Genomic DNA, 230,686 nt, shown 5'->3' with positions numbered 1-230,686 from the left:
ACAACGCCCCGCCGCTGCATGGCGGGGCCAGAAAGTGCCAGACTGCGCCCGTGCATAATGGCGGGCACAGCCCGATCGGTAAAAAATCTATGGGGGCCGCCACGAGTATAACGGTGGAAAACGCTGCCTCCCAGCAGTTAATGTTCTCTCGGCTTTTGCTGCCCTTCCCTCACCCCAACCCTCTCCCAAGGGGAGAGGGAGCGCCCGTGCCCATTGCCAACCCCAACGCCGTACATCCCCTCTCCCTCTGGGAGAGGGTTAGGGTGAGGGCAAATCCGCCCTCTGGTATCCACACTCACCGCCGACGCCGCTCGTCCCCTCTCCCTCTGGGAGAAGGTTAGGGTGAGGGCAAATCCTTCCTCTGGTTCCGCACTCATCGCCGACGCCGATCGTCCCCTCTCCCTCTGGGAGAGGGTTAGGGTGAGGGAAACTCGCACCAATGCGACCGGGAAGGCATAATAGCGAAAAGTTTTCCGCCGCCAGGGGGACAATGCCCACATTCCGTGGGCAATAAGCCAACAAACGGCCCCGGCGGCCCCGACCAGCAAGCGGCATTCATACATGGCATTTACCCTACGCCCCTATCAGTTAGAAGCGGTTGAAGCCACTATCGGGCATTTCCGCAAATCCACCGAGCCTGCGTTAATCGTCCTGCCCACCGGCGCCGGGAAAAGCCTGGTGATCGCCGAATTGGCCAAACGCGCGCGTGGGCGAGTATTGGTATTGGCTCATGTTAAGGAACTGGTGGCGCAGAACCATGCCAAATATTGCGCCTACGGGCTGGAAGCCGATATTTTCGCCGCCGGCCTGCAACAGAAAGAAAGCGCGGGCAAAGTGGTGTTTGGCAGCGTGCAGTCGGTGGCGCGCAACCTGGCGCTGTTCGATGGCGCTTTCTCGCTGCTGATTATCGACGAGTGCCACCGTATCAGCGATGACGACGGCAGCCAGTACCAGCAGATTATCCAGCAACTCACGCGCGGCAACCCACAGCTACGGTTGCTGGGCCTGACGGCGACGCCCTACCGTTTGGGCAAAGGCTGGATCTATCAATACCACTATCACGGCATGGTTCGGGGCGACGGCAGCACGTTATTCCGCACCTGCATTTATGAGCTGCCGCTGCGCTATATGATCAAACATGGCTATCTGGTGCCGCCGGAGCGCCTGGATATGCCGATCGTACAGTACGATTTCAGCCGTTTGCAGGCCAATAGCAATGGGTTGTTTAGCGAAGCGGATCTCAACCGTGAGTTAAAACAGCAAAGCCGCATCACCCCGCACATCATCAGCCAGATTGTCGAATACGCGGAAGATCGCAAAGGAGTGATGATCTTCGCCGCCACCGTGGAACATGCCGGCGAAATATATGGCCTGTTGCCGGCCGGCGAAGCGGCGTTGGTCAGTGCACAAACGCCGGCCGTTGAACGCGATGCGTTGATCGAAGCCTTTAAACAACAGCGGCTGCGCTATTTGGTCAACGTCGCCGTTCTGACCACCGGCTTTGATGCGCCGCATGTCGATCTGATCGCCATTTTGCGCCCTACCGAATCCGTTAGCCTGTATCAGCAGATCGTTGGGCGTGGCCTACGGCTGGCCCCCGGTAAAAAAGACTGCCTGATCCTCGATTATGCCGGCAATCCACACGATCTGTTTACGCCGGAAGTCGGCGCCAGCAAGCCCCACCGCGACAGCCAGCCGGTACAAGTGTTCTGCCCCGCCTGCGGCTTCGCCAATCTGTTCTGGGGAAAATGCACCGAAAGCGGCGCCATCATTGAGCACTATGGCCGGCGCTGCCAGGGGTGGCTGGAAGACGACCAAGGGCAGCGCGAACAGTGCGATTATCGCTTCCGTTTCAAAAACTGCCCGCACTGCGGGGCGGAAAACGACATCGCCGCACGCCGATGCCACCAGTGCCAGGAAGTGCTTGTCGATCCGGACGACATGCTGAAGGCGGCGCTGAAGCTCAAAGATGCCCTGGTGCTGCGCTGCGGCGGCATGGCGTTAGACAGCGGGCGCGACGGCAAGGGCGAATGGCTGAAAGCCACCTACTTTGACGAAGAAGGCACCAGCACCAGCGAGCGTTTCCGCCTGCAAACGCCGGCGCAGCGTAAAGCTTTCGAGATGCTGTTCCTGCGCCCGCATCAGCGCGCGCCAGGCGTGCCGTTCCCGTGGCAAAACGCCGAAGACGTGCTCAAACAGCAGGCGCTGCTGCGCCATCCGGATTTTGTCGTCGCACGCAAGCGCGGCCAGTTCTGGCAGGTGCGGGAAAAAGTGTTCGATTATCAGGGCCGTTTCCGCCGCGCCAACGAATTACGCTAAGCGCCGCCGGCAGGTTTTCATTGCCCTTGAGGCGGCTTTCCGTTAAAATGCCGCCCGCTTTACCCGGGGCTCCCGGCGTAAAGGCGAGTTATCGAACCTGTTACTGGGTCGCCTGTAGCAGGGTAAATTTTCTTTTAAGAGAAAAAACAATGTTCACTATCAATGCACAAGTACGTCAAGAGCAGGGTAAGGGTGCGAGCCGCCGCCTGCGCGCAGCAAACAAATTCCCAGCTATCGTTTACGGTGGCAAAGACGCTGCAATCTCCATCGAACTGGATCACGATTCTGTGAAAAACATGGAAGCCAAGCCTGGTTTCTATGGTGAACCTATCGTACTGGTTATCGACGGTAAAGAAACCAAAGTTCAAGTTCAGGCTGTTCAGCGCCACGCGTTCAAGCCAAAACTGACCCACATCGACTTCGTTCGCGTTTAATCGCAACGTTATCGAGCTTTGCTTTCGGGACGCCGAATAAAAAACGCCGCATCTGCGGCGTTTTTTATTGCCTGCCGGCCGGCAAAACCCGGTTGAGCAGGTAGCAGGGCGAAGCAATTCGCCCCAGTATATTCGGTTAGTTGCCGCCGCCGGTTAAACGGCGTTGCAGTTGATCGCGCAGGTTCGGCGGCGTGCCTTTGATCGTTAGCGTATCGGTTGCCGCATCCCAGAAAATGCGTTCACCCAGCAACAGGGCATCAAAGTTAATGCTGATCCCGCCGCCGCTGCCGGCGAACTTGGTCAATTGGCGCAGCGTGCTGCGATCGGCCGGGAAGCTCTCTTCAAGCTGGTAGCCCTGCTCACTGGAAAACTGCACAAAATCCTTTTCGCCGTGCGGCTCCAGCTCTTTGGAAAGCGCCTGCAGCGCAATCTCTTCCCCGGCCTGCAACTGCTCATTACAGTAGCTGTACACCTGCTGGCGCACCGCCTGGCGTTCATTTTTATCCAGTTGGGCATCGGCGCAATAATCGTCCACTGCCTGCAACAGGCCGCGGTTTTGCGCTTTGGTATCCAGCCCTTCCGCCGCCGCCAGGAAATCCATAAAGAAATCTGAAACCTTGCGCCCCACGCGCCCACGCAAAAACGTCAGGTAACGGGTCGACTCCGGGTTGGTTTCCCACTCGGTCAGATCGATACGCGCCACAATATCGGCATGGTTGATATCCAGATAGTGGGTCACGCTGATATCCAATTCTTCATTAACCCGCATACTGTTGCAGCTGTTCAGCACGGCCACCAGCAAATACTCCACGGCCAGGTAGCGATATTGCGCGAACAACACCACCCCGCCCTCAGCAAACGGGTATTTGGCCAGTTCATCACGCAAACGCCCGGTGGCAGCGCGGCTGAACGCCAGAAAATCTTCATCGCCCTTCCGGCAACTGCGCAGCGCCGTCGCCAGTTCGCTGTCCTCATTGAACAGGCCGTATGCCTTGCTCTTAGCGCTATAGACACGATGCAGTTCCGCCATCATCTCTTCTACTGCGGCATTAGCGGGCAGCAGCGAATCGCGCAGCACAACGTCCAGCGTTTGTTCATCGCGCTTTACTAACTGGTGCAGAGCAACCTGGTCGAGATCCAGACTCATGATAAATCCTCCTGTTCTTTGAGCGCGTATTCAAGCACTGTCGGCTGGCCGCTGCAATGAAATCCGATCACAAACCGGCCCCGATTGGCTGGCAAAGGCTGATGGGCCGGCGGCGGCCAGGCGCACGCGCGTTAACCAAATGCACCCTGGCTTAACCATTAACCGACGATAAAAGAGCGGAAAATCACGGCCCTATACGGTAAGATAGGTGACTTTGTCAGGTTTTGAGCACAACTTTATGCCACAATCATCTCGTTATAGTGACGAACACGTTGAACAACTGCTCACAGAGTTGGTCAACGTACTGGAAAAACACCATGCCCCTACCGATCTTTCCTTGATGGTGCTGGGCAATATGGTAACCAATCTGATCAATACCAGCATTTCTCCCGCCCAGCGGAAGACACTGGCAAGATCGTTTGCTGAAGCCCTACAGGCTTCTATTCGTGAAGACAAAGCGCATTAAAAACTATTTATGGTGACAAACCGTCAGCGTTATCGTGAAAAAGTCTCCCAGATGATTAGCTGGGGGCACTGGTTCGCCCTGTTCAATATCCTACTCAGTCTGGGCCTGGGCAGCCGCTACCTGTTTGTCACCGACTGGCCCTCTTCGCTGCTGGGGCGCGTATACGCCATCGTCAGCCTGCTGGGGCATTTCAGCTTTATTGTTTTTGCCGCCTACCTGCTGATTATCTTCCCGCTCACCTTTGTGGTGATGTCGCAGCGGCTACTGCGTTTTCTTTCCGCCGCACTGGCGACCGCCGGCTTAACGCTGCTGCTGGTCGACAGCGAAGTCTTTACCCACTTCCATCTGCACCTTAACCCGGTTGTCTGGGAACTGGTGGTCAACCCGGATCAAGGCGAGGCGGCGCGCGACTGGCAGCTGATGTTCATCTGTGTACCGGTTATTTTCCTGGTAGAGATGTTGTTTGGCACCTGGAGCTGGCAAAAGCTGCGTAGCCTGAACCGCCATCACTTCGGCAAACCGCTGGCCGCGCTGTTTATCGCGGCGTTTTCAGCTTCGCATCTGATGTATATCTGGGCCGACGCCAATTTCTATCGGCCGATCACTATGCAGCGCGCCAACCTGCCACTGTCTTACCCCATGACGGCGCGTAAGTTCCTGGAAAAACACGGGCTGCTCGATCAGCAAGAGTATGAGCGCCGTTTGATGCAGCAAGGCAACCCGGAAGCCGTTACGGTGGAGTACCCGTTGAGCGATCTCAGCTACCGGGACAAAGGCAGCGGTTACAACCTGTTGATGATCGTCGTCGACAGCGTGCGCAACCAGGACATGGCGCAGGATATGCCTGCCCTCACCCGTTTTGCGCAAGAAAACGTTCACTTCATGAATCACTATAGTTCTGGCAACCGTCCGGATACCGGGCTGTTTGGCCTGTTCTATGGGATTTCTCCAACCTATCTGGATAGCGTGCTGGCGGCGCGTAAGCCTTCGGCGCTGATCGGCGCGCTCGGCGCGCAGGGTTACCAGTTTGGCCTGTTCTCATCGAACGGCTTTAATGCCGCATTGTATCGCCAGGCCCTGCTGACAGACTTCACGCTGCCGGCGCCGCGGGTGCAAAGCGATGCCGACACGCGCCAGCAGTGGCAACACTGGCTGGCAGAGCAAAGCGGCAGCACACCGTGGTTCTCTTACATCAACTTCCGCGGCGCCGGGCCGTTAACCGATGCCCAGGCACCGGCTACCTTTATCCAGCGTTATCGCGCCGGGGCGCAGGATGCCGACGAGCAAATCAACCAGGTGTTGAATACGCTGAAAGCGCGCGGGCTGCTAGAGAAAACCGTGGTGGTAATCACTGCAGAGCACGGCGTTGAGTTCGATGATAACGGCCACGGTAACTGGGGCGCGGGCAGCAGTTTCAATCAACAGCAGCTCAAAGTGCCGTTGATTATCCACTGGCCGGGCACGCCGGCGCAGGCCATCAACAAGCTGACCGGCCACAATGACGTGATGTATACGCTGATGCAGCGCCTGCTGCACGTGCAAACTCCGCCTAAAGACTATTCGCAGGGTGAAGATCTGTTTACCGCGCAGCGTAAACACAACTGGCTGGCCACCGGTGATAACAACCAGCTGATTATCACCACCCCAACGCAAACCATCGTGCTGGACAGCAATGGCACTTACCGGGCATACGACGAAAACGATCGTGAAATAAAAGGCGAAAAACCGCAGCTCGCCCTGCTGCTGCAGGTATTAACCGACGTAAAACGCTTTATCGCCAATTAACTGCTTAAAACTAACGCAATCAGTTTGTTAGCTGCTTGCATTACCAGTGGGAAACGGTAGACTGTTGCCATCACGTCGGCATGTAGCGCAGCCTGGTAGCGCACCGTCATGGGGTGTCGGGGGTCGGAGGTTCGAATCCTCTCATGCCGACCAAACATTCCAAATAGGTCAAGGGGTTAATCGAAAGGTTAGCCCCTTTGCTTTATGTGCAACACTGCACATGTGCAACACCCAATTGTGCACGTCCTTTCATTCTTATACCCATTGGGAAAATATCAATACGTTCTTCGGCTATCCGCCCGATATCCACAACGAATGCCATTAAGTCGCTGAACAGCGTTATCCGCACAGCCATCAAAAAGCGCAACGTGTTCCCAACAGACGACTCAGTGCGAAAATCATTTATCTGGCGATCAAGGGCGCTTCAAAAAATGGCGTATGCCGATCCAGAACTGGCGGCTGGCGATGAGCCGTTTTATTATCGAGTTAGGTGAGCACTTGAACGATCACGTTTAATACGCTGGCAGTGACACAGAATTACGGACAGGCTCCCATTACTTTTTCAAAACAACGGCTACAGAAATATTTCCGCCACAATCACCCCTCATAATTCCAAGCTTTAATAAATAACGAATGACAAACCATATTTATCGAGGCTTATTTTGATTCGCTATATTCCTGTTACTGTCTCTCTGGCTGCCACTGCCGTCTCAGGCGTCTTATACGCCGCACCAATAAATACACCCACGCTCGCCACGGTGGATAATTTTCGCGATATCGCTGGCACCTCGTCGGTTTATACCACCAGCCACGATGGCACCATGCGTACCGGCGTCTTTTATCGTTCTAATGCTCTGACATTATCCGCCGCGGATCAGGCAACACTCAGCACGCTCGGTATCAGCGATGTTTATGATTTACGCACCGCCAGCGAAATCGCCAGCAGCCCGGACGTGCTGCCCGACGGAGCGACGTATACGAATATTGATATCATAGGCAACGCGGTTTCGGGCAGTAACATTACTTCAATTACCTTCAGCAGCGCCGCTGAAGCAAAAGCGTTGATGCAGCAGACCAACGTCTCTTTCGTCAGCGATGCTGGGATGCGCGCGCAGTTCACCACGCTGTTTAACGATCTGGCCAGCGCTGACGGTGCAGCACTATTCCACTGTACCGCGGGCAAGGACCGCACCGGCTGGACCGCCGCCATGCTGCTAAGCATTGCCGGTGTCGACGAGGCAACCATTATGGAAAACTACCTCGCCACCAACGATTACACCCGTCAGCGTATTGGAGCGACCCTGGCGATGATGCCACCGGCCATGGCCGCGATTTATGAGCCACTGCTGGGCGTCGATGCCAGCTATCTGCAGGCCGGACTGGATGAAATTACCCGCCAGTATGGTTCGGTTGATAACTATCTGAAGCAAGGTCTGGGGCTGTCGCAGGAAACGATCTACGTCCTGCGCGGCAAAATGGTGCAGTACAGCCAGCTTCCGGAGCAAAGCGAGCTGCTGGGGAATGCGGCCCAGGGCGCGGTACTGCTTAACGCCCTGCAAAACAGCGAGCTATCGGGTCGTTACACCGACTATAACTATTATCTACAATCGGCGATTGATGCCGGAACCCTGGGCGGGGTTGAGTCTCAGGTCGGCGGGCAGATCTACGCGGACGCCGCCAGCTATCTGCTGCGTAGCGGTTCACGATTAGACAGGGCGCTGACGCCGAATATCGATAGCCGCCAGATGCGGGACGGGGAAGGAAAATTGTGGCTGACCGGGCTTAGTGGCTATCTGGGCACCGATGGCTCTGCCCGCGCCGCCAGCAGCAATGAACATACTACCGGCACGTTGCTGGGCTATAACCTGCGGGTTAATTCGCAGTTTAGCGGCTACGGCACCCTGGGATATAGCTGGGGCTCACTGGCCAGCGCTAACGCCGATGCGGATGCCAATACCACTCTGCTGGGGATCGGCGGTCGCTATGCATTCGAGGATCTCAATCATGGCTTCTTTGCTGCCGCCGATCTTAACGCGGGCTGGATCGACTATAGCAGTACGCGACGGATGAATGGTGGGTTGGGTACTGCCATCGGCGATACCCATGGCCAGCTGGTTGGCGGCACACTGCGTCTCGGCTACGTGAGTGCGCTCGACTTCGCCAGCGTCGAGTATTCCATCGGCACCCGATTGACCCACCTGCGAATGGGCGCCTTTCACGAGAGCGGCAGCGAACTAGCACTCAACGTCGATCGCGTCAGTGAAAATAACGCCAGCGGCGTTGCCAATATTAACCTCGCATTTCATCCGCAAAACAGCGGAAGCTGGATCTTCACACCTGCGGTAAATATCGGCTATGAACATAGCTTCAGCGGCCCCTCAGTACATACCAGCGGGCAGGTTTATCAATACGAGATCGGCCAGAACTCCGCATTCAATAGCCGCCATATGGTCAACGCCGGAGCCAGTATAAGCATGACGCGTGGGGCGCTGAGCTTCAACCTTGGCGGACAGGCAGAAGTCGCAAGCGGTGGCGACAGCCACGGGTACAGCGGTAATTTGAGCGTGGCTTACGCCTTTTAAAAAAACACATCAGGCCGTCGTCACTGACGGCTTGTTATTCCCCGCAAAATTTTAAAGGGATTAATGATTCGACGACGGAGATCAGCTCATCCATAAATTGAACGGCTGGCAGGCAAAGTAAATAGAAATTATGTTTCAATAGGCTATAATCAGCCGCAACCTTCTATCCGATTGCAGATAGCCCTTACTATAAACAGTAGTTGAACCTATTATTTTCTTCTCAGTGTCTAAACGAGATGGAACTGATACCTACAATTACTGCCGGTATTATGGAAGAAGCAAAAGAATTGACTGTGGGAATTAAAAGGAAATCGTTCTAAATCTTGATATTAACCCGATGTTTTTTTCACTCTTCAATCCCCCTGTCAGATACAAAGGTCATCATCACGGACAGCAATCATCGCTCATCGATAAAAGCAGAAAAATAATAAAAATCCCTGAGGCAATTCTTATGCTGTTAGCTATTGCTAGCTCCGCTGTTGTTTTTCCCCATCAGTAAATCCACTACACACCAGCCGCGGCGTTCACGCCCTCTTGCCGGACGGAACCGACTATTCAACCGACGAATGGCGGGCAATCAGCGAGCGCAGCGGCACGCTGCTGCGCAGAATCGGGGATTTGATCACGATGTAGCTGAAGTATTTGTCGATACCCACTTTGGCATCCAACAACCCTTCGATCACTTCCTGGTAATGTTCAATGCTGCGGGTGATAAAACGCAGCAGATAGTCATAGCCGCCGGTGATCAGATGGCACTCCATCAGTGTTTCCACCTCGCGGATAGCGCTCTCAAACTTTTGGAAATCTTCGCGCCGGTGGCCGGCGAGCGTCACTTCGGTAAATACCGTGACCGAATCGGTAATCTTGGTGAGGTTGATATGGGCTTCATAGCCGTTAATAAAACCCGCGGCTTCGAGCCGCTTGACGCGTTGCAGGCAAGGACTGGGGGAAAGCCCAACGGCATCGGCAAGGTTAACATTGCTGATGCGGCCATCTTTTTGCAACTGCACCAGAATGTTGATGTCGATACGGTCCAGTTTCATCAAGCCGTTCATAGCATCCCCTCATGTTACTAAAGTTACCGAACTGTCACGCGCTCCCGATGGTATAGCACGCTTTCCGCCTACGGCGCCAGCGTTTTACCCGCTCGCCCATCGAGAGCCGATGAAAAATAACCTTAGTAATATCAATAATAAAGGGGTACTAGCCGAGCCGGCCGGTCGCACGCGCCATCGCAATATCAAAAATATGCAGCGCTTCTTCCAATTGTGAATCATTGGTAACCAACGGCGCCAGAAAGCGTACGGTATTGCGATGCAGGCCGCACTTGATCAGCAGTAGCCCTTCCTGGCAAGCGCAATCAAGGATCTTCTGCGTCAATGCCGCATCTGGCTTCCCGGTGTCGAAATCCATTATTTCCACCGCCTGCATAAAACCGATCCCACGCACTTCGCCGATGCAGGCATATTTATCCGCCAGTTGCCGCAAACGAGCGTGCAGGCGCTCCCCCAATTGATTGGCGCGCGCCAACAAGTTGCCCTGCTCCATCAGCTCAAGCACCGCCAGCGCGGCCGCACAAGCCAGCGCATTACCGCCGTAGGTGCCGCCCAGCCCGCCGGGCAATGGAGCGTCCATGATCGCCGCCTTGCCGACCACGCCGGAAATCGGCAGGCCACCGCCCAGGCTTTTCGCCACCGTAACCAGATCCGGCATGATGCCGGTATGCTGGAAGCCGAACATTTTGCCAGTGCGGCCAAAGCCGGTTTGCACTTCATCGCAAATCAGCACAATGCCATGGCGTTCAGTGATCGCACGCAGCGCCTGCATAAACGCCGGCGGCGCCGGCAGAAAGCCCCCATCGCCCTGCACCGGCTCAATAATGATCGCCGCGACCCGCTCGGGCAGAATCTGTACCGCGAACAGGGTATCGAGCGCGTTTAAACAATCCTGCTCGGAAATACCGTAAAGCGGATTAGGGAACGGCACATGAAAAATATCGCTGGGGAATGGGCCGAAGTTCTGTTTATAAGGCTGGCTCATACCGGTCAGGGTGCAGCCTAATAAGGTTCGCCCATGAAAGGCGCCGTCAAAAGCAATAACACCGGGGCGGTTGGTATAGGCGCGAGCAATTTTCACCGCATTTTCCACCGCTTCCGCGCCGCTGGTGAAGAACACGCTTTTAAATACCTCACCCGCGCCAACCAGGTGATTCAGGCGCTTGGCCAGTTCGATATAACCAGGATAAGCCGCCACCTGGAAACAGGCATGAGAAACCCGATGCAATTGCGCTGTCACCGCGGCAATCACCGCCGGGTGGCTGTGGCCAACGTTCAAGACGCCAATGCCGCCGACAAAATCCAAATAACGGTTGCCTTCCACATCCCAGACTTCAGCGCCTTTGCCCTTGGCAATGACTACCGGGTGCGCCGTAACGACGCCGCGGGGAATATGTTCCTCACGCGCATCCAGGAATAGTGCATTATCAGAAAATGTCTGCTGCTCTGTTGCCAATAAATTTTGCATCTCTGTTCCTCATCGACGTGACGATAACAGGCCGCGCCGGGCAATATGCCAGGCACACCCTCAGGTTGAAGTATCGCAATAAGCATTTTCACCGCGCTGCCGAAATAAACGGGCTAGCGGCATTTACTGTTGAAATACGGGTATACCCTTCATACTTCAAGTTGCAGGTGTGTTGGCTTAGTTACTCGGCCCATCCCTGGGCCTCGCCCCTTCGGGGCCGCTGCCAACAGCGTTCAAATCTGCTCCCGGCAGATTTGTCGCTCACCGGAGGCTGGCCAGAGGCCAGGCAAATTCGTTCCTGACGAATTTGTCGCTGCGTTGCCGCCTTCCTGCAACTCGAATTATTTTGGGTATAAATCATCAGGCAAATATATTTTCGCCGCCGGCATTCAATAGCCTTTCTGTTTATCGATCAGGCCGATCATCGGTTCGCCGCATTCAAAACGGCGGATATTCTCCAGCAGCGCCCGCACGGAGCTTTCCGGCTGGGTGGTGCTGGCGATATGCGGCGTCAACCAAATTGCGGGGTGCCGCCAAAAAGGGTGGTCGGCAGGCAGCGGCTCCGGCGCGGTCACGTCCACCACTGCGGCGCTAAGCTGCTGCGCGTCAAGCGCCCGCAGCAGATCACCGTGATTAAGCTGCGCGCCACGCCCGGCCTGGACAAGGCTGGCGCCTTGCGGCAGTTGTGCAAACAGCGCCTGGTTGAGGATGCCCCGCGTGCTGTCGGTTAACGGCAGCAGGCAGATCAGGATATCGGTGCGCGCCAGAAAATCGCCGAGCTGTTCATCACCGGTCCAGCAGGCCACGCCCGGCAGCGCTTTTGGGCTGCGGCTCCAGCCACCGCACTCAAACCCCAGCGACACCAGCGTATTCAGCACCGCCACGCCCAGTTCCCCCATCCCCATCACGCCGACGCGACGGCGGGCAGCCGGCATAATCGGGTGCGCCTGCCAACAGCCTTCACGCTGCTGGCGCAGGTAGCGCGGCATATCGCGATGCAGGCCCAGCACCGCAAAAGTGACGTATTCCACCATCCCCGCCGTCAGCCCCGGCTCCACCATACGCACCACCGGCAGCTCAGCCGGCAGGCTGGCATAGTCAAACTGATCGGCGCCCGCACCAACGGAAAACAGCACTTTCAAATTGGGGAACTGCTGCATGATGTTTTCCGGCGGTTGCCAGGCCACCAGATAGTCCACCGCGTTGGCGTCGCCCACCTCCGGCCACAGGGAGAAACGTGCCTGCGGCCGCAGGCGGGCAATCACTTCCTGCCAGATGCGGCCGCGTTCTGGCGCCGATTTATAGACGATATTCATCAGGCCATCGCCTGGGTCATCAGCCCGAACGCCTGCATGCCGCCCACTTCGGGCCGCCAGGGCACGCCCTTCACCATGGTGGTGGGCGCATCCACCGTTGCCATGCCCAGGCCGCTCAGCCAGTCGCCCAAGCCGTTGCCGGCCTCAGTATCAATACGGACAAACTGCCCGTTCAGGCCGCTTAACAGCTGGCTGACCAACACCCTGGCCACCGCCAGATCGTGGGCGATCACCGGGCCGATCACGTAGCCATGGCCAAAGCGGCGCAGGCAGGCGAAACCTTCGATACCCGTCGTTTGTTCCAGCAACAGGATGCGCTCGGCACTGTGCGCCAGGCAGGCAAACAGTTCAGGCCGGTGCTGGCCGTGCGCTTGTCGATCCAGCGCCACCAGTTGCGCGATATCCGCAGGAGCGGCGGTGCGCAGCCATTGCCCGACGGCTGGCGGGATCGGATCAACCGCCCCCAGGGCGCGGCTCTGGTGTTGTTCTACCCACCCGGTGGCGACAAACCCCAGTTTTTCATACAGCCCCCGGCCGGCTTCGGTAGCATGCAGGCGCACGTTGCTGCCCGGCAGTTTATCCAGCGCCGCCAGCATCAATTGCTTGCCGAAGCCCTGGCCCTGTGCCTCATCGGCGACAATCACCAGCCCGAGCGTGGCGTATTCGCTGCCCCAGCGCCAGCACAGCGCCGTGCCCAGCAAGTGGCCGGCCTCAACGGCGGCCAGCCCTTCCCCCAGGCGCAGCGCCTGCTGCCAATCTTCACGCCGGTGCGGCCATTGCAGGCGTTGCGTCAACGCAAAGGCGGCATCCAGATGGCTTTCATTCATTGGAACAATTTGCATATCCATCCCTTCTTTTTACATCATGCCCGGCACATCCAGGCCGCTGCCGTCCACCAACCGCGCGTAGCGGAACGGGGTGGGATCGACAATCGGCTGGGCATCGGTCGCCAAATCCGCAGCTAAACGCCCGGCGCCGGGGCCAATACCAAAACCATGTCCGCTGTATCCGGCCGAGAGCACCAGCCCCGGCAGTTTTTCCACCGTGGAGATCACCGGCACCGCGTCCGGCGTGCTGTCGATCATCCCGCCCCATGCCTGTTCCAGGCGGATATTCGCCAGCGCCGGGTATTCTTTGCGCATCGCCGCCAGCCCCTCTTCCACCATTGCCATATCGGCGGCCGGATCGAGAATACGAATTCTTTCAAACGGCGACGGACCGTCAAACTGCCAGCGCGCCGGGGATTCTGGCCCGTTGAAAAATGGCCCGATGCCCAAATTGATTGTCAGGTTCTTGCGCCGCGATTTGAACATCGGGTAGAACTGGCGTGCGTAACGTAGCCCCTGCACGCCGGGTTCCAAGCGGCCCCGGCCGGAAACCGACACCGTATAACTGCCGTCCAACTGTGGGCGACAGGCAAACGACGGTGTATAAAGCGGCAGAGCAATAGTCTGTGCGATCGGCGCGGTGCGAAACGCGGTGCCGATAACGTTGCCCAGCGGCAAATCAATACCATGACGCCGGCAGAACATTGACGTCCAGGCGCCGCCGGCGCAGATCACACGGCTGGTTTTTATCAGCCCACGCTCGGTCACCACCCCGCTGACGCGCCCGGCGGAAATGTCCAGGCCGCGCACCGCACACTGCTGGAAGATGCTCGCCCCCAGGCGCTGGGCGGCAATCGCCAACCCGGGGGAGGCCCACGCAGGTTCAGCATGCCCGTCGGTCGGCGATGACACGCCCCCCAGCCAGTTGCTGGTGCTGCCCGCCGTCATCGCTTTGGCCTGCTGCGCATTTAAAATATCGCTGCGCACGCCATAGCCTTTGGCCATTTTGCCCCAATTATCCCAGGCGTCTATCTCGCTCTGATCGCCGGTGGCATAGACCAGGCCGGTGCGGCGGAAGCCAAGCTCTTCGCCGGTTTCTTTACCTAACGCCTCCCAGCGTTGCAGCGCATACATGATCAGCGGCAGTTCGCGTTCATCCCGGTTTTGCTGGCGGCACCAGCCCCAGTTGCGGCTGGATTGTTCGCCACCCACCAGTCCTTTTTCCACCAACACCACGCTGACACCCTTTTTCGCCAGCTCATATGCGGCCACCGAACCGGCAATCCCGGCGCCAATCACCACTACATCTGCCGCTTCCGGAAAATACCGGCTGTCCTGTACGTATCGAATCGGTGCTGGCATCGCTGTATTACTCCATTATCATCATTGTCTTAGTGGCCGTTGGCCCAAATGTCATCACGCGTTACAGCGCGATCTCGTTATCATCGTATTCATCCAGCCAGCCCTGGCGCAGCTCCGGCACCGCACGCTTGAGGCGCTCATAGTAAAGCTCGCTGGAAGGTTTGTCGTAGTCGCAGCGCGCCACCTGGGTGACCATGCGGCCGTTTTTCACCACGATAATTTCATCACACACCGAACGCACCGCGTGCATATCGTGGCTGATAAACAGTACCGACAGCCCCAGCTCGCGGCGCAGATCGGTAATCAAATCCAGCACTTCCGCCGCTACTACCGTATCCAGCGCCGAAGTCACCTCATCGCAGAGGATCAGATCCGGCTCGGCGGCTAATGCCCGCGCCAGGTTGACCCGCTGCTTCTGCCCGCCGGAAAGCGCGCCGTGGCGCCGCCACAAAACGCTGCGCGGCAGCCGCACCAAGTCCAACAGTTGGAACAATCGCGCTTCCAGCGCCGCGCCACGCAAGCCGTGGAACAAACGCAGCGGCCGGCTGAGGATTTTTTCAATGCTGTGCGCCGGGTTAAGCGCGGTATCCGCCATCTGGAAGACATATTGGATGCGGCGCAACTCGTCTTCCGGCCGCTGGCGCATATCGCCGTCGATATAGCTGCCGTTAAACAGCATAAAGCCCCGGTAGGGTTTGTTCATGCCGGCGATCGCTTGCGCCAGCGTCGTTTTCCCGGAGCCGGACTCGCCGATAATGCCGATCGCCTGGCCGCGGTAAAGCCTGAAGTTGATATCGTCGAGAATCTTTATCTTCGGCTGCTGGTGTTTATCCAACGGGCCGTAGCCCGCGCACAGTTCGCGCACTTCCAACAGCGGTTGAACAATGCCTTCCTGCGGTTGCCAACTGCTTGGCCGCACCTTTTGCTGTGCGGCATCCAGCAAGCGATGGGTGTATTCCGCCGCCGGCGCGCGCAGTAGCGCTTCAGTAGCGCCGTATTCGGCAATCCCTCCTTTCAACAGCACCAGGATACGGTCCGCCATCTGCGCCACCACCGCCAAATCGTGGCTGACGTAAATCGCCGTGGTGCCGCGCTGGCGCACTACGCGGCGAAACGCTTTCAGCACCTCAACCTGTGTCGTTACGTCGAGCGCGGTGGTCGGCTCGTCAAGGATCACCACCTCCGGATCGGTAATCAACGCCATCGCCGTCATCAGGCGTTGCAACTGGCCGCCGGAAACCTGATGCGGATAACGCTGGCCGATGGTTTCCGGGTTAGGCAACGCCAGCTCGCGAAACAGCTCAACCGCTTTTTTCTCGGCGATGGCCCGGCTCATCACCCGATGGATCACCACCGGCTCCACCACCTGATCGATGATTTTCATCGCCGGGTTAAAAGAGGCCGCCGCGCTCTGGGCAATATAGGCCACTTTGTTGCCGCGAAAGGCACACTGCTGCCTGGGCGATAGCTGGGTAACGTTAACGCCGGCGACGTGCACGCTGCCTTCAGCAATACGGCAGCCGTGGCGCGCATAGCCCATCAGCGCCAACGCGATGGTGGTTTTCCCGGAGCCGGATTCGCCGATCAGCGCCAACACTTCTCCCTTTTGGACGCTAAAACGAATATCAGAAACCAGCGCAATCTCCTGGCCATCGTCGGCCAATGCGCTCACCCGCAGGTTTTCAACCAAAACGGCTGGCCGCGCGGCATGTGGCGTAATATTCATGCAACCCCCTTCACCAACTTGAGCGGGCGCATGGCCTGCAAGCTGTCAATAAACAGGTTGGCGCCGATGGTCAGGCTGGCAATGGCAATCGCCGGCATCAACACCGCAGGCGAGCCGTCAAATAGCCCCGCTAAATTCTCCCGCACCAGCGTTCCCCAGTCGGCATAAGGCGGCTGCACGCCCAACCCCAGGAAGCTCAGGCCACTGAGCAACAACACGATATACACAAAACGCAGGCCAAAATCGGCAAGCATCGGGTGCAACATATTCGGCAACATGTCGTGGAGCGCGATATAAGCACGGCTTTCGCCACGCAGGCGCGATGCCTGCACATAATCCATGGAACGTAGCGAAGACGCCATCGCCCAGGCGATACGGTACGCGCCCGGCCAATAGGTGAAGACGGCGGTGATAATCAGCATCGGCAACGAAGAGCCAAACACCGCCACCACCATCAACGCCAGGATCTTGCCCGGCAGCACCAACAACGCATCATTTATCCGCCCAAGGCACTCCTCCACCCAACGGCCGGTGACCGCCGCCAGCAAGGCCAGCAGCGTGCCGATCAGGCTAGCGAGCACCGCGGCCCCCAACGCCAGGCCGATGGAATAGCGCGCGCCATACAAAATGCGGCTGAGAATATCGCGCCCCAGGTAGTCCGTGCCCAGCCAGAACTGGGCGCTGACGCCGCCGAACAGATCGCCCGCGCCGATGCCTTCTAGATCGTGCGGAGCCAAGACGCCGCCAAACACTGCCATCAAGATCCAGAACAGGGTGATCAGCAGGCCGATACGCCCGCTGAGGCTCAGCGACAGCAAAAAACGCCACGGTAGCGTGAGTGTCTTCATCAGCCCCTCCATTTCGGATTGAAGGCAATAGTCAGGATGTCGGCGGCCAGCAACAGCACCAGATAACAGGCGGCGAACAGCATCACGCACAATTGCACCACCGGCAGATCGCGGTTGCTGACGGCATCCACCAGTTGGCTGGCCAGCCCCGGATAACTAAAGATGCTTTCAATAATGATCACACCGCCAAACAGATAAGACAGGCTGAGCGAAATGGCGTTGGCAATCGGCCCCACGGCATTCGGCAGGGTATGGCTCAGCACGGCGCGCAGCGGCGATACCCCCTTTAAACGCGCCATTTCAAGGTAGGGGCTGTCCATCTGGTTGATGATTGCCGAACGGGTCATCCGCGCCATTTGCGCGACCAGCACGCAGCACAGCGTCAAGACCGGCAGCGCGTAAGCCTGCAGATAGCTGATCACATCCAATGAAGGGGTGCCGAGCGACATCGCCGACACCCACTTCAGCTTGACGGCGAAAATCAGCACGGCGATGGTCGCCACCAGAAATTCCGGCACCGCCACCACCGACATGGTGCCGACCATCAACGCGCGATCGAACAGCGAACCACGCTTCATCGCCGCTGAAATACCAATCAGCAATGCCAGCGGCACCGATACCAGCGTGGTGATGCCCGCTAACTGGAAAGTGGCGGGGATGCGTTGCGCCACCAGTTGGGCCACCGGCAGATGGCTGGCGAAAGAAGTGCCGAAATCGCCCTGCAGCATGCCCGCCAGCCAGTGCAGGTAACGTATCGGCAACGGCTTATCCAGCCCGAGCTGCTGGCGCAACGCCGCTACCGTTTCCGGCGTGGCGCTTTGGCCCAGCACCATCTGCGCGGCGTCGCCAGGCAGCAGGCTGGTAATGAAAAACACCACCGCCGACACGATCAACAGGGTCAGGATGCCGGTGCCAATGCGCCGGGCAATCAATAACAGCATGTATCTGTTCATCACCCTCTCCTCTTCCTGCCGTCAGGCCGCCAGCCAGGCGTACTCATGGAAGCGGTAGCCCATCATCATGCCCGATGGCCAGGCTTCCACCCCTTTCACCTTATTGCTGTGCCCATCCAGCGAGCTGATAAACGTTGGGATCAGCGTGCCGCAATGATCGTAAATCAGCTTTTGCATATCGCCGTACATCTGCTTGCGCTTCGCCTGATCGCTTTCCCCGCGGGCCGCCACCACCAGTTGATCAAACTGCGGGTTCTTCCAGCCGGATTCGTTGTACGGCGCATCCGAGAGGTAAAACTGCGAAAACAGCATATCCAGGGTTGGGCGCGGGTTGATCGAACCGTAGCCGATCGGATCTTTGGTCCAGTGGGTTGACCAGTAGCCGTCATACGGCACGCGGCGCACCTGGAAGTTGATCCCCGCCTGGCGCCCAAACTGCTGGATCAACTGGCCCCCTTCCACCGCGCCCTCAATATTCTGCGTGGTGATGATTTCCGCCTTCGCGCCGACCATGCCGGCCTTTTTCAGGTGGAACTTGGCCTTGTCAACATCCAGCGGGCGCTGCGGCAGATCCTGGTTGAACATCGGGTGCCACGGCGGCACTGGCGTATCGTTGGCTACGGTGGCGAACCCCTGCATCACGGTTTTCACCAGCATTTCACGCGGCTGCAGATACTTCATCGCCAGCACAAAATCCTCGTTGCTGCCGGGGGTGATATCGGTACGCAGGATCAGGTTGGTGTACATGCCGGAACGGCTTTCGAGAATGCCGAACTGGCCCGCCTGTTTCAGGCGCTTCACATCGTTGGCCGACAGGGTGGAGATCATATGCAAATCGCCAGACATCAGCGCATTCACGCGCGCTGCCTGATCGGTCACGCCCAGCAGTTCCACTTCATCCAGGTGCGGCAGGCCCGGCTTCCAGTAATTGGGGTTTTTCACCCCCGTGGTGCCGACGCCCGGGGTAAAGGATTTGCAGATAAACGGGCCGGTGCCGTTCGCCTTGGTGAAGTCTTTGGTGCCGTCTTGCAGGATCAGGAACGGGCTGGTCGCCAGCAACGCCGGCAGATCAAAGTTGGCCTGGGCGAGCACCAGCTTCACTTCGCCGGGGTTAACGGCGCTGACGGCGGCAAACTGCTTGGCCAGGGTAATGGCGGTGGAAGCCACCGCCGGATCCTGATGGCGGCTGAGGGAAAATACCACGTCTTGCGCGGTCAGTGCTTTACCGTCATGGAACGTTACCCCCGGGCGCAGCTTGATTTGCCAGGTGATGCCGTCGCTGCTGGCGATGGATGCCGCCAACGCGGGCTGCGGGATCAGGTTTTTATCCAGCTCGGTCAGACCGTTATAGAACATATACTGGCGCGCATAGTCACCGCTGTTGTTGCCCTTGGCCGGATCCAGCGTGTCGGTGGCCGAAGCATTCGCCATCGCCGCACGCAGCTTGCCGCCTTTAACCGGGGTTTCCGCCGCCAGACCGAACTCGGGGAACCCCAACAGACCGGTGCTCATGACTACGCCCGCGGAAAGCAGCTTCATCATGCCGCGCCGCGAGATTGCCACATCCGTGATCGCCTGGGTTAACGCTGGGTTGACGCGATTGAATGCTTTAGGAAATTTACTCATCTGCACACCCTCAATAACGAAACGTTGAATAACTCAGGAGAGCCGATCCTTAGCCTTGTAGTACAAGCCCGCCATGGGCAAAAACCAGGGTTTGCCAAAATAGCCGGGTACCGCCGGCCAGTCGTTATGCTGCCAGGGGTTCTCGTTGGCCTTTTCAGCCAGCAAATCCGCCATCACCCGGCCCATCCACACCGACATTTGCGTGCCGTGGCCACTGTAGCCAAGCGAGTAAAACACCCCTTCATGCTCACCGGCATGCGGCAGACGATCGGCGGTCATATCCACCAGGCCGCCCCAGCAATAATCAATGCCGACGTTGCCCAGTGAGGGGAACATGGTGGCCAGCCCGGCGCGCAACACTTCGCCGCTGCGTGCGTCGGATGCGGGATTGCTGATGGCAAAACGCGCGCGGCCGCCGAACACCAACCGCCGATCGGCGGTGGTGCGGAAGTAATTGCCCAGATTCAGCGAGGTGACATAGGTGCGACCGCCCGGCAACAGGTGTTCAAGCCGGCCGGCGGCCAACGGCTCGGTGACGATCACAAAACTGCCCACCGGGATGATACGGCGTTGGAACCAGGCAAATGGCCCAACGTTGGAACAGCCGGTCGCCATCAGCACTTTGTCCGCCAGGATATCGCCACGTGCGGTACTGATGCGGTGGCGGTAGCCGCTCAGCCGCGCCAGGCCGTTAACAGCCGTGTGCGGGTAGATCCGCGCGCCGGCGCGCGCTGCCGCATCGGCCAGGCCAACGCCGAATTTCCCCATATGCATCTGGCCGCCACGCTGCTGCAACAACCCGCCATGAAAAGCGGGCGAATCAATTTCCCCTCTGACCTCGTCGGCGCTTAACAAAGTGACGTCCGGATCGACATGGCGGCGCATCATGTCATAAGCCGCCTTTAATGCCGGCATATGCGAAGCCTTGCTAGCCAGCTTCAGCTTGCCGCAACGGCGAAAATCGCAGTCAATCTGCTCTTCCGCCACCAGCCGCTGCACATAATCCACCGCCCTGGCATAGGCCTGATAGTAACGGGTGGCTTGCTCAATACCCTGGCTTGCCGCCAGCGCTGCAAAGTTTTGCGCGACGCCGGTATTGCAATGGCCGCCGTTGCGCCCGGAGGCCTGGCTCATCACCTCCGCCGCCTCCAGCAGCACCACGTTCAGGCCGCTGCGCGCCAGGCTGAGCGCGGCGGAGATGCCGGTAAAACCGCCGCCGATCACCACCACATCGGCCGTGGCGGGCAGTTCGCCCTGGGCGCCGCCGCTAAAGGCCGGTGCGGTCGCCTGCCAGAAAGAGGCCAGTTTCATGCCCTGCCCCCCGCGCTTATAAACCCACAACGGCAGGAAGGCCGCCGATGTCGTTGATTTCGCTATAGCCGTAGTACGGGTTGGCCGGATCGTGGCCGCGGTTGACGAAAACCTTGTGTTTGATGCCCAAATCGTGGGCGGTCATCAGGTCGTAGCGCAGGCTGGAGGAGACGTGCAGGATCTCTTCCGGGCCACAGTTAAGCTTGTTGAGCATGTACTCAAAGCCTTTCATCTGCGGTTTATAGGCACCCACCTCTTCCGCCGTGATGGTCAGGTGAATCGGTGCGCCAAGGCGCGGCACATGGTTTTTAATCAGTTCATCGGTGGAGTTGGTCAGCAGCACCAGCGGGAACGCCTGGGCAACCTTCGCCAACCCGGCCGGCACATCGGCATGCGGCCCCCAGGTGGCGCAGGCGGCCATTATCGCTTCGCAATCACGTTGGGTGCATTCCACGCCCCATTTATTGCAGGTGCGGTACAAGGCGTTTCCAACCACGTCAGGATAGAGTTTGAACGCGCCCAGCACTTCATCCATACGGTAATGGGAAAAATCGGTGGTAAATGCGGCCATCTGGTCGCTACTGACGCGATCGGCGAAGATCGCCGCGGCGGCGCCGGCCATGTCAAACTTAATCAGGGTGCCATAGCAATCGAAGGTGATATATTTCGGTTTAAACACGGCCATGTTGCTACCTCTGCAAAATGAAGGATTAAGGGGGAATGCTCAGAAGTCGATCAATACGCTTTTCAAACGCTGGCAAGCCTGGAATGCCTGGCGCCCCAAGTCCTTGCCGATACCGGACCCCTGAAACCCGCCGGTTGGGATAATAAAGTCGCCGGAGCGGCCATAGCGGTTAATCCATACGGTGCCGGCGGCAATGGCGCGCATCGCCCGCAGCGCGCGCGCCAGGTTTTGGGTGTGCACCCCGGCGCAAAGGCCATAGGTAGGATGGGCCGCCAGCGCCAGCCCTTCGGCTTCGTCATCGAAAAGCTGCACCGTCAGCACCGGGCCAAAGATCTCTTCCTGCACTGCCGGGCTTTCTACGGCCACGTTGGCGATCAGCGTCGGCTGCCAGAAATAGCCTTCGCCGGTGCCGTCAAAACGCGATCCGCCGACCAATATTTCACCGCCTTGCCGGCAGGCGGCATCAACAATCTGTTGCACTTTGTTGGCCTGGCGAGCGTCGATCAACGGCGCGTAGCGGCTGGTTTCATCCCAGGTCACGCCGGGGCGGAACCCTTGGCAAAGGGCTATCAATTTATCGATCAAGGCCTCGGCAATGCCACGCTGCACAATCAGCCGCGTCCCGGCTACGCAGGCCTGGCCGCCATTGGCGGTAAAGCCGCGCAGGATGCGCCCGGCGACTTCGCTGATATCCCCCGCGTCATCGAACACCAGTTGCGGGCTTTTGCCGCCCAGCTCCAGGGTGACCGGCTTCATGCCATTAAACGCCGCATCGCTCATGATGCGGGCGCCGGTCTGCGTCGAGCCGGTAAAAGAGACTTTGCGTACCAGAGGGTGCGCCACCAGGGCGCTGCCGGTTACCGCTCCGCCGCCCTGCACAATATTCAGCACACCGGCGGGCAGCCCGGCCTGCACCGCCAGTTCGGCCATCCGCGCCGTGGAGTACGGCGTTAATTCAGACGGTTTGAGCACCACCGCATTGCCCGCCGCCAGCGCCGGGCCACACTTCCACGACGCCATCGACAGCGGAAAATTCCAGGGGGTTATCGCGCCGATCACGCCATACGGTTCCGGCACCAGCATGCCCAGGCTGGCATCGCGCGTGGGGAGCAGATCGCCGCTGTATTTATCCGCGCATTCAGCATAGAAACGGATCGCCTCGGCGGTGAACGGAATTTCATGGTTAACGACATCGTTGATTGGCCGGGTCGAGCCCAGCGCTTCCAACCGTGGAAGCTCGCTATCACTGACGATCAAATCAGCCCAGCGCCTTAACACCGCGCCGCGCTGGCGGGGTGGGCAACTGGCCCAGCCACTCTCTTTTACTGCGCGATCGGCATTGTTGACCGCCTCGTCCACCAGCGCCGCATCCGCTTGCGCCAACTCACCGGCAACCATGCCATCGGAAGGGCGTTTAACTACCAGGCGCTCGCCCTGCCCGGCCACCTGCCGGCCGTTGATATAATGGCCGGCGGGCAGCGCGATTTTATCGGGATCGAAACTTAACATAGATAAATCCTTATATTTATCATGACGAAGGAATAATCATTGCCAATGTTTTACCGCCCGTTGGCGGAATAAAAATCTATCTTTAATTACGCCGATTTATTTGAAGCAATGCAGAAAGCATGCCAGACGTTTGAGAAATAAAAATGCGAAAAACCGGCGGCAAAAAAATTTTATGCCGTAAACGAAGTGTAAAATTCACAGATAAACCGCACGCATAAATTAATGATTTAAATGAAAAATAAACGCACCAGCGTAGGGAAATGAAATGTTAAATCCGCACCAAACCAGAGCAGCGCCTTCCCGTGGCGGCATAATATTCCGGGTAAAAAATAATATAAAAGCCCGCACCGGCGAGTAAATACAGGCCGGTGATAGCTTTATCTCTAATAAATTTTCCGTTATTAACCGGCGCAGAGAAAAGAAGCCCCGACGGCGGGGAAATATATCAGTTGGTTATCTTCATAACGCCGCAGACCAATACGCCAACCGCCTGTAACGAACGGCCAGATGCCGGGCAGCTTCATGCCGGCGAACCGCACCGCAAGACGGAGCGACTGTTTGAACCCATGCAGTGACGATGTTCAGCGTTGCTGGCCAAGATCGTGGAAGAAATGCCCAAGAGCATTGGGCTCGTCATACTTCAAGTTGCAGGTGCGTTGGCTTTATTACTGGCCCATGCCTGGGCCTTCCGCAGCGTTAGCGCTGTTTAAAAACGCTTTCGTGTTTTTATCCTGCAACTCGAATTATCGAGAGTATAAACCGTTACAGTTAAGCTTAACTTTCGTTGAAAAAATCATATAAAATTTACATAAATGGAACATTTATGCAGGCAATGCTCGATGGAACGAGGAAAAACATAAAATACCCACTTTATCAGAATGTTATGTGAGTAGTGGATATAATTACAGGGAAAGCGCTCCGCTGGGGCGTTTTTTGCGTTAACGGCAATTAAAACGAGGTAAGACTATGGGGAATCATTCCTCATCATCGCGCGTCATACGGTTCCTGACCGTATTGTTCGCTATTTTGAGCGGCGCCTATTTATTGGTGGGCGGCATCTGGCTGTCAGCGATTGGCGGCTCAGTTTACTACATCATCAGCGGCGTGCTGCTACTGGCGACGGCACTGCTGATCTACCGTCGCTCTACCCGGGCGCTGGCGCTGTATGCGCTGCTACTGCTCGGCACCATGCTGTGGGCCGTGTGGGAGGTGGGTTTCGATTTCTGGGCGCTGGCGCCGCGTGCCGACGTACTGGTTATCTTCGGCATCTGGCTGCTGCTGCCGTTCGTTTATCGTGGCTTCAATGTTACCGGTAACTATTCTGCCATCGCGCTGGCGCTGAGCCTGGTCATCAGCGGCGCAATCCTGGCCTATGCCGTGTTCAACGATCCGCAGGAAATCAACGGCACGCTGCCGGCTTCACAGCAGCAGGCAAGCGCTGGCGACAGCACGGGCATCGCTGACGGCGACTGGCCGGCGTATGGCCGCACCCAGGCCGGCACCCGTTACTCACCGCTGAAACAGATCAACGAACAAAACGTGAAAGATCTGCAAGTGGCCTGGACATTCCGCACCGGCGATCTGAAAACCCCGAACGATCCGGGCGAAATCACTAACGAGGTGACGCCGATCAAGGTCAACGACATGCTGTACCTGTGCACCGCGCACCAGATTCTGTTCGCGTTGGATGCCAAAACCGGTCAGCAAAAATGGAAGTTCGATCCGGGCCTGAAGCCGAACCCCACCTTCCAGCATGTGACTTGCCGCGGCGTCTCTTATCATGAGACAGCGCAAGCGGCGCAAACGAACGGCAGTGCGCCCATGCTGTGCGCACGCCGCATCATACTGCCGGTGAACGACGGCCGCCTGTTTGCCCTGGACGCCTCCACCGGCCAACCGTGCCCGGACTTCGCCAACAACGGCGTGCTGGATCTACAGCACAAGCAGCCGGTTACGACGGCCGGCCAGTATGAACCGACCTCGCCGCCGATCGTCACCAACCAGGTGATTATCATCGCCGGCGCGGTGACCGATAACTACTCCACCCGCGAACCGTCCGGTGTGATCCGCGGTTTCGACGTTAACAGCGGCAAGCTGGTATGGGCTTTCGATCCGGGCGCCAAAGATCCGAATGCCATTCCAGACGACGAGCACAAGTTCAGCCTGAACTCGCCCAACTCCTGGGCGCCAGCGGCGTATGACGCCAAGCTGGACATCGTTTACCTGCCGATGGGCGTCTCCACCCCGGATATCTGGGGCGGCAATCGCACGCCGGAACAGGAGCGTTACGCCAGCAGCATCGTGGCGCTGAACGCCACCACCGGCAAACTGGTGTGGTCTTATCAAACGGTGCACCACGATCTGTGGGACATGGATTTGCCGGCACAGCCGACGCTGGCTGACATCACCGACAAAAACGGCCACACTGTGCCGGTGATTTACGCCCCGGCCAAAACTGGCAATATTTTCGTGCTGGATCGCCGCACTGGCGAACCGGTGGTTCCGGCGCCGGAACGCCCGGTGCCGCAAGGTGCAGCGCAGGGCGACCGTTTATCGCCAACCCAGCCGTTCTCCGATCTGACCTTCCGCCCGCAAGACAACCTGAGCGGCAAGGACATGTGGGGCGCCACCATGTTCGACCAACTGGTGTGCCGGGTAATTTTCCACCGTCTGCGCTATGAAGGGATCTTCACGCCGCCTTCCGAACAGGGCACGCTGGTGTTCCCAGGCAATCTGGGTATGTTCGAATGGGGTGGCATCGCGGTGGACACCGATCGCCAGATCGCCATCGCCAACCCGATGGCGCTGCCGTTCGTATCGAAACTGATCCCACGTGGGCCGGGCAACCCCATCGAACCGCCGGCGAATGATAAAGGCGGCTCTGGCACCGAGTCCGGCATCCAGCCACAGTACGGCGTGCCGTATGGCGTAGAACTGAACGCCTTCCTGTCGCCATTCGGTTTGCCCTGTAAACAGCCGGCCTGGGGCTACGTTTCCGCCGTGGATCTGAAAACCAACCAGATAGTGTGGAAGAAACGTATCGGTACGGTACGCGACAGCTCGCCGCTGCCGTTGCCATTCAAGATGGGTATGCCGATGCTGGGCGGCCCGGTGACTACCGCCGGCAATGTATTCTTCATCGCCGCCACGGCCGACAACTATCTGCGCGCCTTCAGCACCAATACCGGTGAAAAACTGTGGGAAGCGCGTCTGCCGGCCGGTGGCCAGGCGACGCCGATGACCTATGAGCAAGACGGCAAGCAGTACGTGGTGATCGCCGCCGGCGGCCACGGCTCCTTTGGCACCACGCTGGGCGATTACATCATCGCCTACGCACTGCCTGACCAGAAATAACTGCGGTTAATACCAACGATAAAGCCCCCGGCGTGCAAACGCCGGGGGCTTTCCGTTTAATAACCCCATGATTTTGCTGCCGCGCAGCAGGCTTGGCACGAAAAAACCATGAAAAAAAACCCATGCTGGCAACAGCATGGGCTTATCTTATTTGGCGGAAGGACAGAGATTCGAACTCTGGGACAGTCGCCCGTCGACGGTTTTCAAGACCGTTGCCTTAAACCACTCGGCCATCCTTCCAATGGGCGCAGATACTAGCGATACCGTTATGAAATGTCTACTGTTCTTAAGCAAAAAAACCCAAAAAAAACCTGTTTGCTCAAAGTTCACGCCGCATTGGGCGATAAAAAAGCAGAACCCCGGTGGCCCGGGGTTCTGCTTTAGCCGGTGGAAACGTTATTTCGGTTCGGCGTCGTATTCAGAGCAGCTCTGGTAGCCTTTATTCATTACGTGGCCGGTGTCGTTGTAGCTGACAAAATACGTCTGCGCTTTACCATCGCGCGGTGCAACCGCATAGGTGTCACACGTCCCATTGGCATGAATCAATGTTGCAGAGGTTGATGGTGGCCCGGCAATGGCGCGCACTTGCTGTTTGGTCATCCCGACTTTTACATCACTCACTACGGGCTCTTTCACGTAGCTGGCAGCCCGATCATAGGCCGTACAGCCAGCAAGAAGAGAAAATGCCGCAGCGGTACTCACAGCCAAAACCCATTGCTTTGTCATAGCTTGTCCCCTTATCGTACGTTGTTGTCTTCTAAGTCTAGAAGATGAAAGGCTTTTCCACAAATCAGGCTTTGCGAAAGCGTGCGTTTTCCGCTATTTGTTTTGCCCAGGTGAAAACGCACGCCGCCGCAGCCATTGCCAACGCAGCACATCACACAGCAGAAACGCCAACAGGCTGGCCCCCATCACCGGCAAACAGAGGCCAAATAATACCGCCAACGCCACGAGAACCAGCAGCAGCCCTTTCGGCGTTTGCCGCAACAACAGCAACGGCGAACCCAAGGGCTGCGCCTGCCGCCGCGTAGGCCTGCGGCGCCACCACATCACATACCCCATGACCACCATGGCCGCCAGGCCTGCGGCGAACACCACCAGCGCGAAGGTATTGGCCAGGCCGAACAACACCCCCATATGCAAATCGATCCCCCAGCGGGTGAGCTTGGCGGCCAGCGGATATTGCGCAAAACTGACGCGATCGGTGATGGCCAAAGTACGTGGATCGACGGCCACGGCATCCACCTGCACCGGCCAACGGTGGTCGATCTCGCTGACCGTCCACGCTAACCCGGCTTTCACCGGCTGTTTGATTTCAATTTTTCCGGCATCAATCCCTGCCCGGCGGGCGCTGAGCAAGATGCGATCGTAGAGCGCGGCATCCAAATCGCCCTCAACCGCGGCCATCGTCGGCATATCATGGCCGTGGTGCAGCGCATGTTCATCAGCCGGCGGCGCCGTTTGCTCTCCCAACGCGGTCGATAACGCAGGCGTCGCCCAACCGAACTGGTGGCGCCACGTCCCGATGTTGCCGCCGGCCCATTTCGACCAGGTTAACCCGGTGGCGGAAAAGAACAGCAGCCCAATCAGCAGCAAGCCCCCTGCCCGCGCATGCCACCGGCGCAGCCCCGTTTGCTTTCGCGTATGTTTTTTCCCGGCGCACCACTGCACCAACCCACCAAGCGCCAGCAACCATAACCAGGAAGCGGCAAGCTCGCTGTAAACACGCCCCGGTTCACCTAACTGTAGGCTGCGGTGCAGTCGGTCCAGCCAGGTGCGCAACGGCAGTATTCCGCTGGTGCCGTACGCCGCCAACTGCCCATGAGGCTGCGCAGTGATCGGATCAATAAACACCGCCAGGCGCTCAAACTCGCCTAACCCCGCCAAATGGAACAAAACGCGGGTGTTTTCACCGGCTGCCGGCGCCGGGCGCACCGCAGATAACACCGCGCCCGCCGGTGCCACCGCCTGGGCGGCCGCAATTTGCTGTGCCAACGGCAATTCTTCACCTTGGCTGTGGTGGTATAGCTGCGCGGCATAGATACGGGATTCAAGCTGCGGCGTCAGGGCGTAGAAAATCCCGCTGAGCGCGGCGATCAGCAAAAAAGGGCCGGCAAACAAGCCGATATAAAAATGAAGCCGCATCAATAGTGGAATAAACCCGCTCTGGCTTGCCCCCCGTGGTGCGGCATGAAATTGGGCGGCATCCGCCAACGCAGAACCCTGGCTTTCAGGCATGGTTACATCGTCCGTGTAAAAATAGGCGCCTGCGGAATTTATCCTATTCAGTTGGCATTAACAAATTAGCGCGCCACGGCAACGCGTTAGAAACCAAATTCGCCCAGTTCAGGAATATCCGCCGGGCGACGGCCTAATGGCCAATGGAATTTTCGCTCGTGTTCAGCAATCGGCAGATCGTTGATGCACGCATAGCGTTCGGCCATCAAGCCCTGGGGGTTGAACGCCCAGTTTTCATTGCCGAAACTGCGGAACCAGTTGCCGGAATCATCACGCCATTCATAGGCGAAACGCACGGCGATACGCGTATCGTCAAAGGCCCACAGGCTTTTGATTAGCCGGTAATCCTGCTCTTTCGCCCATTTTCGTTGCAGGAACGCCACCACTTCATCGCGGCCGTCAATAAATTCAGCGCGATTGCGCCAGCGGGTATCCACCGCATAGACCTGGGAAACCAAAATCGGATCGCGGCTGTTCCAGGCATCTTCCGCCATACGGACTTTAGCGATAGCCGATGCCAGGGTGAACGGCGGTATGGGGGGTTTAATCTTCATAGCAGCACCTTGTTTTCAGGTAGACAGAATTGTCTACCCATTTACGCTAGCGCAAGTAGACAGAGCTGTCTACAATAGGCTGATAGTCTTTTTGCCGGTAGCCACCATGACTCTGCCAACGGAAACATTACCTGCGCGCCAGCGCATTCTTTTGACCGCCCACGATCTTTTTTATCGTGAAGGCGTCCGTGCCACGGGTATTGACCGCATCATCAAACAATCCGGGGTAACCAAGGTCACCTTTTACCGCCACTTCCCCAGCAAAAATGCCTTGATTTTGGCCTTTCTCGACTACCGCCATGCGCAGTGGTTGGCCTGGTTCCAGCAGGCGCTGGCCAAGCAAGTGCAACTGCATGGCGATGTGTTTACGGCGCTGCCCGGCTGCCTGGCCGAGTGGTTCGGCGATCCGCACTTTCGCGGCTGCGCGTTTATCAACACGGCGGTGGAGCTGGCCGATTTGCTGCCGGAAAGCCTGGCGATAGCCCATGGCCACAAGGCGGACATGGCACAGGCACTGGCGTGCTACCTGCCGGCCAACGCGCACAGGCAGCCGCGGGCCGCCACGCTGGCAATGTTGATAGACGGTGCGATCGTTAAGGTGCAAATAGACCAGCAGGCCGAAGAGGCACTGCAAGCGTTAGGCGAGGCGGTGCGGGCACTGGCGTTAGCCTGGCATGAAGAATAGAAAAAAAAACGCGGCCCGAAGGCCGCGTTACATGATAAACGCTTACGTTGCTGCTTAGAACTGGTAAACCAGGCCAACGCCAACCACGTCGTCGGTATTGGTACCGGTCGCGCGGGTGAAGTCGTTTTCATCCAGCAGGTTGATTTTGTAATCAACGTAGGTGGACATGTTTTTGTTAAAGAAGTAGGTAGCGCCGACATCCACGTATTTCAGCAGATCCTGATCGCCCCAGCCGCGTTCGATGTCTTTACCTTTCGACTGCAGGTAAGCCACGGATGGGCGCAGACCGAAGTCGAACTGATACTGTGCGACAACTTCAAAGTTTTGCGCTTTGTTAGCAAAGCCGTACTGTGAGCTGCTGGCGGAACCGATACGGGTAGCGTTGTACGACTGGGTGTACATGGCTGCCAAATACACATTGTTAGCGTCGTATTTCAGACCGCCGCTGTAGGCTTCGGCCTTGTCACCCTGGCCCAGAAGCGCTGCGGAGTTTTGATCGTTGGTACGATCGGACGAGAAGTAGGCACCGGCGGCGCTAACACCCCAGCCCAGATCGTAAGACAGCGACATACCGTAGCCGTCGCCGTTCTGCGCCAGTACGCTGCGGCCATTGTTGGATTCGGTGGCGCTGCCGTTTTTGCCTTGATACTGAACGGCAAAGTTCAGGCCATCAACCAGACCGAAGAAATCGCTGTTACGATAGGTTACTACGCCATTAGCGCGCTGGAACAGGAAGTTGTCCGCGCCGTAGGTGTCGCCGCCGAACTCTGGCAGCACGTCGGTCCAGGAACCGACATCGTACAGGATACCGTAGTTACGGCCGTAATCCAGTGAGCCGTAGTCACCAAAACGCAGGCCGGCGAAGCCGACACGGGTGAAGGAGTTGTTTTCTGACTCGGTGTTATTCAGTTGAACCTGATATTCCCACTGGCCGTAACCCACCAGTTGGTCGGAGATCTGGGTTTCCCCCTTCAGGCCGAAACGCATGTAGGACTGATCGCCATCCAGTCCATTGTTATCCGAGAAATAGTGAAGCCCGTCGATTTTACCGTACAAATCCAGTTTATTACCGTCTTTGTTATAGATTTCCGCCGCACCTGCGGTGCCTGCGACCAGCAGTGCGGGTACTATCAGAGAGAGAACTCGGAGTTTCATCTTTATTATCCTCATTTATTACGTCGAGCTAGGGCCACTGCTCTTCTGAGCATATTAGCGCGACAGTGCATTACCATTCTGGCAATAGGTGGATATTAATCCATAAAGAAATTGATACCAAGCATCAAATAGTGTTTCATCACCTACTAAATTCGTTTAAAAATGTAAAAACACGCGAACTATCACAAAAGATTACAGTCATCATAAATAGGGCACGGAAACACAAAAAATAAATTAAACAAACAAAATCAACAATCTATAAACTTCAAACAAAAACTTTTCATAACTATACAAAAACGATAAAAATAAGCACGTAGTGATAAAAAAACTGACGAAAATCGGATCTATACTCAACCTGCTATCATCATTATTTTCATTATTACCTTCATTATCTTATTCAGTACATTAACCGGCCAATGGCCGGTTTTTTTATTCCCTCATCACACACTGAGCGCCATAACCCCAGGCCGCACTTATTGCTAAAAAATAATAACATGCAGACATTATCCCACGAATAAACTGGCGCACAATATGTTAAAAAAACACCAGCACGGATAATCAAACAATTCATAAAAAATAAAAATAACAACCCACTACGTATATATGCCAACGTCATTCACGCTGCAGGATAAAGGTATTGAACCGCGTATGTGCCGGCTCTGTTTGGGTTATGGCCCGATGATCTGTTATCCTGTTGTGGTTATTCACCCGGCCAGAAACCCGCAATGAAACTCGATTCCGAAGCACTTTGGCGGCGGCTGCAAAGTTCGCCGTTCCGCGCCAAATTCCGCCTAAACACAAAAGACCAACACTATTTTGCCGCTAAGGGCATGCCGATAATCCTCAGCCATGCGCGCGATTTTATCGATCGGCGCCTGGCAGCGGCATACCCTAAAAACGACGGTAAACAAACGCCAATGCGCGGCCACCCGGTATTTGTGGCGCAGCATGCCACCGCCACCTGTTGCCGCGGTTGCCTGGCAAAGTGGCATGGGATCGCACAGGGAAAAGCGCTGAATGAGGCGCAGAAAGATTACATTGTTCAGGTCATCGCGCTATGGCTGGCTCGCCGTGCCGCAGGCGGCGGCAGCGAGTAGAGCGAATCCTTTCGACCCGGATCGCGGTTTGTGATAAAAACAGGCTTCATTTTTAGCAAACTGCCGCTGCTGATGCCACGATTGAACCCTGCCCGATACCACGCGCAGCATCAGACGTGCATTGCCTACAAAGCGAAGGCAGGCCAACGCGCCGCTATCACCGGCATTGCCAACACAGGAACGCACCGTCAACCATGCAAAACAAACAACTGACGATCAGCTCAACCAATCTGACCCGCTGCTTCCTGCTGTTTATCGTACTCCTGCTGGTTTCACTTGGGCTGTACGGCTACAACTACACCAATTCCTGGCTGGCGGAAAAAAAGTACGCTTTGAATGCCATCAGCAACAGCCTGCAGCAACGCATTGACTATTACCGCTATGTGACCTACCAAGTCTACGATCGCTTTGGCAGCACCTCTTTACTGACGGCCACCCCAGATCTACAGGAAACCCGTCTGCGCCCGGACGTGTATTACGTCGAAAAACCGTACAAGAAAACCGACGCCGTGATTTTTGGCACTCATGACAGCAATACGCTGGCCATGATTGCCGGAGTTTCGGACTATCTGGACATGCTCTGGGGGGCGGAAAAAGAGCAGTACACCCTGTACTACCTCAATGGCCTGGATAACAGCCTGAGCATGGTGACCACCCAACCGGTGAAGGAGCTGATTTCCCGCTATAAAGAGAACTACCTGGCGAATTCGGCCGAAGACCGCCGGGCGGAAATGCTGCAGCAGGCCAATATGCTCGACGAACGCGAAAGCTTCTCTGAGCTGCGCAAGCAACGGGCCCCCAACGCTTATTCGTTCTCTATCCATACCACGTTCAACCAACCGGGGCATTTGGCGACCGTCATCGCCTTTGAACTTCCGGTCAACGACATTATTCCCGCCAACCTGGCGCGCGCCAACTTTGCGCTGCTAGCGAATAATGTCGATCCAGAAAGCACGGCCGGGCAGAACGCGGTTGCCGGCAGCACCACCCTGACCGGCAGTTGGCTGGAATTCCATATTCCGTTGGCCAACGCGCCGCTGAAGCTGGTCTACCATGTGTCCAGCATCAGCCTGGCGTTCGATCTGCTGCACAATAATATTTGGCTGCTCGCCATCCACCTGCTGTTGCTGCTGCTTTCGCTGCTTGGCATCTACTTTATTCGCCGCCAATATATCCACCCCAGCGAAAGCATGGCCGCAGAGCTGGAAACCGAACGTGCGCTGTGTAAGGAGATTGTCGCCAATTTGCCTTCCGGCCTGTTGGTATACAATTTCGCCAGCAATACTGTCATCGCCAGCAACCAAACGGCGGAGCACCTGTTGCCCCATCTCAGCCTGCAAAAAATCGCGCATATTGCCGAGCAGCACCATGGGGTGATCCAGGCAACGGTCAACAATGAAGTGTATGAAATCCGCCTGTTCCGCAGCCAGCTGTCGCCGGACATTTACCTGTTCCTGCTTAACGATCAGGATAAGGAAGCCATCGTCAATAAGCGGTTGCAGCAGGCGCGGCGCGAATACGATAAAAACGTGCAGGCACGCAAGCTGATGCTGCACAACCTGGGCATTGAGCTGAACCAACCGGTGCGACAGATCTACGATCTGGCCGGCCAGTTGCACAACCAGCCGGATCCGCAGCAGCAACAGGCGCTGCTGGGCCAACTGTCTACCGCCTCCAGCGCGGTGCTGGCGTTGATCGACAACATCACCTTGCTCACGCGCCTTGAAACACAAGATTGGCAACCTTCGCGGCAATCCTTCACTCCCGTTCAGTTGATCGACGATCTGTTGCTGGAAGCTTTGCCGATGATCAATCAAAAAGGGCTGGCGCTGTTCAACCATTGCCAGTTGGCCGCCGATCAAAACTATGTCGGCGATGTGAATGCGCTGCGCAAAATCCTCTCCATGCTGCTGCACTACGCCATTATCACCACCGCCTGCGGCAAAATCTCTGTAGTGGCGGAAAGCGATCCGGCAAGCCCGGATCGGTTGATATTCCACGTTAATGATACCGGCGCAGGCCTTTCCAGCGATGAACTCAGCAATCTGGACTACCCGTTCACCAGCCAGGCGCTGGCCGATCGTTTCAACCAGGGTTCCGGCCTGACGTTCTTCCTGTGTAACCAGCTGTGCAAAAAGCTCAACGGCCAACTGGATATCCACAGCAAACCGGACATCGGCACCCGCTATATCATCCACGTGACGATGGAAGCCGAGCAGAAGGAAGAAGAAGAGCCGGAAAAACTGTTGGACGGCGTCAAGGCGTTATTGGATATCACCTCTGAAGAAGTGCGCAGTATCGTTACCCACCTGCTGCACACCTACGGCGCGGACTGCCTGATTGCCGAAGAACATGCGGCCAACCACGATTACGACATTCTGCTGACCGACAACCCGCAGCGGGCAGATGACTATACCCTGCTGCTGGCCAGCGACGAACCCGGCTGGCAGCAGTTGGAAAAACGTTATATTCGGGTGAATTACAACCTGAGCAGCGCCATGCTTGATGCCATTCTGGTGCTGATGGAACAGCAAATGGCCGCTCTGGAGCAGGAGGACGATCTGCTGTCGTTAACGGCAGAAAATCTGCAACACTATGAAAAACAATTGAAATCAAGTGATTACTATGGCTTGTTTATTGATACAGTACCCGACGATGTCAAAAAACTGTATACTGAGGCGGGCAGTAGTGATTTCGAGGCTCTGTCACAGACCGCACACCGCCTGAAAGGTGTATTTGCTATGTTAAATCTGCTTCCGGGCAAGCAACTGTGTGAATCGTTGGAACAGCACATCGCAGATGGTGATGCGCTTCAGATAGAGAACAACATCAGTCAGATTGATTTTTTCGTCAGTAGACTGCTGCAGCAAGGTAGCCAACCACATGAATAACCTGAACGTAATTATTGCTGATGATCACCCTATCGTGCTTTTTGGCATCAGGAAGTCACTTGAACAAATTGAATGGGTGAATGTCGTTGGGGAGTTCGAAGACTCAACGGCGCTGATCAACAGTCTGTCCAAACTCAACGCCGACGTATTGATCACCGATCTCTCAATGCCGGGTGACAAGTACGGCGACGGCATCACGCTGATCAAATACATCAAGCGCCACTATCCGCAGTTGTCGATCATTGTTCTTACCATGAACAATAATCCGGCGATCCTAAGCGCCGTCTTGGATCTGGATATTGAAGGCATCGTGCTGAAGCAAGGCGCCCCGACCGATCTGCCCAAGGCGCTCGCCGCCTTGCAGAAAGGCAAAAAGTTCACCCCGGAAAGCGTTTCCAAGCTGTTGGAGAAAATCAGCGCCAGCGGCTATGGCGACAAACGCCTGTCACCGAAAGAAAGCGAAGTGTTGCGCCTGTTTGCCGAAGGCTTCCTGGTAACGGAAATCGCCAAGAAACTCAACCGCAGCATCAAAACCATCAGCAGCCAGAAGAAATCGGCGATGATGAAGCTGGGCGTCGACAACGACATCGCTCTGCTCAACTACCTTTCCTCCGTCAGCATGACGCCGGTGGACAAAGACTAAACAAAATGGCCAGTCAACGCCGGCTGGCCGTTTTTTGTGGCAACGCCCCACCGGGTTCCCCCCTTAAAGAGCTTATTGACGCACCGCGTTTACCACCGCGTCGTTGGCTTGCCACAGGCGGTATTTCACGTCCACATCTTGCGGCACGTAAACCACGATCGGCAGGCGGCTGTTGTAGCGTTGCATCGCGGCTTCACCCAGGTTTGCGGCGACAAACTGTGTGTGTTTGCTGCTATCCGGGCAGGCCATTCGAGTGGATGCCGGCGGCGAGAGTTTTTCCAGCACCAGATAATCGTAGCCCCATCCTTCCAGCGTTTTGCGCTCAAGATTGCCCCCCATGAAATGGCGGTTGCAATCCACGTGCAACGTTTTACCGATCAGCAATTCCACTTTCATGTTCTCTTCGTGCTCCAGCGGCGGCAAGAAGATCACCTGGCGGCTCATGCCCTGTTCCGCCGGCGGATAGGGTGCAACACTTTCTAGTGACGGTTGGCCTGCGCCAGCCGTTGTGGCCGCATTCGCCCCTGTACAAGCAGCCATCAGCAGGCCGGTGAGAACCAGAGAAATCGTTTTCATCCACTATGTCCTTATAATCTTGATAAATGGCAACATTCAGCTAAAACGTTACGCCCACTGCACAGCCTACCACAAGCCAAATTAAATAAACCCTCAACAGCCCCCCAGATTAAGCGCCCTTCCCTTTACTCGCCAGCACCTTCCTTTTATGGTTAACCGCATTTTTGGCTTACTTGTCAGCGGGTTGCTACTTTCAGGGCCATGCTGTTCGCGGGCAACGCCTCCCGCCGCCAACGGCAACTGCGGGGATGAACTAACCAACTGGCTGTTTATTGGTGGGCAAGCGGCAGGCAATGCCCACTGTGAGGGAATTATCATGGAACAACTGAATCACGTGCTTTTCATCGCGATCGATGCCACCCCGGCATCCCCCAAATGGCTGATTGAATTCGCCCTGTTCCTGGCCCGCGATATGATTGCCATCGTACCGCTGCTGATCGTTGGGCTTTGGCTATGGGGCCCGAAGGATCGCTTGGTATCACAGCGTGAAGTGGTCAGCAAAACCACCATCGCCCTGCTGTTTGCCATGGCCACCGCCACGGCGATCGGCATGCTCTTGCCTTATGAAAGGCCGTTTGTCCCCGGTTTTGGCTATACCTTCCTCACACATGCGCCGGATAGTTCATTTCCCAGCAACCACGGCACGGCCATCTTCACCTTTGCGCTGGCCTTCCTGTGTTGGCATCGGGTGTGGTCCGGCATTCTGCTGATGGCGATCGGCGTGGGCATCGCCTGGGCGCGGGTGTACCTTGGCGTGCACTGGCCGCTGGACATGGTGGGCGCGTTCTTGCTGGGCATCGTCGGCTGCCTGTTCGCCCAGTTGGTCTGGAACCTGTACGGCGATGCCATCGCCAGCACGCTGGGCCGCCTGTATCACGCCCTGTTCGCCTTGCCGATTCGCAAAGGCTGGGTGAGAGAATAACGCGCAAACGGTTAATCTGTTACTAAATCAACACGCATGTTAGTTAAATCACAATTTAAGCGTTAAAAGCTGGGTTTCTCAGTCTTATACGCGGGTGATGTACTCTTTTCTCACGAAAATGTTATGATACTAACATCACCATTTTACCGTATCAGGGATCACAATGACGACCGAACACATTGATTATGCGCGCTATATCGATCACACCTTGCTCGCCATGGACGCCACGGAAACGCAGATCGCCAGGCTGTGTGAAGAGGCCCAACAGCACCATTTTTATGCAGTCTGCGTGAATTCGGGCTATGTCCCGCTGGCGGCGCAATTGCTGCAGGAAAGCGATGTGAAAATCTGTTCGGTTATTGGCTTCCCGCTGGGTGCCGGCCTGACCATTGCCAAAGCGTTTGAGGCCAAAGCCGCTATTGCCGCCGGCGCGCAAGAGATCGATATGGTCATCAACGTTGGCTGGCTGAAAAGCGGCCTGCTGGACGCGGTGAAGGCAGACATCGCGGCGGTACGCGACGTTTGTGACGCAATCCCACTGAAGGTGATCCTGGAAACCTGCCTGCTCAGCGATGAACAAATCGTTCAACTGTGCGAAATCTGCCGTGCGCTCGACGTCGCCTTTGTGAAAACCTCCACCGGCTTCAGCACCGGCGGCGCCCGGGCCGAACATGTTGCCCTGATGCGCGCCACCGTCGGCGAGCAAATAGGCGTGAAAGCCTCTGGCGCCGTGCGCGATCGCGCGACTGCCGAAAAAATGATCCAGGCCGGCGCCACCCGCATCGGCACCAGCTCCGGCGTAGCCATTGTCGCCAGTGAAAAAGCCGCCGACGGCAGCTACTAACGCGACGGCGGCCCTCTGCCAGCGGGCGCCGCAATCGCCCCGCTTGCACAGGCATTTTTTGAGTAGCAGAAACCGATGGAAACCCGGCGCGCAGAACGTATCAAGCAGCTAAGCCTGGCCCTGAAAAACACGGACAAGCTCCATGTGAAACAGGCCGCCGCCCTCTTGGGCGTTTCGGAAATGACGGTGCGCCGCGATCTTAGCGACGGTCATGCCACCGTTACGCTGCTGGGCGGGTATGTGGTGGCCGATTTACGCCACGGCGCCGCCACGCGCTATTCGCTCACCGATCAGCAAACCCAACGGCTGCCGGAAAAACGCCGCATCGGTGCGCTGGCCGCTGCCCTGATTAACAGTAACGATACGGTTTTTTTCGACTGCGGCACCACCACGCCAGCCATCATTGATGCGATTGATGACAGTCTGCCTTTTACCGCCATCTGCCATGCGCTAAACACCGTCCTGGCACTGCAGAGCAAGCCCAACTGCCGCGTGATCCTGTGCGGCGGTAGTTTTAATCCCGCCAATGCCATCTTTAGCAGTCTTGGCCAGCATAGTGAGCTGGATCATATCTGCCTGACGCTCGCTTTCATTTCCGCCGCCGGCCTAAGCCTGCAACATGGCGCCACCTGTTTTAACTTCGACGAATTGGCTATGAAGCACCGCGCCATACGCATGGCGCGGCAGAAGATCCTGGTGGCCGATCACAGCAAATTCGGCGTAGAAAAGGCCGCCGTCATCGCCCCGTTGCTCCAGTTTGAGCAGGTGATTACCGATCGCCCGCCGAACGCTGAATTTAGCGATTTCTTCACCGCACACGGCATAGCGCTACATTGCTAAGGCCATGCCGTTGTTCCCCGCGCGATAGCAAAAGCCCCCTGCCACACGTTGCATTTACACGCCATATTTCATAAAAATGTGATATCAATCACCAAAAGAGCTTAATCCGGGTTTTTAGCTAGATCTGCACGAGCAGTTAAAATATATTTCCACCCAGAAATGAAAGGGTAGTTTTTTGTGTGGTTAATTATCCACCATACAGGATGAAAAACAGGCATCATACTTCCGCCCCCGCAAGATAAAACATCCATTACCTGCGCCGATTGACGCACAAAAAATCGACAAAACAATAAAAACATGCACAAATAACGCATAATAGAGCAAGATCACGGTTGTTTATGCCAAAACCCGCTATCTTGCTGCCATCAAAATCGGCAGCGTTAACCCGGCGGCGGTGGCGCCTACGTTTTCGATTTTATGTTTCGCTTTGAACGTTAAATAAACGTGTTCACTTCGGAGATATCTATGGACACCATACAGACTGGCACGATTGCCTCTACAGCCGTGGAATCCAGCAGTACCTGGCGCAAAACAGATACCATGTGGATGTTAGGCCTGTACGGCACCGCGATCGGCGCCGGCGTGCTGTTTCTCCCGATCAATGCCGGAATTGGCGGCCTAATCCCATTGGTGATTATGGCGATTATTGCTTTCCCAATGACCTTTTTCGCCCACCGCGGGCTGTGCCGCTTTGTGCTGTCGGGTAAGAACCCCGGTGAAGACATCACCGAAGTGGTGGAAGAGCACTTTGGCATCAGCGCCGGTAAGCTGATTACCCTGCTCTACTTCTTTGCGATCTACCCCATTCTGCTGGTTTACAGCGTTGCCATTACCAACACCGTCGACAGTTTTATGACCCACCAATTGGGCATGACGGCACCGCCGCGCGCCATCCTGTCGCTGATCCTGATCACCGGCCTGATGACCATCGTGCGCTTTGGCGAACAGGCGATTGTGAAAACCATGAGCATCCTGGTGTTCCCGTTTGTTGGCGTACTGATGCTGCTGGCGCTGTATCTGATTCCCAACTGGAGCAGCGCTATTTTTACCGATGCCATGCTGCCCGCCAGCGGCAACGCGATGGGCCACGGCCTGTTGATGACCCTGTGGCTGGCGATCCCGGTGATGGTGTTTTCCTTCAACCATTCACCGATCATTTCCGCTTTTGCCGTGGCAAAACGTAACGAATACGGCCCGGCGGCAGAAAAAAAATGCACGCGGATTCTGGCTTATGCACACATCATGATGGTGCTGACCGTCATGTTCTTCGTTTTCAGTTGTGTACTGAGCTTGTCGCCGGCGGAGCTGGCCGAAGCCAAAGCGCAAAACATTTCCATTCTGTCTTACCTCGCCAATCACTTTCACAACCCGATGATTGAATACATCGCGCCGGTTATTGCCTTTGTGGCGATTACTAAATCCTTCCTGGGCCACTATCTGGGCGCGCGCGAAGGTTTTAACGGCATGATTGCCAAATCGATGAAAAGCCGCGGCAAGACCATCAGCACGCATCGGCTCAACCGCATTACTGCGGTGTTTATGCTGGTGACCACCTGGGCTGTCGCCACGTTGAACCCCAGCATTCTGGGCATGATTGAGACGTTGGGCGGCCCGATCATCGCCATGCTGCTGTTCCTGATGCCGATGTACGCGATCCGTAAAGTGCCGGCCATGCGTAAATACAGCGGGCATATCAGTAACGCTTTTGTGGTCGCCATCGGCTTGATTGCTATGTCGGCCATTCTGTATAGCCTGTTTAGCTAGTCAATTATCGGGGATCGGCGGGTTTTCCCTCACCCCAGCCCTCTCCCAACGGGAGAGGGAGACCCCCGAGTCTTGCTGTAACATTAGCGCTCCTTTCCCCAAACCCGGCACGAACCGTCCCCTCTCCCTCTGGGAGAGGGTTAGGGTGAGGGAGAAGGGTTAATCAGCCAAAGATACTGCTAAACCACTGGGTCACCGTCATCATGATGCGGTCCCAAATCCGGCTAAAGAAGTTGCCTTCTTTCACTTCCTGCATCACCACCAGCGGCCGTTGCTCAATCGTTTTGCCGTCCAGTTGAAAATCTATCGTGCCGACCACCTGGTTCTTCGCCAGGGGCGCTTCAAGCGTTGGCTGGGTCAACTTGTAGCTGGCCTTCAGATTTTTCATCTGCCCTTTCGGGATAGTGATCGCCGCATCTTTCGCCACACCCAACGGCGCTTCGCTCGTCTCGCCGAACCACACCCGCTGGGTCACAAAAGGTTTGTCGGCCTTGATCGGCGTGACCGTTTCATAAAAACGGAAGCCCCAGGTCAGCAGCTTTTCGCTTTCGCTAAAACGCACGCGATCGCTCGGCGCACCCAACACCACGGAAATTAAACGCATGGGGCCATCGGTGGCGGAAGCTACCAGGTTATGCCCAGCGCCGCTGGTATAGCCGGTTTTGATACCGTCTACATTCAGGTTGGAGCTCCACAGCAGGCGGTTGCGGTTTACCTGGCGAATCTTGTTAAAGGTAAACTCTTTTTCTTTATGCAGCGCATATTCTTCCGGCACATCGCGGATCAACGCCTGGCTTAGCAGCGCCATATCGCGCGCCGTGCTGTATTGCCCTTCCGCGTCCAACCCGTGCACCGTCAGAAAATGCGTATTCTGCAGCCCCAGGCTGTTGGCATAGTTGTTCATCAGGCCAACAAAAGCGTCCTGGCTGCCGGCCACATAATCGGCCAGCGCGATGCTGGCGTCGTTGCCGGACTGTATCACCACCCCTTTGTTCAATTCAGACACCGGCACCTGATCGCCCGGCTTGATAAACATCAAAGAGGAACCGCGCAGCACCGGGTTGCCGGTTGCCCAGGCGTCTTTGCCCACGGTAACGATATCGGTCGGCTTAATCTTGCCGGCCTTAACCGCCTGGCCAATGACATAGCTTGACATGATTTTGGTCAGGCTGGCGGGATCCAGGCGGGAATCAGGGTTGCCTTCGGCCAGAATCGTGCCGCTGTTATAATCCATCAACACAAAGGCTTTTGCGTCAATCTGCGGCGCGGCCGGCGGCTCTGCAGCCTGCACGGCGGGTACGGCCAATAAAAGAACGCCGACGCCAAACGTCAGCCGTTTTAATGAGTGGGGAAAGTGTCTTTTCATCATGCGTCGCCAGAGTATCCATTCAACCTATTGAAGTAGCGTTAACTTTCAAACATGTTTACGTTTTCAGCCAACCAGCGAAAGCAGCCCGGTGCGCCTGCATGTGCCGCAGACTCCCTGCGGCCGCACTCAAAGAAAGGAGCGCACCCGAAACGCCTTTTAGTGAGTTTATTAGATTCATCTTATTTTTGCAGGGTTTAGCTTCAATTTTCAGCATTTTTACATAACTGTACATGTGCAGAAAAATGGCCAGCCCGTTATGCGAATCGTCAATAAACTGCCGCCGAATTGTCATGCGCTTTTTTTATCATGGCCCGAGCGCCGTTTAATCAGCATCTTTGCTGGCTGGCGGTGAGCGTTATCCGCTATGCTGAGTATTCACAGACAGCCGGAGAAAACCGATGGATTTAGCCCTGTTCGATCTGGATGAAACCCTGATAGATGATGACAGCACCAGCCTGTGGTTACGCTGGCTGGTGGCCCAGGGCTTTGCGCCTGAAGCCTTGCAGCAGCAGGAACAGCAACTGATGCAGCGCTATTATCAGGGGACGCTGGCGATAGAGGATTATATGCGCGCCACCCTGGCCCCGCTGGAAGGGCTTAGCGCCCAGACCGTTGCCGGTTGGATTGCCCGCTACGTGCATCGCGACATTCTGCCACGCGTCTACCCGGCGGCGCGTGAACGCCTGCAATGGCATCGCGAACGCGGCGACTACATTCTGATCGTTTCCGCCAGCGGCGAACACCTGGTGGCGCCGATCGCCAGCCAGTTGGGGGCCGACGGCGCGCTGGCGGTTGGCGTCGAGATCGAAGATGGGCGCTTTACCGGCAACATCTATGGCACGCCAACCTATCAGCAGGGCAAGGTCACCCGCCTGCAGCAATGGCAGGCGCAACACCCGGAATTGCGTTTCGGCCATAGCCACTGCTATAGCGACTCGATCAACGATAAAGCGCTGCTGGCGTTCGCCGACAGCGCCACGGTGATTAACCCAGACAGCGATTTGCACGCGCTGGCGTTGCAACACGGTTGGGAAATCCGCTACTGGGAACGTTAACCCACAGATTTTGCCGGCTCAAGGTGGCGCTGGGGGCAGCGGCCCGCACGCGCGATTGCCGGCCAAAACCCGGGTTTACGATTCCCCCACGCGCAGCAGTTTGCCGTTTTCCTCGTCGGTCAGCAGGTAGAGATAGCCATCCGGCCCCACGCGCACATCCCGGATGCGCTGCCCGCGATCGGCCAACAGGGTTTCTTCCGCCACCACCTTATCCCCTTCCAGCGTCAGGCGCAGCAGCGAACGATGGGCCAGCGCGCCAATAAACAGCGAATGCCGCCAGGCCGGAAAGCGCGTGGCGTTATAGAATGCCATTCCGCTCACCGCAGGGGACACCTGCCAATAGTAAAGCGGCGGCTCGGTGCCGGGCGCCTGTTGGCCCTGGGCTTCCGGGATCGCCAGCCCGGAATAGTTAACGCCGTGGGTCGCCAGCGGCCAGCCATAGTTCTTCCCGGCCTGGGGAATATTGATCTCATCGCCACCGCGCGGACCGTGCTCGTGCAGCCACACCTGCCCAGACCACGGGTTGAGCGCCATCCCCTGCGCATTCCGGTGACCATAGGACCAAATCTCCGGCCGTTTGCCCGCCTGGCCGACAAACGGGTTATCGGCAGGCACGGCACCCGTCGCCGTCAGGCGCACCACCTTCCCCTGCAGTTTGTCCAGATCCTGCGCCGTTAGCCGTTGGTTATTTTCGCCCAGCGTAATGAACAGGTAACCCTGACGATCAAAAACCAAGCGCGAGCCAAAATGGCTGCCGGTTGAAAGCGCAGGCTGCTGGCGCAACAACACCCGAAAATCATCCAGCTGCGTGTTGGCAGCGTTCAGGCGCCCCACGCCAACCGCGGTGCCCGCTTTGCCGCCCGGCGCCGCTTGCGCAAAGCTCAAATAGACCAGGCGGCTGCTGGCGAAGTCCGGCGCCAGCGCGATATCCATCAGCCCCCCTTGCCCACGGGCATACACCTGCGGCACGCCGGCAATCGGCGGCGACAGCCCCTTACCCGCTTGCCATAGCCGCAGCCGCCCTGGCCGCTCGGTGATCAATATCCCCTGCTCGTCGGGTAAGAATGCCAGCGCCCACGGGTGTTCAAGCCGATCCTGCAATTGCGTGACGACCGGCGCCGCGTACAGCAGGCCGCTGCTAATCAACAAGAGTCCGCTAATCAGATAATGACGAAGCATGGGCGCCTCCAGGGCGGTGGAAAACGGTCCCTGTCAGTTTAGCCCACGATATGGATGGGTGTGGCCCGCGGCCTGCGCGCGCGGGCGAAAGTTCAGCTCACCGGCATCCGTGCCGGATCGGGATATTGGTATTCAAATCCCAGTTCGCTACAAATCCGGTTGCCGTTGATCAGCCGGCCGTCCTGTTCCACCTCATCCGCAAAGCGCGGCGGCTCCAGGTGCAGTTGCTCCGCCAGCGCCGGATAGAACATTTTTTTCACCGGGTGGCCCGGGGCGCACAGGTTATAGACATGGCCGCCTTTCGGCCGCTGCAACAGCAGTTGGATCGCCGCGATCACATCATCCTGATGTACCAGGTTAACCCCCTGCGAACCGCCCTTCACATCCACCTTGCCCGCCAGGAAGCGCCCCGGGTGGCGATCGGCCCCTACCAGCCCGGCCAGCCGCAGGATATCTACTGAGGTATTCGGCAGCTCATGCAGCCAGCGTTCCAGTTCAACCAACACCCGGCCGGAAGGCGTATTCGGCCGCAATGGCGCATCTTCGCGCAGCGTGCCGGTGGTTTCGCCATAAACGGAGGTAGAACTGGTGAAAATAATGCGCGGCACGCCAAAGGCCATGGCGCTATCCACCAGCATCCGTACCGCTTCAAAGTACCCTGCGCTGCCCTCAACCGTGCGCCGCGCCGGCAGCGTGATCACCAACGCATCGACGCGCAGCAGTTGCTCCAGATCGTCCGGATCGCAAATCAGTTCCGGCGTCAGCTCCAGCCGGTAACATTCAATGCCGCTCATCCGTGCTGCTTCAACGCCGTCCGGCGTGGTTTTACTGCCGACCACCATATAGCCGCGCCCCATCAACGACAGCGCCAACGGCATACCCAACCAGCCAAGGCCAACAATGGCTACTTTTTTCATATCTTCCTCTCCTGAAGATCGCCGCGCCTATGTATTTCAGGCTACGCCAGTCCTGCGGGTGATACAATCTGCGGCACGTAACGTTCGGTAAATCAGCCTTCACCTTATATATCAGGCCTATTACCAGCCGCTGAGGCATTGCCCGCTCTGCCGCCACGCCAGTTATTTCAGGTATTAATTCATACTGTTTCAATAAATTAAAATTATGCGGGCAAAAAAGGGTTGCATAAAACCCCCTGTATAGTTTAGGTTAATTAGCAATTCAGTCAGTACGGCATTTTCAAGAGAAAACACAATGACACGCATTCAGTTCAACCACCATCATCACCATCATCCTGACTAGTCTTTCAGGCGGATGTGTGCTGGAAGACGGTTTACGGATCTTCCAGTGGCGAGCAGAATGCAAGAGAGAGCCCTCGGAAGATTCCTTCCGAGGGTTTTTTTTTGGATCCGGACAGACAGATTAAGCGTTATTTTTAATAAATTCATAAAATTACAGGTTAAACAGAGGTTACCATGCTGGACAAAACACGTTTACGGATAGCAATGCAGAAGTCAGGCCGCCTGAGCGAAGATTCCCAGGAGCTGCTGGCGCGTTGCGGGATCAAAATCAACCTGCAACAGCAACGCCTGATCGCCTTTGCGGAAAACATGCCGATTGATATTCTGCGCGTTCGTGATGACGATATTCCCGGCCTGGTAATGGATGGCGTGGTCGATCTGGGCATCATCGGTGAAAACGTGCTGGAAGAAGAATTGCTCGATCGCCGGGCACAGGGCGAAGACCCACGTTACTTCACCCTGCGCCGCCTGGACTTCGGTGGTTGCCGCCTGTCGCTGGCCGCGCCGCTGGATTGCGAATACACCGGCCCGCAAAGCCTGCAAGACGCCCGCATCGCCACCTCCTACCCGCACCTGCTGAAACAATACCTCGATAAACAAGGCGTTCGCTTCAAATCCTGCCTGCTGAACGGTTCGGTCGAAGTCGCGCCGCGTGCCGGCCTGGCCGACGCCATCTGCGATCTGGTTTCTACCGGCGCAACGCTGGAAGCCAACGGCCTGCGCGAAGTGGAAGTGATTTATCGCTCCAAGGCTTGCCTGATCCAGCGCGACGGTGAAATGCCGGAAGCCAAACAGCAACTGATCGATAAACTGTTAACCCGTATCCAGGGCGTGATTCAGGCCCGCGAATCCAAATACATCATGTTGCACGCGCCAAGCGAACGCCTGGATGAGATCGTTTCGCTGCTGCCGGGCGCCGAACGCCCAACCATCCTGCCGCTGGCCGGTTCGCAAAACCGCGTGGCAATGCACATGGTCAGCAGCGAAACGCTGTTCTGGGAAACAATGGAAAACCTGAAGGCCCTGGGCGCCAGTTCAATCCTGGTATTGCCAATTGAAAAAATGATGGAGTAACACGCCATGTCGAATTTCAATACCGTCGTCAATTGGGCAGAATGCAGTGCGGAACAGCGCACGGCACTGCTGATGCGCCCAGCGATTTCCGCTTCAGACAGCATTACCCGCACGGTGCGCGAGATCCTCGACAACGTAAAAGCCAACGGCGACAACGCGCTGCGGGAATACAGCGTCAAATTTGACAAAACGGCGGTGGATACGCTGCGCGTTACGCCGGAGCAAATTGAACAGGCTAGTGCTCGACTGGGCGATGAAATCAAGCAGGCGATGGCCACCGCCGTGGCCAATGTGGAAACCTTCCACAATGCGCAGATTCTGCCGCCGGTGGATGTGGAAACCCAGCCGGGCGTGCGTTGCCAACAGGTTACCCGCCCGATCGCGTCCGTCGGTCTGTACATTCCCGGCGGCTCCGCGCCGCTGTTCTCCACCGTATTGATGCTGGCGACGCCAGCGCGCATTGCCGGCTGCCGCCGCGTGGTGCTGTGCTCGCCGCCGCCGATCGCCGATGAGATCCTGTATGCGGCGAAGCTGTGCGGCGTGCAGGAAGTGTTCCAGGTCGGCGGCGCACAGGCGGTTGCCGCCCTGGCCTTCGGCACCGAATCCGTGCCGCGCGTGGATAAAGTCTTCGGCCCGGGCAACGCCTTCGTCACCGAAGCCAAACGCCAGATCAGCCAGCGCCTTGACGGCGCGGCCATCGACATGCCGGCCGGGCCTTCAGAAGTGCTGGTGATCGCCGACAGCGGCGCCACCCCGGCATTCGTAGCTTCAGATTTGCTTTCGCAAGCCGAGCACGGCCCGGACTCCCAAGTGATCCTGCTCACCCCGGACGCGGCTATCGCCCAAGCGGTCGCCGGTGCCGTGGAACAGCAGTTGGCGGCATTGCCGCGCGCCGAAACCGCGCGCCAGGCGCTGGCCAGCAGCCGCCTGATCGTGGCGAAAGATCTGGCGGAATGCGTCGCCATCAGCAACCAGTACGGCCCGGAGCACCTGATTATCCAAACCCGCAACGCCCGTGAACTGGTCGACGGCATCACCAGCGCCGGTTCGGTGTTCCTGGGGGATTGGTCACCGGAATCCGCAGGCGATTATGCTTCCGGCACCAACCACGTGTTGCCAACCTATGGCTACACCGCCACCTATTCCAGCCTGGGGCTGGCGGACTTCCAAAAACGCATGACGGTGCAGGAACTGACGCCGCAGGGCTTTAGCAGCCTGGCGGCCACCATCGAAACTCTGGCCACCGCCGAACAGTTAATCGCGCACAAAAACGCCGTGACCTTACGCGTCGCCGCCCTGAAGGAGCAAGCATGAGCATTGAACAACTGGCGCGCCAGAATGTGCGCGAGCTTACCCCTTATCAGTCGGCCCGCCGTCTGGGCGGCAACGGCGATGTGTGGCTGAATGCCAACGAATACCCACTGCCGCCGGCGTTCGAGCTTAGCCAGCAGACGCTGAACCGTTACCCGGAATGCCAGCCTGCGCAGGTGATCGAACGCTACGCCGATTACGCCGGCGTTAAAAAAGAGCAGGTGTTGGTCAGCCGCGGCGCCGATGAAAGCATCGAATTGCTGATCCGCGCCTTCTGCGAGCCCGGCAAAGATGCCATTTTGTTCTGCCCGCCGACTTATGGCATGTACACCGTCAGCGCCGAAACGCTGGGCGTTGAGCGGCGCATTATCCCGGCCAGAGCCGACTGGCAGTTGGATCTGGCCGCCATCGCCGACAGCCTGGATCGGGTTAAGGTGATTTATGTGTGCAGCCCGAACAACCCCACCGGCAGCCTGATCAACCCAGATGATTTGCGCACGCTGTTGGATATGGCGCAAGGCAAAGCGATCGTGGCGGTTGACGAGGCGTACATCGAGTTCTGCCCGCAGGCGAGCGTGGCCAGTTGGTTGCGTGATTACCCGCACCTGGCGGTGCTGCGTACGCTGTCCAAAGCCTTTGCGCTGGCTGGGCTACGCTGCGGCTTTACGCTGGCGAATGCGGATCTCATCGCCCTGCTGCTGAAAGTGATCGCCCCTTACCCGCTCTCTACGCCGGTGGCTGATATCGCAGCCCAGGCGCTGAGCCCAGAGGGCATCGCCATTATGCGCCAACGGGTAGCGGAAGTTTCCAGCAACCGCCGCTGGCTGCAACAAGCGTTGCAAAACTGCGCCTGTGTTGAACAGGTTTACGACAGCGAGAGCAATTACCTGCTGGCGCGCTTCACGCCGGCCAGCAATGCGTTCAAGGCATTGTGGGATCAGGGCATTATCTTGCGCGATCAGAGCAAACAACCCGGGTTAAACGGCTGCCTGCGCATCACCATCGGCACCCGCGAAGAATGTCAGCGCGTCGTTGACGCACTTAATGCCCTGCCCGCGAAGTGATTCAGGGCGCTTAATATCATGGCTGTTGCCCGGCCGCGCGGCACAGCCTTAACTCGTCAGGAGCCAATGTGAGTCAGAAATTTCTCTTTATCGACCGTGACGGCACGCTGATTGCTGAGCCACCCGAAGATTTCCAGGTCGATCGCCTGGATAAACTGGCGCTGGAGCCAGACGTGATCCCTTCGTTGCTGGCCCTGCAGAAGGCAGGCTATACGCTGGTGATGATCACCAACCAGGATGGTCTCGGTACCGCCAGCTTCCCGCAGGAAACCTTCGATCCGCCGCACAACCTGATGATGCAGATCCTCACTTCCCAGGGGATCACCTTCGAAAATATCCTGATCTGCCCGCACAAGCCGGAAGACAACTGCGATTGCCGCAAGCCAAAAATCTCGATGGTCAAAGGCTACCTGGAGCCGGGCGTGATGAACGCCGCTAACAGCTATGTGATCGGCGATCGTCAAACCGATCTGCAACTGGCCGAAAACATGGGGATCCAAGGGCTGCTGTACCAGCGGGACACCTTTGACTGGAAAGAAATCACCCGCCGCCTCACCCAGCGCGATCGCCATGCGCACGTTAACCGCGTCACCAAGGAAACCCAGATTGATGTTAACGTCTGGTTGGATCGCGAAGGCGGTAGCAAGATTAAAACCGGCGTTGGCTTCTTTGATCATATGCTGGATCAAATCGCCACCCACGGCGGCTTCCGCATGGATATTCAGGTGAACGGCGATCTGTACATCGACGATCACCACACGGTGGAAGACACCGCGCTGGCGCTGGGCGAAGCACTGAACAAAGCGCTGGGCGATAAACGCGGCATTGCGCGCTTTGGCTTTGTGCTGCCAATGGACGAATGCCTGGCGCGCTGCGCGATGGATATCTCCGGCCGGCCGCACCTGGAGTACAAGGCCGAGTTCAGCTACCAACGCGTGGGCGATCTGAGCACCGAAATGGTCGAGCACTTCTTTAGCTCGCTGTCTTACACCATGGGTTGCACCCTACACCTGAAAACCAAAGGCAAGAACGATCACCACCGGGTGGAAAGCCTGTTCAAAGCGTTTGGCCGCACGCTGCGTCAGGCGATTCGCGTTGAGGGCAACACCCTCCCGAGTTCGAAAGGAGTGCTGTGATGAACGTGGTGATTCTGGATACCGGCTGCGCCAATCTCTCTTCCGTTACCTATGCGGTACAGCGGCTGGGCTATCAGCCTACAATCAGCCGCGATCCGAAAATCGTGCTCAGCGCCGACAAGCTGTTCCTGCCGGGCGTCGGCACCGCGCAGGCGGCGATGGATCAGTTGGAAGCGCGTGAACTGATTGCGCTGATCAAAGCCAGCACCCAACCGGTGCTCGGCATCTGCCTGGGCATGCAGTTGCTGGCTTCGGGCAGCGACGAGAATGGCGGCGTCAAAACGCTGGGCATTATCGATACCCCGGTGCAGCTGATGACCGATTTCGGTCTGCCGCTGCCGCACATGGGGTGGAACCAGGTGACGCCGCAGGCAGGCCACCCGCTGTTCCGCGGCATCGAGGACGATGCCTACTTCTATTTCGTTCACAGCTATGCGATGCCCCTATGCTCAAGCACCATTGCCCAGGCGAACTACGGCGAGCCCTTCACCGCCGCCGTGCAAAAAGACAATTTCTACGGCGTGCAGTTTCATCCAGAACGTTCTGGAGCCGCCGGCGCGCAACTGTTGAAAAACTTTCTGGAGATGTAGGCAGCATGATTATTCCCGCTTTGGATTTGATCGACGGCAACGTGGTGCGTCTGCATCAGGGCGATTACGGCCAGCAGCGCGCCTACGGCAACGATCCGCTGCTGCGTCTGCAGGATTATCAGCAACAGGGTGCGCAAGTGCTGCATCTGGTGGATCTCACCGGCGCCAAAGATCCGGCGGCGCGCCAGATCCCGCTGTTGCGCACGCTGCTGGCCGGCGTGAACGTGCCGGTGCAGGTTGGCGGCGGTATCCGCAGTGAACAGGATGTGGCCGCGTTGCTGGAAGCCGGCGCCAGCCGCGTGGTGGTGGGTTCCACCGCCGTGAAACAGCCGCAGCAGGTGCAAGGGTGGTTCGAGCGCTACGGCGCGGATGCCATGGTGCTGGCGCTGGACGTGCGCATTGACGCCGCCGGCAACAAGCACGTCGCCATCAGCGGCTGGCAGGAGAACTCCGATCTCACGCTGGAACAGGTGGTGGAGCAATACCTGCCGTATGGCTTAAAACACGTGCTGTGCACGGATATTTCCCGCGACGGCACCCTGGCCGGTTCCAACGTGGCGCTGTATCAGGAAATCAGCAGCCGTTATCCGCAGATCGCCTTCCAGGCGTCTGGCGGCATCGGCAATCTGGATGATATCGCCGCGCTGCGCGGCAGCGGTGTGGAAGGGGTGATCGTTGGGCGCGCCCTGCTGGAAGGTAAATTTAGCGTTGAGGAGGCAATCGCATGCTGGCAAAACGGATAATCCCGTGTCTGGACGTCAGAGACGGCCAAGTGGTGAAAGGCGTGCAGTTCCGCAACCACGAAATCATCGGCGACATCGTGCCGCTGGCGCAGCGCTATGCGCAAGAAGGCGCGGATGAGCTGGTGTTCTATGATATCACCGCTTCCAGCGACGGCCGGGTGGTGGATAAAAGCTGGGTTTCGCGCGTGGCGGAAGTGATCGATATTCCGTTCTGCGTGGCGGGCGGGATTAAAAGCGCCGAAGACGCCAGCCAGATCCTGTCGTTTGGCGCCGATAAAATATCCATCAACTCACCGGCGCTGGCGGACCCTACGCTTATCAGCCGCCTGGCGGACCGCTTTGGCGTACAATGTATCGTGGTAGGGATCGATACCTGGCACGACAGCGCCACCGGTAAATACCATGTAAACCAATATACCGGCGACGAACAGCGCACCCGCGTTACCCAATGGGAAACGCTGGACTGGGTGCAGGAAGTGCAAAAACGCGGCGCCGGGGAAATCGTGCTGAACATGATGAACCAGGATGGCGTGCGTAACGGTTACGATCTGGAGCAGCTGAAGCAGGTACGCAGCGTGTGCAAAGTGCCGCTGATCGCCTCTGGCGGCGCGGGCACCATGGAGCACTTCCTGGAAGCGTTCCGCGATGCGGGCGTTGATGGCGCGCTGGCGGCTTCGGTGTTCCATAAACAAATTATCAATATCGGCGAACTGAAAAAGTTCCTGGCCGAGCAAGGCGTGGAGATTCGCGTGTGTTAACAGAACAACAAAAGGCCCAGTTGGACTGGGAAAAAACGGATAACCTGATGCCGGCAATCATTCAGCATGCCGTATCCGGCGAAGTGCTGATGCTGGGCTATATGAACCCGGCGGCGCTGGCAGCCACCGAAGAAAGCGGCAAGGTGACCTTCTTCTCACGCACCAAACAACGCCTGTGGACCAAGGGCGAAAGCTCCGGCAACTTCCTGAACGTGGTGAGCATCACGCCAGACTGCGACAACGATACGCTGCTGGTGCTGGCAAACCCGGTTGGCCCAACCTGCCACCAGGGCACCAGCAGTTGCTTCCACCCGGCAACCAGCGACTGGGGTTTCCTGTACCAGTTGGAACAGTTGCTTGCCGAGCGCAAAAACGCCAGCCCGGATACCTCTTACACCGCCAAACTGTATGCCAGCGGCACCAAGCGCATCGCGCAAAAAGTGGGTGAAGAAGGCGTGGAAACCGCATTGGCGGCGACGGTGAACGATCGTGAAGAGCTGACGAATGAAGCATCCGATCTGGTTTATCACCTGCTGGTGCTGCTGCAGGATCAGGACCTGGATTTAAGTAAGGTGATCGGCTGCCTGCGCGCGCGCCATCAGAAGTAATCGCCTTTCGCCCTCACCCTAACCCTCTCCCGCCGGGAGAGGGGATCTCGTGCCCCATGCCGCATGTGCGCCCCCTCTCCCATTGGGAGAGGGCCGGGGTGAGGGGCTCATCTGCCCAGAACACCGAGTCATATAGCGAAGATCCAGCGGTTACGGCGAAAATTGGAGATGAAGGCCTGGAAACCGCAATGGCGGCGACGGTGCACGATCGTGAAGAACTGACGAATGACGCATCCGATCTGGTTTATCACCTGCTGGTGCTGCTGCAGGATCAGGACCTGGATTTAAGTAAGGTGATCGGCTGCCTGCGCGCGCGCCATCAGAAGTAACCGCCTTTCGCCCTCACCCTAACCCTCTCCCGCCGGGAGAGGGGATCTCGTGCCCCATGCCGCATGTGCGCCCCCTCTCCCATTGGGAGAGGGCCGGGGTGAGGGGCTCATCTGCCCAGAACACCGAGTCATATGGCGAAGATCCAGCGGTTACGGCGAAAATTGGGGATGAAGGCGAGGAAACCGCATTGCCAGCGACGGTGCACGATCGTGAAGAACTGACGAATGACGCATCCGATCTGGTTTATCACCTGCTGGTGCTGCTGCAGGATCAGGATCTGGATTTAAGTAAAGTGATCGGCTGCCTGCGCGCGCGCCATCAGAAGTAACCTCTTTTCGCCCTCACCCTAACCCTCTCCCGCCGGGAGAGGGGATCTCCGTGCACACATCGGCACCCGTATCTGATTTATGTCATCGGCATCCATCCGCACTGGGTTTGCCAATAGCAGCCCCATGCCGCATGTGCACCCCCTCTCCCATTGGGAGAGGGCCGGGGTGAGGGGCTTTACCACAACACCGAGTCATATGGCGAAGATCCAGCGGTTACGGCGAAAATTGGGGAAAGAAGGCGTGGAAACCGCATTGGCGGCGACGGTGCACGATCGTGAAGAGCTGACGAATGAAGCATCCGATCTGGTTTATCACCTGCTGGTGCTGCTGCAGGATCAGGATCTAGATTTAAGTAAGGTGATCGGCTGCCTGCGCGCACGGCATCAGAAGTAACCGCCTTTCGCCCTCACCCTAACCCTCTCCCGCCGGGAGAGGGGATCTCCGTGCACACATCGGCACCCGTATCTGATTTATGTCATCGGCATCCATCCGCACTGGGTTTGCCAATAGCAGCTCAATGCCGCATGTGCGCCCCCTCTCCCGTTGGGAGAGGGCCGGTGTGAGGGGCACCGAAGCATATGGCACAGGCCCGGCGTTTACTTCGCCAAACTATTTTACGCTGACCACCGCAATATAATTCAGCTTATGGCGGTTGCGGCGAAAGTGGTGAAACATGTGCAAAAACGGCTGACGGTTCTCTTTTTTCAATGCATTGCGGATGATGGTCAACGCGCCGCCCAGCCCTTCATCGCGAATCAAACCTCGCGGTGACAGCAGGCTCATCGGGCCGGACGTGGTGCTCACCTGGCGAAAACCCGCCGTTTGAAACAATTCAACCCACGCTTCCTTTAGCATTGGCTGTGCTTTTACGTGGATTGCCTGATGCATCTGCGCCAGCAAATCGGCGCTATCCCGTGCCGTTTTCAGCGAAATATCGTGGGTTAGCAAGCGGCCACCGGGCTTCAGCACCCGCAGATATTCCTGCAGCAACCGGGCTTTGGCTTTATCCGCATACATAGTCAGCATCGCTTCATTAATCACCACATCAAAGCTGTCATCGTCAAAAGGCAGTTGTGACGCATCCGCCATCTGGGTGGAAACCAGGTGGGAAAGGCCCCGTGCTGCGATATTTTTCTCCGCACGGGCAAGCGCCTGTTTATCCATATCAATGCCGACGACATGGCACTGAAAACGATGGGCGATATCAATGGCCGTGGTGCCCATATTGCAGGCGATTTCCAGTACCTTTGCGTCTGCATGTAATCCAGAATGCGCCAACAGCCATTCCGTTGCTTCCCGCCCGCCGGGGCGCAGCCGTTTTTTACCCAGCCGCGCCAGGAATTTATGACCAGCCTCATGGTGCGTGGTGGCGTTATCCATGGTGCGCTCCTTATTTCCCATTGGGTTCACGTAACATGATCAGCAGCATTTTTGCCCGCTCTGGCGCATCGACGGCATGGGGGATATTCGCGGGCATACGCACAATTTCACCCGGCGCCGCCGTTACCGGCCGGCCCTCAATGGTGAGCAGCAACCGGCCTTCCACCACCATCACGATGGCATCGAAAGGCGCGCTGTGTTCAGAAAGCGCCTGGCCTTGATCAAAAGCAAACAAGGTAATATTGCCACCACCATTTTTCGCCAATACGCGGCTGGCGATGCCTTGCTCGGTGTAATTGACAAGGGTGCTAATGGTCAGGGCTTCTGCGGGAGAAAGGGGTTTTTGGCTCATGAGTGTGGTTCCTTTTCGTCATTTATGGACAGGGTATTCAACCAAACAATGGCGTCACACCGCGGGTGTGTCGATTACCGCGGGTAACAGACGTGAGCGCCACCGGGATTTGATACAGTTGTGCCAAACCGGCCTCTGTCAGCACCTCACCACAGCGGCCGAACTGATAGCCGCCATCAGCAAACAGCAACAGGGCGCGATCGGCGATATGCAGCGCGTGTTGGGGATAGTGGCTGCTAAATAGCAACGTCATCTGATGATCCGCCGCCAACTCACGCAGTGCGCTTAACACGCAGTCCTGATTGGTTAAATCAAGTGCGGAGGTCGGTTCATCTAAAATCAGGATTTCCGGTTCTGCGGCCAGCGCACGGGCAATCATCACCATCTGTTTTTCGCCGCCGCTGAGCCGGTTAAAGGGGTGATCGGCAAAACGGCTCAGCCCCAGATATTCGAGGCAGCGCATCACAATGCGGTGATCATGCACCGACGGCGAGGCATACCACGGCAGATGGCGCACACGGCCAAGCGTGACCATCGTGCGCACGGAATAGCTAAAAAACGAACCATCTAGCTGCGGCACATAGGCCACCGGCGCATTGAGTCGAATATCGCCCGTTGCCCCTTTTTGTATCCCTAATAACAGCCGCAACAGCGTGGTTTTCCCGCGCCCATTCGGCCCTAAAATGGCGCAGATGCGGCCAGCAGGCAGGTGAAAGCTCAGATCGCTAAACAGCTGACGATGGCCAAGGCGGTAGCTGAGTTTCTCAACCTGGATCATAGATCGGTCACCTTTTTATTCAGTGTATGGATAAGTACAGCGAAGATGGGTGCGCCAATCATCGCGGTGATCACACTTAGCGGGATTTCTGCGGCGCTCATACTCCGGGCGAGCGTATCCACAGCGATCAGATAAATCGCGCCAATAGCCGCACTAATAGGTAATAAGCGTTGATGATCGTGCCCGGCTACAAGACGGGCGATATGAGGGATAATCAGCCCAACCCAGCCGATAGTGCCAGAAACGGCAACGGTGGCGCTGGTGATCAGCGTAATACACAGCAACACTCCCCAACGGGTTATCGCCACCGACATGCCGAGAGCCTGCGCGTTCTCTTCGCCCAAAGACAGCACATTAATACGAAAGCGCAGCGCGAAAATGATCCCCGTCGCCAGCACTACGGCCGGTAACAACACCCACAGTTTCAAGTAAGAGGCGCTGGCAAGGCTGCCCATCAGCCAGAACACGATGGATTGCAAGGTATTATTCGGATCGGCGAAATAGGTGATCAACGAGATCAGGGCAGCAAAAAAGGCGTTAATAATCACGCCGGCCAAAATCAGCATCAACAGGCTACTGCCATGGCGGTTTAACCCCAGCAGAAACACCAGCACAATCGCCAGCAACCCGCCGATAAACGCCAAACCGATGGTGATAAACAGCGATGAAAACAGCAAAATGGCCAGTGCGCCGCCCAACGCCGCGCCGGAAGAAACGCCGATAATCTGCGGCCCCACCAGCGGATTGCGGAAAATACCTTGCAGTGCGGCACCGGCGACAGCCAGCCCCGCGCCCGCCAGCCCCGCCATCAGCACCCGGGGAAGGCGCACATAGAGCACCACATTCTGCGCTGTGCGGCTGTATGCCGTGTTATCCGCGTGGCCCATTATGGCATCGGTAATTATCTGCAACACCGCGGGAAAAGGCACCGTATAACGGCCGGCACCGAGCGCACCAAGCAAGGTGAGCAACAGGCATACGGAGAGGACGAACCAGAGCCCTTTTGCGCTATGCATGCGGTTGCCCCATCAGTCGTAAGTAATCCTGGCTGCCGCGGTTTAACTCCAATTGCAGGATGCCATCAATTTGTTGTTCAGTGACGCTATAGCCATAAAGCTGCTGATAACGGCGGCGGATCTCCGCGCGCAGCGGCCAGTGAGCGGTTTGTGGGTGAAAAATCATCGACAACCACTGCCAATACAGCGGTGTTTCCTGATTGGGCGCATCCCAGATAAACCCGCCGATCGGCAGTTTATACACCCGCCGGTTTTTAACTGCCGCGACCCCGCTGAGCACGGGGTTCAGATATACATCATCGGGTTTTAATCCCTGTTCAAAATTGCCCAGCAGAATAATGTCAGGATCCCACAGCAAAATTTGTTCAATATTCAGGGTTCGCGGGCCGGTAAGATCGCGGTTTAAGCTTACGCCGCCGGCGAGCGCGAAATCGGCGTTATTGTGGGAGGTTGAACCAAAGGTTTGAATACTTTGATTAAAATGGGATAAATACAGCACCCGGGGCTGCTCTGCCTCTGGGAGCGCCGCGGTGGTTGCCGCCAGCGCATTAATAACGTCCTGGCGCCAGTGCAGCATGCCCGCAGCCTTTTCGGGCTTGCCCAACGTGGTTCCCATCAGGGCGATCCACCGTTGGGTATCACTCTCTTTGCCATAATTGAGGGTGGCGACAGTCAGGCCTGCATCGCGCATCGGCGAAAGGATATCGTCACCACGATGCCCCCACTGCCACACTAAATCAGGCTGCACATTGAGCAGCGCCTCAATATTCGGCGTAAAATTATTACCGACCATATCGGAACGAACGTTCAGTACCGCGGGGAACATGAGCCCTAACATCCCTTCACGCGCTGCGACGCCGGCAAACGGGTGCATGCCCACCAGTTTCTCACTGCTTTCGTCCAACCCAACCAACATGGAAGCGGCAGGTATCGGGATCACGACGATGCGCGTGGCCGGCGCAGACAGACGAATGTTCCGGTTTGCCATGTCGGTAAATTCGAGCGTGCCCTGTGCCATCGCGCTGGCGGCCATACCGGTGATAACCACAAGAACGATACGTATTAATAGGCTATTTATCATAGGGTTATTAGCAATAAGGTTAGAAGAATTGAATTGATAACGCGTGTTATTATCACTTATGATCGCTTCATTCTAGGGCGCGCTAACAAGGATGGCCTATGACATTTGTCAAACACACATTGCCCAGAGAAACGCAGCTGCATTGCCTTAAATCATGCCCGTTATTCAGCGCGATCCCGGATTTTGGCCTGGCGCTGGGGCTGGCAAACAGCGCTTATATGCAGTTCAACAGCGGCGATATGCTGAACCATGATGGGGATGCCTTTAAATATTGCCCGCTATTAATTTCCGGCCAGATTGAGGTCTTGCGCCACGGCTTTCTTGGGGAGGAAAAAGTCTTTGGGATTTTTAGCCCAGGTGAGCTTGTCGCGATTGCCGCCGTTTTTATGCCGCACAACCGTTATCCGATGAGCTTGCGGGCAAAAACCGCCGGCGATGCCCTGTTGCTGGACAAACGGGATATACTGCAACTCTGCCACCGCTATCCCATTGTGATGGAAAGGCTACTTTCCCGCTTCAGCCTGAAGCTGTATGAGCACATTAACTACATCGATTGGCTAACTTCCAGTTCCGCAGAACAACGGCTGGCGGCTTATTTATTGGATCTCCGCACACGCCAGCACGGTGATGTGGTGGCGTTGCCCCTATCCCGCGGGCAACTGGCGGCTAAACTGGGGATGCGCTATGAAACGCTAAGCAGGTTGTTCTCCGGCTGGCGGCGCAAGGGGTTTATCGATGTGCATAAAGACGTTGTGCATATTAAGGATGACGCCTATCTCAACCGGCTGGCGATCCCAGCGCAGCGGCCGTTTTAACGCCCAACCGCGCGGCGCACACAGTTGGCTAGAAATGGTAGTTAATTCCCCCATTAACGCTAAAGCCCATGCCAGGGAACAGCGTATTATCATTGGCGGCCACACGGCGGCTCGCTACAGAGGTGGTGGCATAGCGTTCGCGCGTCAGGTTATCGAGGGTGAGATAAAGCGACCAGTTATCCGTTGGCTGATAACTGCTGCTGAAACCGAGCACGGCATAACGCTTACGTTTCTGAATATCAAGATTGTTTTCGTGATCCACCGCCATATCGGTTGGCGACCAATGCAGATTGGGGCCAAAACGCCAATGGCCGATGTGATAGAGCACTTCTGCCGCGATCATATTGCGCGGGATGCCGGCAATATAGTTGCCGTTATATTCCCCGCCGGTAAAACGGAAGTCGCTGTAAGTCCAGGACACGCGATACTCGACATCGCCGCGGCCACTGGGAAACGCTCCCCGAAGGCCCAGCTCCAGCCCCTGATGGCGGGTTTTTGCCGCATAGTTGAAAACGCCGACCACTGTCCCTTCGGAATCATAGGTCGTGATGTATTCATCTTTAATCAGGCTGCGATATAGTGCGATATCCCATTTAACCTGCTCGGAAAACTCACCGTCGCCCCCCACTTCAAAAGTGATCGCTTTTTGCGGAGAAAGCCTGGTCAATTTACCATCGCTGGAGTTGATGATTTCCCAAAAAGTGGCCGGTTCCTGGCTGGCGCTGATATTAGCAAAATAACGCTGATTATAGGCTGGGCGCCAGATAATGCCGGCTTTCGGCGTCCAGAAGCGCCAGTCCTGGTCCAATGAAACATCACTATGGCGTTTGTCCACGTCGCGCCGGGCATAGGTCGCTTTGGCATCCAAATTTAACGTGAGATCGGGTGTGATATGTAGACCGGCGCCAAGGCTGGCGTAGATATTTTCCGCTCGCCCGTCAAAATGGCCAATGAGGGTTTTATCCATTAGCGTACCACGCCGGTTTTGCATCAGTTCTGTGTCCAGCCCCATCTGGTCCAGGGCCAGTGCCGCACGGTAGCTAACGGCATCTGTTTCAACATTATAGGTAAACTGTGCACCTTCACTGTGGCTTTGGCTAAAGCGATAGTAAGAGGGCGTGGTGAAATTGTCGTGAGTGCGGATATGCCAAACGCCCAGCCCCAACTGCTGGTTACCCATCAGCCAGTCAGAACGGTTAGCAATACGCAGTTGCGCCACATTACGGTGTGGATCCCGCTGCAACACCAGGGGATAAACATCCGTTGGGTTACGGTTCAATGCCTCTTCCGACAGCGAGCCTGCAACATCAAAACGCAGATCCGTCCAGCCCAGCCAGGTACGGTTCTCAAAGTTATCCGTTACATAGCCGATATTGCCACGCATGGTTTTCCGTTGGGAAGTTGAGTGCTTGCGGTAACCATCGAAATGATCATAAGTCAGATTAATGCGCCCGTCGAAACGGCCATCTTCCGTTACGCCGCCAAGGGCAACCTGCCCCGCTTCACGGCCATAAGAGCCATATTCATAACGCAAACGCCCGTTCTCATCACGCCCGGTGTAGGAGAGAAGATCTAACTCACCGCCAAGACTATTACTCTGCGGATTCAGGCTGTTAGCACCGCGCCGCACGCTGATCATGCGGGCATCGCGCATTTCCAGCGTACTGATATGGAAACTCCCATCGGCATCGGCAACGGGTAAGCCGTCTTGCATCAACAATACGCCGCGCGCTAACGGCGCACTCTGCACACCAGAACCACGGATGTTAAGGCGCGGCTGATCGATGCCGCCAAAGAAATTTTGGATCAGAATACCGGGCTGATAATCGAGGGCATCATGCAAGGTCGCCTGGCGAGTCTCTTTTTTGACGATCGCTAAATTGGTTCCCCCCGCGACATTGTCGAGCTTCTCTTTTTCCCGTTGTTCATCAGGTGCCAACCGGCTGGTGGGTGCTGCGCTCACTATCAGTGTATCCGGCGGCGAATTTAACGCCGCCGCCAATGAAAGTGGGCAAATCCCCAGGGCAGAAAAAGCGAAAAAGCAACTCACGGAGCGTGCCTGTAAATGACGCATGTCCTTCTCCTTATGGTTGTAATGATTATTATTTCCTTTTGAGGCGTATAATATATAAGCGATGGGCAAGACTGACCTATGACATTTGTCAAGGTCCAACACCTGGCAACAGGGAATTAATGCATTGATTTTAATATTAAATAAATGGATTTACGGCGAGACGATGCGAGGGAATAGCGTCATGTATTCATATAAACAAAAAAAGCCGCTGGGCGTTAGCCCTGCGGCGCAGACAGACTTACCGAGCACGACATTTCATTTCCCGATGGCAACCAGCAAATCCGCAGATTGCGCCACGGCGCCAAATATCCCCCCTTCCCGCAAGGTAATGTCAATGGTTGCCTGATGCAGGCCTTTTTCACCTGCCGCACAACAATCGGTGAGCAGCAGGCAATCGTAACCGCGATCGTTAGCCTCACGCATCGTTGAATGGACACAGACATCTGTCGTCACCCCGGTTAAGATCAATTGCCGAATGCCTTTGGCGTGCAGGATTTGATCGAGATCAGTGGCATGAAAAGCGCTGTTCCCAGGTTTATCGATCAGAATGTCATCGGGCGCGGGCGCCAACTCCGGCACGATATTCCAGCCTCGCTCTCCCCGAATAAGGAAGCGGCCCAATGGGCCTTCAGCCCCCACAGGCGTGCCATTGAGAAGGCCCCGCAGCCGCTTGTTTGGGTTGAGATCGCTTAAATCAGGGCGGTGCCCTTCACGGGTGAAGATGATGGTGATGCCCGCAGCGCGTAGTGCCCGCAACACGTTGGCGATCGGCGTGATTGCAGCACGCCCCGCAGCCACTGAATATCCCATGGAAGCAAAATAACCATGGGGATGAAGGAAATCATCTTGCATATCAATGATAAGCAACGCAGTGTCCCGTGGCGACCAACGCTCGGACAATGGCCAGCAATAGGGCCGGGAAGCAAGCGGGGTATAGATACTCATAGAGCTATCTCCCCATAAACTCAGCTGGAAAGCGTAACTTGATATGATTTGCATTCCCTGCAACTTTTCCCGGGAAAGCAATACCGATGTCGCCCGGTTGGCGGATCCCCTCCCCCAACAAACCTTGCTCAAAACTGAACTGTTGAATATGCGCCAGGCCTTGCTGAAAATCGGCACTGCCAACAAATGCAGCACCTTCAGCTGGTGCGTAGAAATGCGTCGTTTTCAACTGTTGCCTGAAGCCGGCCGCGTCCGTCCCCGAAGCCTCGGCCATCCAGGCGATAGCCTGCTCATGTTCGGGGCCCGAAGCAGCCAGAATATCCATGACTTCATACCAGGCACCGGCGATAGCCTTGCCAATGCCAGGGTGTTTTTTAAGCAAATCGGTACGGATAAGTAGTCCGTCATTGATCTCACCGGGAATGTCTGCAGAACTGAATACAAGATGGGCGTTCGTGTTCGCCGAAAGAATCGAAGCCAGCTGGGGCTGCCAGGTAACCATCGCTTTCACCGTGTTGTTCGGGAAGAGCGCAATCATATCCGCATCGGACGTATTGACCACGGTAACATCACGTTCCGACAGGCCCGCTTTTTCCAACCCGCGAGCCAGCAGATAATGCGATCCGGAAAATTGCACCAGGTTGACGGGCTGCCCTTTAATGGCGGAGAGATCCTTGCCGTCCTTCAGTATGATCCCATCATTCCCCAGGGAATTGCTGAGCAATAGCGGCACACTGGTATCCACGCCGGAAGCGGCAGGAATCGTGAGCGCATCAAGCAGCATGGCTATCGTTCCCTCAAATTCCCCCGCGGTATATTGGTTAATGCCTTCTATGTAGTCATTAACCTGTACCGCAGATAAATCCACCCCGAACTTCTCGCCCCAGCGTTTCAGAATGCCCGATTCCTGCGCATAACCCAGCGGCATGGAGCCAACATAGACCGACCAAGCAATTCGCACCTGTGGCGGTTTGTCCACGATAGCATGCAGGGAAAAACAGAATAGAAATACGGCGAACAGCCCGTTGGCGGAAAATAGGCGTTTCATGATGCAACCTCGTTGAATACGGGAGACAAGTCTTGAGTTTGTCAGTTCAGCGCGGGGCATCCAATGCTGCGGAATACATGTATACATGCGATTACCCGCAGGTTTGGCTCACCAGTAGCAGATCGTCAATAAACGCTTTCAACACCGGGCGTGGAGCATGCTTACTTTTGCGTGTTATGGCCTGTATCGGAGATGAACGCCGGTACTGCGCAGGATCGAGTATCACCAACTCCCCCTTTTCGACCCAGCGTTTGGCAAAATGAGCGGGTAAAAAACCAATGTGGTTACCGGCAAGGATGAGCATGGCAGCGGCTTCAATATTACTGACCCAGGCATTAGGCGGTACCCGCTCCGCTCCCAATGGCAGTAGATCCGCACTGTCTAAAAACTCGCGAACCACTTTCTTCGCGCTGGACAATGCTTCCTGCAGTTGCGCGCCACGAAGCGCGGCCAGTGGATGGGTAACTGCCGCGTACAACAAATCCTGTTCCAGATACAAAGGTAGGTATTCAAGCTCTTGCAGATTGTGGCTGAAAATACCGATGCCAATATCAGAACGGTTATCCAGAACGGCCTGCTCAATGCGGGCTGGCGCGGCGATATCGATGAAAAACTCGGCCTGATTGTGCTCCCGCTGAACAAAACGCTGTATTGTGGCGGTCAAAGGGCAATTGTCATCCGTGATCAGATTATCGATCATGGCAATGCGAATGGGGCCACTTAGCTGACGTTGCATTGCTATGGCATCATGCTCAAAGCGCCGGGTTACAGCGAACAGCTCTACTGCCCGACGATAGATGACCGCTCCTTCGTCCGTTAGCGCAAAACCCGAACGCCCGCGTTCACATAATTTGAACCCCAGCCGGCACTCAAGCTGAGTGATCTGCCTGCTGATGGTTGAGGCGTCTCGCCCAAGAATAGCCTGCGCGTTGCTGAACCCTCTGGAGTCTACTACCGCGAGGAAAACGCGCAGCAGCCGAAGATCGATATCGGTAATATTCATATGTATAACCGGAGATGTGGGGCAAAAATGGGTACCAATGGCATACGGAACGCCAATTTCAGATCCTGTAAGCCACACCGTATCAGAAACAATCTTTTCATGGCATAGCACATCGATAATATTGCCCATCGCCACCGGAGATAAACCGGGCCCCCTCCACCGCCAGATGATTCATCGTTACGGGAACGTGATACCTGCCATCACCCACATGGCGCCACCGTATCGTTCGCCATCGCCATGAAAGAATGCACCACCACCCAACGGCCCCTGCGCCCCACCCCATGCATAGAAAAATAACCACAGCATCACAATTCAAAAACCTATAAGTCAGTAAAAAAAGCATATAGTTTATAAAATGTTTTTTATTTCTATGATTTTCATCCGCTTTTTACCCTTACCTTGGGTATATGAATAGTAAGTTCATTTTTTTTGAACTTATATTCAAGATGAACATATTGCCGCCTTTGATAATGGAGCGGATATTAAATAATAGTTATCGGCCAGGTATTATCCGGTATTTAATACCATGCCCTATTATATTTTTACGCAACAAAATAGCAACAAAGCAGTAAATGAACCTATTTGAATATACCCTACGATAAATAACGAAAGCTGAAAAACCCGAGGATAAAAATGAAAACAAACGCGCCAAATAACGATAAGTAAAGCACAAACAATAAACTGCCAATAAAAAGGTTGCATACTTTTATTGTAAAAATCCATGCTAAATGGAGGAAAAAATGGCTGAGAAAAAACCAAAAACCCAGGCCCAGCGGCTGATTGGGTTTGGTGGCGCAGCATTTCTTATTCTACTGATCTGTTTGCTGCCAACACCAGAGGGCTTAACACCGGAAGGGCAAAAAGCATTAGCATTATTCGTTGGGATAATCTTCCTATGGGCCACAGAGCCGGTACCGCTGGCGATTGTCAGCCTGATTATGGTGCCGGTTGTCGTTTCAATGGGCCTGTTGACTGTCGGCAGAACGCTAAATAACTTCTCGACATCGTCTATCTTCCTGATCGTTGCTGCGTTATTAATGGCGCCAGCGATGTCAAAAAGTGGTTTTGCCGACAGGTTAATATACTGGCTGCTTTCTAAAGTGGGCTGCACCGCCGTTCGTATCACGTTTGGGATCACCGTTGCGAACATTGTGCTGGCATTCATTATTCCTTCAACCGCAGCCCGAACCGCAGCGCTGCTGCCGATTTGCCTGGCAATCATCGAGCTTTTCAGGAAGAACAGTAACCAGCCGAAGGGAAGCCGAAGCAAGTTTGCGGTGGGGTTGCTATTAACGCTGGCCTTCACCAATTCGATCATCAGCGCCGGCATACTCACCGCGACGATCCCCAACCCGGTTACCGTAGACTTTATATTTAAAGCGACCGGGCACTCAATATCTTATGCAGAGTGGTTTATGTATGGATTCCCACCGGCGTTAATCATGACGATTTTCGCATGGTGGCTCATCAAGACCGTCTTCAAAGCAGAAGCGAATGAAATACCCGGCGGAAAAGAAATTATCGCAGAGAAACTGCAAACAATGGGGAAAATGTCGGCAGATGAGTGGAAAAGCTGCCTGATCTTCTTATTTGTGGTTTTACTCTGGATGACCGGTAGTATTACCAAAATAGATACTACCATCGCAGCCATCATCGGCGTTTGCCTGATGTTTCTGTTTGGTGTGATTAACTGGGGGGATGCATCAAAAACGGCTGCTTTTCAGTTCATGTTAATCATGGGCGGTGGGTTTATTATCGCAGACCTGTTGATCGTCACCGGAGCAGCCAAATGGGTAGCAACCAGCCTATTTAGCCTGCTGAAATTTGATGGTGGCATATCGATTATGGTCCTGTTGCTGATCGTGATTTTTATCGTGCAATACATGCATATTCCCTTTATGGGAACGACAAAAATGACCACGATGTTAATCCCTATCGTAATAAGTATTGCAGAAGCCGCCAATATCAACCCCACGATATTAGCGATGCCGGCTGGTATGATCATTGGGGGATTCCCCCTGTTCCTGTTCTATAACACCATTTCCAGTTTATTGGTTTACGGCACAGATGAATTGCGAATGAGTGATTTCCCTAAAGTCGGCGTGCCTATCTGTACGGTTGCGGTGCTGGTTTATAGCCTGATGGCAGTGACATATTGGCGTTGGCTGGGGCTCTTCTAACAACATGCTGATGATGATTTAACCGGAGGAAACTTAAAATGAGTAATATTGGATTTAGAGTTTTTTCAAAAATTAATCGCCCCGATGCAAACCTGGTCAGCAAGTTCAAAGAATTGCCGGTGGCTAATATCGCGGACATGATGAACCGCTCAAATGTTCTGGACGCGCGGTTGCGTAAAATCGGCGCAAGCAATCTCTTGGGGGTGGCCTTTACTGTTAAAACCCGCACCGGCGACAACCTGATGGTGCATAAGGCACTGCAAATGGCGCAGCCAGGGGATGTTCTTATCGTCGATGCCCACGCTAGCCTAACCAATGCCATTATGGGGGAACTGATGGTGCGTACGGCGGAGCAAAGAAACCTGGCCGGTATCATTATTGACGGCGCAGTGCGCGACGTAGCGGTATTATCCACCCTCCAGATCCCTGTTTATGCCTCCGGGGTCACGCCGGCTGGGCCCTACAAGGACGGCCCAGGTGAAATCAACACCCCGATTAGCGTTGGCGGTGTGACGATTCACCCCGGCGATATTCTGGTGGGCGATGATGACGGCATCGTCGTGATCCGCCCCGGCGTTGCGCAAGATATCTATGAAAAGACGCTGATAAAAAATAAAAAGGAAGAGGAACTGGTTCGCTTAATCAAGGAAGGGCGCCGGGATAACTCATGGATTGATCGGGCGCTTAGTGAAAGAAAATGTGAGTTTATTGATGATGTCTACACCCAATAGGTGTTTGGCCACAAATCCGCAAAAACGCCATTAAACATAGCGGGAATATCACCCAATCCCCTCGTAACGCCCGGCCACGGAAAAGCCGGGGTTGCTCCGCTTTCATGCCAATCATGAACGCCGCGAACATGATGTTATTCTCGGCACTTTAAGATTTCTTTAATTTTCGTGTGCGAGACTCTGCTTAAACCCAGAGGAGCGTTATATGAAACAGAAAAAAGTATGGCCAATCAGTGAATACGTTACGGTGATTTTTTGTACCGCTATAGTCCTGCGTTTCTTGCAAATATGGTTTACGACGTAAAGATTTTTCGTTTTTCACTTAGGGATGTTGAATCGCACCCATGCCCGGCAGCCGGAGCCATGCCTGTGGAGTACGCAGTTCATGGGCCACATCTAAAACAGATCAGGTAGTGAGTTTTTTCAGTTGTTCAATAAACATGGCAATATAGGGGTTATTGTTTTTGGGATTATAAACCGCGTAAATACAGCAAAGACACCGGAAGTCTTCTATTGGCAGGAAAACAATATCCTGGCGATTATTGGGTATCGTCATTTTCCCAACCAGGGTCACCCCTAAACCCGCGCCGACCAACGCAAGCGCCGTATGAATTTCCAAAGCATGGTGGGAAATAGCTGGCACAATGCCGTGCTCTTTAAACTTCTCAAAGAGCTTACCGGAAAATCCACTTTTCTGATCGTTAGGGAAGACGATAAAGGGAGAGTTGCAAAAATCGCGCAATGTAATAAATTTCTTGCGGCTAAGGTAATGATTCTTCGGAATTGCTGCCACCAGAGGATCAACCAGGATGAGTTCATGACGTAGCCCTTCGTCAAGGATATTATCGTTATTCATTTTCCTGATAAACCCGATATCAATGATGTGATTTATCAAAAGTTCTGGCTGGTATGCCGATAAAACCTCCTTAAGATTGATATCAATATGGCCATGGTTTTCAGAGAAATTTTTTATCGCTTCCGGCAGTAGGTTGAACATAACTGAACGGACAGATCCCAGCGTTAGCGTTGTTGATTTCGCATTAACATGTTGCCAGACGTCCCTTTCCAGCTTTTCAAAACCAAATATCACCTCCTGCGCCCGGTGGTAAACAAACTCGCCGAGTTTGGTAAGCGTCATTGGCCTTGAGCTACGGTTAAACAAGGTGCCGTTAAGTTCTTTTTCAAGCGCCGTTATTTGCATACTGATGGCCGTGGGGGCAAGCAATAGCGTTTTCGCCGCCTGGCTGGCGCTGCCCGCTTCCACAACACGACAAAAATACTGCAGTTGTTTTATGTTCACCGTTAATGAGCCTTAAGTAGGCAGAACGCGCTAACCCTTACGGGCTGTGAAAGCGCTCTGAATACGTGCACGATCACTCTGATGCCAGTCAGCAGGTTACCATGCCGGCAGTGGCTATACCGTTATTCTTCCCACACATTACGCGTTTGCCGTTGAGATGCGCCAGCCCAGATCGCGGGCAAAAAAAAGGCCGCCGAGTGTGAGCCCGGCGGCCTTGTTATCGATAATCAGGCTAAAGCATTATTCCAGCCATTCGGTATGGAATACGCCTTCTTTATCGATGCGTTTGTAGGTATGGGCGCCAAAATAATCGCGCTGCGCCTGGATCAAGTTAGCCGGCAGCACCGCAGAACGGTAGCTGTCGTAGTAGGCGATAGCGGCAGAGAAGGTTGGCGTTGGGATACCGTTTTGCACCGCATAGGCCACCACGTCACGCAGCGCCTGCTGGTATTCGTCAGCGATTTTCTTGAAGTATGGCGCCAGCAGCAGGTTAGCGATGTCGGCATTTTCAGCATATGCATCGGTGATTTTCTGCAGGAACTGCGCGCGGATAATGCAGCCGGCGCGGAAGATCTTGGCGATTTCGCCGTAGTTCAGATCCCAGTTGTTCTCTGTAGAAGCCGCTTTCAGCTGTGAGAAGCCCTGGGCGTAGGAAACGATTTTCCCCAGGTACAGTGCACGGCGCACTTTCTCGATAAATTCGGCTTTGTCGCCAGCAAAGGCAGCCACTTTCGGGCCGCTCAGCACTTTGGATGCGGCAACGCGCTGATCTTTGAGAGAAGACAGATAACGCGCGAACACCGATTCAGTGATCAGCGACAGCGGTTCGCCCAGATCCAGCGAGCTTTGGCTGGTCCATTTACCGGTGCCTTTGTTAGCGGCTTCGTCCAGGATCACATCAACCAGGTAGTTACCCTGCTCATCTTTTTTGGTGAAGATGTCTTTAGTGATGTCAATCAGGTAGCTGCTCAGCTCACCCTGGTTCCATTCGGTGAAGGTGTTGGCCAGCTCTTCATTGCTCAGGCCCAGCGCCTGTTTCAGCAGAGAGTAGGCTTCCGCGATCAGCTGCATGTCGCCGTATTCGATGCCGTTGTGCACCATTTTCACGTAGTGGCCGGCGCCGTCTGCACCGATGTAGGCAACGCATGGCTCGCCTTCAGCCACAGCGGCGATTTTCTTCAGAATTGGGGCCACCAGTTCATAAGCTTCTTTCTGGCCGCCAGGCATGATGGAAGGCCCTTTCAGCGCGCCCTCTTCACCGCCGGAAACGCCGGTGCCGATGAAGTTGAAACCTTGGTCAGACAGTTCGCGGTTGCGGCGAATAGTGTCTTTGTAGTAGGTGTTGCCACCATCAATCAGGATATCGCCTTTATCCAGGTGCGGCGTCAGTGAAGCGATGGTTTTGTCCGTGGCTTCGCCCGCTTTCACCATCAGCAGAATGCGACGTGGTTTTTCCAGGGATTCGACAAACTCTTCAACGCTGTAGTACGGCACCAGGTTTTTGCCTGGGTTCTCAGCAATAACTTCGTCAGTTTTGTCGCCTGAACGGTTAAAGATGGAAACGGTATAGCCGCGGCTTTCGATGTTCAGCGCCAGATTGCGGCCCATTACCGCCATGCCGACAACGCCGATTTGTTGCTTGGACATTTAGTAACTCCTGTCTGAGGTAACACCTGTTAACAACCAGCAGCCAACAGGTTTTTTGTGTGGCAAGCATGTTAACTCAGGAACGCATCGAGTGGGTAGTGATTGATGCGATAGGGCGTGTGCCCGCGCCAAACCCCCTGTTTCAGCATGCCATTATGGTTCCCTGCTCTTGCCAACCCGGGTCATTTTTTGCTGCAGTCAGGATGGCATACTGGGCGTTCGATTCAATAGGCGCAGGTAGATTTCATGGTGCTTTTCCAGCATTTGTTCGGAAGTAAACATGCGTTCAAAGCGTTTTTCTGCTTTCGCACCACATTCCTGGGCAAAGGAGCGATCGTTCCATAAACGATCCATTGCAGCGCGCAATGCCGAAGGATGGGATGGTGGCACAACCAGGCCCGTTTCATTATCCACGTTGATATAAGTGGTTCCTGTACCAATCTCACTTGAGATCATTGGCTTCCCGAACATCGCCCCTTCAAGCAACGAAATACCAAATGCTTCGGAACGCAAATGCGAGGGGAAAACCATGCAGTAGCTCAGTTTGAGTAAAGCAACCTTATCTTCATCGCACAGCGCTCCCAGGAAGTGGATATTTTTTAATCCCAGCGCTCTTGCCTGTTGCTTCAGTTCTTCTTCAATCGGGCCGGCTCCAACGATCACAATAGGGTAAGGCGCCCCCACAGCCGCTTCGATAAGAATGTGTAGCCCTTTGTAATAACGCAGCGTTCCAATGAAAAGGAAAAAAGGCTGGCCGATCTTGTTTCCCCATTTTTGCAGCCGTTCGTCGTCTACTTGTGGGTAGGTGGATTTATCCAACCCGATCGGAATGACCGTCACCTTACTTTTAAACTTTTCAAGTACATCGCTGGTTTCAACGTAATTTGGCGATGTGGCAATAATGCAGTCAGCTTTGCTGAGAAAGTGGAACATTAATGGCTTATAAAGCTTTAATAAATTTTGCTGCCGTATGATGTCGGAATGATAACTGACGACGGAAGGTTTTTTAATACCGGAAATCCATTGCACCATATCCATAAAAGGCCATGGGAAATGGTAATGGATAATATCAGCCTCTTCTGCCAACTTTTTGAACTTATTTATAACTTTCCAGGAGAAAGGATTAGAGGCAATGGAAAAGCTTTGAGGTGACTTATAAGCAGTATGCTGCCCAATCACCTGTTTGTCTTCACCCGCGTGTTCACTGACAGAAAGTACGCAAGAAGATATTCCTTTACTAACCCCGCCTTCGGCCAATTGGAAAATCACCTGCTCAATACCGCCAAATGAATCAGGATAATAAGTTTTATAAAAATGCAAAACTTTAATCATGGAAAGATCAAACCTGCTGGTAAACGTTAAATGTTTCCTGAGCACAACGCTGCCAGGAAAATTGAGCCGCTCGAGAAAGCCCTGCAGCACGAGCCTGCTGCCGCCACGGCTCATCCTGAAGGGCTCGTGATAAATACTGGCTCATGGTATCAGTGTCTTCTGGCTGGCACATGAGCGCGGCATCGCCAGCCACTTCAGGCAGCGCAGAGGCATCTGAACAAACAACGGGCGTTCCTGACGCCATGGCTTCCAATACCGGCAGACCAAAACCTTCATAAAATGACGGGAAGACAAAAAGACGGGCGGCGGCATATAACAGCGGTAAATCTTCCTTAGTGATATAGCCAAGATATTTCAACCATCCTTGCGCTTCTCCTTGCTGGAAACGCTGATGCAACCCTTCGCTTTTCCAACCTTTATAGCCGCACAGCACCAGAGGATAGCGCTGACGCAATACCAGGGGAAGTTTTTCGTAGGCATCGAGCAATGTGCCAATATTCTTACGCGGCTCAATGGTACCTATGTATAGCGTAAATTGTTGGTTCTCCAGGCCCAGGCGCGCCAACAACGGCTGCAACTGCTGTACGTCCCGTGGGTGAAACTCGTCACCACAAGCCAGCGGAGTGGCATGAATCTTATCCAATGGATAATTGAAATACCGGGCGACTTCTTGCCGTGAAAACTCAGAAACCGTAATAATTCTATTTGCTCGCTTCAGGCTCGCCTGTATGGCCTTACGCATATAGCGAATACGCTCTTCAGGATGATGTTCCGGACAAGTAAATATTGAAATATCATGGAAGGTAACGACAGAACGCGGCATCCCGGCCGGCAAATAAAAATTCGGGCCGTGATAGATACAATCACGGTGGTGACGCAATGCGTAACTTTGCAACAACGGGTTGATGGCTCTGAAGGCTTCAATCAGCAACCCTTGTTTTTTCAGCCAGGGGATCAGCCGGCTTGGCTTCCCGGCCGTTTCAGCGGGCGGTTGTAATTCCCGAACAACTTTCAGACGATTGTAGTAGGAAATGTCATCTATCGTACCGAGCTTTTGCAGTTGATTAATCAACTCAAAAGTATATCGCCCAACACCTGTCAGTGGGTATCTAACGGGTTCGGTCGAAATTATTAATTTCATCAGTAAGCCTCAACACCACGAATATTCAGTCTAAAGATATAAGAACGCACCGTCACATATAAAAACAAAAGGGCCATTGCTGGCCCTGAGGTATTACATCGTGTATTTTATTGTTTTATTAGCGGCAACTGTTTCAACAGCAAAGCGGTGCTTTGTTCCCACGTTAGCCATTTAATATTCTCAGATTTAGGGTAAGTTCCATCTTCATAAAGTTCCAGCCACGTTGAAATAGCGTTTTCGAGATCTTCAGGACGTTCCCCGGAGAAGTAATATGCACTGTCTTGTGCTATCTCGCGGAATACCGGGATATCGCGGATAATCACCGGCAACCCTTTCTGTGCTGCTTCGATCAACGGCAGGCCAAACCCTTCCCCTAATGAAGCAAAAATCAGCGCTTTGGCGTGCTGATAGAGTTCGGTGAGGAATTCATCGCTGATATCATGCAACCAGAACAGATGCTTATCTTTTTGTGGATGATTGCGCATACGTTCGCACAAAGCATCAACGTTCCATCCCTGTTTACCGACAATAAACAGGTTGATGTCTTCCCCTTTCGCCCACAGCCGTTCAAACGCATCCAACACTTGCGCATGCCCTTTTCTCGGCTCCATGGTCCCCACCATGATAAAACTGGGCGCGGATGACATCATTTGCAGTAGCATCTCACCGTTAGCAGGGAACCCCTTGCTTGGCACGCTGGCTTCCAAATCGGCGCCCAGGTGGAAGTTTTTAATGGTCAATGCCGGGTTAATGGTTACTTCAGCGGCATGTTTATTTAGCCAATGGCGCACATCATCAGCCACGCTCGCAGAAACACACACCACGCCATCGGCATATTCCGCAATCCCCTTCAACCATATAGGGAAAGCGCGCTGAATATCGACGATACTCCATTCCGGATTGCGCAAAGGCAGAATATCATGAATAACAAAGTGCGCCTGAGCCCCGGCACGCCGCAGGCTATCAAGATGGGCATTCAGTTCAGGGAACAGGTGGGCCGTCAGGTCCGTCACCAACAAGATATCATCTTTGGTAAATAACACGGGCTCATCAGTGCCGAAATCATACCCAAAGTGTTCTTTTACGAATTTATTCGCATAGCGGTAACACTCACCCTGGGTAAAGTAAACGGCGCGAATCTCGTACCCCGGCGTTCCCTTCTTTAGCAGCTCATACAGAATACTGCGTGAAACGCGCTGGATCCCGGTTTTGGCATCATGCTGAACCAGTACCGAGATATCCACCATGATTTTACGGCGATGCTGGCTAAAATTGTTCCTGGCTAACGCCCAGGCGTTGCCCAATTGATCGTGCGCGGTCAACTGTGGAATATTGCTAATACGATCAATCGTGGTAGAAATATAGCTCTCAATATCGTAATCAATATCGTGCCGCGGGCGAGACATTAATGTTGTAAAACTCTCCAGTGCTGTATTGGCTGTATTATCCCAAGAGAATTTTTCTGCCTGCGCAATCGCGTGGTTTTTCAACTCAGTATAAAATGCGTCATCGGTTAATGCCCGCTCAATGCTTGCCCGGATATCATCAACGTTGCGCGGATCAAACATTGCGCCTTCCCACCCCATAACTTCGGGCAGGCTGGTAACATTCGATGCTAAAGTCGCTGCGCCACACTTCATCGCCTCAAGCGGCGGCAGGCCAAATCCCTCATGCAGTGACGGGAAAACAAACAGTTTGCAGATATTGTACAAAGCGATCAAATCAGCATCGGGCAGGAACCCGGTGAAAATGAGTTGCTCACGCTTAAGGCCGTAACTCTCCGCCAGCATGATAATACGCTCAAGTTCTTCCGCTCTAACCTTGTAGGCCAATACTAACGGATATTGATCCTGAAGCGCCCGCGGCAATTGACTGTACGCATGAATCAGCGCCTCGACGTTTTTCCGCGGTTCGATCATGGCAAGGGTAAGAATAAACTCGCTCGGGAGATTATATCTTAGCCGCAATGCGGCGATGTCTTCTTCGCTATACGCTTTAATGCAGAATTCACCGCCGACAGCGGAGGATATATTTACAATTCGTTCAGCAGGAATAGTCGTATATTTTATAACTTCTTCCCGAGCTGAATCGGAGATGGCAAAAATAGCATCAGCGGTTTCGTAACTGTGCAACTTATTCATATAGAACTCGTTGTAGTTAGGATCCCCCAGATAGCGTTCTTTATTGAGTAATGGGATCAAATCATGGCAAACGCACACCGTTCGCCAAGGCACCGGCCGATCAGGGATAGAAACGACGTAGTCATCGTCATACCCTTCAAAGAAACTGATAACAAAGACAATATCCGGGTTGATATCGGCGATTGCCGCTTCACGGCACAAGTGCGCCGCCTGGGTGCGGGCGTGGTTATCCCGTTCGCGATAGGCCGCCGGGCCATGACCAGAAAAGATAAACATCTCTTCCTCTGGCAAAATATCTTTATAGCTGTTTTTAACATCGCTGACATTGCTCAGAGGAAACATACCATTCAGAAGAATGCTGACGCGATGATGCTTGGCATTTTTTATAATGGCGCGACTCATGGCCAGTGTACTGCGACCAATCCCCCGAAACTTACTTTCGGATTGGTATCCTTGTACGTCAATAAGAATATGCAACGCGCGCTCCTTATTTATTCTTCGTTATTTTTTTGAATATACTATCCACTTCCGGTGGAAGCAGCTCAGGGCGGATTAACTGCCGTTCGATCTGGGCCTGAGCGGCTTCATCTACATGAACATGGGGTTGTTCCACCGGATTTACACGGCGATAAACCTTTGAGATCCGTTCATACAGGCCGGCCTTATGTAGCCCATTAATGATCTTACTTTTGAGCCCTGGGTGGCGCTTCACAAAATTGAAGGATACGCGCAGGATCCTCTTGACCAAATGTTTACAGCGCTGGATAAACCCGTATTGCCGAAGTAATTTAATCTGCAGCCCCAGGTAACGATATGGCTTCGTCATGCGCCATGAACGGCTGGAGTATAACGCATCAACCAGCAGGTGCAGATGATGGTTTTCATGCTCCAACTGTTGCACACGGGCTTGCATATGCTCTAACTGCTGCTTTAATTCACTTTCGCTAATAACAGGCGCTTCAACTTCAACCTGTAGAGGCGTATTCAGGCGCTCATCAATCGCCCGGAAGGCCGCCTCACTGGCCGCGCTTTGCCCTTCCAACAGGGAAACCTGCGCCGCCAGTTCATCCAGCCGCTCGGCGAGCTGTTGTTCCAGCTGTTCAACGCGTTGGTGCGCACTGTGTGCATGTTCTTCCACAGCCATCAGCCTGGACTGCCCCAACATAAGCATTTGCTCTTGGGCGCCGATCCATTTTTCATTCCCAGAGAGTGCGTTTTCGGCAGCCGGCAGCGCATCTTTTTGTTCGAAAAGCTGCAGCAGCAGTTGGTAACTCCACTCCGACACCGGTTTTTGCCAGAAAGCATACAACCAGTTGCAATAAGGAGCCGGTAAATTGAAAGGGCTGATCGCCGCAGGGCGAATCAAACCGGCCTGGATCCGCTTCGCATTCATCACTTCATTGACTAAAATCATAAACGACAGGAAGAGATTATCCGGCCAGGAACAGTCTTTCGCCTCTGGCGAAATTGAACCAAAATCGATCAACCGAGTGTTGGTGCTTTTATCATCATCGACCAGAATGTTCCAGCTTCTGACATCATCATGATAAAAACCGGCTTTTTCCAACGCGACCAGTTGTTTCAACAACGCGGGGAAAATAACTTCCGGATCAATCGTTTTTCCCTGATGAATACGCTCCGATAACAGTTCACCCGGGAAACGCTCCATGACCAGCCAACCTTCAGCGGCAGTAAGCCCTTGCAAAAGCAATTTGGGGGCTTTAAAACCTTTGGGCGGGCGGGAAAGGAATTTTCCTTCATTACTGAGCTCGTCGCGATTGCGCTGACTCTCCTCATGCGTTAACTGACCGTGTGTCGTTGTAAAGTGGAACAGCTTACATATGAAGTTATCGCCATAATAATAACGGCGGCTCCCCTTGTGCGCGAACCCCGCATCTGGGTATGGGCGGTTATCCCAATATTCAAAGCGCTTATTAAAACCTTCCAACATCACGCGATGATTACTGACGATAAACAAAGGCCGAGCAATGGCTGACAGGTGCGTATCAAATGAAGCAAGCTGGTGATAGAAGCTGCATTGCTCAATCAGTTCGCGCGGATCATCAGGTTGAGATGGCCCCCAATAGAGCGGCTCTTCTTTTAACGCCAGCTCCAAAATAACGGCTTGGGTACAATTTGCCAGCTGTTCCAGCCACTGTTTTACCTGCTCAATGCCATGCAAATGAACAATATGGTGAAAAACACTCAGGCCAATAGCCAAATCATATTGGTTGGGCTGTAGGCCCTTTATCACTTCCTCAACGCGGCCAACGCTAAAATCAACCGAAAAATCAGGATGTTCTTGAGCAAGAGCCTGACAGACGTCAATATTTTCTGGCTGAAAATCGATCCCATGAACGATCGCACCTTTCCTCGCCAGGCTAAGACTGAAAAAGCCTTGAGCGCACCCCAAATCCAGAACGCGCAGCGGACGCCCCAGGGCTTTCGCTAAAGCATCATACTGTTGGGTAATAATATCCAGACGCTTATTACAATCCCGGGAGGCGTCCAGATCCCATTCAGCATGCCCATAAATAGTTTGATAGACCTCGGGTAGCGCAGACACCAGCTCTCGCAACTTAGTACTCATGGTTTGTACTTACCTTCAAATTAGCTATAGCTTTCAAATGTGGACTTCAGATCAATAATGCCCCAGAACTCCATGCCTTTAGTGACGTGGAGGATCACCGAGTCATAGCGACGATCCAAAGGGGTCATTTCAGTTTGCGGACTACCGGCTGAAATACCGAAAGAGAGTAAATAGTCTCCACTGTTCAGGTTTAATGGGAAACTAAATTTAAATACTCTGACGTCCCCACGTTGGACGGAGAAGTTTTCACGTCCTTCTGAAGCCAGAAATGAGTTGGTCCCGTACAAAAATAAGCCGTCCAACGTTTTAATAAGAATGCCTGGCACTACATTATCGAAATCATGCTCAAAGACGACCTTCAGATAAAAATCTGTCTTTTCATTGCTCTGAATATTGGTGGGATAGTTGGTGCCCCCCGCCTGAATATCATAATCAACGATTTTCGCGCCGCCCTGCCCCCAGCGATATTCCTCTGGGCGATACCCCGGCCGCGTATGATAAATATCATTCTGATCGTCAAACGATAACCCAACGCCGGGTGCGTTATTCTGCGTTTTCTTTGCTTGTGGATCGTCGGTTTTGCTGCCTGGTTTACCAAACAGTTCATCAAGATAACGGTTGGTGACATCACGCGCGGAGCCATCCATACCAATCGCGCCATTCTTTAAAAAAATCGCGCGATCGCAATGCTTGACAATATCACCAGCGCTGTGGGAAACCAGCAACAGCGTCGTCCCCTGCTTCTTAAACTCGGAAATACGGGCATAGCATTTGGCCTGGAAGCGTGAATCCCCCACGGATAGCGCTTCATCGACGATCAGAATATCCGGGCGAGTACAGGTTGCCACGGCAAATGCCAAACGCATTTGCATGCCGCTCGAATAGATCCGCACCTGCTGCTCAATATAATCGCCAATATCCGCAAATTGCTCAATTTCAGGCATTAAACGGGTGATATCATCACGGCTCAAGCCCATCATCAGGCCGGACATATAGACGTTTTGGCGCCCGGTGAACTCTGGGTGAAACCCCATGCCCAGTTCAAGCAGTGCGGCCACACGGCCATGGATCTGGATTTCACCTTCGGTTGGCCGGGTTGTGCCGGTCAACAATTTGAGCAAGGTACTTTTACCTGCACCGTTTACTCCAACAATACCAACAGACTCACCCTCATTAACGGTGAAGGATATATCGCGCAACACCCATTTTTTGGTGTGTTTCACCGGTGAACCCGGCATTAATTTTTCTGCGATCCGCAACCATTTGGATGAGTAATATTTGTAGGCTTTCCCTACACGGTTGACTGTAATACTTGCCATTATAATTCATCCACAATATCAGCAGAGTGTTTTTTGAACATTCGCCACCCCAGGCCAAACAGGAGCACCGCTAACAAGGTCACTGGCAATAAAGATAACCAGTCCGGCATGCGGTGATATAACAGCACATTCTGATACCCCCCCACCAAATTCGCCATTGGGTTTAGTTTCAGTGCATTTCGCGCCCATTCCGGCAATGTGCTACTGACATACACAATAGGCGTAAACCAAAACCAGAATTGCAGTAAAATATTAACAAACTGGCCGACATCACGGACAAAAACGTTCATTACGCCAAGCAGAACACCAAGACCAACGGTGAAAAGCATCTGCACAAGCAATACAGGGATTATGGCGAAGAAGATCCACCCAGGGAAATTACCTGTGAAGATCAAGAAAATAACAAACAGAGAGAAAATAATCAGAAAGTTAATAAAGGAAGAGCTGGCAACAATAATAGGCAGGCAAATCCGTGGGAAACTGAGTTTCTTCAGTATATTGGCATTACTCAGGAATACATTGACCAAGCCGTTCAATGTTTCTGTAAATAGCCCCCATGTCAGCACCCCCGAACACAGATAAATGCTGTAGGCAAAAGGGGTATTCATATCAGCCAAACGCGCGCGCATCAACTCAGAAAAAACCAAAGTATAGACAGCGATCATTGCAACAGGCTGGAGCACCAGCCAGATTGCACCGAGAAAACTACTTTGGTAGCGCGATTGAAAGTCCCGTTTGATGCTGTCAATTATAAAACCGCGGTATCTTGCGATACCGCTAAAAAGTGCATGTAGCATCAGTTATTCACCACCTAAAATATTAAGAATTTCCTGTGTTTTTTTCTGCATCAGTGCTGGATCACCTTTCGATTCAACATTCAAACGCACGACAGGCTCTGTATTCGAGGTGCGTAAATTAAAACGCCAATGTTCAAACTCCAGGCTGATACCATCAGTGGTATCAAATACCAGTGCATCAGCTTGGTAAACATGCATAACACGATCGATAGCTGCTTTGGCGTCTGGCAATTTACGGTTGATTTCCCCTGAGGCTGGGTATGCCAGCATACGATCGCCCACCAGCTCGCCCAACGTTTTGCCCTTGGCTGAAAGCAGGCTGGCGACCAGCAACCATGGGATCATGCCGCTATCACAATAGGAAAAATCACGGAAATAGTGATGCGCGCTCATCTCGCCACCGTAAATAGCATCTTCCTTACGCATGCGTTCTTTAATAAAAGCATGACCGGTTTTTGACATTACCGGGACGCCACCAGCCTGGCTGACAATATCAATGGTATTCCAGGACAGCCGCGGATCATGAATAATCTTCGCCCCCGGGTTGGTTTGCAGGAACGCTTCAGCTAGCAGGCCGACAATATAGTAGCCCTCGATAAAAGTGGCATTTTCATCAAACAGGAAGCAGCGATCAAAATCGCCGTCAAAGGCAATCCCCATATCGGCTTTATGTTCCAATACCGCCTTTGCCGTATCCGCGCGACACTCTGGCAACAATGGGTTAGGAATGCCGTTAGGGAAATTGCCATCGGGTTGATGGTGTACTTTGATGAGCGATACCGGGATGTTGTCTTGCTTAAAGCGCCGTTCGATCTCATCAATAACGTGGCCCGCAGCACCATTACCCGAGTTAATCACCAGTTTCAGCGGCTTAAGTGCGGCCACATCAATGTAGCTCAGCAGGTGATCGACATATTCGGTGAGGATGGATATCTGCTGATAGCTACCACGTTTTGCCGCATCAACCGGCGCAAAACGATTCTCTTGCGCCAATTGTTGTATAGCATGCAGACCAGTATCGCCGCTGATCGGTTGTGCATTCGCACGCACCAGCTTCATACCATTGTAATTCATTGGGTTATGGCTGGCAGTGACTTCGATCCCCCCGTCCATGCCAAGATGGAACGTGGCGAAATAAACCTCTTCGGTACCGCTGATACCAATGTCGTACACATCGGCGCCAGCATCCTGAAGCCCTGATGCCAGGGCCAGTTTCAAAGCTTCGCTCGTTAGGCGCACATCACCGCCCACAATGATACGCTGCGGTTTCAAATACTCACCGTAAGCGCGGCCAATACGGTAAGCGATATCTTCGTTAAGCTCTTCACCCAACTGCCCGCGGATATCATATGCCTTAAAACAGGTTAAGCTACTCATTAGAACCTCAAATATTTAGCAACGACCGTAGTGATCTTTAATACGAATAATGTCATCATCCCCTAAATAAGAACCTGATTGAATTTCAATCAGTTCCAAAGGAATATTCCCCGGATTTTCCAAACGGTGAATAACCCCGATAGGAATGAATGTTGACTGGTTTTCGGTAAGTAAGAACGTTTTATCCCCGGTAGTTACTTTTGCCGTGCCAGAAAGCACGACCCAGTGTTCCGTACGATGATGATGCATTTGTAAAGAAAATGCTTCGCCCGGATTCACAGTAATTCGGTTTACATTAAAGCGTTTTTCAGCAACCAGCAGATCGCAAATACCCCATGGCCGATAAACCTCACGGTGCCTTCTGTATTCGCTGCGTTTATTCTTTTTCAGATGCTCAACAACTTTCTTCACTTCCTGCACTTTTGACTTATCGGCAACAAGCACAGCATCTTTGGTGTTCACAATAACCAGATTATCGACACCAACGGCAGCAACCAGTTTTTCATCGGTATTAATATAACAACCGTGGCTGTCATGCAGGAAAGTATCGCCCGTTAGTGCGTTCCCGGCATCGTCTTTTTGGCTCACGTCCCACAAGGCAGACCATGAACCAACGTCACTCCAGCCTGCATCCAGTGGGATCATCACGGCGTCATGGGTTTTCTCCATCACTGCATAGTCGATGGATTCGTCCGGGCAGGCGGCAAATGCATCTGGGTTAACGTTAATAAAGTTCCTATCACGTTCAGTGCTATTCAAGGATTGGCGACAAGCCGCTAAAATATCTGGACGGAATTGTTCCAGTTCTTCCAGGTAGCGTTGAGCACGGAACATAAACATACCGCTGTTCCAAAAATACTCACCGGAATCGACATAGCGCTGTGCGGTAGCTAAATCGGGTTTTTCAACAAAACGCTTCACCGTTGCTGCGATAGCGTTTTCACCGCAACTGTCACCACGCTGAATATAGCCATAACCCGTTTCCGGACCGGTCGGCACGATGCCGAATGTCACTAAACTTTTATCCGCAGCATAAGGCATTGCAGCAGCAATAGCGTGATGGAATGTCTCTACATCTTTGATGACATGATCGGCCGCCAACACCAGCATGACAGGATCATCCCCCTGAGCAACGGCATTAAGCGCCGCCAGGGCAATCGCCGGCGCCGTGTTGCGGCCGATGGGCTCAAGAATGATGTTGCGCGAAAGCATATCAATCTGCCGAAGCTGCTCTGCCACCATAAAACGGTGATCTTCATTACAGATTACAACGGGCTCGCCGATCGCCATGCCATCAAGCCGTTTTAACGTTTCCTGCAGCATCGAATGGAGACTATGCAGGCGCAAAAACTGCTTCGGGTGCAACTCACGGGACATTGGCCATAAACGGCTCCCGGTACCGCCGGCCATAATTACGGGTAGTAACATTCTTAATCCTTAATTTAACCCTTATACCCTGGATAATTCGAGTTACAGGGCAATACGCCAAAATCATTTCTGAACGGCGTTTGCGTTGGCCCCGATGGATAATGCCCAAAGATTGGCCAAATACCCCAGCCAACACACCTGCAACCTGAAATATGACGGATATACGTATCGCTATTGTTCAAAGCAGAGCATCACATCCAATTGATGCTTTACCTTCATCTTTTACAATTACATTTACTGTTTACAGAACGCCAATCTGTTCATCTTTTGCGCGGTGCGCATAGCTTTGGAGCCACCGGATCCCATACCGCGCTTAAATGACTATAGGGGCGATAAACACGCTACCGCCCTTGGCTCCACAGCTACCAATATGCTGACATCAAAACAGCCCTAACTCTTTTTAGTGACTTACTATAACGCCAAACCGCACACAATCAGAACAAAACACTATTTATGCCAGATAAAACAAAACTATATGGCATATGACCATTATATTACTGCGCCATATACTATCACTATATCTATAAAAACACCTGCACAATGTCCGTTCTCTAAGGCTTATCTGAAATAATCTCTCACCAAACGTTCACAAAACCGTCATCTCACATAAAAATGTAATTTATCATAGTGTTACGATGGTTTTGGCTCAATAAAAAAGGGAAATTCAGGATATATCTTAGCGCGCACAACCACCGCTCAAAACGCGGTGATCGTGGCATAGGTCAGGCAGGTTACATATAAAAAATAGTTACTTTTTGTAACCCTGTGGGTTTTTGCTTTGCCAGTTCCAGGTGTCACGCATCATCGCATCAATACCGCGTTGCACTTCCCATCCCAGTTCCTTTTTCGCCAGGTTGGCATCGGCCCAGAAAGCGGGCAGATCGCCGGCGCGGCGCGGCAGCACCTGGTAAGGAATGGCTACCCCGGAGGCCTTCTCAAAGGCGTGCACCATATCCAGCACCGAGTACCCTACCCCAGCCCCCAGATTATAGGCTCTGAATCCATTGATTTTCTCTACGTGATCCATCGCCGCCAGGTGCCCTTCCGCCAGATCCATCACGTGGATGTAATCACGCACCCCGGTGCCGTCCTTCGTGGGATAATCCCCGCCGAACACGCCCAGCTTTTCCAGTTTGCCGATAGCAACCTGCGCAATATAGGGCAGCAGGTTATTAGGGATGCCGTTAGGATCCTCACCAATCAGCCCAGACTCATGAGCGCCCACCGGGTTAAAATAACGCAGGGCAATGATAGAAAACTGCGGCTCGGCCTTGGCGAAGTCTTGCAGGATCTGCTCTACCATCAGCTTGGAGGTACCATAAGGGCTGGTGGTGCCGCCGATAGGCGTGGTTTCCACATAGGGCACCGGCGCATTTTCACCATACACCGTGGCGGAAGAGCTGAAGATAAACTTGTGCACGCCGGCATGCCGCATTGCATCCAGCAGCACCAGGGTGCCCGCTACGTTGTTCTGGTAATATTCCAGCGGCTTGCGGGTGGACTCCCCCACCGCTTTCAAGCCGGCGAAGTGAATCACAGAAGAGATTTTATGCTCAGTGAAGATACGGCTCAGGCACCCAGCATCCTGCACATCCCCTTGGTAAAACACCGGCGCTTTGCCGGCCAACTGCTCCACACGGTGCAGGGACTCTTCGGATGAGTTGACCAGGTTATCCAGCACCACCACATCTTCACCACGCGCCAATAGTGCCAAAACGGTATGGGAACCAATGTACCCGGCACCGCCAGTGACTAAAATCGCCATTATGACTCCTTAATGTACGCCACGCCTGTAGCGTGAAAACAATGAGTTAGCGACCTATTTTACGCCTTAATCTCTCTGCGACCATCCCCTGACGGCAAGAACAGAATAAAAGCCCGGCCAACTGATTGCTTAACATACCCGAACGCATAACAAAAAACCGGTGTAACCCTCCGCTTTCAGAAAAGACCTAACCCCACAGGGTTCACACACTGGCGGCATATCACCTGATACACTCCCTGCCAGCACCCACTCTCACCGGAAAAGGAGCGAGGCCCATGGAAAAATACTACCTGTTGCGCATTGAACTGGCAGACGTCACCCCTGCAATCTGGCGGCGCATTGTGGTGCCCGCCGCCATTACGCTGGATCGCCTGCACGATGTTATCCAGATCGTGATGGACTGGGAGGAACAGCATTTGCACCAGTTCAGCTACAAAAAACGCTACTACCTTGAAATGCCAGAAACCCCCGAAGAAGAAAACGAAGCGGCTGTCAGATTAAACCAACTGCTCACCCGCCGGGGGGCTACACTCCACTACATGTATGATTTTGGCGATAGTTGGCTACACACCCTCACCCTGGAGCACAGTAACTACCCGGAACAAGAGCTGTTGCTGCCTATTTTTTGCCTTGATGGCGAACGGGCGGGCCCGCCGGAAGATTGTGGTGGAGCAGCAGGCTATGCCAATTTGCTGGCCGCCGTTGGCGATCCGCAAAGCGAAGAACACGGCAATTATTGTGATTGGCTGGGGCTAGAGGAAGGCCAGCAGGCCGTAGAAGCGATAGCAGAAATTATTTCGTTCTTTTCCGCAGATGAAGTAAACGACCAACTGGCACTCTATCTGCGTTGGTCAAGAGACCGGCAACTGCCGCTATTTGAAAAATAGGATAATACACCCGCGGGGAAACGGGTTTTCGCCAGCGGGTGGCTTTACTACCTACCCGTTTCCCCGTCAGACCGGAATACTCTGAATCCCCTCAGTCACTCCCCTGCCTTGCTTGACAAAGAAAAATTTTGCATCAAAATATAACCGAACAGTTCAGTTTTATTTGCAAATGAAAAAAGGTTTAACACATCAGCCAGACCAACCGACTGGGGTTAAACCATCCACCGTTATACGACGAACAATTCAGGTTACACAGAACGGTAACCTAAACGTTGGCAGGTATAACGATCGCTTTAGAAGGAGCGCTACTATGAAGAAAATCATTACAACCAGTTGCCTGCTTGCCGTTTTCTTATTGAGCGGATGTATACATGTTGGAAGGCACGGGCAACCAGATAGACACGATAACGACAGACACGGTCAATACGATAAAAACCATCGTAACGACAGGCATGACAGACGATAGCACCGCTCCCGAACCTCTTTCCTATGCTGCAAACGCCGCCCCTCTTCCACTGGGAGGGGGCGGCGGTACCAAAACCCTCCCAGTAGACGTTATTGTCGCAGGACAACGCGATCCAGCACCGCCCACCAGGTTCAAAACCCAAACGAATAGGCGCTTAGTGAGAGCCGATGTTACGAAGCGGCTTACCGGCCATCAAATTACGTTCAATATGTTCCAGAGAAATGTTTTTTGTTTCCGGGATCAGCGCCAGCGTAATAAAGATAAACAGTACGTTGAGCCCCGCGTAAACCCAAAAGGTATGCGCGTTGCCGAGTGAATTCAGCATCGTCAGGAAAGTTGCGCCAACGATCATGTTGGCGATCCAGTTAGTCGCGGTAGAGCAAGTAATGCCAAAATCACGCCCTTTCAGCGGTTGGATCTCAGAGCACAGCACCCATATCAATGGCCCAGCACTCATCGCAAACCCCACAATGAACATCAACAGCATAATAATGGCAACGTATTGCATCACCAGCGAGTTCATTCCGATGCTCATCATAGTGCCCAATGCTCCCATGCCTAGCGCCATAACGATAAAGCCCAGGATGAGCGTGGGTTTGCGGCCCCAGCGGTCTACCAGGCCAATCGCGATAAACGTGGCCAACACATTCACCAGACCCACAACTACGGTGCCCCACATTTGTTGCTCCGTACTGGCAAACCCAGCCAGGCCGAATATCTTCGGCGCGTAGTACATGATTACGTTCATCCCTGTGAACTGCTGCATCACCTGCAGCAACACGCCGAGAAAAACCGCACGCCGGAAGTTTTTATTATCTTTGAATAGCGCCCAACCGCTTTGCTTAAGCTTGAGGCTTTCACGAATTTCATTCAATTCATTATGGGCCTGGGCACTGGTGTCGCGCAGTTTTTCCAGCACCTGACGCGCCTGTTCATGGCGATTACGTGAAGCCAGCCAACGCGGGCTATCCGGCAGGAAGACCACTCCGACCAACAACAACATGGCGGGAATAGTGATAACGCCCAGCATCCAACGCCAAGCGCCGGTATAGCTGAATGCGGTGTCAGAAAGATAGGCCCCGAGGATCCCGATAGTAATCATCAATTGGTACATTGAGATCATGCTGCCGCGAATTTTCTCCGGCGCAATCTCAGAAAGATAAATCGGCGCAGTATAAGAAGCGATCCCCACAGCCAGCCCGAGCAAAACGCGCGAAATTAACAGTATTTCAACGTTAGGCGCCAGAGCGGAACACAGTGATCCCACCACAAACAGGATTGCGCCAATCATCAGGCTGTATTTTCGCCCTAAACGGAAGTTCATCCAGCCACTGCCAACCGCCCCGACGGCCGCGCCGAACATCATTGAGCTGACAACCCACTCCTGTTGAGAACTGGTGATATTAAAAGAATGAGTGATAAACGGCAGCGCACCAGCAATAACGCCGATATCCAGGCCAAACAACAAACCGGCTAACGCAGCCAGAAAACAGACGAAAAAAGTCATGCCAGCATTTGACAGGCTTTTATCAGCCGCTGAAACTTTGATGGTAGCACCCATACTGCCTCCAATCGGTAGTCTTCATCCACAAGTCACCCTTATGGTAGGAAGCAATACCAAGGATATAAGTGAGCGCGATCACACAAGTGATAACGGTTACACAATAACAAAGAACCTACTGCCATTTAAAACAAAAAATAAAACACATAATCACATGAAAAATATAAAAATAAATGGAGAAAACAATACATCCCCACAAAACACAAAATGTATCCAAGATAAAACAAGCAAAAAACCCTTTACAAAATGTAATCGCTTCCAATATTAGGGATACAAACCAGCGCAGCACAGAGAACAAATGCAGGTATCAAGCGTTTCACCATCCCCTCCGGACAAAGTTCAAAAAGTGAGCATCCGATCACGGTAAGCCTGAACCTTCACGCTATATTTGAGTAATCGATTACCCAAAATAAATTAAACATGAAAAGCAAACTGGCAATTCGTGATATTGCTCAGATGGTGGGGGTTTCTACCGCAACTATCTCGCGCTATCTAAATGGAAAATATCATTCAATGAGTAATGAAACGCGCCTGCGGATTGAAAAGACCATTGCGCAAATGGGTTACCAACCCAATAACGTGGCCCGCTCACTACGCAGCACGCAGAGCAAGACCATTGCGGTGATTATGGCTGATATCTTCAACCCTTATTCGATGGATGTTCTTAAAGGTATTGAGGAAATATGTTCTAGCTGTGGCTACACCATTTTTATTTGTGATGCCAGAGATTCAGGGGAACGTGAAAGAATACTGATTGAAGAAATGACCGCTAAATGCGTCGATGGTTTTATTATCAACACCACTGGCGAAAATAACGATTATATTATGGGGCTTTCTCTTGAATACCCCGTGGTATTGGTTGGCAGGAAAATCCAGAACACGCGGATCAACTCAGTATCGGTGGATAACCTTCGCGGCATTACATTAGCGATGGAACACCTGTGCAGCAAAGGTTGCACCGCCATCACTTTTTTATCGCCCACACCAGGGAACATTTCACCACGTCTTGAACGTATAAAAGCCTTTACCACGCTGGCGCAGCAGGCCGAATTTGCCACGATTGATTGCCGCCTGGAACTGCTCACGCAAATTGATGATGCCGCAGTGGCCCACATCATCCACCAACTGGGCACGCAGCGCACGGCCAGGCCGGCGCTGATAACCAGCAATGGCAAGCTGTCGCTGCATACCGTGAAAGCATTTAAAGCACTCAACAGGCGAGTGCCTGAAGACATTCTGATGGTCGGCTTCGATGACACCGATTGGGCGCAGATATTGCGAAACCCCTTAACCGTTATCGCTCAACCGACTTATGAAATAGGCCAGGCCGCCGCCAATAAATTAATCCCCATGCTCACAAAAGAAAAAGGCCTAAAAGAAACTACCGATACCGTACTGCCCCCTACCCTTATTGAACGTGAATCAACATGATTCCGGTGAGGTAATGATGAAAATAACAGAGATTAAAACCTGGGTTCTGAAAGATAAACTAACCGAGAAATTTGGTATGTCCCAGTGGTTTTGGGATACGCGCGCCATTTGCATTGTGGAAGTCCTGACCGACGCCGGCATCAGCGGCTGGGGAGAATGCTTTGGCCCTGCCCACGCCAACGCCGGCTTGATCAACGAACTCTTTGCCCCGCTCCTGGCCGGCCAGGATCCACTTCGCCGCCGTAGCCTGTGGGAAACCATGTACAACCGCACCCGCGAATTCGGCCGTAAAGGCATTGCAATTTCTGCACTTTCAGGCATTGATATCGCCTTGTGGGATATTTTTGGCAAGTACACCGATAAGCCAATCAGCACGTTATTAGGCGGCGATCCGGATGAACAAATCACGGCCTATGCTTCAAGCTTTTACTATTCGCCACAGGATAACTTCCGCCAGATTGAACGGGATGCTCAGGCAACCTTAGGCTGCGGATTCAAAGACTTCAAAATGAAAGTGGGCGGCCTCACCCTGCAAGAAGACATACAACGCGTAGCTCGAGTGCGTGAATTGATCGGCCCCGATGCAACCCTGGCCGTCGACGCCAACCGGGCCTATACCCTGCATGAGGCGCTGCGTTTTGCCCAATCGATTGAGCGCTATGATATTGCATGGTTCGAAGAACCCGTTCTGCCAGATGACTTTAGCGCCTACGCAGCGCTGCGCAAGCAGGTCAGCATCAAAATAGCCGGCGGTGAATCGGAGTTTACCCGTTTTGGGTTCCGGCATTTCCTGGCTGCAGACTGTGTTGATATTGTCCAGCCGGATGTGGCGGCTTGCGGTGGTATCAGTGAGGCATTGAATATCGCCACCCTGGCAACGCTCTGGGGCGTGGAGTGCTATCCGCACCAGTGGGGATCCGGCATTTCGCTAGCAGCCACCCTGCACCTGATGTCGGCTATCCAGGCAGCAGTTCCCCGCCAGGCAAAAACCAGAGCGTTGCTGGAGCTCGATCAGGCGCCGAATATTTTCCGCGAACAGTTAACCGACCTTACCACCGGCCCGATGATGCCCGTTCCACAAGGGCCTGGCCTGGGTATTGAGGTTGACAGAGCCATGATCGCCCACTATTCGGCATAGCAAATATCCCTTTCAAACATCGCAGGAAAACACCATGTTAAAATCCAAATGGTTCCGGATAGGCGTTACCCTGATGGTGGGCTTATTCGTGGCTTATCTTGATCGCTCGAACCTTTCCATTGCGCTTCCCGGCATGGAAAAAGATCTCGGTATCAATGGCTCCGCCACCAAAAGCTTGGCGCTGACCGGCTTTTTAATTGGCTATGCCCTGGCGAATTTTTTCGGCGGGTTCCTCACTAATAAGCTCAACCCCAAAGCGACCGTTGTGACGATGGTGTTGCTTTGGTCTGTTCTGCAAATAATGACCGCCTGGGTAACTTCGCCAGCACTGCTGATTTTCTATCGTATTATCCTTGGCATTGCCGAGGGAATTTACTGGCCACAACAGTTCAGGTTTGCCCGTGCCTGGTTTAACAAGGATGAAATCACCCGTGGCACCAACCTCATTCAGTTTTATGGGCAATTCATGGCGCTAGCGCTGGGCTTTGTGATCCTAACCCCCATATTCACACTGCTGGGTTGGGAGTGGGTATTTTATATTACCGGTGGGTTGGGGGTATTTATTGTTGTGCCAATGTTCCTGCTCTTTCTTAAAAATGCACCGGATGAGACAGATCAGGTTACTAATACCGAGCCAGAGGCAGAACCAGAATCACCAGTTAATCAAGGAAAAATTACCTTCAGCGATCTGGGCGGCGCACCGTTCTTGCTGCTGATCTTTAGCTATTTTGCAAACGGCATGCTCTTTTGGGGGGTAACCCTCTTCATCCCAATGGTCGTGACTTCACTAGGCTTTACGGGAACATCGCAGGGGATAGCCAGCGCGCTGCCCTATTTCCTGGCAATAGTGCTGGCGATACCGATTTCATGGTACAGCGATAAAACACAAAAACGCGGCCCAATCGCCGCTTCGGGCCTGGCGGTTGCAGGGTTGCTATTGATAACCCTGCCATTGATCAGCAGCCCGTTGATAAAACTGATCGTGATTACTCTGGCGATCGCCTGGTTTACCAGTTGCTTCACCACCAATATCTGGTCAATTATTACTTCCAGTGTGAAGAAAGAAGCGGTTGGGCCCGCCGCCGGGGTGATTAACGGCATCGGCGCCGGCTGTGGCGGCACCACCGCAGGCTTCGTGGTAGAGTATCTTCACGCTTTTAGCGGCTCCTACCTGCCTGGGTTTGTGGTACTTGGCGTTGTTGCCATCGCCGGGGGGATAAGCGTTTATACCTACTGCAAAATTATCGATAAACGCCGCGTCGTGAGTTAGCCAAGCGGGATGATAAAGTGGCCTAATGAAACGGCCACTTTTTATCACGGCACCTATTCGAGTTAGCTACATACCAGACACCGAAGCGCCGCCAGTTCTACGTCCGGTTGCAATAAGTGTGTAAACACGCAACCAGGGGTAGTTCACATGATAAAACTAATATCACCAGCAAGAATCCTCGTAAACAGCACTCATCTGAATTTTGTCAAGACTGGCTGAGAATCGGGGTTATCGGTGCCGCTCGCCTGCGTTGTCTGTATGAATCGCAGTTGTACGCCTAGCGAAGTAAACAACAGCAACAACTGACATCGTCTAAATATGAGAACGCGAACTAGTTTCTGAAAATGCCCGTCTTAAGAGGCAGTTGGCCGAGCATGAAGAGAAACTGGCCATTCTCTAAAATGGTCAAGAAATATTTCGCAAGACACCGAAAATAGACTTTGTCTTTATCGAAAAATATAGGTTAAATTTACAGTATCATGACACTTACCGTGTGTTTCAGAGTTCCAGCAGTGGCTGTATGCTTGGCGTAAAAGACGTGGCATTCTGAGTTTATGCCAGCAACGCCGGGCATAATGTGACCGCGCTTATCGTAATGCTTATCGATCAAAGCAAAGCAATGCTATGGTGCGCCACGCTTAACTGATGAGTTTCTTTTACCCGCTGAAAGTGGAATACATACATGGTTAGCATCTTGCCTGCCTAGGAGCGATGCTAACAACTGCGTTTAACATATCAAAGATGTAATGATAATTAGTCATCATTAGGCATTGGAGAGTGGCTAGATTTTGCACTAGAATATTTCTTTAAAAAAACATTTTTATTGACCGGTTTCCAATCAGGTATTTTATCCGTATAAATGGCCAATGGTTGCTCATCTATAGAAATTCCTTTAGAGATATCACTCTTGTTATTTACATCCAAGTTCCATTTTTCTATATGAACTTCACCCTTGATACCCGTCACTATTACAGGAGCCACATTTTCATCAGAATGAGAGTTTTTCCACATAACAATAGTATATTTCCTTACATGAGAATCATCTGAATACAAAACATAGGCTTCAACATCTTTTTCGGGATTAGCAATAAAAAGTAGTTTTTTCCCTTTCATTGCATCAACAGCCATTGCATAGGCTAACAATCGTAATTTTGGTTGCCAATTAATATCAAAAAGCCCCATGTTATAAATTTTATTTCCGAAAAAGGTATCCTTAGCAAGGTAATAATCCATGCGCTTCATATCATAAAAAAAGAAAGCTCTAGCAAAAAGCTTTACTATGTCATAAGGGTTAGATTTTTTTTTATCAAGGACACTCGTATCTAGTTGCTCAGTATCCAACAATTTCTTATTATCTACTTGATACTTTTTCATCATTGAATGCATATAATCTGGAAGATCGTCAAGTCCCAGAAAGGAAAAATGATGAAGAGAATAAGCATCAGTATATTTATCAATACCTAACATAAAACTTTTGTTAATGAAATTACGACCGCCAGTAGGCCCACCTAAACCAGGAGTTCGAGAATAAGTTGCAGAAAATGCGACGGTTTCCGCATTGGAATAATATTTATTGATAGCATTTTTAAGAATACGCATTTCATTAACATACATAGCTGGCGTAGAGCGGATCCACCAAACATTAGGCGCATCAACCTCATTACCAAGTTCTAAATATTTCACATCATACCCTTTAAAATGCGTCAAAAGCACTTCTAAATAATCCTGATAATTACTATAATACCTAGGACTAACAGCAGACAGTTTATTATTTGATACAGTGAATTTTGCAGGTGGATATCCGACAACAAACAAATGGTTCATACCATATTTTTTCGCCTCTTTTAGCTGAAAGTCAACATCATTGAAATTAGTAGGATTACCATTTTTATCAGCAACTCGATGCCATGCCGCTTCAGAACTTCTTAAGCTATCAACTCCAGCCCGTGCTAATAACTCAAATGCTTTGTCTACCTTTTCATAATCAACTCCAGCTTTAACTGCAGGTCTTTCCATTCCATGAACACCAAACTGAGTATTATCATCTTTTTTCTCACGAGATGGGATACTTCGCTTCATCAATTTCTTATATACATAATCAGAAGTAAGATCATTAACATCTTCACGTGTATTTTTGATTTGGGAACGATATAACTCAAAAGAACCTGCGTGCGCATTTTTTATTGAACACACAATTAAAACAGAAGATACAAAATTAAATATATTTCTTCTGGAGAACAAATCATTCATAGGGATAATTTCCTCATAACACATTGAAGACTAAACGTAAGAATATAATAAAAATTAAAGACAAAGAGCAGAAATGCGTGAATAAAATGTAATTTTCTTAAAATTTCATCATGTAAGTATGATCCTACCCACGTAATGTGGACACCGCCCTAAGCGAGGTTCTGGTTTTCAAATTGTTCCGGGCTGAGACCGCCGCAGGCACTGTGGCGGCGCCAGCGATTGTAATCACACTCTATATAATTAAACACCGTGCTTCGCATTATTTCACGGCTGGCGAAGTGTTCACCGTGGATGCATTTCACCTTCAGTGAGTGAAAGAAGCTTTCTGCACAGGCATTATCATAACAGCAGCCTTTTGCACTCATACTGCCACGCAGATTATGCCGTTTCAGTAAAGTCTGGTAATCCGCTGAACAGTACTGACCGCCTCTGTCTGTATGAACAATAACCTGTTCCGGCCGCTTCCGACGCCACAGCGCCATCTGTAACGCATCGCAGGCCAGCTGTGCCGTCATCCGCGAGGACATCGACCAACCGATAACTGACCGGGACCACAGGTCGATAACGACCGCAAGGTAAAGCCAGCCTTCATCTGTTCGTAGTAGAGTAAGAGACAGGGCGTAGTCGGACTATTTCCCTGCCTCTCCTCTCCGAACCGGACGTGCACCTTTCAGCGCATCCGGCTCTCCGTTTAAACGCTGGCGAACGCCATTGCCACTTCCGGATATCGTGATGTATATGTGTTTCTGACTTCCGTCCTCAGGTAAGGGTTACCTTCGGGCAGACGCCAGCGGAACAGCTTCTTGCCTTGACCCACCAACCGGTACAGTATTTCACCATTGAGTTTACCGTGGTTGGTTTTACCAAATAAAACCCACGTTTTGCTCTGACCTGGTTTCGGTGATTTACACCACCACCTCATCAGGCGTTTGATACCGCAGCGGTATTTACGGGCCAGCCAGTGAGCCAGCTTCCAGAACACGACATGATCAATATAACTGAACACGTTGGCCTTAAAATCCACGAACTGATAAAACGCGGCCCAGCCTTTCAGTTTACGGTTGAGCATTTCAACCCTATCGATTTTGCTTTCACTGTAGTTGCCTGATAACACTGCCGTCAGCGATGCCGCGAATTTTCTGGCTTTGGCTCGCGGGATTGTCGATACCACTCGCATATCACCATAGCGACTGCGTTTGCGGATGATACGATGCCCCAGAAAGATAAAGCCATCATTAACATGGGTGATTCTGGTCTTGTCCATGTTCAGTCTCAGTTTCAGACTCTCTTCGAGCACGCGCCGGCATTCTTCCCTGATGGTTTCTGCCTGCGCTTTGGTGCCTTTGACGATAAGCACGAAGTCATCGGCATAGCGACAATAGGCAACTGCGGGTTTCCATTGCCAGTTTTCCCTGACCGCAGTGCTTCGGCATCGCTGGATACTGTTATTCCAGTACCAGCGATCCTTTCGGGCTTTCCCACTCAGGTACCATTTATGCAGGTACTGATCGAACTCATTCAGCATGATATTCGACAGCAGCGGCGATATTACGCCTCCCTGTGGAACGCCTTCACTGGCTGCCCGAAAGAGACCGACATCGATATGTCCCGTTTTGATGATTCTCCACAGCAGAGCCATGAAACGTGCGTCACTGATCCTGCGACGCACGGCTTTCATCAGCAGTCGATGATGCACAGTGTCAAAGTAGCTGGACAGGTCACCCTCAATCACCCAGCGGCCCCGCGTTTCCCCGCAGTCCGTGAGTTGTAATTTCACCGTGCGGATCGCATGGTGGACGCTGCGTTCAGGCCGGAAGCCATATGAGAGTGTATGAAAATCACTCTCCCAGATCGGCTCCATGGCCATCAGCATAGCCCGCTGAACAATACGATCCCGCAACGTGGGGATACCCAGTGGTCGCAGTTTTCCGTTGCTTTTAGGGATGTAAACCCGTCTGGCTGGCAGGGGCTGGTAATGACCCGAGAGAAGTTCTTCCCTGAGTAGTTGCAGCTCAGCAGGCAGTCTGGCCTGTAACTTTGCTTTATTCACACCATCAACGCCGGGGGCATGTGCCCCTTTGGATGACAGCGTGATACGCGCAGCCTCAATCAACCATTCTGGTTGTGTTATCAGACGTAGCAGCCGCTCAATCCGTCGGGACGGATCGGTTGCTGCCCATGTGGCAAGCTTGCGTTGCATTTCGCTGATTATCAAAGGTCTTCACCTCGTTAGGTCAGTTAATTCACGCCGCAAACACATTCAAACTGCTTCCCTTCGCCATGTAATGGGCTTTCCCCATCCCGGACTACTACGGAAGCTCCGCCAGCCAGCGCGTCATCGGAGCCATGCCCCCTTAACATACGTCGCTGACCTTCCCCGGTTCACCTGCCTGGACTCAGACATACTGAGGAGGCTGCCCGTCGCACTCTTTATCCTTGCTTGCCGCAAGTTGGCAGAAGTCAGCAACGCGAGCGTGATGGGCGCTGCTGTCCCGGTGTTTCGCATACTTGTCAAAGCACCTTTGACCGGCAGCGCTTACATATCACTGCCGGTACTTCTGCACGACCTGTCAGATCACGTAGGCCGTGGTGACATTTTCAACCCACAGAGGCGGATTAACGGATTCATGTTCTTCAGCCTTTCAGTACTCAACCTTGAGGATCATCTTGGCTTAGTGATCTCGCCTCAATCCCCGTTGTCAGCGGGTTACATCACCCTGCAGGCATGCCGCAGGTCACTGCCGCTCAGGTTCTCCACCGTCACACCCGGTGGGATTGTCGGGTTTCTCGTCATGAGTTACCGGTTCAATATTCCAGACAGACTCGTGGTTCATTTGAGCGTCCATGCTCGCCCTGAACTCCGGGCACACAGTACGTGATGTCACCCGCCCACTTCTGGTTCGGGCCGCTGGCGATAAAGTCCTGCTTCAGCAGGTTTTCCGATACTGGCAGGCCGTGCGCACGGTAGCTGACCGGACTGAACTTCCGGCTGGCTTTTGCCCTCAGCCCCTGACGATGCAGGCTGGAGGCGATGGTTTTCACGTTGTATTCCGGCAGTTCGGCTGCAAGACGCGGCGCACCATACCGTTGTTTTGCTGCACTGAATGCCTTGCGAACAGCATTATCGCAATTCAGGCGGAACTGCTGACGCGGGCTGACCTGATAACGGCGTAGACGCCAGGCATACCAGCCGCTGCGGGAGACCTGAAACACGCGGGTCATCGCCTGGATGCTGAATTCAGCCTGATGTTTTTCGATAAAGACAGACTTCATTTCAGGCGCTTCGCGAAGTATGTCGCGGCCTTTTGGAGAATGGCCAGTTCCTCGTCCTTCTCTGCCAGTTGACGCTTCAGGCGGGCAATTTCAGCGACCTGCTCGTTTTCCCTGTCGGAAGAGGTCATTTGCTGCTGCTGTTTGCTGCGCCAGTTATAGAGCTGCGACTCATACAGGCTGAGTTCACGTGCGGCGGCGGCCACGCCGATGCGCTCAGCAAGTTTCAGGGCTTCATCGCGGAATTCAGGCGTGTGTTGTTTACGGGGCTTCTTGCTGGTTGATATCGATTTTGTCATGAGTCACCTCTGGTTGAGAGTTTACTCACTTAATCGCGTGTCCACTATTAATGAGATGGACGCTCCACTTAAACGTCATCAGATGTGCCAACGTTGAGCGTCACATTCTGGTTAAAAGGCGCGCAAAAATGCAAATATCTACCCTCGGCATTGATCTGGCTAAAAACGTATTCGTTATTCATAGGGTTGCTCATTCAGGAAAAACTGTTCTGAGAAAAAACTTAGCCATGGCCAGTTGGTACCCTTCGTTATACAACTGCCACCCTGCCTGATTGGTATGGAAGCATGTTCATCAAGTCATCATTTCGCCCGTATATTTATCCGTCAGGGTCACGAAGTCCGGATGATGCCACCGCAGTATGTTAAGCCGTATGTCAAAACCAATAAAACCGACGCTGCTGATGCAGAAGCCATTTGCGAGGCTGTCACCCGTCCTAATATGCGATTTGTACAGGTGAAAACAATCGAACAACAGGCCGTTATTGCTCTTCATACTGAACGTGACCTGTATATTAGACAATGCACTGCGACCAGTATAGTTTACGGGCAATGTTATTCGAATTAGGATTTTGTATCCCCACAGGAATGCGCGCTTTGTATAAAAGCGTGCCAACTATACTGGAGGATGCAGAAAATGAACTCTCGTCTTTTGTGCGCCGAAGTATCAGCCGCCGACTGGAGGAACTACAGGCAAAAGAAGAGCAGTGTTGACGAAAGGCACTGAGTATAAAATCCGCTTCGCGACCTGATACAAGCTCAGGCAGCGAGTGGATTGCTGTTCAGACCCGATAACACGTTGTGGCAATGTGAGTGTAGATAGCAGGATGTCAAAACAGGTAAGACGACAGGTGGGAGAAACCGATACCCAAGCGGGGCAATAATAGCCCGGACTTATTGATTGGTACTGACCTGGCGGCGCTCATCATGGTTCGGGGTAATGAAAACCCCATCAGAAACCGGATATATGGCTGCAGTTACTCGTTTTGATCATTGCAGGAAACACGTTGCACTGGCTGAGCGTCCATATATGCTGGGTAAGATCAATGAACATGGGGTGATACTGGAATTTATAAAACCGGGTAAGCCGACGAAAAATGCTTTTATTGAACGTTTTAACCGTACGTACCGAACAGAAATACTGGATTTTTATCTGTTCAGGACACTGAATGAAGCAAGGGAAATCACGAAGCGCTGGCTGTATGAATATAACAGCGAGCGTCCCCATGAATCCCTGAACCTCCTGACATGGGAAGAGTACCAACTGATGGCCGAAAACCCGGAAATCCCAAAATGAGTGAGAGACTAGAGCCGCGATGCTTACAATCACTCAATAAATATAATCTCAACATATTATAATATAAGGTATAATTTTTAACTTAAAAACCTCAGAAAAACAACAAACTAAAAACCCACAACATAAAAAATCCACATACCAATTAAATAGCCCACTATTCTAAAACCCTATATGGTTTCTACTTAATAGAAAATATAGGAAGTCTAGTTATTCTCCTTTCAACATACAAATGGAATAATGAACCAGCTGCCACTGAAGAAAACATAAATAGCGTAGAGATAAGTATCGATGTTTTACCTTCCCCCCCACCGACACGAAAAAGAACAGCCGCAAATAAATAATGAATAAGATAAATACTATATGATGCATTCCCAATAAAAATCAAAAAATAATTAACTTTACTTTTTCTACACCTATACAGGCTAATAAAAGATACAATAATAATTGCAGGTATACCAAAAGATATAAAACGAGATATATCATATCGAGCTAGAATCATACCAACAAAAAAAAGCGTCATTGAAGTCAAAAACAAAAAAGCATTATTAATATTTAAACAATAAAGTTTTTTATAGAAAAGAGCAAAAATACAGCCAGCAATGAAGTTCAGCATTAATGTATCGCCGATCATAAAGCTGAAGTTAGTCCATCTAAGACGTTCACCGCGAAGGTCAAAAACATTAACTAAAAAAACCATTGCGACGATGAATGTTGAAGTAACAATCACTATTCGCATTTTATTATTAGAAAAAAGGATAGCAAAAGAGAAAATAAAATAGAAAAACATCTCATAGACCAGAGTCCATGACGGAGTGACATACATATAATAGTCAGGGTTATTAAAAAAAGTTGGTAAAAGAAGTATATTTCCAACAACCTGATATATTGACCAATCTTTTTTTATAAAAATAGCAAATATTAAAAAAGGGACAAGGATTACAAGATAAGATGGATATATTCTATTTACTCTTTTCAAAAAAAAATTCAATGCCTCTGAGCTTCCACCTTTTGCGTCATCTTTAACGGTATAACACATGATAAATCCACTAAGGACAAAAAATATATCTACCCCAAAACCTCCGATATAGTCAAGTCCTAACAATTTGAAAATCGGATAATTCATCACCCCCCAAAAATGATTAAAAACAACAGACAAGGCAGCAAAAGCTCTGAGTATTTGAAGCGAGTCAAGTCGCTGGTTCATTTAATAACACTCCAAAAAATATAAGCAATAAGGTTAATGAAAAAAACTTCAAAAAAAACAAAAAGTTAAGGTAGCATCTATTCTTTACCATATAGTATAACCAAATAAGTTATTCAGGTAACATAAATAATATTTTAGACTTAAGCTCTAATTTTCACACCACAGCATAATATGAAAAATGAGCAATAAAGGCCAATGACAATTATAAATAGTAACAAGTCTACAAGTATAATGTGATCATCGATTAAACGCACCACCATGCAAGATAAAATATCATAATACCTAAATAACGGTATAAATCTTCTAGATCATTTGGGCTAGACCTCTAGGAATTATCAATGAGGATACAATAAAAATCATGACTAATAGTTCATTATCAAAAAACGAATACAAATAAATGCAACAGAAAATAATAAACTCTGAATTCTCAATGTTTAAAACATTTTTGAGAACCCAGAATTTGCTGAGAAAATTTTAATTTCTCTTCTATATTTAATATGTTAAGACATCTTATCGAAGAAAGAACAAAAAAAACCTAACATTATTATAATGGATAAATACGTACTGCAAGTTAGCAGCTAGTCATTTCCAAATAAATCTCGTGTGTAAACCTTACTTTCAACATCTTTTAAAGATTCATCCATACGGTTAGAAACAATCACATCAGCATAACTCTTAAATAAGTTAAAATCGTCAATTATTTTGGAATGAAAAAACTCATCACCATCTATTAAAGGTTCATAAATTACCACGTCAACTCCCTTCGCTTTAATTCTTTTCATAATCCCTTGGATCGATGAGGCCCGAAAATTATCTGAACCACTTTTCATAATTAACCGATAGATACCAACAACCTTTGGATTGCGACTTAATATAGAATCAGCGATAAAATCCTTACGAGTTCTATTAGCATCAACAATTGCAGAAATTAAATTATTTGGAATATCCCGATAATTAGCTAACAACTGCTTAGTATCTTTAGGCAAGCAATAGCCACCATATCCGAAAGAAGGATTATTATAATGGTTTCCAATTCTAGGATCTAAGCATACTCCCTCGATAATATTTCTTGTATTCAAACCAAATGTTTCAGCATAACTATCCAGTTCATTAAAATAAGCCACGCGCATTGCTAAATAAGTATTAGCAAAAAGTTTAATTGCTTCGGCCTCTGTTGCCCCTGTAAAAAGTACTGGAACATCTTTTTTAATAGCCCCCTCAAGTAATAAGTTCGCAAACTGCTTACCAGACTCTGTATTATCACCAATGACAATTCTTGATGGGTAAAGATTGTCGTAAAGTGCACGCCCCTCCCTAAGGAACTCAGGCGAGAAAAATATATTATTGATACCAAATTTTTTTCGTATTCCCTCAATAAATCCAACCGGTATTGTAGACTTGACTACCATATTCGCTTTAGGATTAATATATATTATATCTTGAATTACAGACTCAACACTTTTAGTGTTAAAGAAATTGGTATTAGGATCATAGTCAGTGGGCGTTGCAATTATGACAAATTCAGCATCTTCATAAGCATCACGTTTATCAATCGATGCTCGAAAGTTAAGATTTTTATTAGCTAAGTACTCATCAATCTCCTTATCGGAAATCGGTGATTTTCTTTGATTAAGTAATTCAACTTTCTCCTGAATAATATCAAGAGCTACAACCTCGTGATGTTGAGCGATCAAAACACCAATTGAAAGCCCTACGTAACCCGTTCCACTAATAGCAATTTTCATTATATACCTTTAATCTCATATCTGATAGATATTTTCATATCGAAGAAATAAAGTAAATCTTTAAACGGAGTTTGATGTAAAATAAACTAATCATCTACACAATTCATTATCACTTAACTATAGAGTAACACTCTTTTTTCATTTCCTGACTAAAAACATCAATAGTCAACTTATTTGGAGAAACTAAATATGTATACTTACAAGCCTTAGCTAGAGGAATATCATCATAATGATCTGTATAAAAAATATCAGGTGAACTAGAGAAAGTTGCCATAACAAATCTCTTTTTTTCATTATTTAATGTTTCAATGAATTCACCTGAATCAGAAAAGTGAGAAGATATAACATGATTAAAAACTTTCAATTGCTTTGAAAATGGAAGAATATAGATACTAGGAGCTGCTGTTGCCAAACACCGCTCAACTAAAGAATCTAATTGGATGAGTTCCTTCCGCACAAAGAGAACCGCAAGTAATTTACCATATAAGTTACCGATGGTATTCCAGAAAATAGAATTTACTTGTAACTTAAGCACAGCTGCTTTAAAAGTAATACGATTTAATACCCGTTCTTTTCTTAGATAAACAAACTTCAAAAAATAAAATAAAAAAAACACTCTTAAAAACACAATAGATATTAATAAAGATATAATTAGCCAACACCTAAAAGTATTAAATTTTATTATTGTCCCATCTAAATCATAGACTACTTTTTTCATTTAACTCTCCTAACATCATTAGCCCAAGGGCAGCGGATCAATACATCCTTATATAAATAAAAGTCAGGAATAAATGCAGGTTCTTTAAAAGTCACATTCAGGCTTGCAGTTTTTATTGTGGTATTCTTAGCCAAAAATTTCTGAAGAAAATTAACACAATCAATCATTGTACCACCACTGTCGACTGAGTCATCAATCAATAATATTTGACTAAACCTAGATAAGTTATCCAACTCACCAGAGATTAGCATAACATCACATATATTCCTTTTTTTTCCTTTAGCCAAAAATCTTCTTTCATTATACTTAATTTCGTAGCGTCGAAGAAAATCGTTAAACCATCTAGGAAAAAAAGGTAATATTTTAGATATATTAAAACGAGATTTATATTTTGTTAACCCTCTCTGTCTTTTGAGTATCATTACTGGAGTATCCATTTTTAGTGCAACTGTTCTTGCGACTATTTCACCTCCTGTTGCTATACCTATAATCAAATCCGGGGAATAATTACATATTATTTTATCTGACAGCTTTTCACACAAAATATCAAAATCGACACCCAAGGCAGTGATGACCTTCACCATATTATCCTTAATGAATTAATTTCTATTTTATATAAATTTATTATTATTTATTTTCTAAAAACCTAACCCATATTAATTTAATGAGAGCGAAAGGTAACGCTCTCCACTTATATTTAAAAGCAACATCAACATCATTTTTCGCAGAGTGCCATCTTGCCCAATATGGAACTACTTTTCTCGAATCACTCCAACCACGACAGTGGAATGCAGTGACGAGATTATATACACCAATTTTCCAACCAGACTTTATTATACGTTGAGATAATTCAATATCCTCTTTATACATGAAATACTTTCTCTCAAATCCTAACCCACCTGTAGAGTCAGCACTACTTTTTAGTGCTTCCCTCCTAACTAACATAAATGCGCCACAAATAGCATCTACTTCCGTGAAACTCTCTTCTATATTACATACCTCATTGTTAGCGTATATGTCATGCCAACGACCTAAATAACTACAATTAATACCTACAGAATCAAATAAATTAAGACTGCATTTTTTTTCTATGTCATATCGGATGAGCGGTACCGTAAATGCACCAACTTTATTATTCTCTTCTCTTGCCGCATATGATATAAGACTATCAAAAGACTCAGAATCAATACATGCATCAGGATTAAGAAATAGTACCCAATCGAAAAAATCCAAATCATATAAAGCAGTATTATTACCAGCAACAAAACCGATATTATCTTTCTTAATTATAGTAATTTCATTAGTACTTTCAACAGTATTTAAATAGTTTGTTTCTTTAGAACCTGAATCGACTATTCTGATTGTGATATTAGAACTAGTTTTATTAAGACCATCAATACACCACTGAATATGCTTTTCGCTGTTATATGTTACAATTACAACAAGAACCCTGTCCTTCATATATACACCCTTATTAGTAATAAGATAACTTACCAAGAAATTCACTAGCAAAAAAATTTGAATAATAATTTTTAATAAAATATTTTAACAACTATATCGATAAATGTGGGCCTAAATATTAGTCAAGTTTTCTTTTTAAGAAAAACTGAAAAAAATATCTAACGATATTCTTAAATGATTTCGTGATAGTAAACCAATGGCATGCTTCTCTAAAACTCAGCTCTCTTTTATAAAATAGGATAAGATATCTTAATCTTAATAAATTTCGCTCTCCATATATGATAGAATTTCTATAACCAATCTCTTCAAATGCTTTGAGGAAAGAATAGCTTTTTGATACACGAATAGCATCCTTGCTGTGGTCATGATGCATTTTATATGTACTACGAGGTAATCTAATGAAATTACCGAAAGCATATGATAAGCGTAACCATGTATCCCAGTCTTGCAAACGTCTTACATTAACATCAAAACCCTCTATAGCCTGAAGTCTAGAAGTTAAAGTGAATACCTGGTTAGATGCAACATTATCAAATAACATTGACTCAAAATTGAATGTTATACTATCTCTATTATTGTAATAAGGGGTTCCACCATCACTAAATATATTAGTGAAATTAGCACAAAGAAAAGAATAACGTTCATCCCAATTGTCTATAAAATATTGAAGTCTGTCTACTGTGAACTCATCATCATCATCTAAACCTGTAATAAAATATCCAGATGCAGCGAAAACACCTAAATTTCTAGCTGCACAGGCACCTTTGTTCTCTTCATTTCTAAAATACTTGACCCTCTTATCTACTATAGACAGATTAGTTGCATATGCTTGAGTTTCATCTGTAGAAGCATCGTCACAAATTAAAACTTCAAAATGTGGATATGACTGTTGTAGAACAGAATTCACAGCCCTTTTCAGTTTTTCGTAACGATTACATGTTGATATATAAACACTGACAATTTTATTTTTGTTCATACTCTGCCTTATAAAAGCAATAATCTATTGGTTTATTCTTATGGTTTAATATAATTACGAGGATTACCATTATTTTCTAGCATAAATTTAATATTATTGAACCTTGCGGAGAGATATAAAATAACTCCGCCAGAAGCACCAAATAAAAAAGGATTGAACGAACCGCATGCCCCCCAGAAAAAAAGGAAAAAAACAGGTCCATAATATTTATATACTTTTTTTTCTCTAGGTAGTACGAGCCAAAATATTAACAATAAAAAGATAAATACTCCCAGCATACCAAATACCATAACCATAGAAAGCGATTGTGTTTCATATAAATATTTTGTACTGGCTGAGCGTGTAAGATTCGGGATATAGTGTCCTAAACCCTGCCCCAAAACAGGATACTTATATATTTCATTTATAATTCCTCTATTTTGAATCAATCGCTCGATATCAGAAGCATCATTGATATTTTGGCCATTAATTCGTGAATCTATTATAGATGTTATCATTCCCCCTAATGGGGTAAAATACATAAGTAAAGCAAGGACAATAATACCAACAATAGAGATAATTATGATTCTCGTCATAGATGCCTCAACTAATACAGCAATTATTATAAACAATGCTGTCTGAAACCACATAAGTCGAGAAAAGGTAAGTAACATAGAAAAACATAATAATGAAAAAATAATAGTAGAGAATGAATTTATTTTTCTCTTTTCAATTAACTCTTTAGTATAAAAGTATAAAAAATAGGGCGTGGCAGCATCCATAGGTATTTGAATCCGTCCAACAACAGAATCTGTTGTACCCATGGTCATCATTTCGATACCCCAGACTTCAGTAACTTGCTTGACCAAGGCAGTTACGTTAACGCCAGTTGCGAATGCATAAGCTAACATTAATAGTTTTGCAACCGCAATAATAATAAAACATTTTTTTATTGTTTCGTAACAAGTGCTATCGCTGTCATTATACTTGCACGCCGTGATCAATAGAGCAGCTACTATGATAGTAAGAAATATATCTCTTGTCTGCCCAATTATGTTCCCTATCTCATTCCCCATCGATATTGAAAAAATTATAGAGATCAATATAAATATAACAAACGGGAATAATTTATATAAAAAATCAGAAAATATTCTTCTGTCAGAAACAATATAAGCTGACATTGTCAATAGAATAATAGGGCTTCTTAGTAGAATTAAATAAATAGAGCTTTTTATAAAAAAATCTTTAGATATTCTCATATTTTTGTCTTATATAAGTTAAGCCTGTGTGATCCTGTATAATTTAACATAATCTCAAACTATTAACCATCTATCAAAATACATATAAAAAGAAAAAAATTAAATTTCTCGCAATTCCCTTCTTACCGATCCTAGCAGAAAAGAACAACTTGACTCTACTGATAATTGCCCACGTAGAAAATGATTTGATATATTCTTCGATAAATTGTCTTTCTTCATTATTTATCTGAGAACCAAACTCATCAAGAAAATGCACAGCTTGTATTTTTGTTTCCTCGATAGATTTTTTTGATTTTTTGATAAATTGAATTATTTTTCTCACAGAGAAGTAATCATGAAGTTTGCGTTCAATGCTACCAACTTGATTTCCTCCGTGCTGTCTATATAGAATGGTAGATGAGTTTAAAAAAATAATTTCCCCTAAACATTTTGCAACCAACGCAATGTACCAATCATGCATAACCGTAGCAGAAAAATTCTTATTTTTTACTTTACTCAATAACAATTTATTCATCGCCATTACACAACCAGTCACACTATTACTAACCAAAAGCTGACCTAACGTAGGCTCTGAATATATATTTTGTGAGGAAAACATTGAATCCGAAATAACATTGAGATCTCGATCAACTATTTTTAGATCAGAATGAATAAGAAGTGGTTTAGTCTCCCCAACAACTTCGAATTGACGAATGAATAGCTCAAGCTTATTTGGAAGCCATATATCATCCTGGTCTGAAAAAAAAATATAATCCGCGTTAGAGTTATTTATTAAAAAAGAAAAATTAAGCTTTACGCCACCTTTCCTACTGTTGTCAAGCAAAAAAACTCTCTTATCTTGTATTTTGGTAATTATAGCACAAGTTTCATCGACTGAAGCATCATCTGAGATAATCAACCTGCATTCATATCCCTCAATATTATCAAAATTTTGCAGGATAGAGTTTATCTGCGCATTTATGTATTGCTCACCATTATAGCTTGCTAGTATAATATCTATTTTTTTCATGGCATCTCTTAATCTAAGATAAAATTTTTAACTAAAATATTTCTCACTTAATATAGGTTCTAGGATTCAACGCCTTCAGGTGAATTTTTAGCACCACTCCCTTATTAAAGAAGTAATTAAGTAAGGTTAATGACAGAAATTCAGTAAGTACAGTTCCATAAGCAGCACCATACATTCCATACTTGCTAGTCAAATAGTATGATATCGGTACAGTAATAATCATGACTGCTATCATTTTTTTCGACAAATAGTTATAACCGGACTCATAAATTATATATTTATTTGCTATTGGCCCCATACATGAGCACAAAGAGTTTATCGTCATTATCATTAAAATGTCATATGATTGACTAAACTGCACCCCATATAGAATATTAATAACAAATTGACCAAAAACATTTATACAAAAAACAATAAATATGGCAATAAGAAAAACTAAACCATTTAGCTTTGCCGCCATATTTATAGCCTTTGTTTTATCTCTAGTTTCATAAATTCTTGCAAAGTAAGAAGTAATAATTGCAGCAGTGACAAATGTCCATGCTGTTGCTAATTGACTTCCTACAGCAAAGATGCCAAGTTGCTCATTCCCGCCAAACTTCATAATAAAAAACTGAGCCAGCCTCGCATATATAATAACCGAAACAGTCGATATAGCGAGAGGTATACCAGAAAAGAACATATATTTACTATATTTTAATTCTTTTTTAAATGAAAATTGCTTACTAATAGAATTCCGTTTAAAAAAGAATGATCTTTTCATCAAGTAAGGAATAAATGTCACCAATATAATTGGAATTGATAAATATAAAAAATTCAATTCAAACTTTGCTATCCCCAATCGTACTAGGAGGCTAATGGTTAATCCTATAACATTACATATGGTATTTATTTTTGAGCTTAATATGGCATTGTTATAAACAGAGTAAACATCTATTGTTGTAAAATAAAAAGCTGCTGCTGTGGCAACCCCAAAAACAAACGTTACATGATCAGATTCTGTATATAGAACAGAAAGAACTATAGCAGAAATTAAGAAGAAACAAATATTTCTCAACTTAACAGTTGAAAGCATTAGCTTAATACCAGAGACTCTATTCTTACTTACTCTTTTTAAAAGAATATGTTCCGAGCCAAACATAGCTATTGTCTGAACAATAATAAATATGGATGATACAAATGTTATTTTGCCAAAATTTTCTGGTCCTATATATTTCGCAACATAAGACGTTACAAAAATAAGACCGAATATAGAAACTATTTTTTCTATTATCATCCAAATAGAATTAGAAATAACTTTTATGTCCAATTGTAAATCTCATATGACTTAGTTAATGAAAAGATCAGTTTAATTTATTAAATAAAATTCATCGAAAAATATCAAACTAAAAAAATAAGGCCATCATACAGATCAGTAAAGATGACCTAGATTTATTCATTTTATTTAAGAATATACTTCATATAAAATGTTATTAAACTTCTTTTCACTTTCCTCTTTAACGTTGGGTACAGTATATTAGGTAATTTATCATCATGATAAATATAGTCATTAGAATTATCCAAGTCTTTTTTTAATACAATTCGAAAATCTTGCAATTCCTTACCTTCTGGTATTTCGAACCCTCGTCTTTTGTACCATTCGCTAGCAGTTACTTTTTCATGCTTAAATGACGAACCTGAATCTTTAGCATTTCTTGCTATAAGCCTTGCTTTTATTTGATCTAATGTTCTGTATTGATAGTGCTTTAGTCTTATTCTTTTTGATGTTGGCTTTAGCAGATTAGCAGGCCATTCAGAGTATTGAGGCCAACAAAGTGATTTTTTATCTTTAATAAACCTTATTTCTGAGTGATTACACTTATAATTTTTAAGCCGAGCTGTAACAGATTGTTCATTATTACTTATATTTTTTTCTTTTTCATAATCATCTTCAGTATAATAATATTGAAATGATGCATTATAAACACAATCAACATCAGACTCTAAGTTTGTTAGGAACTCTCTAGGATCATCTATATAAAACTCATCTCCATCTAAACGGCACCACCAGTCCCCATCTTTTGAAAAATGGCGAAAATCATTGAATAATATTTGCCGTAATGCAAGGTGGAACTTACCGCCGTATCTACCCCATAATACTATCTTATCATTATCTTTTGCCAGCTTAGTCAACTTATCCCATGTACTGTCATTGCTCATATTATCCATCACAAATATTTTATCAGCCCACTTAACAGCATCTAAAATAGTTTCCTCGATAATATCGTCTTCATTTTTAACAGTCATTAGAGCAAAAATATTAAATCTCTTGCTGTCCATTATTTCCCCTATAAATGTTATTAATATTTCTATCTATTAGCTGATTAAATTAACAACTATAGTATGGATCCAAGGGCAGCTACCCAGTTTGATGGTTGAATCCCTATCGAAGAAATTTTTTCCATATTTAAGGCAGAGTAGCTCGGTCTTGTTGCCGGAGTTGGATATTGTTCTGTAGTGATGCTATTAATTATAGGATTTTTACTTAAAACCCCCTTATCAGTTGCGATATTGAAAATAGCCTCCGCAAATTCACTCCATGCTACTTCCCTATCACCACAGAAGTGATAAATCCCACCCTCGGCTTCTTTCTGCAGCAAATCAATAATCGCCTGGGCAATATCCCCGGCATAGGTCGGGCAACCACGTTGATCGGCAACAATCCCCAACGTATCGCGATCTTTCGCCAGGCGCAGCATGGTTTTCACAAAGTTATTGCCATACTCACTGAACACCCAGGCGGTACGGATAATAATCGCTTCCGGCAGCACCCCGGCAACCGCCAGTTCACCGTCCAGCTTCGTCTGGCCATACACGCCTAGTGGGTTGGTCACATCCGTTTCCACATACGGGGTCGTTGCTTTGCCGTCAAAGACATAGTCCGTAGACACATGCACCAGGCGCGCACCCGCCTCTTTTGCCGCCAGCGCCAGGTTTTTTGGCCCACTGGCGTTTATCAATGCCGCCAGTTCCGGCTCGGTTTCTGCCTTGTCCACCGCGGTATACGCCGCCGCGTTCACGATAACATCCGGCTGATACTGCGCAACCGCCTGTTTCACCTTTTCCAGATCGGTAATATCCAGCGTATCCGAATCCGTCGCCCACACTTCCCAGCCCACCGGCAGGCGGTCCTGGAAACAGCTGCCCAACTGCCCTTTTGAACCGGTCAATAACACTTTCATTTCGCCAGCTCCTTCAGACGTTTGCCCACCTTGTCTTTCTCGGAAAGCAACGGATTATCGATCGGCCACTCAATGCCCACGTCCGGATCGTTCCATAGCAGGCAGCCTTCATGCGCCGGGTTATAGTAATCCGTGCATTTGTATTCAAAGTCTGCCGTGTCGGAGAGCACCACAAAACCGTGCGCCAAACCTGGCGGCACCCAGAACTGGGTTTTGTTTTCTTCCGAGAGGATCACTCCTTCCCAGGCACCATACGTGGGCGAATCCGGGCGAATATCCACTGCCACGTCAAACACTTCACCACGGACCACGCGCACCAGTTTGCCCTGCGGGTTCACCTTTTGAAAATGCAGGCCACGCAGCACCCCTTTAGAGGAACGGGAATGGTTGTCTTGCACGAAATCCAGATCGATATTCAGCATTTCCTGGTAGCGTTTCTTCTCAAAGGTTTCCAGGAAAAAACCGCGTGCATCACCAAACACCTTTGGCTGGATAATTTTTACACCATCAATTTTTGTATCAGTAACCTGCATGTTATTTATCTCCAACCAAATTCGCCAAATATTGCCCATAAAGTGTTTTGCTCAGCAATTTGGCTTCGGCAGCCACCTGCTCACGTGCCAGCCAACCCTTGCGGAAGGCAATTTCTTCCAAGCACGCCACTTTAAACCCCTGGCGTTTTTCAATGGTGTGGACAAACTGCGAGGCTTCAATCAGGCTGTCGTGCGTGCCGGTATCCAGCCAGGCAAAACCACGGCCCAGCAGTTCAACGTTCAGGTTACCCTGGTCTAAATACATCTGGTTCAGGGTGGTGATTTCCAGCTCACCGCGGTGAGAAGGCTTCACCTGCTTCGCCATTTCCACCACTTTGTTGTCATAAAAATAAAGCCCGGTCACCGCCCAGTTGGATTTCGGTACCGCAGGTTTTTCTTCGATAGATAGCGCGCGGAAATTCTCATCAAAATCCACCACGCCGAAACGCTCGGGATCCATTACCTGGTAGCCAAACACCGTGGCACCTTCTTCACGGGCCACCACATTTTCCAACTTGCGACCAAAGCTTTCACCGAAGTAGATGTTATCGCCCAACACCAATGCGCAACGGTCGCCATTAATAAATTCCTCGCCAATCAGGAATGCCTGCGCCAAACCGTCTGGGCTGGGTTGCACTTCGTAACTTAAATTGATGCCAAACCGGCTGCCGTCCCCCAACAGACGTTGAAACGAAGGCATATCCTCTGGCGTAGAGATGACCAGAATATCCCGAATACCTGCCAACATCAGCACAGAAATCGGGTAATACACCATCGGCTTATCGTAAATCGGAAGCAACTGCTTGGATACACCACGTGTAATCGGGTATAGGCGCGTTCCGGAACCACCGGCAAGTACAATACCTTTCATCGTAAACTCCTATTATAGATTAACGGGTTAAACCCAAACGTTCACCAGCGTAAGAACCGTCTTTAACACGGCTCCACCATTCTTCGTTTGCCAGGTACCACTCCACCGTTTTGCGGATGCCACTTTCGAAGGTTTCCTGCGGTTTCCAGCCCAGCTCCGCCGCAATTTTAGAAGCATCGATCGCATAGCGCATATCGTGGCCGGGGCGATCGGTCACGTAGGTGATCAGATCTTCATAGTGGCCGATACCCTGCTGTTTGTTGGGCACCATCTCGTCCAGCAGGCGGCAAATGGTTTGCACCACTTCAATGTTTTTACGCTCGTTGTGGCCGCCGATGTTGTAGGTTTCCCCCACTTCACCTTCGGTCACCACTTTGTACAGGGCGCGGGCGTGATCTTCCACATACAGCCAATCACGGATCTGGGCGCCATTGCCGTAAACCGGCAACGGTTTACCATCCAGTGCATTCAGGATGATCAGCGGGATCAGTTTTTCCGGGAAGTGATACGGCCCGTAGTTATTGGAGCAGTTGGTTACGATGGTCGGCAGGCCATAGGTACGCAGCCAGGCGCGCACCAGATGATCGCTGGCGGCTTTGGAAGCGGAATACGGGCTGCTCGGGGCATAAGGTGTGGTTTCTGTGAACAGATCGTCAGTGCCGTGCAGATCGCCATACACTTCGTCGGTAGAAATATGATGGAAGCGGAAGGCTTGTTTAGCTTCTGCACCCAATGTATTCCAGTACTGGCGCGCCGCTTCCAGCAGCGTATAGGTACCCACGATATTGGTTTCGATAAAGGCTGCCGGCCCATCAATAGAGCGGTCAACGTGGCTTTCTGCCGCCAGGTGCATCACTGCATCAGGCTTGAACTCATTAAATATGCGATCTAGTTCACTGCGGTTACAGATATCGACGTGTTCAAATTTGAAGCGTTTGTTGTCTGCAATCGGTTTTAGTGATTCAAGATTCCCTGCATAGGTCAGACTATCCACTACCAAGATCTCATCCGCCGTATCGTTAATAATATGGCGAGCAACTGCAGATCCAATAAACCCAGCACCACCGGTAACGATAATTTTCATATAACCCTCAAGTTCTCTTATTATCACTTAATACGCACCATCTCTTTTTAAGACCACATTGATGGTTTTAAAAAGGATCGCAATGTCGTTCCACAAAGACCAATTTTTTACATACCAAGCATCAAAATAAACGCGGGTATCATAATCCACGTCATTTCTGCCGCTCACCTGCCACAGCCCGGTCATACCCGGCTTTGCCATCAGATAATAATCGCGATCGCCGGCATATCGCTCCAGTTCTTTTTCAATAACTGGGCGCGGCCCAACCAGGCTCATTTCCCCTTTCAGCACATTGAAAAGCTGCGGTAATTCATCCAGACTGGTTTTACGGATAAACTTGCCAACGCGAGTAATGCGTGGGTCATTTTTCAACTTAAAGTCTTTATCCCATTCAGCTCTTGCCTCGGGGTCATTCTCCAATAACTGTTGTAAAACTTCCTGGGAATTCATTACCATCGAGCGGAATTTTAAGCATTTAAACTTAACACCATCCCGCCCTATACGTTCATGACCATAAATGGCATTGCCGCCGTCTTTCGCGACCAGATAAGCAAGGATAGCTAAGATAGGAGATAATAAAATAACAATGCTACCCGCACCGATAATATCAAAAGTTCGTTTTAAAAAACGCGATGTTCTTTTTGCCAGGTTATTGCTCACGCGCAGAATCATTACCTCATGGCTAAAGATAAATGACATATCCGTGCCATATAACGGTACACCGCGGAGCGTTGGAATCACCGAAACAGAACGGCAACGGTGTTTAGCCAGTTTTTTCAACCATTCATCACGCAAAGCGTGCTCATCAAATTCCAATGCAACAATAAACTGGGTAGACTCCGGATCACACTGCCGCCACAGCTCTTGTTCATCACAGATTACAGGTTTGCCTTCCAGTTCCTTCTCACACTGTTTTCCGCTAGAAAAGAAGGCGCAAATCGCAAATCCTAAAACCTCTTCACTTTGTAATGCTGCATAAGCATCACATGCGTTTTTCCCTGTACCTATAATGATAGTTTGCTTTTGCCACAGCCCCAGTTTATTGAGCAGGCGTTTTGTTGCCGCTCTGGCAAAAGGCACCAACAATAGGGCTAAGCCCCAGGTTAATATCCACACATAGCGCGAAAACTGCCATTTAGAGAAGGCGACCAAGGCCAAGTCGCACACGGCAAAGATCAATAATGTTCTGAGAATTTCTTTCAGCTCAAACCAGAAGGGCTTGCGGTAGGTATAGTGGCGTAGCCGAACCCAAAACCAGCCAACACAGATAACCCCAAGCATGATATGTGTAAGGATACGCGCGGGCATTTCTGATTCTGGAATAAATTCATTCATATCCCCGCCACAGAGTCCAATCAGGTATACGGCAGCAATTAGAGATAACGTAAAAAATATAAAATCAGAAAACGCCAGTAAGAATTTTACGATATTTGTTTGTTTAGAGTAACTAAGCGCACTCATAGAATTATCCCTTATTAATAGGATCATTTGTCATTAATAGGATCATTAATCTGAAACACTATCCCAATAACGCGTATGCATACTAAGTTTTTTTCTCCACTTAGGTGATAATCTGCTATAGTTCTGCCCAAGTTTATACCCAATAATTTTTGCAAAGTTATTTATACATGCCATTGGGATCCATAGTGGAGCATGTTTAATCAAATAATTAAATTCAGAGATAATAAATTTCTTCCCTTCCCCGCCAGCGCCTCCAAATGATTCACGAATCCAAGGTTCATCATGATGAAAAACACCAATATCAAAATAACGTTTAAACTCTTCTACCGCATTATAATTATGTGAATGACACACTTCAGCGTCAGCTACATAAGATACCTTATAACCTGCAAGGACAGCTTTAGCTGTAAAATACATGTCTTCACAGAGGATAGTATTAGAAGGAAATCCACCGATTTGTTCAAAAACTGATAAACGGTAAGCTGAAAATGAATTAGACATAAAAACAGCTTTTAATCCCATATTCTCTTTCGACGACAGATCACTCACGTAACTTGTCGAGCGGTAGTTAAAATCTCTCGCATGTTTGGCTAAAGGATTTGCATTAGTATGTGGAAGCTGGCGCCCATAGGCACATGCTACTTTGGGATCATTAAATGTTGATAGTATTTTTTCTAAAAAACCAGGCTGTGGTATGGCATCCTGTGTAAGAAAAATTACAATATCTGCGTTATCAGTATTATTTTTCACAGCCAAATTTCTAGTCCCGCCGTGATTAAAATCTTTCGATTCAATACTTAATGTTCTAAATCCTTTTGAATTTGCAATAGAAAGTGTTGAATCTTTACTCCCTGAATCTATAACATAAACATTATCCGAGCCAAGCACCGATAGTTTTTCAGCCACATGTTTCCAAAGCTCACCACCATTATATGTAGGGATGGCTATCACATATTTCATTATAATCACCTATGAATATAGGAATGTTTGTCAATAACCTTGATAGATAAATCGTCTTACGCACTTAATTTTATTTATAGAGATGGTAAATCTGATTAATTATTGGGGAATTAGTAAAGTAGCAAAAAATAAAAAATAGTTTCTTGCTACTTTATATTTATTTATTTTTCCGAGTTATAACTATAACTATAACTATCATATCCATAATTATAGTAATTTGACGCTTTGCGCATAACAGCATTGAGAATAACACCTTTAATCTCTATACCGTTTTGCTCAAACCGTCTAATACTCACTTCGACCTCTTTCGGGCTATTTAATTCAAACCTGGCTACCATCAACGAAGTCCCCGCGTGCTTGCCGATAATAGCTGCATCTGTAACAGCTAAAATTGGAGGAGTATCAACTAATACAAGGTCATAGTTTTCACTAGCCCATTTAATCAGAGATTCAAAGCGAGCATGCATTAACAATTCCGATGGATTAGGTGGAATTTGTCCGCGAGCGATAAAATCAAAGCCAGTGCTTTTCATATGCTGAACAGCACTACTAATGTCAATTTTTCCAGACAAAACATCTGATAGGCCGTTCTTACCGCTAGCCCCAATCAGTTCGTGTGCATATCCCTTACGCATATCGCTATCGATAAGCAGTACTTTTTGCCCAACTTGAGAAACAACAGCAGCGAGGTTAGCACTGATAAATGTTTTACCAATACCAGGACTAGCCCCCGATATCATTAACACATTATTTTTTGCCTCCATCATAGCAAAATGCAAACTGGTCCTCAGGCTACGAATAGCTTCAACGGCTAAGTCCGCGGGGTTACCGAATGCGAGCAATGAATCAGAATCGCCATTATGCCTTTTATTTTTATATTTATTTTGTAGCTCCAAGTCACGCTTACGCTGCCATTCAGACAACGGCACACTCGCATAAACATTAATCCCCAGCTCTTCAAGTTGCTCAGGGCTTTCAATGCCACGGTGGAAATACGCTTTGGCAATAACATAACCACAAGAAACAACCCCACCTAAGATAAGGCTCAATAAAAGTGTAATTGCCTTGCGAGGTTGAACTGGTTTATCGTCCGTCAAAGCTCTATCAACAATTCGTACATTACCAATAGTACTTGCCTTCGAAATGCTTAACTCCTTCTCCCGATTAAGCAATTGCATATAAACTTCTTGACCAGAATTAACATCCCGACTCAAACGTAACACTTCCTGTTGTGTCTGTGGCATTGCATTTACACGCTTATTAAGTCTTTCTCTATCTTCTTCAAGAGTTTTACGTTTTTCCAACAATGCGCGATAAGCTGGGTGCTCTTTAGTATAAAGTTTAGAGATATCAGCCTCTTTAAACGTCAATTCATTGAGCTGACTTTCTACAGAAACAATACTATCAAGAACTGACTTTGCTTCCATGGATAAATCGACTGAATCTTTTTGCTGCCTATATGTATTCAGTTTATCTTCCGCGCTATCAAGGGCAGAGCGTATTTTTGGCAACTGCTCTTGAAGAAATACCAAACTTTTCCCATCTTCTTCTGATTTTCTAGCTATATTCTGCTCGAGATAGTTACGCGTAATACTATCCAATATTTTTTGGATCAATATAGGATCATCACCTGTAAATGTTAACCCAAGAACACCAGTATCTTTCCCCTTGTCTACTACTTCAAAATTATTAAGTAGTTGATTAATTGTTGTCAGGAAAGATTTTAACGAGATAGTAAAAGTAGTCCCTGGTTCGGCAACAATATCGCTAACAAGTATACTAACGCCACTGTTCTCCGCTAAAATCCCCACATGCCCATTAAATAACGCCTTACCATCTTTATTGATAGTATATTCTTTAGAGTTTTTCACAGTAAGTTCAACAGAAGAATCACTCCAACTACTTGGTAAAGAAAACTTTGATACTGCCAATTTCCCTGGTTCTTCCCCTAATATTCGGGATAATCCTCGGCCAAAGATAGGAAAATAATTTTCTTTAACATCTGTTGTAAGATTTAACTCATCAATTGTTTTCCCAAGAATCATGCGTGACTGTAATAATTCAATTTCAGGTGCCGAATCCGGCTGCCCAGAAGGCAAAAGCTGATTGAGTCCGCTTATTAACTTATTCGCAACGTTCTGCTCTACTTGAACTAATGCACTTGCTCTATAAATCGGTGTCGCAAATAAACAGTATATTATTCCAAAAGTTAAGAAAATTGCCGTTATGCCAATAATTAACCAACGGTTATCTATTAACTCACCCAAAAGACGGCCCAGATCGATTTCATCTGAACCTTCATTTTTATTTATTCCAACTTTATTTTTTTCAGACATTGTAGATCCTGACTGGCTATCGGCTTAAGACTTTAGCCCATTTTTGGGCTGATTCATCAAGAAGGCGGTATACAAACTCAAAGGCTTCGCGGCTTTGATGGTACGGGTCCGTGATTTCACGTTGACCAAGCCAGTGTCCGAACAGCATAGTTTTTCCCCTCACCTCTGGCGCTAAACGGCTGACCGCATCAATATGGCCTTTTTCCATCACTAGGATCAGATCATATTCCCGACACATAGCCGCTGTCAGCTGTCTGCCCTTGTGCCCTTCCAAGGATAAATTGTGCTGGTTAGCAACTTCCACCGCGGTGGCATCAGCAGGCTTCCCAGCCATTGCCCCTAACCCCGCTGAACTCACTTTCTTACCGGGCAACATCTTTTTTAGCAGCCGTTCCCCGGTTGGGGAACGGCAAATATTGCCCACGCATACTACCAAAATTGAATCAAACAATTTCTGCCCCCTACTATGGCCAATTGCGGATACGTAACGTGCCTTCGGTGAGATCGTTATAACCAGCAATTGTCGGTAACAACTGATTGATCACACGATTCCAGCGCACCACCGGGGCAGTGGTTACATATACAATATCGTAAGGCTGCAGTTGGAATTCGGTGCCCATCACCATCGCGGCTGCATCAGAAGCATTTAATTGATAAATATTCGCCAACTTGTTGCCCTGAGTGCCACGCAGTGGGCGGATAACAAACACCCCAGTAGCATCCGAGAAGCTCTGATTCATCCCTTCCGCATTACCCAGCGCTTCGGTCAGCGTCATACCGCTGCGATCCATCTTCAGGGTGGCTTGTTTAGTTACCTCGCCCATCACGAACACTTTCAGATCATCATTACGTGGCACATAAAGAATATCGCCTGGATATAACAGATAATTTTGCGTCAGGTCACCGTTTTGCATCAACGCCTGTAAAGAAATGCGCTGCTCTTTGCCATTGTGCGTTAACACCACATTGCGCCAATCGGCATCGGCGGCAAGGCCACCGGCAGCGTTGATCGCATCCATCACGGTGAGCGGCACGTTAGTGATCGCCTGCTTACCGGAGGTGGTAACCGCCCCGGTGACATAAACCTTTTGCGAACGGAAGGCTGCAATGCTCACGTCCACCTGTGGGCTTTCAATATACTGCGCCAGGCGGTTGGCGATATCGTTGCGCACTTCACTCACCGTTCTGCCGGCAACCCGAACTTTGCCGATATAGGGGTAGAAAATGGTGCCGTCAGAATTCACCCAGTTGCCGGTGTCGCTGGCACTGCGATATTGGCCCGCCGGCGTGGTCAACTCGGGGTGATCCCACACCGTTACCATCAACACATCGCCAATGCCGATGCGGTATTCATAATTCTGCAGTTCGCGATCCAAAGAAGCATTATTCTGCGCCACCACCGGTTTGGCCCGCATTTGCTCAACCAGCCGTGGAGTCAGCGGGAAGACATTAACCAGTTTGTCGATGTCAAAATCGCTGTCCTGCTGTTTAATAACATCTTTTCCGCTGGTGGAGAGGTGGGTGCCGGGAACGATCGTACAACCGCTAATCACACTGATCGATACCAGGAGCGGTATCAGTTTCCATTGTTTTTTTGCCATCGAGTTATCATCACTTTCAAAGTAAATATTTACGCTGTGCTAAGTCCCCGGCCAACCGTGGCACCTGTTGCGGTTCTCAGCAAAATGGGGTTGTGATACCAGCCCCCATGCATATTAAAAGGGAACGTGCTCATTGAGCAACCGTTGAACCCAGCTTTGCTACGATACAGAAAGAAACAGCCACTTGGTATTGCTGCCCTCACCCCAACCCTCTCCCACAGGAGAGGGAGCCGGCAGTGCTCCTTATAAGGAACGAGAGCGGTGCTGAGATAGTGAGGGAGGATCATTTACTCCTCACCGCGCCCTCATCCCAGCCCTCTCCCACGGGGAGAGGGAGCCACGCAGTGCTCCCTATAAGGAACGAGAGCGGTGCTGAGATAGTGAGGGAGGATCATTTACTCCTCACCGGCCCTCACCCCAGCCCTCTCCCACGGGGAGAGGGAGTCGAACGGTGCTCCCTTTCAGGAACGAGAGCGGTGCTGCGATGGTGAGGGGAAATCATTTACTCCTCACCGGGCCCTCACCCCAGCCCTCTCCCACGGGGAGAGGGGGTCGAACGGTGCTCCCTTTCGGAAACGAGAGCGATGATGCGATAGTGAGGGGAGTTATTTACTCCTCACCCAGCCCTCTCCACAGGGAGAGGGCGCCGTGTGGTGATCTCTATTCCGGTTATATAGCGCTCTGGGGCCGTTCAGTGCTCAAGAGTATGAACTGCAGGCGCGGCTTTTACCAATATATCTGGCTGTTAATTCCACAACCAGGCTGTTAGTTACAAACCCGCTTAAAACTGCAGTTGCTCTGCCCATTCGCGGAAGGCTTTCCCTTGTGCAGGGTGGCGCAGGCCATAAGCTACAAAAGCCTGCAGATAACCCAGCTTTTCACCGCAGTTGTAGGATTCCCCCACCAATTCTGTCGCTTCTACAGGTTGATGTTTCAGCAGTTCTGCAATCGCGTCAGTTAACTGAATGCGGCCCCAGGCACCGGGTTTGGTTTTTTCCAGAATAGGCCAGATGTCAGCAGAAAGCACATAGCGGCCCACTGCGGAATAGTTGGATTTTAACCGCACTTCCCGGCTTGGTTTTTCAATAATAGAGGTCATGCGCGCGCTTTCGCCAGGCTGCAGCGTAGTTGTTTCACACTCTACCACCGAGTAATCATACAGCACATTCTCATCGTCGGCCGCTTGCACCAACACCTGGCTATCGCCACTTTGTTCAAAGCGGGCAATCAGGTGAGCAAGGTTATCTTTTTTCAGATCTGCTTTCGCATCATCCAGCAGGATGTCGGGCAGCACCACCACAAACGGCTCATCCCCGACCAGCGGTTTAGCACACAGCACAGCATGCCCCAGCCCTTTTGGCTGCCCCTGGCGGATATGCATCAGCGTCACGCCCTTTGGCGTGATGGATTGTACTTCATCCAACAGTTGGCGTTTAACGCGCGCTTCGAGCATTGCTTCCAACTCGAATGAGGTATCGAAATGGTTTTCTATCGCGTTCTTGGAAGAGTGCGTCACCAGAATAATATCTTTGATACCCGCGGCGACACACTCGTTAACGATATACTGAATCAACGGCTTATCGACGATCGGCAACATTTCTTTTGGAATAGCCTTGGTCGCCGGCAGCATACGCATACCCAGGCCAGCAACGGGAATGACAGCTTTTAACTTCGTCATGGTAGTCCTCTTTCAATCTTGTGATCGTATCTGCGGCCGCTGCAGTTATTTATTGGCGAGAGCCTGTTTCAACCACTTGCTGAACCCTTCACCCTCTGTGGCATGGCGCAGGCCATATTGCACGAATGCTTTCATATAGCCCAGTTTATCACCACAGTCATGTGATTTGCCGCTCATATGGAAAGCTTCAACCGTTTCTTCATCCATCAACAGAGCGATGGCATCGGTCAGTTGGATCTCATCGCCGGCTCCTGGAGGGGTTTTCTCCAGCAGCGGCCAAATATCTGCAGAGAGCACATAGCGCCCCACTACGGCCAGGTTGGAAGGAGCATCCTCAAGCGCCGGTTTTTCCACCACCGCGGTCATTGGCGCACTTTCTCCAGCGGCCAATGCGACCCCGCCACAATCCACCACACCGTATTTAGAAACGTCTTTCTCTGGCACCGGCTCCACCATCACCTGGCTGTAACCGGTCTCTTCAAAACGCTGGATCATTTTCGCCAGGTTTTCCTTGCGCAGATCGGCACTTGCATCATCCATCAACACGTCTGGCAACAGTACAATAAAAGGTTCATCCCCGACCATCGGTTTCGCACACAGTACGGCATGCCCCAGCCCTTTTGCCTGCCCCTGGCGTACCTGCATCACGGTAACGTCTGGTGGGCAGATGCTTTTCACTTCCGCCAGCAGTTGGCGTTTCACGCGTGCTTCCAGCACCGCCTCTAACTCAAAAGAGGTATCAAAGTGGTTTTCAATGGCGTTTTTGGAAGAGTGCGTCACCAGAATAATATCTTTAATTCCGGCAGCAACGCATTCACTCACGATATATTGAATCAGTGGTTTATCTACCACGGGCAGCATTTCTTTCGGAATTGCCTTAGTCGCCGGCAACATACGCGTACCCAATCCTGCCACAGGAATGACTGCTTTCAATCTCTTTTGCATATTTTATATCCATCAGCAAATAACAATTAAGTGTAACAGACACAGGCTAAGCCAACGCTTCCGGGGGAAATGAATTAAGAAAATTCCATATCAACGATCGGTAAAGTGACAAAAACTGTTCTTTATCAATCGGTTCCGGCACGCTACCGCCCTTGGCTTACAGCTACCAATGCACTGGGAATGATTCTGGATGGCTAACGGACACATGTTCACCATGTATTCAGCCGAACAGTGTTAACCACTGGTATACAACGCAGGGTAATCACAAGAAGGGCAAAAAAGCCTATGTTCTATACAAAGTATTGATAGTTTTTTACATATTATATGGCTAGGATTCTTATACTATTAACCCACTGAGACAAGCCTTAGATCGGCTTCTCACGGGCTTTTAGGAATAAGACTACTCTTTGATAAGGACTCGGAAAATTCTAACATAAGCAGAAATTCATAACACGATGATTTAAATAATAATTGTATTGCAGTTGCTTTAATAAACAGTTAAAGCGATGGTTTTTTATGTTATTACCCACAAAAAACCCACGGTTTTATCCAGCTCATTTAACTATTCTCCTTATCCCTATCTTCCCTGCTGTTTTAATGTTGAATTTTCCTTTGCCAACGCCCATCATGCGCGTTACGGCATAAGCCGGCGAACTAAAAGGTGAAATTGGTCATATGGAATGGATCGCAGATCCAACAATTTGGGCCGGCCTGGCCACATTGGTCGTGCTGGAGATTGTACTGGGGATAGACAACCTCATTTTTATTGCCATCCTGGCAGAAAAACTACCAAAAGAACAAAGAGATAAAGCTCGCGTTGTCGGCTTGCTGCTGGCGCTGCTAATGCGTATGGTGTTGTTAGCTTCTATATCCTGGCTGGCAACTTTAACCAAGCCGCTGTTCTTCCTTGCCGAGCATCCCTTCAGTGGGCGCGATCTGATCATGCTGGTCGGCGGTATCTTCCTGTTGTTTAAAGCCACGATGGAGTTGAATGAACGGCTGGAAGGCAAGGATGAAGAGCAACACGGCACCCGTAAAGGGGCCCGCTTCTGGCCGGTAGTGGCGCAAATTGTGGTGCTGGATGCCGTCTTCTCGCTGGATTCGGTGATAACGGCAGTCGGGATGGTTGATCACCTGGCGGTGATGATGCTGGCGGTCACTATCGCCATCGGTCTGATGCTGTTGGCCAGCAAGCCGCTCACTCGCTTTGTCAACGCCCATCCGACTATCGTCATCCTGTGCCTAAGCTTCCTGTTGATGATCGGCTTTAGCCTGGTGGCGGAAGGTTTTGGCTACCACATCCCCAAAGGGTATCTGTATGCGGCTATCGGTTTCTCTGTGATCATCGAAGCACTGAACCAGCTTGCGCAGTTCAACCGCCGCCGCTTTCTTTCCCAGGTGCGTCCTCTGCGCGAACGCACGGCAGAAGCCGTCCTGCGTATGCTAAGTGGGAAGCATGAAGAGGCCGAAGTCGATCGGGATGCGGCTGATTTGATCGCCGACAGCAACAGTGAAGGCAGCGAAATCTTTAACCAGCAGGAACGCAATATGATCGAGCGCGTGCTGGGGATGGCACAGCGCACCGTCAGTAGCATCATGACGTCCCGGCATGATGTGGAATACCTGGAACTGAACGATCCGCAGGAAAAGCTGAAACAGTTGCTGGAAAAGAACCAACACACGCGCATTGTGGTTATCGAAGATAGCGATAGCGATGAACCGCTTGGGGTGATCCACACGATTGATGTATTAAAACAGCAGTTGCAGCAAGCGCCGTTGGATCTACGGGCGCTGGTAAAACAACCGTTAATCTTCCCTGAAGGGCTAACGCTGCTCAGCGCGTTAGAGCAGTTCCGCCAGGCGCAAACGCACTTCGCCTTTGTGGTGGATGAGTTTGGTTCGGTTGAAGGTATTGTTACCCTGACCGACGTGATGGAAACCATTGCCGGTAACCTGCCCGAAGCCGGCGAGGAGATCGATGCACGTCATGATATTCAGCAGTGTGAAGACGGCAGTTGGATTGCCAACGGCTATATGCCGCTGGAGGATCTGGCGCATTTCCTGCCTCTGCAATTGGAAGAGAAGCGCGAGTATCATACGCTGGCCGGTTTGCTGATGGAGCACTGCCAGCGGATCCCGGAACAGGGCGAGCAGTTGGCAATTGATGGTTATCTGTATGAGCCGTTGGAGATCAGCAGCCACCGTATTCTGAAGGTAAAAATCACGCCGCTGGCAGAGCCCGATCAGGATGGCGAGGGGTAACCCCTCACCCTAACCCTCTCCCCCAGGGAGAGGGAATAGCCCAGCGTTTCTGTATTAGTACCGCACCAACCCCACCATCCCCTGCGCTCCTTCTCCCCTAGAGAGAAGGCCGGGATGAGGGCCTTCGGCACTCCCATGCCAAACCCTGCGCCCCTTCACCCCTAGGGAGAAGGCCGGGATGAGGGCATTCGGCACTCCCATGTCAGACCCTGCGCCCCTTCTCCCTCTGGGAGAAGGCCAAGATGAGAGCATTCGGCACTCCCATGCCAAACCCTGCGCCCCTTCCCCCCTAGGGAGAAGGCCGGGATGAGGGCATTCGGCACTCCCATGTCAGACCCTGCGCCCCTTCTCCCTCTGGGAGAAGGCCGGGATGAGGGCATTCAGCACTCCCATGCCAGCCCCTGCGCCCCTTCTCCCCTTGGGAGAAGGCCGGGATGAGGGGATTCTGCACTTCCATGCCAAACCCTGCGCCCCTTCTCCCCTAGGGAGAAGGCCGGGATGAGGGCATTCGGCACTCCCATGCCAAACCCTGCGCCCCTTCTCCCCCTGGGAGAAGGCCGGGATGAGGGCATTCAGCACTCCCATGTCAGACCCTGCGCCCCTTCTCCCTATGGGAGAAGGCCGGGATGAGGGCCTTTGGCATAGTAAAAGAAACGGGCCGCTTGGCGGCCCGTGAGGAAGGTGATTACAGCTTGTCGAGCAACTTTTTCAGATCCTGCCCGCTTTGCGAATCCTTATTCTTTTCCGCCCATTTATTCAGGGCATCCTTGGCGCGGTTCTGTAGCGACTGGCGCAACAGCTGATCCACCTTCAACTGATAATTAAGCCTGTCCCACGGCCCATAAACCCGCAGCGGGATCGCTGTTTTCCGCAGCAGCGCAATCAGATCGTTATTCCCTTGCCACCCGTCGGTTACCTGCACATTCAGCGTCATATCACACTGCTTGCCAGGCATATCGAGCGTCCCGGCCCCCTTGATATTCAGCGCAGATGAATCAGCCTGCAGTTCGCTAACCTTCACCGCCCCGGCGTTCAAATGCGCCCGGGCCGTCAGGCGCTGCACTTCCGTATAGCGTTGATATTTTTCCTGGCCGCTCACACGGCTATCGCTACGTGCCACCGCCTGCTGGATCAATTGCTGAATGTTAAGCCCATGCAACTGCACGTTTTGCATCGCTAACTGCGCATCGCCTTGCCAACTGTGTTTAAAGGCTTCCGCGCTCAGCTTATCGCCGCCAAACGTGCCCTGCAGATTGAATTTTCCGGTTATCACCTGCGGCATATCAAACGCTTTCAGCACCGGGCCCAGTTCTATCTGTTTGATGTCTGGCCGTAACGTAATAGCAGGTTTAGCGCTGCGCACATCCAGTTCGCCCGGCAGAGAAAACTCGCCGCCCGCCAGCTTGCCGCCAAGCGCCCCTAACGTTAACAGCCCACGCTGGTTCTCCGCCTGTAACGCCAACGGGGCGATCTCCAGCCCACGGTAGGTGAGCCGATCGGCTTTCAGCGCCAGCTGTGCGGTAAAATCACGCAGCACATTCAGGCTTTGCGCTTCATCCGGCGGGCTGGCAATCACCGGCGCCAATGGCGCGGGCTGCGGCGCCTCACCAATGTTGTCTTTCCAGCCTGAAAGGGTATCCAGGTTAAGATGTGGCGAAGACAGGTTTACCGCATAATGCGGCACGCTACCAAATTGCAGTTGAGCATCGCCGGTAAGTTGGCTGTCATTCGCGCTAAGCACCACGTTATTCAGCGCCAGCTGCTGCTGCACCCGCTGGTAAACGGCCTGCACGCTCCCCTCGCCTTTGATGCCGCCGTTAGTAATATCAGCCCCATCCAGTTGATAGGTAAACTGGCTGATATTGGCGCTAATCTGCTGCGGGTATTGCTGCAGATCCAAATCAGCCGCCAGCGTAAAGGCCAGATCGCGCTGATCGCGGTTAACCCGGCTGGATAACGCCAGCTGCGCCTGATGCAGGCCGTTTTGCTGCAGCGTCAGGTTAATATCGCGCACGTTGATCTGCTCATTGTTCGCCCGCTGCCAAATCAGCAGGCTATCGACGATGCGCAAATTATCAATATCGAATTTCCACGCGGCCACCGCCGGCTCTTCAGCGTTGCTGGTTGGCGCGGCAGGCGCCCCCGGCACGGTTTGCTCTTCACTGTCGGGGGTCAGGCGAATAACGCCGTTTTTCAGCATCACCTGCTTAACCGAGAGCTGGTGTGAAAGCAGCGGCAGCAGTTCAACGTCCAAACGCATGTTATCGGCGCTGACCACGGGCGCATCGGCACCAGGCGCCGTCAGCGTCATGCGGCCGGCCAGAATGCTAAGCTGCGGCCAAACGTGCCAGCGCAAATCACCATCCAGCGTTAGATGATAGCCACTCTTCTGTTCGACCTTTTTCACCATGTAAGCACGAAAATCGTTGGGATTGATCAGCAGCACCAGCGCAGCCATACCGGCCACCAGCACCACCAGCAAAATCGCCAAAGTCGTCAGTAATCGTTTCATGCCATCCCCTTGTCAGCCCCCAGCAGCAATGTCCTTCAGCCGTTAATCTTTGTCGATACGGCTGGCTACGGCACCCTGTTGATCTTTATATTTTGCATCCTGGCGGCGATTATAAGGGCGGGCAGCCGGGCCGGAAAGCGGCTCGAAGCTCAACGCGCCGATCATCATCCCAGGGCGCAATGCCAACGGCAACTTACCTGAATTATAGAACTCCAGAACGATTCGGCCCTGCCAACCTGGATCGATACGGTGTGCGGTGACATGCACCATCAACCCAAGGCGCGCTAGTGAAGAGCGGCCGTCAAGCCAGCCGACCAGATCGTCCGGCAGCGTAACCGATTCCAGCGTCACCGCCAGCGCAAGCTCACCAGGGTGCAGGAAGAAGGCTTCGCCCTCCGGCAGCACGATCTCGTCACTCATCACGCGATCCAGCGCGGCGCTGACTTCATCTTTCGGGCCGCTCAGATCGATAAATGCCGCAGTATGCCCGCGGAATACGCGGAACTGATTTCCTAAACGGACATCCACTGTGGCACCGTTAATACGCTCCACCGGTGGACGGGGTGAAATAGCCAGCTTTCCGCAGTCCAACCAGCTTTCTATATCGCGGTCACACAGTCTCATCTCTTCTTCTCCATCAAAGCGCATAAACTAAAACAAAAAGTGCCACACAATAGGCGAAAGGTCTACGTCGGGGCGTAAATCATGGGAGACAGGCCGGGGATTCACCGCCCGGCCAACAGCATCATTCAAAGAACTGGCTGATTTTGGCTTTCAGGATGTCGATCGCAATCCGATTTTTACCACCGCGCGGCACGATAATATCGGCATACTGTTTGGAAGGCTCAATAAATTGCAGGAACATCGGGCGAACGGTTTTCTGATACTGCGCCATCACCGAATCCATCGAACGGCCACGTTCGTTGACATCACGCTTCATACGGCGCATCAGGCAGATATCCAGCGGAGTATCAACAAAGATAGAGAAATTCATTTCCTGGCGCAGGCGGATATCCGTCAACAGCAGAATGCCTTCCAGGATAATGACTTTCTTGGGTTCCAGATGGATGGTTTCTTGTTTGCGGGTATGTTCGGTGTAGCTATACAACGGCAGTTCAATTGCCTTGCCGGCCTTAAGCATTTGCAGATGCTGGAACAGCAAATTGTGATCCATGGCGCTTGGGTGGTCATAATTGGTTTTGACCCGCTCTTCCATGGTCAGATGGCTCTGGTCTTTGTAGTAACTGTCTTCAGGGATAACGCCGATGTGTTGATCGCCAACTTGATCGCGGAGCTCTCGATATAACGTACTGGCAATCAAACTTTTCCCTGAGGCAGATGCGCCAGCTATACCAATAATGACGCATTGATGCGGCTTGTCAGTCATAAAATTAAAGACCTGGTTTCGTAGTGTGAGGGGGGGAACTAAATCGCGCTAATTATAGGGAGTTAGCAGGCCCGGCGCCAGTATTTAGAAGGCAGCGGCAACAATATGCACACAAACCGTTGCCGTAATAACCATTTCGCCTTTTTATGCGGCGGTATACGCAAAATAAGGCGAATTGCAGGGTTTGCCCACAATGGCAGGCCCGGGGATGAGCACCAAAACGCCTGCGCATTGCGGGTGACGGATTTAGATACTGTTTTCAGAACTTTTACACTACTGTTAATACAGCAGCCAAGCTAGAATCACAGCATTCCGCCACGATTATTTATGAGTACTCGCGATCACGTGAACAGTCTATCCCGTTATTTATTGCCACAGAGTGTGCACCTATGAATTGGCACTTTTTGACCTTCTTCGGCGACAGTATGCTGTTGCTACCAAGCGCCGCCATTGTGTTCATTATTCTGATGCTTTCGCCGGCCAGTAGAAAGCCGACCTGGCAATGGATTTTACTGTTCGGCGGCGTGGGGGCGGTGGTTTGCCTCTCCAAGCTGGCCTTCATGGGCTGGGGGATTGGCAGCCGTGAGTTCGATTTTACCGGTTTTAGCGGGCATTCGGCGCTCTCGGCCAGCATCTGGCCAGTGATGCTGTGGCTGCTGGTCGGGCGCTTTTCAATCAACGTGCGCCGTGTGGCCGTGGCCTGCGGCTATTTGCTGGCGCTGGCCGTGGGCTATTCACGCCTGGCAATCAATGTGCATTCCACCTCGGAAGTGGTTACCGGCCTGGCGCTGGGCTGCACCGTCAGCGCGGCATTCCTGCTGTTGCAGCGCAACACACCGCCACCACGGCTTTCTTACCGGAAAATCGCCGCGGCGCTGGTGCTGCCACTGTTTTTGATTAACACCGGCACTGCGGCGCCGACGCAGGGTCTGCTGGAGCGCATAGCGGTAACCATCGCGCCGGTGAAAAAACCTTTTACCCGTGCGGATTTGCACGCCAAACCACTAGCCGTGCCCGCGCCGGTGAAAGTAGCGCAAGACTAATCGCCCCTCACCCTAACCCTCTCCCCAAGGGAGAGGGAACAGACCGTGCACAACTGCCAGCCAGCACTGCCTATCCCACACACCCATGCTGCATAGTACACCCCCTCTCCCTTGGGGAGAGGGACGGGGTGAGGGAACAGGCCAAACACAATTGCCCGCCAGCACTGCCTATCCCCCACACCCATGCCGCATCGTACGCCCCCTCTCCCTTGGGGAGAGGGCCGGGGTGAGGGAACAGGCCGAACACAATTGCCAGCCAGCACTGCCTATCCCCTACACCCATGCCGCATAGTACGCCCCCCTCTCCCTCGGGGAGAGGGACGGGGTGAGGGAACAGGCCGAACACAATTGCCAGCCAGCACTGCCTATCCCCCACTCCCATGCCGCATAGTACGCCCCCTCTCCCTTGGGGAGAGGGAACAGGCCGAACACAATTGCCCGCCAGTACTGCCTATCCCCCCACACCCAAGCCGCATCGTACGCCCCCTCTCCCTCGGGGAGAGGGACGGGGTGAGGGAACAGGCCGAACACAATTGCCAGCCAGCACTGCCTATCCCCCACACCCATGCCGCATCGTACGCCCCCTCTCCCTTGGGGAGAGGGCCGGGGTGAGGGAACAGACCAATCACAGCGCGCGGAAAGAAATCTCGGTGGGGATCGCCTCGCCCTGCCAGTACAACTGCGCGGCCACATTGCCGGCCAGTTGGCGATACATCTGCGCAAACTCACTGTCTGGGCGGCTGATCACCGTCGGCTGCCCGCGATCCAAATCTTCCCGCAGTGAAATATGCAGCGGCATCTGGCCCAGCAGGCGGCTATGGTATTTCTGCACCAGCTTCTCGGCGCCGCCAGTGCCGAATACCGGCTCATGGTGGCCGCACTGGCTGCAGATATGCATACTCATGTTTTCCACCACCCCCAGCACGGGCACCTGCACTTTCTCAAACATCACGATGCCTTTGGCCGCGTCGAGCAGTGCGATATCCTGCGGCGTGGTCACGACCAGCGCCCCGGTAACCGGAATGTTCTGCGACAGCGTCAGTTGAATATCCCCGGTGCCCGGCGGCATGTCCACCACCAGGTAATCCAGATCTGGCCACAGCGTATCCTGCAAGAGTTGCAGCAGCGCCTTGCTGGCCATAGGGCCGCGCCACACCATCGCGTTATCGTCGGTCACCAGATAGCCAATCGAATTGGTCGCCAGGCCATGGGCCATGATCGGCGCCATATGCTGGCCGTCCGGCGATGTTGGGCGTTCATTCTCGGTACCCAGCATGTTCGGGATCGACGGGCCATAAATATCGGCATCCAGGATCCCCACCCTGGCCCCTTCCGCCGCCAGCGCCAGCGCCAGGTTCACCGCGGTGCTGGATTTGCCCACTCCGCCCTTGCCGGAGCTGACAGCAATAATATTGCGCACGCCTTTAATGCCGGGCTGGTTATTCGCTCGTTTCAGGGTGGCGATATCGTGCCTCAGCTTCCAGTCCACCGCTTTTGCGCCAGTCACCCGCAGCAGCTCGGCGCTGGTTTGGTCTTGTAATGCCGCAAACCCGCTTTGCCAGGCAAACGGCATCAGCAGTTCGATATACAGCACATCGTCCAGCAGCGCACAGTGGTGCATGGCCTTCAGCGTCGCCAGGTTATTTTTCAACGTCGGGTGCTCGAAAGCGGCCAGTACACTGGCCACCCGGGCATGCAGATCTTCAGGGTTGGTTTGCTCGGGGGATTTAGCGTTCATCCCGGCTCCTTGGTTTTAAACACATAGCTTCCTGCTTAGCATATCAGAACTGCAAGGGGGCTGGCGCACCCAGCCGGAAAGAAACCGCCCTAGCCGCGAGGGGCGCGATCGGTTAACATCAAAGCCCCTTTTATCATTACAGAAAAGCAAGTTATCACTATGGCTCAAGTCGCGAAAAAAATATTGGTGACGTGCGCACTACCGTACGCAAATGGTTCCATCCATCTCGGCCACATGCTCGAGCACATCCAGGCGGACATTTGGGTTCGTTACCAACGAATGCGCGGCCACGAGGTTTATTTCATCTGTGCGGATGACGCGCACGGTACGCCAATCATGCTCAAAGCGCAGCAACTGGGCATCAAGCCTGAAGACATGATTGCGGAAATGAGCCGGGAGCACCAACAGGATTTCGCCGGTTTTGGCATCAGCTATGATAACTATCATTCGACCCATAGCGATGAAAACCGCGAACTGTCGAGCCTGATTTACGGCCGCCTGAAAGAAAACGGCTTTATCAAGAACCGTACCATTTCCCAGCTTTACGATCCGGAAAAGGGTATGTTCCTGCCCGATCGTTTCGTTAAAGGCACCTGCCCAAGATGCAAGGCGGCGGATCAATACGGCGATAACTGCGAAGTGTGCGGCGCCACCTACAGCCCAACCGAGCTGATCGATCCTAAATCAGCGGTTTCAGGCGCTACGCCAATCATGCGTGATTCCGAGCACTTCTTTTTCGATCTGCCCGCATTCAGTGAAATGCTGCAGGCCTGGACCCGTTCCGGCGCGCTGCAAGAGCAGGTGGCGAACAAAATGCAGGAGTGGTTTGAATCTGGCCTGCAACAGTGGGATATCTCCCGCGATGCGCCGTATTTTGGCTTCGAAATCCCCGACGCGCCGGGCAAATACTTCTACGTGTGGCTGGATGCGCCGATCGGTTATATGGGCTCGTTCAAAAACCTGTGCGATAAACGCGGCAATCTGGACTTCGATGAATTCTGGCGCAAAGACTCCACCGCCGATCTGTATCACTTCATCGGCAAGGATATCGTTTACTTCCATAGCCTGTTCTGGCCGGCGATGCTGGAAGGCAGCAACTTCCGCAAGCCGACCAACCTGTTTGTGCACGGCTATGTGACCGTGAACGGCGCCAAGATGTCGAAATCACGCGGCACCTTTATCAAGGCGAGCACCTATTTGCAGCATCTGGACGCCGACTGCCTGCGCTACTACTATGCGGCCAAGCTGTCCTCACGCATTGATGATATCGATCTGAACCTGGAAGATTTCGTCCAGCGTGTAAACACCGATATCGTGAATAAGGTGGTTAACCTGGCTTCCCGCAACGCCGGCTTTATCAACAAGCGTTTTGGCGGCAAGCTGGCGGATAAACTGGCCGATCCTGCGCTGTACCAAACCTTTGTCGATGCGGCGGAAAGCATTGCCGAAGCCTATGCTAGCCGTGAATCCGGCCGCGCTATCCGTGAGATCATGGCGCTGGCTGACGTTGCTAACCGCTACGTCGACGAACAGGCGCCGTGGGTGGTGGCGAAGCAGGAAGGCCGCGATGCCGATCTGCAGGCCATCTGCTCGATGGGGATCAACCTGTTCCGCGTTCTGATGGCCTACCTGAAACCGGTGCTGCCTTCGCTGAGCGAACGTGCGGAAGCGTTCCTGAATAGCGAACTGAGCTGGGATAGCATCCAGCAGCCACTGCTGGGCCACCAGGTGAATGCGTTTAAGGCGCTGTTCAACCGTATCGATCTCGACAAAGTGAATGACATGGTTAACGCATCCAAAGAGGACATGAGCACCGCCAAGCCGGTGACTGGCCCGCTGGCGGATGATCCTATCCAGGAGACCATTACCTTTGACGATTTTGCCAAGGTGGATATGCGCATTGCGCTGATCAAAAGCGCCGATTTCGTGGAAGGCTCCAGCAAACTGCTGAAGCTACAGTTGGATTTAGGCGGTGAAACGCGCCAGATTTTCTCTGGTATTCGCTCTGCCTACCCGGACCCGAAATTGCTCGAAGGCCGCCTGACGATCATGGTCGCTAACCTGGCGCCGCGCAAAATGCGTTTCGGCGTGTCTGAAGGGATGGTGATGGCCGCTGGCCCCGGTGGGAAAGATATCTTCCTGCTGAGCCCAGACAGCGGCGCGCAACCAGGGATGCAGGTTAAGTAACTCCCCCTCACCCTAACCCTCTCCCGCCGGGAGAGGGGATCTTCCGTGCCAATTTTTCTGCATCGCTCCCCGTCTACCCAGGCCTATCCCGGCGCCCCCTCTCCCTTGGGGAGAGGGCCGGGGTGAGGGTTCGTCCGCGCCAACTTTTCTGCATCGCTCCCCGTCTACCCATGCCTATCCCGGCGCCCCCTCTCCCTCTGGGAGAGGGCCGGGGTGAGGGTACGTCCGTGCCAATTTTTCTGCATCGCTCCCCGTCTACCCAGGCCTATCCCGGCGCCCCCTCTCCCTTGGGGAGAGGGCCGGGGTGAGGGTTCGTCCATGCCAACTTTTCTGCATCGGTTCCCAACTACCCAGGCCTATCCCATCGCCCCCTCTCCCTCTGGGAGAGGGTCGGGGTGAGGGTTCATCCATGCCAACCTTCCTGCACCGCTCCCCGTCTACCCATGCCTATCCCGGCGCCCCTTCTCCCTCTGGGAGAGGGCCGGGGTGAGGGGGTTCTTCGCACAAATGCTGCAAAATAACGGCTTGAACCCCACTCCAGTTATCAAACACCTCATTATTCCAAAATCGCAGCACCTTAAACCCATGCTGCTCGAGATAACGCGTACGCCGCGCGTCATAAGCGGCCTGTTCCATATGTTGCCCGCCATCCAGCTCAACAACCAGCTTTCTCTCCAGACAAACAAAATCAAGGATGTATGGCCCAATCGGCAACTGGCGGCGGAACTTGTAACCGCCCAAACGCCGATCGCGTAGCCCCAGCCAGGCGGTTTTTTCCGCTGGTGTCATCATAGCCCGTAGCCGCCGGGCGTTTTGCAGCACGCTTTTTTCCATCGCAAGGCCCCCTGCCTGCGACTATAAACAGCGAAAAATATGCCGGCATCCGCCTTTTGCCCACTTTGCGTAACGCGCCAAAAACTTGCGGGCAACATCCTGAAAAAAATTCATCAAAAAAATAATTCATTATCGCAACTTATCTGGTTATGATGCTGCAAACACAACAAATAGACGTCCAGACAGAAAGACTTCTGTACGGATATTTAACCATCACAATTCCACCTGCTTATGGAGCAATAATGAAAAAGATAAAGACCTCATTGCTGGCGCTCAGTCTGCTGATTGCACTGCCATCGCTGGCGGCGGAAACCGTGCCGGCGCCGGTGCCTGCCGCTATCGCTAGCCACCAGGGGCCAATCCGCGTTGCCATCATTCGTAACCTGGGCTCTGATGACAACACTACCCAGTTCCTGGCCGGCGCCATTCAGCAAGGCCGCAAGCTGGGTTTTAAGATCGATACCTTCTTAAGCAATGGCGATGACGCCCGCTTCCAGGATTTCGTCAACCAGGCCATCAGCCAGAAATACGACGGCATTATTCTTTCACAGGGCCGTGCGCCTTATTCTACCGATCTGGTCAAACGTATTGCCGCCGCCGGCATTGCCGTTTCCGTCTTTGATACCGATGTCAGCGGCAGCGTGCCTGGCGCCACCGTCACCCAGCAGGACGATGCATCGCTGACCAATGAATCCTTCGGCCAGTTGGTGAAGGATTTCAATGGCAAAGCCAATATCGTCAAGCTGTGGGTGGCCGGTTTCCCGCCGATGGAGCGCCGCCAGGCGGCTTATCAGCAGTTGCTGAAACAAAACCCGGGCATCCATGAGCTGGAATCTATCGGGGCCGTATCTTCCGACGTGCAGGGCGATACCGCCAACAAGGTCGGCGCGATCCTGGCTAAATATCCAAAGGGTAAGATTGACGCGATTTGGGGTACCTGGGATGCATTTTCTCAGGGCGCATATAAGGCGTTAAAAGAGAACGGCCGTACGGAAATCAAACTCTACAGCATTGATATTTCTAATCAGGATCTGCAACTGATGCGCGAAGCTGGCAGCCCGTGGAAAGTCAGCGTGGCGGTCGATCCCAAACTGATTGGCGCGATCAACCTGCGCCTGGTGGCGAACAAGATTGCTGGCGAACCCACGCCGGCCACCTATGAATTTAAAGCTGCCACCATCCCACAGGCATTACTGTTGAGCCAGCCGGGGCCGGTCAACGTCGCCGGGCTGGCGAAAATTATCCCGGGCTGGGGCGCCAGCGATGATTTCATTCAGCCTTGGTTCGCCACGTTAGCGGCGCAAAAACACTAGGTTGCAACCAGCAGCCGTGCGGGGCAGCGCCACATTCGGTAACACGTTTTTAGCGTCAAGCGCCTTGGTTAAGGCGAGTGGGAAGCACGGTAGGGAAAGTACATTAAGGCCAACACGGAGGTTGGCCTTTACGCGGGATTATCAATGCAAAGTGCCAAGGCCCATCAGGTTTTCAGGCTTGAAGAGCCCGTTAATGCCTTTCAGTTCAACGCAATTTGCGCGGCGGGCCTGATCTTGCTCCATTCCGTTTTGATGAATTGAAGCGATAACCCCAACTTTACCGGTTTCGCTGTCCATAACCTTGCAGCCTGGGGCAATCCGGTTTCTGTACCTATCATACACAGTTATCATTTATGACCTCCTACTCGTCAACAACAACAATAACCGCATAAATGATAGGCCTACAAAACTCCGGATTCAAGCGGCCTAGATCGTGCGCGGGGTCGTTTTTCGCCGCAACTTGGCCAGCTGCGTTTTGATGCGGTTACGCTTCAGTTCGGAGAGGCCATCGACCAGCAGGTGCCCATCCAGATGATCGATCTCATGCTGCAGGCAAACGGCAAAGGCGCCGCTGGCTTCAATCTGTTGCGGCTCGCCGGCCAGATCGGTAAATGCCACCGTCACCTGCCTGGCCCGCTCAGCAGGCAATGGGTGGCCGGGAATGGAAGAACACAGCTCCAGATGCGCCGTTTTCTCCGCTGAAACACTGACGATCTGCGGGTTGATTAACGCCAGCCGCTGGCGCTGCCCGGCATCATCCATGATGTCGATCGCCACAATGCGCAGCGGGATCCCCAGTTGGATAGCCGCCAGGCCAGAATCTTTGGTGGCATCGATCACGGCAAACATCTCGTCCACCACCGCCTTCACACGATCGTCGATAGCCTCGACCGGCCGGGAAACGCCAGCCATACGCTTATCGTCGATCCACAGCACTTCAGTTGCAGACATGATTATCTCCTTTGGTCACTGCCGCACTTTGCAAAGCCAGCAGTTTATTACGTAACCCAGCGTCATGGGCATAGATATACAGCCCGTTGATCGCTCGGGTCATCAACACGTTAATGGCATTGAGCATAATGCGCCGCTGCAGGCTGCCGGCCTCGGCAACCTGCGCTTTGCCCTGAAAAGCCGCGCTGTCTTCATAACGGCTGGGATCCAGCACAATTTCCTGCTGGCGAGCATCCCAGGATACGGAAGGCCCGAGGATCAGCCCGACATAGTTAAGATCAAACCCCTGCACGGTATATACCGATCCCACTTCATCAATGGTGTCTGGCCGTTCCGCCCAGGGCAAGCGTTCATTCGGCTTTGAGCGATCCCAGCGCAGCCGGAATGCCCCTTCCTCGATAAAATAGTCCTGGCCGTCCAGCCGGTAAGGGTAATCATAGGTAGAGAGCATCCGCGACAGCCCCACCGTGCGGTTTTTCTGCCGGATGGCATCATACATCGCCTGGGCATCGGCAAAGATTTTTATCTCAAAAGTCTGGTGCTCGTGCCCGGCGCTGGGCAGCGGCAATAGGTGGCACTGGCAAAAATGGTCGATCCAGGCCTGCACCGCACTACCGGCCTGCATCCTGAACTGGTGCCGCAAGGCGTAGCTTTCATGGGGCCAGCGGCCAACGACCTGCGCCAAATCATCCCCCCGCCACAGGCTTTTGAATTTCAGCACCTGTTTTTCATCAAACACCAGCACAATCAGTCGGGCCAGGCGGGCAATTTCAACCAGGTGGTTGTCTTGGTTGAAATGGTTGTAGCGATCGCTGCGCGTCAGCAACAGGTGGGCTTCGTCAACCAGCACTATGTCGGCCTGGCTGCCGCTTTTATCCATACGGTTGATAAAGGTTGTCGGCCGCTCATAGTCTTTTTTCCGCAGGTAAGGCACACCCTGCGCGGCATTTTTGTAGGCTTTGAGCATTTCCGGGTGGTTGACCAGCAGGTAGTTTTCCTGACCGGCAAACGGGCTGCCCGGCCGCTGGCGATTTTGCGCCTGGATATCGGCAAACAATGCGTTCAGGAAAACGCTTTTTCCGGTGCCGGCGTCGCCATGGATAACAAAAAGGGCGTGTTCGTCGTTCTGGTGATCAATGAGGAAGGCTTCAACGCGCTGTTTCAGCGCCAGTTGCTCAGCAGAGAGCGGCTTTTCCGGCGAGAGTTTGAAGCTAGCTTGATTAGTATTTGGCATTTCAGCAACGCGCTTTGTAAAAATGATGGCGGCACGGGCGTTTGAGCAACGCGGGTTACGCACTTAATGCCCTCACCCCGGCCCTCTCCCAAAGGGAGAGGGAGTATTCGTGCCCGGTAGCGGCAGCGGGTGCGCCCCCTCACCCCGGCCCTCTCCCAAAGGGAGAGCGAGTATTGGTGCCCAATAGCGGCAACGAATGCGCCCCTCACCCCGGCCCTCTCCCAAAGGGAGAGGGAGTGGTGCCCGGTGGCAGCAACGGGTGCGAACCCTCACCCCGGCCCTCTCCCAAAGGGAGAGGGAGTATTGGTGCCCGGTAGCGGCAGCGAGTGCGAACCCTCACCCCGGCCCTCTCCCAAAGGGAGAGGGAGTATTGGTGCCCGGTAGCGGCAGCGAGTGCGAACCCTCACCCCGGCCCTCTCCCACAGGGAGAGGGAGTATTCGTGCCCAGTAGTGGGAGAAGGGGCATGAACAAGGGCTCGGGCAATCCCCTCTCCCTATGGGAGAGGGTTAGGGTGAGGGAAAAGCGAGGAATTAGCCCCACACCTCATCAGCAACGGCTTTCACCAGGGCAATCTTCGCCCACTGCTGCTCTTCGGTCAGCACGTTGCCCTCTTCCGTTGAAGCAAAACCGCACTGGGTGCTCAGGCACAGGCGCTCCAGCGGAACGTACTGCGTCGCTTCTTTGATGCGCGCAATAACCGCCTGTTTGTCTTCCAGCTCACCGAGCTTGGAAGAAATCAGCCCCAGCACCACTTGTTTATTCGGTGATACCTTCGCCAGCGGCGAGAAATCCCCGGCGCGTTCAGTATCAAACTCCAGGTAGTAAGCAGCCACGTTCTCACGAGCGAACAATACGTCAGCCACCGGCTGGTAGCCGCCGCTGGCAGCCCAGGAAGAGTGGTAGTTGCCGCGGCAAACGTGGGTGGTCAGCACCAAATCGGCCGGCGCCCCTTCAATGGCCGCATTATTCACCTTCAGGTACAGCTCGGCCAAAGCCTGGGCTTTGGTTGGCTCGGCAGGTTCCCCGCCACAGCAGCTGCAACCGCTTTCGGTCGATTTTGGCGTATCCGCCGCGCCGCCGCCGGCAAACTTCGGATCCACCAGCATACCCCAGGTGCAGTCATCCAACTGCAGGTTGCGGCAACCGGCTGCATACAGCTCTTTAATAAAGGTGCGATAGGCCTTGGCGATATCGGCAACCAGTTCGTCTTCCGTCGGGTAGACGGCAAGCGTCAGCGCTTTGTTATCCGGGCGCTGCAGTTCCGCCAGAAACTGCGCCGGGGAAGGCACGGTCAGGCGCGGAGTAATGCCCGCTTCAGCGAACTGCAGCAAAAATTTGAAGTGTTCGATAAACAAATGGTTTTCACCGGAAATTTTCCCGGTCAGGCGCGCGGTTTCCGGGCGGGTTTCTTTATCGGCGAACACATATCCCTTAGAGATGGATGCCTTTTCAACCCCGTTCAGCGCCCACATAAAGTCCAGGTGCCACCAGCTCCGGCGGAACTCGCCATCGGTGATCACCTGCAACCCTGCGGCCTTCTGTTTAGCCACCAATTCGGTAATCGCCTGGTCTTCAACAGCCTGCAAATCTGCGGCAGAAATCTCCCCTTTGGCAAAGCGCGCTCGCGCGTCATGTAAGTATTGCGGGCGCAAATAGCTGCCGACCACATCAGCACGGAAAGGTGGGATATGGGTATATGCTTGTGTCATGTGTTGTTTCCTGTCTTATTTTAATTACTTATATTTAGGTGTTCATTTCTATCATGAAATAGCCGGTAAGGCATAAAAAAAATCCTATAAGTTCATCGCCCCTGGCGACGTTTGCGCCAGAAACGGCTACCGTTATTCACTACGCCAACCAGTAAAAGTGGAATGGTTACCATAGACAGAATTCATCGGCCGTTTGTGGCACAGCTCACACTTTAATTGTATGATGAATGCGTCAGTTAAAGGGGAAAACGTCATGGGCAACATGTATACACAAGGCTGGAGATACCTGCGATCGTTCGGCCTGATCTATCTTTGTTTATTTGCCGGCAATGCCATTTCGGCGCTATTGCCAATCGTCATCCCCGGCAGCATTATCGGCATGCTCATTCTGTTTGCCCTGCTCGCTTCACAGATTGTGCGTTCAAGCCTGGCCAAACCGGGTTGCCATTTCTTTATTCGCTATATGGTGCTGCTGTTCGTGCCGATCGGCGTTGGCGTAATGAAATACTACGATCAGCTTATCGCCCACCTGGGGCCGTTAGTGGTCTCCTGCCTGGTCAGCACCCTAGTGGTGTTGCTGGTGGTGGGCTACAGTTCACACTACCTACACAGCCGGCACCCGCTCGCCAATAAAAAAGTCGAAAGCGCGAGGGAACAGAAATGATCCAGAATATCTGGTGGTCGCTGCCATTAACGCTGATTGTGTTCTATGCCGCCCGGCAGTTGGCGATCAAGCTGCATATGCCATTGCTCAACCCGTTGTTGGTGTCCATGGCGTTGATTATTCCGTTCCTGCTGCTGACCGGCATTTCTTACGAAAGCTATTTTCAGGGCAGTAAAATCCTAAACGATCTGCTGCAGCCGGCCGTGGTGGCGCTGGCCTTCCCGCTGTATGAACAACTGCATCAGATCCGCGCGCGCTGGAAATCCATCATCACCATCTGTTTTATCGGCAGCATGGCCGCGATGATCAGCGGTGGGGCCATCGCGCTGTGGCTGGGGGCGACGCCGGAAATCGCCGCCTCTATCGTGCCTAAATCCGTCACCACACCCATCGCCATGGCGGTGGCGGACTCTATCGGCGGCATCCCCGCCATCAGCGCGGTGTGCGTGATTTTTGTCGGTATCCTCGGCGCCGTGTTCGGCCACCCGTTGCTCAACCTGCTGCACATTAACACCAAATCCGCCCGCGGCCTGGCGATGGGCAGCGCCTCGCACGCATTGGGAACGGCGCGCTGCGTGGAAATGGATTTCCAGGAAGGGGCGTTCAGCTCGCTGGCGCTGGTCATTTGCGGCATCATTACCTCGCTGACCGCACCGATCCTGTTTCCGATCATGTTGCATCTGTTCAGCTAACGCCCGGCAGGCCGCCAGCCAGAATTGGCGGCCTGGTAAATTTTGCGTTAAATCTCATTCGCTTCCTTTCCGTTACATTAATTTCATAGATAAAGAGATATTTGTCACACATTATTATGCAAAGGTTACCTAGAATGATATCCCGTTTCTGAGGAGAGAGTTTCTATGCATACGCGTTTTCATACTGCTTTCCGCGATTTGCCTGCCACCCTGCAGGCGGCCCTGCAACCCTATCTTGATACTGAAAACTTCCAGGGCGTGCTGAGCGCAAAGCAAGCGGAAGCCATCAAGCAGCACTGCGGGCTGGATGATAACGCTTTGGCCTTCGCCCTGTTGCCGTTGGCCGCCGCCTGCGCGCTGCCGGCCATCTCAAACTTCCATGTGGGCGCCATCGCCCGCGGCACAAGCGGCAATCTCTATTTCGGCAGCAATATGGAGTTCAACGGCGCGCCGCTGCAGCAAACGGTACACGCCGAACAAAGTGCGGTCACTCATGCCTGGCTGCGCGGTGAAAGCGGGCTGGCCGCCATCACCGTTAATTACACCCCTTGCGGGCACTGCCGCCAATTTATGAATGAACTCAACAGCGGCCTGGCGCTGGAAATTCATCTCCCGAACCGCGAGCCGGCCACGCTGGGGGATTATCTGCCTGATGCTTTCGGGCCGAAAGACTTGGCGATCGATTCGTTGTTGATGGATAACGTTGACCACGGTTTCCAACTGCAACTGGACGATGAGCTGGCGAAAGCGGCGTTGGCCGCGGCCAACCAGAGCCATGCGCCATACAGCAACGCCCACAGCGGCGTTGCGCTGGAAGCGCAAGACGGCCAGGTGTTCACCGGCCGCTATGCGGAAAACGCCGCCTTCAACCCAAGCCTGCCGCCGTTGCAGGCCGCGCTGGTTCTGATGAACATGGCTGGCGCCGACTGCCAGCAAATCAGCCGCGCGGTGTTGGCCGAACCGCAAAACGCGCCGTTCAGCCAATGGGCCGCCACGCGCGCCACGCTGGAAGCGCTGGGCTGCCTGGATATTCAACGCGTGGCCTTTTGAATTACCGGCGCTGCAAGCACCAGCAGCGCCCTATTTTTGCGCTAACTGCCGGTATTCGTTAAATAATGTGTCGATCAATAGCAAATACCTGCCCTTTTCCCCCATAATCTGATAACAATTGCTGTACATATTTCCCTTATCTTTTAGGATCTATCACGATATACCCGATAAATATCAAGGTGCGGGAAGGCAGCAAGCGAACGAATACCCAGGCCGTGGCGGCACCGAGCGCACCTGCGGCTTGAATGATGAAAGGGTATAAACGTTATCTGATACGCTAAAGAGTGAAATCCATGGAACTTGAATACGAAAGTAAACGCCCGCTTTATATCCCCTATGCCGGCCCTATCCTGCTGGAATTTCCACTGTTGAACAAAGGCAGCGCCTTTACCGAAGAAGAACGCAGCAATTTCAATCTGCACGGCCTGCTGCCGGAAGCGGTAGAAACCATTGAAGAACAGGTGGAACGCGCCTACCGCCAGTATCTGGACTTCAAAAACGATAACGACAAGCACATTTATCTGCGCAATATTCAGGACACCAACGAAACCCTGTTCTATCGTTTGTTGGACGCCCACCTGAGCGAGATGATGCCGATCATTTACACGCCGACGGTTGGCGAAGCCTGTGAACACTTTTCCGATATTTATCGCCGCGCGCGCGGGCTGTTCATCTCTTACCCGAACCGCGATCGCATCGACGACATGCTGCAAAACGCCACCAAGCAAAACGTGAAGGTGATTGTGGTCACCGACGGTGAGCGCATCCTCGGCCTGGGCGACCAGGGCATCGGCGGCATGGGCATTCCTATCGGTAAACTTTCGCTCTACACCGCCTGTGGCGGCATCAGCCCGGCCTATACCTTGCCGGTAGTGCTGGACGTCGGCACCAACAATCCGCAGCGCCTGAACGATCCGCTGTACATGGGCTGGCGCCATCCGCGCATCTCCGGCGACGAATACTACGAATTCGTCGAAGCGTTTATCCAGGCGGTAAAACGCCGCTGGCCGAACGTGCTGCTGCAGTTCGAAGACTTTGCCCAAAAGAATGCCACGCCGCTGCTTAACCGTTACCGCGACGAAATCTGCTGCTTCAACGATGACATCCAGGGCACCGCCTCTGTGGCCATCGGCAGTCTGATCGCCGCCAGCCACGCGGCCGGCTGCCAGTTGCGCGATCAAACCGTGGCCTTCCTCGGCGCCGGTTCCGCCGGCTGCGGGATTGCCGAACAGATTGTCGCCCAGATGAAATCCGAGGGGCTGAGCGAAGAAGAAGCGCGCGCTCGGGTATTCATGGTGGATCGCTTCGGCCTGCTCACCGATAAGCTGCCCAACCTGCTCGAATTCCAGAGCAAGCTGGTGCAAAAAAGCGAAGCGCTGGCGAGCTGGGGGCTGGAAAACGATGCGATTTCGTTGCTGGACGTGGTGCGCAACGCCAAACCGACCATTCTGATCGGCGTTTCCGGCCAACCCGGCTTGTTCACGGAAGAAGTCATCCGCGAGATGCATAAACATTGCCCGCGCCCGATCGTCATGCCGCTGTCCAACCCGACTTCCCGCGTAGAAGCTCGCCCGGAAGACATCATCAACTGGACGGATGGTGCCGCGCTGGTGGCCACCGGCAGCCCGTTCGCCCCGGTGATGTACAAAGGCAAACAGTACCCGATCGCCCAGTGCAACAACTCTTATATCTTCCCGGGCATCGGCCTTGGGGTGCTGGCTTCCGGCGCCAACCGCGTGACCGACGCCATGCTGATGGCCGCCAGCCGCACGCTGGCCGAATGCTCGCCGCTCGCCAACGATGGCGAGGGCCCGCTGCTGCCGAACATTGACGACATTCAGGGCGTATCGAAATGCATCGCCATGGAAGTGGGCAAAGCAGCGCAGTTGCAAGGCGTGGCGGTGGTGACATCGGAAGATGCGCTGTCAAAAGCGATTGAGCACAATTTCTGGAGCCCGCAGTACCGCAACTACAAACGCACGTCGTTCTAACCCTACATCTATTGCCCCCCATCATGGGGGGCAATAGCGTATAGCCTGCTGAAAAATGTGGCGCCGCACGCGTTCCTTATGGTGCATCGCTTGCGCCAGCTAGTCAGGTAAAGTAGCCTTGCTCTATTCTGTCAGCATCTATGTGCGTAAGGCCCGGAAATGTGGAAACGCCTGATAATTAGCCTGTTCATCATCATTGCGGTGTTGGTGCTGTCTGTTATCGCGCTCGATCGCTGGATCAGTTGGAAGACCGCCCCCTACGTTTACGACGAGCTGCAAGAGTTGCCGCATCGGCAGGTTGGCGTGGTGCTTGGCACGGCCAAGTATTACCGCACCGGCGTGATTAATCAGTATTATCGCTACCGTATTCAGGGCGCGCTCAACGCCTACAACAGCGGCAAAGTGAAATACCTGCTGCTAAGCGGCGATAACGCCCAGTCAAGCTACAACGAACCGATGACCATGCGCCGCGATCTGATCGCCGCCGGCGTGGCGCCCAGCGACATCGTGCTGGACTATGCCGGTTTTCGCACGCTCGATTCCATTGTGCGCACCCGCAAAGTTTTTGATGCCAACGATTTTATTATCATCACCCAGCGTTTCCACTGCGAACGCGCGCTGTTTATTGCGTTGCATATGGGCATTCAGGCGCAGTGCTATGCGGTGCCCTCGCCAAAAGACATGATGACGGTGCGGGTGCGCGAGATTTTCGCCCGCCTTGGCGCATTGAACGATTTATATATTCTGAAGCGCGAGCCGCGTTTCCTCGGCCCGATGATCCCGATATCTTCCATGCACAACGTGCCCGAAGACGCCCAAGGCTACCCGGCCGTGTCGCCGGAGCAGATGGTGGAGCAGGGAAATAAACTCGCGGCGGAAAAGCAAAAGGCGCTGAAGAAATCCTGATACCCAAGCCCTCTCCCACGGGGAGAGGGAGCATACCGAGCCACCAAGATCATGTCGGTTCTGCCCTCACCCCAACCCTCTCCCAAAGGGAGAGGGAGCATACCGTGCCACCAAGATCACTGTCGGTTCGGCCCTCACCCCAGCCCTCTCCCACGGGGAGAGGGAGCATACCGTGCCACCAAGATCACGTCGGTTCTGCTCTCACCCCAGCCCTCTCCCACGGGGAGGGGGAGCATACCGTGCCGCTAAGATCACTGTCGGTTCGGCCCTCACCCCAGCCCTCTCCCATGGGGAGAGAGAGCAACATCCCACAGCCGAGCGCTATATCTAACATGATGCTCGGGCGGTCCCCTCTCCCTGTGGGAGAGGGATAGGGTGAGGGACTATTTCTTCTTGGCGTACTTCAGCGAATCCAACGCCACCGCAAAGATAATAATGCTGCCCTTGATGATGTACTGCCAATACGGGTTGATACCAATGTAGGTCAGGCCGTAGTTAATCACGGTAAAAATAATTACCCCGGTCACCACCCCCAGCACGGTCCCCACCCCGCCGGCAAACGACACCCCGCCTACCACGCAGGCGGCGATGGCATCCAGTTCATACATAAAGCCCAGGTTATTGGTGGCGCTGCCGATACGGCCGGCCTCCAACAGGCCGCCAAAGGCATAAAACACGCCCGACAGCGCATAAATCATGATCAAATTCAGCGGCACATTCACACCGGAGACTTTCGCCGCTTCGGGGTTACCGCCAATCGCAAAGATATTTTTGCCGAAGCGCGTTTTATTCCACAGCACCCAGACAAAAATAGTCGCAATCGCCGCGTAAAACGTAATGTAGGAAAGCTTGAAATCGCCAAAGCGAATAAACCCCTGGGCGAAGGTTGAGAACTTCTGATCAAACCCCGCCACCGGCGAAGCGCCGACAAAATCGTAATACAGCGAGTTAACCCCATACACGATAATCATCGTGCCCAGCGTGGTGATAAACGGCGTAACGTTAAGATAGGCAATCACCAAGCCGTTAATCAGGCCGATAACCGCGCCGACGGCGCAAACCAGCAGGATCACCAGCGGAATAGACCAGGTTTCCATGTGCGGGAACACTTTGTTGACGTTATCCATCGACTGTAACAGCGTGGCCGCCACCACCGCCGCCAACCCCACCTGGCGCCCGGCGGAAAGGTCCGTGCCCTGGGTCACGATAAGCCCCGCCACCCCCAGCGCGATAATAATACGCACCGAAGACTGCGTAAGAATATTACTCAGGTTCATTAAGCTTAAGAAAGTTGGGTCCTGGATAATAATAATCGCCAGCAGCACCAGCAATACCACATAAATGCCACCTTCTTTAAAATAGGTGAACAGCGTTTTTTTATTCAGCACATTCATAATTACGATCCTTAAAGGTGCAGGGATGCCAAACGTAAGATTTCATTTTGCGAGGTTTGTCTGGTATTAACGATGCCCGCAACCTGGCCGTTACTCATCACGAGTATTCTGTCGGTAATGCCCAAAAGCTCCGGCATTTCGGACGAGATGATAATGATCCCCTTGCCCTTTTTCGCCAAATCAGCCATCAGCTGATAAATTTCGAATTTAGCCCCCACATCAACTCCGCGCGTCGGCTCATCCAGCATCAGGATTTCCGGCTGCGTTAATAACCAGCGCCCAAGGATCACTTTTTGCTGGTTGCCGCCGGAGAGTGAACCCATCGTCGTCTGGTGCCCCGGTGTTTTTACCCGCATGGCGTCAATCACCCATTGGGTGTCGCTTTTCATGCGCACGTTATCCAACAGGCCAATTTTATTTTTATAATTACGAATATTGGATATCAGCGAATTAAAACCGATATCCAGATAGGCATAGATCCCGGTGGAACGCCGCTCTTCGGTCACCAGAGCAAAGCCGCGGTTAATCGCCTCGTTTGCACTGTTGTTATTAATCGCCTTGCCGTGCAGCTTAATGGTGCCCGCGACTTTTTCACGAATGCCGAACAGGGTTTCCACAATGTCGGTGCGCTTCGCCCCCACCAGCCCGGCGATCCCCAAAATCTCCCCTTTATGCAGATCAAAAGAGACGTCGCGGATCGAAGGCTGGCGCAGCGAGGTCAGGTTTTTCACTTCCAGAATAACCTCACCCGGCGTATTACTGCGATCGGGGAAGCGCTGGCTGAGCGAACGCCCAACCATCATGGCGATAATCTTGTCCATATCCAGCCCCGCCAGCGGCTGGGTCGTGATCCATTGGCCGTCACGTAAAATGGTGATCTCATCGCACAGTTGAAAGATTTCCTCCATCTTGTGGGAAATATAAACAATACCGCAGCCACGCGCTTTTAACTTGCGGATAATGGTGAACAGGTGGTTCACCTCTTTTTCGGTTAACGAAGAGGTGGGCTCGTCCATAATGACGATTTTTGCATCATAGGAAAACGCCTTGGCGATTTCGATCATCTGCATCTGTGAAACCGACAGCGTGCCAACCCTGGCGTGCGGATCAATATCGATATCCAGTTCGTCGAAGATTTCTTTGGTGTCTTTATACATTTTGTCCTGATCGACAAACATGCCCTTTGCCGGATAACGCCCCAGCCACATGTTGTCCATCACGCTGCGTTGCAACACCAGATTCAGTTCCTGATGCACCATGGAAACGCCATGCTCCAGCGCTTCTTTGGCACTTTTAAAATCAACTTCCTGCCCCTGGAAAATAATGCTGCCCGTATCTTTTTTATAAATGCCAAACAGGCATTTCAATAAGGTTGATTTACCGGCGCCATTTTCCCCCATCAGCGCGTGAATAGAGTGCGGGCGAACGCGTAAATTAACATTATCCAACGCTTTAACGCCGGGAAATGACTTATTGATACCCGTCATCTCCAGCAGAAATTCACGTGAGCTATCGGCCATAGTTACACCTGGCGGTTGTTATACTCGTCATACTTCAAGCTGCATGGCGTTGGCTGTGTTACCCGCCCAGTCACTGCCAGGCGTCTGGCGCCTGGGATGTGCCGCACCGCCGACAGCCTGCAACTCAAACGATTTAAAGTATATTTTGCGGGCTGGAACCCGGCCGCACGGGGGGGTGCCCCACCGCCGGCCAGGCGCATATCTCTATACCTTTCATACTTCAAGTTGCAGGTGTGTTGGCTTTCCTCGCTCCCCCCAGTCACTTACTTCAGTAAGCTCCTGGGGATTCGCTGCGTTGCCGCCTTCCTGCAACTCGAATTATTTTGGGTATCGATTTATTTCACAAACTGAGACAAGTTATCTTTATCAACACCAACGTAAGGAATACGCACCACTTTATTGTCGATGGTGTATTGGGTGCCTTCGGCGGCAGGTTTACCGGCGGCCAGGTTCTTCGCCAGCTCAAAGGTGGCGCGGGCCTGGTTCTCTGCATCGTTGAGCACGGTACCGGCCATTGCGCCGGATTTCACCATCGCCAACGCCTCCGGCAGCGCATCCACGCCGAATACCGGGATGCTGGCCTTATTGTGCGCCTTCAGCGCTTCAACCGCCCCCATCGCCATCGCGTCGTTGTTGGCGATCACCACCTCGATCTTGTTCGCATTCGGGCCAGACAGCCAGGCATCCATTTTGTCTTTCGCCTGTGCGGTATCCCACATGGCGGTATCCAACTGCAGTTGCTGGGTTTTGAACCCCTGCTCATTGAGGGTTTTCACCACGTAGGTGGTGCGCGCTTCTGCATCAGGGTGGCCCGGTTCGCCCTTAAGCAGCACAAACTGAATCTGGCCGTCTTTGTTCAGATCCCAGGCGGGGTTGGCTTTCCAGTGTTTGGCGATCAATTGGCCCTGGATCACGCCGGATTCTTTGGAATCTGTCCCGACGTAATAAGCTTTGTCATAGCTGTCCAGTGCCTTGCGGGAGGGTTCTTTGTTGTAAAACACGATCGGTACATCGTTGGCCCGCGCTTTGTCGATCACCACGGGGGCGGCGGCCGGATCGACCAGGTTGATCGCCAGCGCTTTAACGCCCTTAGCGATCAGCACGTCGATCTGATCGTTCTGTTTCGACTGATCGTTTTGCGAATCATTCATCAGCAATGTCACGTCCGGCGCGGCTTTCGCATCCCGCTCAATCGCCTTACGCACCACGGACATAAAGTTGTCGTCATATTTATAGATGGTCACGCCAATACGGGTATCAGCATGTGCGGCAGCCCCGAACATCATGCAGGCGGCTAATGCGGCCAGGGTAAACGCCTTTTTATTCATTGTCTGTCTCCGGGTTGTGTAGGGTCTTGCTCGGTATAAGGCCAGTTGCCACCGGCAGCGTGGCGCCAGCGGAGTCTGGCAAGAAAAAATTAAGGTGCCGCTATCCTGGCTGCATGTTATGCCTGAAAGATGTTGACGATCTGTGAAATTTCTCACAGATTGGAAACGGTTACATTACGCGAAATGTTCAGGGAGTGACCGGTGCCACACTCTTGCGGCATGCAACTTTTGGCGCCGGAGAAAATGCACAGTTCAAGAAAGCAGAGGAGCGCAGGACAAAGCCCGGCAGAATTTCAGCGGCAGGTTGGTAATGACGAAGTGCAGCAAAAACCCGCCGCCTGCGGGCAGTCATTAATGTAATTATTTTGTTAACGGCACGACAACCACTGCGCAGTACCACGGCGGAAAAGTGATAGCGTTTTCTTTTCCGGGTTGGCAAGTCTAATAACAGAGTTTATTTGATGGTAAAGCCACGTATTCTCTCTCGGTTTATTTCTCCCTTTATCAGAGAAATCCGGACGCGTTGAACGGGATATCAACAGCAAAAAATAATGGACTCACCATCAATAAATAGTATGGCCTCAAAGAACCGGAACGTCACCAGTAAAGGCTATGGATCTGTTTCGGCAGAACACCGAACTGTTTACGAAAGGCGGAACTGAAATGTGATGGATTGCTATAGCCGAGCATCGTTGCGGTTTCTGTTACGCTATAGCGCTGTAATAAATCACGCGCTCGCTCCATTCGTTTACGCTGAAATAACGCATAGGGAGACGTGCCAAATAGTTGCTTGAACCCACGTTTAATCTTCAGTTGGTTAATGCCAACCTCATGCGCCAGTTGCTTAATCGTTGGAGGTTTACTCAGATCGTTGAGCAACAGTTCACGCGCCAGCCATAACCGCCGACGCTCCCGATAGCTGATATCTTCTTGATGCGGGATGGTGGAGCGGATAGACATCAAATTCCAGGCCAGGAACTCAAGCGCTGCGGAATGCGCCAGCAATAGCGGAACAGGGTCACTCTTCATCAGGCAACTGAGTTGTTCGCCGACATCCATGATCCGCTGACCGCTGGCGTAACAAAGCAGACCGTCTTCTCCCCATTGAGGCTCGCTGCCGCCATCAGAATCCGCCCCCGTCAGTTCCATGAGCAACAACGGGGAAACTCTCAGCTCAATATTTTGCCAGTCAGCGCTGCATTCCAATTGGAAGCGGCCATCAGGAATGAACGTGGACAATGCCCTGCCACGCGCCAATTTCAAACACCGATCGCTGCAGGAAACCCGCGTCTGGCCGCTTATCTGACAGTTAAAATGAATACGGGCACGCTCACCCACGCCTTCGCTCACGGCTGACAGCGCCTGAATGGAACGGGACGTCGCGAGGGATAACTCCATACCGGGCCGTATTTTCAACGTTTTCACGTTCATACCCGCCGGACAGAGAAAACCAGGAGAAGTCAATAACGCTGCTGATTTCAGACTTTGCATACCACTCCCAGTACGTTTCATTGAGCCCATGCGCTAGCAATATGTAATAAGATTTAACTCAAAGTATGCTATTGCAAGAAATTCTCACTTTCAATAAAAACCGCCGCTCTCTCGCCTAATGCCCATACCGCACAAATTTATCCTTATTCGGGGGATAACCGAACCGAATCGGGTAGCCCGGAAGCCAGCGCTATCGCCACTATAAAGGTCATCTCATTGTTCACACAAAATTAAGGATGCGCCTTATGATGCATCGAACCGCTTCTGGCCCAGCAGAGCTTACGCCCAAAGGTTTTTGGCAACTAATCACCTTATCCCCTTACTCGCTCGGCGGTGCAATCATTACCGCCATTGCGTCGGCTGCGCTGAGCGTCGCGCCATTCTGGTTTATTTACCTTATCATTGAGCAGCTTTTTTCTCCGCAACCAGATATGACGAGGGTCTGGCAGTTGATTGGCTGGGCGGTGGCGCTGCTGGCGTTACGCTGGGCATTTATGGCTATCAGCCATATTCTGGCTCATATCGGCGCCTTTAATATCCAGTATCAATTGAAAATCGGCATGGCAAAACGGCTGGGGGAAGTTCCGCTCTCTTTCTTTGCCCGGCGTGGGACGGGCAGCCTGCGCCGCGTGCTGAATGACGATGTCAATAGTCTCGAAGGCTTTTTTGCCCATATGCTGCCGGACGCGGCGGCAGCGGCGGCAATACCGATAGTTGCATTGATACTGTTGTTCTCCGTTAACTGGCTGCTGACGCTGGCCGCACTGATCCCGCTGCCGCTGGCGATGTTGGCTCAGTGGTGGATGATGCGGCGCTCACGCCAGCAGATTGCCGCATGGAACGATCTGCAAAAGCGTATCGCCAATCAGGTCGGCGAATATATCCGCGGGGTGCATGTCATCAAGAGCTTCGGCCTGAGCGCGCGCTCGTTTGGCGATCTGGCTGCCGCCATTCACGGCGCCGTCGCCTGGGTTCAGACCTACGCTAAAAACAGCACCGGCGGCTGGGTGTTGTTTACCACGCTGCTATCCGTCAACCTGATCAGTGTCGCGCCGCTTGGCACCTGGCTGTTGGCGCGCGGTGCGCTCGATCGTCCGACTTTCGTGATGTTTCTGCTGGTGGCGCCAGCGGTATTATCCCCGCTGTTGCGGCTGACGTTCGCGATGGGCGAACAAATGCAGCGCATCGCGGCGCTGGAACGGATCAACGGCATCCTCGCCATCCCCCCCTTGCCAGAGCTGGCTGACACACCAGTCCCCAACGGCGCACTCGATCTTGAATTTAGCCAAATATATCAGCGTTATGATTCGCAACTGGTGTTAAACGACGTCAGTTTTCAGGCCAGAGCGGGGCAATTGACCGCACTGGTCGGCGCCAGTGGTTCGGGAAAAAGCACGCTGGTTAAGCTGGTAGCGCGCCTTTACGAATTTGAGTCCGGCAGGCTGACCGTTGGTGGCGTGGATATCCGACAATGGCCGCTGGATGCCCTGCTGGCCCGTCTGGGCATCGTCTTTCAAGACGTATTTCTGCTGCACGGCACCGTGCGCGACAACCTGGCATTAGCCCGGCCAAGCGCCAGCGACGCGGAAATTGAGGCCGCGGCGCGAGCCGCCCAGGCGCATGATTTTATCTGCGCGTTGCCGCAGGGGTATGAAACGATCCTGGGCGAACGAGGCGCCAGTCTGTCTGGCGGCGAGCGCCAGCGCTTATCCATTGCCCGTGCGCTGCTGAAAGACGCGCCTATTCTGTTGCTTGATGAGGTCACGGCCAGTATCGACGCGGAAAATGAAATGCTGATCCAGCAGGCATTAAATCAATTATGCGCGGGCAGAACGGTATTAATGATCGCCCACCGTCTGGGCACCGTTATGCATGCCGACAATATTGTGGTGTTGGAAAAAGGCCGGGTAGCAGGCCTGGGAACCCATGACGCCCTGCTGGCGTCCTGCCCGGTATACCAACGATTGTGGAAAGATTATATCCAGGCAGAGGAGTGGTCGCTCGGTGAAACGACAATCCGCACGTCCACCGCTGGGGAGGAGAAATAATGATTCGTGAATTGGTACAATCCGGCTTCCGATTATCGGGAACCCGCGACGCGCGATTAATGCGCGGCCTGGTGTGGTGCGTGGCCGAGGGGTTCTTTTCCGCACTCTTTTATGTCGCGCTTTACGGCCTGCTGCACAACGTTTTCACGGGTGTCAATTCGCCAGCGCAATCTGTCGGCTATAGCCTGGCAATGCTTGCCAGCGTGGTGCTGCGCATCGGGGCCGGCTATTGTGGCATGCCGCTTATCTTCAGCGGCGCCTACGCCATGATGGGCGAAGCGCGGCTACATATCGCCGACCATCTGGGCCAGTTGCCGATGGGGTGGTTTAACCGTCAACGCGGCGGCGATCTGGCCGCGCGGCTGACTTCAGATCTCGAATTGATCGAACACCTCTGGTCGCATTTTTTAGGGGTATTCGTCTCTGGCCTGGCGATGCCGATATTTCTCATGCTGTTTCTGTTGTGGGTAAACTGGCATTTGGCGTTATTAACCTGTGCCGGCATTCCGCTAGCGCTGCTGATGCTGAGCTTGAGCCAGCGCATGGCGGCCCGCCCCGGTGAGCGGATGATCGCCTCCGGCGTAGCGGCGCAATCCGCCCTACTGGAATACGTACAGGGCATTGCGGTCATCCGTAGCTTCGGGCGCTTTGGTCAAGCCTGGCAACGCCTGGAATCGATTTTGACCGAACATCATGACGCAACGCTCGCCGTTGAATCCAAACCCGCGCCCTGGCTGGCCGGCTACGGATTTATGCTGGAAATGGGATATATCAGTCTGGTGCTGGCCGGCGTCTGGTGGCTCTCCGATGGCACTTTGTCCCCGGACGATCTGGTCCTGTTCCTGATACTGGCTTTGCCGGTATATCGGCAGCTCTTTGATGTCGGGCTATCGACGCTGATGCTGCGCTTCGCGCGGCGATCGCTTATGCGCATAGAGTCCCTACTGAAGGAAAAAGCGATGCCGGAACCGGTTTCTCCGTTGCCGCCTAAGGGTGAGGACATCGTTTTCGAACACGTCAGCTTCGCTTATGACCATCTGAACGGTACGCCTCAAACGCCGCTGACACTTAATGATATCTCCTGCACGATCCCCGCCAACGCTTTTACCGCTATCGTCGGCCCAAGCGGAGCCGGTAAAAGCACGCTGGTTCAGCTTATCGCCCGGTTGTGGGACGTACGGCACGGACAGATCCGTCTCGGCAGTATCGATCTGCGCGATATCGGCACCGAACAGCTTCATCAACATGTAGCAATGGTTTTTCAGGATGTTGTTCTTTTTGCTGGTTCGGTACTGGATAATCTGCGTATCGGCAAGCCGAACGCCAGCCGTGAAGAAGCGATCGCCGCGGCGAAACACGCCCAGGCGCACCGCTTTATCGAAGCGTTACCGCAAGGCTACGACACCCTGCTGGAAGAAGGTGGTGGTTCACTATCCGGCGGGGAGCGCCAACGAATTTCTATTGCCAGAGCACTGCTGAAAAATGCGCCTATACTGTTACTGGACGAAGCCACCGCCAGCGTCGATCCTTCCGCAGAGGCTGAAATCCAGCGCGCCATGACTGAACTGGCGCACGGGCGCACCATTATTGTCATTGCCCATCGTTTGAAAAATATTCGTCATGCCGATCTGATTCTGGTGCTTAAAAACGGTCGCTTGGTCGAACAAGGCAAACATCAGGATTTGCTGGCGCAGGATGGCCTCTATGCACGCCTGTGGCAACACCAACAGCAAGCGCAAGGCTGGAAATTGAGCACATCGGCATAACCGTTGCTGGCCGAATGGGAATTGTTGCCCTTACCGATTTCACTTGTGCCATCGTTCATAATATTACTCGCATAGCAACCGGCCCACTATCCATGGGTAGGATCAGACGGCTTTTGCCCCGGCTCGCCAGCGGCCAGCGCCGTGAGCCGGCGCCACAGCCACTCCATCGGCCCCTGGCGAAAATAGCGCAGCCAAAGGTGAGAAACCAGCAGGTTAATCAGCCACACCAGTGGCACAAAGGCCAGCAGTTGCAGACGATCAAAACGGTCATAAAGCCCGAAGCGGTAGAACAGCGTGGTGCAGATAAGCGTCTGCAGCAGATAATTACTCAACGCCATGCGCCCCACCTGCGCCAACCAGCGGCTGATGCGCAGGCGCGCCAACGATGGCCAGAACCCGTAACACAGAGCCAGATACCCCATCGCCTGCAGCGGCGCGCCCAGCTCACGCGGCACCTGCAGCAAGAAGCTGCTCCAGCGGTAATCCCATGCCAGGTGCCAATGCAGGGCCACCGCAGGGATCTGAATCACCAGTGAAAGCGGTATTAACCATGCCGCCTGGCGCCGATAATATGCCAGCGAGTAGGCGCCCCGCAGCCAGCCGCTGCGCATCAGGCCGGCGCCAAACAGCATCAGGCCCGCTAATTCCCAGCCGTACTGGGCGCCGATCGCCAACAGGCTGGAAGACAGCAAATCCACCCGATTGCGCCAGGCTTCCATCCCACCCTGCAGTTTCCAGAATTTCTCATACTGCAGGTGGGCGGTATCCGGTAGCCAGAAGTTGCCCGGCCCGCTTTGCGAAATCAGCCCTAGCAGCAGCAATACCGCCACGCCGATCAGGTACAGCACCACCCCGGTTTTCAGCAGCGTGAAGGTATCTTTCGCCTCACGGATCATCCGCCAGCACACCAGGCCAATCAGCCCGTAGGCCAGCAAAATATCGCCGTCCCACAGAAAAATCGCGTGCCCCAGCCCGAACAGCACCAGCCAGGACAAACGCGCACGTATCCAGCGCTTGCCGCGCGCCAGCAACATCTGCAAGCCGGCGCCGAACAGCAGGGCAAACATGGCCAGAAATTTAGCCTGGGCAAACACGTCCAACAGCGCCCAGACCCAGGTATCACGCAGCGAAGGTAACCCCAGATAAGCGGGGTTGAGATAAGCCGCCTTCGGCAGACCAAAGGCGCTGATGTTCAGCAGCAAAATGCCAAGGATGGCGATGCCGCGCACACAGTCGAGCGTTGCAATACGCGGCAACGGCGCCGTGGTGGTGTGACTCGTCATATTGCCGTTGTCTTCCCGTTAGCAAACAGGCGCCCGCAGGCGCCTGTTATTGGTGTTGATGTTCTGGCCCTTGGCCCTCACCCTAACCCTCTCCCACAGGGAGAGGGAACCGACCGTGCCAATATCCAAAACCTTCCCCTCTCCCTTGGGAAGAGGAAGCCGACCGTGCCAATATCCAAAACCTTCCCCTCACCCTTGGGGAGAGGGAACCGGCCGGGCCAATATCCAAAACTTTCCCCTCACCCTTTGGGAGAGGGAACCGGCCGGGCCAATCTTTATCCGATGCCAAACCCTGCGCCCCCTCTCCCTTGGGGAGAGGGCCGGGGTGAGGTGCCAGGCGATCAACCGTGGTGGCGCACCGCGCGCAGGAACTCCTGGCGGGTATTCTGGCTGGATTTGAATAGCCCCCCCAACGAGGTGGTGGTGGTCGCGCTGTTTGCATCGCGGATGCCGCGTGCTTTCACGCAATAATGCACGGCATCAATCGATACCGCCACATTGTTGGTGCCAAGCAGCGTTTGCAGCGCCACCAAAATCTGTTGGGTCAGGCGTTCCTGAACCTGTGGGCGTTGCGCAAAGAATTGCACGATACGGTTAATCTTCGACAGGCCGATAACCGCATCTTTCGGGATATAAGCCACGGTGGCTTTACCGTCAATGGTCACAAAGTGGTGTTCACAGGTGCTGGTCAGCGTGATGTCACGCACCGTCACCATCTCATCCACTTTCATTTTATTTTCGATCACCGTGATTTTCGGGAAATTGGCGTAATCCAGGCCAGAGAAAATCTCATCAACGTACATTTTGGCAATGCGATGTGGGGTTTCCGCCAAACTATCGTCAGATAGATCGAGATTAAGCAATTGCATGATTTCCGTCATGTGCTCTTTAATACGACGTTTACGCGTTTCACCATCCAACATCTCCCCGCGTAATGGGGTTTCCAGCCCACGCGCTTCCAACGCAGCGTGAACCTGGACAGCTTCGTTACTTAATGTAGTCATGTATATCTCTCCAGCGGGCCGCCCCCGCAGCCCCAGCAGCCTGGCCGGTATTTATTCACTGAAGCCATTGATAACGCAAATATACCGCTGGGCATACCACGGTTATTTTGCGCGGTTCAGAGTAAAAACACCGACGACGATCACGCTGGATTGGCGGGGTCTTAATTCTTCATCTTTGCTGGGGTTTCATTGCCAATAGCGTGAACCCGGTCAAGATTTTGCCTCCACTGTAGATGAGAGTGAAGCGTTTAGCCAGTGATAGTGTTTCATCCACAGGTGAAATATTTACATATTAAGCCGCTATACTCGTCATCTTTCAATTTGCAGGTGCGTTGGCTTTCCTCGCTCACCCCAGTCACTTACTCCAGTAAGCTCCTGGGGATTCGCTGCGTTGCCGCCTTCCTGCAACTCGAATTATTTAGAGTATATATTCCCTCTATTTTATAAGGCTAAACCCCACTTATTCCGTTTCCATTTTGCCGGCCAAAGCCCGTGCTGGGGTATTCACCACCAGCAGCCCGGCCGCCACTAATCCCACCATCGCCACGTACAGCGCCGGCTCCAGCCGATGGGTCAGGCTGGTCGACAGCGCCGAAAGCAGCGGCCCCACCAATTGCCCCACCGCGTAGCCGGTGGTCAGCAAACCGGCCATATAGCGCGCATGGTTCGGCGCCAGTTCACGGCCATGCTGCAAAGCGAGTTGCACCACGGAAAGAAAACCCCCGCCGGTAAACAGTGCGCCCAGCGCCAGGCCCGCAACGCCCGGTATCACTTCCGCGCACAGTATGCCGAGCGCCTGTACCCACAGCGTGATCGCCAGCCGGCTTTGGCTGGTGAGCAGGTGGCGCGTCAGAATACCGATCACAATGCCCAGCACCGAAGCCGCACCGAACACCGGCCAGACAAACTGCGCAAACAGGCTGTCGGGAAAGCGCGCCGCGGCCATCTGCGATAAAAACGTCGCCGGCAAGATATAGCCGAACCCCGCCAGGCTGTAGCTCCAAACCAGACGTTTTAGCGCCGGGGTCAAAACCAGCGGCGTCTGCACGCTATTTGGCCGGTGCAGCTCCCCACTGCGCGGCAGATAAAGGCTGATAACGCCGACCAGCAGCAACGCCACCGCGCCGTATAACAGCCAGGCCTGCGCGGCATCCAGCCGCAGGCTGTTAACCCCCACCGCCAGCATGCCGCTGATAAATATCCCGGCCCCCGGCCCGGCAAACACCGCTGCGCTCAGCGCCGGGCGGCCATAGTGCGCAAGCCGCTCATTGGTCCAGGCGGCCACCATCACCATCGCCCAGCCGCTGGCCCAGCCAACCGCCAGCCGTATCGCCGCATGCCACCACACCCCGTGCGCCAGAGCAGAAAGCAGCGTTAACGCCACCGCGCCCCACAGCCCAAGCCACAGGCGCAGCTCTACCCGGCGGCTGGCGCGCATCGCATCATAAGCGCCGCACAGGTAACCCAGGTAATTCAGCGCCGCAATGATCCCGGCGCCGGTCAACGTGAACTGGTGTTCGGTAATCATCAACGGCACTTGCGGGGTGAAGGCAAAACGGCCGATCCCCATCGCGACCACCAAGGCAATAAATCCACTTAGTGCAATTTTTAACGCCATAGCCAATATCTCGTTATCGCAAAAAAAGAAGTTGCCAGTATCATGCAGCAACATTACACTCACGAAAAATGAATAATAGTTAAAAAGTTAATCACGAAAAGAGAAAGTCATGGATCTTACCCAACTGCGTATGTTCTGCCATGTGGCGGAAACCGGCTCCGTCAGCCGCGCCGCTGAGCTTTTGCACCGCGTGCCGTCAAACCTGACCACCCGCCTGCGCCAGCTTGAGCAAGAGCTGGGGGCCGATCTGTTCATCCGTGAAAAACAGCGCCTGCGCCTGTCGCCGACCGGCCACAACTTTCTCTGCTACGCCCAGCGCATCCTGGCGCTGAGCGAAGAGGCAATGAATATGGCCCACTCCGGCGAACCGGCCGGCAACTTTGCCCTTGGCTCGATGGAAAGTACCGCCGCCACGCGCTTGCCCAGCCTGCTGGCGGCCTATCACCAGCGCTTCCCGCAGGTGTCGCTTTCGCTCACTACCGGCACCTCCGGCGAAATCACGGAACAGGTGCGCACCGGCACACTGGCGGCGGCGCTGGTCGACGGCCCGCACCAGCATGACGAACTTAACGGCTGCGTCGCCTTCAGCGAACATTTAGTGGTGATCTCCAGTTTGGATCACCCGCCAATCCACAGTGCGCAAGACGCCACTGGCGAAACGCTGTTTGCCTTCCGCTCCAGCTGTTCCTACCGGCTGAGGCTGGAATCCTGGTTCAGGCAGGATGGCGCGCTGCCGGGGCCGATCATGGAAATCCAGTCCTACCACGCCATGCTGGCCTGCGTTGCCAGCGGCGCCGGGCTGGCGATGATCCCCCACTCCGTGCTCAGCCTGCTGCCCGGCCATGAACGGGTTTTGGTACATACCCTGCCGGCGGAAATTGCCGAAACGGCAACCTGGCTGCTGTGGCGCCGCGATGCATTCGGCCCAAGCGTGCGCGAATTAAAACAGCTGATTATCGAACAGAACGAAACCGTGCCGGGCGGTACGGACGACATTGAACAACCCGAACCGGCCTGAGTAACAAGGCCGGCAATACGCAGGGCGTCAGCACGCTGAGCCCATTCACCTGCAAGTACCACGTTTATACCCACGAGGAGAGTATAATGGAGATGATCAAAACCCGCGCTGCGGTGGCCTGGGGCCCCAACCAGCCGCTGAAGATCGAAGAAGTCGAGCTGATGCCGCCGCAAAAAGGCGAAGTGCTGGTGCGGATCGTCGCCAGCGGCGTATGCCACACCGATGCCTACACCCTTTCCGGCAAAGATCCCGAAGGCGTGTTCCCGGCGATCCTCGGCCATGAAGGCGGCGGCGTCGTTGAAGCCGTCGGTGAAGGGGTAACCAGCGTCGCCGTCGGCGATCACGTGATCCCGCTCTACACCCCAGAATGCGGCGAGTGTAAATTCTGTAAATCCGGTAAAACCAACCTGTGCCAGGCCATCCGCGCAACCCAGGGCAAAGGCCTGATGCCGGACGGCACCACCCGCTTCTTCAAGGACGGCCAGCCGATTTTCCACTATATGGGCACCTCCACCTTCTCGGAATACACCGTCGTGCCGGAAATCTCGCTGGCGAAAATCAGCAAAGAAGCCCCACTGGAAGAAGTGTGCCTGCTGGGCTGCGGCGTCACCACCGGGATGGGCGCCGTGCTGAATACCGCCAAAGTGAAGGCCGGCGATAGCGTGGCGATCTTCGGTTTGGGCGGTATCGGCCTTTCCGCCATTATCGGCGCGCAAATGGCCGGCGCGGGCCGCATTATCGGTATTGATATCAATACCAGTAAGTTCGATCTGGCGCGCAAACTGGGCGCCACCGATCTGATCAATCCGAAAGACTACGACAAACCGATCCAGGAAGTGATTGTCGAACTGACCGACGGCGGCGTTGATTTCTCTTTTGAGTGCATCGGCAACGTCAATGTGATGCGTTCCGCGTTGGAATGCTGCCACAAAGGCTGGGGCGAATCGGTGATTATCGGCGTCGCCGGCGCCGGGGAAGAGATCGCCACCCGCCCATTCCAATTGGTGACTGGCCGGGTGTGGCGCGGTTCTGCCTTCGGCGGTGTGAAGGGCCGCTCACAGTTGCCGGGCATCGTGCAGCGCTATCTGGATGGCGAATTCGCCCTCAACGACTTCATTACCCACACCATGGGGCTGGAGCAGATAAACGAAGCGTTCGATTTGATGCATGAAGGCAAATCGATCCGCTCTGTCATCCATTTCGGCAACTGATTAGGGGGCAGACAGATGAGTGCGTCACCTGAGCTTCTCGAAGAGCACCGTATGTTCGGCGGCTGGCAGCAACGCTATCGCCATGCGGCGCAGAGCCTGAATTGCACCATGACTTTCAGCATCTATCTGCCACCGCCGCGCGATGAAAACCCGCCGCCGGTGCTGTACTGGCTGTCGGGGCTGACCTGCAACGATGAGAACTTTACGCTGAAAGCGGGCGCCCAGCGCATCGCCGCCGAATTGGGCATCATCCTGGTGATGCCCGATACCAGCCCGCGCGGCGACGATGTGCCTAACGATGCCGGCTACGATCTGGGCCAGGGCGCCGGGTTTTACCTGAACGCCACCCAGGCGCCGTGGAACCAGCATTATCGCATGTATGATTACCTCAGCAGCGAACTGCCGGCGTTGATCGGCCAGCATTTCAGCATCGCCGATCGTCAGTCGATTTTTGGTCATTCGATGGGCGGCCACGGCGCGCTGATGTTGGCGCTGCGTAACCCACAGCGCTACCGTTCGGTTTCTGCCTTTGCCCCTATCGTCAACCCCTGCCAGGTGCCCTGGGGGCGTAAAGCCTTCGCCGCCTATTTGGGCGATGACGAAACCCAGTGGCTGCAGTACGACAGTTGCCACCTGTTGGCTAACGGCCAGGAAAAGCTGCCGGTGCTGGTGGATCAGGGCGATAGCGATCAGTTCCTGGCCGATCAGCTACAGCCGGCCAAGCTGGCTGAAATTGCGCGCCAGCACGACTGGCCGCTGACGCTGCGTATCCAGCCCGGTTACGATCACAGCTACTTTTTTATCGCCAGCTTTATCGAAGATCACCTGCGTTTTCACGCCGAACACCTGTTCCGCTAATCCCTCCGGGCGCCGTTGACGGCGCCCTTTTTCACAGTTTTTAATGCTAACAAAAACGGTTTAATACCAGATTAAAAACTGGAAAACTCGCTGTGGTTAACTAACCTTAACTCTTGAACGCCATTAATTGAGCAAAAAGGAGTGGTCGCTATGGCACATCATGATCAGTACACCTTTCAGAATCCACTCACCCAGTACAAACACGACGCTTACCCGAAACAATACCAGCCCGCCCCCGGTATTTCCGCCGACATGCAGCCAAAGCCGGATTGCGGCGAGCACACCTATCGCGGCACGGGCCGCCTGAAGGGGCGCAAAGCGTTGGTGACCGGTGCGGATTCCGGCATCGGCCGGGCGGCGGCGATTGCCTATGCCCGCGAAGGCGCGGACGTGGCGCTGTCTTATCTGCCCGCAGAGCAAAAAGACGCTGAAGAGGTGGCGAAACTGGTGGAAGCCGCAGGCCAGAAGGCGGTGCTGCTACCAGGTGACATCAGTGAAGAACATTTTTGCCAACGGCTGGTGGAGCAGGCGCAGCAGCAATTGGGTGGCCTGGATATCCTGGCGTTGGTGGCCGGCAAGCAGGTAGCGGTGGAAAACATCGCCGATCTCAGCAGCGAGCAGTTCCGCAAAACCTTCGAAACCAATGTGTTCGCGCTGTTTTGGATCAGCAAATTCGCGCTGCCGCATCTGCCGGCCGGCGCCAGCATTATTACCACGTCATCCATTCAGGCTTACCAGCCAAGCGGCTTCCTGCTGGATTACGCCGCCACCAAAAGCGCGATCATTGCCTACAGCCGAGCTCTGGCGCAGCAGGTGGCGGAAAAAGGCATTCGGGTTAACGTGGTTGCGCCAGGGCCGGTATGGACGCCGCTGCAGATTTGCGGCGGGCAGTTGGCCGACAATATTCCGGGCTTCGGCAGCGACACGCCGCTCAAACGCGCCGGCCAACCCGCAGAGCTGGGGCCGCTGTATGTGTTCCTGGCTTCGCAGGAGTCAAGCTATATCAGCGCAGAAGTGTTCGGCGTCACCGGCGGCAAGCCGCTGTCTTAATTCCCCCCCTCACCCCAACCCTCTCCCGCAGGGAGAGGGAGCAGATAGTGCCCATATTTGATATATAGCGACTAAAACTCGCTATTTCTCATTCGCCACCCATAGGAAAACACCCCGACCAGCCATCGACGGCGGGCGGTTCCCTCTCCCTGTGGGAGAGGGCAAGGGTGAGGGGCTGCTACCCCTTCAGCTTTGGATCCAGCGCCACGTGCGGCGCCATCACCATATCAGCACGGGCGTCGTTAAGCATCGCCCCCCATTCCGGCGTTAGCGGCTGGGCCCCCAGGCCAAGAAACGACAGGCTGGCCGCGGCGATTCAAGAGAGAACACATCGAACTGATAGGAAAACACCCCCACCTGCCATCAACGGCGGGCGGTTCCCTCTCCCTGTGGGAGAGGGCTAGGGTGAGGGGCTGCTACCCCTTCAGCTTCGGATCCAGCGCATCACGCAGCCCATCGCCCAACAGATTAAACGCCAGCACGGTAAAAAATATCGCCAGGCAAGGGAAAAGCGCCACGTGCGGCGCCATCACCATATCAGCACGGGCGTCGTTAAGCATCGCCCCCCATTCCGGCGTTGGCGGCTGGGCGCCCAAGCCAAGAAACGACAGGCTGGCAGCGGCGATAATCGAAGTACCGATCCGCATGGTGAAATACACCACAACCGAAGAAATGGTGCCCGGCAGAATATGCCGCAAGATGATGGTCGAATCCGCCGCGCCAATGCTGCGCGCCGATTCAATATAGGTTTGATGCTTCAACACCAGCGTATTGCCGCGCACCAGGCGCGCAAACGCCGGGATGCTGAAAATCGCCACGGCCACCACCACGTTGGCCATACCGCTGCCCATGATCGCCACCACGCCGATGGCCAACAGAATACCCGGGAACGCGAACAGCACATCGCTAACCCGCATCACAATACGATCCCACCAGCCTTCATAGTAACCAGCCAGCAGCCCCAGCATGGTGCCGATGGCGCCGCCAGCCAGTACGGAAAATACGCCGGCCAGCAGGGAAATACGCGTGCCCATCAGGATACGGCTGAAAATATCGCGCCCCAGAGAATCCACCCCCAGCCAGTGCACCAGCGAAGGCCCCTGATTCAGGCGATCGTAATCAAAGTAGTTTTCCGCGTCGTACGGCGCCAGATACGGAGCAAACACCGCCACCAACAGCAGCAACAAGACAAAAACGCCGGCGACCATCGCCACGTGCTGGCGGCGAAAGCGGCGCCAAAACTCGTGCCACGGCGTGCGCACTGCGTTCGGGTCGATCTGTGGCATCGCCTTGAGTGCGGCGTTTCTGCGCCAATTGATCATGCAGCGCCCCTATTTATAGCGAATGGATGGGTTAATCGCTGCATACAGCATATCCACCAACAGGTTAATCAAAATAAATTCCAGCGAAAACAACAGCACTTCCGCCTGAATCACCGGGTAGTCACGCATTTCCACCGAATCCACCAGCAAACGCCCCAACCCCGGCCAGTTAAACACTTTTTCCACCACGATCGAGCCGCCCAGCAGGAAACCGAACTGCAGCCCCATCATGGTCACTACCGGGATCATGGCGTTGCGCAGCCCATGCTTAAGCAGCACCCGGGTTTCACGCACGCCTTTGGCCCGCGCGGTGCGCATGTAGTCTTCCTGCATCACATCAATGAACGAAGCGCGGGTAAAGCGCGCCATCACCGCCGCCACCGCGGCCCCCAGGGTAATGGAAGGCAGAATATAGTGCTGCCAGGTATCTGCCCCCACCGTCGGCAGCCAGCCCAAATTAACCGAGAAGATCTGCATCAACAGCATCCCCAGCGCAAACGCCGGGAAGGAAATGCCGGATACCGCCAGCGTCATGCCGATACGGTCCGGCCAGCGGTTGCGCCATACGGCGGAGGCAATGCCGATCGCCATCCCGAAGATCACGGCCCACACCATGCTGGTTACCGTCAGCCACAGGGTGGGCATAAAACGCGTGGCGATCTCTTCACTCACCGGGCGCCGGGAAACAATAGAGGTGCCGAAATCGCCCTGCAATACGTTGGCAAAATAGTGGATAAACTGCATCGGCAAAGGCTTGTCCAACCCCAGCTCCTGGCGCACCAGGTTGATAACGGCCTCATCGGCCTCTGGCCCGGCCGCCAGGCGCGCCGGATCGCCCGGCAGCAGGTGGACGAACAGAAACACCAGCACCGCCACGATAAGTAGCGTTGGGATAAGCCCGAGCAGGCGTTTAAGAAAATAATTAAGCATAGTCTCCCTCACCCCAGCCCTCTCCCAACGGGAGAGGGTGCGACGGATGATTGTTTGCGTATACGGTGGTATTCCCTCACCCCAGCCCTCTCCCAACGGGAGAGGGTGCGACGGATGATTGTTTGCGCATTCGGTGGTATTCCCTCACCCCAACCCTCTCCCAACGGGAGAGGGTGCGACGGATGATTGTTTGCGCATACGATGGTATTCCCTCACCCCAGCCCTCTCCCAACGGGGGAGGGAGCGACGGATGATTGTTTGCGCATACGGTGGTATTCCCTCACCCGCCCTTTGCCCGCGGGAGAGCGCGCGTTACTGCAGATCGGCGTCTTCAAAGCTGAACGACGTATCCGGCATCACATAGAAGCCGCTTAACTGCTTGTTATTGGCCGACAGCAGGCGCTCGGTCGCCAGGAAAATCCACGGCGCATCGGCCCAGATGTGATCCTGCGCATCTTTATAGAGCTTCTGTTTCTCGGCACGATCGGTGGTCGCCAACGCGGCGGCCAGGTCTTTATCCACCTGCGGGTTGCTGTAGAACGCAGTGTTGAACTGCTTAGGCGGCGCAGACTGGGTGGCGAACAACGGGGTGAGCGCCCAATCGGCTTCACCGGTTGAGGCCGACCAGCCGGTGTAGAACATGCGCACGCCGGTGTCCTTCACGCCCACGCTTTCCACCTGGGCGGCGCGCTGGCCGGCATCCATAGCGGTCACGGTGGTTTTCACCCCAACCTGCGCCAGCTGTTGCTGGGCAAACTGCAGCACTTTTTGCGCGGTGCTGTGGTTATGCGAAGACCACAGCGTGGTGGTGAAGCCGTTCGGATAGCCGGCTTCTTTCAGCAGTTCGCGCGCTTTAGCCGGATCGTAAGGCCACGGTTTGTAGCTGGCGGCGAAGTCAATCGCTGGTGGCAGAGGGCCTTCCGCCGGCACGGCATAGCCGGCAAAGGCGACCTTGATCAGCGCGTCTTTATTGATGGCGTAGTTTAGCGCCTGGCGCACCTTCAGGTTATCGAAAGGCTTCTGGGTCACGTTCATACTGATGTAACGCTGCAGAATCGAAGGGGCGGCAACCACGTTCAGCTTGCTGTTTTTCTCCAGGATCCCGGCCTGCTCGTAAGGGATCGGAAAAGCGAACGTGGCTTCGCCGGTCTGCAACATCGCGGCACGGGTATTGTTGTCGACGACCGGGCGCCAGGTGATGCTGTCGAGCTTCGGCAGCCCCGCTTTCCAGTAGCCGTCAAACTTCTTCACTTTAACAAAATCGGTCTGATTCCAGGTTTCAAACAGGTAAGGCCCGGTGCCCACCGGGTGGAAACCGATGTCGTTGCCGTATTTTTGCAACGCGGCGGGTGAAATCATCGCCGCCGCCGGGTGAGCCAGATTGTTGATAAACGCAGAGAACGGCGCTTTCAGCACGATATTCACCGTTGTCGCATCCACCACCTCGGTTTTATCGATCATCTTGAACAGGTTGTAGCGCTTCAGGTGGTTATCCGGGTTGCTGGCGCGATCCAGGTTCACCTTCACCGCCGCGGCGTTGAAATCGGTGCCGTCATGGAACTTGATCCCTGGGTGCAACTTGACGGTATACGTCAACCCGTCGCCGCTGACCGTATAACTGTCCGCCAGCACGTTCACCACCTTCATATCCTTATCAAAGCCGAACAGCCCCTGATAGAACGATTTGGCCACCGTCTGGGATAGCGTGTCGTTGGCGTTGTAAGGATCCAGCGTGGTGAAGTTCGATGCCACAGCGATCACGGCGTCTTTCGCCGCCCAGGCGGGGCCTGATGCCGCCGCCAACAGCACGGCAGCGACTAACGCATTACGTTTGAATGTGTGTCGAATCATGTTGCTTTCTCTCCTGATAAAGGCACAGCCTGCCTGGCACCGGCAATGGGGTGGCGGGCCACAAAGTGCCCCGGCCCAACTTGCACCAACGGTGCGGTTACGGGTTCATCCCCCAGCGCGCGGATTGGGCTGGGTATTTCATCGACCAACAACGGCGGCCGCTGGCGAGCCAACCGCGGATCGGCTATCGGTACCGCCGCCATCAGCTTACGCGTGTAGGGGTGTTGCGGGTTTTCAAATACTGCGCGGCGCGGGCCGATCTCGACAATCTGGCCCAGGTACATGACCGCCACCCGGTGACAAATACGCTCAACCACCGCCATATCATGGGAAATAAACAGAAAAGCGATGCCGAATTCCCGCTGTAAATCCAACAGCAGATTGACGATCTGCGCCTGAATGGAAACGTCCAGCGCCGAGACCGACTCATCGGCAATCACCACTTTCGGGTTCAGCGCCAGCGCCCGCGCGATGCAAATACGCTGGCGCTGGCCGCCGGAAAACTCATGCGGGTAGCGGCGCGCATGCTCCGGCCGTAGCCCCACACGCTCCAGCAGCCAGGCCACCCGTTTTTCCGCCGCCGCGCCGCGGGCCACGTTGTGCACCAGCAGCGGTTCCATGATCGAAAACCCCACGGTCAGACGCGGATCGAGCGCGGCGAACGGATCCTGAAAAATAAACTGAATATCACGCCGCAGATGTTGTAACGCGGCGCCTTTGAGCTGATTGATGGTCTGGCCGTTGAAGGTGATGGTGCCGTGCTGGCTGTCCACCAGTTTCAGCAGCGAGCGCCCGGTGGTGGATTTGCCGCAGCCCGACTCCCCCACCAGCCCCAGCGTTTCGCCCGGGTAAAGATCGAAACTGACGTTTTCCACCGCGTGCACCCGCCGTGTAACCCGGTTCAGGATGCCGCTGCGCACATCAAAACGCGTCACCAGATCGCGCACGCGTAACACCGGCTCACTGCCCGGCGGCACGGTATCCTGCGGTTGGCCTGCGTCTGAACCGTTCGCTAACGGAAACTTGGCCGGGAAATCCTTGCCGGCCATGGCGCCAAGCTTGGGAACCGCCGCCAACAGCGCGCGCGTATAAGGATGCTGCGGCGCGGAAAACAGCGGCACAGCTCGCCCTTCCTCCACTTTTTCGCCCTGGTGCATCACCAGCACCCGATCGGCGATTTCCGCCACAACCCCCATATCGTGGGTGACGAAAATCACCCCCATTTGCATTTCCAACTGCAACTCATCAATCAACTGCAAAATTTGCGCCTGAATGGTCACGTCCAGCGCGGTGGTCGGCTCATCGGCGATCAGCAACGCCGGTTTGCACGACAGGGCGATGGCGATCATCACCCGCTGGCGCATACCGCCGGAGAGCTGGTGCGGGTAACTGTTCAGGATGTTTTTCGCTTCGGGAATACGCACCCGTTCCAGCATGTGCAGGGCTTCACGCCGGGCGCGCGCGTGGTCCATCCCCTGATGCAGCCGCAAGGATTCGGCGATCTGCTCGCCTACCGGAAACACCGGGTTAAGCGACGTCATCGGTTCCTGGAAAATCATCGCCATGTCGGCGCCGCGCATATGGCGCAGCGTGCCTTGTTCGGCCTGCGCCAGATCCAGCACATCGCCATTGCGGCGGCGGAACAGCATGCTACCACCCGGGGCGATCTGCCCGTTTGCCGCCAACAGGCGCATCAGCGCTAGCGATGTGACCGATTTCCCCGAACCGGATTCCCCGACGATCGCCAGCGTTTCGCCGCGGTCAACGTCAAAGGAAAGCCGGTGCACCGCCGCAACGCTGCCCTCTTCGCTGGCAAAATTCACGCTCAAATCACGCACGGAAAGCACGCGCTGGCCTGGCAGGACCCACTCACGATCGGCGGCGGACGAGGAGGTATGTACCATCATAGGCGGTAAATACCCACCGTCGGGGCATCCCCCACATAGCCAAAGCCGCGATACATGCCCTCGCTGTTAAACTGCAGCGCCAGATTGCCGAAGCGATCGATAGCAATCAGGCCGCCGATGCCGCCAAGCGCCGGCAGTTTTTCCATCACCACCCGCTCTGTCGCCTGTTGCAGGCTTAGCCCGGCATAGTCGATCAATGCGGAAACATCGTGAGCCGCCACGCCGCGTATGAAGGCTTCACCGGTGCCGGTGCAGGAAACCGCCACCGTGGCGTTATTGGCATAGCAGCCGGCGCCGACGATCGGCGTATCGCCAATCCGCCCGGGCAGTTTGTTGGTCATCCCACCGGTGGAGGTGGCCGCCGCCAGGTTGCCGAGCGCGTCCAGCGCCACGGCGCCCACGGTGCCGAATTTGTTGTTAGGATCGATAGGGGCGTCGTTTAATGTGCCGCTATCGTGATCAAGCAACACCCGCCCCTGTTCAGCCTGGGCCTGGTGCAATTGTTCAAAACGCGCCTGGGTGAAAAAGAAATCGGCATCGACCATTTCCAGGCCGTGCGTGGCGGCAAACTTCTCGGCCCCTTCGCCGGCGAACATCAGATGCTGGCTGTTTTCCAGCACTGCGCGCGCCGCCAACACCGGATTGCGGATACGGCTAACGCCGGCAACGGCACCAGCCTCGCAGGTGCGCCCATCCATGATACAGGCATCCAGCTCATGGGTGCCCTGATGGGTAAACACCGAGCCCACCCCGGCATTGAACAATGGGCACTCTTCCAGCAACCTGACAGCTTCCGTGACGGCATCTAACGCACTGCCGCCGCCGGCCAGGATCGCCTGCCCGGCGGCGACAACATCGTACAATGCCTGGATATAGACCTGTTCTTTTTCCGCATTCATCACGGCACGGGTAATTGCGCCCGCGCCGCCATGAATGGCAATCACCGGTTTGCTCATGATTTCTCACACCCTGAATGAGGTTGCGTGCGCCAGGGGATAGGCACCGCCTCGTTTTATCGTCACCACGCCTGGGTGGCCGATAATTATTATTTCGTCTTTTTTGACTATATTTAGCATGGCAAACGATGTAAAGCATAAAGTCCCTTGCCGTTATTCCCTAAGCTTCATTTAGATTAATTTGTTCCTCCAAATAGCTTAATCTAATAAAAACAAATCGTTATGATTATCTTTGCCATCGGGGAAGCATCATCGGTTTTTGGCTAATTCGCATGGCTTGCCGGCAGGTAAATAATACGGCGGGCAGGGAAAGCTGCAGATAAAATATTACCGCTCCGGTATTTCACCGATATACCTGTTTCGCAAACCATTACCCGCCATAGAAATGGAATGGCCTTAACCGGCTTGTAGGGCACTGCGGTGCCCAGGAGTAATACTTTTGGTGGCATTCTCCCCCCCGGCGTTATCTGCCATAATAACGCCAACTTTGCCGCATTGTATGAGCGGCCAGATAACGGAGTTCCCCTATGGATTACTGCCCTACTTCCGGCTTGCTTTCCCTTGAGCAGGCGCTGCAGAACATGCTTCCCCAAATTTCGCCCCTGCAGGAAACGGAAACCCTTCCACTGGCTGCTGCGGTGGGCCGCATTACCGCACAACCGGTGATCTCGCCCATCAACGTGCCCCCGTTCGCCAACTCGGCGATGGATGGTTACGCCGTGCGCCTGCATGAATTGCACGCACAGGCGCCATTGTCGGTAGCCGGCAAGGCCTTTGCCGGCGCCCCGTTTAATGCCCCATGGCCGGCCAACAGTTGCGTGCGCATTATGACCGGCGCGCCGATCCCAGCCGGCACCGAGGCAGTGATCATGCAAGAGCAGGCAGAAATCAGCGATGCTGGCGTGCGGTTCACCGGGCAGGCGGTGGCTGGGCAAAATATCCGCCTGGCCGGTGAAGACATTCAGCAAGGCGCGCAGGTGCTGCCCGCCGGGGTGAAACTGGGCGTGGCTCATCTGCCGCTGCTGGCTTCGCTGGGGGTAGCGGCCGTTCAGGTGACGCGTAAGCTAAAAGTGGCCGTGTTCTCCACCGGCAACGAGCTGGTGCCGGTGGGCCAACCGTTGCAGGCCGGGCAAATCTACGATACCAACCGCTTTGCGGTGCGCCTGATGCTGGAGCAAATGGGCTGTGAGGTGCTGGATCTGGGCATTATCCGTGACGATCAGGCCGCGCTGCGCAGCGCGTTTATTGAAGCCGCTCGCAACGCCGATGTGGTGATCAGCAGCGGCGGCGTTTCCGTTGGCGAGGCGGACTACACCAAACAGATGTTGGATGAGCTGGGCGAAGTGGGGTTTTGGAAACTGGCCATCAAGCCGGGCAAACCCTTCGCCTTTGGCAAGCTGCAGCACGCCTGGTTCTGCGGCCTGCCGGGCAACCCGGTTTCCGCCGTGCTGACGTTTTATCAACTGGTACAGCCGCTGCTGGCCGCGCTGACCGGCCATAGCGAATGGCGTTTGCCGCCGCGCATGCGCGCTCGGGTAATCACGCCGCTGAAGAAAACGCCGGGCCGCCTGGATTTCCAACGCGGCGTGTACCAAACCAATGCCAGGGGCGAGCTGGAAGTAAGCACCACCGGCCACCAGGGCTCACACGTGTTCAGTTCCTATAGCCTGGCCAACTGTTTTATCGTGCTGGAGCGCGAACGCGGCTCGGTGGCGGCGGGTGAGACGGTGGAGATCGAGCCATTTAACGCCCTGCTAAGGAGCTGACCATGCCGCCGGAATTAACCGATGCAGAAGCGCTGCGCTATAACCGCCAGATCGTGCTGCGCGGCTTTGATTTCGACGGCCAGGAAAAGCTGAAGGCGGCGCATGTGCTGGTGATCGGCCTGGGCGGCCTGGGCTGCGCGGCGGCGCCCTATCTGGCTGCCGCGGGCGTCGGGCAGCTGACGCTGGTTGATTTCGATACCGTCTCGCTTTCCAATCTGCAGCGCCAGATCCTGCACCGCGATGCGCGCATCGGTATGGCGAAAGTCGCCTCCGCCCGCCTGGAGCTGGCGGCTATCAACCCCCATATTCGCATCAATGCCGTCGACCACCGTTTGGATGACGATGGTCTGGCTGCGCTGATTGATGATTGCCATGTGGTGCTGGACTGTACCGATAACGTCGCCGCCCGCGAGCAGCTTAATCGGCTGTGCCACCGGCTGTGCACGCCGTTGGTTTCCGGCGCGGCAATCCGTATGGAGGGGCAGCTCAGCGTCTTTACTTATCAGCCCGGCACGCCCTGCTATCACTGCCTGAGCCGGCTGTTTGGTGAAAATGCCCTCACCTGCGTTGAAGCCGGCGTGATGGCGCCGTTAGTCGGCACCGTCGGCTCGCTGCAGGCCATGGAGGCCATTAAGCTTTTGACGAATTACGGTGAGGTGCTGGTTGGTAAGCTGTTGATGATTGATGCCATGACCATGCAGTTTCGCGAGATCACGTTGCCAAGGGATCCACAGTGCAAGGTGTGCGGCGGGTGATTCCCCTCCCCCTCACCCTAACCCTCTCCCACAGGGAGAGGGGACCGTCCTGCGTTGTCAGCCAGATACGAGTCAAATTGTGGGGAAGGAAATATAACCTGCTCATCTAATGGGTTGGGCAGCCAACGCCTTCGTTCACGCCAGACGATGTTTAGTCACCCTACCCTGCGTTGTCAGCCAGATACGAGTCAAATATGTGGGGAAGAAAACATAACCTGCTTAAAAGGTGAGTTGGGCAGCCAACACATCAGTTCGCGCCAGACGATGTTTAGTCACCCGCCCCACCAACAACGCCGGGCTGCTCCCTCTCCCTTTGGGAGAGGGTTGGGGTGAGGGAGAACTTACACAATCCCCTGACTACGCAGATAGTCTTCGTAGTTGCCGGTGAAATCAATCACCTTCGCCGGCGTCACTTCCCAAATCCGCGTTGCCAATGAACTGACGAACTCGCGGTCGTGCGAAACGAAGATCAGCGTCCCTTCATACATTTCCAGCGCCATATTCAGCGATTCAATGGATTCCATATCCAGGTGGTTGGTTGGCTCATCCATCACCAGCACGTTCGGCCGCTGCATCATCAGCTTCCCAAACAGCATGCGCCCCTTCTCCCCACCCGAGAGCACCTTCACTTTCTTCTTGATGTCATCCTGGCTGAATAACAAACGGCCCAACACACTGCGCACCGCCTGCTCGTCGTCTTTTTCCTGTTTCCACTGGCTCATCCAGTCGAAAACCGTCAGGGCATCATCAAACTCGTATTCGTGGTCCTGCGCGTAATAGCCAATCTTGGCATTTTCAGACCATTTCACCGTCCCGCTGTCCGGTTGCAGATCCCCCACCAGCGTTTTCAACAGGGTGGATTTACCGATACCGTTGGTGCCGAGCACCGCCACCTTTTCACCCACTTCAACCATCAGGTTCAATTTGCTGAACAGCGGCCCGTTGTCGAAACCCTTGCTCAGCGCTTCCACTTCCAGCGCGTTGCGGAACAGCTTTTTGTCCTGTTCGAAACGAATGAATGGGTTTTGACGGCTGGAAGCCTTCACCTCTTCCAACTGGATCTTGTCTATCTGGCGGGCGCGCGAGGTCGCCTGCTTGGATTTAGACGCATTGGCGCTAAAGCGGCTAACAAACGACTGCAGCTCGGAAATCTGGGCTTTCTTCTTGGCGTTATCCGCCAGCAGGCGTTCACGCGCCTGGGTCGCCGCCGTCATGTATTCATCATAGTTGCCCGGATAAATACGCAGCTCGCCGTAGTCCAGATCCGCCATGTGGGTGCACACCATATTCAGGAAGTGACGGTCGTGCGAAATGATAATCATGGTGCTGTTGCGTTCGTTTAGCACCTGTTCCAGCCAGCGAATGGTGTCGATGTCCAGGTTGTTGGTCGGTTCATCGAGCAGCAGGATTTCAGGATTGGAGAACAGCGCCTGCGCCAGCAACACACGCAGCTTCCAGCCCGGCGCGATTTCACTCATTGGGCCATAGTGCTGTTCCACCGGAATGCCCACGCCAAGCAGCAGTTCGCCGGCGCGCGCTTCGGCGCTGTAACCGTCCATTTCACCGTATAGCACTTCCAGATCGGCCACTTTGTAGCCGTCTTCTTCGCTCATCTCAGCCAGGCTGTAAATGCGATCGCGCTCTTCCTTTACTGCCCACAGCTCGGTGTGCCCCATGATCACGGTATCGAGCACGCTGTATTGTTCAAACGCGAACTGATCCTGGCGCAGTTTACCCAAGCGTTCGTTCGGATCGAGGAACACGTTGCCGGCAGACGGCGCCAAATCGCCACCCAGAATTTTCATAAAGGTCGATTTACCGCAGCCGTTAGCGCCGATCAGGCCATAACGGTTACCGCCGCCAAACTTAACGGAGATATTTTCAAACAGCGGCTTACTGCCAAACTGCATAGTGATGTTGTTGGTACTTAGCACAACGCTCGCTCTTTTATTGGAAAATGTGATTTAACGCGCATTATGCCATAACGCCGCCCGGATTTCGTGGTAAGTTTCGGTTGATTTTTGTGCGGTTCAAAGGCGTCAGCACACAGGCTGGCCAGCGCCTCGCCTGAACGGCAAAATATATATAGTGGAAATAGAATCCACTCTGGTTAATTAATAACCACAAGCGCATTTAATATCCCGATAATTTATAGCTGTAATAAACCACTTTTCACTTATTTTGCATGTTCGTGGTGCAGGCTAATCATAATATTGGTTTTTTTAGTTACAAAAGTAGTTTTTAACATTCCTGCAAACAATAATATCCAGCCAGTAAACGTGAACTGCACAATAACACTTTGGTATTGCCGGTAATCGTCCACTTTTTGTTAAAAACCCTGTTAACCAAAAGGCATTATTACGCTGTTTCGGCAACCTCAGCGGGCAAGCAGTTTTGCTTATTTTCGGGGTGATCCTGATAAATTCTTTCACCTGCACATGAGTAGAATTTACACAACAGAGATTTAGCTTAATGAGAAAATTACTCGTCCTGTTCTTCTGCCTCAATCCGTTTGCCATGGCCCAGCGCGCCATGGCAGAAGAGAACAAAACCGTTGATGTCGTGCTGATCGGCGGCGGTATCATGAGCGCAACGTTGGGCACCTACCTGCGGGAACTGGAGCCGGATTGGACCATCAACATGTACGAACGCCTGGACGGCGTGGCGGAAGAAAGCTCTAACGGCTGGAATAACGCAGGTACAGGCCATTCTGCTTTCAGTGAAATGAACTACACGCCGGAAAAAGCGGACGGCTCAATTGATATCAGCAAAGCCGTTGTGGTTAATGAGTCTTTCGAAATATCCCGCCAGTTCTGGTCATATCAGGTTAAAAATAACGTTCTGCAGGATCCGAAATCTTTTATTAACAATGTGCCGCACATGAGCTTTGTTTGGGGCGAAGACAACGTTAATTATCTGCATAAACGCTATACCGCATTGCAACACAGCACATTATTCCGCGGTATGGAATATTCAGAAGATCCGGAACAAATTAAGCAATGGGCGCCGCTGGTGATGAATGGCCGCGATCCGGCACAGAAAATCGCCGCAACCCGTATGCCTATCGGTACCGATGTCAACTTTGGCGTGATCACTCACCAACTCGTGGGCGCGCTGACGCAGGATAAGAAATTCTCGCTGAACCTCAGCCATGAAGTGCGCGATATCAAACGCAACCCGGACAACACTTGGGCGGTCACTGTTGCCGATCTGAAACGTGACGGCAAAGAAACCACCGTTAACGCCAAGTTCGTGTTTATCGGCGCCGGCGGCGCGTCACTCAAGCTGCTGCAAAAATCCGGTATCCCGGAAGCCGACGGCTACGGCGGCTTCCCGGTCGGCGGCCAGTTCCTGGTCACCAGCAACCCGGAAATCGCCAATCAGCACCTGGCGAAAGTGTATGGCCTGGCCAGCGTGGGCTCACCGCCGATGTCGGTGCCGCATCTGGACACCCGTATGCTGGACGGCAAACGCGTGCTGCTGTTCGGGCCGTTCGCCACCTTTTCCGGCAAATTCCTGAAAAACGGTTCGCTGTTTGATCTGGTAAGCTCGATGAACACCTCCAACCTGCTGCCAATCAGCCATGTGGGCATCGATAACTTCGATCTGGTGAAATACCTGGTCGGCCAGTTGATGATGAACGATGACGATCGCTTCGCCGAATTGAAAGAGTACTTCCCGGACGCCAAGCAGCAAGACTGGAGCCTGTGGACCGCCGGGCAGCGTGTGCAGGTCATCAAAAAAGATGATGCCAAGGGCGGCGTGCTGCAATTCGGCACCGAGGTAGTCAGTTCGCAGGATGGCACCATCGCCGCACTGCTGGGCGCATCGCCGGGCGCATCAACCGCGGCGCCGATCATGCTGCACCTGTTGGAAAAAACGTTCAAAGACAAAGTGGCGACGCCAGAATGGCAGAGCAAGCTGAAAGAGATCATTCCGTCCTATGGCCATAAATTGGACGGCGATGTGGCAATGACCAACGAGATCCGCCGCTATACCAGCAGCGTTCTGGGCCTGAACTACATTGAAGTGAAGCCGGAAGCCGCAGCGCCGCAACAGGCTGCCGCGCAAGAAACCGCGCAGCCGGCAACCGCACAACAGGCCGCTGTGGTGCAGGAAGCAACGGCGGCTCACTAAGCCCCGCGCCACGCTACCAAGGCCGCTTAAATGCGGCCTTTTTTTTCGCTGCCAGCCACGTATTTCACGATTTATCCCATTCAGTTAACACTTGCGCAACTTTATTGGCACGCCTATTATCAAAGAACAATCTTGGATAATTAGCTTTAGCAGCGGCGAACAGATGCCGCATCAGCAGGAGAACCGACATAATGGATCGCGCCAGCATCATTCATGATTTACAGGAATGGATCGAAAATCATCTGGATCACCCCCTGTTATTAGATAACGTGGCGGCAAAATCCGGCTATTCCAAATGGCATTTGCAGCGTATGTTCCGCAGCACGACAGGCCATGCGCTGGGCAGCTATATTCGCGAACGCCGCCTCGCCAGGGCGGCTATGGCGCTGTGCTCAACCCCACGCCCGATCCTGGATATCGCGCTGCAATTCCATTTTGATTCCCAGCCCTCGTTCTCGCGCGCGTTTAAAAAGCAGTTTGGCAAAACCCCGGCAGCCTATCGGCGCACCGCATCCAAAGGCCCGGAGGAAAGCTACCAACCACATTGTCCCCGCAAAAAAGGGCAAGGATATGGCCATCCATCCACCCCATGCCGCATGTGAACAACCTTCATCTTCGTTTCATTAATACGGCAATACACGCATTTTTTATGTTAACACGCCTCGCCTCCCGGTGACGGCACGCACATTAATGCAGATACCAAGGGATGGGCACGCGTAAGGCGGAGCTGGCGCGTAAATGGGGACACCCTTCCCCCTCAGATCGACCGGCAACTGGACGTGGAACACTCATCAAAAGTCGAAACCGTTGAGCTGGTATTGCATCAACTCAATCGGCGTGTAGAACTTAACGTGATGAGCGAGTCGCGATAAGAAAATGAAGCGAGGGGATATGAATGAATCGTTCCCCATCATACCCACCGCCCGAAAAGAAAGTGGGAGGATGAAGAAAGGCTGCTCTGCGGCATAAATTTCAAACGCCGATAAAGTGCCCTTCATCGGCGTTTGAGTACGCAATATCAGTTGTATTCAAGGGTGAAAGTTGCCGTCGATCTCACATTCCCCCCTTTAATCGTAGCGCCGGTACGATAATAACGGGCGAGTAAAGGCAGAGTCAGGGTGTTCGCTTGGTTGGAAATGGTATGCCCGGCATTCACCGCCTCACCATTTGAAATCGGCTGCGATGTGTTCCCATTCAAAAGCTGAACGGCGACGCCAGAGGCGGCATCACTGCCCGTTTCTGATTTGATAACCCCCGGCGCGTTCGAGGCGTCCTGAGTATAATCAAACCGGACGTTCACTAGTCCCTGCCCCGTACTTCCCGGTAATAACTCCTCGCCAACGCCGCCAACACAGTTGATATTGATGTTGAAGTTCTTCTCCCCTTGAGTGGAGCCCACGCCACCAAATGATGCCGCGGTCACCGGCTCAAGATTGACCGCGATGTTCTTTGAGCCGGCATCGATGCTACAAGATGACGTTACGATGGTGAAACTGTCGGCATTCACAACAGACATCAGTATCGGCCTGGAAGGCCCGGAACCATTCAAATAGTAACGGGTATACAACCCTGAGGTTAATTGCCCGGTTCCCGTTTGGGCAGCGGTTTTCACAATATCAATCTTAAAATATCCCCCGGCCAGGTTTAGCGTTCGGTTGCCAGAGAAGGTCAACGTATGTGGATAATACGTACTGATCGAACCTGCTTCACGGTAGAGACGAATACCGATGCCAGGAATATTCGTGCTCCAGACATTGGAATAGTTGGTCTGCGCCCCTTGCAATATTTGACCAATCGCACTCCCGCCGTTCGTGCAGGTGCCGGCGCCGTTAACCCCATTAATCGTAAATTGAGCCGTCGCCAATATATCGCCGGCCTGGCTATCCGGCGTGACCAATACTCGCCCGACGTTCATTTGAATCGTTTGGTAATTCGTCAGGTTCGACGTGCAACTGGCGTACACTGACTGACCGGTGCACATCAGCAAGCTGACCAGCGCCAGGCGTTTTGCTTTCTGCGTTTTCAACGCAAAGTTACGCATTGATTTCATCATTTGCAGCTCGCTTCAATAATTTCATAATCGGTACCGTTGCTTAGCGTGGCGCGATAATTCACCGAGCACTGCTGCGTCGGCTGCGTTCCCCATTTCACCTGCAACAGCCCTTGTTTTGCTTCGGTCCGCAGGTAAATACGGCTGCCCTGCCCCACGATACCCACCACCTGGTTACGGGTATCCAGCACTTCGGCGCCAAACGGCAACGACGAACCATCCGGCCCCTGCGCATGAATAATCAGCGCCTGCCCTTTGGTGGTTTTGAACGACAATTTGGCAATCGCGCCGGCATAAGGCGCCACCTGCTGGCTACTGCTTTCCAACTCCACGCTGTGCGACATGCCGTTAGGATCCAGCGTGACGTTGGTCATCCGATAAGGTGAAACATAAGGCACCACCGCATAGCCGCGATCGTCGATTCGCACGCCAGGCGAGTTGGTCACCGACGCGCCGGCGGCATCCGGCGCTTCAATCAGCACCATGGTTTGGCCGCGCTGCGGCGTCATGGTAACCCCACCGCTGTGGGCAATGATGCTGCCATAGGCGCCCAGCGAAGCCTGACGATAATCTTTGCCGTAGCTGTAGGCGCCGTTCAGCGTTGAGAAACGGCTACGGTATTCACCACTCACGCTGCCATTGGTGCCGCCGTTGCGATCGTTGGCCAACGCCGCGCTGTAGCTGATGTTGTTATCTTCGCCGGTGGAGGCGTTAATGCCGACACGGCTGCTGTCATAACCACGATCGCTGTAGCCCAGCGAACTATTCAGGCTCAACGACTGCGAACCGACGGTAAACGGAATCGAAAGCGTCAGGTAATAGCGCGTATCGTTACGGTTATAGGCATCGGTGGTGCGCATCGCCGATAAGCCGTAGGTCACGCGGCCGTAATAGTTGTTGTAACCGACCTGATACTGTTTGGTGGTGCCGCCGTGGTTCCAGTAGTCCCGCACCGAACCGGTGATATACAGGGAGCCAAGACCGTCACCCAGGCCCTGGTTCAACGTCAGTTGGTACTCGCTGCGCTGGCGGTTCACGGCATCGATGCTCAACCCTTTGCGTTCATAATCACGGGAAAACACCGCGTCGCGTAACGACAGATAGCCGGATGTCGAGTAGCGATAGGCCGCAATCGTGAAGTTGGTATTGGTTTCCGTCATCAGCTTGCTGTAGCTGAGCTTAAAGCTTTGGCCGGATTGATTGCCCTGTTTCAGGCGGGTGTTGGCCTGGGTCACATCCAGTGCAAAAGCCCCGACCGGCGTAGCTACCGCGCTGCCGACCAGAAACGCACTATAGCCGTCGCTGATGCTGGTGCCGGTGTAACCGGTGATAATATTGGTAAAGCCCCGTTGATAGGTGGCCTGGAACATTTCCGGCTCTTTGCTTAGGCTCTCATCGCGCACCTTACCCGCCGTCAGGGCGTAGCGTTGAATCCCCGGGCGCAGCATTTGCGCCACCGAGGCATAAGGCACGCTGAATTGCCGTTTGCTGCCATCGGCCTCATTGATCGTGACGTTGAGATCGCCGCCATAGCCGGTGGGGTAAAGATCGTTAATCACGAACTCGCCCGGCGCAACGGTGGTTTGGTAGATAAGCTGGTTATTCTGGCGGATTTCCACCAGGGCGTTGGTTTGCGCGACGCCGCGCACCAGCGGCGCATAGCCGTTAAGCGAATCGGGCAACATGCGGTCATCCGTCGCCAACTGCGCGCCGCGAAAGCCGATCGAATCAAAGAAATCGCCGCTGGTATAGCTATCCCCCAGGGTCAACATGCCCTGCACCGCAGGAATGCCGCGTTGGGCATACGTGGCCGTGTTCTGGAAATGCGAGCTTTCGTCGCTGCGCCAGGTGACGTTGGAATCATGGCGCAATTGCCAGCCAGCCAGATTAAACCCGGCATTCATGGTCAGATACGCGTTGTTGGTATCCGTCTTGCCACCCATATTCGAACTGTGGGTGTTGAAGGTGTTAAAATTGTATGACAGAAAACCGGCGGTAATACCGCGATCCCAGAAGCGCGGATCCACATAGCCGCGCGCGCTGCGGCGCAGCGCTACCTGCGGCACGCTGACATCCATACGCAAGGTGCTGGTGTCCAAACGATAGCTGGCTTCCGGCACCCACTGCCCGAGTGGTTTACAGGTTTCCGGCGTTATTGTGGCATCGCTGCCGAACTTGGCGCTATCGATGCCAAACTCATCGAGCGACAACAGGGTAAAGCAGGTATCCGCACTGCTTTTCCCCGGAATATTTTTAAACTCAATATTCTTTTTGCCCTTCCATTCGCCATTAACATACACATCTAGCGAATATTTACCGGCTAAAATCGGGTTGCCGTCGCGAAAGCGCGTAAGATCGACCCCCTGTGCCTGGCCGACTAAAAAATTACTGTTGAAAGTGGCTTCGATCGGCGCGTTTTCCTGCGTGGGCTCCGTTGCCGCCATCGCGACCGCCGGCAACGCCAGGAAAGCCACGCCGCCCGTCAGCCAAAAAAGGGATTTATAGCTAAAAAGTGCCGATTTTATCGCGGCTGAGATAGGTAACTCTTTCATATCCATGAATCCTTTACCAAATTACGCTCCCCCCGCCGACAGCCTGTTCTCCGGGGCCTGAAGCCTCTTCCAAAGGTTATTTCTGGTTATTTTTACTGCGAGTCACCCGGCCGCCGTAATCGTTGATGGTGGTGAACTGGATATCCGCTATGCGCGCGCTATCACCAGAAAAAGCCAGCGTTTTTTCCTGCCCCGGCGCCACCATATCGCCATGCGGCGCTAATGGGATTTTCCGCTGGTTGACCACCGCATTGATTTCGGTAAAGGAAACATAATAAGGCGTTGGGTTTTTCACGCTGACGCCCGCAGCGCTATAGCGCCATTGCAATTTTTCCGGCGCGTCATTGGCGCTGCCCGCCAGGCCTGCAGGGCGATAGAACAATTTGATGCGGGTTCTGAACGCTACCTGCAAAAAATTATCCGGCGCCTGTTGGTTATGCGCGCCAGTCGGTGCCGGCGGGATCTCCAAAACATTCAGCCAGAACAGTGATTCTTTATCCTGCGCCAGCGCCGACGTCGTCAGCGACAATCTCAACGCCTGGCCGCTGTTAGGCTCAATACGGCTGATTGGCGGTGAGACAATAAAAGGGGCTTTGCTGTTTTCCGGTGTGGTTTTCGCATCGCCTTCATCCACCCAGGATTGAATTAACGCGGGCGAAACACCGTTGTTTGATAATTGAACGGTGACATCACGTTGTTTTCCCGGATAAATAATACGTGTGCCATTGATAATCACGCTGGAAAAAACGCTGCTGCTGAAAAACATAGCCATCAGCAATACACTGTATTTTTTCAATGAACTTTTCATTCTATTTATCGCTGCTGTAGGGAAAAACGGCGGGGAAAACTCCCCGCCAGAATAAGAATATTACTTACTGGTAAATAATGGTGTACTGAACGTTGGAAGTAACATCACCTGCGCCAGCAGCGGCAGTTGCATAGTATTCAGCATAGTAATTCAGGTCAGCTGAATCGCCATCGTTAGCCACGGCAACCCACTGGGAATTAGCCTGTGCACCATTAGAACCTGCAGCCAGAATTGGCAGGAACTGGTTGTTGCTGCCCAATAGCTGAATTTGCACGTTGGTTGCAGCATCAGTCTGTGCCTGGTTATTCAAACGGCCAGTATTAAAATCTACCGTTGCGCCTGGTTCAAAATAAGTTGCTACCTGGCCTTTAGAGCATTGAGTCAGGTTAATTGAGAATGGCGTACGGCCGGCAGTTGCACTCTGAGATGCCAAAGTAGAGGAAGAAACGGTCGGCAGCGTTACGGTAAAATCTTTACCGCCTGGGGTGCTGATAGTACAGGTTTGATCGGTGACTTTACCGTTAAAAGTAATAGTACCGTCGGCAGCTTGTGCAGAGAAAGAAGAAACGGTAGCGGCACTTACCGCCAATGCCAATACAGCAGACAGCTTAGAGATTTTCATATTTAGACTCTCGATGAATTAATACGACGATGAGGTACATTCAGCGATGCTACTCCTTGTCAGGAATGAAGCCCGATGAATCCATTGCCGAACGGAATATAGACCAGACGTATTATTCCTGTTAAATCGTTTAAAACATTCATACCACCCCACACGATAGAAAAAAACTATCAACAAACCACCATTGATCGATATTGACGATTCAACAGAATGAGAATAATCTGTGTTTGAGAAAAAAAACAATGCACTACGTCACGTAAATGCGTGATATTTAGGCATTTGCACGCCTTATTTTCAGCACGCAGTTTTTGAACCCCATTGACATCCGAGAGGAAATGCTCGTTTTGCAGAGGATTGGCAATCTTTCCCCAACACGGCCGTTTAAATAGGATTTTTACCAATGAATAAGCAAACTGAAATTTATTTATTGTTGAAAATCATCACTTTAAAAAAGACCCAAAGGACTGGTAGATGAGTTGTTATTTTAATCAAAAAAACAACGATATTAATTTTGTATTCCAGCCAATGTTTGGGAAATCTGGCCGATTGGTTGCCGTTGAGTGCCTGTCTCGTTTGCACAAAAACGGTGACTTTGCACATTTAGCTCCAGAGAAGTTCTTCCAACAGGCGGACAGTGATACACGCATTGAGATCTTGCTTGAACAGGTTTCATTGATCGAAAAATACCAGAGTTGGTTTAGAGAAAACCGCGTAATCGCCACGTTAAACGTTGATGACCATTCTTTGTGCTCGCTGGCGAACGATCATTTTTCAGAAAGAATCAGTAAGATTAACTGTATCCACTTTGAGATCAGTGAGCATTCCACCCAGTTGATAAAAAACCGGTTACATGGCAATCCGCTATTAAATGGTTATTCATTCTGGCTTGATGATTTTGGCTCCGGTTACGCCGGATTCTCAGCGCTTTATAACAGCCAGTTCAATTTCGTTAAGCTTGATCGTTTTCTTTTATGGGATTTTATGGAGAAACCGGGGGGTAAAGAACTTATGCATTCTTTGCTCCGTTATCTCTCACTGAATCAACATCGGGTGATTATCGAAGGCGTTGAAACGGCCGAACACAAGAAGTGGTTGGACGAGATGCCTTATCACGCACTGCAGGGAAAGCTGTGGAAAGAATCCGATATAAAGGATTTAAGCTCGTTTCTTACAGCTGAATACTTTTAACTCATTATGGGCGTTTTCCATTATGTCTAAAAACAATGTTCTTGTTATTAGCGAGTGCAAGTACAGCTATACCGGTCTTTCGTCATTACTGAAAAAGCATTCGGATCAATACAACCTCCGGCTGTTCTCCGACTTTCTGCACAACGGCGCAAAAGCGGAGAAAATCATCCGGCATGATATCGTGCTGATCTTTACTTCGCGCAACCTGGAGCAAAGCGTCAACGTTATCGAAAGCCTGGTCACCGCCTATCAGCAATACAGAAGCAAGACGCGGATTCTGGTGTTTTATGATGATGAGCGCGTAGTTCGGCTGCTGTCTATCCTGGGTATTTCGGTCGAATTGCTGCCAGCCCATGTGCCACTGGCGACGATGCAGGAAAAAATTCAGCAACTGCTGGACAGCAAAGATCACGCCTGCATTAAAGTGCAAAAAACCCGCGAGCTTAGCCCGGCGGAAAGCGACGTTATCTTTAACCTGCTGCGTGGGGATAGCCTGGCGCATATTGCCGAGAAACGCGGCACGCATCCCAAAACGATTTTCTCGCAGAAATACAGCGCGATGAAGAAACTGCGCCTGCGAAATATGAACGCGATCTTTACCGCCGGAAAATAGCAGTGATTGCCCCCTCGCCTTGGAGGAAAGCCAATGGAGAGGGGTGCTTGCTACAGCGGGCTTCCCCCTCGGCGAGCGGGCGTGTTGCTTATTTCATGCGCACCGGCGCATCGCCTGCCACATAGTATGGCGCCGTGCTGCGCGCCAGTGGTGCGCGCTGGCGAATACGATCGGCAATTTTCTCGGCGATCATAATCGTGGTGGCGTTCAGGTTGCCGGTGATGATTTGCGGCATAATGGAAGCATCCACCACGCGTAGCCCTTCCATACCGTGCACCCGGCCCTGGCCATCAACGACCGCCATCTCATCTTCGCCCATTTTGCATGAACAGGATGGGTGGAAGGCGGTTTCCGCATGTTCACGGATAAACGCATCCAGCTCTTCATCGCTTTGCACATCCGCACCCGGGCTGATTTCACGGCCGCGGTAAGGCGCCAGTGCCGGCTGCGCCATGATTTCACGCGTGATACGGATCGCATCGCGGAACTCCTGCCAGTCCTGCGCGGTGGACATATAGTTGAACAGGATGCTCGGGTGCTGGCGTGGGTCTTTCGATTTCACCTGCACGCGGCCGCGGCTTGGCGAACGCATGGAGCCAACGTGCGCCTGGAAACCGTGTTCTTTCACCGCATTGCTGCCGTTATAGTTGATCGCCACCGGCAGGAAGTGATACTGGATGTTCGGCCAGGCGAACGCTTCCCGGCTGCGGATAAAGCCGCCGGCTTCAAACTGATTGCTGGCGCCGATCCCGGTTCCCTTGAACAACCATTCGGCGCCAATTTTCGGCTGGTTAAACCATTGCAACGCCGGGTAGAGCGAAACGGGTTTGGTACAGGCATACTGCAGGTACATTTCCAGGTGGTCCTGCAGGTTCTCCCCCACGCCAGGCAGATCGTGCACCACGTTGATATCCAGGTTTTTCAACAATGCTGCCGGGCCAACGCCGGAACGTTGCAGAATTTGCGGCGAGGCGATAGCGCCTGCGCACAGCAAGACTTCACGGCGGGCACGGGCGCGATGCAGCGTATTGCCGTCGCCTTTCAGGTAGCTAACACCGACCGCACGCTTGCCGTCGAAATCGATATGATCGGTAAGCGCATGGGTGATAATGGTCAGATTCGGCCGGGCGCGCGCCTGATCCAGGTAGCCACGCGCGGTGCTGGCGCGGCGGCCGTTTGGCGTAACGGTGCGATCCATCGGGCCGAAGCCTTCCTGCTGATAGCCGTTGAGATCGGTGGTTGCCGGGTAGCCAGCCTGCACACCGGCTTCCACCATCGCATGGAACAGTTCGTTATTGCCCGCTTTCGGCGTGGTCACGCTCACTGGGCCATCGCCGCCGTGATAGTCGTTCGGCCCGATATCGCGGGTTTCCGCCTTGCGGAAATACGGCAGGCAGTCCAGATAGCTCCAGTCTTCCAAACCCGGCGCTGTGGCCCAGTTATCGAAATCCATCGCGTTGCCGCGGATATAGCACATACCGTTGATCAAAGAGGAGCCGCCCAGCCCCTTGCCACGGCCGCATTCCATACGGCGGTTGTTCATGTGCGGTTCCGGATCGGTTTCGTAGGCCCAGTTGTAACGGCGCCCCTGCAGCGGATAAGCCAAGGCAGCAGGCATTTGGGTACGGAAATCCAGACGGTAATCCGGGCCGCCGGCTTCAAGCAGCAGCACGCTGACGTCTGCATCTTCGGTTAATCGGGTAGCCAATACGTTGCCGGCAGAACCGGCGCCGATAATGATGTAATCGAATTCCATCAATTATCTCCTTTAATTTTGATTGTTCCCCCGCCGGGGGCAAAAACCCTGTCATCGATTTATCTTCGCTGGGATGAAGAGTTTTTTATTTATTGATTCCCCCTCTTCGCTGGGGGATGAGAATAAGGTGCCTAAGTCGCTATTTGCCTGAAAAAAGCACCGTCGGCTCCCTCTCCCGTTGGGAGAAATTCCTCCCCCTGAAGGTGAGAATAAGGAGCTTTAGTCGCCGTTTTTCAAATCCCGGCACGATCGGCTCCCTCTCCCTTTGGGAGAAATCCATCCCCCGGAGGGTGAGAATAAGGAGCTTTAGTCGCCGTTTTTCAAAACCCGGCACCGTCGGCTCCCTCTCCCTTTGGGAGAAATTCTTCCCCCGGAGGGTGAGAATAAGGAGCTTTAGTCGCCGTTTTTCAAAACCCGGCACGATCTGCTCCCTCTCCCTTTGGGAGAGGGTTGGGGTGAGGGTCAGAACACCGAGCTAAACTCGCCCAGCTCCACCTGTACCGATTTGATTTGCGTATAGTGTTCCAGCGTCGCCAGGCCATTTTCACGCCCGACGCCGGAATGTTTGTAACCGCCGACCGGCATTTCCGCCGGCGATTCACCCCAGGTATTGATCCAGCAGATACCGGCTTCCAAGCGGTGGATCACCCGATGGGCGCGCGCCAGATCGCGCGTCACCACGCCGGCCGCCAGGCCATAGGTGGTATCGTTGGCGCGGGCGATAACTTCCTCTTCGCTTTGGTAGCTCAAAATGCTCATCACCGGGCCGAAGATCTCTTCACGCACAATTTCCATATCGTCGCGGCAGTCGCTGAATACCGTCGGCGCCACAAAAGCGCCCTTGGCGAACGCGCCTTCCAGCACCCGTTCACCGCCGCACAGCAGGCGCGCGCCGCTGTGCTTCCCGCTTTCAATAAACCCCAGCACCGATTCCATATGCGCGAAGCTGACCAGCGGGCCGAAGTTGGTCGCCGGATCGTTAGGATCGCCCAGGCGGATACGCTGGACACGCTCAAGGATTTTGTTTTCAAACTCGGCCAACAGCGCCGCGGGCACGAACACACGCGTACCATTGGTGCATACCTGCCCGGAACTGTAGAAGTTAGCCATCATGGCGATGTCTGCGGCGCGATCCAGATCGGCATCATCACAGACGATCAGCGGCGATTTACCGCCCAGTTCCATGGTGACTTCTTTCAACGTTGAGCCGGACGCATTAGCCATCACTTTTTTGCCCGTTTTCACCCCACCGGTGAAGGAGATCTTGGCGATCCCCGGGTGATCGGTCAGGTGCTGCCCCACCTCGGCGCCGGTACCGGTGACCACGTTGAATACGCCGTCCGGCAGCCCCGCTTCGGTGTAGATTTCCGCCAGCTTCAGCGCGGTCAGCGAAGTCACTTCGCTCGGTTTGAAGATCATGGCGTTGCCGGCTGCCAGCGCCGGCGCGGATTTCCACAGCGCGATCTGGATCGGATAGTTCCAGGCGCCGATGCCGGCCACCACACCGAGCGGTTCACGGCGGGTGTAAACGAAAGAGGATTCGCGCAGCGGGATCTGTTGGCCTTCGATCGCCGGGATCAAGCCGGCGTAGTATTCCAGCACGTCGGCGCCGGTAACGATATCCACGGCCGTCGTTTCCGACAGCGCTTTTCCGGTATCGAGGGTTTCCAACTGGGCCAGTTCATCATTGCGCTCGCGCAGGATATCCACCGCGCGGCGCAAAATGCGCGAACGCGCCATCGCCGGCATTGCCGCCCATACCTTTTGCCCGCTGGCTGCGCTTACCACCGCACGGTCGACGTCTTCAGCGCTAGCGGCCTGGACTTCGGCAATCACTTCACCGTTGGCCGGGTTGACGGCGTTGAAAGTTTTCCCCTCGGTACTGTCTACATAGGCACCATGGATATAGAGCTTCTGTAAGCCAAAACGGGACATAGGTTCTCCTTTGGTTGGCTCAGCCTGGGGTGCTTTTCCCCAGCTGAAAGTCAATGTATTCGGTCGTGATAGCGATCGCCCGCGCCTGGTTAAACGCGCTGCCGCGCAGGGCGCTGCGTAGCCACAGGCCGTCTATCAGCGCCGCCAGCCCTTTGGCCGCCGCCCGCGCCTGCGCTTTTGGCAGAGCGTGCTGGAACTCGGCGCTCAGGTTGGAATACAGCCGCCGGCCGTTGACCTGCTGCAGCCGGTTGAGCTGCGGCTGATGCAGGCTGCTGGCCCAAAAGGCCAGCCAGGTTTTCATCGCCGCGCTGTTGATCTGGGTATCGTCAAAGTTGCCGGCGACGATCGCCCGCAGCCGCGCCGCGGGGCTGTGATCTTCCAGCGCCTGCAAACGCAGTTTGACCGCTTCGCCGAGATGGCTGATCAAATAGCGCATCGTCGCTTCCAGCAACCCGTTCTTATCCTTGAAATAATGGCTAATAATGCCGTTGGAAACGCCCGCCCGCCGCGCAATCTGCGCAATGGTGGCGTCATGCATTCCCACTTCGTTTACCGCGGCCAATGTGGCTTCAATCAACTGCTGCCTTCTTATCGGCTGCATTCCTACCTTGGGCATGGCTTCGCCTCTCACAAAACCGATTTCACACCCCTATTAAACTTTTTTTTGATTGAACGTTCAATTAAAATTGCATATATTTTATTACCACAAGGTTAAAACAATGTACCTTTTGGTTGTGGGAGTAGCTGATTTTTGTGAGGTATTTAACGAATCTGACCAAAATCAGCGCCGAAAAACGCTTCCCGCCCCGCTGCAGATTTCTGCGGTATTAACCGGTTGGCAGCAATAAAATAACGAACCCGGTTCCTACGCTGTGGGAACTCGCGCATGCACTTGCGCGCCGTTTCGCTTTTTTGCCGCCCGCTTTCTTTCTGCACGTTGCCGCAGGTTGCCCGATTGGCGCAGCCCCGGCAGCCGTGTGGGTACGAACGATCCGTTATCAACACCAGAGGAAGACGATGACAACACGCGATACCTCCTCAAAACCGCAGCAGGACCGTTTAAATCCTGTGGTTTTCTTTACGTCTGCGGGGCTGATCCTGGCCTTCTCGCTGATGACCATTTTCTTCACCGATTTCTCTGGCCGCTGGCTGGTCCGCACCCTGAACTGGGTGTCCACCACCTTCGGCTGGTATTACTTATTGGCCGCCACGTTGTATATCGTGTTTGTCGTCCTGATCGCCGGTTCGCGCTTTGGTTCGATCAAGCTGGGGCCGGAACAATCAAAGCCGGAATTCAGCCTGATGAGCTGGGCAGCGATGCTGTTTGCCGCCGGTATCGGTATCGATCTGATGTTCTTCTCGGTGGCGGAACCGGTCACGCAATATATGATGCCGCCCGAAGGCCAAGGGCAAACGCTGGAAGCCGCCCGCCAGGCCATGGTATGGACGCTGTTCCACTACGGCCTGACCGGCTGGGCGATGTATGCGCTGATGGGTATCGCGCTGGGCTATTTCAGCTACCGCTATAACCTGCCGCTGACCATTCGCTCGGCGCTGTACCCGATCTTTGGTAAACGGATCAATGGGCCGATCGGCCACAGCGTGGATATCGCCGCGGTGATCGGCACCATTTTCGGCATTGCCACCACTCTGGGGATTGGCGTGGTGCAGCTCAACTACGGCCTGAAGGTGCTGTTCGATCTGCCGGAAAACCTGACTGTGCAAGGCGCGCTGATTCTGCTGTCCGTGATCATGGCCACCGTTTCTGTCACCTCCGGGGTCAATAAAGGCATCCGTTTTCTGTCGGAACTTAACGTGCTGTTGGCGTTGGGGCTGATCCTGTTTGTGCTGTTCTTCGGCGACACCGAATTCCTGCTCAATGCGCTGGTGCTGAACGTCGGCGATTACATCAACCGCTTTATGGGCATGACGCTCAACAGCTTTGCTTTCGATCGCCCGGTGGAGTGGATGAACAACTGGACGCTGTTCTTCTGGGCATGGTGGGTGGCATGGTCGCCGTTCGTTGGCCTGTTCCTGGCGCGTATTTCACGCGGGCGCACCATCCGCCAGTTCGTGGTGGGCACGCTGATCATTCCGTTCGTATTCACCCTGCTGTGGCTGTCCATCTTCGGCAACAGCGCGCTGTACCAGATATTGCACGGCAACGCTGATTTTGCGCAGGAAGTGATGCAGTTCCCGGAGCGCGGCTTCTATAGCCTGCTGGCGCAGTACCCCGGCTTTACCTTCAGCGCGTCGGTCGCCACCATCACCGGGCTGTTGTTCTACGTCACCTCGGCGGATTCCGGCTCGCTGGTGCTGGGCAACTTCACCTCGCGCCTGGCCGATATCAACAACGATGCGCCGAACTGGTTGCGCATCTTCTGGTCGGTGGCCATTGGCTTGCTGACCATCGGTATGCTGATGACCAACGGCGTCTCGGCGTTGCAAAATGCCACGGTGATCATGGGCCTGCCGTTCAGCTTCGTTATCTTCTTCGTGATGGCCGGGTTGTACAAATCGCTGCGCGTCGAGGATTACCGCAAAGCCAGTGCGCTGAACACCTCCGCACCGGCGCCGGCTTCGCACAATGAAGTGTTGAACTGGAAGCAGCGCCTGTCACGCGTGATGAATTACCCCGGCACGCAGTACACGCAGAAAATGCTGGATAACGTCTGCCGCCCGGCGATGCAGGATGTTGCGCGTGAGTTGGAACTGCGCGGCGCCAAAGTAGAATTTACCGAAGTGCCGCCCGGCGAGGATGAACGCTTGCCGCACCTGGAACTGCTGGTGCATCTGGGCGAAGAACAGAACTTTATCTACCAGATCTGGCCGCAGCGTTACTCGGTGCCGGGCTTCACCTATCGCGCGCGCTCAGGCAAGTCACACTACTATCGGCTGGAAACCTTCCTGATGGAAGGCACCCAAGGCAACGATCTGATGGACTACAGCAAGGAGCAGGTGATTGGCGACATTCTGGATCAGTACGAAAAACACCTGAACTTCCTGCACATACACCGTGAAGCGCCGGGCAATACTCTGACCTTCCCGGACATGTAATGGCCCTCGCCAGGCCGTGACGCATCGCGTTGCGGCCTGCGCTCTGGGGCAATTTACTCGCTTTTCGCGCTCATCAGCACAATGCCGGCTTTCCCTAACGCTTCCCGTGCGGCTTCCGGCAGATGCTCGTCGGTAATCACCGTATCAAACACCGAAAGCGGCAGCGCCAGATAGGTGGCGACTTTGCCGTATTTCGAGGTATCGCTCAGCAAAATGCGGCGGTGGCTGGCCTCGGCGATCGCCTGTTTCACCATCACTTTGTCTTCACTCGGCGTCGACAGGCCCCGTAGCCCCCATGAAGACGCCGAAATAAAAGCCAGATCGATAAACAGGTTGCGCAGCGCCTGCGCCGCAGCCGCCCCCACACAGGAGCGGTTCTCGCGGCAGACGGTGCCGCCGGTATGAATAATCTGGCAGCGGCTGAACTCAATCAGGTAGCTGGCAATCACAAAGTCATTGGTCACCACGGTTAAATCGCTGCGATCGCCCAGCTGTTTTGCCAGCGCCAGCGTGGTGGTGCCTGCATCCAGATAAACGCAGCTGTTCAGCGGGATCTGGCGCGCGGCCAGTTGGCCGATAGCGGCTTTCTGTTGGCTGAACATGCCCTCCTTGTCCTGATGCGAAGGCTCGATCGCCACGCGCTCCGCCGCTTGCACACCGCCGGACACGGTCACCACCGTGCCCTGCGCTTCCAGCTTTTGCAGATCGCGCCGAATGGTCATATGGGATACGCCAAGCCGTTCGGTCAGCGCCGCTATGCTGATCACGCCGCGTTCCGCGACCAGCGCCAGGATTTGTTGATGGCGTTCTACAGGTATCACGTCTTCTCTCTCGTTAACCGCAGTGATAATAATTGTGATGTTACGTCAAATTATGTGCCGAAACAGTATTCATCGCCGGATAAACCAAACTAAACCCACTCCGAATCACCCTAAATAATTTAATAAACAAATAGATACAGAAATCACTCTTTTTACCTTCCTCTATTCGTTATCACACAATGTTAACATTTGTGAGAATGATCACCAACTCCCGGCGGAAACACGCTTATATTTAACACAACAAAACAAAATATCACCAAAATTAACAAAGGTGCACAATGACAACATCAACGCATTACTCTGTAGCCATCATAGGCTTGGGTTCAATGGGCATGGGTGCGGCCAAGTCTTGCATCCGCGCCGGGCTGACCACCTACGGCGTCGATCTTAACCCGCAGGCGCTGAAGACACTGCAACAAGCCGGAGCCAAACAGGCCGCCACCAGCGCCGACGCGTTTGCCGCCGAGCTGGATGCCGTGCTGCTATTAGTGGTGAATGCCGCACAGGTAAAACAAATCCTGTTCGGCGAAAACGGCCTGGCGCCCCGCCTGAAGCCCGCCACGGCAGTCATGGTGTCTTCCACCATTTCCGCCGCCGACGCCAAAGATATTGAGCGCCAACTGCAAGCGCTGGGGCTGAACATGCTGGATGCCCCGGTTTCGGGCGGCGCGGCCAAAGCCGCCGAAGGCCAGATGACGGTGATGGCGGCCGGCGCGGAAGCCACCTTCGCGCAGTTGCAGCCGGTGCTGGATGCGGTGGCCGGCAAGGTTTACCGCATTGGCGCGGAAATCGGCCTGGGCGCCACGGTGAAAATCATCCACCAGTTGCTGGCCGGGGTGCATATCGCCGCCGGGGCGGAAGCGATGGCGCTGGCGGCACGCGCCGGCATTCCGCTGGACGTAATGTATGACGTCGTCACCAACGCCGCCGGCAACTCCTGGATGTTCGAAAACCGCATGCGCCACGTGGTGGAAGGCGATTACACGCCCAAATCCGCCGTCGATATCTTCGTTAAGGATCTGGGGCTGGTGACGGACACCGCCAAAACGCTGCACTTCCCGCTGCCGCTGGCTTCCACGGCGTTCAATATGTTTACCGCGGCCAGCAACGCCGGCTACGGTAAAGAGGATGACAGCGCAGTGATCAAAATTTTCGCCGGCATTGAACTGCCGTCTAACCAGGAGAATAGCTAATGTTGCTTGGCGTTATCGCGGACGATTTTACCGGTGCCACCGACATCGCCAGCTTCCTGGTGAACAATGGCCTGCCGACGGTGCAGCTCAACGGCGTGCCGCAAGGCAGCGCGCCGGCCGGCGCCCAGGCGGTGGTTATCAGCCTGAAAACCCGCTCCTGCCCGGCGCCGCAGGCCGTTGAGCAGTCTCTTCAGGCGCTGGCCTGGCTACAGCGCCAGGGCTGCCGCCAGTTTTACTTCAAATACTGTTCCACCTTCGACAGCACCGCCCAGGGCAATATCGGCCCGGTGACCGATGCGCTGCTCGAGGCATTGGGCGAGAACCTGACGGTAATATCCCCGGCGCTACCGGTTAACGGCCGCACCGTTTATCAGGGATATCTGTTCGTGATGGAACAGTTGCTGTCGGAATCCGGCATGCGCCACCACCCGGTAACGCCGATGACTAACAGCAACCTGCTGCAATTAATGGAAGCGCAAGCCAGCGGCCGCTGCGGGCTGGTGAACGCGGCGGTGATGGATCGCGGTGCGGCGGCGGTGCAGGAAAAGCTGCAGCTTTTAGCAGGCGAAGGGGTACGCTATGCGGTGCTGGATACCCTGAATGAACAGCACCTGCTAACCCAGGGGGAAGCGCTGAAAGGGATGAAGCTGGTCACCGGCGGTTCCGGCCTGGCCATCGGCCTGGCGCGGCAATGGGCCGATGCCGGGCAGGATCAACGCCAGGCGCAAGCCGCCGGCGCGCCACAAGGGAAAAAGGCCGTGGTGCTCTCCGGCTCCTGCTCCACCATGACCAACAAACAGGTGGCGCATTACCGCCAACAGGCCGCGGCGCAAGCCATCGACGTGGCGCGCTGCATCAACGCCGCCGAGCGCCATGATTATGCGCGCCAGCTCGGCGATTGGCTGCAACAGCATTCGGCAGATACGCTGGCGCCGATGCTCTACGCCACCGCCGAACCAGAAACGCTGCGCCAGACCCAACAACAATACGGGGCCGATGCCGCCAGCCACGCCGTGGAAGCACTGTTTGCCGAAACCGTGCAACTGCTACAGCAGGCCGGTTTCAACCGCTTTATCGTCGCCGGGGGCGAAACCGCCGGCGTGGTCACCCAGGCGCTCGGGATCGGCGGTTTCCATATCGGCCCAAGCATCTCACCCGGCGTGCCGTGGGTGCGCGCGATCGAACAACCTGTCTCACTGGCCCTGAAATCGGGCAATTTTGGCGATGAAAACTTTTTCGCCAGGGCGCAAACGGAGTTCCCGGTATGACATTTTCGCAAAAATCCGCGCCATCCGATGAGCAGTTGGCGCGTGAAGAGATGGTGCGCCTTGGCGCGTCTTTCTTTGCACGCGGCTATGCCACCGGTTCCGCGGGCAACCTTTCGCTGCTGCTGCCCGACGGCACGCTATTGGCGACGCCAACCGGCTCCTGCCTGGGCGAGTTACAGGCCGAGCGCTTATCGAAAGTCAGCCTGGCCGGCGAGTGGATCTCCGGCGATAAACCGTCGAAAGAGATCAGCTTCCACCGGGCGCTGTACCTGAACAACCCGCAGTGTAAAGCCGTGGTGCACTTACACTGCACCTACCTGACGGCCCTTTCCTGCCTTCAGGGGATAGATCCACAAAACGTGATCAAGCCTTTTACGCCCTATGTGGTGATGCGGGTGGGCGAGATACCGCTGGTGCCTTATTACCGCCCCGGCGATGAGCGCCTGGCGCGCGATCTGGCCGCCCTCGCGCCCCGGTATCGCGCATTTTTGTTGGCCAACCACGGGCCGGTGGTCACCGGATCAAGCCTGCGGGCGGCGGCCGACAATACTGAAGAGATGGAAGACGCGGCAAAACTGATTTTCACTCTCGGTGACCGCCCAATCCGTTATTTAACCGACGCTGAAATTGCCGAGTTACGGAGCTGATTATGCCTAAATTTGCTGCCAACTTATCGATGATGTTCAATGAACTGCCGTTTCTGGATCGCTTCGCCGCAGCGGCGGCGGCCGGCTTTAAAGCGGTGGAGTTCCTGTTCCCCTATGACTACCCGCCGGCGCTGCTGGCGCAAAAGCTGCGGGAAAACGGCCTGCAACAAGTGCTGTTTAATACCGCGCCTGGCGATATCCATGCCGGCGAATGGGGGCTGGCGGCGCTGCCCGGCCGTGAACGGGATGCGCAAGCCGATATCGATCGGGCACTGGAATATGCCATCGCCCTGCAATGCCCGAACGTGCACGTGATGGCCGGTGTGGTGCCGCTAGGTGAAGAGTGGGCGCGCTACCACGATAGTTTTATCAGCAATATCCGCTATGCCGCCGATCGCTTTGCCGGCCACGGCATCAAGGTGCTGATTGAAGCGCTAAGCCCGCAAGTAAAACCCAACTATCTGTTCAGCAGCCAGCACCAGGCCGCCCAATTGCAGCAAGACATCGATCGCCCGAACGTGTTTATTCAGTTCGATTTCTTTCACGCCCAGTTAGTGGACGGCAACATCGGCGGGCTGATTGAAACCCTGGCCGGGCGCTATGCCCACATCCAGATTGCCTCAGTACCGGCGCGCAATGAACCTGACGACGGCGAGTTGAATTACCCCTGGCTGTTTGAGCTGCTGGATCGCAGCGGCTACCCGGGGTGGATCGGCTGTGAGTACAAACCGCGCGGCGCAACCACCGCCGGCCTGGGCTGGGTTCAACCTTATCTGTAACCGCCCCGAATAATCTAATTAGACGTTAAACACTAAACACCCTTCCGTATCGCCCTTAACGGGCGATCGCGGTACCGGACTCTTACCCGATTAAAGGCAATGCTATGTCTACCTCAATGCTACTGTTAATCGCCATCGCTGGTGTAGCACTGCTACTGCTGATGGTCATCAAAGCCCGAATACAGCCGTTTGTCGCGCTGCTGTTGGTCAGCCTGCTGGTGGCGTTGGCCAGCGGTATCCCCACCGGCGAGGTAATGAAAGTCATGACCGCCGGCATGGGCGGCGTGCTCGGCTCCGTGACGATCATCATCGGCCTGGGCGCCATGCTGGGCCGCATGATCGAGCAATCCGGCGGCGCAGAATCACTGGCGCAACGTTTCAGCCAAATCATGGGGCCGAAACATACCGTTGCCGCACTGACCATCGCTGCGTTTATCCTCGGCATCCCGGTGTTCTTTGACGTCGGCTTTATCATTCTGGCGCCGATCATCTACGGCTTTGCCAAAGTTGCGAAAGTGTCGCCGGTAAAATTCGGCCTGCCGATGGCCGGTGTGATGCTGGCGGTGCACGTGGCGCTGCCGCCGCACCCCGGCCCGGTCGCCGCGGCCGGGATCCTGAATGCAGACGTCGGCTGGCTGACCATCATCGGCACGGCGATTTGTATACCGGTCGGCGTGATTGGCTACTACGTTGCCAAATACATGAACCGCACCCAGTACCCGTTATCCGTCGAAGTGCTGGAACAGCTGCAGTTGGCGGCGCCGGAACCGACGCCGCAGGGTGCGCCGCCTATCAGCGATCGCATCAACCCGCCGGGGGCCGGCCTGGTCTCTGCGCTGATCGTCATCCCTATCGCCATTATCATGCTGGGCACCCTGTCGTCCACGCTGCTGGCGGCCGGCTCCCCGCTGCGTGATACGTTGTCCCTGCTCGGCTCCCCTGCCGTCGCGCTACTGATCGCCCTGGCGCTGGCGTTTTACTTCCTGGCAATCCGCCGCGGCTGGAGCCTGCAACATACCAGCGACGTGATGGGCGCCGCGCTGCCGGCGGCCGCCGTAGTGATTCTGGTGACCGGCGCCGGCGGGGTTTTCGGCAAGGTACTGGTGGAATCTGGGGTGGGGAAAGCGCTGGCTGATGTGCTGAACACGCTCGGCCTACCGTTGATCCCGGCGGCGTTTATTATTTCGCTGGCGCTGCGCGCGTCGCAAGGCTCGGCCACGGTGGCGATCCTCACCACCGGCGGGCTGCTGTCTGAAGCCGTGATTGGGCTGAACCCGATTCAGCTGGTGTTGATTACGCTGTCCATTTGTTTTGGCGGGCTGGGGCTTTCACACGTCAACGATTCAGGCTTTTGGATCGTGACCAAGTATCTGGGGCTTTCGGTGGCGGATGGGTTGAAGACCTGGACGGTGCTGACCACGGTGCTTGGGCTGTGTGGGTTTGTCTTTACCTGGTTGCTGTGGCTGGTGGTATAGCAAAGAACCCCCGGCCGTTATAACGAAAAAATGCCAGTCAGCGTAACTGACTGGCATTAATATTCTCTGGGATCCCGTGGCCCAACGCCAGGGAACCGGAACTTAGAAGCGGTAACCTACGCCTACGTTCCAGGTACCTACGTCAACGCTACGGATACGGCTTTGTTCATAGCCAACGTCCAGCGCCACGTCCTGAATTGGGTTGAATTGCATACCAGCGCCATAGCTGAAGCCATAGTCGCTGTTGCCAGCACGGTCAGAACCATCCTGCGCGTTGTTTACGTTTTTGCCGTAACCAACACCGATCACACCATAGATGCTCGCCCAGTCATTGAAACGGTAAGCCGGGCCGGCAGTGATCGAGTCATACTGTGATTTTTTGTATTGGCCGAATTCGGAACGGTCTTTTTCCAGGTGGGTGAAGGAACCAATCACGCCAACCGGGCTGTTGTCGAATTCATAACGGTATTTCAGGTTGAAGCCGTTAGCTTTGTTGGCTACGCCCTGAAAATCGCCTTGCGCATAACCGGCAGATACGGTGCTTTCGCCAGCAAAGGCACTGCCTGCGCTCATTGCTAATACACATGCTGCTACTGCGGAAAGACATGCAATTTTTTTCATAACCACCTCAAACTCGTTTTTTTATTTAATACAACCTTGTAACTTCAGTTGAAAATATAACAAAAAACAGAGCGAAACTCCGCCAATAATTAAGTGTCTAACACTTAATATCGTGTAACAGGAGGTTTCAAGAATAGTGTATCTCTCTATTTTTGCTTGATTTCCACGCGGATTGTAGAAGCTTTTATGACGAAAATCACGGTTTTAATATCCAGATAAATCCGAATAACCTGTGCTTTTTTTATGCTAAATGGCGGAAACCCCCGTCAGTTCTGCTTCTTCACGAACTTTTCACAGCGATATATCCCCCGCACATTTACACTGACATACACTTATTTACGAATTGCTTTCCTGAAGCCGGAATGATACGAAGGACGCTTAATAAGGATAAAAGGGATGCCATCCTCGTGAGCACCAACACCCCCGCCACATTGTTGCCCATATGCGGCTTGCTGATTGCCATTGTATCCACCCAGGTGGGCGCCTCACTGGCGAAAAGCCTGTTCCCGCTAGTCGGCGCCGAAGGGATCACCACCCTGCGCCTAAGTATCGGCACGCTGATCATGTTTATCATCTTCCGCCCCTGGCGCATGCGGCTAAGCGTGGGCAACCGCCTGCCGCTGCTGATTTATGGCCTGTCGTTGGGGGCGATGAACTATCTGTTTTACCTTTCACTACGCACAGTGCCGCTGGGGATCGCCGTCGCGCTGGAATTCACCGGCCCACTGACGCTGGCCATGTGCTCATCCCGCCGCCCGGTCGATTTTATCTGGGTGATGTTGGCCGTTACCGGGTTGGGGTTTCTGCTGCCGCTGGGCCATAACGTGGGCGCTATCGATCCGTTAGGCGCTGCTTGCGCTTTGGGTGCCGGCACCTGTTGGGCGATATACATTATCTCTGGCCAAAAGGCCGGCGGCAACCATGGGCCGGGAACGGCAGCCATTGGCTCGCTGATCGCCGCCGCCGTATTTTGCCCCATCGGGGCCTGGCATGCTGGCAGCGCGCTGCTGAACGTGGATATTCTTCCGCTGGCGCTTGCGGTCGCCGTGCTGTCCACCGCATTGCCCTATTCATTAGAAATCATCGCTTTGCCCAAAATCCCGGCGCGCACATTCGGCACCCTGATGAGCCTGGAACCGGCGCTGGCGGCGTTGTCCGGCATGGTGTTCCTGAACGAACACCTAACGCCGGTGCAATGGGCCGCGCTGGCGGCGATTATTATCGCCTCCATTGGCGCCACCCTGACGCTCAAAACCCAAACGCGGATTGAGCCGCTTTCCTAGCAAAGCAATGCCGGCGTAAAAGCCGGCATTGCCATCACATCACGCGGCGAAGCGAAGGATTATTCAACGGCGATCGGCGTTTCCACCAGTTTCACTTCTTGATCGCCCTGCAGCGCTTTTACTTTTTGCTGATACTGTTTCACCTGTTCAGCATCTTTCAGCAGGGTGTAGGTCAGCTCAAAATCGGTGCTTTGCCCCGGCTGCAGTTGTTTGATACGCCCCTGCTCACGCTCTATTTTCACCGGATAGGCGTAGCTGGTGCCGGGTTCAATCCCGGTGACGTAGCCCTGGCGTTCGGTATCGGTGTTTTTCCACAGCGTCAGCACCGGCAGTTGATGGGTATCAAAGCCAATCGCCACGCCGCGATCGCCTTGTTTGTTGTTCAGCATCGCCAGCGTTTTCCCCTGTGCATCGGCCAACGGCACGATATTGAACACCATCTCATCAAAGTCTTTGGTTGGCCCCTGATACGTATGCCAGCCTTTCAGCCCGGCTTTGGCATAGTCGTTGAAAGGCGAGATCTGCTTGATAGGCGCGCTGAAGGTTGCGCCCTCACCGAGGATCGGCGTACCAAAGTTGCTGTGGTAGATAATCTGGTAATCGCGCGGGTAGTCAGCGCGGTTAGTCAGGCGATCGTGAAGGGTAAATGACTGCGCGCCCGGCACGTACCGCAGCTCAGTCCAGGTTTCCAGATTGCTTTTCTTGAAGGTGTTCTCTTTCAGCAAGCCGCGGATACGGACTTCATACGGCGCCTTTTCCGAAATTTCCACCACCACCTTCGATGCCGGCGTATTGCCGGCCCGGCCGTGCAACGTATACAGCGTCCCGTTTTCTACGCCGGGGTGGCCGGTCCATTCATAGCCGCAGCGCACCACCATTTCATTGAAACCATCCAGCCAGCCCAGGCCGCCGCGGCTTTCCAGGTTGATATAGGCCGGGTTAACCACATCCGTCACCGGGGAATCCCAGCCCAGACGCACGCCGGAGCCGTTAACGTGCAGCAGGTCCATACCGCGTGTCGGGCTAAGCGCAATGGTTAGCCCCGGGCTGGTCAGCGTGATCACTTTCGAGCCCTCTTGCTTGCCGCCGTGCAACACCTTCTGTTCAATGCTGAAGCGGGCGCCGGGGATGTTCAGCTTTTGGCTGTCGATCTGCCAATTGCCTTGTTCAATGCCATTTTCGTTATCTGTCAACACGATAGTTTCAGCACTGGCATAACCGGAAACCAGCGAAAGAGCGATTGAGACTGCAAGAAACGTTTTCATTGATGATTCCTTATCTGTTTAAGCTGAATGGTTTTAGCTTTGTCCTCGATAAAGGTAGGTTTTCGCGCTAAATGAAAATGCGAGGCGGGTCACTTTTCTGCTACATCGATGAACAGAAAAATATTTACGTGATACGGATCATACTTATCGATGCAAATTTGCCGCGGCAAGCATAAAAAGAGACGTTCGATCGCTATTAATTGCATTGCTGAAATAGCTGAAGCTGCTTCAGCAAAAACGATGCCGTCATATTTGCATAACGGATATTTAAGGCAGCGTCTGCAGCCAGGCAGCCGTCTGGCGCGGGGAACGCAAACGGATAAAGCGGATGTGGCTATAGCGCGCATCCTGCATATCGGCCAGGTATTTAGCTCGGTTTTTACGGTAGGTTTTTAACGTCCAGAGGATGATGGAATCACGGCTGAAAAAAGACCGGCGAAAGTTTTCCCGGTTGCCGGTATGTGGCCACAACTCGGAATGGCGCCATGAACGCTGCAGCGCACGGCGTATCGCCTGCCAGAGGGTGCGGCAGAAACCGTAATCCACCCATACCACCCATTGCACCTCGCGCCATTTAATCGGCTTAGTCCGGGTGTAGTTACCATCCAACACCCAGCCCATCGGCGCCGCAGCGAGCGTTTGCTCAACCTTGAGCAGAAATTCCTCGTCCGGCGTGCCCTGCCATGCCGGGCGCCAAAACAGTAGATCCATCTCGATATAGGGCACGGCAAACGTCTGCGCCAACTGGCGCGCCACGGTGCTTTTACCGCTGCCGCTGGTTCCAACGACGTTGATTTTCATTTTTCAGCCAGGCCGTTCACAGGGTGAGCACATTTTATAAAGGCGAAGATGTGCTATCAATATGAATTATCTGCGAATAAACCAGAAAATAATGTAATGAATAAAAATGACTGTACGTGGCGGCATTTTCAGGCGAATATTCTTAGGCGAAATGATATTAAGAATAATTACCAACCTCAAGCAAGTAAATAGATAACTCTTTAATAATCAGCATGGTTTACAATTTCGAAAAAAAATTACCTCTGGCAATAAAAATAATCAACCTGTTCCTGCCTATTTATCCGATAGCCACACTCCGCCGGCAAAAAAAAATATCGCTGCTATACTTAGATCCGTAGCCAAATATGACAACAATTAATCAAGAGGATATCAGATATGAGTACCGCTAAACTGGTGAAAACGAAATCTTCTGATCTACTGTTCACGCGCAATGATGTGGATGAGAAAACCAAACAGGCCACCATCAAGGCCCTGAATGAACAGGTTATCCAGTTCATCGATCTGTCGTTGATCACCAAACAGGCGCACTGGAACATGCGTGGCGCAAACTTCATCGGTGTCCATGAAATGCTGGATGGTTTCAGAACCGCCATCACCAATCATCAGGACATCTTCGCAGAACGCGTTGTGCAACTGGGTGGCGTCGCGCTGGGTACCGTACAAGTTGTTAATGATAAAACGCCGCTGAAAAGCTACCCAACCAACATCCATACGGTTCAGGAGCACCTGAAGGCGCTGGCCGATCGCTACGGTGCCGTGGCCAACGACATCCGTAAAGCCATTACCGAAGTGGAAGACGAAGATACCGCCGACATGTTTACCGCCGCTTCGCGCGATCTGGACAAGTTCCTGTGGTTCATCGAGTCCAATATTGAATAAATGTGCGCGGCCTTAAAATAGGCAGCCCACGAGCAACAGTGAGCATGTTGTGTGTAAACAGGCCGGGTGTAACACCGGCCTGTTTTTTTGCGTCAATGGCTATTGAATTGTACAAAAAACACCCCATAGTAATCCGTATCACAGCAACAAAGAGAGGTCACTATGGCAAGCGGATGGGCAGCTGACGGTGCGGTGCAAGATCAAATAGATTCCACCGTAGAAGATGCGGTTGAGCGCGCGCGCCATGCTCTTGGGCAGGGTGAAAGCGAGCATTATTGCCAGGAATGTGGGGAAGAAATTCCACTCGCACGCCGCCAGGCGCTAAAAGGCGTGCGCTTTTGCCTGGCCTGTCAAAGTGAAAAAGACAAAAAGCAGGCGGCGGCCAGCCTGTACAACCGCCGCGGTAGCAAAGACAGCCAACTGCGCTAACCCCGCATTCCCTCCTCGCCAGGCGCCGCCAACGCCTGGCGTTTCTTTATTTCTGGCTGCTCATGCGGCTGCAGTTGCACCAAATGCAACATTTTTTCGCCAGAAAAGTTAGCGTTAGTTATCTGTATTACGGCAAGATGGTTAATTATCGGTTGTTTTCCCGCCATTATTCAGTTAATCATAATTCTCATGCACCATCATGGATTAATGCACCATTTTGGTGACCATAAACGGTGCAATTGCGGAAAAATTCAAGGTTATTGCACCATGCCGTATTCCAACCCGTTGTTTTAATAAAACATTAAAACATGGCACGAATCTTTCATGGCAATGGCTGCAATATAAAAAATGGGTCACCCACAACCTGTACAGGAAATACCGCTCATGAAGTCAATTTTTAAAGTTACTCTCGCCACACTTTCCCTGGCTTTTGCCTTAAACCTCCACGCAGCAGAAAAACTGGTTGTCGCAACCGACACCGCCTTCGTTCCCTTTGAATTCAAGCAGGGCGACAAATACGTCGGCTTTGATATCGACCTGTGGGCCGCTATCGCCAAAGAGCTGAAGCTGGATTACACCCTAAAACCCATGGATTTCAGCGGTATCATCCCGGCGCTGCAAACCAAAAACGTTGACCTGGCGCTGGCCGGCATCACCATCACCGACGAGCGTAAAAAGGCCATCGACTTCTCCGATGGTTATTACAAAAGTGGTCTGCTGATCATGGTGAACGCCAGCAACGACAGCATTAAAAGCATTGACGATCTGAACGGCAAAGTGGTTGCGGTGAAGAGCGGCACCGGCTCCGTGGATTACGCCAAACAACACATCAAGACCAAAGACCTGCGTCAGTTCCCGAATATCGATAACGCCTACATGGAGCTAGGCACTCGCCGTGCGGATGCCGTGCTGCACGATACGCCGAACATCCTGTATTTCATCAAGACCGCCGGCGCCGGCAAATTCAAACCGGTTGGCGAATCGCTGGAAGCGCAACAGTACGGTATCGCCTTCCCGAAAGGCAGCGATGCATTACGCGACAAGGTGAATGCCGCGCTGAAAACCCTGCGTGAGAACGGCACCTACAACGAAATCTACAAAAAATGGTTTGGCGTTGAGCCGAAATAACGGCTAACACGCGCAAGCGTGCATCCGTAGATTTTGCAAGCAGTCACCACCGCCATCCGGCAGGTTCCCCCAGGGGGCCCTTCGGGTGGCAAATCTGCTGGGCGCGGCGGCAAACACGGCAGCCCCGGCAGCGTGAAGGTGCCGTAAACGGCCGGTTATTACGCGTACAGCCCTGTTCGCGGCCAACTGATTTAACCACGACACGTTTTGTCGTACCTGATTCCCCTTGGGAACACTGGGAGAAAACACCATGCAGTTCGACTGGAGCGCCATTTGGCCCGCCATCCCAATCCTGTTAGAAGGCGCCAAAATGACCCTGTGGATTTCTGTCCTCGGTCTGGTTGGCGGCCTTATCATCGGCCTTATCGCCGGCTTTGCACGCACCTACGGCGGTTGGATCAGCAACCATATTGCGTTGGTCTTTATCGAAGTTATCCGCGGTACGCCGATTGTGGTGCAGGTGATGTTTATCTACTTCGCCCTGCCGATGGCGTTTACGGATTTGCGGATCGATCCTTTTAGCGCGGCGGTGGTCACCATCATGATCAACTCCGGCGCCTATATCGCCGAAATCACCCGCGGCGCCGTGCTGTCTATCCATAAGGGTTTTCGCGAAGCCGGGCTGGCGCTCGGCCTGTCACGCCGCGAAACCATCCGCTACGTGATCATGCCGCTGGCACTGCGCCGCATGCTGCCGCCGCTGGGTAACCAGTGGATCATCAGCATTAAAGACACCTCACTGTTTATCGTGATCGGCGTGGCTGAACTGACCCGCCAAGGGCAGGAAATTATTGCCGGTAACTTCCGCGCCCTGGAAATCTGGAGCGCCGTGGCGGTTATCTATCTGATTATTACCCTGGTGCTAAGCTTTATTCTGCGCCGCCTGGAAAGAAGGATGAAAATCCTGTGATCGAATTTAAAAACGTCTCTAAACATTTTGGCCAAACCAAAGTGCTGCATGATATCGACCTGAAGATTAACCAGGGCGAAGTCGTCGTCATCATCGGGCCTTCAGGTTCGGGGAAATCCACCCTGCTACGCTGCATCAACAAGCTCGAAGAAATCACCAGCGGCGATCTGATCGTCGATGGGCTGAAAGTAAACGATCCGAAAGTGGATGAGCGCCTGATCCGCCAGGAAGCCGGCATGGTGTTCCAGCAGTTTTACCTGTTCCCACAGCTGACCGCGCTGGAAAACGTCGCCTTTGGCCCTATCCGCGTGCGCGGCATCAAAAAGGCTGAAGCGGAGAAGCAGGCGCGCGAGCTGCTGGCAAAAGTCGGGCTGGCGGAACGGGCGCACCACTACCCTGGAGAGCTTTCCGGCGGCCAGCAACAGCGCGTGGCCATCGCCCGCGCGCTGGCGGTAAAACCGAAGATGATGCTGTTCGATGAGCCCACCTCCGCCCTCGATCCGGAACTGCGCCATGAGGTGCTGAAGGTGATGCAGGATCTGGCGGAAGAAGGCATGACCATGGTGATCGTCACCCATGAAGTCGGCTTTGCCGAAAAGGTGGCGTCACGCCTGATCTTTATTGATAAGGGCCGCATTGCACAAGACGGGGAACCGCATGCCCTGATCAACAATCCGCCCAGCCCGCGCCTGCGCGAATTCCTGCAGCACGTTTCCTGATCGCTTCTGCTCTGGCGGGCGCACTGCGCCCGCTATCTTGATTCCCACGCACCGCTTGGTCAATTCCCTACTATAATGGGTGTTTTTTGCTTTACCCCGTTTCCTGGGCACGACAAAGAGAGGAACAATGCCGCCTAACGCATACGCCCGATTAGCCACCTGTCTGCGCCAATGCCGCTTTCTGTTATTACTGCCGCTGTTGTTTTGGTTCACCCCTCCTGCCTTCGCCGCCGCTGCGGCAGACCAACAGAAAGCGTCTTATGCCACGTTAGCCCACCTGCTGGAAGACGATCAGGCGCGGGCCAACCTGATTGCCCAGCTAAAGCAAGCGGCGGGTGAAGCGCCCGCGCAACAGCAAACCACCCCGCCGCCGCCGCCGGCCTTGAGTGATGGCCTTGGCGATCTGGTACAAAGCGCGTTTGATAGCGTTACCCACAAACTGGCAACGCTGCAAAAAACCATTGATTCCGGCCCGAAACGCGCGTTCCACCGCGACAACTTTCTGCGCGCGCTGGGCTATTTCCTGCTTACGGCGGCGGTGACGTTTGCCTTTTTCCATCTGATCCGGCGCCTGATCAGCCCGCTGTACCGGCGGATGGGCGACTGGGGCCACCACGTTAAGCACCGCGAGCAGGGGCCGTGGTACAAGCTTCCGGCGGCAATTATCGGCGCATTTGTGATTGATCTGCTGATTCTGCTGATGGCGCTGACCGCAGGCAATCTGTTCGCCCAGCACGTGAATGCCGGCAGCGCCGTGATCGCCCGCCAACAAACGCTGTTTCTTAACGCCTTCGCGGTGATTGAGTTTTTCAAAGCCGTGCTGCGGCTGATTTTTTCGCCGCGCTTCAGCTACCTGCGCCCGTTCCCGTTTAGCGATGAGACAGCCCGTTACTGGAATACACGGCTGGCCTGGCTAAGCGGCCTGATCGGCTATGGGCTGATGGTGGTGGTGCCGATTATCGCCACCCAAATAAGCTACGCGGCAGCAGCGCTCACCAACCTGGCCATCATGCTCACGCTAACGCTGTATGCTTTTGGCCTGATCCTGCATAACCGCAAGCCTATTCAGCACCAAATCAACCTGCTGGCGGAACGCTCGATGACCTTCTTCAGCGTGTTTCTGCGTGGGCTGGGGCACGTCTGGCATTTGCTGGCCATGGTCTATTTCCTGGTGCTGTTCGTGCTGTCACAGTTTGATCTTGGCAACAGCCTGCGCTTTATGATGACCGCCACGGTGAAAAGCCTGCTGGTGATCGGCGCGGGGGCGCTGCTTTCCGGTATGCTGACCCGTTGGATTTTCCGCCGCATCACGCTGCCCGACGATGTTAACCGCCGTTACCCGATGCTGGAACGGCGCATCAATGCCTATATTCCCAACGGGCTAAAAATTTTGCGGGTAATAGTGGTGGCCGCAGTGACGCTGTTTTTACTCGACGCCTGGCATATCCTCAATCTGTACCAGTGGGCCGGCAGTGACATCGGTGGGCGCATGATTGGCGGGCTGCTGCATATCTTACTGATCGTAGCCATCGCCGTTGTCAGTTGGACCTTGATGGCCAGCGTTATCGAGCACCGTCTGGCGCTGGAGGTGAGCAACAGCGTGCACCCAAGCGCGCGCGAACGTACCTTGCTGACGCTGTTCCGCAATGTCCTGGCCATCGTAATCAGCACCATCACCATCATGATCGTGCTGTCGCAGGTGGGCATCAACATCGCGCCATTGCTGGCCGGGGCCGGGGCACTTGGCCTGGCCATCAGTTTCGGCGCGCAAACGCTGGTGAAGGATGTGATCACCGGCGTGTTTATTCAGTTTGAGAACGGCATGAACAGCGGTGAGTACGTAACCGTCAGCGGGATCACCGGCACGGTGGAGCGCATGACCATCCGTTCCATCGGGCTGCGTGATGACTATGGCGTGTACCATATCGTGCCCTACTCTTCGATCACCACACTGGCAAACTACGCGCGCGAGTTCGGCATTTACCGCGCCGAATACACGGTGAGCCGCGATGAAGATATTGACCACGTTACCGCAGTGCTGCAGCAGGCGGTTACGGCGCTGCAACACGACGACGGCGTGCGGGCCTTCCTGATCGGCGAACCGGCCTTCAGCGGCGTGGTAGCCTTGGCTGACCGTTCATTTACCATTCGGATCACCGTGCGTACCCAGGCGCTGAAGCAATGGGCAGTGCAATATGCACTGGACAGGCTGGTGAAGATTCATTTTGAACAAGCCGGCATTGCCATGCCGCAGCAGGCAGTGCAGCTTTCCTACGCTTCGCAGAAGGATGCCGCGGCGGGAGAGCGGCCGGAAGGGGATGATGAGCAAGAGCCACACAAGAGATAGGGCGTAGGCACCGGCGGCAGGTGTTAACGCCATGCCGTTCACGCTGCCGCCGCCGTATTAAAACGCGCTTATGCCGCCGCCCAACGCGCTGCGGCCCACTCGGCCTGCTGCTGGGGCGACTGGAAGGTCCAGGCCACAAAACGGCTGATCTTCTGCCCCTGCGCCATTTCAACGGTGCGCACCTCAACCGCCCCGGCCTGCTGCAACGCCTGATAAATCAGCGGCAACGTGGTGTTTTTTGAAATCAGCGAAGTAAACCACAAACAGTTGCCCGCTTTGGCAACGCTTTCCGCCACCATCTGGCAAACGAAAGCCGCTTCACCGCCTTCACACCACAGCTCATTATTTTTGCCGCCAAAATTCTGCACCGGCGTGTCACCCACTTCGCCTTTGCCCAACTTATGCAGTTTGCGGCGCGTGCTGGCCGTGGCCTCCTGCGCCGAGCCATGGAACGGCGGGTTACACAGCGTGGCATCAAAGCGCTCCGCCACACCGATAATGCCCTGGAAGATCGCCGCCGGCTGTTTCTGCTGTCGCAGGCGTACACTGTTACGCAGGGTCGGGTTCATGGCGACGATCATTTTGGCCGCGTTTAATGATACCGGATCGTTCTCCGAGCCGGTAAAACGCCAGCCATAATCGTGCTGGCCGATGATCGGGTAAATACAGTTGGCCCCCACGCCAATATCCAGGATCGCCACGTTCTTGCCGCGCGGGATCGCGCCGCCGTTAGCGCTTGCCAACAGATCCGCCAAATGGTGCAGATAATCCGCGCGGCCGGGGATCGGCGGGCACAGGTAGCCTACCGGAATATCCCAATGCGCAATGCCGTAAAAATGCTGTAACAGCGCCCGGTTAAGCATTTTCACCGCCGCCGGATCGGCAAAATCCACCGATTCATCTCCCCAGGCATTGGGCGCGACAAACGGCGCCAACGCCGGGCAACTGGCGATCAACGTGGGAAAATCATAGCGGGAACGATGGCGGTTGCGCGGATGCAGGCCGCTTTTTTGTTGTGGGAAGGTCTTTTTCTTTTGCACCGTGGCGGGCTCTCTGATAACCATTTCTGCGGCGTAAGATAACATAAAGCACGCGGCAACTTGCACAATGCGGCGCATCAGCCAGAATATATAGCCTTGTTCACCTCGTTATCAGGCCGCTTATGAGCAGTGAATCCCATTACTATTATGAACCCGCGCAGGGCCACGGCCTGCCGCACGATCCGCTGAACGCCATTATCGGCCCACGCCCGATCGGCTGGATATCGTCCGTCAGCGCCGCCGGCCAGCGCAATCTGGCCCCTTACAGTTTCTTCAACTGTTTCAACTATCATCCGCCTATCATCGGTTTTGCCAGCTGCGGCTGGAAAGACAGCGTGGCCAATATTCATGAAACCGGCGAGTTTATCTGGAACCTGGCAACCCGCCCGCTGGCCGAAGCGATGAACAACAGTTCCGCCAGCCTGCCGCGCGATCGCGACGAGTTCGCCTTTGCCGGCCTGACGCCATTGCCGGGGCGCAAAGTGCGGGTAGACCGCGTGGCGGAAAGCCCGGTCAACTTCGAATGCCGGCTGACGCAGTGCATTCAGTTGCAAACGGCGGCGGGCGAGAACGTGGACACCTGGCTGGTGTTGGGGGAAGTGGTTGCCGTGCATATCGCCGGCAACCTGCTGGATGAACACGGTATTTACCAGACGGCGGCGGCGCAGCCGATTCTGCGCGCCGGCGGCCCAACGGCCTATTATGGCATTTCCGAGCAACAACGCTTCGATCTGGTGCGCCCGGACGCACGCGGATAAGACGCCCCGGCGGGGCGTAGGCAGTGCCCCGCCATCGGCCGCCGGTATTTACAGGCGGGCTTCAATCGCCGCGGCGAAATCACGGCACATCTGCTCGTCGCCGTTAGCGTTATCGGCCAACACCGCATCACCATCCACAACGCGAATATGCGCCGCCAGATCAAAGTCGGCCGGCGGTTGCGGCCGCTGCGCAGCGGCGGCAATCGCCTGCTGTGCATCATGCCAGGCCTGCTCCACCGTCTGGTTACAGGCTTCGGCCAGGTAATCCGGATTAAAGCCTTCGCCGGTCAGGCTGCGCAGCGTATCGTCATGGCTGACGCTGTTGCCCGGCAGCCAGTAATGCCGGGCCAGATCGGGGCCAATCGCCGGGTTATCAGTCAGGTAACCGTCACGTTGAAGGAAGAACTGCCGGGTTTGCTCTACCGCCATCAGCGCCAACAGATACCCTTGATAGGAACAGGCGGATTCCAGCGACAGCAGGTGCGGGATCGCCAGCGTCGGGCGCGGGCTGCCGCTGATGCCCAAAATCTTCTGTTCGATATCACGCGCCAGTTGAGTAATCGCCGCCGGCGTGCGCTGCTCATCGTCCCACTGGTAAAGCGCCCATTCAAAATACGGCACCAGCAGAATATGGCGTTCGTTAAACGCGCGCATCGGTTGGCGGGCGGCAATGCAGGCCTTGATCAGTGCATCCGGTACCGGCTCATCGGCGGCGTTTTTCGCATAGCGCTTCAGCCAGTCGGCATCATCCAACAGGCTATCGCAGAACATCGACTGGGTTTCGGCATAGGCCATGGAGGTCGGCGGGAACTCCTGGGAGAAACACGGCGCATTCTGGCAAATGTTAGCAAAGTGCGCCGCGTGCCCGCCCTCATGGAACAAGGTGTTCAGGCCATTGGCGCCGCTGCCCACCTGCCCCGGCTGCGCCAGGCTAGTGAAATTGATCTGCGCCGGCTGCCATTTGCCCTGCTGGATAAACGCCGGCACCGGGCTGTGCATAAAGCCATTTTCATATTTGCCTTTGCGCACCAACAGATCGAGGTTCAACTGCGCGCCGCGAAAACCAATATGCAGCCGCTTGAAGCTGTTCACCCAGCGCGCCAGCGACTGTGCAAACGGGAAGTAGGGATCGAGCTGGCGCGTCACGTCGCCGGCGCTGGCAAAGCGCAGGTTCCATGGCGCCAGCGCCTGCTCACCCTTGCTGGCGGCCAGTTGCTGCAGGCTGCGCGCATTGGCAGCGCGCGTTTGCTGTTCGAAGCGGTCCAAAATAGCGAACAATTGCTCCGGCGACATCCGCTCGGTTTTGTTCACCTTGTAATCAAAATAGTTGCGGTAACCCAGTTGGCGGGCAAAGCGGTTACGCAAGCCGATCAGTTCCGGCAGGCCGTTATGCAGCAGCCATTGCTCCAGATCGCGCAGTGCGGTTTGCGAACTGCGCCGATATTCTTCATTTTCGTTTGTGGCTTGATTAGTGAGCAGTTCGCCGAGAGAAGCCGGCACCCGCTCCCCCTTGGCGTTCAGGTGCTCCACCGGGTAGTCTTTACGGCGGTTATACAGATCGGCTTCGGCGGCGATGATTTGGTCCAGCAGCACCTGCGCCTGTGGATCTTCAATCGCGTTACAGTCAAAAAAGCGCAGCCAACCGTTCAGGCCGTGCAACAGTGCCTCTTTTTCCGGGCTGTTGGGCTGGGCTTCAAGCCCGGCCAGCATTTGGCGAATCTCCGGCAGGCGGCGCGGCTCGGCGATAAAACGTTTATAGGCGCTTTCCGCCGCGGCAAAGCGTGCCGACACATCCTTACCGCCGGTGCCCATATAGTTTTGCCAGAATAATTCTTCTTTGTTGCGGTGAACGTTGAGGTAATCCTGGTTCAATTGGTTGAAATATTCGAGAGCCTGTTGCATAACCATCCTCTAAGAAAATACGCCGGTTTTTTCAGTATATTCCCAATAAATTCCGCGTTGCACGATGAATTAACACATCGCGGATTTAGGGCTATGGCAGGCAGGCGTCGCACAAACTCGCCAGCCCATCTTCCAGCGTCGCCGCCACGCCGGCCGCGACCAGGCAACAGGCGATTTGGCGCTGGATCGCCGGCGGGATGGGCACATCCCCGGCCAGGCAGCGCTCCGTCCAGCGCGCCGTGCTGAGCGCATCCTTCTCCGCTGGCAGTTGCGCACTTTCATCTTGCGGCGGCCGTTCCATCAACACCCGCTGCTCACCGCCAACGATGTAATGGATCTGCGGGCAACGCTGTGGGTTAGCGTAGGCTTCGCCTTCCGTACCGTGCATCAGTAACCCGCGCCCGCCAATCTGGCGGAAGAACGAACCGACGCGCTCCACATATTCCGGGTGAGAAACGCTGGCGATGCGCAGCACATCGGCGGCGCCAAACGGCGTGGCCAATTTGGCCAGCGTATGCGCACTGTTGCGCACCCCCATACGCCAGCGCAGGCCAAGTTGGCGCTCCAAAGGCGCAGACAGTGCGCTCACCGGAATAAACACCGGTTCGCCCGCATCCAGCCGCTGCTGGGCATGGGCCGCGTCTTCCGACCAGGGCATGCCCAACGCCTGGAAAATTTCCGCACTGGTCACCCGGGTGCGGTCGTCTATCACCCCGTGCACCACCACCGGCAGGCCGACTTTGGCCAACAGCAATGCCAGCAGCGGCGTAAGGTTCGCCTGCCTGCGCGCACCGTTGTAGCTCGGCAATACCACCGGCATCGGTTTGCCCTGCGGCAAAGAAAGCTGCATCACCTGCTGCTGCATGGCGTGATAAAAACCGAGCATCTCGGCTTCCGCTTCGCCTTTGATACGCAGCGCGATCAACACGCCACCCAGTTCCAGCGGCGGCACATCGCCGGCCAGGATCGCCTGATAAAGCTGGAAAGCGGTTTCCTGATCCAAATCGCGCGCATGATTCTTGCCACGGCCGATTTCTTTGATAATTTTGGTGTAATCCATGGCGGGGTTCCCCTGGTTTGCCTGCGGCAAGCAGGCCTTATTCATGTATTTGCGCACAATTATGAGTTACCCGCTGCACAGTTGTACATGGCAATCATCAGCGCCGGCGCCGCCGAGCAAAAGGACTGCCGGGCTTTTTCTCCTTTTTCGCCGCCGCCGCGGCGGATTTCAGCGCCGCCAGGTGCGCTTTATCGGCCTCCGGCACCGCGCGCTGTTCGATCGGGAACACCGGTAATGCAGCCAGCAGGCGGGCGCCGTAATTTTTGGTCAGCAGGCGGCGATCGTAAATCACGATTTCGCCGCGGCACTGCAAGCTGCGGATCAGGCGCCCCACCTGCTGGATCAGATTAAAAGACGCACTGGGCAAGCTTTGCACCTCGAACGGATAGCGCTTAAGCGATTTCAGCCACTCCCCTTCGGTGAGGATCACCGGGCTGTCGATCGGCGGGAAAGCAATCTTGTGAATATGCACCTGGGTCAGTAATTCGCCTTTCAAATCCAGCCCTTCGGCAAAAGACTGCAGGCCAACCAGCACGCTGGCGCTGCCGTTCGCCACCCGTTTGCAGTGCTCTTCCACCAGCCGGTAACGGGGTTGATCCCCCTGCACCAGCAGCATCAGGCGCAAATCGGAGACATAGCTGAGAAAGGTGTGCATCGCGCGGTTGCTGCTAAACAGCACCAGCATGCCTTTATGCTGCCCACCGGCCACCTCGGCGCGAAAACAGCGGGCCATCTCTTCCAGATGCTCCGCCTCATGGGCCAACACCGGTTCAATACGCATTTGCGGGATAACGATTTTCCCCTGCTCAATGTGATTGAACGGCGAAGCCAGGACTTCGAAGCGATCGCCGGCCTTTTCATTCAGCCCGCTCATTTCCTGCAGGCGGGCGAAACTGTTCAGGGAACGCAGCGTGGCCGACGTAACCACGACATGCGGCACATTGCGCCACAGCAGTTTTTCCAGTTGATCGCTCACACGGATACCGACGCAATGCAGATACAGGTGGGTGACGTTATCGCGCTGTTCGCGCGTTACCCACTTGGTGATCGGCGCATTGGAGGATTTTTCCAGCGCCGCCAGGCGCCACAGTTTGGTCATTGCATCCAGATAGCCAGAGGTGCGGTTCATCTGCAAAATGGCCCGGTGCAGGCGCATGATGTCATGCTTGCCGCTTTGTTCGGTCAGATCGTTGAGGATAAACTCCGCCAGGCCGCGCAGCGCATCGGTCAGTTTGAATAAACGGCTGCAGATCTCGATCATCTCTGGCGGCAACTGCCCCATTTCAAAGCGATGCTCGGCGGCAACGCTGTCGCCCGGCAGGTAAGCGCTCACCTGGTGCTCAAAGGCCTGCACCAGTTCACGCATCTCTTCGCAATGGTTTTTCAACCGCTCGGGGTTGGATAACCCCGGCGGGTTCTTTGGCCGGTACTGCGTGATGCATTGCTCCACCTGGCGCACGATCAAATCAAGCTGCAAATTGGTGGCCAGCGCAGTGATTTCACCTTCGATTTCCAACGCGTCGCGCGCCACTTCCGGCAGGTGGTGGCCTTCATCCAGCACCAGCAGCAGTTCTTTCGGGTTCGGCAGCACCGATTCGCTTTCCAGCGCCGCCATCACCAGCGCATGGTTGGCAACCACCACATCGGCACTCTCAATTTCCTTGCGCGCAATGTAAAACGGGCACTCACGAATATAGTGGCAGTTGCGCCCCAGGCAGTTGGCCCTGTCCGTGCTCAATTTGCCCCACAGCGCATCGTTAATGCTTTGGGCATAGTGATCGCGCAGCCCGTCCCACTCGTGGCGGCTGAGGGCCTTGGCCAGCTTTTGGCATTGCGCCTGTTCTTCACCGCTGGACGGCGCCAGTTCCTCCTCATCCAGGTACAGCATCAGATCGCCCTGCTCCGCCGCATCGGTGCTCATCGCCGCCAGGTTACGCGGGCAAACATAGCGCCCACGGCCAAACGCGCCGGTGAATTTCAGATCGGGGATGATTTTTTTCAACAGCGGCAGATCTTTACTGTAGATCTGGTCTTGCAGCGCCACGTTAGCGGTGCTGACCACCAGCGGTTTGCCTTCGTCCCGCCCGACGGCAATGCCCGGGATCAGGTATGACAGCGTTTTGCCGACGCCGGTTGGCGCTTCGATCGCCAAATGGCGCGGATAGTCGCCGGCCAGGGTTTTCGCCACTTCGGCGATCATCTGGCGCTGCGGTGCGCGGGAAATAAAATCCGGTATTTGCTGCTGCAGGGCTTTGTACCACTGGCCTATTTGATTTTTTACTGCGGTGGTGAGCGCCATTCAACTCTTATCTAAACGAAATGATGGCGCTATTGTCCCACAGACCACCCGCGGCGTCAGCCCGAGTTACGGCTGGCCTAGCAACATTGCGATGCGCCCCGCGCTAAAGGACCATGCATCGGCCTCCGTGCAGGCAATGATTACCATCACATCTTCTGGCCGCAATTGCAGGTTCTGCACCAGCAGCGTAGTAAGGCGCTGATAAAAACGCTGTTTGGTGGCCGTGCTGCGCGGGCGGCCGCTGGTAATATAATACAGTGTATATACTCTAAATAATTCGAGTTGCAGGAAGGCGGCGACGCAGCGAATCCCCAGGAGCTTACATAAGTAAGTGACTGGGGTGAGCGAGGAAAGCCAACACACCTGCAACTTGAAGTATGACGAGTATAATCCGCAGAACGCGGCCCGCCGAGCTAATCACGATCGTATATCAGTTCGCCCGGTGAGTACTGATCGATCGCCTGGAATTTGTCCGCCGCGGGCACGTCAAACGCGTCCACCAGCGCCTGGTGCAACGTATCGGACAGGGTATGCAGATAGTCGTTCGATTTGCCCCGTTGCAGGGCGATACGGGTGAAAGGCATGGTTTACTCCCCCAGATCGCGCAGGCGCGCGATTGCAGAGGCCGCTGCCGGCCAACCGGCATAAAACGCCAGGTGAGTGATCGCCTCCGCCAGTTGCGCCGCATTCACGCCATTGCGCTGCGCCAGTTGCAGATGGAAAGGCAATTGCTCCACGCAGTTCAAAGCCACCAGCGCGGCAACGGTGATTAAACTGCGTTCGCGGCGGGTCAGTTCCGGCCTTTGCCAGACATCATCAAATAAAACGCGATCGCTCAGCTCGGCCAGCTTCGGGGCGATATCACCGAAAGCCTGTTGTCCGGCGGTGTGTTTGCTATGCATGTAATCCTCCTGTTGTGTGCAATAGCATTACCCTACCCGCCGGTTACAGTGGTGAATATCGGGATTTTTTGCATTGATGGTTTATAAAAACAGGATTATAAACCTACCGCCTGCTCAGCCCCGGCTGGCTACGGCTGCTTTATCAATTAGCGCAGGTTTTCCCCGCCGACGTAATCAAAAAACTGCCTTTTAACGTGGCATTACTTTGGCTAAAGGTTGTGCCCTTCGCCAGGTAAACGCCTTGCAGCGTTAGCGCAATCGGGTTAGCGCTGCTGATGCCGCGCAGTAGCACCGCGCCCGAGGTTACGCTGGTCACATTGGTCAACGTGATATCCCGGAAGGTTGGCACCCGGTTGCCCGCAGTGTTGTTCTCATACTGGGTATCCATGACGATCGGGTTTTTCACGTTTTGCATGCATACCTGGTTGTATTTCACGCCGGAAACCACGCCGCCACGGGTGCGATCGCTTTTGATCCGCAGCCCGCTGGTGGTGCCGTTTAACGTCAGGTTGCTAACATCAACGCCGCTGACGCCGCCGTTGGTTTCACTGCCGATCGACATGCCGTGCCCTACGCCAAACTTATTGTTCACAATAGAGATATTGCGCGTTGGGCCGTTATTGCCGGCTTTTATCGCCACGTTGTCATCCCCGGTGCTGATGCTGCTGTTGATGAGCGTCACGTTCTGCGAGGAGATCGGATCAAACCCATCGGTATTTCGGGCGGTTCCCGGCGTATTGATGGTGATCCCCCAGGCGGTTAAGCCGTCCACCCGATCGCTAACCACGTGAAAGTTAGGCGAGTTTTTCAGCGTGATCTGGTAGAGCTTAATATCCCTGGAACTGTTGATTTGGATAAGACGCGGCGCATTCTGGCTCAGCTTTTTGGTTTTTGCCTCCGTCGCCAACTGCCACCAGCTTTGATTTTTCCCTTCCATAACCACACCACCCTGGCCGTCGATGGTGCCTTTGCCGTAAATCCCACTGCCGGTGGCGCCGCTGACGGTGATAAACGCCTGGCAGCCCTTGCCGGATTTATCCAGCGTGCCACATGTCTTACCGCCGTTATCAAACGCCGTTGGAGAAGCCTTGGCCAGCAGCGTGACGCCCTGATCAACCCACAGCCCCACCCCGGAAGGCAGTTGCAAGGGGCCGGCATAGAATTTATTCGCGCTGCCTTTGGCGACCAGGCGCACACTCTTGCCTTTGGCGCAGGCGTTCAGCGCTTTTTGAATACTCGCCGTCGCATCGCCGTTGGTGGCGCTAAGCACGCTGCAACTGGCCGGGATCACCGGGGTTTTTACGCTGCGGCTGTCGGCTGCGAAGGCCGCCGGCAAATGGCTGCCGATACACAACGCCAAGGCGCTTAATGCTATTTTTTTGTGTGAATATTTCATGTCTATCAATTTCCTTATCAGGTTAAACTGTGCCTCTGATGGCACGACGAGGCTAGTTTGCTGAAACGATTCCGCTAAATCACGCCCAGCGGGTTGTGCAATTACCCACACAAAAATAAATGTCTTACCCACCAGGTTGGCAGTACAAAAAAACACCGCTTGTAGCCAGTATTTAGATATCCACATAGAAATAAATCTTTTGTCATAAATACATCACAATAAATTGGTAAAAATTCTGCGCTGCGATAATTTCGACAGCATCAACTGATGATGAGAAGCGTCTTTCAATCGTATAAAGCAGGAAAAACCATGAAACGTAATCTTCTGGCCGTTATTATTCCGGCACTTTTAATTGCGCAAGCGACCCAGGCAGCAGAAATCTACAATAAAGATGGCAATAAACTTGATTTTTACGGCCGGGCAAAGGCACTGCATTATTTTTCCGATGACACCAGCAATGATGGTGATAAAACCTATGTCCGCATCGGTTTTAAAGGCGCGACTCAAATTACTGATGCACTGACCGGCTACGGCCAGTGGGAATATCAGATTGCCGCCAACCACACTGAATCCGAAGGCACTACAGACACCAAAACCCGTCTTGGCTTCGCCGGTTTGAAATACAAAGATCTTGGTTCATTCGACTACGGCCGCAATTACGGTATTATTTATGACGTTGCCGCCTGGACCGATATGCTGCCAGAGTTCGGTGACGACGCTTACATCAAAACCGACAACTTCATGACTGGCCGTACTAATGGCGTGGCCACTTACCGTAATAACGACTTCTTCGGCCTGGTTGATGGCCTGAAATTCGCCGTGCAGTACCAAGGCAAAAATGAAAACGACGGCCGTTCCGCCAGCAAGGCAAACGGCGACGGCTGGGGGATTTCTTCCAGCTACGAAATTGTTGACGGGATTAGCGTAGGTGCCGCATACGCCTCCTCTAACCGCACCACCACGCAAAAACTCGGTACCTACGGCAAAGGTGACAAAGCGGATATTTGGGCAACCGGCCTGAAATATGACAACAACAACCTGTACCTGGCAGCGACATATTCCGAAAGCCATAACCTGGCGCCAATTTCCGGCACTGCGCAAATTAACAACACCTCAACCAGCGTTAGCGGCTTCGCCAATAAAGCACAGGGGTTTGAAGTGGTCGCGCAATACCAGTTTGATTTCGGCCTGCGCCCATCGTTGGCTTATGTTCAATCAAAAGGTAAAGACATTGAAAACGTCGGCGATGCCGATCTGGTGAAATATATTGATGTCGGCGCCGTTTATTATTTCAACAAAAACATGTCTACCTATGTTGATTATAAAATCAACCGTCTTGACGACAATAATAAACTTGGCTTGAAAAACGACGACGTAGTCGCCGTTGCACTGACCTATCAGTTCTAAACCACTGCGTTTGCTTCATCTTATTACTCGTTTTTATTTCGCCGGGGCGCTGCACCCGGCTTTTTTATTTTTTCCCTGTTCGCCCCGCCAAATACCAAACTTGCCTGATAAAACAAACGGGTATAGGCTAATTCCGGCTTATGCATCGCGCTGCACTCATCATGATGATACTACCGCCCTGCGCCGGCATTCCCTGCCCGGCCACCATAACAACCAACAGAGAGTTATCCTTGATATGGCAAAAATACGTTTCAAGCAGATCGCCCTTGGTGCCGCCACCGGTATCGCCTTACTCACCCTGGCAGGCTGTGCTCAACAACCTGCACAGCAGCGGCTGGGGGATCAATCGGTTCTGGCCGTGAACTGGTTCCAGCAGTCCGGGGAATATCAGGCGCTTGCGCACCAGGCCTTCAACAGCGCGCAGCGCGCGTTCGATCAGGCCAAACCGGCAGCCGGCAAGAAAAAAGCGGTCGTGGTCGATCTGGATGAAACCATGCTGGATAACAGCGCCTATTCCGGCTGGCAGGCACAGCAGGGCAAACCCTTCGCCGCCGCAAGCTGGGCCGCATGGTCGCAAGCCGAGCAGGCGCTGGCAGTGCCAGGCGCCGTGCAGTTCGCCAACTACGTTAACAGCCATGGCGGCACCATGTTCTACGTGTCCAACCGTAAACAATCGGAATACGCGGCCACCGTCGCCAATATGCAGAAGCTTGGTTTTACCGGCATGTCGGAACACACGGTATTGCTCAGCCAGGATAGCTCAAACAAGCAGGCGCGCTTTGATCGCATCAAGAACGCGGGTTACGACATCGTGGTCTACGCCGGAGATAACCTGAACGACTTTGGCGCCGCCACCTACCACAAAGATAACGCGCAGCGCCGGGCATTTGTCAGCGCCAACCAGGACAAATTCGGTACCGAGTTCATCGTGCTGCCCAACCCGCTGTATGGCGACTGGGAAAGCGGGATGGCGCCGGGCTACAACACGCTAACGCCGGAGCAAAAGCTGCAGGTGCGCCAACAGGCGATCCGCGCCTGGAGCGGGCAATAAATCGCTGCCTTTCCCTCTCCCACCGGAGAGGGAAGCGCCCCGCCCAACCGGCATTACATCACGCCGCACAGCGCGATAAAAATCAGCATGCTGAGCGCCACCGCCGCCAGCATATTACGCAGGAAAAACGCCAGGATAACGGCTAACACGGCGCCCCACAGGTAAGGGTTGTCCGGCAGGGCGCGCCATTGATCGCCGTCGAATGCCACAATCGGTCCGCAGATCGCCGTCAGCACCGCCGGCGCCGAAAATCCCAGCAACGCCTTGATGCGTGGCGGCAGCCGCAGCGGTATGTTCGGCGCCAGGAAGCAATAACGGTTAAAAAACACCACCAGCCCCATCAGGGCAATCGTCAGCCAAATCACGCCTGCCCCCTGCTGCATAACAGCCCAACCAGCATTGCCGCTACGGTTGCAAGCACCAACGCCCCCGGTACCTGATAAGCGTGCAGCGCAATGGATAAGCCCAACGCGGTCAGCACGCAGGCCAATACCGGCAGGTTGCATACCCTCGGCACCACAATGGCGATAAAGGTGGCGGCAATGGAAAAATCTAACCGATAGCGGCCCATATCGCCCACGCTATCGGCGGCAAATACGCCTAACCCGGTCGATAAAAACCAGCACAGATAAAACATCAGGCCCGCGCCCAAAGCATACCAGCGGTTAAAACGCGCGGGGTGCCGATCGCCGGTCAGCGCAAACAGTTCGTCGGTAAGCAAAAAACCCAGCAGCAGGCGCCAGCGCAGCGGCAAGGGGGAAATACGGTCACACAGCCGCAGCCCATACAGAAAATGCTGCGCGGTGACGAAGAACGTGGAGACGACGATCGCCAACACCCCGGCCCCGCTCTTCATCATGCCCATGGCAACCAACTGCGATGCTCCGGCAAAAACGAGCGCCGACATGCCCAGCCCCTGTGCCGCCGTCAGGCCGCTTTCCCGCGCCATCGAACCGGCCAGTATGCCCCAGGGCAAAACCGCCAGGCACAGCGGCAGCATCGCCACGGCCCCTTGCAACGCAGGGCGCCAGCGAGGTAATGCGCTGGGGAGCCGTGCCGACATGCCGCCGGGAGAGGAAAGTTTATGCATGGTGTTCTCCTTTGATTATTCGGAGAACAGCGTAATGCGGCCAGGTGCAGGAGATCTTGCACCCAATTGCACATTATTTCAGAGACTTTACATAGTCACCGGGGGTCACGCCCATCGATTGACGAAAATGGCGGTGGAAATGGCTTTGATCGTGAAAACCGCAAGCCAGCGCGCTATCAAGCACGCTATAGCCGGCTTTCAACATGCCGCGCGCCTTACGCAGACGCGCCTGAATCTGGTAGGCATGCGGCGGAAGGCCGGTCACCTGTTGGAACTGGCGCAGCAGGTAGTAGGGGCTGAGCGCCACGCGTTCCGCCAGTTCCAGCAGGGAAACATCGGCTTCCGGATAATCATCCAAAAACCTCCTGATACGCGCCACCTGGGTCTGCGCCCGGCTTTGCGCGGCGGGTTCACCGCGGCTTTTGGCGTGGCGCAACATCAACCAGGTGAGCGCTGAAAACACCATGGTTTCTTTCAACAGGCGGTTTTCATTGCTGTGCAGCAGCGTGAAGGCCAGGCGCAACTGCCCCGCCAGACCGGCGTCATACACCACCGGGTTGGGAAAGTAAGGGGTAGCCCCGGCGCTGGTTTTGAGATCGCGCGATAAAAATGCCAGCATCTCCGGCGTTGGGTACATCGCCTGATAGGCCCAACCGCCTTCCGTCGCCGCGCTGCCGGTGTGGATCTCATCAGCATTGACCAGAATAATGCTGCCCAGCGGGGCGACGTGCTCCCCGCCGGTGCGGTAGAAGCGCTGGGCGCCTTCATCAATCACCCCCACGCAGAACCCCTCGTGGCTATGGCGCGCAAAGGTCTGGCGCTGGTAGCTGGCTTGTAAAACTTCCAGCCCGCCCAGATCGTCCACGTGCATAAAATTCGTCTGCTCCCGGCGACCGCGCCGGAGCTTGCTTTGCATAACCCTCTCCCCACTGCATAACACGGATTGCCGCCGTGCGGGGCAGCATTTCCTGCACGATCGATTAATGATACACAGCCTATCATTCACTGGTATGCGCCGTTTTGTACAAAATTGCCCGGCGGCAGTTACCGGGCAATGCGGTTTCAGAGTAATGACATTGAGTTAACCCAGATAGTGCGCTAGCGTTATCATGAATTAATCATGAAGAATCAAGGTGCTGCGGAAAATATGGCAAAAAACACGTTAGGACATGGTGACTCTTCCGCACATTCCGTCAGTGAACGGTTACTGACATTATTAAAAACCCAGGGCCCGCAACAGGCCGCCGAAGCCGGAAAAATGCTGGGAACGACCGGCGAGGCGGCACGCCAGCAGTTTGTCAAACTGGCCAAAGAAGGCCTGGTCGAAGCCGTCGCCCAAACGCGCGGCGTGGGCCGGCCATTGCAGATCTGGCACTTGACACCGGCCGGCAACGCCCGTTTTCCAGACACACATTCGGAATTGACCGTCCAGCTATTGCGAAACGTCCGTGATAAGCTCGGCGAACAGGCGCTTGAACTGTTGATTGAAGCCCGCGAGCAGGATACCCGCATCAACTACAAACAGGCGATGGTCGGGGCCGCCAGGCTGCAGGATCGCGTCGCGCGGCTGGCGGCGATCCGCTGCCGCGAAGGTTACATGGCCGAATGGCATGAACAGGAAGACGGCACGTTTTTGCTGATCGAAAACCACTGCCCGATCTGCGCGGCGGCCAGCATTTGCCAGGGCTTTTGCCGTGCGGAACTGAGCGTCTTCGCTGAGGTTCTGCAGGCACAGGTGGAACGCAGCGAACACATTTTGTCCGGCGCGCGCCGCTGTGCCTACCGTATTTCACGGCGCCAGTAGTTCATTGCTCAATACGCCCAGGCAACCGGCCCCTGCAGGCGGGATGTTTAGGCGACACGTTTTGCCTCATACCAGTCACAAACACGGTGGATATGATGAAGCTGCGCGCAGGCTTTTGGCTTGTTACCCTGGGGTTCTGCGTTTACTGGGCGCTGGCAGTGCTTGGCCGCGAACGCGCCGAAGTTTTACTGATCGGCGGCGCGTTGCTGGCGCCGCTGCTGCCCTATGGCCGGCAACGGCGCTGGCTGCTGTTGGCCGCGCCGTTGGGGATGGCGATGGATGCCGCCTGGCACTACGCCGGCGTAGTGGCTTACGTCAGCCAACCGGCGCTGCCGCTGTGGGCAGGGGCGCTTTGGCTAACCTTCAGTTGCTGGTGGTACTGGCTGCTGCCGCAGTTGCAAAGCACTCTGATGGCATTAGCGGTCGCCGGCGCCATCGGCGGCCCTCTCACTGGCCTGGCCGGTTGGCAATTGCAGGCCATTACCCCCGGGATCGCGCCGCAGCTGATGCTATTGGTGTTGTCCGCCAGTTGGGCAGTTTACCTGCCGTTAATCAGTTATCCCTTGTTAAAGCGCTAATGATAGCGCCGGGGGAAAGCGGCCCGCACGGCCGCTTTTTCCGCCTCGGACGGCTAAACCACCACAAAAAATGGTGTTTGTTTCAATAGGGGAAAAGCCTATAATCGCCCCTTATCTGAGCAACCAGCGATCGACTCCCATGCTGAAAAAAGCGTTTATCATCATCATCGCCCTGTGCGCCTTCGGTTCGCTTGGCGGTGTGTTCCTGGCAGGGCTGAATATCTACACCCGCTCCACCACGCCGCAGGAAACCAACAGCCAGGCGCCTTCCGTGCTGCCCATGCCGAGCCAGCAGGATCAGCAATAACCTCTTCGGCCGTTAAAGCGTACGGACCCCTAACGCCGCCGCTTGCTGCTCCTGATCGGCGATCGCCTGATATGCTGAACGCGGTATCAGGCTGAAATCCCCGATCAGCAGGCTATCGCTGGCCGGATCGTTAACCATCGCGCTGGCCGCCGCCCGCAAAATAGCCAGCTGTTCCGCCGTCGTGGCGGCGGCGGTAATCAGCGGCATGCCAGGCACCGACGCCGTGCGGCCAATGATTTTCACCCCGGCCAGCGCCTGCGGCTGCGCGCGCTTTAACAATTCCAGGCTAACGCAATCAACGGCGGCAATATCCGCCAGCCCAAGCTGAATCGCCCGCACGGAATTTTCATGGCTGCCGGTGACCACCGCGCGGCTGAAAAAGCGCCCATTCTCCGCCAACGGCGCCACCAGCGCTCGCAGACTGTTATAGCCGGACTGGGAATCGGCGTGGTTATAGGCCACCACCCGGCCGCGGAAATCCGCCAGCCGCTCACCGGGGGCATCTGCCCGCACAACCAGCCAGCTGCTGTAGTTTGCGCCGTTACAGCCCTCGACCCGATAATGATAGGTGCCGACCAGTTTGACGTGCGGCAAATATTTCACCAGCGTATAACCGCAGGTTTGGCTTAGCAGCAGGTCTGGCTGCTGCCAGTGCAGCAAGAGATCCTGCGGCCAGCTCAACGTGGCCGGCGCATCCGGCAAGCCGAGCTCCAACAGCCTGGCGCGCAGCGCATGCCAGAACAATGCGACCTGCTGGCGGCCGACGCCATACATCGGCAAAGATACCTGCATAAGACCCCCTTAGCGCAGAAATGCGTAAAGCCCACGCCGGCTGATGCCCGACGGCCAGACAGCGCCCCTGACGTTTCAACCACCCAGTGATAATGATAGCCAACAGAACGCACACGCAATCGGCCAACTGTCGCAAACCCGGCAGGAAATCAGCATCCGCCGCGTGAGCTTTCGCCGCCAATAGCGAAGAGCAAAACTATACTCTAAATAATTCGAGTTGCAGGAAGGCGGCGACGCAGCGACAAATTCGTCAGGAACGAATTTGCCTGGCCTTTGGCCAGCCTCCGGTGAGAGACAAGGATGTCTCTCATCAATCCCCAGGAGCTTACTTGAGTAAGTGACTGGGGTAAGTGACAAATCTGCCGGGAGCAGATTTGAACGCTGCTGGCAGCGGCCCCATAGGGGCGAGGCCCAGGGATGGGCCGAGCAATAAAGCCAACACACCTGCAACTTGAAATATGACGAGTATATACTGAAGAGAACAAGCCCATATCTATCAGGCAGAGACTGAAAAATGAATGCGCGTCAACGCCTGGCGGCGGTAACTACCGCTCACGGGCAAGCGTTAGTTTTCCGCCCTTTGCGCCTGCGCCCGCCGCGGGTTAATGAAGTGCGGGTACGCCTGGTCGCCTGCGGCATTTGCCATACCGATCTTAGTTGCTGCGCCAGTGCTATGGCGGGCGAGATACTCGGCCATGAAGGCGCCGGCATCGTTGAGCAGGTGGGCAAACAGGTGCGCAGCGTGCAGCCTGGCGATGCGGTGGTGCTGTCTTATCAATCCTGCGGCCAGTGCCCCGCGTGCCGGCAGCAACGCCCGGCTCACTGCGAAAACTTCTGGCAGTTGAACTTCGATTTTCAGCGCCTGGACGGCAGCAGTGGTTATTATCCGCCGCTGCACGGCCACTTTTTCGGGCAATCCGCCTTCGCCACCCATGCGCTGGTCACCGAACGAAATCTGGTGAAGGTTGCGCCGGATTTGCCGCTGGCGGTGATTGCGCCGCTCGGCTGTGGGTTGCAGACCGGGGCGGGCACCATTATCAATTCGCTGAATCTGCAGGCCGGCGAGAACGTACTGATCCTGGGCGCCGGTACGGTCGGCCTGGCGGCGATCATGGCGGCGGCTATCCGCCAGGCGGGCAATATCGCCGCCGTCGATCTGCTGCCCCAACGGCTACAATTGGCGGCAGAACTGGGCGCCACCGCCACGCTGGCCGGTGACGACCCCGCGCTGCCTGCGGCGCTTACCGCCCTTGGCGTAGCCTGGGACTACGTGGTAGATACCACCGGCAGCCGTATGCTGGATAAGCTGGGCCAGCAGGTGCTGCGCCCCGGCGGCACTCTGGTGCGGTTGACTGGCGGCGGCGGAATGCGGCTTTCCGAAGGGCGGCGGATTATCAGCGTCATTCAAGGGGATGCCATCCCGCAGCGCTTTATCCCCTACCTGATCGCCCAATGGCAAAAGGGCCGTTTTCCTTTCGATCGTTTGATCACGCATTACCCTTTCCACGCCATCAACCAAGCGCTGGCGGCGGCGAAATCCGGCGAAGCGATAAAAGCCGTATTGCGTTTTACCTAGCCGCGATTCGCGGCCAATAGATTAATTTTCAACGCCTTTTGGTTGTATCGTTATAACAAAAAAGAATTGGTTATGACGTATTCCCCGCCGTTATGCTTCTTTTTTTATTTAACAAGCAGAATTATTATGTCGACAACCATTGTGGCGCCCGCCGCCACATCTTCTACAGGGATAACCAGGGCGACCGTCCCCATCCGCAACGCCGCCGATGTGGCCAATTTGGTCAACGGTGGCGCCGCCAAGCGTAACGACGCACGTATCGTGGTCGCCATCGCGCTGGGCGGCGTATTTTTGGACGCTTACGATCTGGGCGCGCTGGCGTTTGGCATTAAAGACGTGGCGCGCGAGTTCAACCTCTCGCCAACCGGCACCGGGCTGGTTGCCTCTGCCATTACCTTCGGCGCCATCATCGGTGCATTTATCGGCGGCTACCTCACCGACAAAATCGGCCGTTATCGCGTGTTTATGGCGGATATGTTTTTCTTCGTCTTCGCTGCGTTGGCCTGCGCCTTCGCGCCCAATGAATGGGTACTGGGCGGCGCGCGTTTCGTGATGGGGCTGGGCGTGGGGATCGATCTGCCGGTAGCGATGGCGTTTTTGGCCGAGTTCTCGCGCCTTTCCGGCCGCGGCAACAAAGCGGCGCGCATCGCCATGTGGTGCCCCACCTGGTATGCGGCAATCAGTATTTCCTACCTGCTGGTGCTGCTGCTGTATGGCGTGCTGCCGGAAAGCCATACCGACTGGCTGTGGCGGCTGATCCTTGGCTTTGGCGCCGTGCCGGCGCTGTTGATTATCGCCATCCGCAGCCGCTATATGAGTGAATCGCCGGTGTGGGCTGCCAACCAGGGCGATCTGCAAGGCGCGGCCGCGATCCTGCGGCGCTCGTACAATATCAATGCTGAAGTTACCGCGGATGCCGAACAGGGCCGGCCGGTGCAGGCGCGGCGCGCCTCATGGCGCAACTACGGCACCCTGCTGCAAGGCGTTTACCTGCGGCGCACGGTGCTGGCGACGGTTATCGCCATTGCCTCTTCTTTTGCCTATAACGCCGTCGCCTTTGGCCTGCCGGTGATCCTTTCCAGTTTTCTGGCGCAGTCGATGCTAAGCACCATTCTGTTCTCGCTGGCGCTCAACCTGCTGTTTGCCTTTGTCGGCGGCTTGATTGCCGTGCGGTTGGTGCCCACGGTGGGAGCCTGGAAACTGACGGTGCTGGGCTATATGTGCCAGTTGGCGGCGCTGATTGGGCTGGCAGTGGTCGGCCACCCAGCCAACGGCAGCGAAGCGGCGTTTTCCATCGGTATGCTAGCGCTGTTCCTGCTCGGCCAGGGCTTTGGCCCCGGCTCGCACAGCATGACGTTTGCCTCGCTAAGCTACCCGACCTCGCTGCGTGGCGTTGGCGTCGGCTTTAACCAAACGCTGATGCGCTCCAGCTCAACGCTGTCGCTATTCCTGTTCCCGGTGCTCTCGGCAACGCTGGCCACCGACGTGTTCTGGGTAATCGCTCTCGCGCCGCTGATCGGCCTGGTTGCGCTGCTGGCGATCCGCTGGGAGCCTTCGGGCTACGATGTGGATGCCGAAGACTTCCAACGTTCATAACCCCCGCCCGTGTTCCCCTTCCCGCAAGGGGAACACGTTTACCGCCGCGCCTCCCTGCCGCATAGCCGCATTAACTTAACAACCCAACAAGATGCTAACTTAATAAGTTGCCATGCTAACAAGCTAATAGCTTGCTAGCCTGCTAGGCTAATAACCTCATATGGCCGCGAGCTGCAGGTAGTGCGCCAACCGTTGGCGCAGGTGGGCAATGCCTTGCGGATGCTGGATAAACACCGCCGCCGGCATCATCTGCCAGCGCTGCCCTTCATCACCAAAGCGGATAGCGGCGATCTGCGCCGGCGTTAACGCGCCGGCCATAAACCAGGTTGGCAGGATGCCGCCGCGCGGGTTGGCGTAGCAGCGCTGCCAAAGCACCTGGCCCGCGCTGATCGCCAGCCCAAATTCTTCCTGCACCTCACGCTGCACGCATGCCAGCGGCGTTTCCAGCCCTTCGCGCCCACCGCCGGGCAGATCCCAACAGCCAGGCCATGGGATGCCGGGTTTATCGTCGCGCTGATAAACCAGCACCCGCCCGGCCTGCAACAGCGCGATTTTTGCGCCGTCAAAGTTTTGCTGCACCTGATGCCCCCTGCCCGTTACGCCAGATTCCTGCGGCCATCATATCTCATCCGCCGGCCCCCTGGTGTATAGTAAAAAACCCGCTATCACTACAGGCGAACCAACACCATGAAATCACCCTTTCTGGTCACCCCGCAATGGCTGGCCCAGCACATCAATGATGAAGATCTGGCCATTGTCGATGTGAGAATGTCCCCACCCGGCCTGCAGCCCAAAAGAGACATTCAGGCTGAGTTTAAACACGGGCACCTACCTGGCGCCGTGTACTTCGATATTGACGACGTCGCGGATAAAAATACGGATCTGCCGCACATGCTGCCTTCGGCCGACGCCTTTAGCCAGGCCGCCGGTGCGCTGGGCATCAGCGATAAACACACCATCGTGGTCTATGACGAGGGCAACCAGTTCTCTGCCCCGCGCGGCTGGTGGACGTTCCGTAACTTCGGCGCGAAAAACGTTTACGTACTGGACGAAGGCCTGAACGGCTGGCTGGCGTTGGGCCAGGCGCTTGAAACCGGCAACGCCAGCCGCCCGGCAGCCACCTTTACCGCCCGCTTCAATGCCGATGCGGTCGCCAGTATGCGCCAGGTCGAGCTGGCGCTGGAGGGGCAGGCGCAAATACTCGACGCGCGCGCCGCGCCGCGTTTCAATGCCGAAGCGCCAGAGCCGCGCCCCGGCCTGCACCGTGGGCATATCCCCGGCAGCATCAATATCCCGTTCAGCGAACTGCTGGAAAATGGCCAATTCAAAACGCTGCCCGCGCTGGAAAAAACCTTCACGGATAAAGGGGTTGATCTTAACGGGCCGATCATCACCAGCTGCGGCTCCGGCGTAACCGCCGCGGTGTTGGCGTTCGGCCTGCTGTCGTTGGGCGCCACGCAGGTAAAACTGTATGACGGCTCATGGGCGCAGTGGGGCGCGCTCGACGGCCACCAGCCGATCGAACCGCAACCGGCCTAGCCGTTTAGCCGATCCGCGATAATATCGGCCAGCCGCAAGATGGCGCCCGCCGGTTTTTCGTCGGCGCGGTGCAACACCACGCCGATGTCGCCGAGCGGCGGCAACACGCCGGGCGGCAGGCAAACCAAGCTGGCCGGCACCCCGGCGCCGGTGCGCAGCGTAATGCCAAGGCCGGCGCTGACTGCCGCCCAAACGCCGCTCAGGCTGCGGCTGGTAAAGGCGATCCGCCACGGAATGCCGGCCCGATCCAGCGCGTCCGTCGCCGCGCTGCGCATCAGGCATGGGGCATCAAACACCACCAGCGGCAGCGGCTCCCCGGCGGCCAGCCACTGTGCGATATCCACCTGTTGCCCGGCGATCCAGCGCAGCGCCCGCTGCCCCAAATGATGCTGATACGGCGAAGCCTGGCCGCCGCCCCAGGCCAGCGCCAAATCCAACTGCCCTTTCAGCAAGCTGTCGAGCAGCTCGCCATTGCGGGCGATGCGCGCCTCGATGCGCACCTGCGGGTGAGCGCGCGCGAACCGGCCCAGCACCGCCGGCAAAAAGGTTTCGCCGAAATCCTCCTGTAACCCCAGACGTACCGGGCCTTGTAAATCCAGCCCGCGCACGGCGGTAATCGCCTCATCATTCAGTTCCAGCAGCCGGCGGGCATAACCCAGCAGGGTTTCACCGGCTTCCGTCATCACCATGCCGCGCCCGGATTTGCGCAAAATCGGCACCCCAACCTGCTGCTCAAGTTTTTTCAGATGGGCACTGACGGCAGAGGTAGAGCGACCCAGGCGGTCGGCCGCTTTGGCAAAGCTGCCCAACTCAATGCCGGTAACGTAACTGCGCAAGTCGTCAAGATCGAACGTAATTCTGGCCATACCAACCATCCTGATTTTCAAAACCATTCGTCAAAATAATACCGATTTTATTCACTACGATGGCGTGCCACTCTGTTCCGGTCAACGTTATTTGAGGAGAACCGCCATGCTTGCCATGCAATACCGCTTCACCCTGCCCGCCGATTACGATATGGCGATCGTCCGTCGGCGCATCGCCAATTTCGGTCATTTACTGGATAACTACCCGCAGTTGATCGTGAAAGCCTATCTGTACGCCGAGGCGGGAACGCACAGCGCGGAAAACCGCTATGCGCCATTTTATCTGTGGAACAGCAGCATCGGCATGTGTGATTTTCTGGCCAGCCCAGGGTTCGCAACGTTGACCCGGGATTTCGGCTGGCCGCAGGTTAGCCACTGGCTGCCCTGGGAGATGCGAGTTGATCGCTCAGCGCTGGCCGAAGCGCGCTTTGCCACTCAGGAATGTCGGCCAATCGCCCCCTACAGCGATTTGGCCGCGCTGCGCCGGCAACATCGGTTGGATGACCAGGCCGTGGGCGGAGTAATCGCATTCGATCCGGCCGGTTGGCAATGGCTGCGCCTGCAGCTATGGCGGGAATTGCCGGCTCATGCCGCCCCCGGCAGCCAATGTTATGCCATCGGGCACATCAGCGCCCCGTTCGACCAATCACAGCCATCGATTGACAACCTTGTGCGGTATTGATAATCATTATCAAATAATCAGCACAATGATGTGCCGGATGCCATCTCCAGGATATGCCGCTATGCCTAACACAGCCATCACGCCTTTCACCACCCGTTGCTGCATTGTCGGCGGCGGCCCCGCGGGCCTGATGCTCGGCTATCTGCTGGCGCGCGCGGGGGTTAACGTCACGGTGGTGGAAAAACACGCCGATTTTCTGCGTGATTTCCGCGGCGACACCATTCACCCTTCCACGCTGGAAATCATGCACCAGTTGGGGCTGCTCGACGAGTTGCTGGCCCTGCCGCACCAAAAGGCGGAAAAGCTGCATGCCGAGATCGCCGGGCGCGACATCACGCTGGCCGACTTTACCCACCTGCCGACGCGCTGCAAATTCATCGCCTTTATGCCTCAGTGGGAGTTTTTGAATTTTCTGGCGGCCAAGGCGGCGGCCTTCCCGCAGTTCACGCTGATCAAATCCGCGCAGGTGGAGCAACTGCTGTACAGCGGCGAACGGGTATGCGGAGTGCTGGCGCAAACCCCACAGGGGCCGATCCAGATCAATGCGCCGTTGGTGATCGGCACCGACGGGCGCAATTCGGTGGTGCGGGCGCAGGCGGCGCTCAGCAGCCGTTCCTTCGGTTCGCCGCGCGACGTACTGTGGATGAAGCTGAGCAAGCAGCCGGGCGATCCTGAATGGTCGATGGGCCATACCGGGCCGAAGCAAAATTTCATCATGATCGATCGCGGCGAATACTGGCAGTGCGGCTACTCGATCGAAAAAGGCAGCTTTGAGGCGATCAAAGCCGACGGGCTGGAGAAATTCCTGCTGCACATTGCCGGCATTGCCCCGTTCCAGGACGATCGGCTGCAAGAGATCCGCAGTTGGGATCAGGTAAAACTGTTAAGCATCCGTATCGATCGGCTGGATCACTGGGCAAAACCGGGGGTGTTGTGCATTGGCGATGCGGCGCACGCCATGTCGCCGATCGGTGGCGTGGGAGTTAACCTGGCGATTCAGGACGCCGTCGCCACCGCCAACAGCATCATCACCCCGCTGCTGAAAGGTAACCTGCAGCTCAGGCACTTGCAACGCGTGCAGCGGCGGCGCAACTTCCCCACCAAGGCCACGCAGTTTCTGCAAATAAAAATGAGCCAACGCCGGCCAGGGCAACAGCCCAGCCGCAACGGCGGCGGGCTGATGAAGCGGGTGGGCAACAGCCGCTGGCTGCCGCGCCTGTTCGGCCGGATCATCGGGCTTGGCTTCCGGCGCGAAACGCCCAAACACGCCGGCACTGAACGGGTATAATCGCGATACCTTGTTCTGACAGAAGGCCTACAGATGCTCTTGATACGCCAGGCAACCCCTGATGATCTTTTTACCCTACACGCAATTGGCATCGCGACCTATCGGGCGCATTTTAGCCACCTCTGGCAGCAGCCAGAAGAGATGGACGCTTTCCTCGCCAAAGATTTTGCCGTTCCCGCGTTGGAAAATACGCTGCAAGACCCACGCACCTGTTGGCTGCTGGCTTATCAGGACGACACCCCCGTCGGCTATGCACGCGTGAATCACGGCAGCAGAATGGGGGAAGGCGATATTGTCGGTGCCGAACTGCAGAAAATTTACTTTCTGCCGGAGTGCGCCGGGCAGGGCTACGGCAAGCAGCTTTTCCAACACGTGCAGGATGAAGCCGTTCAGCAACGGCAGGCTACGCTGTGGCTGGAAGTGCTGAAGCTCAATCCATCGGCGATCCGCTTTTATCAAAGAAACGGGCTGACGATTCAGGGCGAAACCCAAATCGCCAGCGCTCAGGGCGCGATCGAACTGTGGTATATGGCCAAAACGCTGTGATAGCGGGGCGTCAGGCGCCCCGCGCTCATTGCGCCATCAGATAGCCACCAGCCCGCGCACGCCGTCTTGCTCCATCTCGCTGCCGCTGCCGCGCTGAATGATGCTGCCGCGGGACATCACCAGATAACGATCCGCCAACTCGGCGGCGAAGTCATAAAACTGCTCCACCAGCAGGATTGCCATATCGCCGCGCGCGGCAAGCTGCTTGATCACCGCGCCGATCTCTTTGATCACGGAAGGTTGGATCCCTTCCGTCGGTTCGTCGAGGATCAACAGGCTCGGTCGGCAGGCCAGCGCGCGGCCGATCGCTAACTGCTGCTGCTGGCCGCCGGAAAGATCGCCGCCGCGCCGATGTTTCATCTCTGCCAGCACCGGGAACAACTCATAGATATGCGCCGGCACGCTTTTCGTTTCACTGCCGGAAAAGCGCGATAGCCCCA

General features: G+C 53.8%; 193 protein-coding genes, 2 tRNA genes, 8 pseudogenes and 1 other annotated feature (1 of these 204 cut by a window edge). Of the genes and pseudogenes, 85 read left to right on the top strand and 118 right to left on the bottom strand.

What is annotated here, in order from left to right:
* The first annotated feature begins 561 nt into the window (after positions 1-561).
* Positions 562-2,319 (top strand): DNA repair helicase RadD, encoded by a 1,758-nt coding sequence (gene radD / locus ABFX35_RS04090; protein ID WP_346079343.1) that lies wholly within the window; start codon positions 562-564, stop codon positions 2,317-2,319.
* A 149-nt stretch (positions 2,320-2,468) separates the two neighbouring features.
* On the top strand, positions 2,469-2,753 hold the full coding sequence (rplY, locus tag ABFX35_RS04085; RefSeq protein ID WP_279029162.1) for a 50S ribosomal protein L25: 285 nt from the start codon (positions 2,469-2,471) through the stop codon (positions 2,751-2,753).
* Positions 2,754-2,889: 136 nt separating this feature from the next.
* Here the strand turns inward: rplY and yejK are convergent, their stop codons facing one another.
* Positions 2,890-3,900 (bottom strand): nucleoid-associated protein YejK, encoded by a 1,011-nt coding sequence (yejK, locus tag ABFX35_RS04080; RefSeq protein WP_279029159.1) that lies wholly within the window; start codon positions 3,898-3,900, stop codon positions 2,890-2,892.
* A gap of 238 nt (positions 3,901-4,138) precedes the next feature.
* Here yejK and ABFX35_RS04075 point away from each other — a divergent pair, with 238 nt between their 5' ends.
* From ABFX35_RS04075 to ABFX35_RS04055, 5 genes and pseudogenes are all read left to right on the top strand, one after another.
* Complete coding sequence (locus ABFX35_RS04075; RefSeq protein ID WP_095845135.1) at positions 4,139-4,366, top strand: YejL family protein; 228 nt, start codon at positions 4,139-4,141, stop codon at positions 4,364-4,366.
* 9 nt (positions 4,367-4,375) lie between these two features.
* Positions 4,376-6,151 carry an LPS biosynthesis-modulating metalloenzyme YejM gene (yejM, locus tag ABFX35_RS04070; RefSeq protein WP_346079340.1) on the top strand — a complete coding sequence of 592 codons (1,776 nt, stop codon included), beginning with the start codon at positions 4,376-4,378 and terminating at the stop codon, positions 6,149-6,151.
* A gap of 76 nt (positions 6,152-6,227) precedes the next feature.
* A tRNA-Pro gene (locus ABFX35_RS04065) sits at positions 6,228-6,304 on the top strand.
* A 106-nt stretch (positions 6,305-6,410) separates the two neighbouring features.
* Positions 6,411-6,667 (top strand): annotated as a pseudogene (locus ABFX35_RS04060) (transposase); the annotation flags it as partial.
* Positions 6,668-6,909: 242 nt separating this feature from the next.
* The gene (locus ABFX35_RS04055) at positions 6,910-8,733 is read left to right on the top strand and encodes a tyrosine-protein phosphatase (RefSeq protein WP_346079338.1); all 1,824 of its coding nucleotides are present in this window, start codon (positions 6,910-6,912) and stop codon (positions 8,731-8,733) included.
* Positions 8,734-9,284: 551 nt separating this feature from the next.
* Here the strand turns inward: ABFX35_RS04055 and ABFX35_RS04050 are convergent.
* The 12 genes from ABFX35_RS04050 to ABFX35_RS03995 all read right to left on the bottom strand — a co-directional run bounded on the left by ABFX35_RS04050 (position 9,285) and on the right by ABFX35_RS03995 (position 23,419).
* Positions 9,285-9,788 carry an Lrp/AsnC family transcriptional regulator gene (locus ABFX35_RS04050; RefSeq protein WP_279024475.1) on the bottom strand — a complete coding sequence of 168 codons (504 nt, stop codon included), beginning with the start codon at positions 9,786-9,788 and terminating at the stop codon, positions 9,285-9,287.
* A gap of 148 nt (positions 9,789-9,936) precedes the next feature.
* Complete coding sequence (gene gabT, locus ABFX35_RS04045; protein WP_346079335.1) at positions 9,937-11,256, bottom strand: 4-aminobutyrate--2-oxoglutarate transaminase; 1,320 nt, start codon at positions 11,254-11,256, stop codon at positions 9,937-9,939.
* Between the two features lie 389 nt (positions 11,257-11,645).
* Positions 11,646-12,572 carry a 2-hydroxyacid dehydrogenase gene (locus ABFX35_RS04040; protein ID WP_346079333.1) on the bottom strand — a complete coding sequence of 309 codons (927 nt, stop codon included), beginning with the start codon at positions 12,570-12,572 and terminating at the stop codon, positions 11,646-11,648.
* On the bottom strand, positions 12,572-13,420 hold the full coding sequence (locus ABFX35_RS04035; protein WP_346079331.1) for a GNAT family N-acetyltransferase: 849 nt from the start codon (positions 13,418-13,420) through the stop codon (positions 12,572-12,574). Before ABFX35_RS04035 ends, ABFX35_RS04040 begins: the two co-directional genes overlap by 1 nt.
* 9 nt (positions 13,421-13,429) lie before the next feature.
* Positions 13,430-14,761, bottom strand: coding sequence for an NAD(P)/FAD-dependent oxidoreductase (locus ABFX35_RS04030; protein ID WP_346079329.1), 1,332 nt, complete (start codon positions 14,759-14,761; stop codon positions 13,430-13,432).
* 61 nt (positions 14,762-14,822) lie between these two features.
* Positions 14,823-16,487, bottom strand: a complete 1,665-nt coding sequence (locus ABFX35_RS04025) for an ABC transporter ATP-binding protein (RefSeq protein ID WP_346079327.1) — start codon at positions 16,485-16,487, stop codon at positions 14,823-14,825.
* On the bottom strand, positions 16,484-17,335 hold the full coding sequence (locus ABFX35_RS04020) for an ABC transporter permease (RefSeq protein WP_279024486.1): 852 nt from the start codon (positions 17,333-17,335) through the stop codon (positions 16,484-16,486). Before ABFX35_RS04020 ends, ABFX35_RS04025 begins: the two co-directional genes overlap by 4 nt.
* The gene (locus tag ABFX35_RS04015) at positions 17,335-18,288 is read right to left on the bottom strand and encodes an ABC transporter permease (protein WP_346079324.1); all 954 of its coding nucleotides are present in this window, start codon (positions 18,286-18,288) and stop codon (positions 17,335-17,337) included. The genes ABFX35_RS04020 and ABFX35_RS04015 overlap by 1 nt, the downstream gene beginning before the upstream one ends.
* A 21-nt stretch (positions 18,289-18,309) precedes the next feature.
* Positions 18,310-19,914, bottom strand: coding sequence for an ABC transporter substrate-binding protein (locus ABFX35_RS04010; RefSeq protein ID WP_346079322.1), 1,605 nt, complete (start codon positions 19,912-19,914; stop codon positions 18,310-18,312).
* A gap of 33 nt (positions 19,915-19,947) precedes the next feature.
* Complete coding sequence (locus ABFX35_RS04005; protein WP_346079320.1) at positions 19,948-21,225, bottom strand: NAD(P)/FAD-dependent oxidoreductase; 1,278 nt, start codon at positions 21,223-21,225, stop codon at positions 19,948-19,950.
* A gap of 16 nt (positions 21,226-21,241) precedes the next feature.
* Complete coding sequence (locus ABFX35_RS04000) at positions 21,242-21,910, bottom strand: haloacid dehalogenase type II (protein WP_121553873.1); 669 nt, start codon at positions 21,908-21,910, stop codon at positions 21,242-21,244.
* A 39-nt stretch (positions 21,911-21,949) separates the two neighbouring features.
* Entirely contained in the window at positions 21,950-23,419 is a 1,470-nt protein-coding gene (locus ABFX35_RS03995) for an aldehyde dehydrogenase family protein (protein WP_279024494.1), read from the bottom strand.
* Between the two features lie 966 nt (positions 23,420-24,385).
* Between ABFX35_RS03995 and ABFX35_RS03990 the strand changes: the two genes are divergently transcribed.
* Complete coding sequence (locus ABFX35_RS03990) at positions 24,386-26,773, top strand: glucose/quinate/shikimate family membrane-bound PQQ-dependent dehydrogenase (protein ID WP_346079318.1); 2,388 nt, start codon at positions 24,386-24,388, stop codon at positions 26,771-26,773.
* 152 nt (positions 26,774-26,925) lie between these two features.
* Here the strand turns inward: ABFX35_RS03990 and ABFX35_RS03985 are convergent.
* From ABFX35_RS03985 to ABFX35_RS03970, 4 genes are all read right to left on the bottom strand, one after another.
* Positions 26,926-27,013, bottom strand: a tRNA-Ser gene (locus ABFX35_RS03985).
* Between the two features lie 156 nt (positions 27,014-27,169).
* Positions 27,170-27,499, bottom strand: coding sequence for an osmotically-inducible lipoprotein OsmE (gene osmE / locus ABFX35_RS03980; protein WP_279024498.1), 330 nt, complete (start codon positions 27,497-27,499; stop codon positions 27,170-27,172).
* Between the two features lie 93 nt (positions 27,500-27,592).
* Positions 27,593-29,011: a PepSY-associated TM helix domain-containing protein gene (locus tag ABFX35_RS03975; RefSeq protein ID WP_279024500.1), complete on the bottom strand. Its 1,419-nt coding sequence runs from the start codon at positions 29,009-29,011 to the stop codon at positions 27,593-27,595.
* A gap of 86 nt (positions 29,012-29,097) precedes the next feature.
* A complete protein-coding gene (locus tag ABFX35_RS03970; protein ID WP_121525658.1) occupies positions 29,098-29,565 on the bottom strand; it encodes a nuclear transport factor 2 family protein in 468 nt (155 codons plus the stop codon).
* A gap of 106 nt (positions 29,566-29,671) precedes the next feature.
* Here ABFX35_RS03970 and ABFX35_RS03965 point away from each other — a divergent pair, with 106 nt between their 5' ends.
* Positions 29,672-30,250, top strand: a complete 579-nt coding sequence (locus tag ABFX35_RS03965) for a TetR/AcrR family transcriptional regulator (RefSeq protein WP_346079315.1) — start codon at positions 29,672-29,674, stop codon at positions 30,248-30,250.
* 54 nt (positions 30,251-30,304) lie between these two features.
* Here the strand turns inward: ABFX35_RS03965 and ABFX35_RS03960 are convergent, their stop codons facing one another.
* Complete coding sequence (locus tag ABFX35_RS03960; protein ID WP_346079313.1) at positions 30,305-31,405, bottom strand: porin OmpC; 1,101 nt, start codon at positions 31,403-31,405, stop codon at positions 30,305-30,307.
* A gap of 725 nt (positions 31,406-32,130) precedes the next feature.
* Between ABFX35_RS03960 and ABFX35_RS03955 the strand changes: the two genes are divergently transcribed.
* From ABFX35_RS03955 to rcsB, 3 genes are all read left to right on the top strand, one after another.
* The gene (locus ABFX35_RS03955; protein ID WP_346079311.1) at positions 32,131-32,502 is read left to right on the top strand and encodes a DUF4186 domain-containing protein; all 372 of its coding nucleotides are present in this window, start codon (positions 32,131-32,133) and stop codon (positions 32,500-32,502) included.
* A gap of 194 nt (positions 32,503-32,696) precedes the next feature.
* Positions 32,697-35,393 (top strand): phosphotransferase RcsD, encoded by a 2,697-nt coding sequence (gene rcsD / locus ABFX35_RS03950; protein ID WP_346079309.1) that lies wholly within the window; start codon positions 32,697-32,699, stop codon positions 35,391-35,393.
* Complete coding sequence (gene rcsB, locus ABFX35_RS03945; RefSeq protein WP_121525653.1) at positions 35,386-36,036, top strand: response regulator transcription factor RcsB; 651 nt, start codon at positions 35,386-35,388, stop codon at positions 36,034-36,036. Before rcsD ends, rcsB begins: the two co-directional genes overlap by 8 nt.
* Before the next feature lie 72 nt (positions 36,037-36,108).
* Here rcsB and eco read toward each other — a convergent pair whose 3' ends face one another.
* Positions 36,109-36,612: a serine protease inhibitor ecotin gene (gene eco, locus ABFX35_RS03940; protein WP_346079306.1), complete on the bottom strand. Its 504-nt coding sequence runs from the start codon at positions 36,610-36,612 to the stop codon at positions 36,109-36,111.
* A gap of 316 nt (positions 36,613-36,928) precedes the next feature.
* Here eco and ybjG point away from each other — a divergent pair, with 316 nt between their 5' ends.
* From ybjG to ABFX35_RS03920, 4 genes are all read left to right on the top strand, one after another.
* Positions 36,929-37,534, top strand: a complete 606-nt coding sequence (gene ybjG, locus ABFX35_RS03935) for an undecaprenyl-diphosphate phosphatase (protein ID WP_346079305.1) — start codon at positions 36,929-36,931, stop codon at positions 37,532-37,534.
* Positions 37,535-37,697: 163 nt separating this feature from the next.
* On the top strand, positions 37,698-38,378 hold the full coding sequence (deoC, locus tag ABFX35_RS03930; protein ID WP_346079303.1) for a deoxyribose-phosphate aldolase: 681 nt from the start codon (positions 37,698-37,700) through the stop codon (positions 38,376-38,378).
* A 75-nt stretch (positions 38,379-38,453) separates the two neighbouring features.
* Positions 38,454-39,218 carry a DNA-binding transcriptional repressor DeoR gene (gene deoR, locus ABFX35_RS03925; RefSeq protein ID WP_346079301.1) on the top strand — a complete coding sequence of 255 codons (765 nt, stop codon included), beginning with the start codon at positions 38,454-38,456 and terminating at the stop codon, positions 39,216-39,218.
* 465 nt (positions 39,219-39,683) lie between these two features.
* Entirely contained in the window at positions 39,684-40,982 is a 1,299-nt protein-coding gene (locus ABFX35_RS03920) for an HAAAP family serine/threonine permease (protein WP_346079299.1), read from the top strand.
* Between the two features lie 163 nt (positions 40,983-41,145).
* Here the strand turns inward: ABFX35_RS03920 and ABFX35_RS03915 are convergent, their stop codons facing one another.
* Complete coding sequence (locus ABFX35_RS03915; RefSeq protein ID WP_346079297.1) at positions 41,146-42,351, bottom strand: serine hydrolase; 1,206 nt, start codon at positions 42,349-42,351, stop codon at positions 41,146-41,148.
* Positions 42,352-42,749: 398 nt separating this feature from the next.
* On the opposite strand from ABFX35_RS03915, the gene ABFX35_RS03910 reads away from it, so the two are divergent.
* Positions 42,750-43,406: an HAD family hydrolase gene (locus ABFX35_RS03910; RefSeq protein ID WP_279028100.1), complete on the top strand. Its 657-nt coding sequence runs from the start codon at positions 42,750-42,752 to the stop codon at positions 43,404-43,406.
* A gap of 75 nt (positions 43,407-43,481) precedes the next feature.
* Here the strand turns inward: ABFX35_RS03910 and ABFX35_RS03905 are convergent, their stop codons facing one another.
* A complete protein-coding gene (locus ABFX35_RS03905; protein ID WP_346079295.1) occupies positions 43,482-44,585 on the bottom strand; it encodes a PQQ-dependent sugar dehydrogenase in 1,104 nt (367 codons plus the stop codon).
* Between the two features lie 92 nt (positions 44,586-44,677).
* A complete protein-coding gene (locus ABFX35_RS03900; protein WP_346079293.1) occupies positions 44,678-45,502 on the bottom strand; it encodes an SDR family oxidoreductase in 825 nt (274 codons plus the stop codon).
* Between the two features lie 295 nt (positions 45,503-45,797).
* Between ABFX35_RS03900 and hisL the strand changes: the two genes are divergently transcribed.
* From hisL to hisE (ABFX35_RS03840), 12 genes and pseudogenes are all read left to right on the top strand, one after another.
* A complete protein-coding gene (gene hisL / locus ABFX35_RS03895) occupies positions 45,798-45,845 on the top strand; it encodes a his operon leader peptide (protein ID WP_110605893.1) in 48 nt (15 codons plus the stop codon).
* Positions 45,821-45,948 (top strand) — a sequence feature (His leader region). (Overlaps the previous gene by 25 nt.)
* A gap of 70 nt (positions 45,949-46,018) precedes the next feature.
* Positions 46,019-46,918, top strand: coding sequence for an ATP phosphoribosyltransferase (gene hisG, locus ABFX35_RS03890; protein WP_279028106.1), 900 nt, complete (start codon positions 46,019-46,021; stop codon positions 46,916-46,918).
* Between the two features lie 6 nt (positions 46,919-46,924).
* Positions 46,925-48,232 carry a histidinol dehydrogenase gene (hisD, locus tag ABFX35_RS03885; RefSeq protein WP_346079290.1) on the top strand — a complete coding sequence of 436 codons (1,308 nt, stop codon included), beginning with the start codon at positions 46,925-46,927 and terminating at the stop codon, positions 48,230-48,232.
* A complete protein-coding gene (gene hisC, locus ABFX35_RS03880; protein ID WP_346079288.1) occupies positions 48,229-49,293 on the top strand; it encodes a histidinol-phosphate transaminase in 1,065 nt (354 codons plus the stop codon). Before hisD ends, hisC begins: the two co-directional genes overlap by 4 nt.
* Positions 49,294-49,361: 68 nt before the next feature.
* On the top strand, positions 49,362-50,429 hold the full coding sequence (hisB, locus tag ABFX35_RS03875; protein WP_279028114.1) for a bifunctional histidinol-phosphatase/imidazoleglycerol-phosphate dehydratase HisB: 1,068 nt from the start codon (positions 49,362-49,364) through the stop codon (positions 50,427-50,429).
* Positions 50,429-51,019 carry an imidazole glycerol phosphate synthase subunit HisH gene (gene hisH / locus ABFX35_RS03870; protein ID WP_095845178.1) on the top strand — a complete coding sequence of 197 codons (591 nt, stop codon included), beginning with the start codon at positions 50,429-50,431 and terminating at the stop codon, positions 51,017-51,019. Before hisB ends, hisH begins: the two co-directional genes overlap by 1 nt.
* A 5-nt stretch (positions 51,020-51,024) precedes the next feature.
* Positions 51,025-51,762, top strand: a complete 738-nt coding sequence (gene hisA / locus ABFX35_RS03865; protein WP_121525643.1) for a 1-(5-phosphoribosyl)-5-[(5-phosphoribosylamino)methylideneamino]imidazole-4-carboxamide isomerase — start codon at positions 51,025-51,027, stop codon at positions 51,760-51,762.
* The gene (gene hisF, locus ABFX35_RS03860; RefSeq protein WP_095845180.1) at positions 51,744-52,520 is read left to right on the top strand and encodes an imidazole glycerol phosphate synthase subunit HisF; all 777 of its coding nucleotides are present in this window, start codon (positions 51,744-51,746) and stop codon (positions 52,518-52,520) included. The genes hisA and hisF overlap by 19 nt, the downstream gene beginning before the upstream one ends.
* On the top strand, positions 52,514-53,128 hold the full coding sequence (hisIE, locus tag ABFX35_RS03855; RefSeq protein ID WP_346079284.1) for a bifunctional phosphoribosyl-AMP cyclohydrolase/phosphoribosyl-ATP diphosphatase HisIE: 615 nt from the start codon (positions 52,514-52,516) through the stop codon (positions 53,126-53,128). The genes hisF and hisIE overlap by 7 nt, the downstream gene beginning before the upstream one ends.
* A gap of 86 nt (positions 53,129-53,214) precedes the next feature.
* Positions 53,215-53,457 (top strand): annotated as a pseudogene (gene hisE, locus ABFX35_RS03850) (phosphoribosyl-ATP diphosphatase); the annotation flags it as partial.
* Positions 53,458-53,513: 56 nt separating this feature from the next.
* A complete protein-coding gene (gene hisE / locus ABFX35_RS03845) occupies positions 53,514-53,786 on the top strand; it encodes a phosphoribosyl-ATP diphosphatase (protein WP_346079280.1) in 273 nt (90 codons plus the stop codon).
* A gap of 196 nt (positions 53,787-53,982) precedes the next feature.
* Entirely contained in the window at positions 53,983-54,180 is a 198-nt protein-coding gene (gene hisE, locus ABFX35_RS03840; protein ID WP_428832160.1) for a phosphoribosyl-ATP diphosphatase, read from the top strand.
* Between the two features lie 216 nt (positions 54,181-54,396).
* Here hisE (ABFX35_RS03840) and ABFX35_RS03835 read toward each other — a convergent pair whose 3' ends face one another.
* The 5 genes from ABFX35_RS03835 to ABFX35_RS03815 are packed head-to-tail and all read right to left on the bottom strand — an operon-like array spanning position 54,397 to position 58,394.
* A complete protein-coding gene (locus ABFX35_RS03835; protein ID WP_346079278.1) occupies positions 54,397-55,167 on the bottom strand; it encodes a class I SAM-dependent methyltransferase in 771 nt (256 codons plus the stop codon).
* Positions 55,168-55,177: 10 nt separating this feature from the next.
* Positions 55,178-55,519, bottom strand: coding sequence for a cupin domain-containing protein (locus tag ABFX35_RS03830; protein WP_346079276.1), 342 nt, complete (start codon positions 55,517-55,519; stop codon positions 55,178-55,180).
* Positions 55,520-55,556: 37 nt separating this feature from the next.
* Complete coding sequence (locus ABFX35_RS03825; protein WP_346079274.1) at positions 55,557-56,297, bottom strand: ABC transporter ATP-binding protein; 741 nt, start codon at positions 56,295-56,297, stop codon at positions 55,557-55,559.
* Positions 56,294-57,313: a FecCD family ABC transporter permease gene (locus ABFX35_RS03820; protein WP_346079272.1), complete on the bottom strand. Its 1,020-nt coding sequence runs from the start codon at positions 57,311-57,313 to the stop codon at positions 56,294-56,296. The genes ABFX35_RS03825 and ABFX35_RS03820 overlap by 4 nt, the downstream gene beginning before the upstream one ends.
* Positions 57,306-58,394: an ABC transporter substrate-binding protein gene (locus ABFX35_RS03815; RefSeq protein WP_346079270.1), complete on the bottom strand. Its 1,089-nt coding sequence runs from the start codon at positions 58,392-58,394 to the stop codon at positions 57,306-57,308. The genes ABFX35_RS03820 and ABFX35_RS03815 overlap by 8 nt, the downstream gene beginning before the upstream one ends.
* A 98-nt stretch (positions 58,395-58,492) precedes the next feature.
* On the opposite strand from ABFX35_RS03815, the gene ABFX35_RS03810 reads away from it, so the two are divergent.
* Positions 58,493-59,209: a Crp/Fnr family transcriptional regulator gene (locus ABFX35_RS03810; RefSeq protein WP_346079268.1), complete on the top strand. Its 717-nt coding sequence runs from the start codon at positions 58,493-58,495 to the stop codon at positions 59,207-59,209.
* A gap of 28 nt (positions 59,210-59,237) precedes the next feature.
* On the opposite strand, the gene ABFX35_RS03805 is transcribed toward ABFX35_RS03810, so the two are convergent.
* From ABFX35_RS03805 to ABFX35_RS03790, 4 genes are all read right to left on the bottom strand, one after another.
* A complete protein-coding gene (locus ABFX35_RS03805; RefSeq protein WP_346079266.1) occupies positions 59,238-61,283 on the bottom strand; it encodes a TonB-dependent receptor family protein in 2,046 nt (681 codons plus the stop codon).
* A gap of 255 nt (positions 61,284-61,538) precedes the next feature.
* Positions 61,539-62,228, bottom strand: coding sequence for a cysteine hydrolase family protein (locus tag ABFX35_RS03800; protein ID WP_346079264.1), 690 nt, complete (start codon positions 62,226-62,228; stop codon positions 61,539-61,541).
* A 4-nt stretch (positions 62,229-62,232) separates the two neighbouring features.
* Positions 62,233-63,276, bottom strand: a complete 1,044-nt coding sequence (locus ABFX35_RS03795; RefSeq protein ID WP_346079262.1) for a putative urea ABC transporter substrate-binding protein — start codon at positions 63,274-63,276, stop codon at positions 62,233-62,235.
* Positions 63,277-63,367: 91 nt separating this feature from the next.
* The gene (locus ABFX35_RS03790) at positions 63,368-64,408 is read right to left on the bottom strand and encodes a LysR family transcriptional regulator (RefSeq protein WP_346079260.1); all 1,041 of its coding nucleotides are present in this window, start codon (positions 64,406-64,408) and stop codon (positions 63,368-63,370) included.
* Between the two features lie 611 nt (positions 64,409-65,019).
* On the opposite strand from ABFX35_RS03790, the gene ABFX35_RS03785 reads away from it, so the two are divergent.
* Together ABFX35_RS03785 and ABFX35_RS03780 are read left to right on the top strand one after the other, a co-directional pair.
* Positions 65,020-66,459 (top strand): SLC13 family permease, encoded by a 1,440-nt coding sequence (locus ABFX35_RS03785; protein WP_346079258.1) that lies wholly within the window; start codon positions 65,020-65,022, stop codon positions 66,457-66,459.
* Positions 66,460-66,497: 38 nt separating this feature from the next.
* Positions 66,498-67,190, top strand: a complete 693-nt coding sequence (locus tag ABFX35_RS03780; protein ID WP_346079256.1) for an RraA family protein — start codon at positions 66,498-66,500, stop codon at positions 67,188-67,190.
* Positions 67,191-67,596: 406 nt separating this feature from the next.
* Here the strand turns inward: ABFX35_RS03780 and ABFX35_RS03775 are convergent, their stop codons facing one another.
* The 11 genes from ABFX35_RS03775 to galE all read right to left on the bottom strand — a co-directional run bounded on the left by ABFX35_RS03775 (position 67,597) and on the right by galE (position 84,027).
* A complete protein-coding gene (locus tag ABFX35_RS03775) occupies positions 67,597-68,490 on the bottom strand; it encodes a LysR family transcriptional regulator (protein ID WP_346079254.1) in 894 nt (297 codons plus the stop codon).
* Between the two features lie 240 nt (positions 68,491-68,730).
* A complete protein-coding gene (gndA, locus tag ABFX35_RS03770) occupies positions 68,731-70,137 on the bottom strand; it encodes an NADP-dependent phosphogluconate dehydrogenase (RefSeq protein WP_095845195.1) in 1,407 nt (468 codons plus the stop codon).
* A 198-nt stretch (positions 70,138-70,335) separates the two neighbouring features.
* On the bottom strand, positions 70,336-71,469 hold the full coding sequence (locus tag ABFX35_RS03765; RefSeq protein ID WP_346079252.1) for a glycosyltransferase family 4 protein: 1,134 nt from the start codon (positions 71,467-71,469) through the stop codon (positions 70,336-70,338).
* A 7-nt stretch (positions 71,470-71,476) separates the two neighbouring features.
* Complete coding sequence (locus tag ABFX35_RS03760; protein ID WP_346079250.1) at positions 71,477-72,610, bottom strand: glycosyltransferase family 4 protein; 1,134 nt, start codon at positions 72,608-72,610, stop codon at positions 71,477-71,479.
* A gap of 107 nt (positions 72,611-72,717) precedes the next feature.
* Complete coding sequence (locus tag ABFX35_RS03755) at positions 72,718-75,228, bottom strand: glycosyltransferase family 4 protein (RefSeq protein WP_346079248.1); 2,511 nt, start codon at positions 75,226-75,228, stop codon at positions 72,718-72,720.
* A 10-nt stretch (positions 75,229-75,238) separates the two neighbouring features.
* Positions 75,239-77,341 carry a methyltransferase domain-containing protein gene (locus ABFX35_RS03750; RefSeq protein ID WP_346079246.1) on the bottom strand — a complete coding sequence of 701 codons (2,103 nt, stop codon included), beginning with the start codon at positions 77,339-77,341 and terminating at the stop codon, positions 75,239-75,241.
* A gap of 20 nt (positions 77,342-77,361) precedes the next feature.
* Positions 77,362-78,660: an ABC transporter ATP-binding protein gene (locus tag ABFX35_RS03745; protein WP_346079244.1), complete on the bottom strand. Its 1,299-nt coding sequence runs from the start codon at positions 78,658-78,660 to the stop codon at positions 77,362-77,364.
* Complete coding sequence (locus tag ABFX35_RS03740; RefSeq protein ID WP_346079242.1) at positions 78,660-79,457, bottom strand: ABC transporter permease; 798 nt, start codon at positions 79,455-79,457, stop codon at positions 78,660-78,662. The genes ABFX35_RS03745 and ABFX35_RS03740 overlap by 1 nt, the downstream gene beginning before the upstream one ends.
* Before the next feature lie 3 nt (positions 79,458-79,460).
* Positions 79,461-80,834: a phosphomannomutase CpsG gene (gene cpsG / locus ABFX35_RS03735; protein WP_346079240.1), complete on the bottom strand. Its 1,374-nt coding sequence runs from the start codon at positions 80,832-80,834 to the stop codon at positions 79,461-79,463.
* 15 nt (positions 80,835-80,849) lie between these two features.
* Positions 80,850-82,262 carry a mannose-1-phosphate guanylyltransferase/mannose-6-phosphate isomerase gene (locus ABFX35_RS03730; protein WP_346079239.1) on the bottom strand — a complete coding sequence of 471 codons (1,413 nt, stop codon included), beginning with the start codon at positions 82,260-82,262 and terminating at the stop codon, positions 80,850-80,852.
* A gap of 748 nt (positions 82,263-83,010) precedes the next feature.
* Entirely contained in the window at positions 83,011-84,027 is a 1,017-nt protein-coding gene (galE, locus tag ABFX35_RS03725) for a UDP-glucose 4-epimerase GalE (RefSeq protein ID WP_346079237.1), read from the bottom strand.
* A 275-nt stretch (positions 84,028-84,302) separates the two neighbouring features.
* Here galE and ABFX35_RS03720 point away from each other — a divergent pair, with 275 nt between their 5' ends.
* Positions 84,303-84,914: a plasmid pRiA4b ORF-3 family protein gene (locus ABFX35_RS03720; protein ID WP_346079235.1), complete on the top strand. Its 612-nt coding sequence runs from the start codon at positions 84,303-84,305 to the stop codon at positions 84,912-84,914.
* A 620-nt stretch (positions 84,915-85,534) separates the two neighbouring features.
* Here the strand turns inward: ABFX35_RS03720 and ABFX35_RS03715 are convergent.
* Positions 85,535-86,941 (bottom strand): sugar porter family MFS transporter, encoded by a 1,407-nt coding sequence (locus ABFX35_RS03715; protein ID WP_346079233.1) that lies wholly within the window; start codon positions 86,939-86,941, stop codon positions 85,535-85,537.
* On the opposite strand from ABFX35_RS03715, the gene ABFX35_RS03710 reads away from it, so the two are divergent.
* The 4 genes from ABFX35_RS03710 to ABFX35_RS03695 all read left to right on the top strand — a co-directional run bounded on the left by ABFX35_RS03710 (position 86,886) and on the right by ABFX35_RS03695 (position 90,780).
* Complete coding sequence (locus ABFX35_RS03710) at positions 86,886-87,209, top strand: hypothetical protein (protein ID WP_346080940.1); 324 nt, start codon at positions 86,886-86,888, stop codon at positions 87,207-87,209. The two genes, ABFX35_RS03715 and ABFX35_RS03710, sit on opposite strands and share 56 nt — an antisense overlap.
* Before the next feature lie 152 nt (positions 87,210-87,361).
* Positions 87,362-88,372, top strand: coding sequence for a LacI family DNA-binding transcriptional regulator (locus ABFX35_RS03705; protein ID WP_346079232.1), 1,011 nt, complete (start codon positions 87,362-87,364; stop codon positions 88,370-88,372).
* A gap of 76 nt (positions 88,373-88,448) precedes the next feature.
* Entirely contained in the window at positions 88,449-89,510 is a 1,062-nt protein-coding gene (locus tag ABFX35_RS03700) for a mandelate racemase/muconate lactonizing enzyme family protein (protein WP_346079230.1), read from the top strand.
* Positions 89,511-89,544: 34 nt separating this feature from the next.
* The gene (locus ABFX35_RS03695; RefSeq protein ID WP_346079228.1) at positions 89,545-90,780 is read left to right on the top strand and encodes an MFS transporter; all 1,236 of its coding nucleotides are present in this window, start codon (positions 89,545-89,547) and stop codon (positions 90,778-90,780) included.
* A gap of 753 nt (positions 90,781-91,533) precedes the next feature.
* On the opposite strand, the gene ABFX35_RS03690 is transcribed toward ABFX35_RS03695, so the two are convergent.
* From ABFX35_RS03690 to ABFX35_RS03675, 4 genes and pseudogenes are all read right to left on the bottom strand, one after another.
* Positions 91,534-93,030 carry a hypothetical protein gene (locus ABFX35_RS03690; RefSeq protein ID WP_346079226.1) on the bottom strand — a complete coding sequence of 499 codons (1,497 nt, stop codon included), beginning with the start codon at positions 93,028-93,030 and terminating at the stop codon, positions 91,534-91,536.
* 149 nt (positions 93,031-93,179) lie between these two features.
* Positions 93,180-93,641: pseudogene (locus ABFX35_RS03685) on the bottom strand (IS3 family transposase); the annotation flags it as partial.
* An 80-nt stretch (positions 93,642-93,721) separates the two neighbouring features.
* Positions 93,722-95,230, bottom strand: a complete 1,509-nt coding sequence (ltrA, locus tag ABFX35_RS03680) for a group II intron reverse transcriptase/maturase (RefSeq protein ID WP_346080842.1) — start codon at positions 95,228-95,230, stop codon at positions 93,722-93,724.
* Between the two features lie 671 nt (positions 95,231-95,901).
* Positions 95,902-96,599: pseudogene (locus ABFX35_RS03675) on the bottom strand (transposase); the annotation flags it as partial.
* A gap of 128 nt (positions 96,600-96,727) precedes the next feature.
* On the opposite strand from ABFX35_RS03675, the pseudogene ABFX35_RS03670 reads away from it, so the two are divergent.
* Positions 96,728-97,304, top strand: a pseudogene (locus tag ABFX35_RS03670) (IS110 family RNA-guided transposase); the annotation flags it as partial.
* 343 nt (positions 97,305-97,647) lie between these two features.
* Positions 97,648-97,893 (top strand): annotated as a pseudogene (locus ABFX35_RS03665) (integrase core domain-containing protein); the annotation flags it as partial.
* A 178-nt stretch (positions 97,894-98,071) separates the two neighbouring features.
* On the opposite strand, the gene ABFX35_RS03660 reads toward ABFX35_RS03665, so the two are convergent.
* From ABFX35_RS03660 to galU (ABFX35_RS03560), 21 genes are all read right to left on the bottom strand, one after another.
* Positions 98,072-99,097, bottom strand: coding sequence for an acyltransferase family protein (locus tag ABFX35_RS03660; protein ID WP_346079224.1), 1,026 nt, complete (start codon positions 99,095-99,097; stop codon positions 98,072-98,074).
* A 578-nt stretch (positions 99,098-99,675) separates the two neighbouring features.
* The gene (locus ABFX35_RS03655) at positions 99,676-100,842 is read right to left on the bottom strand and encodes a nucleotide sugar dehydrogenase (protein ID WP_346079222.1); all 1,167 of its coding nucleotides are present in this window, start codon (positions 100,840-100,842) and stop codon (positions 99,676-99,678) included.
* Between the two features lie 109 nt (positions 100,843-100,951).
* Complete coding sequence (locus tag ABFX35_RS03650; RefSeq protein ID WP_346079220.1) at positions 100,952-101,560, bottom strand: HAD family hydrolase; 609 nt, start codon at positions 101,558-101,560, stop codon at positions 100,952-100,954.
* On the bottom strand, positions 101,557-102,144 hold the full coding sequence (locus ABFX35_RS03645; RefSeq protein ID WP_346079218.1) for a phosphoribosyltransferase: 588 nt from the start codon (positions 102,142-102,144) through the stop codon (positions 101,557-101,559). The genes ABFX35_RS03650 and ABFX35_RS03645 overlap by 4 nt, the downstream gene beginning before the upstream one ends.
* Before the next feature lie 43 nt (positions 102,145-102,187).
* Positions 102,188-103,021: a glycosyltransferase gene (locus ABFX35_RS03640; protein WP_346079216.1), complete on the bottom strand. Its 834-nt coding sequence runs from the start codon at positions 103,019-103,021 to the stop codon at positions 102,188-102,190.
* Between the two features lie 118 nt (positions 103,022-103,139).
* Positions 103,140-103,997: a glycosyltransferase gene (locus ABFX35_RS03635; protein WP_346079213.1), complete on the bottom strand. Its 858-nt coding sequence runs from the start codon at positions 103,995-103,997 to the stop codon at positions 103,140-103,142.
* A gap of 38 nt (positions 103,998-104,035) precedes the next feature.
* The gene (locus ABFX35_RS03630; RefSeq protein WP_346079212.1) at positions 104,036-105,235 is read right to left on the bottom strand and encodes an O-antigen ligase domain-containing protein; all 1,200 of its coding nucleotides are present in this window, start codon (positions 105,233-105,235) and stop codon (positions 104,036-104,038) included.
* A 73-nt stretch (positions 105,236-105,308) separates the two neighbouring features.
* Entirely contained in the window at positions 105,309-106,244 is a 936-nt protein-coding gene (locus ABFX35_RS03625; RefSeq protein WP_346079210.1) for a glycosyltransferase family 2 protein, read from the bottom strand.
* 43 nt (positions 106,245-106,287) lie between these two features.
* The gene (locus ABFX35_RS03620) at positions 106,288-107,553 is read right to left on the bottom strand and encodes an oligosaccharide flippase family protein (protein WP_346079208.1); all 1,266 of its coding nucleotides are present in this window, start codon (positions 107,551-107,553) and stop codon (positions 106,288-106,290) included.
* A gap of 131 nt (positions 107,554-107,684) precedes the next feature.
* Positions 107,685-108,563, bottom strand: a complete 879-nt coding sequence (locus tag ABFX35_RS03615; protein WP_346079207.1) for a glycosyltransferase family 2 protein — start codon at positions 108,561-108,563, stop codon at positions 107,685-107,687.
* A gap of 56 nt (positions 108,564-108,619) precedes the next feature.
* Entirely contained in the window at positions 108,620-109,465 is an 846-nt protein-coding gene (rfbD, locus tag ABFX35_RS03610; RefSeq protein ID WP_346079205.1) for a dTDP-4-dehydrorhamnose reductase, read from the bottom strand.
* Positions 109,462-109,998, bottom strand: coding sequence for a dTDP-4-dehydrorhamnose 3,5-epimerase (gene rfbC, locus ABFX35_RS03605; protein WP_121526051.1), 537 nt, complete (start codon positions 109,996-109,998; stop codon positions 109,462-109,464). The genes rfbD and rfbC overlap by 4 nt, the downstream gene beginning before the upstream one ends.
* Before the next feature lies 1 nt (position 109,999).
* Positions 110,000-110,869, bottom strand: a complete 870-nt coding sequence (rfbA, locus tag ABFX35_RS03600) for a glucose-1-phosphate thymidylyltransferase RfbA (protein ID WP_346079203.1) — start codon at positions 110,867-110,869, stop codon at positions 110,000-110,002.
* 19 nt (positions 110,870-110,888) lie between these two features.
* Complete coding sequence (gene rffG / locus ABFX35_RS03595; protein ID WP_346079201.1) at positions 110,889-111,953, bottom strand: dTDP-glucose 4,6-dehydratase; 1,065 nt, start codon at positions 111,951-111,953, stop codon at positions 110,889-110,891.
* Between the two features lie 27 nt (positions 111,954-111,980).
* Entirely contained in the window at positions 111,981-113,414 is a 1,434-nt protein-coding gene (gene wbaP, locus ABFX35_RS03590) for an undecaprenyl-phosphate galactose phosphotransferase WbaP (protein WP_346079199.1), read from the bottom strand.
* Positions 113,415-113,459: 45 nt separating this feature from the next.
* Positions 113,460-114,374, bottom strand: a complete 915-nt coding sequence (locus tag ABFX35_RS03585) for a glycosyltransferase family 2 protein (protein WP_346079197.1) — start codon at positions 114,372-114,374, stop codon at positions 113,460-113,462.
* Positions 114,375-114,535: 161 nt separating this feature from the next.
* Positions 114,536-116,710, bottom strand: a complete 2,175-nt coding sequence (wzc, locus tag ABFX35_RS03580; RefSeq protein ID WP_346079196.1) for a tyrosine-protein kinase Wzc — start codon at positions 116,708-116,710, stop codon at positions 114,536-114,538.
* 16 nt (positions 116,711-116,726) lie between these two features.
* Positions 116,727-117,161: an arsenate reductase/protein-tyrosine-phosphatase family protein gene (locus ABFX35_RS03575; protein WP_346079194.1), complete on the bottom strand. Its 435-nt coding sequence runs from the start codon at positions 117,159-117,161 to the stop codon at positions 116,727-116,729.
* A 13-nt stretch (positions 117,162-117,174) separates the two neighbouring features.
* The gene (locus ABFX35_RS03570; RefSeq protein ID WP_346079192.1) at positions 117,175-118,311 is read right to left on the bottom strand and encodes a polysaccharide export protein; all 1,137 of its coding nucleotides are present in this window, start codon (positions 118,309-118,311) and stop codon (positions 117,175-117,177) included.
* Positions 118,312-119,092: 781 nt separating this feature from the next.
* Positions 119,093-119,989, bottom strand: a complete 897-nt coding sequence (galU, locus tag ABFX35_RS03565; RefSeq protein ID WP_346079190.1) for a UTP--glucose-1-phosphate uridylyltransferase GalU — start codon at positions 119,987-119,989, stop codon at positions 119,093-119,095.
* A gap of 45 nt (positions 119,990-120,034) precedes the next feature.
* A complete protein-coding gene (galU, locus tag ABFX35_RS03560) occupies positions 120,035-120,934 on the bottom strand; it encodes a UTP--glucose-1-phosphate uridylyltransferase GalU (RefSeq protein WP_095845229.1) in 900 nt (299 codons plus the stop codon).
* 675 nt (positions 120,935-121,609) lie between these two features.
* Between galU (ABFX35_RS03560) and ABFX35_RS03555 the strand changes: the two genes are divergently transcribed.
* Positions 121,610-123,196 carry a TerC family protein gene (locus ABFX35_RS03555; RefSeq protein ID WP_346079188.1) on the top strand — a complete coding sequence of 529 codons (1,587 nt, stop codon included), beginning with the start codon at positions 121,610-121,612 and terminating at the stop codon, positions 123,194-123,196.
* A 685-nt stretch (positions 123,197-123,881) separates the two neighbouring features.
* On the opposite strand, the gene asmA is transcribed toward ABFX35_RS03555, so the two are convergent.
* From asmA to udk, 3 genes are all read right to left on the bottom strand, one after another.
* Positions 123,882-125,708 (bottom strand): outer membrane assembly protein AsmA, encoded by a 1,827-nt coding sequence (asmA, locus tag ABFX35_RS03550; RefSeq protein WP_346079187.1) that lies wholly within the window; start codon positions 125,706-125,708, stop codon positions 123,882-123,884.
* 42 nt (positions 125,709-125,750) lie between these two features.
* The gene (gene dcd, locus ABFX35_RS03545; RefSeq protein WP_279029356.1) at positions 125,751-126,332 is read right to left on the bottom strand and encodes a dCTP deaminase; all 582 of its coding nucleotides are present in this window, start codon (positions 126,330-126,332) and stop codon (positions 125,751-125,753) included.
* A gap of 121 nt (positions 126,333-126,453) precedes the next feature.
* A complete protein-coding gene (udk, locus tag ABFX35_RS03540; RefSeq protein WP_095845234.1) occupies positions 126,454-127,095 on the bottom strand; it encodes a uridine kinase in 642 nt (213 codons plus the stop codon).
* A 389-nt stretch (positions 127,096-127,484) separates the two neighbouring features.
* On the opposite strand from udk, the gene ABFX35_RS03535 reads away from it, so the two are divergent.
* Positions 127,485-128,138 carry a phosphatase PAP2 family protein gene (locus tag ABFX35_RS03535; RefSeq protein WP_346079184.1) on the top strand — a complete coding sequence of 218 codons (654 nt, stop codon included), beginning with the start codon at positions 127,485-127,487 and terminating at the stop codon, positions 128,136-128,138.
* 625 nt (positions 128,139-128,763) lie between these two features.
* Here the strand turns inward: ABFX35_RS03535 and apbC are convergent.
* Positions 128,764-129,876, bottom strand: a complete 1,113-nt coding sequence (gene apbC / locus ABFX35_RS03530) for an iron-sulfur cluster carrier protein ApbC (RefSeq protein WP_346079182.1) — start codon at positions 129,874-129,876, stop codon at positions 128,764-128,766.
* A 159-nt stretch (positions 129,877-130,035) separates the two neighbouring features.
* On the opposite strand from apbC, the gene metG reads away from it, so the two are divergent.
* Positions 130,036-132,063 carry a methionine--tRNA ligase gene (gene metG / locus ABFX35_RS03525; protein ID WP_279029690.1) on the top strand — a complete coding sequence of 676 codons (2,028 nt, stop codon included), beginning with the start codon at positions 130,036-130,038 and terminating at the stop codon, positions 132,061-132,063.
* Positions 132,064-132,510: 447 nt separating this feature from the next.
* Here the strand turns inward: metG and ABFX35_RS03520 are convergent, their stop codons facing one another.
* The gene (locus ABFX35_RS03520; protein ID WP_346079181.1) at positions 132,511-132,897 is read right to left on the bottom strand and encodes an endonuclease domain-containing protein; all 387 of its coding nucleotides are present in this window, start codon (positions 132,895-132,897) and stop codon (positions 132,511-132,513) included.
* Positions 132,898-133,139: 242 nt separating this feature from the next.
* Between ABFX35_RS03520 and ABFX35_RS03515 the strand changes: the two genes are divergently transcribed.
* Positions 133,140-134,210: a sugar ABC transporter substrate-binding protein gene (locus tag ABFX35_RS03515; protein ID WP_346079179.1), complete on the top strand. Its 1,071-nt coding sequence runs from the start codon at positions 133,140-133,142 to the stop codon at positions 134,208-134,210.
* A gap of 141 nt (positions 134,211-134,351) precedes the next feature.
* Here ABFX35_RS03515 and ydfZ read toward each other — a convergent pair whose 3' ends face one another.
* The 4 genes from ydfZ to ABFX35_RS03495 form a co-directional block, all read right to left on the bottom strand.
* On the bottom strand, positions 134,352-134,561 hold the full coding sequence (ydfZ, locus tag ABFX35_RS03510; protein WP_121525995.1) for a putative selenium delivery protein YdfZ: 210 nt from the start codon (positions 134,559-134,561) through the stop codon (positions 134,352-134,354).
* A gap of 75 nt (positions 134,562-134,636) precedes the next feature.
* Positions 134,637-135,161 carry a peptide deformylase gene (def, locus tag ABFX35_RS03505; RefSeq protein ID WP_346079177.1) on the bottom strand — a complete coding sequence of 175 codons (525 nt, stop codon included), beginning with the start codon at positions 135,159-135,161 and terminating at the stop codon, positions 134,637-134,639.
* Complete coding sequence (locus ABFX35_RS03500; RefSeq protein WP_346079174.1) at positions 135,148-136,395, bottom strand: DUF2075 domain-containing protein; 1,248 nt, start codon at positions 136,393-136,395, stop codon at positions 135,148-135,150. The genes def and ABFX35_RS03500 overlap by 14 nt, the downstream gene beginning before the upstream one ends.
* 531 nt (positions 136,396-136,926) lie before the next feature.
* Entirely contained in the window at positions 136,927-138,105 is a 1,179-nt protein-coding gene (locus ABFX35_RS03495) for a 5-methyltetrahydropteroyltriglutamate--homocysteine S-methyltransferase (RefSeq protein WP_346079172.1), read from the bottom strand.
* A 253-nt stretch (positions 138,106-138,358) separates the two neighbouring features.
* Between ABFX35_RS03495 and ABFX35_RS03490 the strand changes: the two genes are divergently transcribed.
* The 5 genes from ABFX35_RS03490 to sanA all read left to right on the top strand — a co-directional run bounded on the left by ABFX35_RS03490 (position 138,359) and on the right by sanA (position 143,408).
* Positions 138,359-138,769 (top strand): CidA/LrgA family protein, encoded by a 411-nt coding sequence (locus tag ABFX35_RS03490; protein ID WP_095845243.1) that lies wholly within the window; start codon positions 138,359-138,361, stop codon positions 138,767-138,769.
* Complete coding sequence (locus tag ABFX35_RS03485) at positions 138,766-139,461, top strand: CidB/LrgB family autolysis modulator (RefSeq protein WP_121525999.1); 696 nt, start codon at positions 138,766-138,768, stop codon at positions 139,459-139,461. Before ABFX35_RS03490 ends, ABFX35_RS03485 begins: the two co-directional genes overlap by 4 nt.
* A 165-nt stretch (positions 139,462-139,626) precedes the next feature.
* The gene (cdd, locus tag ABFX35_RS03480; RefSeq protein WP_346079170.1) at positions 139,627-140,511 is read left to right on the top strand and encodes a cytidine deaminase; all 885 of its coding nucleotides are present in this window, start codon (positions 139,627-139,629) and stop codon (positions 140,509-140,511) included.
* A 293-nt stretch (positions 140,512-140,804) separates the two neighbouring features.
* The gene (locus tag ABFX35_RS03475; RefSeq protein ID WP_279029604.1) at positions 140,805-142,502 is read left to right on the top strand and encodes an NAD-dependent malic enzyme; all 1,698 of its coding nucleotides are present in this window, start codon (positions 140,805-140,807) and stop codon (positions 142,500-142,502) included.
* Positions 142,503-142,661: 159 nt separating this feature from the next.
* Positions 142,662-143,408: an outer membrane permeability protein SanA gene (gene sanA, locus ABFX35_RS03470; RefSeq protein WP_279029606.1), complete on the top strand. Its 747-nt coding sequence runs from the start codon at positions 142,662-142,664 to the stop codon at positions 143,406-143,408.
* A 383-nt stretch (positions 143,409-143,791) separates the two neighbouring features.
* Here sanA and mglC read toward each other — a convergent pair whose 3' ends face one another.
* The 4 genes from mglC to ABFX35_RS03450 all read right to left on the bottom strand — a co-directional run bounded on the left by mglC (position 143,792) and on the right by ABFX35_RS03450 (position 149,141).
* On the bottom strand, positions 143,792-144,802 hold the full coding sequence (gene mglC, locus ABFX35_RS03465) for a galactose/methyl galactoside ABC transporter permease MglC (RefSeq protein WP_346079167.1): 1,011 nt from the start codon (positions 144,800-144,802) through the stop codon (positions 143,792-143,794).
* Between the two features lie 11 nt (positions 144,803-144,813).
* Positions 144,814-146,322, bottom strand: a complete 1,509-nt coding sequence (gene mglA, locus ABFX35_RS03460; protein ID WP_279026917.1) for a galactose/methyl galactoside ABC transporter ATP-binding protein MglA — start codon at positions 146,320-146,322, stop codon at positions 144,814-144,816.
* 335 nt (positions 146,323-146,657) lie between these two features.
* On the bottom strand, positions 146,658-147,650 hold the full coding sequence (mglB, locus tag ABFX35_RS03455; RefSeq protein ID WP_095845251.1) for a galactose/glucose ABC transporter substrate-binding protein MglB: 993 nt from the start codon (positions 147,648-147,650) through the stop codon (positions 146,658-146,660).
* A gap of 597 nt (positions 147,651-148,247) precedes the next feature.
* On the bottom strand, positions 148,248-149,141 hold the full coding sequence (locus ABFX35_RS03450; RefSeq protein WP_279026915.1) for a helix-turn-helix transcriptional regulator: 894 nt from the start codon (positions 149,139-149,141) through the stop codon (positions 148,248-148,250).
* Positions 149,142-149,386: 245 nt separating this feature from the next.
* Here ABFX35_RS03450 and ABFX35_RS03445 point away from each other — a divergent pair, with 245 nt between their 5' ends.
* Complete coding sequence (locus tag ABFX35_RS03445) at positions 149,387-151,189, top strand: ABC transporter ATP-binding protein (RefSeq protein WP_121555785.1); 1,803 nt, start codon at positions 149,387-149,389, stop codon at positions 151,187-151,189.
* Positions 151,189-152,955, top strand: coding sequence for an ABC transporter ATP-binding protein (locus tag ABFX35_RS03440; RefSeq protein ID WP_346079164.1), 1,767 nt, complete (start codon positions 151,189-151,191; stop codon positions 152,953-152,955). Before ABFX35_RS03445 ends, ABFX35_RS03440 begins: the two co-directional genes overlap by 1 nt.
* An 86-nt stretch (positions 152,956-153,041) precedes the next feature.
* Here the strand turns inward: ABFX35_RS03440 and yeiB are convergent, their stop codons facing one another.
* The 3 genes from yeiB to ABFX35_RS03425 all read right to left on the bottom strand — a co-directional run bounded on the left by yeiB (position 153,042) and on the right by ABFX35_RS03425 (position 156,860).
* On the bottom strand, positions 153,042-154,238 hold the full coding sequence (gene yeiB / locus ABFX35_RS03435; RefSeq protein WP_346079163.1) for a DUF418 domain-containing protein YeiB: 1,197 nt from the start codon (positions 154,236-154,238) through the stop codon (positions 153,042-153,044).
* A gap of 341 nt (positions 154,239-154,579) precedes the next feature.
* Positions 154,580-155,242 carry a GTP cyclohydrolase I FolE gene (folE, locus tag ABFX35_RS03430; RefSeq protein ID WP_095845259.1) on the bottom strand — a complete coding sequence of 221 codons (663 nt, stop codon included), beginning with the start codon at positions 155,240-155,242 and terminating at the stop codon, positions 154,580-154,582.
* Positions 155,243-155,702: 460 nt separating this feature from the next.
* Positions 155,703-156,860 (bottom strand): YbfB/YjiJ family MFS transporter, encoded by a 1,158-nt coding sequence (locus tag ABFX35_RS03425; protein ID WP_346079161.1) that lies wholly within the window; start codon positions 156,858-156,860, stop codon positions 155,703-155,705.
* A 109-nt stretch (positions 156,861-156,969) separates the two neighbouring features.
* Between ABFX35_RS03425 and ptrR the strand changes: the two genes are divergently transcribed.
* The 4 genes from ptrR to ABFX35_RS03405 all read left to right on the top strand — a co-directional run bounded on the left by ptrR (position 156,970) and on the right by ABFX35_RS03405 (position 160,997).
* Positions 156,970-157,878 (top strand): putrescine utilization regulator PtrR, encoded by a 909-nt coding sequence (gene ptrR, locus ABFX35_RS03420; RefSeq protein WP_095845260.1) that lies wholly within the window; start codon positions 156,970-156,972, stop codon positions 157,876-157,878.
* 86 nt (positions 157,879-157,964) lie between these two features.
* A complete protein-coding gene (locus tag ABFX35_RS03415; RefSeq protein WP_121525219.1) occupies positions 157,965-159,089 on the top strand; it encodes an S-(hydroxymethyl)glutathione dehydrogenase/class III alcohol dehydrogenase in 1,125 nt (374 codons plus the stop codon).
* A 15-nt stretch (positions 159,090-159,104) separates the two neighbouring features.
* Entirely contained in the window at positions 159,105-159,947 is an 843-nt protein-coding gene (gene fghA, locus ABFX35_RS03410; RefSeq protein WP_121555781.1) for an S-formylglutathione hydrolase, read from the top strand.
* A 150-nt stretch (positions 159,948-160,097) separates the two neighbouring features.
* Complete coding sequence (locus tag ABFX35_RS03405) at positions 160,098-160,997, top strand: SDR family oxidoreductase (RefSeq protein WP_121525221.1); 900 nt, start codon at positions 160,098-160,100, stop codon at positions 160,995-160,997.
* 187 nt (positions 160,998-161,184) lie between these two features.
* Here the strand turns inward: ABFX35_RS03405 and ABFX35_RS03400 are convergent.
* The 6 genes and pseudogenes from ABFX35_RS03400 to ABFX35_RS03375 all read right to left on the bottom strand — a co-directional run.
* A pseudogene (locus tag ABFX35_RS03400) lies at positions 161,185-161,313 on the bottom strand (glutathione ABC transporter permease GsiD); the annotation flags it as partial.
* Between the two features lie 100 nt (positions 161,314-161,413).
* Positions 161,414-162,319: a glutathione ABC transporter permease GsiD gene (gene gsiD / locus ABFX35_RS03395; protein ID WP_095845264.1), complete on the bottom strand. Its 906-nt coding sequence runs from the start codon at positions 162,317-162,319 to the stop codon at positions 161,414-161,416.
* 9 nt (positions 162,320-162,328) lie between these two features.
* Complete coding sequence (gene gsiC, locus ABFX35_RS03390) at positions 162,329-163,249, bottom strand: glutathione ABC transporter permease GsiC (RefSeq protein WP_095845265.1); 921 nt, start codon at positions 163,247-163,249, stop codon at positions 162,329-162,331.
* 312 nt (positions 163,250-163,561) lie between these two features.
* Positions 163,562-165,100 carry a glutathione ABC transporter substrate-binding protein GsiB gene (gene gsiB / locus ABFX35_RS03385; RefSeq protein WP_346079157.1) on the bottom strand — a complete coding sequence of 513 codons (1,539 nt, stop codon included), beginning with the start codon at positions 165,098-165,100 and terminating at the stop codon, positions 163,562-163,564.
* Complete coding sequence (locus ABFX35_RS03380; RefSeq protein WP_346080840.1) at positions 165,097-167,004, bottom strand: dipeptide ABC transporter ATP-binding protein; 1,908 nt, start codon at positions 167,002-167,004, stop codon at positions 165,097-165,099. Before ABFX35_RS03380 ends, gsiB begins: the two co-directional genes overlap by 4 nt.
* Entirely contained in the window at positions 167,004-167,963 is a 960-nt protein-coding gene (locus ABFX35_RS03375) for an isoaspartyl peptidase/L-asparaginase family protein (RefSeq protein WP_346079155.1), read from the bottom strand. The genes ABFX35_RS03380 and ABFX35_RS03375 overlap by 1 nt, the downstream gene beginning before the upstream one ends.
* A gap of 527 nt (positions 167,964-168,490) precedes the next feature.
* Between ABFX35_RS03375 and moeA the strand changes: the two genes are divergently transcribed.
* Together moeA and moeB are read left to right on the top strand one after the other, a co-directional pair.
* Positions 168,491-169,729 (top strand): molybdopterin molybdotransferase MoeA, encoded by a 1,239-nt coding sequence (moeA, locus tag ABFX35_RS03370; RefSeq protein WP_346079154.1) that lies wholly within the window; start codon positions 168,491-168,493, stop codon positions 169,727-169,729.
* A 2-nt stretch (positions 169,730-169,731) separates the two neighbouring features.
* Positions 169,732-170,484 (top strand): molybdopterin-synthase adenylyltransferase MoeB, encoded by a 753-nt coding sequence (gene moeB, locus ABFX35_RS03365; protein ID WP_346079152.1) that lies wholly within the window; start codon positions 169,732-169,734, stop codon positions 170,482-170,484.
* 341 nt (positions 170,485-170,825) lie between these two features.
* Here moeB and ABFX35_RS03360 read toward each other — a convergent pair whose 3' ends face one another.
* The gene (locus tag ABFX35_RS03360; protein ID WP_346079150.1) at positions 170,826-172,418 is read right to left on the bottom strand and encodes an ABC-F family ATPase; all 1,593 of its coding nucleotides are present in this window, start codon (positions 172,416-172,418) and stop codon (positions 170,826-170,828) included.
* Between the two features lie 538 nt (positions 172,419-172,956).
* On the opposite strand from ABFX35_RS03360, the gene mqo reads away from it, so the two are divergent.
* Entirely contained in the window at positions 172,957-174,621 is a 1,665-nt protein-coding gene (mqo, locus tag ABFX35_RS03355; RefSeq protein WP_346079149.1) for a malate dehydrogenase (quinone), read from the top strand.
* A gap of 191 nt (positions 174,622-174,812) precedes the next feature.
* Entirely contained in the window at positions 174,813-175,223 is a 411-nt protein-coding gene (locus ABFX35_RS03350; RefSeq protein ID WP_230479044.1) for a helix-turn-helix domain-containing protein, read from the top strand.
* A 416-nt stretch (positions 175,224-175,639) separates the two neighbouring features.
* Here ABFX35_RS03350 and ABFX35_RS03345 read toward each other — a convergent pair whose 3' ends face one another.
* The 4 genes from ABFX35_RS03345 to ABFX35_RS03330 form a co-directional block, all read right to left on the bottom strand.
* Positions 175,640-176,674: a fimbrial protein gene (locus ABFX35_RS03345; RefSeq protein WP_279027839.1), complete on the bottom strand. Its 1,035-nt coding sequence runs from the start codon at positions 176,672-176,674 to the stop codon at positions 175,640-175,642.
* The gene (locus ABFX35_RS03340) at positions 176,671-179,223 is read right to left on the bottom strand and encodes a fimbria/pilus outer membrane usher protein (protein ID WP_279027838.1); all 2,553 of its coding nucleotides are present in this window, start codon (positions 179,221-179,223) and stop codon (positions 176,671-176,673) included. Before ABFX35_RS03340 ends, ABFX35_RS03345 begins: the two co-directional genes overlap by 4 nt.
* Positions 179,224-179,299: 76 nt before the next feature.
* Positions 179,300-180,031 (bottom strand): fimbrial biogenesis chaperone, encoded by a 732-nt coding sequence (locus ABFX35_RS03335; protein ID WP_279027837.1) that lies wholly within the window; start codon positions 180,029-180,031, stop codon positions 179,300-179,302.
* 64 nt (positions 180,032-180,095) lie between these two features.
* Complete coding sequence (locus ABFX35_RS03330; protein WP_095845276.1) at positions 180,096-180,653, bottom strand: fimbrial protein; 558 nt, start codon at positions 180,651-180,653, stop codon at positions 180,096-180,098.
* 471 nt (positions 180,654-181,124) lie between these two features.
* Here ABFX35_RS03330 and ABFX35_RS03325 point away from each other — a divergent pair, with 471 nt between their 5' ends.
* Positions 181,125-181,841 (top strand): EAL domain-containing protein, encoded by a 717-nt coding sequence (locus tag ABFX35_RS03325; RefSeq protein ID WP_279027834.1) that lies wholly within the window; start codon positions 181,125-181,127, stop codon positions 181,839-181,841.
* Between the two features lie 22 nt (positions 181,842-181,863).
* The gene (locus ABFX35_RS03320) at positions 181,864-182,454 is read left to right on the top strand and encodes a LuxR family transcriptional regulator (protein ID WP_279027833.1); all 591 of its coding nucleotides are present in this window, start codon (positions 181,864-181,866) and stop codon (positions 182,452-182,454) included.
* 88 nt (positions 182,455-182,542) lie between these two features.
* Here the strand turns inward: ABFX35_RS03320 and betA are convergent, their stop codons facing one another.
* The 4 genes from betA to betI form a co-directional block, all read right to left on the bottom strand.
* Complete coding sequence (gene betA, locus ABFX35_RS03315; RefSeq protein ID WP_346079145.1) at positions 182,543-184,210, bottom strand: choline dehydrogenase; 1,668 nt, start codon at positions 184,208-184,210, stop codon at positions 182,543-182,545.
* A 139-nt stretch (positions 184,211-184,349) separates the two neighbouring features.
* Entirely contained in the window at positions 184,350-184,631 is a 282-nt protein-coding gene (locus tag ABFX35_RS03310) for a hypothetical protein (protein ID WP_346079143.1), read from the bottom strand.
* Between the two features lie 41 nt (positions 184,632-184,672).
* Positions 184,673-186,145: a betaine-aldehyde dehydrogenase gene (gene betB / locus ABFX35_RS03305; RefSeq protein ID WP_346079141.1), complete on the bottom strand. Its 1,473-nt coding sequence runs from the start codon at positions 186,143-186,145 to the stop codon at positions 184,673-184,675.
* 19 nt (positions 186,146-186,164) lie between these two features.
* Complete coding sequence (gene betI / locus ABFX35_RS03300) at positions 186,165-186,761, bottom strand: transcriptional regulator BetI (RefSeq protein ID WP_121525238.1); 597 nt, start codon at positions 186,759-186,761, stop codon at positions 186,165-186,167.
* Positions 186,762-187,162: 401 nt separating this feature from the next.
* On the opposite strand from betI, the gene ABFX35_RS03295 reads away from it, so the two are divergent.
* On the top strand, positions 187,163-189,202 hold the full coding sequence (locus tag ABFX35_RS03295; RefSeq protein ID WP_346079138.1) for a choline transporter: 2,040 nt from the start codon (positions 187,163-187,165) through the stop codon (positions 189,200-189,202).
* 53 nt (positions 189,203-189,255) lie between these two features.
* On the opposite strand, the gene ygbI is transcribed toward ABFX35_RS03295, so the two are convergent.
* Positions 189,256-190,023: a DNA-binding transcriptional repressor YgbI gene (gene ygbI / locus ABFX35_RS03290; RefSeq protein WP_346079137.1), complete on the bottom strand. Its 768-nt coding sequence runs from the start codon at positions 190,021-190,023 to the stop codon at positions 189,256-189,258.
* Between the two features lie 278 nt (positions 190,024-190,301).
* Here ygbI and ltnD point away from each other — a divergent pair, with 278 nt between their 5' ends.
* From ltnD to ABFX35_RS03265, 5 genes are all read left to right on the top strand, one after another.
* Entirely contained in the window at positions 190,302-191,216 is a 915-nt protein-coding gene (gene ltnD / locus ABFX35_RS03285; RefSeq protein ID WP_279026757.1) for an L-threonate dehydrogenase, read from the top strand.
* The gene (gene otnK, locus ABFX35_RS03280; protein WP_346079135.1) at positions 191,216-192,484 is read left to right on the top strand and encodes a 3-oxo-tetronate kinase; all 1,269 of its coding nucleotides are present in this window, start codon (positions 191,216-191,218) and stop codon (positions 192,482-192,484) included. The genes ltnD and otnK overlap by 1 nt, the downstream gene beginning before the upstream one ends.
* Positions 192,481-193,131 (top strand): 3-oxo-tetronate 4-phosphate decarboxylase, encoded by a 651-nt coding sequence (gene otnC / locus ABFX35_RS03275; RefSeq protein WP_346079133.1) that lies wholly within the window; start codon positions 192,481-192,483, stop codon positions 193,129-193,131. Before otnK ends, otnC begins: the two co-directional genes overlap by 4 nt.
* A gap of 2 nt (positions 193,132-193,133) precedes the next feature.
* On the top strand, positions 193,134-193,910 hold the full coding sequence (locus ABFX35_RS03270; RefSeq protein ID WP_346079131.1) for an HPr family phosphocarrier protein: 777 nt from the start codon (positions 193,134-193,136) through the stop codon (positions 193,908-193,910).
* Positions 193,911-194,014: 104 nt separating this feature from the next.
* Positions 194,015-195,385 carry a GntP family transporter gene (locus ABFX35_RS03265; protein WP_346079130.1) on the top strand — a complete coding sequence of 457 codons (1,371 nt, stop codon included), beginning with the start codon at positions 194,015-194,017 and terminating at the stop codon, positions 195,383-195,385.
* Positions 195,386-195,487: 102 nt separating this feature from the next.
* On the opposite strand, the gene ompX is transcribed toward ABFX35_RS03265, so the two are convergent.
* On the bottom strand, positions 195,488-196,006 hold the full coding sequence (gene ompX, locus ABFX35_RS03260) for an outer membrane protein OmpX (RefSeq protein WP_095845289.1): 519 nt from the start codon (positions 196,004-196,006) through the stop codon (positions 195,488-195,490).
* 407 nt (positions 196,007-196,413) lie between these two features.
* On the opposite strand from ompX, the gene rhtA reads away from it, so the two are divergent.
* Entirely contained in the window at positions 196,414-197,289 is an 876-nt protein-coding gene (gene rhtA / locus ABFX35_RS03255) for a threonine/homoserine exporter RhtA (RefSeq protein ID WP_279026751.1), read from the top strand.
* Positions 197,290-197,348: 59 nt separating this feature from the next.
* Here the strand turns inward: rhtA and ABFX35_RS03250 are convergent, their stop codons facing one another.
* Both ABFX35_RS03250 and ABFX35_RS03245 read right to left on the bottom strand, forming a co-directional pair.
* Positions 197,349-198,554, bottom strand: a complete 1,206-nt coding sequence (locus ABFX35_RS03250) for an aldose 1-epimerase family protein (protein ID WP_279026750.1) — start codon at positions 198,552-198,554, stop codon at positions 197,349-197,351.
* A 267-nt stretch (positions 198,555-198,821) separates the two neighbouring features.
* Positions 198,822-199,355, bottom strand: a complete 534-nt coding sequence (locus ABFX35_RS03245) for a P-loop NTPase family protein (RefSeq protein WP_279026749.1) — start codon at positions 199,353-199,355, stop codon at positions 198,822-198,824.
* 375 nt (positions 199,356-199,730) lie between these two features.
* On the opposite strand from ABFX35_RS03245, the gene dps reads away from it, so the two are divergent.
* The 6 genes from dps (at position 199,731) to ybiO (ending at position 205,767) form a co-directional block, all read left to right on the top strand.
* Positions 199,731-200,234, top strand: a complete 504-nt coding sequence (dps, locus tag ABFX35_RS03240) for a DNA starvation/stationary phase protection protein Dps (RefSeq protein WP_121552914.1) — start codon at positions 199,731-199,733, stop codon at positions 200,232-200,234.
* A gap of 162 nt (positions 200,235-200,396) precedes the next feature.
* Positions 200,397-200,663, top strand: a complete 267-nt coding sequence (locus ABFX35_RS03235; RefSeq protein ID WP_095845294.1) for a DksA/TraR family C4-type zinc finger protein — start codon at positions 200,397-200,399, stop codon at positions 200,661-200,663.
* 384 nt (positions 200,664-201,047) lie between these two features.
* A complete protein-coding gene (gene glnH, locus ABFX35_RS03230; protein WP_279026748.1) occupies positions 201,048-201,791 on the top strand; it encodes a glutamine ABC transporter substrate-binding protein GlnH in 744 nt (247 codons plus the stop codon).
* Positions 201,792-202,041: 250 nt separating this feature from the next.
* Entirely contained in the window at positions 202,042-202,701 is a 660-nt protein-coding gene (gene glnP / locus ABFX35_RS03225) for a glutamine ABC transporter permease GlnP (protein WP_095845296.1), read from the top strand.
* Complete coding sequence (gene glnQ, locus ABFX35_RS03220) at positions 202,698-203,420, top strand: glutamine ABC transporter ATP-binding protein GlnQ (protein WP_279026746.1); 723 nt, start codon at positions 202,698-202,700, stop codon at positions 203,418-203,420. Before glnP ends, glnQ begins: the two co-directional genes overlap by 4 nt.
* Positions 203,421-203,547: 127 nt before the next feature.
* Positions 203,548-205,767 (top strand): mechanosensitive channel protein, encoded by a 2,220-nt coding sequence (ybiO, locus tag ABFX35_RS03215; RefSeq protein WP_346079125.1) that lies wholly within the window; start codon positions 203,548-203,550, stop codon positions 205,765-205,767.
* A 68-nt stretch (positions 205,768-205,835) separates the two neighbouring features.
* On the opposite strand, the gene rlmF is transcribed toward ybiO, so the two are convergent.
* Positions 205,836-206,807, bottom strand: coding sequence for a 23S rRNA (adenine(1618)-N(6))-methyltransferase RlmF (gene rlmF / locus ABFX35_RS03210; protein WP_346079123.1), 972 nt, complete (start codon positions 206,805-206,807; stop codon positions 205,836-205,838).
* A 122-nt stretch (positions 206,808-206,929) separates the two neighbouring features.
* Here rlmF and ABFX35_RS03205 point away from each other — a divergent pair, with 122 nt between their 5' ends.
* A complete protein-coding gene (locus ABFX35_RS03205) occupies positions 206,930-207,565 on the top strand; it encodes a flavin reductase family protein (protein WP_346079121.1) in 636 nt (211 codons plus the stop codon).
* A 48-nt stretch (positions 207,566-207,613) separates the two neighbouring features.
* Here ABFX35_RS03205 and ABFX35_RS03200 read toward each other — a convergent pair whose 3' ends face one another.
* The 7 genes and pseudogenes from ABFX35_RS03200 to ABFX35_RS03170 all read right to left on the bottom strand — a co-directional run bounded on the left by ABFX35_RS03200 (position 207,614) and on the right by ABFX35_RS03170 (position 215,124).
* The gene (locus ABFX35_RS03200; protein ID WP_346079119.1) at positions 207,614-209,467 is read right to left on the bottom strand and encodes a M3 family metallopeptidase; all 1,854 of its coding nucleotides are present in this window, start codon (positions 209,465-209,467) and stop codon (positions 207,614-207,616) included.
* Between the two features lie 91 nt (positions 209,468-209,558).
* Positions 209,559-210,527, bottom strand: a complete 969-nt coding sequence (gene ybiB, locus ABFX35_RS03195) for a DNA-binding protein YbiB (protein WP_346079117.1) — start codon at positions 210,525-210,527, stop codon at positions 209,559-209,561.
* A gap of 97 nt (positions 210,528-210,624) precedes the next feature.
* Complete coding sequence (gene dinG / locus ABFX35_RS03190) at positions 210,625-212,826, bottom strand: ATP-dependent DNA helicase DinG (protein WP_346079115.1); 2,202 nt, start codon at positions 212,824-212,826, stop codon at positions 210,625-210,627.
* 66 nt (positions 212,827-212,892) lie between these two features.
* Positions 212,893-213,189: a tautomerase family protein gene (locus ABFX35_RS03185; RefSeq protein ID WP_346079113.1), complete on the bottom strand. Its 297-nt coding sequence runs from the start codon at positions 213,187-213,189 to the stop codon at positions 212,893-212,895.
* A 53-nt stretch (positions 213,190-213,242) separates the two neighbouring features.
* A pseudogene (locus ABFX35_RS03180) lies at positions 213,243-213,410 on the bottom strand (tautomerase family protein); the annotation flags it as partial.
* 3 nt (positions 213,411-213,413) lie between these two features.
* On the bottom strand, positions 213,414-213,728 hold the full coding sequence (locus ABFX35_RS03175; protein WP_346079111.1) for a carboxymuconolactone decarboxylase family protein: 315 nt from the start codon (positions 213,726-213,728) through the stop codon (positions 213,414-213,416).
* Between the two features lie 142 nt (positions 213,729-213,870).
* A complete protein-coding gene (locus tag ABFX35_RS03170; RefSeq protein WP_346079109.1) occupies positions 213,871-215,124 on the bottom strand; it encodes a glycoside hydrolase family 28 protein in 1,254 nt (417 codons plus the stop codon).
* 309 nt (positions 215,125-215,433) lie between these two features.
* Here ABFX35_RS03170 and ompC point away from each other — a divergent pair, with 309 nt between their 5' ends.
* Together ompC and ABFX35_RS03160 are read left to right on the top strand one after the other, a co-directional pair.
* Complete coding sequence (gene ompC, locus ABFX35_RS03165; RefSeq protein WP_095845305.1) at positions 215,434-216,531, top strand: porin OmpC; 1,098 nt, start codon at positions 215,434-215,436, stop codon at positions 216,529-216,531.
* A 235-nt stretch (positions 216,532-216,766) separates the two neighbouring features.
* Positions 216,767-217,582, top strand: a complete 816-nt coding sequence (locus ABFX35_RS03160; RefSeq protein ID WP_346079107.1) for a 5'-nucleotidase, lipoprotein e(P4) family — start codon at positions 216,767-216,769, stop codon at positions 217,580-217,582.
* Positions 217,583-217,635: 53 nt separating this feature from the next.
* On the opposite strand, the gene ABFX35_RS03155 is transcribed toward ABFX35_RS03160, so the two are convergent.
* The 3 genes from ABFX35_RS03155 to ABFX35_RS03145 all read right to left on the bottom strand — a co-directional run bounded on the left by ABFX35_RS03155 (position 217,636) and on the right by ABFX35_RS03145 (position 219,588).
* Positions 217,636-217,965: an AzlD domain-containing protein gene (locus ABFX35_RS03155; RefSeq protein WP_428832158.1), complete on the bottom strand. Its 330-nt coding sequence runs from the start codon at positions 217,963-217,965 to the stop codon at positions 217,636-217,638.
* Complete coding sequence (locus ABFX35_RS03150; RefSeq protein ID WP_428832157.1) at positions 217,944-218,672, bottom strand: AzlC family ABC transporter permease; 729 nt, start codon at positions 218,670-218,672, stop codon at positions 217,944-217,946. The genes ABFX35_RS03155 and ABFX35_RS03150 overlap by 22 nt, the downstream gene beginning before the upstream one ends.
* Before the next feature lie 73 nt (positions 218,673-218,745).
* Positions 218,746-219,588, bottom strand: coding sequence for an AraC family ligand binding domain-containing protein (locus tag ABFX35_RS03145; protein WP_346079106.1), 843 nt, complete (start codon positions 219,586-219,588; stop codon positions 218,746-218,748).
* Positions 219,589-219,819: 231 nt separating this feature from the next.
* On the opposite strand from ABFX35_RS03145, the gene ABFX35_RS03140 reads away from it, so the two are divergent.
* The 3 genes from ABFX35_RS03140 to ABFX35_RS03130 all read left to right on the top strand — a co-directional run bounded on the left by ABFX35_RS03140 (position 219,820) and on the right by ABFX35_RS03130 (position 221,361).
* Positions 219,820-220,476, top strand: a complete 657-nt coding sequence (locus ABFX35_RS03140) for a helix-turn-helix transcriptional regulator (RefSeq protein ID WP_346080834.1) — start codon at positions 219,820-219,822, stop codon at positions 220,474-220,476.
* A 92-nt stretch (positions 220,477-220,568) separates the two neighbouring features.
* Positions 220,569-221,054 (top strand): DUF2878 domain-containing protein, encoded by a 486-nt coding sequence (locus ABFX35_RS03135; RefSeq protein WP_279027722.1) that lies wholly within the window; start codon positions 220,569-220,571, stop codon positions 221,052-221,054.
* Positions 221,055-221,193: 139 nt separating this feature from the next.
* The gene (locus tag ABFX35_RS03130; RefSeq protein WP_279027720.1) at positions 221,194-221,361 is read left to right on the top strand and encodes a hypothetical protein; all 168 of its coding nucleotides are present in this window, start codon (positions 221,194-221,196) and stop codon (positions 221,359-221,361) included.
* A 12-nt stretch (positions 221,362-221,373) separates the two neighbouring features.
* Here the strand turns inward: ABFX35_RS03130 and ABFX35_RS03125 are convergent, their stop codons facing one another.
* Positions 221,374-222,153, bottom strand: coding sequence for a phosphate/phosphite/phosphonate ABC transporter substrate-binding protein (locus ABFX35_RS03125; RefSeq protein ID WP_279027718.1), 780 nt, complete (start codon positions 222,151-222,153; stop codon positions 221,374-221,376).
* Between the two features lie 514 nt (positions 222,154-222,667).
* On the opposite strand from ABFX35_RS03125, the gene ABFX35_RS03120 reads away from it, so the two are divergent.
* Together ABFX35_RS03120 and ABFX35_RS03115 are read left to right on the top strand one after the other, a co-directional pair.
* On the top strand, positions 222,668-223,729 hold the full coding sequence (locus ABFX35_RS03120; RefSeq protein ID WP_346079103.1) for an NAD(P)-dependent alcohol dehydrogenase: 1,062 nt from the start codon (positions 222,668-222,670) through the stop codon (positions 223,727-223,729).
* Between the two features lie 126 nt (positions 223,730-223,855).
* On the top strand, positions 223,856-225,325 hold the full coding sequence (locus tag ABFX35_RS03115) for an MFS transporter (RefSeq protein ID WP_346079101.1): 1,470 nt from the start codon (positions 223,856-223,858) through the stop codon (positions 225,323-225,325).
* A 156-nt stretch (positions 225,326-225,481) separates the two neighbouring features.
* On the opposite strand, the gene ABFX35_RS03110 is transcribed toward ABFX35_RS03115, so the two are convergent.
* A complete protein-coding gene (locus tag ABFX35_RS03110) occupies positions 225,482-225,904 on the bottom strand; it encodes an NUDIX hydrolase (RefSeq protein WP_095845312.1) in 423 nt (140 codons plus the stop codon).
* 108 nt (positions 225,905-226,012) lie between these two features.
* Between ABFX35_RS03110 and sseA the strand changes: the two genes are divergently transcribed.
* Positions 226,013-226,864, top strand: coding sequence for a 3-mercaptopyruvate sulfurtransferase (gene sseA, locus ABFX35_RS03105; protein WP_279027709.1), 852 nt, complete (start codon positions 226,013-226,015; stop codon positions 226,862-226,864).
* On the opposite strand, the gene ABFX35_RS03100 is transcribed toward sseA, so the two are convergent.
* Positions 226,861-227,730 (bottom strand): LysR substrate-binding domain-containing protein, encoded by an 870-nt coding sequence (locus tag ABFX35_RS03100; protein WP_346079099.1) that lies wholly within the window; start codon positions 227,728-227,730, stop codon positions 226,861-226,863. The two genes, sseA and ABFX35_RS03100, sit on opposite strands and share 4 nt — an antisense overlap.
* A 106-nt stretch (positions 227,731-227,836) precedes the next feature.
* Between ABFX35_RS03100 and ABFX35_RS03095 the strand changes: the two genes are divergently transcribed.
* The 3 genes from ABFX35_RS03095 (at position 227,837) to ABFX35_RS03085 (ending at position 230,246) form a co-directional block, all read left to right on the top strand.
* A complete protein-coding gene (locus ABFX35_RS03095) occupies positions 227,837-228,412 on the top strand; it encodes a DUF4865 family protein (protein ID WP_346079097.1) in 576 nt (191 codons plus the stop codon).
* Between the two features lie 61 nt (positions 228,413-228,473).
* Positions 228,474-229,700 carry an FAD-dependent oxidoreductase gene (locus ABFX35_RS03090; protein ID WP_346079095.1) on the top strand — a complete coding sequence of 409 codons (1,227 nt, stop codon included), beginning with the start codon at positions 228,474-228,476 and terminating at the stop codon, positions 229,698-229,700.
* 33 nt (positions 229,701-229,733) lie between these two features.
* Positions 229,734-230,246 carry a GNAT family N-acetyltransferase gene (locus ABFX35_RS03085; protein ID WP_346079094.1) on the top strand — a complete coding sequence of 171 codons (513 nt, stop codon included), beginning with the start codon at positions 229,734-229,736 and terminating at the stop codon, positions 230,244-230,246.
* Positions 230,247-230,282: 36 nt separating this feature from the next.
* Here ABFX35_RS03085 and urtE read toward each other — a convergent pair whose 3' ends face one another.
* Positions 230,283-230,686 carry the 3' portion of an urea ABC transporter ATP-binding subunit UrtE gene (gene urtE, locus ABFX35_RS03080; protein ID WP_346079092.1) on the bottom strand. It continues 295 nt past the right edge of the window, so 404 of the gene's 699 nt are visible here — the last part of the coding sequence; its start codon lies beyond the right edge, outside the window — the gene reads right to left on this strand; the stop codon is at positions 230,283-230,285.

The organism is Gibbsiella dentisursi, from assembly GCF_039539505.1.
Taxonomy (GTDB): domain Bacteria; phylum Pseudomonadota; class Gammaproteobacteria; order Enterobacterales; family Enterobacteriaceae; genus Gibbsiella; species Gibbsiella quercinecans.
The sequence above is the reverse complement of the archived record's forward strand: the minus strand, read 5'-3'. Positions and strand labels throughout refer to the sequence as shown.

Excerpts from the sequence above, each read along its gene's own strand:
- ABFX35_RS03330 (WP_095845276.1), bottom strand. The coding sequence starts at position 180,653 with ATGAAAATCTCTAAGCTGTCTGCTGTATTGGCATTGGCGGTAAGTGCC.
- moeB (WP_346079152.1), top strand. The coding sequence starts at position 169,732 with ATGCCGCCGGAATTAACCGATGCAGAAGCGCTGCGCTATAACCGCCAG.
- ABFX35_RS03810 (WP_346079268.1), top strand. The coding sequence starts at position 58,493 with ATGACATTTGTCAAACACACATTGCCCAGAGAAACGCAGCTGCATTGC.
- rfbD (WP_346079205.1), bottom strand. The coding sequence starts at position 109,465 with ATGAAAGTGTTATTGACCGGTTCAAAAGGGCAGTTGGGCAGCTGTTTC.
- ABFX35_RS03140 (WP_346080834.1), top strand. The coding sequence starts at position 219,820 with ATGGCAAAAAACACGTTAGGACATGGTGACTCTTCCGCACATTCCGTC.
- asmA (WP_346079187.1), bottom strand. The coding sequence starts at position 125,708 with ATGAAACGATTACTGACGACTTTGGCGATTTTGCTGGTGGTGCTGGTG.
- radD (WP_346079343.1), top strand. The coding sequence starts at position 562 with ATGGCATTTACCCTACGCCCCTATCAGTTAGAAGCGGTTGAAGCCACT.
- ABFX35_RS03760 (WP_346079250.1), bottom strand. The coding sequence starts at position 72,610 with ATGAAATTAATAATTTCGACCGAACCCGTTAGATACCCACTGACAGGT.
- ABFX35_RS03690 (WP_346079226.1), bottom strand. The coding sequence starts at position 93,030 with ATGAATGATTTGTTCTCCAGAAGAAATATATTTAATTTTGTATCTTCT.
- wbaP (WP_346079199.1), bottom strand. The coding sequence starts at position 113,414 with ATGAGTGCGCTTAGTTACTCTAAACAAACAAATATCGTAAAATTCTTA.
- ABFX35_RS03570 (WP_346079192.1), bottom strand. The coding sequence starts at position 118,311 with ATGGCAAAAAAACAATGGAAACTGATACCGCTCCTGGTATCGATCAGT.
- ABFX35_RS03475 (WP_279029604.1), top strand. The coding sequence starts at position 140,805 with ATGGAACTTGAATACGAAAGTAAACGCCCGCTTTATATCCCCTATGCC.
- ABFX35_RS03200 (WP_346079119.1), bottom strand. The coding sequence starts at position 209,467 with ATGCAACAGGCTCTCGAATATTTCAACCAATTGAACCAGGATTACCTC.
- ABFX35_RS03170 (WP_346079109.1), bottom strand. The coding sequence starts at position 215,124 with ATGAAATATTCACACAAAAAAATAGCATTAAGCGCCTTGGCGTTGTGT.
- ABFX35_RS03325 (WP_279027834.1), top strand. The coding sequence starts at position 181,125 with ATGAGTTGTTATTTTAATCAAAAAAACAACGATATTAATTTTGTATTC.
- mglC (WP_346079167.1), bottom strand. The coding sequence starts at position 144,802 with ATGAATGTGCTGAATAAAAAAACGCTGTTCACCTATTTTAAAGAAGGT.
- hisD (WP_346079290.1), top strand. The coding sequence starts at position 46,925 with ATGTCGAATTTCAATACCGTCGTCAATTGGGCAGAATGCAGTGCGGAA.
- hisC (WP_346079288.1), top strand. The coding sequence starts at position 48,229 with ATGAGCATTGAACAACTGGCGCGCCAGAATGTGCGCGAGCTTACCCCT.
- rfbC (WP_121526051.1), bottom strand. The coding sequence starts at position 109,998 with ATGCAGGTTACTGATACAAAAATTGATGGTGTAAAAATTATCCAGCCA.
- ABFX35_RS03115 (WP_346079101.1), top strand. The coding sequence starts at position 223,856 with ATGTCGACAACCATTGTGGCGCCCGCCGCCACATCTTCTACAGGGATA.
- udk (WP_095845234.1), bottom strand. The coding sequence starts at position 127,095 with ATGACTGACAAGCCGCATCAATGCGTCATTATTGGTATAGCTGGCGCA.
- eco (WP_346079306.1), bottom strand. The coding sequence starts at position 36,612 with ATGAAAACGATTTCTCTGGTTCTCACCGGCCTGCTGATGGCTGCTTGT.
- ABFX35_RS03250 (WP_279026750.1), bottom strand. The coding sequence starts at position 198,554 with ATGAAAACGTTTCTTGCAGTCTCAATCGCTCTTTCGCTGGTTTCCGGT.
- ABFX35_RS04015 (WP_346079324.1), bottom strand. The coding sequence starts at position 18,288 with ATGAACAGATACATGCTGTTATTGATTGCCCGGCGCATTGGCACCGGC.
- ABFX35_RS04035 (WP_346079331.1), bottom strand. The coding sequence starts at position 13,420 with ATGGATATGCAAATTGTTCCAATGAATGAAAGCCATCTGGATGCCGCC.
- ABFX35_RS03700 (WP_346079230.1), top strand. The coding sequence starts at position 88,449 with ATGTCCCAGTGGTTTTGGGATACGCGCGCCATTTGCATTGTGGAAGTC.
- ABFX35_RS03915 (WP_346079297.1), bottom strand. The coding sequence starts at position 42,351 with ATGATGAAAAGACACTTTCCCCACTCATTAAAACGGCTGACGTTTGGC.
- ABFX35_RS03645 (WP_346079218.1), bottom strand. The coding sequence starts at position 102,144 with ATGGTGAAGGTCATCACTGCCTTGGGTGTCGATTTTGATATTTTGTGT.
- ybjG (WP_346079305.1), top strand. The coding sequence starts at position 36,929 with ATGGAACAACTGAATCACGTGCTTTTCATCGCGATCGATGCCACCCCG.
- ABFX35_RS03375 (WP_346079155.1), bottom strand. The coding sequence starts at position 167,963 with ATGAGCAAACCGGTGATTGCCATTCATGGCGGCGCGGGCGCAATTACC.
- ABFX35_RS03150 (WP_428832157.1), bottom strand. The coding sequence starts at position 218,672 with ATGCATAAACTTTCCTCTCCCGGCGGCATGTCGGCACGGCTCCCCAGC.
- ABFX35_RS03415 (WP_121525219.1), top strand. The coding sequence starts at position 157,965 with ATGGAGATGATCAAAACCCGCGCTGCGGTGGCCTGGGGCCCCAACCAG.
- ABFX35_RS03270 (WP_346079131.1), top strand. The coding sequence starts at position 193,134 with ATGCCTAAATTTGCTGCCAACTTATCGATGATGTTCAATGAACTGCCG.
- ABFX35_RS03120 (WP_346079103.1), top strand. The coding sequence starts at position 222,668 with ATGAATGCGCGTCAACGCCTGGCGGCGGTAACTACCGCTCACGGGCAA.
- ABFX35_RS03380 (WP_346080840.1), bottom strand. The coding sequence starts at position 167,004 with ATGGTACATACCTCCTCGTCCGCCGCCGATCGTGAGTGGGTCCTGCCA.
- cpsG (WP_346079240.1), bottom strand. The coding sequence starts at position 80,834 with ATGAGTAGCTTAACCTGTTTTAAGGCATATGATATCCGCGGGCAGTTG.
- ABFX35_RS03535 (WP_346079184.1), top strand. The coding sequence starts at position 127,485 with ATGAATTGGCACTTTTTGACCTTCTTCGGCGACAGTATGCTGTTGCTA.
- ABFX35_RS03835 (WP_346079278.1), bottom strand. The coding sequence starts at position 55,167 with ATGGATAACGCCACCACGCACCATGAGGCTGGTCATAAATTCCTGGCG.
- ABFX35_RS03335 (WP_279027837.1), bottom strand. The coding sequence starts at position 180,031 with ATGAAAAGTTCATTGAAAAAATACAGTGTATTGCTGATGGCTATGTTT.
- ompX (WP_095845289.1), bottom strand. The coding sequence starts at position 196,006 with ATGAAAAAAATTGCATGTCTTTCCGCAGTAGCAGCATGTGTATTAGCA.
- ABFX35_RS03515 (WP_346079179.1), top strand. The coding sequence starts at position 133,140 with ATGAAAAAGATAAAGACCTCATTGCTGGCGCTCAGTCTGCTGATTGCA.
- glnP (WP_095845296.1), top strand. The coding sequence starts at position 202,042 with ATGCAGTTCGACTGGAGCGCCATTTGGCCCGCCATCCCAATCCTGTTA.
- ABFX35_RS03785 (WP_346079258.1), top strand. The coding sequence starts at position 65,020 with ATGGCTGAGAAAAAACCAAAAACCCAGGCCCAGCGGCTGATTGGGTTT.
- ABFX35_RS03965 (WP_346079315.1), top strand. The coding sequence starts at position 29,672 with ATGACTCTGCCAACGGAAACATTACCTGCGCGCCAGCGCATTCTTTTG.
- ABFX35_RS03705 (WP_346079232.1), top strand. The coding sequence starts at position 87,362 with ATGAAAAGCAAACTGGCAATTCGTGATATTGCTCAGATGGTGGGGGTT.
- ABFX35_RS03085 (WP_346079094.1), top strand. The coding sequence starts at position 229,734 with ATGCTCTTGATACGCCAGGCAACCCCTGATGATCTTTTTACCCTACAC.
- ABFX35_RS03625 (WP_346079210.1), bottom strand. The coding sequence starts at position 106,244 with ATGAAAAAAATAGATATTATACTAGCAAGCTATAATGGTGAGCAATAC.
- ABFX35_RS03805 (WP_346079266.1), bottom strand. The coding sequence starts at position 61,283 with ATGCGTCATTTACAGGCACGCTCCGTGAGTTGCTTTTTCGCTTTTTCT.
- deoC (WP_346079303.1), top strand. The coding sequence starts at position 37,698 with ATGACGACCGAACACATTGATTATGCGCGCTATATCGATCACACCTTG.
- ABFX35_RS03100 (WP_346079099.1), bottom strand. The coding sequence starts at position 227,730 with ATGGCCAGAATTACGTTCGATCTTGACGACTTGCGCAGTTACGTTACC.
- ABFX35_RS03450 (WP_279026915.1), bottom strand. The coding sequence starts at position 149,141 with ATGCAAAGTCTGAAATCAGCAGCGTTATTGACTTCTCCTGGTTTTCTC.
- ABFX35_RS03955 (WP_346079311.1), top strand. The coding sequence starts at position 32,131 with ATGAAACTCGATTCCGAAGCACTTTGGCGGCGGCTGCAAAGTTCGCCG.
- ABFX35_RS03975 (WP_279024500.1), bottom strand. The coding sequence starts at position 29,011 with ATGCCTGAAAGCCAGGGTTCTGCGTTGGCGGATGCCGCCCAATTTCAT.
- ABFX35_RS03970 (WP_121525658.1), bottom strand. The coding sequence starts at position 29,565 with ATGAAGATTAAACCCCCCATACCGCCGTTCACCCTGGCATCGGCTATC.
- ABFX35_RS03750 (WP_346079246.1), bottom strand. The coding sequence starts at position 77,341 with ATGAGTACTAAGTTGCGAGAGCTGGTGTCTGCGCTACCCGAGGTCTAT.
- ABFX35_RS03440 (WP_346079164.1), top strand. The coding sequence starts at position 151,189 with ATGATTCGTGAATTGGTACAATCCGGCTTCCGATTATCGGGAACCCGC.
- yeiB (WP_346079163.1), bottom strand. The coding sequence starts at position 154,238 with ATGACGAGTCACACCACCACGGCGCCGTTGCCGCGTATTGCAACGCTC.
- ybiO (WP_346079125.1), top strand. The coding sequence starts at position 203,548 with ATGCCGCCTAACGCATACGCCCGATTAGCCACCTGTCTGCGCCAATGC.
- ABFX35_RS03245 (WP_279026749.1), bottom strand. The coding sequence starts at position 199,355 with ATGAAAATCAACGTCGTTGGAACCAGCGGCAGCGGTAAAAGCACCGTG.
- ABFX35_RS03795 (WP_346079262.1), bottom strand. The coding sequence starts at position 63,276 with ATGAAACGCCTATTTTCCGCCAACGGGCTGTTCGCCGTATTTCTATTC.
- rcsB (WP_121525653.1), top strand. The coding sequence starts at position 35,386 with ATGAATAACCTGAACGTAATTATTGCTGATGATCACCCTATCGTGCTT.
- otnK (WP_346079135.1), top strand. The coding sequence starts at position 191,216 with ATGTTGCTTGGCGTTATCGCGGACGATTTTACCGGTGCCACCGACATC.
- ABFX35_RS03155 (WP_428832158.1), bottom strand. The coding sequence starts at position 217,965 with ATGCAGCAGGGGGCAGGCGTGATTTGGCTGACGATTGCCCTGATGGGG.
- ABFX35_RS04020 (WP_279024486.1), bottom strand. The coding sequence starts at position 17,335 with ATGAAGACACTCACGCTACCGTGGCGTTTTTTGCTGTCGCTGAGCCTC.
- ABFX35_RS03125 (WP_279027718.1), bottom strand. The coding sequence starts at position 222,153 with ATGCAGGTATCTTTGCCGATGTATGGCGTCGGCCGCCAGCAGGTCGCA.
- hisA (WP_121525643.1), top strand. The coding sequence starts at position 51,025 with ATGATTATTCCCGCTTTGGATTTGATCGACGGCAACGTGGTGCGTCTG.
- ABFX35_RS04005 (WP_346079320.1), bottom strand. The coding sequence starts at position 21,225 with ATGAAACTGGCCTCTTTCTGGCAGGCGACCGCACCGGCCTTTAGCGGC.
- ABFX35_RS03815 (WP_346079270.1), bottom strand. The coding sequence starts at position 58,394 with ATGATAAATAGCCTATTAATACGTATCGTTCTTGTGGTTATCACCGGT.
- dps (WP_121552914.1), top strand. The coding sequence starts at position 199,731 with ATGAGTACCGCTAAACTGGTGAAAACGAAATCTTCTGATCTACTGTTC.
- gsiB (WP_346079157.1), bottom strand. The coding sequence starts at position 165,100 with ATGATTCGACACACATTCAAACGTAATGCGTTAGTCGCTGCCGTGCTG.
- ABFX35_RS03655 (WP_346079222.1), bottom strand. The coding sequence starts at position 100,842 with ATGAAAATTGCTATTAGTGGAACGGGTTACGTAGGGCTTTCAATTGGT.
- ABFX35_RS03695 (WP_346079228.1), top strand. The coding sequence starts at position 89,545 with ATGTTAAAATCCAAATGGTTCCGGATAGGCGTTACCCTGATGGTGGGC.
- def (WP_346079177.1), bottom strand. The coding sequence starts at position 135,161 with ATGTCTGCAACTGAAGTGCTGTGGATCGACGATAAGCGTATGGCTGGC.
- ABFX35_RS03720 (WP_346079235.1), top strand. The coding sequence starts at position 84,303 with ATGGAAAAATACTACCTGTTGCGCATTGAACTGGCAGACGTCACCCCT.
- hisF (WP_095845180.1), top strand. The coding sequence starts at position 51,744 with ATGCTGGCAAAACGGATAATCCCGTGTCTGGACGTCAGAGACGGCCAA.
- ABFX35_RS03790 (WP_346079260.1), bottom strand. The coding sequence starts at position 64,408 with ATGGGCAATATTATCGATGTGCTATGCCATGAAAAGATTGTTTCTGAT.
- ltrA (WP_346080842.1), bottom strand. The coding sequence starts at position 95,230 with ATGCAACGCAAGCTTGCCACATGGGCAGCAACCGATCCGTCCCGACGG.
- apbC (WP_346079182.1), bottom strand. The coding sequence starts at position 129,876 with ATGAACGCTAAATCCCCCGAGCAAACCAACCCTGAAGATCTGCATGCC.
- ABFX35_RS03145 (WP_346079106.1), bottom strand. The coding sequence starts at position 219,588 with ATGCAAAGCAAGCTCCGGCGCGGTCGCCGGGAGCAGACGAATTTTATG.
- ABFX35_RS03175 (WP_346079111.1), bottom strand. The coding sequence starts at position 213,728 with ATGCATAGCAAACACACCGCCGGACAACAGGCTTTCGGTGATATCGCC.
- yejM (WP_346079340.1), top strand. The coding sequence starts at position 4,376 with ATGGTGACAAACCGTCAGCGTTATCGTGAAAAAGTCTCCCAGATGATT.
- galU (WP_095845229.1), bottom strand. The coding sequence starts at position 120,934 with ATGCAAAAGAGATTGAAAGCAGTCATTCCTGTGGCAGGATTGGGTACG.
- ABFX35_RS04075 (WP_095845135.1), top strand. The coding sequence starts at position 4,139 with ATGCCACAATCATCTCGTTATAGTGACGAACACGTTGAACAACTGCTC.
- ABFX35_RS03585 (WP_346079197.1), bottom strand. The coding sequence starts at position 114,374 with ATGAAATATGTGATAGCCATCCCTACATATAATGGTGGTGAGCTTTGG.
- ABFX35_RS03235 (WP_095845294.1), top strand. The coding sequence starts at position 200,397 with ATGGCAAGCGGATGGGCAGCTGACGGTGCGGTGCAAGATCAAATAGAT.
- ybiB (WP_346079117.1), bottom strand. The coding sequence starts at position 210,527 with ATGGATTACACCAAAATTATCAAAGAAATCGGCCGTGGCAAGAATCAT.
- ABFX35_RS03905 (WP_346079295.1), bottom strand. The coding sequence starts at position 44,585 with ATGCTTCGTCATTATCTGATTAGCGGACTCTTGTTGATTAGCAGCGGC.
- mglB (WP_095845251.1), bottom strand. The coding sequence starts at position 147,650 with ATGAATAAAAAGGCGTTTACCCTGGCCGCATTAGCCGCCTGCATGATG.
- ABFX35_RS04030 (WP_346079329.1), bottom strand. The coding sequence starts at position 14,761 with ATGCCAGCACCGATTCGATACGTACAGGACAGCCGGTATTTTCCGGAA.
- galE (WP_346079237.1), bottom strand. The coding sequence starts at position 84,027 with ATGGCGATTTTAGTCACTGGCGGTGCCGGGTACATTGGTTCCCATACC.
- ABFX35_RS03425 (WP_346079161.1), bottom strand. The coding sequence starts at position 156,860 with ATGGCGTTAAAAATTGCACTAAGTGGATTTATTGCCTTGGTGGTCGCG.
- ABFX35_RS03345 (WP_279027839.1), bottom strand. The coding sequence starts at position 176,674 with ATGATGAAATCAATGCGTAACTTTGCGTTGAAAACGCAGAAAGCAAAA.
- ABFX35_RS03340 (WP_279027838.1), bottom strand. The coding sequence starts at position 179,223 with ATGAAAGAGTTACCTATCTCAGCCGCGATAAAATCGGCACTTTTTAGC.
- ABFX35_RS03660 (WP_346079224.1), bottom strand. The coding sequence starts at position 99,097 with ATGAACCAGCGACTTGACTCGCTTCAAATACTCAGAGCTTTTGCTGCC.
- hisH (WP_095845178.1), top strand. The coding sequence starts at position 50,429 with ATGAACGTGGTGATTCTGGATACCGGCTGCGCCAATCTCTCTTCCGTT.
- fghA (WP_121555781.1), top strand. The coding sequence starts at position 159,105 with ATGAGTGCGTCACCTGAGCTTCTCGAAGAGCACCGTATGTTCGGCGGC.
- ltnD (WP_279026757.1), top strand. The coding sequence starts at position 190,302 with ATGACAACATCAACGCATTACTCTGTAGCCATCATAGGCTTGGGTTCA.
- rplY (WP_279029162.1), top strand. The coding sequence starts at position 2,469 with ATGTTCACTATCAATGCACAAGTACGTCAAGAGCAGGGTAAGGGTGCG.
- ABFX35_RS03990 (WP_346079318.1), top strand. The coding sequence starts at position 24,386 with ATGGGGAATCATTCCTCATCATCGCGCGTCATACGGTTCCTGACCGTA.
- gsiC (WP_095845265.1), bottom strand. The coding sequence starts at position 163,249 with ATGCTTAATTATTTTCTTAAACGCCTGCTCGGGCTTATCCCAACGCTA.
- betB (WP_346079141.1), bottom strand. The coding sequence starts at position 186,145 with ATGTCCCGTTTTGGCTTACAGAAGCTCTATATCCATGGTGCCTATGTA.
- mqo (WP_346079149.1), top strand. The coding sequence starts at position 172,957 with ATGAGAAAATTACTCGTCCTGTTCTTCTGCCTCAATCCGTTTGCCATG.
- yejK (WP_279029159.1), bottom strand. The coding sequence starts at position 3,900 with ATGAGTCTGGATCTCGACCAGGTTGCTCTGCACCAGTTAGTAAAGCGC.
- cdd (WP_346079170.1), top strand. The coding sequence starts at position 139,627 with ATGCATACGCGTTTTCATACTGCTTTCCGCGATTTGCCTGCCACCCTG.
- ABFX35_RS03495 (WP_346079172.1), bottom strand. The coding sequence starts at position 138,105 with ATGACACAAGCATATACCCATATCCCACCTTTCCGTGCTGATGTGGTC.
- metG (WP_279029690.1), top strand. The coding sequence starts at position 130,036 with ATGGCTCAAGTCGCGAAAAAAATATTGGTGACGTGCGCACTACCGTAC.
- ABFX35_RS03740 (WP_346079242.1), bottom strand. The coding sequence starts at position 79,457 with ATGCTACATGCACTTTTTAGCGGTATCGCAAGATACCGCGGTTTTATA.
- ABFX35_RS03485 (WP_121525999.1), top strand. The coding sequence starts at position 138,766 with ATGATCCAGAATATCTGGTGGTCGCTGCCATTAACGCTGATTGTGTTC.
- ABFX35_RS03715 (WP_346079233.1), bottom strand. The coding sequence starts at position 86,941 with ATGGGTGCTACCATCAAAGTTTCAGCGGCTGATAAAAGCCTGTCAAAT.
- ABFX35_RS03350 (WP_230479044.1), top strand. The coding sequence starts at position 174,813 with ATGGATCGCGCCAGCATCATTCATGATTTACAGGAATGGATCGAAAAT.
- hisE (WP_428832160.1), top strand. The coding sequence starts at position 53,983 with ATGGCGAAGATCCAGCGGTTACGGCGAAAATTGGGGAAAGAAGGCGTG.
- ABFX35_RS03830 (WP_346079276.1), bottom strand. The coding sequence starts at position 55,519 with ATGAGCCAAAAACCCCTTTCTCCCGCAGAAGCCCTGACCATTAGCACC.
- ABFX35_RS03920 (WP_346079299.1), top strand. The coding sequence starts at position 39,684 with ATGGACACCATACAGACTGGCACGATTGCCTCTACAGCCGTGGAATCC.
- gabT (WP_346079335.1), bottom strand. The coding sequence starts at position 11,256 with ATGCAAAATTTATTGGCAACAGAGCAGCAGACATTTTCTGATAATGCA.
- ABFX35_RS03640 (WP_346079216.1), bottom strand. The coding sequence starts at position 103,021 with ATGAAGGACAGGGTTCTTGTTGTAATTGTAACATATAACAGCGAAAAG.
- otnC (WP_346079133.1), top strand. The coding sequence starts at position 192,481 with ATGACATTTTCGCAAAAATCCGCGCCATCCGATGAGCAGTTGGCGCGT.
- ABFX35_RS03650 (WP_346079220.1), bottom strand. The coding sequence starts at position 101,560 with ATGAAAAAAGTAGTCTATGATTTAGATGGGACAATAATAAAATTTAAT.
- ABFX35_RS03995 (WP_279024494.1), bottom strand. The coding sequence starts at position 23,419 with ATGTTAAGTTTCGATCCCGATAAAATCGCGCTGCCCGCCGGCCATTAT.
- moeA (WP_346079154.1), top strand. The coding sequence starts at position 168,491 with ATGGATTACTGCCCTACTTCCGGCTTGCTTTCCCTTGAGCAGGCGCTG.
- ABFX35_RS03780 (WP_346079256.1), top strand. The coding sequence starts at position 66,498 with ATGAGTAATATTGGATTTAGAGTTTTTTCAAAAATTAATCGCCCCGAT.
- ABFX35_RS03765 (WP_346079252.1), bottom strand. The coding sequence starts at position 71,469 with ATGATTAAAGTTTTGCATTTTTATAAAACTTATTATCCTGATTCATTT.
- ABFX35_RS04040 (WP_346079333.1), bottom strand. The coding sequence starts at position 12,572 with ATGAATATCGTCTATAAATCGGCGCCAGAACGCGGCCGCATCTGGCAG.
- hisE (WP_346079280.1), top strand. The coding sequence starts at position 53,514 with ATGCCGCATGTGCGCCCCCTCTCCCATTGGGAGAGGGCCGGGGTGAGG.
- ABFX35_RS03295 (WP_346079138.1), top strand. The coding sequence starts at position 187,163 with ATGACAACACGCGATACCTCCTCAAAACCGCAGCAGGACCGTTTAAAT.
- ABFX35_RS03160 (WP_346079107.1), top strand. The coding sequence starts at position 216,767 with ATGGCAAAAATACGTTTCAAGCAGATCGCCCTTGGTGCCGCCACCGGT.
- ABFX35_RS03630 (WP_346079212.1), bottom strand. The coding sequence starts at position 105,235 with ATGAGAATATCTAAAGATTTTTTTATAAAAAGCTCTATTTATTTAATT.
- ABFX35_RS04010 (WP_346079322.1), bottom strand. The coding sequence starts at position 19,914 with ATGAGTAAATTTCCTAAAGCATTCAATCGCGTCAACCCAGCGTTAACC.
- ABFX35_RS03555 (WP_346079188.1), top strand. The coding sequence starts at position 121,610 with ATGGAATGGATCGCAGATCCAACAATTTGGGCCGGCCTGGCCACATTG.
- ABFX35_RS03745 (WP_346079244.1), bottom strand. The coding sequence starts at position 78,660 with ATGGCAAGTATTACAGTCAACCGTGTAGGGAAAGCCTACAAATATTAC.
- sseA (WP_279027709.1), top strand. The coding sequence starts at position 226,013 with ATGAAATCACCCTTTCTGGTCACCCCGCAATGGCTGGCCCAGCACATC.
- rffG (WP_346079201.1), bottom strand. The coding sequence starts at position 111,953 with ATGAAAATTATCGTTACCGGTGGTGCTGGGTTTATTGGATCTGCAGTT.
- deoR (WP_346079301.1), top strand. The coding sequence starts at position 38,454 with ATGGAAACCCGGCGCGCAGAACGTATCAAGCAGCTAAGCCTGGCCCTG.
- wzc (WP_346079196.1), bottom strand. The coding sequence starts at position 116,710 with ATGTCTGAAAAAAATAAAGTTGGAATAAATAAAAATGAAGGTTCAGAT.
- ydfZ (WP_121525995.1), bottom strand. The coding sequence starts at position 134,561 with ATGATAACTGTGTATGATAGGTACAGAAACCGGATTGCCCCAGGCTGC.
- betA (WP_346079145.1), bottom strand. The coding sequence starts at position 184,210 with ATGGAATTCGATTACATCATTATCGGCGCCGGTTCTGCCGGCAACGTA.
- ABFX35_RS03095 (WP_346079097.1), top strand. The coding sequence starts at position 227,837 with ATGCTTGCCATGCAATACCGCTTCACCCTGCCCGCCGATTACGATATG.
- hisG (WP_279028106.1), top strand. The coding sequence starts at position 46,019 with ATGCTGGACAAAACACGTTTACGGATAGCAATGCAGAAGTCAGGCCGC.
- ABFX35_RS03445 (WP_121555785.1), top strand. The coding sequence starts at position 149,387 with ATGATGCATCGAACCGCTTCTGGCCCAGCAGAGCTTACGCCCAAAGGT.
- dinG (WP_346079115.1), bottom strand. The coding sequence starts at position 212,826 with ATGGCGCTCACCACCGCAGTAAAAAATCAAATAGGCCAGTGGTACAAA.
- ABFX35_RS03710 (WP_346080940.1), top strand. The coding sequence starts at position 86,886 with ATGCCAGCATTTGACAGGCTTTTATCAGCCGCTGAAACTTTGATGGTA.
- ABFX35_RS03135 (WP_279027722.1), top strand. The coding sequence starts at position 220,569 with ATGATGAAGCTGCGCGCAGGCTTTTGGCTTGTTACCCTGGGGTTCTGC.
- ABFX35_RS03820 (WP_346079272.1), bottom strand. The coding sequence starts at position 57,313 with ATGCATAGCGCAAAAGGGCTCTGGTTCGTCCTCTCCGTATGCCTGTTG.
- ABFX35_RS03960 (WP_346079313.1), bottom strand. The coding sequence starts at position 31,405 with ATGAAACTCCGAGTTCTCTCTCTGATAGTACCCGCACTGCTGGTCGCA.
- mglA (WP_279026917.1), bottom strand. The coding sequence starts at position 146,322 with ATGGCCGATAGCTCACGTGAATTTCTGCTGGAGATGACGGGTATCAAT.
- ABFX35_RS03265 (WP_346079130.1), top strand. The coding sequence starts at position 194,015 with ATGTCTACCTCAATGCTACTGTTAATCGCCATCGCTGGTGTAGCACTG.
- glnH (WP_279026748.1), top strand. The coding sequence starts at position 201,048 with ATGAAGTCAATTTTTAAAGTTACTCTCGCCACACTTTCCCTGGCTTTT.
- ABFX35_RS03900 (WP_346079293.1), bottom strand. The coding sequence starts at position 45,502 with ATGAAAAAAGTAGCCATTGTTGGCCTTGGCTGGTTGGGTATGCCGTTG.
- rfbA (WP_346079203.1), bottom strand. The coding sequence starts at position 110,869 with ATGAAAGGTATTGTACTTGCCGGTGGTTCCGGAACGCGCCTATACCCG.
- ompC (WP_095845305.1), top strand. The coding sequence starts at position 215,434 with ATGAAACGTAATCTTCTGGCCGTTATTATTCCGGCACTTTTAATTGCG.
- sanA (WP_279029606.1), top strand. The coding sequence starts at position 142,662 with ATGTGGAAACGCCTGATAATTAGCCTGTTCATCATCATTGCGGTGTTG.
- ABFX35_RS03490 (WP_095845243.1), top strand. The coding sequence starts at position 138,359 with ATGGGCAACATGTATACACAAGGCTGGAGATACCTGCGATCGTTCGGC.
- ABFX35_RS03910 (WP_279028100.1), top strand. The coding sequence starts at position 42,750 with ATGGATTTAGCCCTGTTCGATCTGGATGAAACCCTGATAGATGATGAC.
- dcd (WP_279029356.1), bottom strand. The coding sequence starts at position 126,332 with ATGAGACTGTGTGACCGCGATATAGAAAGCTGGTTGGACTGCGGAAAG.
- ABFX35_RS04025 (WP_346079327.1), bottom strand. The coding sequence starts at position 16,487 with ATGAATATTACGCCACATGCCGCGCGGCCAGCCGTTTTGGTTGAAAAC.
- ABFX35_RS03090 (WP_346079095.1), top strand. The coding sequence starts at position 228,474 with ATGCCTAACACAGCCATCACGCCTTTCACCACCCGTTGCTGCATTGTC.
- galU (WP_346079190.1), bottom strand. The coding sequence starts at position 119,989 with ATGACGAAGTTAAAAGCTGTCATTCCCGTTGCTGGCCTGGGTATGCGT.
- ABFX35_RS03615 (WP_346079207.1), bottom strand. The coding sequence starts at position 108,563 with ATGGACAGCAAGAGATTTAATATTTTTGCTCTAATGACTGTTAAAAAT.
- gndA (WP_095845195.1), bottom strand. The coding sequence starts at position 70,137 with ATGTCCAAGCAACAAATCGGCGTTGTCGGCATGGCGGTAATGGGCCGC.
- ABFX35_RS03635 (WP_346079213.1), bottom strand. The coding sequence starts at position 103,997 with ATGAACAAAAATAAAATTGTCAGTGTTTATATATCAACATGTAATCGT.
- gsiD (WP_095845264.1), bottom strand. The coding sequence starts at position 162,319 with ATGATCAATTGGCGCAGAAACGCCGCACTCAAGGCGATGCCACAGATC.
- ABFX35_RS03730 (WP_346079239.1), bottom strand. The coding sequence starts at position 82,262 with ATGTTACTACCCGTAATTATGGCCGGCGGTACCGGGAGCCGTTTATGG.
- ABFX35_RS03405 (WP_121525221.1), top strand. The coding sequence starts at position 160,098 with ATGGCACATCATGATCAGTACACCTTTCAGAATCCACTCACCCAGTAC.
- betI (WP_121525238.1), bottom strand. The coding sequence starts at position 186,761 with ATGCCCAAGGTAGGAATGCAGCCGATAAGAAGGCAGCAGTTGATTGAA.
- ABFX35_RS03320 (WP_279027833.1), top strand. The coding sequence starts at position 181,864 with ATGTCTAAAAACAATGTTCTTGTTATTAGCGAGTGCAAGTACAGCTAT.
- ABFX35_RS03825 (WP_346079274.1), bottom strand. The coding sequence starts at position 56,297 with ATGATCCAGGTTGAGAAACTCAGCTACCGCCTTGGCCATCGTCAGCTG.
- ABFX35_RS04050 (WP_279024475.1), bottom strand. The coding sequence starts at position 9,788 with ATGAACGGCTTGATGAAACTGGACCGTATCGACATCAACATTCTGGTG.
- osmE (WP_279024498.1), bottom strand. The coding sequence starts at position 27,499 with ATGACAAAGCAATGGGTTTTGGCTGTGAGTACCGCTGCGGCATTTTCT.
- ABFX35_RS03500 (WP_346079174.1), bottom strand. The coding sequence starts at position 136,395 with ATGCCAAATACTAATCAAGCTAGCTTCAAACTCTCGCCGGAAAAGCCG.
- folE (WP_095845259.1), bottom strand. The coding sequence starts at position 155,242 with ATGACTACATTAAGTAACGAAGCTGTCCAGGTTCACGCTGCGTTGGAA.
- rcsD (WP_346079309.1), top strand. The coding sequence starts at position 32,697 with ATGCAAAACAAACAACTGACGATCAGCTCAACCAATCTGACCCGCTGC.
- ABFX35_RS03800 (WP_346079264.1), bottom strand. The coding sequence starts at position 62,228 with ATGAGTATCTATACCCCGCTTGCTTCCCGGCCCTATTGCTGGCCATTG.
- ABFX35_RS03205 (WP_346079121.1), top strand. The coding sequence starts at position 206,930 with ATGAGCAGTGAATCCCATTACTATTATGAACCCGCGCAGGGCCACGGC.
- ABFX35_RS03520 (WP_346079181.1), bottom strand. The coding sequence starts at position 132,897 with ATGGAAAAAAGCGTGCTGCAAAACGCCCGGCGGCTACGGGCTATGATG.
- ptrR (WP_095845260.1), top strand. The coding sequence starts at position 156,970 with ATGGATCTTACCCAACTGCGTATGTTCTGCCATGTGGCGGAAACCGGC.
- ABFX35_RS03130 (WP_279027720.1), top strand. The coding sequence starts at position 221,194 with ATGCTGAAAAAAGCGTTTATCATCATCATCGCCCTGTGCGCCTTCGGT.
- ABFX35_RS04000 (WP_121553873.1), bottom strand. The coding sequence starts at position 21,910 with ATGGCCGTGTTTAAACCGAAATATATCACCTTCGATTGCTATGGCACC.